The following is a 226,346-nucleotide window of genomic DNA, read 5'->3' as shown; positions in this document are numbered from 1 at the left end:
CGCCGTACGCGCCCACCTGCCGCACGGTCGCGGTGGCGCCGCCGCCGAGATCGGCCGCCGCAACGACGATCTCCGCCACCGCCGTCTCGGTCGTCCGCGCGCCACCCGGCGCCGTTATCGTCACGCGATACGCCTCGCGTTCCTCGGCCAGCGGCGCATCCACGCCGTCGATCCAGCGCCACCCCGATCGGCTGCGCCGAACCCAGCGCAGCACGGCGTCACCTCCGGGCAACACCTCGGCGCGCAGATGCACGGGCGAGGGCGGCAGCACCGAAATACCCCGCAGCGCGGCATCGGTCTCGACCGGCCCGGAAACGTCGCCGATTCCGCTCGCCAGCACGCGCACCGTTCCGCCGATCGCCGACAACGGCAGATCGATCGTCGCGACCGTATCGGCCGCGAGCAGCACGAAGCGGTCGCCGGTCGCCTGCGTGCCGATCGCGGCCTCCGTCCCGCGCCGCCCGCGCCACAGTTCCGAAAGCCGCCAGCGCCGCGCCCCGATCTGCGTCGCCACGCCGAACTGCAGCAGTTCGTCGCCCGCCAGAGCGACGTTCGCGCCGGCCTCCAGCGCGCGCGCATCCGCGCCGACCAGCGCCATCTCGGCATGTGCAAGCTCGATCTCGAAACTGGCGACCCGATCGACGATGCTCGACGGCCCCGCCCCCGGCACGCTCGCCAGCGTGCCCAGCGTCGCCACGCCCCTGCTCGCCCCCGCCGCCTGCCACACCGCGCCGTCATCGAGACTGTAGAGCAGCGCCGCCCGCCGCCAGCCGCTCGCCGTCCCCGCCGCCGCAATCGTCAGCCGAGGCGCGCTCAGCACCGCATCGTCGAGCGGCGGGATCTCGAACGCGTGGAGGATCGTCGTGCCGGCCAGCATATCGGGTGACGACAGCACCCGTCCCGGGCTGGCGCTGGCCGGCGCGCTCGCCGCCGCCAGCCGCACGCAGCCGAGCTTCACCACTTTGTTCTCGAATGCCCAGCTCGTCACGCGGTACACGCCGGGCGTGCCACGGATCGTCACGCACGCCCCCGGCGGCACCGCCAGATCGCCCCAGCCCAGCGCCAGCGTGCGCCGCTCGCGCCCCGCCTCGCCGCGCGCGATCAGCGCCTCGGCCAGCGTCTTGGCCAGATCGGCCGATACCGCCGCCGGCAGCTCGATCCGCTCCTCGCGCCGCCCCGGCCCCGGCCGCCGCGCGCGCTGCACGCCGGTCTGGTAATCGCGCGCCGGATCGTAATGCGCCACCGTCACGCCGACCGGCACGGTCTCGATCGCCGCCACCGACCGGTCGCCGATCTGCCCCTTCGCGCCCGATCCGAACCCGTCGTCGCGCAATTCGGCCACCGGCGTCGGGGCGCTGCGCATCCGCAGGGTCGCCCCCTCCGGCGCGAACCACGCCCCGCCCGCCGCCGCCAGCATCTCCAGCACCGACCGCGTATCGCCATACGCCGCGAAGCCCGCCAGCAGGTCCGCGCCGTCGTCCGCCACCACCAGACCGTCCGATACCTCGCGCACGATCGCCCCGATCCTCACCGCGCCGTCGTCGCCGATCACCTCGAACGTCAGCGACGGGATGCGATTGCCGTAATCCGCCAGCTGCAGATCCTCGAACACCGCATAGGCGATGCCGCGATGCGCCGGTGCCAGCCCGCCTTCCGCCGCCGCGATCAACGGATCGACCGCCTGATCCTCGCCGCCGGTGTGCAACCGGAACCCGGTCGCGCTCTTGAAGTCCCCCGCCGCGCCGCGCAGCAGGTTGCCGTCCGCCCAGATCCGCCCGACATCCCGGATCGGCCGCCCCGACAGCGCCACCGCGAACGACGCCGAATAGCTGTAGCTCGCGACATCCGGCTGCCCCTTGCCGGCGCTGGTCGTCGACCTGCTCTCGCGCAGATCGGTCGCCCAGATCACGCAGCCGCCGATCCGCATCGTGCCGAACACGTGGCCGATCGGCGTGCCGTAGGACGACGTCTGCACCGCCAGTTCCTGCAATCGCGGCCCCTCGCGATCGCCGGGCTTGAACAGCACGTCGCGGTCGATCTTCTGCCCGATCAGGCTGCCGATCGCCGCCCCCACCGGCCCGCCGATCACCCCGCCGACCGCCGTCAGCACCAACGTCGCCATGCTGCTCCCCCTCTATATTGCCTGATTATTTTCGGTCCGACCGTCCGGCAATTATCTCCCGCGACACGTCCACCCAGCGCATCCCCGGCGAAGGCCGGGGCCCAGTTGGAACACAGGAGTGACCGGGCGCTGCGCGACGTAACATCGACCTCCGCGACTGGGCCCCGGCCTATGCCGGGGAAGCACGATCGTTACATTGGGATAGAGGACAGCTGGTTCGGCCAACGGGCGAGCCATCCCGGTCGCAGTATCATTCCTCGGCCACCCCCCACGCCGCCACCAACGGCCACGGCGCCGGATCGGGCCGCTCGACCACGCGTCTCAGCATCGCATCGGCATGCACGAACCCGCCCGCGCTCTTGATCGCGAGATGGAATTGCGCCGGCCCCGCCGCGAACAGCATCAGGTCGCCCGGCAGCGGCACATCCACGCGCACCAGCGCGCGCGCATCGATCAGCGTGACGACATCCACCGCCGATCCACCGCGCAAGGCATAGCCGCCGGGTATCTCGCCCGCGCACCCCGCCGCCCGCATCGCGAGGCCCGCCAGCCCGACACAATCCAGCCCGAACGCCGGATCGCGCCCGTGCAGACGGAACTTCGCCCCCACCGCGCCCTGCGCCGCGGCCACGGATTTCTCGCGCCCGCTCATGCCCCCGGATACCGCGTCAGCAGGTCGATCCCCGGCAGATACGGTTCGCCGCGAAAGTTGGCGACGTTGCCGAACCGCGCCGCACACGTCGCCAGGCTCTTGTCGCAGCCGTGCGACAGCTCGACCAGATCGCCCGCCGCGACGCTCAGCGCCGGTTCCGCCCGCACCGTCACCGTCGCGCCGGCGGATGCCGAGATCGCCGCGCTCAGGCCCGAATTCGCTCCCGAGAACCACCGCGCCAGCCCCCCGGCATACGCGCCCGCCTCCGGCTCGTCCGCATCCAGCGTCACCACCCGCTCGGTCACCGACAGCACCCGCGCGAACCGCCGTCGCCCCGCCATCGCCACCCGACAGCGCCGGTCGCCCAGCTCGGCGCGACATTCGGCCGACGTCTCCTCCCCTACCGGCCGGTCCAGCGCCGCACTCACCCCGCGCAGTTCGGCGGAGAAGCCCCCGTTTTTGGTCTCGACCGCCCCGATTACCCCCTCGCCAAGATCGACACGACCCTCGCGACCGGTCCAGTCCACCGCGAAGATCCGCACCCGCGCCCCGTCCCAGCGCCCGGCGAGCAGATCCGCCTCCGTAATCGCCGCCGAGGTCAGCGCTCCCGAAACGTCCATCGTGTCCGCCTCGAGCCCGTCGCTGCGCTCGATCGCCGACGGCGTCATCCCCGGCGCGGCGCGGTGCACCAGCCCACCGATCGCGAGATCGCGGTCATGATCGGTCAGCCCGATCACCACCCCATCCCGCCGCTCGATCCGCCAGCACAAGGCGATCGTCGTCAGCGCACCGTCCAGAAAGGTCATGACAATTATTCCTGAAGCCCTCTCCCGTTCTTCACGGGAGAGGGTTGGGAGAGGGCCTTCTTCTACTTCAAGAAAGGTAGTTCACGCGAAGGCGCGAAGGCGCGAAGAGGTCGCACAAAGCCTGCGCGTCAGCGCAGCAAAAACCGCGAGATGAAAAGCTGCCGCACCCAAAGCCGCAACACCTTCGCGCCTCCGCGCCTTCCTTCGCGCCTTCGCGTGAAAACCCTATTCTTCCCGAACCTCGACCAAAGGCACGCTGGCCGCCGCCCCCGCCAGGAACGTCGCCCGGTTCACCGCCAGCCCGTCCTCCGCGAACCGCACCGGCACATCGAACGCGAAGCCCGCCGTCACGACCACGCCCGCCTCCGGCGCGACATCCAGCGCGACGAACCCGCCCGCCAAAACGGTAAAGCCGGCAACCGCCACACCCCCCACCGCCACCTTCACGCTCCCCGCGACCGGCCGTGTGATCCGCCGCGTGCTGTCCCCGTAATGCTTGACCAGGGCGAAGCGCACGGTCGTTCCGTCCCCCACGCCAAGACGCTGATCCAGCGCACTCCCCGCGCCCGAGGACGCATCGAACGGATCGCGCAGGCGGAACCCGCGCGCCGGCCCCATCCGCGCGCGAAAGAAGTCCAGCAACGCCGCGATATCCGCCTCGGATCTGATCCCCGGCCCGACATCGTAGCGCGTCCGCGCCGCCGCCCAGCCCGCATTGCGCACCTCGTGCCCGCCCGCGCTGGTCAGGATCGCGGTCGAGAATTCCGGCATCACCTCCGCCTCGCGCCCCAGCGCCAGCGGAAACAGCACATCGTCGAACGCCTCCACCGCATCCTCCCCTCCAAGTTCGAAATGCACGAAGCCGTCGCGCACCACCTGCGGCAGCGCCCAGACGAAACTCCGCTTCACGCCGCGCGCCCGCGCCGCCTCCGCCGCCGCCGCGATCTCGCGCCACTGCGCGGACTGGTCCGGCCGCAACACGAAGCCCGAGAAATAATGCTGCTCGTTCGCCGGATAGCCCAGCTTCGCCTCGGCCAGCCTGACCCCCTTCGCGGTCGACGCGCTGTCGCCCGCCACCACCCAGTCGTAATCCTCCAGCTGCAGCACATCGAAGGCGGGCTTCGCCCAGCCGACCGGCAGATTGGCGCGCTTCAGCTCCGGCGCCGCCGCATCCAGCACGGTCGGCAGATAGGCGAGCAGATGCGTCTCGCACCCCGGAGCCGCCGCCTTGGCCGCCGCCGCCAGCGCCGCCGTCGAATCCGACAGCAGAGCCCCCGCCGCATCCAGCACCGCGATCTGCGCCACGGACAAAGCCTCCCGCACGTTCGGGATCGCCACCGGATCGCCCCCCAGCGCCGCCTTCGCCGCATCGTCGTACAGGCACGGCCGCCCGTCCGGCATCACCCACCACCACGGCTCGCCGATCTGGAATTTGGGGGCCAGCCCCGCCGCCACCGCGATCCCCATCACCGCCACGGCCACCGCGCGCAGATACGCCATCGCCCCGGCGTGTGCCGGCGACAGCAGGGCGGACGGCGGCACCCATCCGGTCAGCCCCGGCGAACCATCCGCCGCCCGCTGCTTCCAGTCGCCCCAGCAATGCGCGTCGAACAGTTCGTACGACAGCGACCAGATGATCTCGTAGCCCAGCGCCTGCGCCCGCGCCGCGAAGTCGCGCTGCCACGCCGCCGCCGCGACGTTCAGCGCGCCGCCTGCCAGGCTCACGAAGAACCCGCCGGACGCCGCCTCGAGCCGGAAATAATGGCTCATCCCCAGGTAATGCACGATGCTCCCGCGATACCCCAGGTGCAGCGCGTTGCGCAGCAGTCGCGCCGGCGTCAGGTGATAGCTGTCGTCATAGCCGCTGGCGATGCACAGCCCGTGTTCCGGCACCACCACATCGCCCACCGCCAGCACCGCCCCCGGCCCGGTGCAGAGGATGTCGGACAGGTCCACTTGCGCCTCGACCGGCGCGGCCAGCGCCGCATCGCTCCCGCTGAACCCCTCGGGCACCAGCGACACGAACATCCGGTCGACATCCCCCGCCCATACAGGGTCGGCCTCGCCCGGCAGCAGGAACCCGCCATCGAGCCGCGCGAAATCGATCCGCACCGTCGCGTCGGTGGGCGTGCCCACCGCGTAGTTCCACAACCGCACGTACCAGGCCCGAGCCACGCCCGCTTCGTCGCGCCCCTCGATCGTCAGCACCGGCCCGTTGATCGCATCCAGCGCCAGCACCCCCGAAGACCGCCAGCGGAAACTCAGGCGGCACCCGCGAAAGTCCCGCGCCGTCTCGTAGCGCAGCAGCGGATGATCGTGCCGGTCCTCCGCCTCCCAGATCAGCCCGGCCAGATCGTCCTGTTTGTAGAACACCGCATCCACGCGCAGCGCATCCGCCGCGGTGGTCGTGACGGCCGCCATCATCGGCCGCGGAAAATTCACCGTCCAGAACCGCGCATCGAACCGCGAGACGAAGCCCTCCGCCTGCACCGTCCGCTCCCGAGCCAGCCAGAATGCCATATCTAAAAGCCCTTTCCCCTCGGGGGAGAGGGTGGGGAGAGGGGCAGTGTGATCCACCCCTCGCGCAACCCTCCCAACCTCCGCGTCCCAGCCTATTCACTCCGCCAACGCCGCCCGGACCGCCCGCGCCACCTGCCGACCGGACCGCGCCAGCGCCTCCGGCGCCTCGCCCCCGCGCGCATTCACCGAGATCGACACCCGAACGTCCCGCGCGGCGCCACCACCCGAAGCCTCGACCCGCCCCGCCCCGGTCGGCACGAACAGTTCCGGCCCCCGCTCGCCGACCATATAGGCCCGTCCCGGCGACACCGGCCCGCCCGTCGCCCGCCCCGGCGCGCCGGAGATCAGCCCCGTCACCAGCGACAGCAAGCCGTCGCTGCTCCCGCCCGACCCGCCCGATCCCCGCCCGAAAATCGCGTCGAGCCCGTTATGCACCGCCGCCGCGGCGATATCGGCCATCACCGACAGGATCACCGTCCGCAGGTCCTCGAACCCGATCTTGCCCGTCCGCACCGCCCGTTGCAGCACCGCCTCGATCGCCCGTCCGGCGCGGTCCACGCCCATCTCCAGCGGCCCCTCCAGGCTGCTGCGCATCTCGCCCACGTCGCGCGCGAACGCCGCCGTATCGGCGCGCACGCTCACCACCAGCCGCTCGATTTCCTCATCCATCCGGATATGCCTCCCGCATCCACGCGATCGTCGCCGCATCCGGCGGCGGTGGTTCGCCCTCGCCCCGCAACGCCACGACCACCGCCCCCAATTCCGCCGGCGTCGCCTGCCAGAAAGCCTCCGGCGACCACCCGAGAAACGCCCCCGCAAACCCGGCGAGGCGCGCCGCACTGGCCCCAAACCCCGCCTGTCCTGAGCCTGTCGAAGGACTGCCCTTCTGCTCCACCCCTGAAGAGAAAGGCAGTGCTTCGACAGGCTCAGCACGGACGGTCTTCGCGAAACCCCGCCCCCGCAGGCCCATCACCGCCCCGCCAGGATCTGACCGAGCAGAACGCGCAGCACAGGCGTAGCCCCGGCCAGCCCGCCGGCCGCGACGCCCTCGCCGAATCCGTCGCGCGTCAACCCCTCCGGCACGTCGCGCAGACAATGCCAGAACAACGCGACCATCTCGCCCAGCCCCAGCCGCCCGGCCGCCGCCCGCTCGACCAGAGCGAACAGCGGCCCGACCTCCTGCTCCGCCGCCACCAGCGCCGCGAAGCTGGGACGCAACACCAGCATCTCGCCATGGATCCGGATCGCCGCCTCGCCCCGCACGGGATTGGCCATCTGCTCCCTCGCCCCGCTTGCGGGGAGAGGGCCGGGGAGAGGGGCCGAAGTCTCACCGAGCTCGATACCCGCCGTCACGCCGACACCACCGGCCCGGAACTCTCCAGGCTCACCGTGTACGATCGCTCGCCATTGTAATCCCCGGCATAGTCCAGCCGCGTGACCAGGAACTTGCCCGTCATCGTCTCGCCGCTCTCGAAGCTCAGCCGATAATCGTCGATCGCGCCCGACAGCGCATTGCCCTTGATCCGCAACTCCGCGGCAGACCCGGTGAACACCCCCGCGCCGCTCACCGACACCGATCGCACCCCCGCCCCCGACAGCAATTCGCGCCAGCCGAGCGAATCCTTCGACGTGATCGCCACCATCTCGCCATTGACGCTGAGCTGCGTCGTCCTCAGCCCCGCGACCGTCGCATACACCACCGGGTTCGCCCCGTTACCCACCTTCAACAAAAAGGCACTGCCCCGCTCCGCACTCATGAAATATCTCCTTTCTGAAACTCCTCTCCCATCGGGAGAGGAAGGGGCCCGGTGCCGAAGGCAACGGGAAGGTGAGGGTGACGCCAGTCATCGAAAGCGCTCCCTCCCTCTCCCGCCGGGAGAGAAATTACGCCGCCATCATCCGCACCCGATATTCCACCACCGCGCTCCACTGCCCCGGCGGCCCGCGCAGCACCCGCATCCGCACCAGCGCCACGCTCGCCACGCGCCACCCGTCGAGATCGCGAGGGCACCGCTCGATCGCCGCGCCCGCCACCTCGGCCAGCCAGCGCACGCGCACCGCCGTCGCGGCGGCGTCGCGCAGCGTCACCCCGACGCGCACCTCCCGCCCGGCATGGGTCTTCGTGCCCCAGTCGACGCTCAGCAGGTCGCCGAGTTCGGCATAGGGCGTGCTCGCCTTCACCGCCGGCCCCTCGAACACGCCGTTCAGCCCGGCCGCCAGCACCGCATCGCCGCGCAAGGCGGCCAGCACCGCCGCCTGCAACACCCCTTCCGCGCTCATCTAAGCAAACTCCCGATCCAGCGCAGCACGAGGCGCAGCCCGCGCGCCCACACCGTCACCTCGAACCCCTCGATCTCGAACCGCGCCCCCGGCACCTCCTGCCCGATCACCTCGACCACCCGCGCGCGCACCGCATCCGCCCGCGCCGCGCCGATCGCCCGCCCCCGCGCCAGGAGCCGATCGCCGAAACGGTCCGACGTCATCGCACCCGCTCCATCAGCGCGAGCCTGCGGAACGGCCGCCACAGCGCCGTCACCGCCGCCGGAACCGGCGTCGCGGACCCATCCCGCTCCGTCTGCAGATGCCCGATCAGCCGCACGATGCCCTGCGCGACCGGCGCGGGGATCCCCGCCCAGTCCGCCGCGAGTCCCGCCGTGAACGCCACCGAGACCCGCCCCGCCGCGCCCGGCTGCATCACTCGCACCCAGCCATCGCCGGACGCATCCACGTCCACCGCATAGCCGTCCACCGGCAGGTCGAACGCCGATCCTTCCGCCGGCACCCCCCGCACCGCGCCGATCGCCGACACCGGCGCCGCCGGCAGCAACGCCCAGGCCGCCGATACCGGCAGCAAGGCGACGTGCGGACGCGCGATCAGCGCGGTGCGCAGGAACGCCTCCGCCATCGCCAGCGCCGCCGCGGCCAGCGCATCGATCACCGCATCCTCGTCCGATACCGAAAGCCGCGCATACGCCTTCGCCGCCGCACGCGCGTCGACGATCACCTGCGCCGGAAAGCCAGGAGCCATATCGATTTCCTATTTCTGGAAGATCCCAGTCCGTTCGTTTCGAGCGGAGGTTGCGAGTTTCCCTAAGTCTAATACAGCGCGATCAGATCCGCCGCGCTCGTCCCCGTCGCCCGCACGAACGCCGCGCGAACCGGCAGCACGCTCCCGCCCGCCACGTTGCGAAACACCACATCCGCCCCGCCGCCCACGCCGCGCAGCGTAATGTTGCCGCCCGTCCCGACATACAAAGCCTTGGGCACATCGCTCAGCCCGTTCGTGTCATGCGGCACCACCGCCACCGCCCGCGTCGCCGGCGCCGACACCTGATCGGCGCTATTCGAAAACTGATCCGCCATTTCCATCTCCTTGCTCCCTCTCCCATCGGGAGCGGGAAGGGGCCCGCGAGGCGAAGCCGAGTGGGAAGGGTGAGGGTGATCGAGGCACCAGCGCCGCTTTCACCCTCATCCGGCGCTGCGCGCCACCTTCTCCCGGCGGGAGAAGGAAGAAACACTACGAAGCCGCGAACTTCATCACCTTGATCGCCTCGCTGTTCGAAACGCACCCGCCGATCCGCTTCGTCGCGTAGAAATTGACGAACGGCTTGTTCGAATACGGATCGCGCAGGATCACCGTCTCGCTGCGCTCCGCGATCAGATAGCCCGCCTTGAAATTGCCGAACGCGATCGACAGCGCGTTCGCCGCCACGTCCGGCATGTCCTCCGCCTCGATCACCGGATAGCCGAGCAACGTCGCCGCCTGCCCCGCGCTGAGCGACGGCGTCCACAGGAACTGCCCGTCCGCCGTCTTGAACTTGCGGATGCGCGACACGGTCGCCGCGTTCATCACGAACACCGCCCCCTGCCGGTACGGCGCGCGCAGCGCCTGGACGAGATCGATCAGCCGGTCCTGCGGATTGCTGCCGAAATCACCCGCCGCGCCCGACGGCAGATATTGCAGCGTCCCGAAGGTCCGCGTCGCATCCGTCGCCGCCGACGTCGCCGCCTGCAGGAACCCCTTGGGCTGGTTGGTCCCGCTGCCGTTCACGAAGGCCGAGCCCTCCGCCTTGGCGAACTCCATCGCGATCTCGCTCGCCAGCCACGCCTCGACGTCGAACGCCGCATCGTCGAGCATCGCCTGGCTCGCCGACGGATTGGCGAACAATTCGCCCATCGGCGGCACGATCTCGGTGAACACCGGCGTCGCGGTCTCCGCCCGCGGCCCGGTCTCCGCCGCCCAGCCCGACGGCGTACCCCCGGTCGTCACCAGCTTGCGATAGCCGGCACTGCCGACCTGCACGACATTGGCGACCGAGCGGATCGGCGAGATCGACTTCAACGTCGCCTGGATTTCCGCATCGATCTCGCGCGGCACGGCAAAGCCGCCCGCATCGCCGGTCAGGCCGGTGAACGACTTCATCTCGACGCTGGCACCGTTGCGCAGGAACCCGCCGAATGCCGCCCCGCCCGGTGCCCGAGCCCCCTCCAGCAACGGCCGCGCGCCTGCGCCGCCCAGGTTCACGCCCTTGAAACTCGCTTCCAAACTCTCGGTCATGGTCTTCTCCTTGCGCAAAAACGAAAAAAGCGCGCCGTTGCGGGCGCGCCTTGCTGAAAGTTGTTCCGGCATGCGGGTGGTGCCCGAACACCGCCTCCCCGGCGAAGGCCGGGACCCAGTCGGGAAACGGAAGTGATCGAGCGCGGCACGAAGTACCTTCGACCTGCGCGACTGGACCCCGGCCTTCGCCAAGGCCGCGCCATATCAGCGCCGCGGAGCGGTGTGGGAGCTACCCCTCCACCGCATGCACCCGCGCCAGCGCCTGCATCGGTTGCGCGACCAGGCTGATCTCCACCAGATCCACGCCCGTCAGTTCCCGCACCCACGCGCCCTGTCGCCCCTCCCGCGCCGCCACCACGCGGTAGCCGAACGACAGCCCCCGCACCGCGCCCGACGCCACCAGCCCCGCCAGCCCGAGATCCTCGATCCGCCCGATCACGCGCAGCCCGCGCTCGTCCTCGGCCAGCGTCTCGACCACCCCCACCGGGCTGCCGCGATGCTGCCACAGCAACGGCACCGGGCGCACCGCGCCACCGCCCGAGAACGCCCCCGGCCGCACCACGTCGCCGCCCCGGTCGACGCGATCGAACACCGCCGCATAGCCGGCGAAGCGCACGCTCACCGCGACACCCCGGACAGGCCCAGCTTCACCGCCAGCCCGGCCAGTGCCAGCACCAGCAGCATCTGCACCGCCCAGCCGAACAGCGCCTGCCACAGCGACTTCTTCGCCTCGCGCCACGCCGTCAGCAGGTCGCGCAGGTCGGCCATGTCCTTCGCCGCCTGCGCATCCTCCAGCCCGAGCCGGGACAGCGCCCGGCTCGCGCCCAGTTCGCCCGCTTCCTCGGCGATCGCGCGCAGCGCCACCAGATCCGCGCCGCCTTCCGCCGCCTGCGCCATCAGTTGCGCCAATACCGCCCCGCTCATGTCCCAGGCTCCTCCGCCCCGCCCCCCACCAGGCCGGCGCCGATGCCGACCATCGCCCGCTTCTCCTCCCGGCTCAGGAAATCCGCCGCGTTCACCTGCGCCCACAGCCGCTCGCGATCCTCGGCCAGCGCCGTCAGGCGATCGAGATCCACGCTCGCCTCGGCTTGCGGGAACCACCCCTTCAGGCCCTGGGTCACGCCGGCCAGGATCGATCCCGCCAGCGGCAGGATCGCCAGCCGCCACAAGGCCCGGTTCGCCTCGCGGTAATTGGCATAGGTCGCATCGCCCGGCAGGCCGAGCAGCATCGGCGGCACGCCGAACGCCATCGCGATCTCCCGCGCCGCCGTCGCGCGCATGCCGGCGAAATCCATGTCCGCCGGCGTCAGCGACAGCGCTTGCCATCTCAGCCCGCCTTCCAGCAGCATCGGTCGCCCGGCATTGGCCGCGCCGGAAAAGCCCGCCTCCATCTCCGCCTTCAGCCGCGCGAACTGCTCCGCCGACAGGCCCGCGCCGTCGCCGGCATCGTACACCAGGGCGCCCGACGGCCGCGCCGCATTGCCCAGCAATGCCGCGTTCCACTTTGCCGCCGCATTGTGCACCGCGATCGCCCCCGCCGCCGCGCCCAGGCACCCCAGCCCGGCATGATCGTCGAGCGGATGGAACGCCTTGATATGGACGATCTCGACCCGCCCGTCCGGATCCTCCGCCGCCAGCCGCACCGTCCGGTCGCCGACCTTGTAATCGTACGCGACCGGCCACCCGCCCGCGTCCGCCACCACCGACACGCGTTCGGGCCGCAACGCGAACAGGTCGACCGCCTCGCCCGCGCCGTCGCTCGACACTTGGACATATCCGTTTCCGTGCAGCAGAAGGTGCGCCGCCAGCGTCGCCAGCAATCCCTGCCCGCCCGATCGCGTCCGCAACAGCCGCTCGATCTCCGGCGAGGACACGCGCAACGGCGCCTCCCCCAACCCGTCGGCGATCAGCCGCACGGACCGCTGCGCGATGGCATTGCCCAGATACGCCGCCCGCACCTGCGCCTCGTACGACGCGGGCCATTCCCCCACCGACCGCGTCCCCCACACCCGCGACAACACCGGACGCGACTCTCCGCGGCCGGCCGATTTCCAGCCGAACAATTTCATGTCGATGCTCCTAAATAATCTTCTCCCCTCCCGCCTGCGGGAGGGGTCGGAGGGAGGACTCGCACACCCACCCGTTCGTGCTGAGCTTGTCGAAGCACATGTGCAAAACATGCCCTTCGCTCACCGAAACTCGGGATCAGTTTCTGAAAAGACCTTTCGGTAACCCGCTCTGACGGATCATCGAACTGAGCGTGCCGCGCTTGATGTCATCGGACATGCGATGCGCAGCCACGGTCACGAACTTCACGTCGCCACCCACCACGCCCACGATATTGGCGATGGCTCGTGCCGTCATGACGATGGAGTTGAAATCCGTTGGCTTCGAGGATCGCGATGAATCGTTCGAAGGTGCAGACTAAGCGGGGCATGCCACAGGAAAGCTAGCCTGTGCCTCTCTCGTCCGTCCACGGAAAACGTTGAAGGCGATCAGTCGCATCGTCATCCCAGCGCTAACCCACCAAGGTGCCCGGCGACTGAGCAGTTTCGCCCGCACATCGGGTGCTTCATCCTGCGCCGCATCGATGTAACTGCCGACCGCTTTGCTGAGCAGCGCCCTCACGTCGTCGAACGTGTCGCCCTGAACGGATATGTCCAGGTCGATGCACAGTGCTTCCCACCCCAACGGATTTCCGTGCGCGAAACACAACAGGGATGGCGGCTGGCGATCCATGGCTTTTCCTATCTCGACACCGTTAACGGGCACTTGCCGTACCGAACGAATTGCCGGTCATCGCCCGTCGATAATATCACCCAAGTCGAAACGACTTCAAGTCCGCGTCGCGAACCAGATCACGTGCCGCGGCCCCTTGCCGTTCGACCGCGCCTTCACCGCCACTTCGTCCACCGCGAAGCCGGCATCGCGCAGCCGCCGGGTGAATTTCTCGTCCGATCCCGCCGACCATACCGCCAGCACCCCGCCCGGCCGCAGCGCGTCGCGCGCCGCCGCCAGTCCGCGCGCCGAATAGAGCCGTCCGTTGCGCTCGCGCACCAGCCCGTCCGGCCCGTTGTCGACGTCGAGCAGGATCGCGTCATATGCCCCCGCCCCATTCAGGATCGGCACCGCGACGTCCTCGAACACGATCTCGACGCGGGCGTCCTCCAGGCAGTCGCCGGTCAGGTCGGCCATCGGCCCGCGCGCCCAGTCCAGGATCTTCGGCACCAGTTCCGCCACCTCGATCCGCGCGTCCGCCTCCAGCGTGGCCAGCGCCGCGCGCAGCGTGAACCCCATGCCATACCCGCCGATCAGCATGCGCAAGGCCCTACGCTTGCCGAGCCGCGCGCACGTCATCACCGCCAGCGCTTCCTCCGAACCGCTCATCCGGCTGTTCATCAGTTCGTTGCGTTCCAGCAGGATCATGTGATCCCTGCCGCGCCGGAACAGCCGCAGCGGCGGCCCGCCCGGCACTTCGGCGACATCGATCAATTCCATGGGCGTCACGTCATTCTCCCGGCGCGGTGGACGCCCCCCTTAACGCGCGGACGGCAAAAAGCCGCCAGCCTTTCGGCCAGCGGCTTCGGCGGTGTCGGGCCCTGGGCAGCCGCTCAGGCGAAGCTCACCCGGGCGGGGGTCCGGCGCGCGCGCAGCGAGCCGCCGATCAGCCCGAACCCGGCGACCATCATCGCCCAGGTCGCCGCCTCGGGCACGGGCGCGGCGGTGATCGTGCCGCTGACCAGGCTGACCACCGCCGCATTGGTGTAGAGATAGGTCGCGCCGTTCAGCACGCTGTTGGTGATCGCGGTCAGGACGAGGTCGGTATGGGTCGCCGAGAAGTTCAGCCCGAGGAACGATCCCGGCAGCAGGGTCGACCAGGTCGTCAGGCCGTAATCCCCGCTGCCCGTCGATACGCCGGTATAATAGAGGCCGCTGACCGAGGTGAAGGTGCCGACCCCGCTGACCGACAGGTTGATGTCCGAAAACTGGCTGAAGGCCGATCCGTCGGGATCGTACGAAAACGATCCGCTCAACACGGATCCGTCGCTGAACGTGCCGTTCACGACATAGGTCACGAGCGCCGCCTCGGCATCGCCGGCGGCCGTGAGCCCGCCGACCGCCACCGCCGCCGCAATCAGGTTCTTCATCGTCTTCATGCTGATGCTCCAGGATTTCTAGCGTTGCATTCCCCATCGGATGCGGCGCCGATCGCCCCGATCCCGGAAGAATGAACCCCGCTTTAACCCGCCGCGCCCACGCCCGAATTTCCATATGAATCCCATATGCAACACGCCGCAACACTTCGCGGGTCGTGCCGGAATGGCACGGTCACAGCGGTCGCACCGCCGCCTTCGCCCGGCGGCCCAGCATCAGTTCCGTCAGCGCCCAGATCAGCGCATCCGCCCGGTCCGGCGATTGCCCGCCGGCACCGACGCCCGCCCCGACATACGCGCCGCCGACCACCAGGCCGCAGAGTTCATCCTCCAGTGCGCCCAGCCCGGCGCCGACATGCCGCACCCGCCCGGTCTCGTACAACGCGGCCACCGGCTCGGCCCGCGCCACCTTGCCCCGGCTCGCATGCACCAGCGTGATCGGCAGCGCGGCATCCGCCGCCTTCAGCACGCTGCGCACCATCTCGCCGCCCTGGTTGCGCTCCGCCACCACCCGGTCGGCGTGCCACCGCTGGGCGCACGCCGCCACCGCGCGCGCCCAGCCTTCGGGCGACCCGCCCGCCACCGTCGCATCCTCCAGCACATAGCCCAGCCCGTCGCCGCCCAGCGCGACGCACACGATGCCGCACGCATCGCCGCCGACGCCCGACACCGTCCCCGCCGGCGGATCCACCGCGACCACCACCCGCACCAGAGCGTCGCGCGGCGGGGCCGCCTCGCTCCGCACGCGGCACGCCTCGATCATCGCCCGCGTCCACAACGCCCCCTCGACATCGTCGATCAGCTCGCCGTCCAGTTCCTGCCGCCCGAGCCGCGATCCGGCATAGAGATCCTCGACCGAGCTGACGAACGCGTCGGGCAGATGCGGATTGTCATAGGTCCGCCCGGTCGTCTCGGTCACGTCCTTGCCGCTCAGCACGCGGCGCATCAGCGTGACCGGCCTGGGCGTGGTCGTCACCAGCACGCGCGGGGCGTCGCCCTTGCGCAGGCCCAGCACCAGATTGTCCCACGCCGCGTCGCCGTAGCGCCACTTGGCCAGTTCGTCGCACCATGCCGCGTCATGCGCCGGCCCGCGCAATTTCTCCGGCGCGCTCGCCGCGAAGACGTAGCCGCACGCACCGGAGGGAAACCTCACCTCCCCCGCCGTCGCGGAATATTCCAGCCGCTCGTCGCTGCGCGCCACCGCCAGCAGGCCGGCCTCGCCTTCGATCATCACGCGGCGCACGTCCTCGCGCGTCGCGCCGACCAGCGCGATCCGCGCCTTCGGGCTGGCCCGCGCGATCCCGCTGACCCACTCCGCCCCCGCCCGCGTCTTGCCGAACCCGCGTCCGGCCCGGATCACCCACACCCGCCAGTCGCCGGCCGGCGCCGTCTGCCCGGCATGCGCCCAGAACAGCCAGTCGCCGTCCAGCGTGTGCTTGATCGCCCCGCTCGTGCGCCGCCACAGCACCTGCAATTCCACCCCGCTCAGCCCCATCAGTTCGGCCAGGATCCGCGCCCGCGCCGCGGCATCGGCCGCCGCCTGCGCGGCGACCGCCCGCGCGATCGCCGCCCGTTCGGCCGCCGCCTGTTCGGCCGCAGTCTGGTCCAGCACCACCTGGTCCGCCACCACCTGATCCAGCACCATCTGGTCCAGCCCCGTCTGGTCCAGCCCCACCTGGTCCAGCCCCATCTGATTCAGAACCGCCCGTTCCACCGCCCCCGTTCCGTCCATGCGCCCTCACCCTTTCTTCGCGCCCGCCGCCCGCTTCGTGCCCCGCGCCTTCACGATCGCGGCGATCTTCCGCGTCAGCGACGCCTCCACCTCGGCGATCGGCACCGGGCGATAATGCGCCGGCGCGCCGGCGCGCGGTGGTTTCCCGTCCATTGTCGCGCGGAAGCGCAGGAAGGCGAGTGCCAAGTCCGGATCGAACGGACGCCCGCGCTCCGCCCCGCACGTGGCGCATACCCCCGCCGCCTCGGCCCCCGGAGCATCCTCGTCGCGATCGCCGATCGCCCGTGCCACCAGCGACGCCTGCAGCTTCAGGCACGCCGCCTCGATCGCCGCGACCCAATCCGCCGCGAACGCCGCATCGCTCCGGCGTTGATGGTGCGCCGACTGCCCGGTCCGCCCCACCGCCTGCGCCGAGCGGGTGATGTTGCCCGTCGCCGACAGCACGTCCAGGAACACCGCTTTCTCGGTCGCGCTCCAGCGCGAGACCTTGCCCTCGCCGCCTCGCGTCACCCGCACGTGCACGCGCGCCTTGCCCGGCCGGTCGCCCGTTGCCGACCCCGCCTCGGGACCAATGCCCGCTCCGGAATCCTTGCCCTTGCCCTTGTCCTCCGCCGCCATCGCACCCCCCCAATCGCATCGCCGCATCGTCGTCGGTCGACCGCAGCCACGCCGCGATCCGGCCGCATACGAAAAGGGCCGGCGACGCCCTCCTGCGCAACCACCGTTTCGCAAGAGCCGCCCCGGCCCGACTCGCAAGTCTTCAATGTTCCTGTTTTGTACCCAATGAGCGTGACGATGTCAATCACAATAACCTATTTGGTTTTTTCTGGACCGTCCACATCGGCGCACAGCAAAAAGCCGCCGCCCTTTCGGGCGGCGGCTCGTCATGCTCGACAGAACGTTTCAGGCGAAGCGGACGGTCGTCCTGATCTTCCGACTGCGGGCCACGGCACCGATCATCCCGAAGCCCAGGATCATCATGCCCCAGGTGGCGGTTTCCGGGACCGCCGATGCGTTGAGGGTATAGTTCAGTTGGTCGATCCCGAAGAACGTGGGCGAACCGTTGAACACATTGTTCAACAGGTCGAGCCGCGCCACGTTGTTGACGCTGAGGGACCGTATCTCCCAGCCATTGCCGGCGTTCGTCGTGAACGACTGCAACAGCAGGCCGTTCGCGTCGTAGGCGTTGAACGTCGTCCGCCCCACCAGCGAGAAGTTGTTCAGGCTCAGCGACACGTTGTTCGCACCGCCGGCGAAGGTCAGGCGAAGAATGTCGTAGCGCGGCGTGACCTGAAACACCGGAACGGTGGTGAAGGGCGCGCCGTTCGGTGCATTGCCGAGGAAATTGCCGGAATAGTTCGGGCCAGCGGGGCCGGCGGCATAGCTCGTCGCGACGGGCAGCACGCTAGTGTCGTTGCCGAGGACCGCCGAAAACACAACGCCGAGCGATGCGTACTGAGTGCTGATCGGCGTCATGTCGGCCACCGGCGCACCGCCCGGCAGGACGTCGAAATTTATGGTCGTCGCACTGGCTGGCGCTGCCGCCGAGCCAAGCACCAGAACGCATGCAGTAAGACCTGGAAACGTGCGCATCATGTCTACCCTCTTGATCATCACTGCGCAGAGACTGGATTCGACGTCGTCGGCGCGGCTGGAAGTGACGTCTGAAAGGCGCGCGATGCTTCCACATCACGCGCCTTCCGGTCCACGAGTTAGGCGAACTTGACGGTCGTCTTGACCTTGCGGCTGCGCGAGGCGGCACCGATCATGCCGAAGCCGAGGATCATCATGCCCCAGGTTGCCGGTTCGGGAATGGCTGCGGTAACCTGCGTCAGGGTGAACGTCACGCCCGAGGTGTTTTGAACATCGCCACCAGCGGCGTTGCGGACATATTCCTGATACACACCGCCGAAATAATATGGGTTGAACAGGTTCGTCGTGCCGGCAACGCTGAACCCGAAACCGGCATCGGTCAGGTAGGGGGTTGCGGCATAAATATAGTTGTCGATCGCCACGCCACCGAAATCGGTGCCTGCCGGAACCAGGCCGGTGATGGCGGAGCCGTTACGCGTGCCGGTGATGCCGGTGATCGTGTAGGCTGCGCGCCCATTGACGAGCGTCGTGGTATTCGTCGTCGTGATGGTGCCGGTCGCGGTGAATGCGCCGTTGGTCGCGTTCGTGCCGGAATAGGTGAAGATAAAAGTGGCGGCTGACGCAGGAGCGGCTGCAATGAGGGCAGCAGCAAGAGCCAATGTGGAAACAGCGATACGCATAATAATGACCCCTAACTTCAAAGTAACGAATGTGAGGGAGCATGAATCGTGCCAGCGGCTTATTTCCACCGCTTTTCCTGAAAAGGCACAACAATTTGTAAGCCGTGGCGACAGGGCATCATCTACCGCGAAATTGCCGCAACGTTATAATATGTGGCTGAAGCGACCTTGGGAAACCCCCGCGCCCTCTATTCCCGCAATCCCGCGATCGCGTCCGCCAGGTCGGTCGCGCGGAACGGCTTGGCCAGTCGTGGCAGGTCGGTCGCCACGCTCTCCACCTCGGCATAGCCCGAGATGATCAGCACGCGCAGCGCCGGGAAGCGCGTCAGCGCCGCGCGGGCCACGTCGGTGCCGGCCATGCCCGGCATCATATGGTCGCTGATCAGCAGGTCGAAGCCGCGCCGCCCCAGCCAGTCGAGCGCGTCCGGCCCGGACTCCGCCTCGGTCACGTCATAGCCCAGTTCGGTCAGCATGTCGGCGGTCGCCGCGCGCACCGCCTCCTCGTCGTCGACCAGCAGCACCCGGCCCGACGCCCGGCTTCGCGGGGCTTCGGCCGCGCTGTCCACCGACGTCGCCGCGCCCGCCTCGGCGACCGGCAACAGCATCTCCACCGTCGTGCCTAGCCCGACCCGGCTGTCGATCCGCAGCCCCCCGCCCAGTTGCGAGGTCAGCCCGTGCACCATCGACAGGCCCAGGCCCGTGCCCTTGCCGATCCCCTTGGTCGAGAAGAACGGCTCGATCGCGCGCGCCAGCGTCGCCGCGTCCATGCCGCTACCGGTATCGCTCACCGCGATCCGCACATAGGCGCCGGGCGGCACGCGATCGTCGCCGGCTGCGACCCGCACCGTGTCGGCGCGCATCGTCAGCGTGCCGCCATCCGGCATCGCATCGCGCGCGTTCACCGCCAGGTTGAGCAGCGCCATCTCCAGCTGGTTCACCTCGGCGGTCGCGGCGGGCAGCGCGTCGGCCACCGCGATCTCCAGCCGGACGCGCGGGCCCGAACTGCTCGCCACCAGGTCGCGCATCGCGCCGATCACCTGCCCGACATCCACCGGCTGCGGCTGCAACGGCTGGCGCCGCGCGAACGCCAGCAGCCGCTGCACCAGCGTCTTGGCGCGTTCGGCCGATTGCAGCCCGCCCGCGACGAGGCGCTGCTCGCGCTCGCCGCCGATCCCGCGCCGCTGCAACAGGTCGAGGCTGCCGATGATCGGAGTCAGCAGATTGTTGAAATCGTGCGCCACCCCGCCGGTCAGCTGGCCCATCGCCTCCAGTTTCTGCGATTGCCTCAGCGCCTCCTCGGCCATGCGCCGCTCGGTCGTCTCGCTCGCCTCGGGCGCGATGCCGATCACCTCGCCGGCCGAATCGCGGATCGCGCGCATCACCAGGTCGAACCAGCGCCATCCGCCGACCGGCAGCTTCAGCAGCACCTCCTGCCGGAACACGTCGCCGGTCGCCGCCTGCGCCACGCCCTCGCGGATCGTGTCCGCCATGCCCGGTGTGGCGGCAAACCACGGCGTTTCCCAATAGGGTCGCCCGGCGACGTCGCGTATCGTCACGCCGGCCGCCACCAGCGAGGTCGCATTGGCATCCACCAGCCGTCCGTCGGGCGTCAGCAGCCCCTGGAAGCCGAAGCTCGTCTCGAAGATCGCGCGCAACCGCGCCTCCTTCTCGGCCAGCTCGGCAGTGCGCAGCGCCACCTGCTGTTCCAGCGTCTCGTTCGCGGCGCGCAAGGCCAGTTCGGCGCGCGCGCGTTCGGTCGCCACGCGCACGCGCTCGGCGAATTCGCGCATCAGCGACAGGTCGTCCTCGCTCCACTCGCGCGGGCGCTCGTGATTGACGAACACCAGCGCGACGAACCGGCCCTTCTCCAGCAGCGGCATGTTGACGAACGACCAGGCCTGGATGCGCTTCAGCGCGTCCGCCGTTCCGGCGGTGCGCGGATCGGTCTCGACATCGGTGATCGCCACCGTCTCGCCCGCCTTCAGCTGGTCGATATAGCTGCCATAGTCGCGGAAGTGCAGCACGCCGGCGATGCTGACGGCACCGGGCGCGGTCCAGTCGTGCGCGATCCCGATCGTCTCGGCCGCGGCGTCGATCGTGCCGTAGCCGGCGCGCGACACGCCCATCGTCCGCGCCAGGATGCGCGACGCGGCGAACGCGATCTCGCCCGGGTCGGCGATGTCGCGCAACGTGTCGCTCAGCTCGATCAACGCCGCCTGCCGCCCCTCCTCCCCCTTCCGTCGCGTGATGTCGAACGTCACGCCGGGCAGGCGCAGCGGCGTCCCGTCCTCGGCGAAGGTCGCGCGTCCCTGCGCCCCGACCCAGCGGATGCCGCCGTCCGTCTGCAACAGTCGATATTCTGACGAGAAATGGCCTTCGCCGGAGAGCGCCCGCGCGATCGTCGCCTGTACCCGCGCCTTGTCCTCGGGATGGATGCCGCCGAAGAAGTCATCGATCGGCGCGCCTGCCCGTGCCCGTTCGGGATCCACGCCGTACATCTGCGCGAAGCGCGCGTCGGCGCGCACCTCGTCCAGCACCACGTCCCAGTCCCACGATCCGATGCCCTCGCCCGCCGACAGCGCCTGCTGCAACGCCACCTCACTCCGCCGCAGCGCCTGCTCGCCGGCTACGCGCTCGCTGACGTCCGACCCTTGCAGAAAGATGCCCGTCACCTGGCCGTGCAAGTCGCGGATCGGCTGGTAGACGAAATCGACGTAGCGATCCTCGATCCGCCCCGTCGTTCGGTCGTCCACCCGGAACAGCACGCCGCTGCCGGCGAAGGGCACGCCGCTGGCATAGACTTCGTCGAGGATCGCAACGAAACCCTGCTCGGCTGCCTCGGGCAACGCCTCGGCGACGGTCATCCCCGCCACGTCGTCGCGCCCGATCAGCCGATCATAGGCCGGGTTGGTGATCGTCAGGCGATGGTTGGGTCCCTCGATCATCGCCATGAAGCCGGGCGCCTGCTCGAACATCTGCGCGATCAGATCATGCTCGGCGATCAAGTGGCGCTCGGCCAGCACGCGGCCGGTCGTCTCGATGACGATCGCGACGACCCCGACGACGCGGCCGCCCTCGTCGCGCACCGGCGAGTAATCGAGATCCAGCCAAACCTGCTCGGCCGCGCCGTTGCGGTATAATGTCAGTTCCTGGTCGGCATAGCGCAGCGTGCCGCCGCCGCCTACGACGCGCAGCACGTTGCGGTTGAAATCCGCCGCCTCGGGCCAACTTTCCACCACGCCGCGCCCCAGCATCGCCGGATGCCGTGCGCCGCCGATTTCGGCATAGGCCTGATTGTAGATCAACAGACCGTCCGTGCCCCACAACAACGTCATCGGCACCGGCGAATTGACCACCATCCCGACGGCGGTCTTCAGGACCGGCGACCAGCTCGCGATCGGGCCGATGCCCGTGGCCGACCAGTCGAAATCGCGGATCAGGTCCGCCATTTCGCCGCCGCCGGTCAGGAAGCCGGTGTCGGAAGGTCGCGCGTGGTCCAGTGGTCTGCCCCTCAAGCCTGTAGCGCGGGGTTCCATCCGGCTGCCAGGCAAAAACCGCGTGTCAGGCGCTTGGTTCCGCCTGTATCCAGGCCGCCGTTTCGATCACCGCGGCCCAGGCGGCAATCTCGTCGTTATAGTGCCGCGTGACGATCAGGTCGCCGGCGATACCTCGCGCCGCATCCACCTCGGCCGATCCGGCCCACTCCCAGGTCGCATTGCCCGACAGGCGCACCATGCCGTCGCTTTCCGCCTGCCCCAGCACGAGCCCACCGCGATTGAACACGCGCATCTCCACGCCGAATTCGCGCCGCCCGGTCAGGCATGCGGCGAACACCGAAGCCGCCATCGCGCTGCCGCAACTGTCCGTCAGCCCCACCCCGCGCTCGAACGTCCGCACGAATATTCCGTCCCCCCGCATTGTAACGAACGACACGTTGGCACGATTGGGCAGCCAGTCCGGCGCCGCCTCGCAGACCGTGCCGACCGCCACCAGTTCGTCCTCGTCGACCACCTCGTCAAAGCTCACCAGATGCGGGTTCGGCATCGCAACGGCCGTGAAGCGTCGCGCCGTCGGCAGCATCGGGATCACCTGCTCGACGATCTCGTGGGCGTCGAGGCCGGTCAGCGGCGCCGATAACGGCCAATGCGTCACATCGAGATCCGCCGGCCCCGCCGTCTCGCGCACCGTATGGACGCCTGCCGCCAGCGGCCGGTCCAGTTCGGCATGCGCGACCGAGGTCTTCAGATGCACCTCGGCCCGCTCCAGCCCAAGCGCCTCGAACCCGGCGCGCGCCACGCAGCGCAATCCGTTCAGGCACGTCTCCGCCTCGGACCCGTCCGAATTGAACATCCGCATCCCGAACGCCTGCGTCTTGTCGCCGTCCGTCAGCAGCAACAGTCCGTCGCCGCCAACCGGCCCGCGCCGATCCGCCAGCGCCCGCGCCACCCCCGCCCAGATCGCATCGTCGAGCACGATCCCGCGCGCATCGATGAGCGGAAAGTCGTTACCCGAGCCATGGCATTTAATGAAATCGAACCGCATGCCCGAGACCTAAGCCCGTCACCCGCCCACCGCAACAATGCTTCTTACGCTCCTCGACTCACCACCGCATCACATACCCCACATCCGGCTTGGCGCGTCCCGCCACCTGATCGCGCCACACCTGCTGCAACGCGTCGCTTCCGCGCCGCGCGTCGACCGTCACCCAGCCGTCCGCATCGGCCAAGAAACCAGACCAGCGCCCCGCTACGCCCGCCTGGAACGCCTCCGGCCCCTGCTCCGCGATCAACGCCGCCGCGGCATCCGGCGCGAAGAACCATACCGGCTTCGGTCCCGAGGTCGGCACCGCCTCACCCTCGTCGTGATGCGTCACGCCGACCTTCAGCACATAAGCGAGTTGCTCCCCCAGCCGCGCCGCGAGATCGGCCAGCAATTGGGCGTTGCCGGCGAAATCCACCACCACCGCCTTGCCGCCGATTTCCAGCTCGTCGAGCGCATCGTACGTGACCACCCGGTCGTACAATCCCGTCTCCTCGACGAACGCCGCATTGCCGCCGCTGGTGAGGCAGATACGCGTGATGCCGGGGCTGGCGGCGCGCGCGACATGCGCCAGGCCCATCGCCGTCTTGCTGGAGGCACTGGTCAGGATCACGTTGCCAGCCCCCTGCCAGTCGGCGCGGCGCAACTGGTCCTCGATCAGGAAGCTGGTCAGGAACAGGGGCTCAAACAGCATGCGCACATCCTCACGCGCCGGATCGTGCGACGGGTCGGCTGCGAGCCGCTTATACTGGTTATACACCGTCGCCATCGGCCGGCGATGCTCCGCCATGTCGCGGAACAGCCCGGCCGAAACCTTGCCCGGCTGCACGATCAGATGCGTCGCCATCGGCAGATAGCCATAGACGCGCTCGCCCACCGCGATCTCCGGATGCCGCGACGCCGTCACCCGCGCATGGCCCCATACCGGCACGATCCCCCAGCCTTCGGCCGCGGGAAAGAAGTTCCAGTATTTCACCGTCTCGCCCACCACCGCATAGGTCACGTTGTTCGCGGTCAGCGCGAACGCCTCGATCTCCAGCAGCACCTCGCCGTCCTTCGGCCCGGGCGCGATCGTCTCGTTGATCGCTATCTGCTCCAGCGCATCGCGCCGTATCATCATCTCGCGCTTGATCGGCATGAACGGGCCTTTCGACAGATTGGGGTTCGCTTCGGCATTCTAGCATATTCGGCCCCGCCCCACCCGTCATCCCGAACGTGTTTCGGGATCCAGGCGTGGTCATCTGCCAGATCGACGGGGTCCGCGCGGCACGCGACCGCGCCTCGACGCCGAAACGAGTTCGGCATGACGGTGCGCCAAACACTCAAACCACCCCCAGTGATCGCGCAGGCCCAGCGGGCAATTCCACCCGCACCGTATCCCCCGCCCGTACCACGCCGCCGGCGACGACCACCGCCATCACCCCGGCCTTGCGCACCAGCGATCCATCCGGCGTGCGGTCCAAGGTCGCCGCCAACAACCCCTTCTGGAAGCGGTCGATCTGCACGCAGGGATTGCGCAGGCCCGTCACCCGCACGATCGCCTCTTCGCCCAGCTTCAGCAGCGTGTCCTCCGGCAGATCGAGCAACCCGATCCCTCGCGTCGTCACGTTCTCGCCCAGCTCGCCCGGCGCCACCGCGAAGCCACGCGCCGCCAGTTCGTCAAACAATTCGCCGTGGATCAGATGCACCTGGCGCAGGTTCGGCACGCTCGGATCCTTCGCCTTGCGCGACAGATGCTGCACCGTGACGCCCCGATGCGCGTCGCCCTCCACGCCCAGACCGGCGATCAGTCGGATCTCGTCACGGCGCGGCTTGGCGAAGCGGTGTTCCTCATCCGCCGCCACCGCGACCACACGCGCCTGCTCTTGTTCGTCGTCGCTCATCGCAAACCATAATGGTCCGCCAGCCGGTCGAGCGCCAGCGTCAGTACGATCCGTCCGGCGCGCACCGGCCAGCCCAGCGCCTTTTCCGCCGCCGGCAGCCCCTCGCACGCGCACACCACGCGCCACAGCACGTCGTTCAGCCCCGGCCCGACCGCCTCGATCGCGGCATCGAAGCGCCGTTTCGCCGCGATCTGCGCGGTACTGGGGTCGAGGCCCGCCGCCCCGCCATCCACGCGCGCCTCCCACCGCATCGTTACGCGCGGCCCCATCGCCGCCATTTCGTAATCGCAGCGCAACCGCTCGCCCGCCTCGAACTGCCGCGCATCGATCAGTCCGCGCGCGCGCAACCATCCGAGCGGCGATTCCGCCAGATTGACCGTCACGCTGCGCCGCCCCGCGCCCTCCATCCCCCGTTCCGCCAATTGCCGCATCGTCTCGCTCCCATATCGCCCGAGTCGGGGGGGGCTTGCCACAATGTCAGCTTTGTAGGACAGAGAGAAAACCGATCTGGTTAGGAATCCGTGATATGATCACCGCCATCCGCGAAGTCCGCCGCGCCAAGGGCATGACGCTCGACGACGTCGCCCGCGCCTGCGTGCCGCCCACCACCGCGCAGACGATCGGCCGTCTCGAAACCGGCACCCGCACCGTCTCGGTCGGCTGGCTCAACCGCATCGCCGACGCGCTGGGCGTAACCGCCGCCGATCTCGTCACCCTGCCCGAACGCAGCGGCATCCCCGTCGCCGCGATCCTCGACGGCGCCGGCGTCACCTCGCCGAGGCAGCCGATCACGCTCACCGCACCCGTCCCCACGCCCGGCCTGGTCGCGATCACCGTGGCGGCCGGCGTCGGTGACTATCGCCGCGGCGACGAGATCTGGTGCGAGACGATCGCCCCCGAAGCCTTTGGCAATGCGCTCAACCGCGACGTGCTCGTCCCCCGCCCCGCCGGGCGCTTCCTGTTCGCCCGCCTGATCGGCCGCGACGGCGGCAAACTCCACCTCCTGCCGCTCGACTCCGGCAGCCGACAGCAGATCGTCACCGCCCCCCCCTGGATCGCCCCCGCCATTCGACTGGTACGTACGCTTTAGAACGGGCGCGGACAATGCTCCCCAAAACACATTGACAGGGCCACCCTTTTCACTCCCTACGTCCAATTACGCTGGCCTAAACGAAGAAAATACTTGGCGTCGCCATACGCGCTATCAATGCGCCTGAAAAATGCGGCGACGCTGTATTTGAATGACATTAAAAGCGTTCATTTCGACAATTGACATCGGTCTACGCGATAGGCATTGCCTTCAAAACCGGGGGGAATGTGATGATAACATTGACTAAAACGCGTGCAAGATTTCTCTGCTCTGCGGGAATTGCTGCGCTCGAGGTGTTTTTTGCTTCGACCGCCCAGGCACGATGCGTCACGACCGGGATTACAGTTGTTTGCGATACCGCAGCGCCAAATCCTGAAACAAACGGTGCAAGCGGCACTGAAATCGTTGTGCGCTCTGGCGCTGTCGTCAGGCTGGACGATCCGTCCGCCGGAGCGTCGTTGCGGACGACGACTGTTTCGGTAAATGCCACCGGTCGGCTGACCACCGAAATCGGAAGCCAGATATTCGACGTCGCGAATGGCGGCACCGCGGTAACTACCGGAAATGGCGTCACTATCAGTCATTCCGGCGCCATCACGGCACTTCGTCCGGGCGCACGCGGCGTGCTGCTGGGATCGAACAGCTCCATCGTGGTCAACAGCGGTGCTGTGGTAGAGACCGTGGGTAACGGCAGCGTCTTAACATTTCAAAATCAAAGCGCGGCGATCGCAACATCTGGCAACGACGCCGCGATTACGGTCAACGGCGTCGTCCGTTCCAGCGGGTCTAACGCGCCGGCAATCAGCACAACGACGACTGATCTCTTCGGCCCCGTTTCGTTCAGGGCGGCGGTAACGGTCGGCGCGACGGGAAGCGTGACGACCTCGGGTTCTGGATCGACGGCGATCGGCTTGGCGGGCGGCTCGAGCCTAAGCGTCGCCGGATCGGTGTCGGCAAGCGGGCTGAATAGCAGTGCTGTTGTCTATGGGCCAGGCCCGGGCACCGACGTGGCGATCTCCGTAGGCGCGGGCGGAACGATAAGTTCTGCGCACGCAGCGGCGATCTCGGGGACGGGTGCGAATGCCATCGTTTCAATCGCGGGCACGGTGAATGGAGCCGTTTCGCTTGGTTCGGGAAATGATCGCATCGGCTTGATCACTGGCGGCAAGGTCACCGGCCTCGTCGATGGCGGCACCGGTATCGACACCCTGAATCTCTCGGGCACCGGTGCCGGTACCCTCGGTGGGACCGCGAACATCGAAACGCTGGCAATCGCTAGCGGCAGCTGGACGCTGGGCGGGATCCAAAGCTATGCCAGTGGCGTCACTTTGGCGGCCGGCGCCGGCCTCACGGTCGATAGCGACGGCCAGCTCGCTATTCCCGGCAATGGCCAAGCCGGGTTTGGCGCGGTGACCATACTGGGCTCCGGTACGAAAATCGTCGTCAAAGGCATGCTGCGCGGTGGAAACGCCGGTCCTGGCAACAGCGTCGCCGCTATCTCGGCGCAAACCGCCGACGGCACGCGCGCTTTGGCCGCCGATATCACGGTGGGGGCGAACGGCTTCCTATACGGTAACACCTTCAACGCGCCGACGCTTCTGCTATCCGGCGGCGGTACGGTAGTGACCACAAATGGCACGATCGCCGGAACCGGGGCAGGCTCGAACGGGCTCACCTACACCGATTTGCTGGCCGGCCCGCTCACCATCAACATCGGTCAGACCGGAAGGATCGCTTCAAACATTAGCGGTGCCGCCATCTCGGGGGTTGGCACCAACACGGTGAACGTAGATCTCACGATCGCTGGAACCATCTTCGTTCAGTCCACGTCATCGCCTTCGGTGGCGCTCGGCAATGCCAATGATCGAGTTACGGTAACGAACACCGCTTCGATCACCGGAACCATCGACGCAGGCGGCGGCACCGACACGCTGCGGCTGGTGAATGCCGGCAGTGGCGGCGTGGCGCTGCCTCTCAACAGCTCGTTCGAAAACCTCGAAGTTGTCAGCGGCCTGTGGACGACAGCGAATGCGCTCAGCTACCCATCGGTCATCGTCGCCAGCGGGGCAGAGCTCCGGGGTTTGGCTGACGTCATTTCCATCAACTATCGTACCAGTCCCGTTAGTGTCAGCGGAAGCGCGACCAATATCACCAATGCGGGCACAATCCGCGCGGGAAGCGGCTATGCGATTTCGCTGGCCGGCATGTTCAACGACACGATCATCAATTCCGGAACAATTATTGGCGGCACTGCCGGCGCAATCGACCTGGGTGATGGGGACGACACGCTGGCCTTGATAACCGGCTCAGTCATCACCGGCAGCGTCAATGGTGGCGGCGGCAATGATCGCGTTACGCTCAATGGGGCAGGATCGGGCAGTTTTGCTGGCGCATCCGGCTTCGAGACCTTGACCGCAAATAGCGGCAGTTGGACACTTTCGGGCAATCAGCGTTACATCAGCGGCATTACCATTGCCGCCCCAGCAACGCTGATCGGCGATAGCTCCACGCTGACCGGATTGATCTCCAACGCGGGAACCTTGGTATTCAACCAGCCTGTCGATGGCTCGTTCGTCGGCACGCTGGCCGGCACCGGGCAGCTGGTCAAATCCGGTACGGCGGCGCTGACGATCGGCACCCAGACCGGGTTTTTCGGCGCAACCAGCATTACTGGCGGACGCCTCGTGCTGGCCGGCACGCTCCCCTCGGCGGTCTCGGTAGCGAGCGGCGGCGCGCTGGCCGGAAATGGCACCGTTGCGAACCTGGCAATCGCCTCGGGCGGCACGGTATCGCCAGGGAACAGCCCAGGCACCATCGCCGTGACCGGCAATTTCAGCCAAGCGGCAGGATCCAACTATATCGCCGAAACGACGGCTGCGGGAGTGTCCGATCGGATTGCGATCGGCGGCACGGCAACGATTGGCAACGGCGCATTGCTGACCGTGACCCGCGATGGCGGCACCTACGTGATCGGTCAGCGATACACGCTGCTGACCGCGACCGGCGGGGTCATCGGCACCTACACGCTGGTCCAGACCGCGACGGGCGGCACCGAATTACGGTTGGCACAGAGTGCGACTGGCATATTCATCGATGTCGCCCGCAGTGCACCCTCGCTGCCCGAGCTGGCGCAGACCCTGAACCAGCGATCGGTGGCGCCTGCCTTTGCCGCGCTCGGTGGCGGCAATGCCGCCTATGCTGCCCTGACGCTCGAACCTAACGACACAATCGTGCGTACAGCATTCGATGCCCTTTCAGGGGAGGTCCACGCGTCGCTCCGCACTGCCATGATCAAGGGTGCGCAAGCGGGCGAGGATGCAGTGCGCACGCGGATCCTGTCGCGGTCGGCCGGCAATGGCATCTGGGGTCAGATCACCGGATTGGACGGCAATGACGATCGTGGCCCTAGTGTGGCCAGTGTCGGTCGGCGCGGCTGGGGTGCCTTCGGTGGCGTCGATATCGCGGTTGGGGAACACCTCCGCGCTGGTATCGCTGGCGGCTATACCCGAACGCGGCTGAACGTAGATGAGCGGGCCAGTAGTGCGACGGTCAAGGGGAAGCATCTGCTGGGCTATGCCGGCGGCGCGTTGGGTCCGATCTCGTTGCGCGGCAGTGTTGGGTATTCGTGGGTCGATAATAAGGTGCGGCGCTCCATTGTCTTTACTGGATACAGCGCGATCCACAACTCTGACTATGACGGCAATGTACTCCACGGACTGCTAGAGGCGGGCGTAAAGCGACCACTGCTTGGCGGCACGGTCCAACCGTTTGCCGGGATCGAAGCGTACCGTGTCCATAACGACGCGTTCACGGAATCTGCCGGTGCAACCGCGCTCGTCGGGGTGGCCAGGAATCAGACGTTCACGATGTCGAATCTTGGCGTGCGCGCCGACACGCCGTTGGTCGGCGGGCTGAGCGCTCGAACGCAACTCGGCTGGCAACATGTTCTAGGCATCGCGCAGCCGCGGTCGACCCTGCAATTTGTTGGTGGTCAGCTGCCCTTCACCGTTGTCGGGGCAACGCTGTCGCGGGACAGCGCGGCGGTGTCGCTCGATCTCGAATGGCGGCCGGTCGAAACGTTTTCCATCATCGCCGGCTATTCGGGCGCGATCGGCAGCAACGGCCACGACAGCCGTTTCCGCCTAACGGCTGCGATCGGCTTCTGATCGGCGGCAAGCTCGAATTCCCACGACCCTGAGCATCGGATGGCATCATCGCAATGATGCTCAGGGCCAGCTCCACCAAAAAGCTGAATGTCATGGAAATGCTCGAGAAGGTGTGGTGGGCGATGACGGGCTCGAACCGCCGACATTCTCGGTGTAAACGAGACGCTCTACCAACTGAGCTAATCGCCCCCATGGGGAGCCGCGTCATAGCGCGATTTTCGCGCTGGGCAAGGCCGGTCGCATAGCGCCGCTATGGACGAAGCCTCGGTCGATACTATGTTCCCCATCGTGAACGATCTGCTCGCCAACCTGGTCGACGGTCTCTTCGGGGGCAACGTGCCGTTCTATGTCGTCATCGCCGCCGGCGTGATGGTGCTGATCGCGGCGCGGCGCTTCCGGCTGTTCGGCAATCTGCTGACGCTCGCACTGGCCGGGGTCGCGCTCGCCATCCTGGTCCCGGTGGTGAAGGAGCGCGCGCGTTTCGATCCGCGCCTCGCCCGCCTGGGCGACCTTTTCGGCCACGATCCGCGCGCGCAGCAGGCGGTCGGCGGCGAGCTGCGCGTGCCGATCGCGGCGGACGGGCATTTCTGGGTCGACGTGCGCATCGGCGGCGCCACGCAGCGCATGCTGATCGACAGCGGCGCGACGATCACCGCTCTGTCGGAACGCGCCGCCGCCACCGCCATTCTCCGGCCGGAAACCCCGGCCGTCCCCGTCCTGCTGCAAACTGCCAACGGTCCTATCCGCGCCCGCACCGCGACGATCGCCGTACTGCACATCGGCAATGTCGTCGCGCGCGACGTGCCCGTCGTCGTGTCGCCAGCGTTCGGCGACATGAGCGTGCTCGGTATGAACGTTTTATCGCGGCTAAAATCCTGGCGGGTGGAAGGCGACACGCTGATCCTCGTGCCGCACCACCCGCAGGATGTCACCGCCTGATCATGCGTCGATCGACGTGCCCAGCGCGGCGTGCACCAGTCCACCATCGACCGTGATCGTATCGCCGATCACATAATCCCCGGCGCGGCTCGCCAGGTAGATCGCCGCCCCGGCCATGTCCTCGTCCACGCCGATGCGCTTCGCCGGAATGCCCTTGGCGATCTCCGAACCGTGGTCGCGCGCCGCCTTGTTCATCTCGCTGGCGAAGGCACCCGGCGCGATCGAGGTGACATTGATCGAATCCTGCACCAGCCGTGCGGCCATCCGCTTGGTCAGATAGATTAGCGCCGATTTCGACGCGTGATAGCTGTACGTCTCCCACGGGTTCAGCCGCTGCCCGTCGATCGAGGTGATGTTGATGACCTTGGACGGCTTGTCCGGCCGCGCCGCCTGTTTCAGCGCTGCGTGCAGCGCCTGGGTCAGGAAGAAGGGCGACTTTACGTTCAGGTCCATCACCTTGTCCCAGCCTTTTTCCGGGAAGTCCTCGAACGGCTCGCCCCAGGCCGCGCCGGCATTGTTGACCAGGATATCGAGGCTGTCGGTATGCTCGGCCAGTTGCGCGGCCAGTGCCTTGCAGCCGGCCACGGTCGACACGTCCTGCGGCAGCGCAATGCACTTCTCGCCCAACTCTTGCGCCGTTTGGAAACAGACATCGGCCTTGCGCGCGGAGATATACACCGTCGCCCCCTGCGCGATGAAGCCTGCCGCGATCATCTTCCCGATCCCGCGCGAGCCGCCGGTAACGAGTGCGGTGCGCCCGTCGAGGCGAAAGAGGTTGGTCGTATCCATGTGCATTCACTCCCAAATTTGTCACCCCAGCAGAGGCTGGGGTCTTCCTGTGGTCCGGCGCGCCGCACGCCACCGCGAGACCCCCGCCTACGCTGGGGTGACGGCCATTGCGCGGGTCAACCCCCGCGCTTGATTGTCTCGCGCGCGATGATGATCTGCTGGATCTGGCTGGTCCCTTCGTAAATCCGGAACAACCGCACATCGCGGTACAGCCGCTCGATCCCGTAATCGGCGATATAGCCCGCCCCGCCGAAAATCTGCACCGCGCGATCCGCAACCCTGCCGACCATCTCGGACGCGAAATACTTCGCCGCGGCCGATTCCATCACCACGTCTTTGCCTGCATCCTTCGCCGTCGCCGTCTCCAGCACCATGGCGCGTGCCACCAGCGCTTCGGTCTTGGAATCCGCGATCATGCCCTGGATCAGTTGATGCTCGGCGATCGGCTTGCCGAACTGCTTGCGCTCCGTCGCATAGGCCACGCAATCGGCGATCAGCCGTTCCGCCACGCCGACGCATACTGCGCTGATGTGCAGCCGCCCGCGATCGAGCACGCGCATCGCAATCTTGAACCCCTCGCCCTCGGCACCCAGTCGGTTCTCCGCCGGCACGATCACGTCGTCGAAAATGACGTCGGCGACCTTCGCGCCCTTCTGCCCCATCTTCTTTTCCGGCTCGCCGATCGCTACGCCCGTCAGATCGCGCGGCACGAGGAACGCGGACACGCCGCGCGCGCCGGGTTCCTCGCTCGTCCGCGCCATCACGGTGAACAGGTCGGCCTTGTCGGCATTCGTGATGTAGCGCTTGGTGCCGCTCAGCCGGTACGCCTGCCCGTCAAACGTCGCGCGCGTCTTCACCGCGCCCGAGTCGCTGCCCACGTCCGGCTCGGTCAGCGCGAAGCTGGTGATGATCTCGCCACTGGCGATCCTCGGCAGCCACGCGGCTTTCTGTTCGGCGTTGCCAGCCATGACGAGGCCCTGCGATCCGATCCCGACATTGGTGCCGAAGGTCGATCGGAATGCCGGCGTCGTCCGCCCGAGTTCGATCGCGACGCGCGCTTCCTCGCTCATCGTCAGGCCCAGGCCGCCATATTCCTCGGCGATCGACAGGCCGAACAGGCCCATGTCGCGCATCTCTTGCACGATCTCAGCCGGAATGGCGTCCGCCTCCTCGACCGCACCTTCCAGCGGCCGCAGCCGTTCGGCCACGAAGCGGCGCACCGTATCGATCAGCGCATCGAAGGTTTCGGGGTCGAGTGCCATATCATCCTCTTTCACGGTCATGCTGAACGTGTTTCAGCATCCATGCGCGGTCGACGACCCCAGATGCGCGCCCCTTGTGGCAAGCGACCGCGTCTGGATCCTGAAACGAGTTCAGGATGACGGATGGATATCCGCTCGATGCCTCAATCGTTCGTCCGCCGCAAACCCGAAATTCCAAAACCGCGCGTTGACCGCGTGAAACCCCATACTATGCTGTGCAAAACCACATATAAGATAATCTTCCAGGGAGAATGACATGCGCTTCACCGGCAAGAACGCCGTGGTAACCGGCGGTGCCTCGGGCATCGGCAAGGCCACCGCTCTGCGGCTCGCCGAGGAAGGGGCCCAGGTCTGGATCGGCGATATCGACGAGGCCGGCGGGCGCGAGATCGCCGATATGTCGAACGGCAAGATCCACTTCCTGCGCACCGATGTGATGCAGGCGGGCGACATCCAGGCGATCATGCACGCGGTGGATTCGGCCGGCGGGCTCGACGTCGTGTTCAACAATGCCGGCGCCGGCGGATCGCGCGATCCGATTGACAAGATCAGGCCGGACGATTGGGATCGTACCCTGGCGCTGCTGCTGCGCTCGGTCGCGCTCGGCATCCGCTATGCCGCCCCGCTGATGATCGCGCGCCGGGAACGCGGCGGCGGCGGCGGCGCGATCGTCAACACTGCCTCGATCGCCGCCTTGCAGACCGGTGCCGCGCCCACCGCCTATTCCGTCGCCAAGGCCGGCGTGCTCCATTTGACGAAGATGGCGGCGGCGGACCTGTCGCGCTACGATATTCGCGTCAACGCGGTGTGCCCCGGCTTCATTACCACCAACATCTTCACCTCGGCTCTGGGCATCGAGGGCGAGAAGCTTGCTCAGGCCAATGGCGCGATCAACCACATCGCCGCCAAGGCCCAGCCGCTGCAACGCGCCGGTCGCGCGGAAGACATCGCCGCCGCCGTCGCCTATCTGGCGAGCGCGGATGCCAGCTTCGTCACCGGTACACACATCACCGTCGACGGCGGTATGACGATCGGCCCGCGCCACAGCTGGGACGCAGACGTGCCGTCGCTCTTCTCCTCGCTGGAAGCATTTGCTGGCTGAGATATCCGTTCAGGCAAACCGGCAAGGTGCTTGCTTGGTGTTAAGGGGGAGAGCAGGGAGACCTGAGCGCCGATCGACAGTCAGCACGTCTGCGGCGGAGGCCGGGGCCGGTCGGACAACGGACAGGTTTCGGTACTGTGCGACGTGACCACGACCTTCAGCTGGGCCCCGCCCTCCGCCGGGGAAGGATGCTTGCTCGAAAGGCATCACACCCTAAAGGGTCGCTCGACCAAGGAGACTTCCGATGCGATCGACCGCCACCCTGACCATCGCGGCGCTCTTCTGCGCCCTGCCGCTCGGCGGCGCGCACGCACAGGCGGTCACCGATACACCTTCGGCCGACGCTCCGGCCTCCGACACGCAGCGTCCGCCCCGCGCACCCGTATCGCGCCCTCGCGACCAGTCGCCGTCCGCGCTGATCGGCGACACGCAGAACACGCCGCCGCCGGGGTTGATCGGCGACTGGCAGCAGATCCGCACCCGGCTGGGCGCGCGCGGCATCGGCCTCACGGCGCGCTACACTTCGGAAAGCGCGTACAACCCCGCCGGCGGCGATCGGCAGCTGTTTCGTGAAACCGGTCAGTTTGATGCCGGCGCCCTGCTCGATCTCGACAAGCTGGCCGGCCTGAAGGGCGGCGCGTTCCAGGCGACGATCACCTGGCGACGCGGCCGCAATCTCACCGCCGATGCCGGCATCGATGCGCTGCAACAGGTGCAGGAGGTCTATGGCCGCGGCCAGACGGTGCGCGTCACGCAATTGTGGTACGAACAGCGCATCGGCGACAGGGTCGAGTTGAAACTCGGCCGCACCAATCCCGGCGAGGATTTCGAAGGCTTTTCCTGTCATTTCCAGAACCTCAGTTTCTGCGGCGCGCAGCCGGGCAACCTGGTCGGCGATTACTGGCAGAACTGGCCGATCAGCCAGTGGGGCGCGCGGGTGCGCGTCGATCTTGGCGAGAATCTTCGCGTCCAGACGGCCGTGTACGAGATCAATCCCCGCAATCTCGACAACGATTTCTTCATCGGCCACTTCCACGGCGCGACCGGGGTGCTGATCCCGGTCGAATTCGGCTGGTCGCGCGCCACCGGCCATGTCGCATCGTACAAGTTGGGCGGCTGGATCGCGACCGCCGATGGCGCCGACGTGTTCCTCGATACGAACCGCCGGCCGATCGCGATCACCGGCCTGTCGCCGTTGCAACGCTCCAGCCGCTACGGCGTCTACCTCGCCGTACAGCAACAGCTCAGCGGAACGTCGAAGGACGGCAAGTCGGTGCGCGGCCTCAGCGTGTTCGCGAACGTCACCCAGGCCGATCGCGCAACCTCGGTGACCGACAATCAGGTCGCGATCGGACTGTTCTACAAGGGGCTGGTCCCCGCCGTGCCCGGCGACGTGCTCGGCCTCGGGTTCGCGCGCACCAACGTCAACGGCCGCGCCGTCGCGGCCGACCGGCGGACCCCCGGCGCTCCTGTGCGCAGCGCCGAATATGCCGCCGAAATCTATTACGCGATCCACCCCGCCGACTGGCTGGAGCTCCGCCCCAATTTGCAACTCATCCATCAGCCCGGCGGCATCGCGGCCGAGAAGGACGTCGCGGTCCTGGGCCTCAAGGCGGCGATCACGCTGTAGCGGCGCGCGACCTCAGTTCGCTACCGCCCGCACGAACGCGCTCGCCACCCAGCCGCTGACGCACGGCCCGGCATAAGCGCGCGGCGACGCCACCGGCGCGCCGACGCCGCAGTCCGTATCCGGCGCGCTTGCCGGGGGCACAACCACGCCCTGCCAGCGCTGATCGATCGACCGTGTGCACACCAGCAGGCGGGAATCGTTGGGCAGGCGCAGGACCTCGCTCGCCTCCAGGAACGGCGCGGCGCGCACCGGCAGGTACGTCTCGCCCTCGGCCGAAATATTCACGACGCGCGCGACATTGGCGCAGGCGGCAAAGGCCGGCCCGCCCTCCCCGATCCGCACCGGGCGTGTCCCCGGCATCATCGGCTCGCCGCCGACATTGAACAGCGCATCGTCATCATTGCCCATCCCCACGCTCTGCGAGCAGGCGGCGAGGAGCAGGCAGAGCGCCGGGATCAGGACTTTCATCGGCATATAGTTAGGCGCTGCGAGACGCGTTGGCGAGAGTGACGGATGAGGAAGCGAATTGCGTGTGTCAACTGACCATGCCTTTATGCAAAGCTCGCTTGACATTACGCAACGACCACATGTAAAGCTTGCCTTACTGATTCGAAAGGAAGCTTTACCGATGGCCCAGAAACCGACCCGCGCGATGCGCCGCTATAACAAGACCGTTATCTTGCTTAGCCTGCTGTACGCGGTGCTGCTGATGGGGGCGGTCTACGCGTTCAACCGTCATCTGATCAGCGGGCCGCTCGCTTATGTCGCCGCGATCCTACCAGCGCTGCCGATCGTTGGCATATTCGGCGCGATCGGACGATATTTCGTCGAGGAGCAGGACGAATATATCCGCATGATGATGGTGCGCCAGTCGCTCATCGCCAGTGGCATCGCACTCAGCTTGGCGACGGTATGGGGCTTCCTCGAAAGCTTCGACCTCGTGCGGCACATCGACGCCTACTACATCGCGGTCGTGTGGTTTGCTGGGCTCGGTGCGGGCGGATGCTACAACGCTCTCACCAACCGGGCGGACCGCGCATGAAGAACCGTCTCAAGGTGCTCCGTGCCGAACGCGACTGGAGCCAAGGCGACCTCGCCGACCGGCTCGAGGTCTCCCGCCAGAGCGTGAATGCGATCGAGACGGGTCGCTACGATCCCTCGCTCCCCCTCGCCTTCCGCATCGCCGAACTGTTCGACCGTTCGATCGAAGACATTTTCACCAGCCCGTCCAAGGAGACAGAGTCATGATCACACATCTGAAAGCCCGCATCGCCGCCAGCCTGTTCACGATCGGCGCGGTGCTTCATCCCGCCGCCGGACATTGCAAGACCATCGCGACCGCGCCGACGGTCACGCAGATGGATCACATCTCGGTCTCGGTGTCCGGAAACGGCTCGCCGATCGTGCTGATCCCCGGACTGTCGTCGCCCCGCGCCGTATGGGACGGGGTGGTTCCCGATCTGGCGAAGACGCACCGCGTCTACGTCGTCCAGATCAACGGCTTCGCCGGAGACGCGCCAGGCAAAAATCTCGGCCCCGGCCTGATCGATGGCGTCGTTGCAGATCTGGACCGTCTCCTCGTAAAAACAAAGGCCACCGACGCGAAGCTGGTCGGTCATTCGCTCGGCGGCCTTGTCACGCTCAAATTCGCCAAGGCGCACCCGGACCACCTCCAGGGCGCGATGATCGTCGACAGCCTGCCATATGTCGGCGAGATCTTCGTTCCAGGCGCGACCGTCGCGATGCTGGAGCCTCGGGCCAAGGCCATGCGCGACGCGATGGTGGCCAGCTATGGTCAGCCCGCCAACGCCGCGGTTGCGGAGGGCACCGCGAACGGCCTCGCGCTCAAGCCGGAATCGCAGGCTAAGGTCAAAGCGTGGTTCCTCGCCACCGACCCTCGCGTCAGCGGTGAGGCGCTCTACGAGGATCTCACCACCGACCTGCGTGGCGACATGGCCGACATCAAGACGCCGCTCACGATCGTCTATCCCTGGAACGCGAGGCTGCCCAAGGACCGCGCCGACGCCGCCTATCGCGGTGCCTACGCCAAGGCCCCGAACGTCCGCTACGTCGATATCGGCGACGCCGCGCATTTCGTGATGCTCGACCAGCCGGCAGCCTTTGCCGCCGCGCTCAAGGACTTTGCCGAAGCGCGCTGACCCGCTCTGCGACGACCCGCCCCCCGGTCTGCTGCCCGACAAGCAGCGGACCGGGGGTACCGCGTCGAAGCGGTCCGCCGGTGGAGGACGTACACTCTGACGCTCGGTACTGAACGGACCGCACTGGTGCGCACCGTTCGATCTCCGCGACGGACCGTGACGGACCGTGACAGCGTTCTGGCGTTGCGCGCCTGTTTCCGGCCTTGGACAATGGCGAAGGGCCGGGCTGTAAATTAAGCGCCGATCCCCTAAATGCCGGTCATGACCGACACCCCCGAACCCCGCCCCGCCCTCGCCTATCACCTCACCCCAGGCACCGGCCCGACAATCGTCTTCCTGCCGGGCTATGCCAGCGACATGACCGGTACCAAGGCGCTCGCGCTGGAAGCCTGGGCGAAGCAGAACGGCCGCGCCTTCCTGCGCTTCGATTATGGCGGGTGCGGGCAGAGCGAGGGCGCGTTCGAGGACCAGACGCTCACCGGTTGGCGCGACGACGTCGTCGCGATGCTCGAACGACTTGCCGGCGGCCCGGCCGTGCTCGTCGGGTCGTCGCTAGGGGGGTGGCTGATGCTGCTCGTCGCGCGCGACCGGCCCGATCTTGTCGCCGGATTGGTCGGTGTGGCACCCGCGCCCGATTTCACCGACTGGGGCTTCACGACGGACGAGAAATTGAAGATCCTCGGCGAAGGCCGTGTCACGCGCGCCTCGCCCTATGGGCCGGAGCCGACCCTCTACACCAACGCCTTCTGGACATCGGGCGAGGCCAACCGGCTGATGTTCGGCCAGATTGCGATCGATGTGCCGGTACGACTGGTCCAGGGTCAACTCGATCGCGACGTGCCATGGACGCGCACCGCGCGGCTCGCCGAACTGCTGCGTTCAGCCGATGTGCAGACAGTGTTGGTCAAGGACGGTGATCACCGCCTGTCGCGCGATGCGGATATCGCGGCGATCGTCCGCGCGGTCGAGGATGTGATAGCCCGCTTATGATCCTGCCTTTGCTGCTGCTCGCCGCCGCCCAGACCAGCCCTCCACCAGCCGGCCCGCCCCCGCCGACCGATCGCTACGCACATTGCATGGATCTGGCGGCCAACGACCCGGCAGCGGGGATCGAGGAAGGATCGCGCTGGCGGCTGTCCGGCGGCGGCGTGCTGGCACGGCAGTGCCTCGGCGTATCCTATGCCAACGCCAACCAGCTGAACGCGGCGGCGACCGAATTCGAAGCGGCGGCGCGTGCGGCGGAACTGGCCAAGGACAATCGGGCGGCGGCCTACTGGGCACAGGCCGGCAATGCCTGGCTGGCGGCGCAGGATGCGACCAAGGCGCGCGCCGCGCTGGATGCCGCGCTCGCCGCGGGATCGTTGACCGGGCTCGAACTGGGCGAAGTCTATCTCGATCACGCCCGCGCACAGGTGGCTAGCAAGGAATTGGAGGCGGCGCGCGGCGATCTCGATCTCGCGATGGAAACGGCCTCGGCCGATCCGCTCGCCTGGCTGCTCTCGGCAACGCTGGCGCGGCGGATGGACGATCTGCCCCGCGCGAAAAAGGACATCGCCGAGGCGCTACGCCGGTCCGGCGACGACGCCTCGGTGCAATTGGAGGCGGGCAACATTGCCGCGCTGGATGGCGACGAGGCGGGCGCGAAGACGGCGTGGAAGCGCGCCGTGGCGATCGCGCCCGATGCCCCCGCGGGCAGAAGCGCGCGCACGGCACTGGCGCAATTCACCGCGGCTGCGACGCCCTGAAAGCTGGCGGGCGGCCGTTGCCCGCCCTATCTGAGACGGCACGTTGCAACCGGAGCCTGCCAGATGAAATACCTTCACACCATGATCCGCGTGACCGATCCGGACGCGACGATCCGCTTCTTCGAACTGCTCGGCCTGAAGGAAGTGCGCCGCATGGAGAGCGAAAAGGGTCGCTTCACGCTGATCTTCCTGGCCACGCCGGAAGATATGAACGCGCCGGGCGAACGTGCCCAGGCCGAGGTCGAACTGACCTACAATTGGCCGCCGGAGGATGGCGAGGCCGAAGTCTATACCGGCGGGCGCAATTTCGGGCATCTCGCCTATCGGGTCGAGAATATCTATGAGACGTGCCAGCGGCTGATGGACGGCGGCGTGACGATCAACCGCCCGCCGCGCGACGGCCACATGGCCTTCGTGCGCAGCCCCGACAACATCTCGATCGAAATCCTGCAGGACGGTGTGCTGGAGCCGGCCGAGCCCTGGGCATCGATGCCGAACACCGGCGAATGGTGAGATGACGACCGCCGCGTTCCTCGCCTTGACGGGTGCGCGGTTGCCGATCGTGCAGGCACCGATGGCCGGGTTCGCCGGCGCCGCGCTCGCCATCGCGGCGATCCGCGCCGGCGGCGTCGGTTCGCTTGCCTGCGCGACATTGGACCCGGCGGCCGTCGTGGCGGACGCCGGGACGATCCGGGCAGCGGCGTATGGGCCGCTGAACCTCAACGTCTTCTGCCACACGCTCGGGGCCGCGCCGGACGAAACCGCGTGGCGGCATGCGCTGGCACCATTCTATTCGGCGGAAGGGATCGCCCCTCCGACCGATGCCGCACCGCTACGCCGTCCGTTCGATCCGGCCATGGCGGACGCGATCGAGGCGGTGCGCCCGGAGATCGTCAGCTTTCATTTCGGCCTGCCCGACGAGGTGTTGCTGGACCGCGTGAAGGCGACCGGTGCCAAGGTGTTCGGCAATGCGACCAATGTGGACGAGGCGCAGGCGCTCGCGGCGCGCGGGTGCGACGCGATTATCGCCCAGGGGTTCGAGGCGGGCGGCCATGCCGGGCATTTCCTCTTCGGCCATCACCCTGTCGGTCTGGCGGCACTCGTTCCGGCAATCGTCGATGCGGTGAGCGTGCCGGTGATCGCCGCCGGCGGGATCGGCGATGCGCGCGGCGTAGCGGCGGCGATGGTGCTCGGGGCATTGGCGGTGCAGATCGGTACCGCCTATCTGCTCGCCCCCGAAACCACGACCAGCACCGCCCACCGTGCTCGGCTGGCGGAGGCAAGCGCGGACGACAGCGTCTTCACCAACCTGTTTTCGGGCGGTTTGGCGCGCGGTCTGCGCAACCGCCTGATCGAGACGCTCGGCGCCGTCAGTGACGCGGCACCGCCATTCCCCTATGCCAGCGCCGCGCTCGCCCCCTTGCGCGCCGCCGCCGAGGCGGAGGGGCGCGGGGACTATTCCCCGCTCTGGGCCGGGCAGGGCGTCGCGCTCGCCCGGGCCGAGCCCGCCGAGACCATTACCCGCCGCCTCGGTGAAGCGGCGCTGCAAGGACTTCGACCATGACCGACCTGGAAATCGTGCGCATCCCGGCGCTGAGCGACAATTACATCTGGCTGGTGCACGATGCCGCGTCGGGCGAGACGATTGTAATCGATCCGTCCGAGGCCGCGCCGGTGCTGACCGAGGCGGACCGGCGCGGCTGGGCGATCGGGCAGATCTGGAACACGCACTGGCACCCCGATCACACCGGCGGCAATGCGGAGATCAAGGCCCGCTACGATGCGATCGTCAGCGGCCCGGCGGCGGAGGCGGCGCGCATCCCCACGCTCGACGTGCGTCTGGCCGAGGGCGATACGGTGAGGCTCGGCGATCATGTCGCGACGGTGATCGAGACGCCCGGCCACACCGCCGGGCACATCGTGCTCCATCTGGCGAACGATGCGCTGATCTTCACCGGCGATACGTTGTTCGCGATGGGCTGCGGCCGGCTGTTCGAGGGCGACGCGACGCAGATGTTCGCCAACATGCAGCGGCTGGCGCAACTGCCGCCCGAAACCGTCGTCTATTGTGCGCATGAATATACCGCCGCCAATGCCCGCTACGCGGTCACCGCCGAGCCGGACAATCAGGCCACCGCCGCGCGCCTCGCCGAAGTGACGGCGCAGCGCGAACGCGGCGAGCCGACCGTGCCGACGACGATCGCGGCGGAACTGGCGACCAACCCCTTCCTCCGTGCGACTTCGGTCGAGCAACTGGCCGAGCGGCGTGCGGCGAAGGATAGTTTTACCGGTTGAGCGCGTTCATGATTTGTCGATAGCGGATCGGATCCAGCCTCATGCGTACCGTCCTCATCATTCCCATGCTGATCGCCGCCGGTGCCGCCACGGCGGACAGCCGTAGCGACCAGACCGACCTCGCCCGCGCGCTGGCCGGCCGCGTTGCCGGCGCTCCGGTGAAATGCCTCGATCCGCGCCTGGCCGACGGCCCGCAAGTCGTCGGGACGCAGACCTTGCTCTATCGCCGGGGGAATGGGCGATTATGGGTCAACACCCTGCCCGAACCCTGCCCGGGCCTGCGCTTCAACGCGGTGCCGGTGGTCGAGATGTTCGGCGGGGAGATGTGCCGCAACGACCGCTTCACGCCGGTCACGCCGGGATCGATCCCCGGCGCGCCGTGCCGATTGGGCGGCTTCACGCCCTGGGACAAGCCGAAACGCTGATCGCTTGGCGGAGGCTTACTTCTCCACCCCCAATTGCGTCAGCATGAACGCGGTATATTCCGCGCCGTCCTTGTAGCGCTGGAACCGGCCGGACTTGCCGCCATGCCCGGCCTCCATGTTCACGCGGAAGACCAGCGGATTGCTGCCCGTCTTCACGCCGCGCAGCTTCGCGACCCACTTGGCCGGCTCGTAATATTGCACCTGCGAGTCCCACAGGCCGGTGCCGACAAACAGCGCCGGATATCCTTGCGCCTTCACGTTGTCGTAGGGCGAATAGCTCAGCATGTAATCGTACGACGCCTTGCTGGTGCCCGGATTGCCCCATTCGTCATATTCGTTGGTGGTCAGCGGAATGCTGGCATCCAGCATCGTGGTCACCACGTCGACGAACGGCACCTGCGCGATGATCACCTTGTAATCCTTCGGCGCCATGTTCGCGACGGCCCCCATCAGCAGGCCGCCGGCGCTGCCGCCCAGCGCCGCGACCCGGTCCCTGGCGGCATATTTGTTGGCGACCAGCCAGCGGGTGACGTCGATGAAGTCGTTGAAGCTGTTCTTCTTGTTGAACAGATGGCCGTCGTCATACCATTTGCGGCCCATTTCCTGCCCGCCACGAATATGCGCCAGCGCATAGACCATGCCGCGATCGAGCAGGCTGACGGTCTGCGCCGAGAAAGCCGGGTCCATCGACGCGCCGTAGCTGCCATAGCCATATTGCAGCATCGCCGCGCTGCCGTCCTTCCCGAACCCCTTCTTGTAGACGATGCTGACCGGCACCTTCGTGCCGTCACGCGCCGGCACCCACACCCGCTCCGTCACGTATTGCGTCGCATCGTAGCCCGGCACCGGCTGCACTTTCAGCGTGCGGCGTTCGCCGGTCTTGGTATTGACCTCGTAGGTGGTGGTCGGCGTGGTCAGCGAACCGTAGGTGTAGCGCAGCCACGGCGTCGCGGGTTCCTCGTTGACCGACAGGCTCATCGCATAGGCCGGCTCGTCGGACTGGACGAAACTGCTCTTGCCCGCATTGGTCAGCGTGCGCAGCCGCTTGTTGCCGCCCGAACGCTCCTCGATCGCCAGGAAGCCATCGAACGGCTTGAAGTTCTCGATGAACACGTCCGGCTTGACCGGTACCAGATCGCTCCACGCGGTGCGCGTGCCGTTAGCCTTGGCATCGGCAACGGTCATCAGGCGATAGTTCGGCGCCTTCCAGTTGGTCTTGAAGATCCAGCGACCGCCCAGATGATCGGCGTCGTACAGGACGTCGCGCTCACGCGGTGCGACGATCGTGAAGGTCGCCGGTGCCGCCGCCGGGGCGCAACGATGTTCGGCGCTGACCGTGCTCTGCACACCGATGCAGATGTACCGTTCGTCGGTCGTCTTGAAGAGCCCCATGTAGAAGCTGTCGTCCTTCTCCTCATAGACGAGACGGTCGGCGGAGGCCGGCGTGCCGAGGACATGCGCCTTCACGCGCTTGCTGAGCAGGGTGACGGGATCCTTCTCGACATACAGGATCGTCTTGTTGTCGTCGGCCCACACGGCACCGGGTTCGACATTCGGAATCTCGTCGGTCAGCAGCTTGCCGGTCGCGATGTCCTTGACCCGGAGGATGTACTGCCGGCGCCCGACCGTATCCTCGGCGAAGGCGAGCAGCGCATTGTCCGGGCTGACGGCGGTGCTGCCGACCGCGAAGAAGCCCTTGCCCGCCGCCATCTTCGGCTGATCCAGCATGATCTCCTCCGGCGCGCTCATCGCGCCCTTGCGGCGTGCGGTGACAGGATAGTCGGCGCCGGTTTCGAAGCGGGTGTAATAATAATAGCCGCGCTTCAGATACGGGACCGAGCTGTCATCCTGCTTGATGCGCCCGACGACCTCCTTGTAGAGCGTATCCTGCAACGGCTTGGTGGGGCTGAGCACCGCATCGGCATAGGCATTCTCGGCCTTCAGATCGGCGAGCATCTCCGGATTCTTGCGGGTATCGTCGCGCAGCCAGTAATAATCGTCCTGCCGCGCGCCGTTGGGGGATTTGACGAGGAACGGCTTCTTCGCCGCCACCGGCGGCTTTGGCGTTTCCTGCGCGACCGCCGGAATGGAGATGGCGGCAATCAGGCTGGCGGCGATCAGGTGCTTCACGAAACGATTCCCCCCGGTGATTTTGGTGGGAAGCTAGCGTGCGCGGCGGGTGTGGGGAAGTGCCATCCTGCCAACCCAACCTGCCGTCATCCTGAACTTGTTTCAGGATCCACCGTGCCGCGCGCTCTTCGCTTGAGCCATTGGCGGCAGACCAAGCCGCTTGGTGGATCCTGAAACGAGTTCAGGATGACGGTTGAGTGAGGGCGACTACAAATGAGTGAGGGCGACTACAAAACGAAGCGGCTCAGATCCGTATTCCGCGCGATGCTCGCCAACTGGCTTTCGACGTACGTGGCATCCACCGTCACGGTCTGACCATCGCGATCCTCGGCGTCGAAGCTCACTTCTTCCAGCAGCTTTTCCATCACCGTCTGCAGCCGGCGCGCGCCGATATTCTCGATCTCGCCATTCACTTCGGCGGCGATGCGCGCCACCGCGGCGATGCCGTCTTCGGTGAAGTTCACCGTCACGCCCTCGGTGCCGATCAACGCCTTGTACTGCGCGGGCAGCGAGGCCTTGGTGTCGCTGAGGATCGCGACGAAATCCGCCTCGGTCAGCGCCTTCAGCTCGACGCGGATCGGCAGGCGGCCCTGCAGTTCGGGCAGCAAGTCGCTCGGCTTGGCGACATGGAACGCGCCGCTGGCGATGAACAGGATATGGTCGGTCTTCATCGGCCCGTATTTGGTCGCGACCGTGGTGCCCTCGATCAGCGGCAACAGATCGCGCTGCACGCCTTCGCGGCTGACCGAACCGCCGCCGCGATGTTCGGACATCGCGATCTTGTCGATCTCGTCGAGGAAGACGATGCCGTTGGCCTCCGCATCCGCCAGCGCGGCGCGGCTGACCTCCTCCTGGTCGAGGCGCTTGTCGGCCTCCTCCTCGACCAGCTTCTCCCAGGCGGCGGGGACGGTGAGCTTGCGGCGCTTGAGCTGCGGGCCGCCGAACGCCTTGCCCATCATCTCGCTCAAATTGATCATCTGCGGCGCGCCGCCGGGAATCTCGAACGGCGTGGTGGGAGCCGCTTCCAGTTCGATCTCGATCTCGGTCTGATCGAGATGGCCGTCGCGCATGCGCTGCGTGAAGGCGGCGCGGGTCGCCTCGCTCGCGCCCTTGCCGGTCAGGGCATCGAGCAGGCGGATCAAGGCCGCTTCCTCGGCCTTGTCCTTCACCGCGACGCGGCGGCGTTCCTTTTCGAGCCGCACCGCTTCCTCGACCAGATCGCGCGCAATCTGTTCCACGTCGCGGCCGACATAGCCGACCTCGGTGAACTTGGTCGCCTCGACCTTGATGAACGGCGCATCGGCGAGCTTCGCCAGGCGGCGGCTGATCTCGGTCTTGCCGCACCCGGTCGGGCCGATCATCAGGATGTTCTTCGGCGACACCTCGTCGCGCAGATCGGCGCCGAGGCGCTGACGACGCCAGCGGTTGCGCAGCGCCACGGCGACGGCCTTCTTGGCGTCCTGCTGCCCGATAATATGTTCGTCGAGTGCGCGGACGATGGCTTTTGGGGTGAGTGCGTCGTTCAAGATGGTCATTCCCGCGAAGGCGGGAATCCATACAGCCCGCCGTGTTTATGGATCCCCGCCTGCGCGGGGATGACGTTGATCAGGCGACCGCGTCCAGCGTTTCGATCGTCAGCCGGTCGTTGGTGTACACGCAGACCTCCGCCGCGATCGCCATCGCCTTGCGGCAGATCGTCTCGGCATCCTGTTCGTAGTCGACCAGCGCCCGCGCGGCGGAGAGGGCGTAATTGCCGCCGGAACCGATCGCGGCGACGCCATTCTCCGGTTCCAGCACGTCGCCGTTGCCGGTGAGGATCAAGGTGACATGCTTGTCGGCGACGATCATCATCGCCTCGAGATTGCGGAGATACTTGTCGGTCCGCCAATCCTTGGCGAGTTCGACCGCGGCGCGCAGCAACTGGCCGTGATGCGTTTCCAGCTTGCGTTCCAGCCGCTCGAACAGGGTGAAGGCATCGGCCGTGGCGCCGGCGAATCCGCCGATGACGCTACCGTCGCCCAGGCGCCGCACCTTGCGCGCGTTGGGCTTCATCACCGTCTGCCCCATCGACACCTGGCCGTCGCCCGCGACGACCACCTTGCCGTTCCGGCGCACGGAGAGAATCGTCGTGCCGTGCCACGTCATGTTATCGCTCATGGCCGGCATATGGGTGAGACGACGGAGCGGTTCAATCTCCGTGCCCCCTCCCTACCCCGGCACGGGCGCCAAAGCCCGGCCGGAGTTCGTCCGAAGTTCACACATGTTCACACGGTATGGCTATTTCTCCACGCCCTTCGCCTTGCCCCAGCTGCGCGCCACGGTGTAGCCGAGATAGCCGGTGCCGAAGAGCGCATAGAGCGGCTCCGGGATGCCGGCGAGATAGGCGTTCATGCCGCCGGCGATATGCTTCGCCATTTCCGGCTGCACGGCGGCGATCAGGCCCATCGGGATCGCCCATAGCAACAGCGCATACATCACGTAGAGGAAGCTGGGCCGCGCCCTGCTCGTCCAGGGATCGGCCGACCCCGCCTCGGCGACGATCGCCGAGAGCTGCGTGCGCACCTGCTCCATTTCCTGGCTGCCTTCCAGTTTCAGCAATTCCAGCTTGGCCGCGTCGCGCGCCTTGGGATCGGGGATGATCTTGTCGATCAGCCCGGCGATCGGGCCGATGATGCCTGCGATGATGCTCATGTCGTTGCTCCCGCTCCAACCGAATCCTGATGATACGGCTTGAACAGAATAACCTATCTGGTTTCTTGTAGGAAAGATCGATTCGCGACGTCGTCACCCCGGGCTTGACCCGGCGTCCCGCTTCTTCTTCCATCCATGTCGGAAAAACGCGCGACCCCGGCTCCGGGTCGGGTATCGACAGATTTTGGGACGAGGATAGCGCATGAAGGCCAGAGCGAACGGCATCGAACTCGAATATGAGAGCTTCGGCGACGATGCCGCGCCGGCGGTGCTGCTGATCATGGGGCTGGGCGCGCAGCTGACGCGCTGGCCGATGCCGTTCGTCGAGGCGCTGGTGGCGCGCGGCTACCGCGTGATCCGCTACGACAATCGCGACATCGGCCTGTCCCAGAAGCTGGACTCGGCGGGCGTGCCGAGCATCGCCGGGCTGCTGGTGGCGCGCTTATTCCGCTATCGCCCGCGCGTGCCGTATCTGCTGGACGATATGGCGGCGGATGCGGCGGGGCTGCTCGATGCGCTGGGGATCGAGCGCGCGCATATCATCGGCGCGTCGATGGGCGGGATGATCGCGCAGATGTTCGCCGCCGCGTATCCCGAACGGACGCGCACGCTGATGTCGATCATGTCCTCGACCGGCAATCCGGCGCTGCCCGCGGCCGATCGCGAGGCGATGGCGGTGCTGACCAAACGGCCGAAGACGAAGGATCTCGACGCGATCATCGCCTTCGGCGTCCGAGCCGAAAAGACGATCGGCAGCCCGGGCTATCCGGTGGACGATGCGGTGGTCCGCGCCAACGTGACGCGCGACGTGACACGATCGATGAGCCCGGCGGGCTTCGCGCGGCAGATGGCGGCGATCGTCGCCAGCGGCGACCGGCGCAAGGCGCTTGCCACGATCACCGCGCCCACCCTGGTGCTGCACGGCACGGACGACCCTTTGGTGCCGATCGCCGCCGGCCGCGACACCGCCAAGACGATCCCCGGCGCGACGATGGTCGAGGTGCCGGGCATGGGGCACAACATGCCCGACGCGCTGATCCCGGTGGTGGTGGAGGCGTTCGAGGGGCTGGTGGCGCGAGCGGGGGTGCGGGTCTGAGAATATTACCCGCAGGCTCTGAAATGTCCCGCATTCAAACGAGACCACTTTCCCCGTTCGTGCTGAGCTTGTCGAAGCACTGTCCTTCTGTTCGTTCGACGCGCCATGAGGCACGAAGAAGAACAGCCCTTCGACAGGCTCAGGGCGAACGGATTGAGGATGAACTTTAAAGAAGGACTTGGTCGGAGCGACAGGATTCGAACCTGCGACCCTCACACCCCCAGTGTGATGCGCTACCAGGCTGCGCTACGCCCCGACCGAGGCGGCGCGTTTATGCGGGTGTGGCGCGGGATGCAAGCGGAGTCGCACGGCGGGTGCCCGGCGAACACGCGATTGTTGCGCCACCGGGGCGATGATGATAGCGCGCGGCGCTTGTCGCGTGGGGTGTCTCCGCCCCGCGCCTTTGTCATTCGCCAGTCCATTCAGGTACACGCATGTTGATCCCCCAAGCCTATGCCCAGACCGCGACCGGCGCGGCCGCCAATGGCGGCGCCCTCGGCATGTTCGCGAGCATCGCGCCGTTGCTGCTCGTCTTCGTCGTGTTCTACTTCCTGATGATCCGCCCGCAGCAGAAGCGCGTCAAGGCGCAGGCCGCGGCGATCGACGCGGTGAAGAAGGGTGATTCGGTCGTCACCGCCGGCGGCATCCTGGGCAAGGTGACCAAGGTCGAGGAGCGGTTCGTCGAGATCGAGATCGCGCCGACCGTGAAGGTGAAGGTCGTCAAGGCGACGCTGAGCGACGTGACCGGTGCCGGCACCGCCAAGCCCGCGAACGACTGAGTCGCATCATGCTCGATTTCCCGCGTTGGAAAGTGCTGTCGATCCTGGGCCTGCTCGGTGCGCTGATGCTGCTCGCCGTCCCCAGCTTCCTGCCCCAATCGATGACCGACAAATGGGGCAGCTTCCCCCATTCGCGGGTCAATCTCGGTCTTGATCTGGCGGGCGGATCGTACCTGCTGCTGGAAGCGGACACGTCCGAACTGGCGCGCACGCGGCTGGACAACATGCGCAACAGCATCGCCGATGCGATGAAGGCGGCGCCGGCGATCCAGACCGGCGACATCGTCAACGACGGGACCAAGCTGAGCTTTCTGCTGCGCGACGTGACTCAGCTGGATGCGGCACGCGAGCGGCTGAACAAGCTGACCGGCGGCGCGGGCATGACCGGGCAGCGCGACTGGGATCTGAGCGTCGTCGATGCCTCGCGCATCGTGATGACGCCGACCAAGGCCGGCTTCGACCAGGCCGTCAAAGAGGCGATGAGCACCACGACCGACGTAGTGCGCACGCGCATCGACAAGCTCGGCACGCGCGAACCGACGATCATCGGCCAGGGCACCAATCGCATCGTCGTGCAGGTGCCGGGGCTGAACGACCCGACCGCGCTGAAGGAGTTGCTCGGCAAGACCGCCAAGCTCGAATTTAAGATGGTCGACGAGACTCGGGTCGATCCGACCACCAACGCGATTCCGGTCGGCAGCCAGTTGCTGAACTATACCGATGGCGGGCCGCAGGGTAAGATCCTGGTCAAGCGTCGCGCGATCCTGACCGGCGATCAATTGGTCAGCGCGAGCCAGGGGTTCAAGCAGGAAGACAACCAGCCGATCGTCAACTTCGCGTTCGACAGCGCCGGCGGCAAGACGTTCGCGCGGGTCACGCAGGAGAATATCGGCAAACGCTTCGCCGTGGTGGTCGACAACCAGGTGATCTCCGCGCCGCGCATCAACACCGCGATCCTGGGCGGGGCGGGCTATATCGAGGGCAGCTTCACCGTCGCCTCGGCCAACAATCTCGCCATCTCGCTCAGTTCGGGCAAGCTGTCGGTGTCGCTGAAGGTGATCGAGGAACGTACCGTCGGCCCGGATCTCGGCGCGGATTCGATCCACAAGGGTATCCTGGCCTCGGTCATCGCGGTCGTCGCGGTGATCATCTTCATGCTCGTCACCTATGGGCGCTTCGGCGTCTATGCGAACATCGCCGTGGTCATCAACGTGATCATCATCGTCGGCGTGCTGGCGATGCTGAAGGGCACGCTGACGCTGCCGGGCATCGCCGGCTTCGTGCTGACGATCGGTACCGCGGTGGACGCCAACGTGCTGATCAACGAGCGCATCCGCGAGGAACGCCGCCGTGGCCGCAAGGTCGTGCAGGCGGTCGAACTCGGCTACAAGGAAGCGAGCCGGACGATCTTCGAGGCGAACGTGACGCATGCGATCTCGGGCGTGATCATGCTGCTGCTCGGCTCCGGCCCGGTGAAGGGCTTCGCGGTCGTGCTGCTGATCGGCATCTGCACCTCGGTGTTCACCGCCGTCGTCTTCACCCGGATGATGGTCGCCTTGTGGTTGCGCAAGAACCGCCCCACCGACATCAACATTTGATCGGCGAAACCCAATGCGCCTGCTGAAACTCGTACCCGACAACACCAACCTGCCGTTCGTCTCGCTGCGGAAATGGGCGTTCGGGCTGACCCTGATCCTGTCGCTCGCGGCGCTGGCCCTGGTGTTCACGCGCGGGCTGAACCTGGGCGTCGATTTCGTCGGCGGCCTGATGATCGAGGAAAAGTTCGAAACCCCGCCCTCGCTCGACAAATTGCGCACCTCGGTCGATGCGCTGAAGCTGGGCGAAGTGCGCCTGCAGACGGTGGGCAGCGACGGCAAGACGATCTCGATCAAATTGCCGCCGCCCGAAAGCACCGACGAAGGCGCGGTCGCGCGCACCGTTCAGTTGGTGCAGGCGGCGGTGAACAAGGATTTCCCCGACGCGAAATTCTCCAAGCAGGATGCGGTGTCCGGCAAGGTTTCAGGCGAACTGATCTGGCGCGGCGTGCTGGCCGTGGCGCTGGCGGTGGTCGGCATCGGCCTGTTCGCGGTGCTGCGCTTCGAATGGCAGTTCGGCGTCTCGACCGTCGTCGCGATCGTCCACGATCTGTTGATGACGCTCGGCTTCTTCGCGCTGACGCGGTACGAATTCGACCTGAACATCGTCGCCGCGGTGCTGACGATCATCGGCTATTCGATCAATGACAAGATCGTGATCGACGATCGCATCCGCGAGAACATGCGCCGCTATCGCAAGATGGACATGTCGGGGATCGTCGATCTCTCGGTCAACGAGACGTTGCCGCGCACCGTGATGACCTCGTTGACGATCCTGCTGGCGCTCGGCGCGCTGCTGTTGTTCGGCGGACATGTGCTGCGCGGCTTCACCTCGGCGATGATCCTCGGCATCTTCGTCGGCACCTATTCGTCGATCTACGTGTCGTCGTCGCTGCTGATCACGCTGGGCCTGCGCGCCGATCCGAACGCGGCGGACGCACCGGTCGCGACGAGCAACGCCGAGCGCGTCGGCCCGCGCGGCGGGTGATCGTCCGTTACCTCCGTTCGGAGTTTGAGCCGGAATGAAGATGGACAAGCCGCAGACCGACGGCCCGATCATCGCCGGTTTCTCGAGCGGCGGGTTCAAGGTCGACGAGGGCGTGTATCACGCGCTGCTCATCACGCCGGTGCGCGCCGACGGCTGGTCGCCGCCGCCGCTGGAGGCATTGACCGAAGCCGATCTGGCGCCCCTGCTGGCGCTGGATCCGCCGCCGGAATTCCTGTTGCTGGGCACGGGCGCGAGCCTCGTCCGGCCCGCCCCGGCGCTGGTCCGCGCGATCGAGGCGAAGGGCTTCGGGATCGAGGCGATGGACAGCCGCGCCGCCGCCCGCGCCTGGGCGGTATTGCGCGGCGAAGGACGCTGGATCGCGGCGGCGCTGTATCCGATCGGTTGATTGGGGCGGGGTGCGTTGCCCCCCTCCCCGTTCGTGCTGAGCCTGTCGAAGCACATGCCCCGACCATTTCGGCGCGCTTGGGACACGCCCTTCGACAGGCTCAGGACAAACGGGATTTGGGACGGTTAGCCCGACCGTCCCGCTACCAAAGCCGCCAGATGATCGTACAGCCCGGCGCTGTTCGCCTCCCAGGTGAAGCGCTCCGCCGCCGCGCGGGTCGCGGCGCGCGGCGGGGGGTCGGCGATCAGCCCGGCGATGGCATTGGCGAACGCCATCACGTCGCGCGGCACGATCCGCCCGACACACGGTCTGTCGACGATCTCCGCCGCGCCGCCGGCACCGGTAACGACGATCGGGGTGCCGCAGGCGAGCGATTCGATCCAGGCATTGGCGAGGCCTTCCGATTCGGAACACAGCGCCATCACATCGGCCGCGGCGAGCAGGGTCTGCAATTCGCCATGCGGCACCGCGCCGAGCAGGCGGAGCCGCGCGCCGACGCCGTGCGCCGCCATCTCCGCCTCCAGCGCCGGGCGGTCCGGTCCCTCCCCGGCAATGAGCAACGTCACGCCGGGCAAGGCGGCGACCGCACGGACCACCACCTCATGCCCCTTGCGCGGGATCAGCGCGCCGATCGACACGACCAGCGGACCGGCGATGCCGAGCGCCGCCTTGGCCGCCGCGCGATCGGCGGGGACGAAGCGATCGAGATCGACACCGGTGTGATGTACGCGGATCGTATCGGCGTGCATGCCGAGCGCGATCATGTCGTCGCGCATCGCCTGCGACACGGCGAGCAACCCGTCCGCCTGCCGCCCCGCGCGGCGCACCTGCGCGGCGGTGCCGGTGGTGCGGCCCCAATGGTGGATGTCCGCGCCGCGCGCCTTGATCGACACCGGCACGCCGAAATGTCGGCCGAGCGCGATCGCCGCCGGGCCATCGGGAAAGAAGAATTCGGCATTGATCACGTCGAACGGAAAATCGCGCCTGATCCCGGCGAGCAGGGGTTTCAGCCGGCGGACCAGCGCCGCGACGTGGAACCGCCCGCCGGTGCCGTGCAGGATCGTGAAGCGCGGACGCCAGACCTCCACGCCGTGCCACGTCTCGCGCTCCGGCAGCGCGGCGCGCGACGCATAATGCGGCAGCCTGGCGAGCGGGCGAGGCGGCATTCCGATCGGTGCGACGACGCGCAGATCGACGTCCGGATGCGCGGCGAGCCCCAAAGTCTGTCGCCCGACGAACACGCCGAAATTGGGGCGCGAAGCGTCCGGGAAAAGCGTGGAGAGGGTCAGGACGCGGAGCATGACCGACGCTGGATAGAACGGCGAAAGTTAAGTTGGCGGCAAAATCGGCTGTAATTTTATGTTTCTAGCGGGTGTTCCAGCAAGGTTCACGCTTCCCCGGCGAAGGCCGGAGCCCAGTGGCGCAGGCGGAGGTTAATGTCGCGCAACGCCCGATTAGCACTGGTTCCCGACTGGACCCCGGCCTCCGCCGGGGAAGCATTACAAAATAGGTGATCAAATCCGCGTGTCGCCCGGATAGGCGAACAACAGGTCGCTGCCGGCCGAGGCGCTGATATGCGCGGTGCCCTCGATCAGCAGGCATTCGCCGGCCTTGAACGCCACGCCATCGACCACGCCGTCGCCCACTGCGGGCACGAACCAGCCGGGCTTGCCCTCGGGCAGGGTGATGGTGCGCTCGCCGCCCGGCCAGCGTTCGAGGACGAACTTCGGCCCTTCGACCAGCAGGATGCGATCGTCCGCCACGCGGCCCGGCGCGGAGGGCGCGACATAGGGCGTGGGATCGGCCACCGCGACGCCGTCGTCGAGATGCAGTTCGCGGTCGCTGCCATAATCGTACAGGCGATAGGTGGTGTCCGAATTCTGCTGAATCTCGATCACGGTGATGCCGCCGCCGATCGCGTGGATCGTATCGCTCGGCGCGTAATAGAAATCGCCCGCCTTGACCGGCTTCCAGTCGAGCTTGTGCTCGATCGACCCGTCGAGCGAGGATGCGCGCAACTCGTCCTTGCTCATCGGCTCCAGCGTACCGATCGCGATCGTCGCGCCGGGTTCGGCCGCCAGCACGACCCAGCATTCGTCCTTGCCGCGCGGCAGGCCGCGTTCGTGCGCCTGTTCGTCGTTCGGATGGACCTGCACCGACAGTTTCTCGCCGGGGAAGAGATATTTGATCAGCAGATCGGGCTGTTGCGGTCCGAACGTCTGGAACCAGATCTCGCCGATCGGCGGGGCATCGGGCGCGGGGTCGGGGAAGCCGGGCCACAATGTGTGGCGCCCCCACGGCTTTTCCACCCGGCGCGTGGTGAGCAAGGTCGCGGTCATGGCTTCGGGTTCCTCGTGATGGGCATATTGCGCTGCAACGCACAGAGTGGCCACTCGCTCCAGCGCAGACAAGCCCATTTGAAACGCGCGGTGGGCGTTTTGCGGGTTCTGGCCCGCTCCTCCGCCCCGCCCCCCGTTCAGGATATGCTGCGGGAGGCGGGTGGGGTGGGGAAGCGGACCAGAACCGCCCATCTCAAACACATGCGAAAAGCATTGTTCGGATGCGCAGGGCTGGGCTATGGCGTCAGGCCATGCGTACCTCCCTGTCCCGCCCGATCGCGCTTGCCGTCGTCGCACTCGCTTTATCCACCACCGCGGGCTGCGCGCGCAAAACCGGAAAGAACGACCTGCCCTATGTCGCGCGCGACGTGGGCACGTTGTACGGGGCGGCCAAGCATCGGCTCGATCAGGGGCGCTACAAGGAAGCGGCGGCCTTGTTCGACGAGGTCGAGCGCCAGCATCCTTATTCGGTCTGGGCGCGCCGCGCACAGCTGATGAGCGCCTATTCCAACTATCTCGGCCGCGACTACACCAATTCCATCCAGTCGGCGCAGCGCTTCCTGCAGGTTCACCCCGGCAACCGCGACGCGCCTTATGCCTATTACCTGATCGCGCTCGGCTATTACGAGCAGATCAGCGACGTGACGCGCGACCAGAAGATCACGCAGCAGGCGCTCGATGCGCTGGGCGAACTGACGCGGCGTTACCCCAATACGCGCTACGCCTCCGACGCGCGGCTGAAGATCGATCTCGTGCGCGATCACCTCGCCGGCAAGGAAATGGAGATCGGGCGATTCTACGAAACGCGCGGGCTGTGGCTCGCCGCGACGATGCGCTTCCGCAAGGTGGTCGACGAATTCCAGACGACGACGCACACGCCCGAGGCGCTGATGCGCCTGACCGAGACCTATCTGGCGCTCGGTGTGCCGGACGAGGCCAAGAAGTCCGCCGCGGTGCTGGGTGCGAACTATCCCGGTTCGGAATGGTACGGGCGCGCCTACAAATTGGTGCAGGAGCATCCGGCGGTCGCGCTGGCGGCGGTGCCGCAAGGTCAGCCGATCGTGCCGGTGCAGAGCGCGCCGAGCACGCCGACCCGCCCGGGCAGCGCGGCGATCGCCCCGAAGGACGATCGCTCCGCCTCGCCCACGCCGGGCAATCCCAACGGCACGTAAGCGCTTCAAAAAGAACAATTCCGGAACGGTTGTAAATGCGCTAAGGGCCGGCCCGATATGCTGACCGCGCTTTCCATCCGGGACGTCGTCCTGATCGAGGCCCTCGACCTCGATTTTTCCGGCGGCCTCGGCGTGCTGACCGGCGAGACCGGCGCGGGCAAGTCGATCCTGCTCGATGCGCTGGGCCTCGCGCTCGGCGCGCGGGGCGACAGCGCTCTGGTCCGGCACGGCACCACGCAGGCCGTCGTGACCGCCAGCTTCGACGCGCCGCCCGCCGCCGCCGCCTTGCTTGCCGAGAACGGGCTGGAGATGGAGCCGGGCGAACCGCTGATCGTCCGCCGCATCGTCAAGGCCGATGGCGGCAGCCGCGCCTTCGTCAACGATCAGCCGGCCTCGGCCGGGTTGCTGCGCGAACTGGGCGCGCAACTGGTCGAGATCCACGGCCAGCACGACGATCGCGGGCTGCTCAACGCACGCGGGCATCGCGCCCTGCTCGACAGTTTCGCCAGCGTCGATACCGGCCCGGCCGCGAACGCCTATCGTGCCTGGCGCACGGCGGCCGAGGCGCTGGCAGCGGCGCAGGGCGAACTGGAGACCGAAGCGCGCGACCGCGAATGGCTGGAACATGCCGTCGGCGAACTGACCGCTTTCGCCGCCGAGGAGGGCGAGGAGGAGATCCTCGCCACGCGCCGCGCCGGCATGCAGCGCGGCGAGAAGATCGCCGACGATCTGCGCGCGATCGCCGATCTGCTCGAGGGATCGGACGGCGGGCTCGCCAAGCTGCGCCAGGCGGCACGCGTGCTGGAGCGCGTGGGCGAGGATCACGAGGCGCTGGGCGAGGCGCTGGCGGCGATCGACCGCGCGATCATCGAGAGCGCCGAGGCGCAGGACAAGGTCGACGAGGCCGCCGCCGCCCTGGCGTTCGATCCCGCGCAACTGGAGGCGGACGAGACCCGCCTGTTCGACCTGCGCGCGCTGGCCCGCAAGCACCGCGTACAGCCGGACGACCTCGCGCGACTGACGCAGGAATTGTCGGATCGGCTGGAGCGACTCGACAGCGGCGGGGCGGGCCTGGCCAAGCTCGAACGCGTTCTGGCCGAGGCGGCGAAGGCCTATGCGGTGGAGGCGGATGCGTTGACCGCGGAGCGCAGCGACGCCGCCATCAGGCTCGACGCGGCGGTGAAGGGCGAACTCGCGCCGTTGAAACTGGACGCCGCGCGCTTCCGCACCGCTTTGGTACCGCTGGCCGAGGAATCCTGGGGCCCGGCGGGCAAGGACCGGGTGGAATTCGAGATCTCGACCAACCCCGGCGCACCGTTCGCGCCGCTGACCAAGATCGCGTCCGGCGGCGAACTGTCGCGCTTCATCCTCGCGCTGAAGGTGGCGCTGGCGGAAGAAGGCGGGGCGGCGACGATGATCTTCGACGAGATCGATCGCGGTGTCGGCGGCGCGGTGGCCAGCGCGATCGGCGAACGGCTCGCGCGACTGGCGTCCGCCAAGCAATTGCTGGTCGTGACGCACAGCCCGCAGGTCGCGGCACGCGGGCGGCGCCACCTGCTGATCGCCAAGAGCCATGACGGCACCGTCACCCGCACCGGCGTGCGCGGACTGGACGAGGCCGAACGGCGCGAGGAGATCGCCCGCATGCTCTCGGGTGCCACGGTGACGGACGAGGCGCGCGCGCAGGCGCTGCGATTGCTGGAGACGGCGTGAGGCCTGCTTGGTCCGCGCCGCCGCGTCTGCCCCATTCTTCCGATCGTGCCGAGCTTGTCGAAGCCTGCCCCGAACACGCCCTTCGACTGGCTCAGGGCGAACGGATTTGAGGTGACGAGGTTGCCGGCGCCCGGAAAAACCACCGGAAAATCGCCCTCACGTAAATATCGCGACAATCGCGTAACGATCTGCTACACCGAGTCCATCGCGCGAGATTGCCCCCAAGCATCGCACGGCTGAGAGACCCACGCGCTCCCGCTTGTCGTAAGCCCCGGAGCCGATTTCAGCCCTCTCGCCAACCCTCTTCCATCCCATCCGTGTCGTGTTTTCGCACGATCCGTTTCGAGGCGCACCGGCTGGAGCCGGGCGGCGCTCTCGGTCTTTCTTTCCGGCTCCGTCTACCCAAGGAAATACCTATGCCGATCGGCACCGTAAAGTTTTTCAACGCTGACAAGGGCTATGGCTTCATTGCGCCCGAAGATGGCGGCAACGACGCCTTCGTTCACATCAGCGCCGTCGAGGCAGCCGGCATGCGTACGCTCGACAAGGAACAGCGCGTTTCCTACGAGCTGGAGCAGGACCGTCGCGGCAAGATGTCCGCGGTCAACCTCGCTTCCGCGTGAATGATCTGCGCGGGCGGCGGAATCCTCCGTCGCCCGCGCTTTCATTCCAGTCCGGAGAGCGTCCATGAATACCACCGCCATGTTCTATCGCGATCGCGCCCGCCAGGCGGAAGCCGACGCCGATTCCGCCATTCTGGACAATGTCCGCGACCGCTGGGCCCGCGCCGCCAAGGCCTGGGACGAAATGGCGACCCGCGCGGAAAAGACCGCCGAGCGCCGCTCCGTCAACGAGGAAGCCAAGGCGATGGCTGGCGAAGAGGATTAGTCTCCTCATCTGAATCGCCTCTTTACCTGAACCGTCCGTGCTGAGCCTGTCGAAGCACTGTCTTTTCTGTCTTCGGGTGAAAAGAAGGACGGTCCTTCGACAAGCTCAGGACAGTCGGGTGCTGGTGGCAGTTGTATCGCAGCCGCGCGAGGTTTAGCTCCGCGGCATGACTGCGCCCCTGCCCGACACCGACGAGTCCGCTGCCGACGAGCTGGCGAGCCTCGCCGCCGAGATCGCGCGCCACAACACGCTGTATCACACCGATGACTCGCCGGAGATTTCCGACGCGAACTATGACGCGCTCACCCGCCGCAACGCCGCGATCGAGCGCGCCTTCCCCCATCTCGTCCGCACCGATTCGCCGAGCCTGAAGGTCGGTGCCGCGCCGGCCGCGCATCTCGCCAAGGTTGCGCATGCCAAGGCGATGATGAGCCTCGACAACGCGTTCAGCGACGATGAGGTGATCGAGTTCGTCGCGCGCGTTCGCCGCTTCCTGAAGCTGCCCGAGGGCGAGCCCGTCGCGCTGACCGCCGAACCGAAGATCGACGGCCTGTCCTGCTCGCTGCGCTACGAAGGCGGTCGCCTCGTCCAGGCGCTCACGCGCGGCGACGGGCAGGTTGGCGAGGACGTCACCGCCAACGTCCGCACGATCGGCGATATCCCGCAGACCCTGCCGAACAGCGCGCCGGACGTGTTCGAGGTGCGCGGAGAGGTCTATATGGCCAAGGCCGATTTCGCCGATCTCAATGCCCGCTTGCTCGCCGAGGCGGAAGAGACCGGCAAGGAAGCGCGCCAGTTCGCCAACCCGCGCAACGCCGCCGCCGGATCGCTGCGCCAGAAGGACGCCGCGATCACTGCGTCGCGCCCGTTGCGTTTTCTCGCGCATGGCTGGGGCGAGGCGAGCGCGGTGCCGGGCGAAACCCACGCCGAGGTGATCGCCGCGATCCGCGATTGGCACATACCCGTCGCCGACGCCTTCACGCGTGTCGACACCGCGGAGGCCGCGCTGGACGTCTATCGCGCAATCGAGGCGGCGCGCGCAGACCTGCCGTTCGATATCGACGGCGTGGTCTACAAGGTCGATCGGCTCGACTGGCAGGCGCGGCTGGGCGCGGTGGCGAAGGCCCCGCGCTGGGCGATCGCGCACAAATTCCCCGCCGAACGCGCCGAGACGACCTTGCTCGACATCGACATCCAGGTCGGCCGCACGGGCAAGCTGACCCCGGTCGCGAAACTGGAGCCGGTGACAGTCGGCGGAGTCGTGGTGCGCAACGCGACCCTGCACAATGCGGACGAGATCGGCCGGCTGGGCGTGCGCCCCGGCGACCGCGTCCGGCTGCAGCGCGCCGGCGACGTCATCCCGCAGATCGTCGAGAATTTGACGCCGCAGCGGAGCGCTCCGGCCTGGATCTTCCCCGATCACTGCCCGCGCTGCGGATCGGAAGCCGTCGCGGCGGACGGCGAGGTCGATGTACGCTGTACCGGCGGGCTGATCTGCCCGGCGCAACGGCTCGAGCGACTGAAGCATTTCGTCAGCCGCGCGGCGCTCGACATCGGATCGCTGGGCGAGGAGCGGCTGAACCTGTTCCTTGATCTGGGATGGATCGCAGAACCGGCGGATATCTTCCGGCTCGGCACGCATCGCGACGCGCTGCTCGAAATGAAGGGCTGGAAGGAGACGTCGGTCGATTCGCTGCTCGCGGCGATCGAGGCGAAGCGCGAGCCCGATGCCGCGCGGTTGCTGTTTGGGCTCGGCATCCGCCATGTCGGCGCGATCAGCGCGCGCGACCTGCTCAGGCGGTACGTCACGCTGCCCGCCGTCCGCCTGCTCGCCGAGGAGATCATCGCGCTGCGCGATGCGACTCCGGTCGCGCTCGGCGAAAGCGACCAGAAGCACGGCAATCGCCTCGACAAGGGAATCGCCGACCATATCGGGGTCGAGAATATCGGTGCCGCGGTCGGCCATGCCCTGGCCGACTTCTTCCACGAGCCGCACAACCAGGCCGTCTGGGACGACCTGCTGGCCGAGGTATCGCCGCCGGACTTCATCGTCGAAACGCGCGATTCACCGGTCAAGGGAAAGACGGTGGTCTTCACCGGCGCGCTCGAAACGCTGAGCCGCGACGAGGCCAAGGCGCAGGCCGAATCGCTTGGCGCGCGCGTCTCCGGATCGGTCTCGGCCAAGACCAATCTGGTCGTGGCCGGCCCCGGCGCGGGGTCGAAGGAAAAGAAAGCCAAGGATCTCGGCGTGACCGTCATCGACGAGGAAGAATGGCGCAAGATCGTCGCCGCGGCACGGTAAATCTAGGCCAAAACAAAGTGATGCTTTTTTGCAACGCAGCATGAATCACTGACTCACCCCCCTACACAAGTCCGGCGCTGTCATTTATCCGTCATGAACAGCGCGCAATGGCGCATCCGGTGGCGTGGGACGCCGGACGTATCGGGCCAAGAGCCTGCCAAGGGGAAATTAACATGCGGACGAAATTTTTTGCCGGTGTCGCGTTTGCTGCACTGATCCTTCCGGGCGCGGCTTATGCCCAGTCGACCGGCTCGGCCGATCTCGACGACGAGATCGTCGTCACCGCGCGCACCACCAAGGGTGTTGGCGGCGTGCAGATTCCCGACACGAGCAAGGCCAAGGGCGTTCTGACGCAGGAATTCATCGCGCGCCAGACCCCGGGCAACTCGATCCTCGACACGATCAACTCGCTGCCGGGCGTCAGCTTCCAGAACAACGATCCGTTCGGTTCGGCCGGCGGCACGCTGACGATCCGCGGCTTCGATTCGAGCCGCATCGGTCTGACGTTCGACGGCATCCCGCTAAACGACACCGGCAACTATGCCGTCTATTCGAACCAGCAGCTCGATCCCGAGCTGATCGAGCAGGTCAGCGTCAATTACGGTTCGACCGATGTCGACAGCCCGACCGCCGCCGCTTCGGGTTCGACCGTCAACTACCGCACGATCGTGCCGACCGACGAGTTCGGCGCGCGCATGATCGGCTCGGTCGGCGACTATCAGTTCTTCCGCATCTTCGGCCTGGTCAACACCGGCACGTTCACCTCGTTCGGCACCAAGGCCTGGCTTTCGGCCAGCCATGCCGAGAACAACGTGGTGTTCAACAATTTCGGCAAGATCGACAAGGCGCAGTATAACGGCCGCATCTATCAGCCGATCGGCAGCAACGGCGATTTCATCTCGCTCGCCGGCAACTACAACGTCAACCGCAACAACTTCTTCGGTTCGGCCCCGCTGCGCCAGGACAACAATGTCCTGACGCAGAACACGACGACAGGCGGTGCGACCCCGCTTAATCCGATCTTGGTCACTGGCGCAGTTCGCACTCCGGGTACCGGTACCAATAACCGTTTCCCAAACAGCCGTGACGAACTGCCGTACAGCGTCGCCCGTTGCACGGTCCTCAACGGCGTAACCGGTGTGAATGACGTACCCAACACCTGCGGTACCTCCTTCGACGAGCGCTACAACCCGTCGAACACCGGCAGCATCCGAATCAACTCGCGCTTCACGTTGGCACCCGGCCTCGTCCTGACGGTCGATCCGAGCTATCAGTATACCAAAGCGAATGGCGGCGGCACTGTCCGCGCGCAGGAAGGCGGCTATACCCGGGCAGCAACTTCCACTTTGCCTGCGATCACCACGCCGCTTTATGGTTTCATCGGCGGTAACTATTACTTCGGTCGTGACATCAACGGCGACGGCGACACGCTCGACCGGACGACAACGGTTGGCAATGTCACCACCAATGGCGGTGTCACTCTTCTCGCTCCGAGCCAGACCGTAACCAATCGCTACGGCGTGAACGCATCGCTGCGCTACGACTTCGATGACAACAACACGATCCGCGTCAGCTACGTTCACGATTATGGTCGCCATCGTCAGACCGGTGAGCTCGGCCTGCTGCAGGCCAATGGTTTCCCGCAGGACGTGTTCCCGATCAACAATCCGCTGCGCGGCGTGAACGGTCGCGTGATCCAGAAGCGTGACCGCCTGTCCTTCGCGATCCTCGATCAGTTCTCGGGTGAATATCGCGGCGATTTCGGTGCGTTCACCGTAAACGTCGGCGTGCGTGCACCGTTCTTCAAGCGCAACCTGAGCAACTTCTGCTTTGCCACCGCGGCGAACGGCAACGTCGACTGCCTCGGTCGCGGTAACGACGCCGACAATGCGGCCTATGCCGCAGCCAACCCGTATACGTACAACGCCACGACCAACACGGTGACCGGCTTCGCCGCGCCGCAGTCGCGCACGTACAAATACAACCGCGTCCTTCCGAACGGCGGCGTGACCTTCAAGCCCACCGAAAACGTGACGATCTACGCCAACTATTCGAAGGGTTTGCAGGTGCCGGGCACGGATAACCTGTATCAGGCGTTCTACTATCCGGTGGGCAGCACCGCCGCCAAGCCCGCGCCTGAAACCAGCGACAACATCGATGCCGGCGTCCGCTACACGTCGAGCCGCATCCAGGCGACGATCAGCCCGTGGTACACGCGCTTCCAGAACCGTCTGGCATCGGCGTTCGACGTCGACACGCAGCAGACGATCTATCGCAACCTCGGTCGGGTCGATAAATATGGCGTGGACGGCAGCTTCTCCTATCGTCCGGTGCCGGAACTGACCTTGTATGCCTACGGGTCGTATCTGTGGTCGGAGATCAAGAACAACGTCCAGATCGGCACTTGCAGCTCGGCAACCCTAACGACCAACTGCACCGTAGTCGGTGCTCCGATCCTGGCACTGACCGCTGGCAAGCGGGAATCGGCGGCTCCGGTCTATTCATTCGGTGGCCGTGTGCAGGGTGAAGTCGGCCCGATCGTAGTGGGCGTGCAGGGCAAGCGGACCGGTCCGCGTTTCCTGAACGATCAGAATTTGCCCAACCTCGCCTGCACCGCGGCGCTGGTGAACCAAGTCTGCCCGACGGCAGCGGCAACCCAATCGACGTTCGCCGGCACACGCGGGTTCCAGTACCAGATCTATGGCGCGAAGGCTCCGGGCTACACAACGTTCGACGTCGATGCGCGCATCGGTCTCGACTGGGCCGGCCTGAACAAGACGACGTATCTCCAGCTCAACGTTCAGAACATTTTCGACAAATTCTATGTCGGTGGCTTTGGCACGTCGGGTGGTTCGTCGATCGTGTACAACACGCCGTTCATCCAGATCGGCTCGCCACGCGCGTTCATCGCCACGCTGAACGTCCAGCTCTAAGCCGGACGCCTCCGGGCACAGAAAAGGCCGCCGCCCCATTCGGGACGGCGGCCTTTTTTTGTCTGAGGCGCTATGCCGGCAGCACCCTCACCGCATCAGCACGAGTTCCTCGGCCATCGAGGGATGCAGCGCCACCGTCTGGTCGAACGCGTCCTTGGTCAGCCCGGCCTTCACCGCGATCGCCACCGCTTGCAGGATCTCCGGCGCGTCGGGGCCGATCATGTGCAGGCCGATCACCTTGTTCGTGTCGGAATCGCAGATCATCTTGTACAAAGCGCGTTCGTTGCGCCCCGCCAGCACGTTCTTCATCGGGCGGAAATCCGAGGTGTAGACCTTGCACGATCCGAGCTTGGTCTTTGCCTGCGCCTCCGTCATGCCGACACCAGCCATCGGCGGGTGGCTGAACACGGCGGCGGGGATGTTCTCGTAATCGACCCGCGTCGGCTTGCCGCCGAACACGCTGTCGGCGAATGCCTGTCCCTCGCGGATCGCGACCGGGGTCAGCTGCACGCGGTTGGTCACGTCGCCGACCGCGTAGATGCTCGGGCAGGTCGAGCGATTGTCCTCGTCCACCTTCACCGCGCCCTTGTCGTCAAGTTCGACGCCGGCGGTCTCGAGCCCCAGCCCGGCGGTATTCGGCTCGCGCCCGGTGGCGAACATCACGCAATCCACGGTGACCGGCTCGTGCCCCGACATCTTCACCGTCAGGCACCCGTCCTCGCCCTTCTCGATGCCCTGGAAATCGGCGTGGAAGCGGAATTCTATCCCCTTCATCATCGAGATCTGCAGCAAGCGGTCGCGGATCGATTCGTCATAGCCGCGCAGGATCACGTCGCTGCGGTTGATCAGGATGACGTGCGCGCCGAACTGGTGGAAGATGCCGGCGAATTCGTTCGCGATATAGCCCGCGCCGGCGATCAGGATGCGCTTCGGAATGGCATCCAGGTGGAACGCCTCGTTCGAGGTGATGCCATGTTCGTGGCCGGGGCATTTCGGCACCGATGGCGTAGCGCCGGTGGCGATCAGGATCGTCTTCGCCGTCACCTCGCGTCCGCCGGCCAGCGTCACCGCGTGCGGCCCGGCGATCGTCGCGCGCTCGGCGATCATCTCGACATGATGGCTTTCCAGCGTGGTGGTGTAGGCGCCGCTGATCCGGTCGACCTCCTCCAGCACATTGTCCCGCAGCACCTTCCAGTCGAAGTCGCACTGGTCGGGCACGTCCCAGCCGAAACGCTTGGCGTCCTTTAGATCCTCGGCGAAATGCGCGCCGTAGATCAACAGCTTCTTGGGCACGCAGCCGCGGATCACGCAGGTGCCGCCGATGCGGTACTCCTCCGCCACCGCGACCTTCGCGCCATGCGCGGCGGCCACCCGGGCGGCGCGCACGCCCCCGGACCCGGCGCCGATGACGAAGAGGTCGTAATCGTATTGGTCGGTCATGGAATACCTCGGTCAGGAACACAGAACCGTCTGTCCTGAGCTTGTCGAAGGACTGCCTTTCTTTTCGACCGAAGATAAGAAGGACAGTGCTTCGACAGGCTCAGCACGGACGGGGATGGGAGTTAGCCTAAGGCCTTAGCCGAACGCCCGCTTGATCAGATCGTCGGTCGAAGCGTCGAAGCTCTGCCCGCCTTCCACCGCCGCCTTGGCCATTTCCTTGCCCAGTTCCACGCCGAACTGGTCGAACGAATTGATCCCCAGCAGCACGCCGTTCACGAACACGCGGTGCTCGTAGAACGCGATCAGCGCCCCCAGCGAGCGGGCATCGAGATCGTCGAGCAGGATCGTCGAGGACGGTCGGTCGCCCGGATAGCTGCGCGCACCGTCGTCGTTGTGCTTGCCCTTCATCAGCGCGGCGCCCTGCGCGAAGGCGTTCATCAGCAACTGGCGGTGATGATCCTCGGACAGCGTATCGCCCGGCTCGATCGCCGCGACGAATTCGACCGGCACGAGGTGCGTGCCCTGGTGGAGCAGCTGGAACACCGCATGCTGCGCCTCGGTGCCGACCCCGCCCCAAGTGATCGCGGCACTCGGGCGGCCGAGCGGCTCGCCTTCCGCCGTCACGCTCTTGCCGTTCGATTCCATCTCGAGCTGTTGGAGATAGGGCGGCAACAGCTTCAGCCGCTGGTCGTAGGCGAAGGTCGCGCGAGTCTCGCACCCACGCACCTGAGTGTAATAGAGGTCGGCAAAGGCAGCGAGCGCGGGGGCGTTCTCGTGCAACGCGGTCAGGCGGAAATGCCGGTCCATCTCGGCGGCGCCTTCGAGCAATTCCTCGAAGCAATCCCAGCCCAACGCCAACGCCGCCGGAAAGCCGATCGACGACCACAAGGAATAGCGCCCGCCGATGCTCTCCGCGAACGGCAGGATGCGGGTTTCGTCCACGCCCCATTCCAGCGCCTTGTCCGGATCGGCCGTGAGCGCCACGACCTTGCCGTAGACATCGGAGACGCCATGTTCGGTCATCCATTGCAGCACGCTCTGCGCGTTCAGCATCGTCTCGGTGGTGGTGAAGGTCTTGGAGGCGATCACCAGCAGGGTCGCGGTGGGATCGAATCGCGCGAACGCATCCTCCAAGGCCACGCCGTCGACATTGGCGACGATCGCCACGTCGTAGCGATCCTCGTCGCGACCCAGCGCATCGACCAGCAGGTCAGGACCCAGCGCCGATCCGCCGATGCCGACGTGCAACACGTGGCGGATCGCGCCGAGCGCCCCACTTTCGATCGCGTCGATCAGGCCGCGCATCCGTGCGTGCAGCGCGCGCGCCTTGGCGACGCTATCCGCCGTGCCCTCGCCACGCTCGGCTGTGTGTTCGACCGCGCGGCCTTCGGTAAGGTTGACGATCTCGCCGCCGAACATCGCCTCGCGCTTCGCCGCCAGGCCCTGCGCCTTGGCCAAGGCGGCGAACGCCGTCACCGCGTCCTCGGTCAGATGCGTCTTCGACCAGTCGAAATGGAGCCCCGCGACATCGACGGAAAGCTTCGCCAGCCGCCCCGCATCCTCCGCGAACAGATCGGTCAGCGTCTTCGCGGGCAGCGCCTGAATCGCGCCCCAGTCGGCATTTGGCATCGTCATCTCGCTTTTGTGGGTCGGGCCGTGGATCGCCCCATAGATCGCTCTAGTATAGGCCGGTTTCAACCGCCAGCTTGACGCAAACCGCGCATCCCCCCAAACCGCCGCCATGTCCGATACCACCACCAGCGGGAAGACCCCCGCGCCAGCCGCCTCGGCCGCGAAGCCCAAATCCGAAACGCGCGAGACGCTGACGTTCCTGCTGAAGCTCGCGCTGATCGTGCTGATCTTCCGCAGCTTCGTCTTCTCGCCGTTCAGCATCCCGAGCGAGTCGATGCTGCCGCGGCTGCTGATCGGGGATTATCTGTTCATCTCGAAATGGAATTACGGCTATTCGCGCTGGTCGCTGCCGTTCGGCGTGCCGCTGATCCCGGGGCGGATCCTGGCGCGCGATCCGGCGCGCGGCGACGTGGTGGTGTTCCGCGGGCCTCCCGGCGACGATGTCGACGTGATCAAGCGCGTCATCGGCCTGCCCGGCGACACGATCCAGATGCGCAACGGGCAGCTGGTCCTGAACGGCGTCGCGGTGCCCAAGGAGCGGATCGCCGATTTCATCCTGCCGATCAGCCCGAACTATCCGGCCGGCGACGACGTGAACGGCAAGTGCGACGCCGCGCATCTCGGCGTGGTCGAGGGCAAGCAGATCTGCCGCTATTCGCGCTTCCGCGAAACGCTGCCCGGCGGGCGCAGCTACGACGTGTTGGATGCGGCCAATACCCCGGCGGACAATACCGGCGTCTACACCGTCCCGGCCGGGCGGGTCTTCGTGATGGGCGACAATCGCGACAACAGCGCCGACAGCCGCTTCCCCGCGCCGGCGGATGCGATGCCCGGCGAGCCGGTCGGGATGGGCTATGTGCCGATGGAGCGGATCCAGGGCAAGGCTGTGGTCGGCTTCTTCTCGACCGACGGCAGCGCGTCGTGGCTGCTGCCCTGGACGTGGTTCACCGCCGCCCGGTGGAGCCGCATCGGGGAAGGTTTTTGAGCGACAGGCGTTCGCATGACGGTCGTGCGGGCGAGGGTTTGGGCGACTGGATCGAAAGCGCGCTCGGCCACCGCCCGACCGATCTCGCCGCCTATCAGCGCGCGCTGACCCACGGCAGCCAGGCAGCGGAGAATTACGAGCGGCTGGAATTCCTGGGCGATCGCGTGCTCGGCCTCGTGATGGCAGAATGGCTGTGCGAGCTGTTCCCGACCGAGGCCGAAGGGGCGCTGTCGAAGCGCCAGCACATGCTGGTCTCCGGCGTCACCTGTGCCGATGTCGCGCGCGATCTCGGCGTGCCGCTGCACCTGCGCCTCGGCAAACAGGCGCGCGACGCGGGCGCGAGCGATAGCGACAATGTATTGGGCGACGTGATGGAGGCGCTGATCGGCGCGCTCTACCTCGACGCCGGCCTCGCCCCGGCCCGCGCCGCGATCCGCGCCGCCTGGGGCGCACGGACCACGGGCCAGATCAAGGCGCCGCAGCACCCCAAATCCGAACTGCTCGAATGGGCCGCCGCGCACAAGCGAAAGCCCCCGGCATACGAGGTGATCGACCGCTCGGGGCCGGACCATGCGCCGCGCTTCACCGTGAAGGTCGCGCTGGGCACGTTCGCGGAAGCGGCGGCGGAGGGCAGTTCGAAGCAGGAGGCGGAAAAGGCGGCGGCGATGGCGCTGCTGGCGAAATTGGGGTGAAATAGGTCAACCCTTCCCGTTCGTCCTGAGCTTGTCGAAGGACCGTTCTTCCTTCTAGGTTCGCGCGATGACGTTTTGGGCGTACATGCTCCATTGCCGGGGCCGGCAGCTTTTACATCGGCCACACCGACAATCTCGAACATCGCATCGCCCAGCACGAAAGCGGCATGATCCCAGGGTTCACGCGCGATTATGCTCCAGTAACGCTCGTTTGGAGCCAGCAATTCGGCTCCCGTATCGAAGCGCTGGAAACCGAACGGAGAATCAAAGGCTGGCCTCGCGCCAAAAAAATGGCTTTGATCCGCGGCGACTGGACCCGCATTTCTCAGCTGGCCAAGAAGACCGGTCCTTCGACAAGCTCAGGACGAACGGAGGAAGGGGACGTGCCTCTTGCCGAGACGCTTTCCATGCGCCAACCCGACGAGCATGACTGAACCAACCCAATCCTGCGGCCTCATCGCCGTGCTCGGCGCGCCGAATGCCGGCAAGTCCACGCTCGTCAATGCATTGGTCGGGCAGAAGGTCGCGATCGTCAGCCCCAAGGCGCAGACCACGCGCGTGCGGCTGATGGGTGTCGCGATCGAGGGCGATGCGCAATTGCTGCTGGTCGACACGCCCGGCATCTTCGAACCCAAGCGCCGGCTCGACCGGGCGATGGTGCAGGCCGCATGGGGCGGGGCGGAGGGGGCCGACATCCTCGCGCTCGTCGTCGATGCCAAGGGCGGGCTCGGCAAGAAGGTGATCGACATCGCCGAGAGCATCGCCGGGCGGCCGGAGCCGAAATATCTGATCCTCAACAAGGTCGACCTCGCCGACAAGGCGAAGTTGCTGGTCCATACCGAGAAGCTGAACGCCGCGGTCGCGTTCGCCGAAACCTTCTTCGTCAGCGCGACGACCGGCGACGGCCTGGCCGATCTGAAGGCACATCTGGCGAAAGCGATGCCCGATGGGCCGTGGCATTATCCCGAGGACCAGGTGTCGGACGCGACCGAACGCAGCCTCGCCTCCGAGGTGACGCGCGAGCAGCTGTATCTGCAACTCCACGCCGAACTGCCTTATGCCAGCGCGATCGAGACCGAACAGTATAAGGAGCGCGAGGACGGATCGGTCGAGATCCACCAGCAGATCCTGGTCGAACGCCCCACGCAGCGCGCGATCGTGCTGGGCAAGGGCGGCGTGCGCATCAAGGAGATCGGCGCGCGCGCGCGGGCGGAGCTGTCGAACATCATGGGCCGCCCGGTGCATCTGTACCTGCACGTGAAGGTGAAGCCGGGCTGGGACGAAGACCGCGATTCCTACCGCGAGATGGGGCTGGACTGGGTGGATTGACCTGACATTGGATTGGTTGCGATGCCCCCGGCCCCTTCGTGCTGAGCCCGTCGAAGCACCGGTCTTCTGCTCGCCGGGCGACTAGAAAGACCGGCCCTTCGACGGGCTCAGGGCGAACGGGAAGGGTAGCGGGACCGAGATGGGAAACCGCTAGGGCCAATCGACATTCATCGTCGTGGTTTATCCCAAATTCTCCGTCACCCCGGACGTGTTCCGGGGTCCGCCGTGTCGCGAATTCGGCAGTCACGCCATTGTTCGTATCGAAAGCCGCTTGGTGGACCCCGGAACACGTCCGGGGTGACGGTTTGTGGTGGTGGGAAGCGCTTTCAAGACCGTCCGGGCCTGAATGTCGATCCGTCCCAGCCCAAAACCTCCGCCACCCAATCCGGCACCAGCACCCCCGCCGCGCCCATCCGGCTTTCGGCGAAGAACACGCTTCCCGCCGACGGATCGAGGTTCAATTCCAGTGTCTCCGCGCCATAATGGCGCGCCGTCTGCACGAACCCGGCGGCGGGATACACCGCGCCCGACGTGCCGATCGACACGAACAGATCGCAGCGCGCCAGCGCCGCCTCGATCCGCTCCATCTCGTACGGCATCTCGCCGAAGAACACGATGTCCGGCCGGAGCGCCCCCGCCCCGCACGCGCCACACGCCGATCCCGGCGGCAGATCCCCGGACCATGCCTCGCGCGACCCGCACGCCGCGCACAACGCCGATCGCAATTCGCCATGCATGTGCAGCATCCGCTTCGCCGCGGCGCGCTCGTGCAGGTCATCGACATTCTGCGTCACGATCAGCAGCTCTCCCGGCCACTCCGCATCCAGCCGCGCCAGCGCGTCATGCGCCGCATTGGGCACGACCGTCGCCAGCGCCGCCCGCCGCACGTCATAGAAGCGATGCACCAATTCCGCGTCGGCCGCCAACGCCTCGGGCGTGCACACATCCTCGACCCGGTGCCCTTCCCACAGGCCGCCCGGTCCGCGAAACGTCGCGATGCCGCTCTCGGCGGAAATGCCCGCGCCGGTCAGCACGACGATGTTGCGAATGCCCTTCATGCGCCACTGTACCCCGGTCGCGCACCACGCGCCAAGCGTGTCGAAATCAACCACGTCTGAGGATAAGGGGCTGTTCGCCTCCCGCCCCCTGTGGCAGCAGGGCGGTCATGACGAAGATCGGCATCATCGGCAGCGCGGGGCGCATGGGGCAGGCGCTGGCGGCGTTGGTGCCCGATCTCGGCGGCACTCTGGTCGGCGGGATCGATGCCGGCGGTGACGCGATGCTGCTCGCGCACGATGCCGACGTGCTGGTCGATTTCTCCGCGCCATCGGCATTGGAAGCGACGCTCGTCGCCGCCCGCGCGACGCGCACCCCGATCCTGATCGGCACCACCGGCCTGTCGCCGACCCACCACGCACTGATCGACGCCGCCGCGCAGGACATCCCCGTGCTGCAGACCGGCAACGTCTCACTCGGCGTCACACTGCTCGCCAAATTGGTGCGCGAGGCAGCCGAGCGGCTGGGTCCGGATTGGGACATCGAGATCGTCGAGATGCATCATCGCCACAAGGTGGATGCCCCCTCCGGCACCGCGTTGCTGCTCGGCGAGGCGGCGGCGGCGGGGCGCGGCACGACGCTGGCCGAAACGCGCGTCGCGGATCGCGCGGGGCTGACCGGCGCGCGCAGCGAGGGCACGATCGGTTTCGCCTCGCTGCGCGGCGGATCGGTCGCCGGCGATCATCAGGTGATCTTCGCCGGCACCGGCGAGCGGATCGAGATCGGCCACCGTGCCGAGGATCGCGCGATCTTCGCCAAGGGCGCGATCACCGCCGCGCTGTGGCTCGCGCGGCAGCCGGCGGGACGCTATACGATGGGGCAGGTGCTCGGGCTGTGAAGAAGGCGCCATGAAGCAGACAGACGTTTTCGAATTCTACCGCCGCCTCGCCGAACACGATCCGCATCCCGAGACCGAACTCGCATACGGCAATCCCTTTCAATTGGTCGTCGCCGTCGCCCTCTCCGCGCAGGCCACCGATGTCGGCGTCAACAAGGCCACTCGAGCCTTGTTCGCCGAGGTCGATACGCCGCAGAAGATGCTCGCGCTGGGCGAGGCGGGCCTGAAGCAACACATCAAGACGATCGGCCTGTTCAACACCAAGGCGAAGAACGTCATCGCTCTGTCGCGGATGCTGATCGACGAGTTCGGCGGCGTGGTGCCGAACGACCGCGACGCGCTCGAACGCCTGCCCGGTGTCGGACGCAAGACCGCCAATGTCGTGCTCAACGTGGCGTTCGGACAGGATACGTTCGCGGTCGACACGCACATCTTCCGCGTCGGCAACCGCACCGGTCTCGCCCGTGGCAAGACCCCGCTGGCGGTGGAACTCAAGCTCGACAAAGCGACGCCGCAGCCCTTCCGCCTGCACGCGCACCACTGGCTGATCCTGCACGGCCGCTATGTCTGCAAGGCCAGGCGGCCGGAATGCTGGCGGTGCATCGTCGTCGATCTCTGTGCGTTCAAGCCCAAGACGCCCGCGCCGAAGCCGACGGGCGAGGAGAGAGCCCATGCGTAGAACCGTCCTCGCGCTCACCGCGATCGCCCTCACCGCCCCCGGCATGGCGCGCGACCGCAGCCGGATCCCCGAGGCCGTGGCGGCCGGCAAACCGGAAAGCTGCCTTTCGATCCCGCGCATCCGCGCCACCCATGTCCATGGCGACCGCGTGATCGATTTCGAGACGACCGGCGGCAAGGTCTACCGCAACACCCTGCCCAACGCCTGCCCCGGCCTCGGCTTCCGCGAAGCCTTTGCCTACGAAACGTCGCTCAGCCAGCTCTGTTCGGTCGATATCATCACCGTGATCGAAAACCCGCCGGTCAGCCGCGGCGCCAGTTGCGGCCTCGGCCAGTTCCAGCCGGTGACGATGGTGAAGAAGCCCAGACGTTAAACGCTGGCGCGCGCCGCACAGCTTTGCTAGGCAAGCCCCGCATCGGCACCCGTAGCTCAGCTGGATAGAGCGCTGCCCTCCGAAGGCAGAGGCCACTGGTTCGAATCCAGTCGGGTGCACCACCGTCCTCTCCGCAAGATGATGTAAATGCTGCCGAATTTAGCAATGGATTCGTTCACGCTACCTCATCGGCTCCCACACTTGGCATCGACTGCCCGCGAACAGCGGCGAACAGGTCGGCTATAACTAGCGAAGTGCAGTCGCGCGTAGCGAAGTTTTCACTACTCACTGCAATGAAGGTGCGAACGGCCTTCCCCGGCCAGCGACGGAGATCGTTTTGACCGCAGTCGTTCCCATCTCGCCGATCAAGGCGGTCGAACTCGTCGAAAGCGCCGGCATTTTGTACGCTCGCCGCGTCATCTCCGACAACGCGGCGGCTGGCTTGGTCAAATCATATGCGCGCGTCATCGAGACTGAGCCGGTTGCCGGCGGGAGGGATCGAGTGCTGGGCGCGGCTGTGCCCGTGGATCTGTGGCAGCGGATCATCCGCGAAGGGGTAGTCGAGGATGTATGGACCGGGGGCACTGTGCGGCTCCCTGCCGCTGATCTGATTGGCGGCGCGCCGGCCGTTCGCATTACCGGGATCGGCTTTGCGGCGAAGCACCTGCATCAGACGATCGAACATCATCGTGGCCAGGTTTCGACAAAGCCAAAGGCGAAGACATCCGTAGGTCAGCCGGTCTTATGCGAGATCGCAGCGTCAGCAGATGCACCGGCGAAAGCTCGTCAGTCCGATCCGGCGGCAATCCCCCATGGCGCGCTCACCGTCACCGTGAACCAAGCGATGGCGGCGCTCGGCCTTGGTCGCACGAAGATCAACGACATGATGATCAAGGGCACATTAGTCAGGGTCAAGAATGATACGCGGACGCTTACTACAACTGAGAGCATCAGGGTGTTGGTGGTCGGAGGAAAAGCCTAAGCCAAGGTTTTCAAATCGAGGCTGTGGCGATAGCAATGCATGGCCGATTGGCATTTACATGATGTGCAACTAACACCAGGCGATGTCGCCAGAACGCCTACATACCCTGCTCGATCATATTCTCAGCAAGCCTGAGCGAGATTGGATCGAGTTTAAAGCGAACAATACGGACCCCGATCGTATCGGGCGTTACATTTCTGCCCTGAGCAACGCGGCCGCGCTCGACGAAGAGCCATTCGGATACCTCGTTTGGGGAATCGAAGATGGAACGAAGAACCTCGTCGGAACCGATTTTGAGCCTTCGGTCGCAAAGCGCGGTAACCAGTCTTTGGAATTTTGGCTTTCTCGCCAAACGGATCCGATGCCGCACATCGACTTTCAAGATCTGCAAAAGGAAGGCGTCCGGGTCGTAATCCTTAGGGTGAAAGCCGCGTCCAGCGCTCCGGTTCGGTTCGAAGGTAAATCTTACATCAGGATCGGTGATGCCACTCCCGCTCTGTCCGACCATCCCGAACTCGAGCAGCGACTTTGGTCGATTATCCAGTCGTATCGTTGGGAAGAAGGGGTCGCATCGCAATTTGTTACGCCAGATCGAGTGTTGGAAATGCTCGATTACGCGTCGTATTTTGAGCTTTTGAAGCAACCGATACCCGATTCCCACGCCGACATTCTGGCCACCCTCTCTGCCGACCGGCTTATCGCTGAAGACGGCGGGGGCTACTGGAACATCCTCAACCTAGGCGCTGTTCTTTTCGCAGAGCGCCTTAAAGATTTCGATCGCCTCGAACGTAAGGCACCGCGTGTTATTCGCTACGTAGGCGACACGCGGGTCGAGACGGTTAAGGAGCGAACGGGCGATTTCGGATACGCGAAAGCGTTTGAGCCGCTTGTTTCCGTGGTGGATTTTTATCTTCCGAAGCGCGAGCGCATAGGCAAAGCCTTTCGAGAAGAGGTATCGCCGTTTTCGGAATTATCAATCCGAGAATTGGTTGCCAATGCCCTGATCCATCAGGATATGACCATTAGTGGCACCGGGCCAATGATCGAGATTTTCGACAATCGGATTGAGATCACGAATCCAGGCAAACCCCTCGTGGATCCAAATCGTTTTATCGATTACCCACCACGATCGCGCAACGAAGGCATGGCGTCTTTAATGCGCAGGATGAACATTTGTGAGGAGCGAGGAAGCGGGATCGATAAGGTCGTCTACGAAGCGGAGAAAAGCAAATTGCCCCCGCCCGACTTTATTCAGCTTGAAGGCGCGATGCGGGTAACGCTGTACGGACCCCGCCCATTCGCAGACATGACGCCTTCCGAGCGGACACGAGCATGCTATCAACATGCCACACTCCGGTTTTTGGAGGGGGAACGCGCAACCAATGCCTCGTTACGCGAGCGCCTTGACATTGAGACGGGGAATGCCGCGCAAATCTCACGAGTTTTTAAGCAGACGCTCGAAGCGAGATATATCAAGCTCGCAGACGACGCGGCGCCACGTAGCGGCTATGTGCCATGGTGGGCGTAGGATTTGACCCACATTGGATTGCCGATTTTTATCGCGGGATAAAAGCCAAGAAAGCCACGGAAATCTGCCAGTTTCGTTATCGAGAACCGCAGCGAATTAATTGACTCAGTTTTGATCGCTATTGTTAGCGAATTATTTTCAGGCTTTTCCGGTGAGCGATCAGTGCCATTCGTCCGCTGACATAGCCACGCAGTTACGAAACGATCATCGCCTCGACCAACGCCTGCATCAGCACACCGCGCGGGACGGGAACGCCAACGGACACATAGCCAGGGTTATGAGCAAGCCGCGTTCGTAAATCGCGATCCATTGCCGGCCATGCTGACGCCAGGCACGTTGTAGCGCAGCGACCGGGAGCAAAAGACACGTGCCGGCCGGAGCGAAGGCGTAGGCGATGAAGTCGCACGCTAACGGTTTCTGCACCCAGCCTGGAGCTTTGCGGGCCTCGTCCGACCAACGCTCCAACAGCACATCGGGCCAGTCGGCGGTGCGCACCTTCTCGTCCACAGTGTAGGTGCGCCCGCACGCCAGCGTAAGCAGGCGATCGATCCCACCGCGCTGCGCCCATCCGTCTTCTCGCACCGCTACCGCCGACACCAATGTCGGGAATGCCTTCTGATACATCGGCATCCACCAGTCGGCGTCTACATACCAGTTCGAGAGCGCCAGACTTTTGCCAAAGTGGTGCACACGTGGCGAACCCGCCGCCCGGCGGTTGCGGACGGCGGGGTGCCGAGGTTGCGATTGAGGGGCCCGGAGGGCGGGACTGCTAGTCGTATGCGCGTATGTCATGGAAAATCACTGACCTCAATATAATTCATTGCCCTTATGTATATTCGTTGACGCACATGTCGCCTTCAGCCGGCTCTCTGAGATTGCTATCGGAGGAAGTCACAAGCGCAAGCTTCCCGACGTCGCGCACCTTGATTGGCCTTCCGCTGTATTAGGACTAGAGGTCTGCGTGAATCTGGCGAACCGCAAATCCCCGAAGCCAGAAATTCCCGTCGCCTTGTTTGTTGGAAAATGAACGGCGGCTTCGGCTTCGACGGTCGTCCGGCCCAACGGCCGATAATAGGGCGCATAACTGCCGTCACGCTGCTCGCGGAAGCAGAATTTCCCAATCATTTGAGTGCCCATCGCTATCATGTCCGGTGCGCCAAAAATGGACCGTTTAGGAAAGCGTTGGGCACGGAGTAGCTTGAACTTTGCCGGTTGCAGAATGGCGGGTTGCGTCGGGAAGCAAACCAACCCCGCTCGCCAACTTACGGCCAGCGCAACGAGTGTCAGAAGTCTTGCAGTTGCCGCCTGAAGTCGGCGATCTGTCCCGCGATCAAAGATTCTGCGGGTTCGAACCCGTCGAAGCGTTCATACAGCGGCCGCACGATCGTGCCGACTACCTTCTCGAGCTGTTTGTCGATTTCTCCCGCGCTCGTGAGTGTGGTCAGATCGACGCTGTCGGCGCGTGCCCGCAGACGTTCATCTATCGCCAGCCTTAGCCCGGGTTTCGCCCAGCTGATAAGTTCGCGCCCAGATAGACCAGTGTACCTCGCGACGAACCGGATCGGGTCTGCCGCCCCGGCACCGAGCTCGCGCGCAAGCCAAGCGGCATGCACGAGCACTTCGGCGGTGCGCCAGATCGGCAAGGTCAGGTCGAAAAAAGTGCCAGGATCGAAATCACGCCCATCTTCCTGGTACCCTCGCTGGAGATAGGCCGTGCCGTCGCGGGCGACTTGCCAGAAGTCGCTATGGGCCGCGTCGTTGAAGACGCGATCATTCGAAGGGCGACCGAGCCAACACTCGATTAGGCCTTCGTAGAATGCCGGCTTGATCGTCTCCTTGGTCGGCACCCAAAACGGCGTCCAGCCCGAGGTCTTGGGGGCGTGCGCGAGAATAGTCTTTAGCTGGGCGAGCGACGGCAAGGCATCGACGCCATCGATGGAATAGGCCTGTTCGCTATGACCATACCCCTGCCGCGAGGGGTGGTCTTCGTCGAGGTCGGCAGTCAGCTCGACGAAACGCTTGCGGGCTTCGTGCACGAACGACTGCAGGCTATCCGAGCGGCCCGGCTGGACGAACAGGCCCAAGGCATCGAGGACAGCCACGACACGCTCGAACCTGAGATTGATTTCGCCTTGCTCGAAGGCGACGACCACTGGTCGGCTTACACCTGCCAGCGCTGCCAGATCTGATTGGGTCAGACTCTCTGCCTTGCGGCGCCGAACCGCTTCGTCGACAACGGCGCGCCAGTCGATTGGCCATTCGGTCATGCGAAGATCCTTGCGGCATTCTCGCGAATGACTTCGCGATAGTTGATACGAAAATCGTCAGGTTCGACGCGGGGTCCGAACTCAATGGTCCGGGCGCTGGCGAAGGCTTTCGCGAGACTGTCGAGCGACCGACCTACCTCTTGCGAAGGCAGGCCAATCGAAACGCCAAGCTTCTCGACTGTCGATCGGTCGAGAGTATCGAAGGGCCGCTTCTGGCCATCGATTGCGAGCGCAGCGATGCGTTCGTAATTGGGATAGACGAGTGTGTTTATCAGGTCATAGGCGGGGCTAAGGCGAAGCCCGCTGCTGCTTTCGAGTAACGAGAAGTTCTTGAGGTGCGCATCGGCGTTGCCGAGCACGAGGTTGAAGATCACCAGCCGATAGTAGCGTGCGAGATCGATACGTGCCCGCGCTGAGAAGCGCGCGATTACGCTCGCGGCTTCTTCATAGGACGAGTCATATTTTCCATCGAACTGTCGGCCGCGGGGCTTGCCGAGGATCTGGGCAAAATCTTCAAGCCTCAGCTTTTCCTCGCCTGCGCGATCGAAGCGTTCGACCAGTAGCGCAAGGCCATCGATGCCGGCGAGCCGGGCAGGCTTTGCCTTGGTGATCTCTGCCTCCCCGAGGATTTCACGTGCGAGCTCGAGCGACAGATTTTCATTCTGCACGAGCGTTGGCAGATCTTCCCGATTGAACTTGGCGATGTGCGTTGCAGGGTCGCTCGCTCGAACGCATGGCTCAAAGCCCGTTTCACCGCGATAGGCGAGAAGCTTTTTCTGCACGCCCGAAAGGGTCCGGCCGGGGAGGGCTGCCGCTTCCTCAAGAGCATTCGGCTCATCGGGCGCTATAAGTGCGCTGCCGTCAGCAGGAACGATGCCGACCGCGCCAATGCAGTCGGCCCCGTAGTTCAAAAGCAGGCCAAAGTCGTCCTGCTCTGCTGTGCCTCCTGCCCGCGCCTGCCTGCCGCGTAGCCATCCTTCCGGACCAAGATGCTCGAAAAAGGGTATGAGACCGCCACGGTAGTAATGGTCTGGTTGCTCAACCGGCAACGCACACGCGATCTGCGTCTGCCAGCCCTCAATGTACACAAACCTTGTATCACGGCTCTCCAACTCGCTAAGCTCGCCAGCGATTGCTCCCTTGTAGGTAACGGTGGCAGCGCGATCGGGCATGACGCCTCCTGTCAATCTTGACCGCGATAATCACATTGAGACCTTCAAATGTCAATAAAGATTGTCATGTGAGCCCTTCCAGGCGAGGAAAGCTGTTTTTCAAATGTGGCGCTCGAATAGCAATTTTTACGTCTTAACATCCGACTAAAGGTTAAATTCGTCAGGCTACGCTTACAATGGCATTCTTATCGCCGCTATTGTCCTTAAAGCTTGACCTGGCGTCGTGTCAGCGGGATCGCGCTCGAAAGCGGACCGTTGGGTTTTCCTTAATCCGTTCTCGCGCGGTCACATGAACAGATCACGCCTTTAGGCGCGGTGCTGGAAAGGCTGAACGACGGGGATGGGGCGCAGAACAGCCATCAACCTGCCCTCAGGACGAGAATTTCCCAATGATCTGAGTGCCCATCGCTTTCATGTCGGGCGCACCAATCTTTTCAAAGACTTAGCCGCCGGAGGTGCTGCCGTTGCTATCCGGCTGGGCGCGGAATGGGCGCTCTACGCTCTCGAACCTCGAAGTTGTGCCACCCTCTGCATAGGATTGGGCGATTTCTTCACGCCTTGGGAATGCCGCTTCCTAACAGTAGCTAAACTTCAAAATTGATGTCTAGGCGGCGAGAGACTACTGCGCGCCGCAGGCTCAATCGCGCTACGGCGCGCTGCGAGAGCGCAGCTGACGATCGCGCGCGATACCGTCAGAGCATCAAGAGCCTCTCGATAGCATGAGCGTTAGTGCAGTAGCCCTGAAACACCGATTGCCGCCGGCGTGTCTGGCGATGATCTCGTGCGCGCTGGGACAGAGATGGAAGCGGCGCAGCCAGTCACGACGGCCGACCCGGTGGCCGAGAAGCGCCGGACCTATGATCGCGAGCGGAAGCGTGAAGCAAAACGAGCATTTTCCGCCGTAATTCGACCGGTATCTGTGAAAACGGCGGAAGCACCCTCTTCCCTTGCTTAAGAAACATAGCCCAGATCCCCTAAAGAAGTTAAACGCCAGTCGGCGGTTGTACCGAGGGCAACATCAAGTTGCTTGTCGATGATAACGTCCGCCTTTATCACGGAGACGAGCGATTGTTCTCGGACGGGGCCAACCTGCAGACCTATGCAATCCCTGCCACGCCGGACCGAAGCAGCGCGCCGAGCTGGCAGTTCGCCTCTGACCCTGGGGGGTGCGTCGAAACTTCACGGTCGCCGCCGCCAGCGCACCGCATCCGTCCCACGCACACATGAAATTCAGTCGTCTGAATAAATCAGCCGGAATTCTAAGAATACTTCATAACCGGCTGATCGTTGCGTTCGTTAGCCTTTCTGTCGAGGACGGCCGATAGGCCCAAGCGACCGAAAGCGGACACCTGAAATGTAAAAGTGAATAGCCCACTCCGGGCGCCAGCCGCGCAATCGTTTTTTTCGGCTGACAAGCACCACAATCGGACATCAAGGCAGCCATCGATGTTTCCCGGGACCGGCCGTTCATTCATGATCCGTCAGGTCACGTCCGCGCGACGCGACATGGAAGTCGTCGTTAGCGGCGCTTCGAGGGTCGCCGATCCAAAGCCGGCAGCGCGTTCAGGAAATTGATGATCTCCCGACGGCGGCCATGCTCGTCGGCGAACTCTCCATCGACGCCGAGCAGCCAGCGTAGCGCGCGCTTGTCAGGGGTATCGTGCAACCTGTCGAGCTGGTCCGCGCGCGCCGCGACGTCGCTCGCATTATCGGCAAGGCCTGCCGCCACGAGGTCGTCGGCCTGACGCCGCAATGCCACCGCGATCTCGCCGAGCGCGAGTTCAGGGTGATATTGCACGCCCCAGAAGATGCCGCGATCGTGGCGTATTTCGACCGCCTGGACACGGGTCACGGGATTCGTCGCGAGCAATGTCGCACCGTCCGGCAATTCGTCGACCTCATCGCCATGGATCGCGGGAGCATCCCAGGTCGCGGCACGGTGGGCGAGCAGAGGATGGTCGCGGCCGGCTGGCGTAGCGACGATCCGTCGGGAAATGCCAGCCTCCATGCGTTCTGGCATCTTGCGGATGCGCCCCCCGGCGGCGGCCACGGCGACCTGAAGACCGGCGCACGATCCGAACGATGGTGTGCCGGAGGCGAACACCGCCCGCATGAAATCGAGCTGTCGCCGGACCTCGGGCGTGGCCTCATAGACATGGAGAGGCGATCCGGTGAGGAACACCGCGTCATAGCGGGCCAGATCGTGGGGGCTGTAAATCGGCGCGTCGTCGTCGGCCGGCTGGACAATGTCGACCGAGCAATGCGGGGCGAGCTGCTTCAATGTCGCGGCATAGGTCTCGCCCGAACTCTTGCCGGCATGCGCACGCCGCGCGTCGCGCTCGGCTGGAGTCTCGCTCTCGGCGATCATGAAATGGGGCAGGATATGTCTCGATCACGTTCAAGAATTGCGGCGTTCGCCGAGGTTGCCTGGCTCCGATCGCCAGCGCCGCACTGACCTCAGTGCGATCGCCGGCCCGGGCATGCCGCCACTCATTCTCCCCAAAGCGCAGCGAAGGCCGGCGAGGCGAGAAAGCTCGCAGGGGTTGGCGCGGTAGGGGGCGGATCGCAGACGCCCTCCTCGATATACCGCATCGCAGACATCAAGCCGTTGCGCGTGAAGGGTTTCGGAATAATTCCATGCGCGCCGGCAAAATCGGCCGGTACTTTGGCGGGGTTGGCGGTCACGAAGACGATGACCGCAGCCTCCCACCGCCGTCGGATCGTCGCGCAGGCGTCCAGGCCACTGGTGCCTTGCGCCAGATGCATGTCGACGAACGCCAGATGCGGCGTGAGCGTTGCTGGCAACGCATCCACTTCGTACGACGAGGCGGCTTCGGCGATGACCCGGTGCCCGCAATCCTCGACCATCGCCTCGATATCCATCGCCAAGAGCGCTTCGTCCTCGACGACGATGACGTTCAGTGGGCCGCGCGGACGGATCATTGATCGATATCCACGGGGAAGGAGATGACGACCTCGGTTCCGGGATCGGCAGCCCGCCACCGCGCTTCGGCTTTCACCTGACGTGACAGCCGCTTGATCAGGGTACGCCCCAGCCCGGTTGACGAAGCACCATCGATCATGCCGGGGCCATCGTCGGCAACGATCAGTTCGGCGCGTCCGTCGATGACGCGTGTCGTGATCCGGAGCGTGCCCGAACGCCCGTCACGAAAACCGTGCTTGATGGAGTTGGTCAGCACCTCGTTCAGCACCAGCCCAAGCGCGGCGGCATCGCGTGACGGTATCTCGATCTTCGTCGTGTCGGCCATGACGGCGATGTCGCCGCGACCGCTGGCACCGATCACGTCGGAGACGAGGTTGACCGCGAACGCACTGATGTCGAACCTGCTGATGTCGTCGGACTGGTAAAGCCTGCGATGCACCGTCGCCAAGGCATCGACCCGCTCCAGCATCACCTCGAGCTTGTCGGCGATCGCCGGATCGTCGATCTGACGGGCCTGCAATCGCAGCAACGAACCGATCATCGTCAGGTTGTTTTTCACACGGTGATCGACCTCGTGAAGCAGCAGGGTCTTGGCTTCTAGCGCCTCCTGCAGGTCCGCGGTGCGCCGCGCCACTTCCCGCTCGACTTCGGCCTTCTGTCTTTCGATCGCGATCTGCGCCTCGACACGGTCGCTGACGTTCAGTTGCGAGGCGAAGAAGAACTGCACTTCACCCGCCGCGCTGCGAACTGGGCTCAGGTACAAAGCGTTCCAGAACGTGCTGCCGTCCTTGCGATAGTTGAGCAGATCGACGTCGATGTCGGTCTGGCCGGCAACAGCCTGGCGCAGCCGCCGCACGGCTTCGGGATCGGTATCCGGACCCTGCAGGAAGCGGCAGTTGCGACCGATGATCTCGTGGCGGTGGTAGCCGGTCAGCTGCTGGAATGCCTGGTTGCAGAAAACGATCGGATTATCGGGCTGACGAGGATCGGTGATCACCATCGGCATCCGTGTCGCGCGCACCGCTGCCGCGAACGGATCGCCCTCACCGTCCTCGTGCGTGATACGATCGGTGATATGCCAGTCTTCACGCTGTCCCACGGATCGGCCCTCACGACTGCGGATCCTGTTGGATTACAATCACCGAGCGAGCGTCAAACTCCTGATCAGGTCCCGCGTTCCGACATGACGCAAATCCTTGATAAAGTTGGCTGGGCGCATGAGCAGGGGTCGTGAAACGATGGTGGCGGATCGTCCGATACGGTGCTGCCCGGGCACTTTGAAGCGTATCAAGGGTTGTCGCTGATCGAGCTAGACGAGGAAAGAAACCAGATGCGAATACGATCCGGTGCGACGATGCTTGTCCTCCTGTTCGCTACGGAGGCAAGTGCCGCGTCCATCCCATTGAGGCCAGGCGACTATGGCACTGTTGATCTGGCGTGTGATCATCAGCCCAATGCAACCATCCTGAGCTTCGACGGGCGCAGCTTTTCATATCCGCATGCCAGCAAATGCACCGATACAATCGTGATGCGGTCGGCCGGCGTGCTGACGATTGCGGAAACCTGCCGTGCGGCCGGCGATGGAAGCCCTGCGACATCCGACACGGACACGTTCAAGCTTCGCCGGCAGGGCGCGGAGCGCTTCGCCTTGACCAGGGGAACGACGACGGTGTCGTATCGGAGGTGCGGACAGGTCGGCTATTTCAACAAGCACTGATCGTCCAAGCGAGGTCGTCGCGCCTGCCTGGACCGTGCCGGCCTACTCGCGCCGGACGAGCGCCGGTTGCCGTCCGTCAGCGGGCGGTCGCCTTGTCCGACAGGCGGAAGGCGAACGTCGCTCAGGAATGATGATGCAAGTCGGCATCGGCTGGATCAGCAGCGACCATTGCTCGCTGAACGCCGTAGCGCCCAGTTTCGACCGGTAGAGTGATCGTGTCTCCCGGCTGTGCGGCATCATAGAGCATCGTGCGTACAGGAACGCTGAATTCTCGCCCGCCGTCGCCGAGCCGCACGCGGAGAAGGTGCGTGCCATGGTTCTTGCGAAAGCTCTCGATGGCGAACCGCGCCGGGCTGACCTGGGGTGTGACACCGATGAAGGCCCCGGCTTGCACCACCATCCGCAGGCAGGCGGTGGAGGCCAGCGTAGGAAGGACCAGCGCGCCGACGATCGCGTCCAGCTTTCTACCACGACGATCGCCGGTCGACCGCGTCTGGACCGTCATGATCCTGGCTGCGAGCAGCAGACTGCAGAAGACGCCGACGAACACCGCCGCCGCGAACAGGTTTGGACTGACAGGACTGATCAGTTCTCCCGGGAGGAGCGTCCGGCTGATCCACAGCCATAAGGCCGCCTGCGCGAACACGCCGCCGACCAACAGCGTCGCCATTGCGGGGCTGGCTTTTCTTTCCGGGGTGTCTTCTGCGCCGTGGTCGACTGATGAGCTACTCATCTCGCCGGCATATGCCGTCGGAGATTTCCGTGGGGTAAAGGTTGCTCAGACCAAGAATGCCTGCTTGCTGCGCCATTTTTCTGAGTCTCAAGTCCGGCCGTTCCGTCATGTCGCTTCGGGACGTATTCGAGACCGTACCGCCGTTCGTTGGACGGTGAGACTTCAGCATATTATTCCCTTATCCGGTCTACGTCCCAAGGCGCTCTCGCCAATTCGCGGGCGAGATAATCGATTAGGGCCTGAACCCGAAGGGGTCGCAACGGGCTCGGCGGCATGACGAGGTGGAGCCCCAGGGGTGCCACGGACCATTCCGGCATCGCCGGCATCAACCTGCCATCACGCAGTTCCCGCCACACCAGGAACTCGGGCTGGATCGCGAGCCCCTGCCCCGCGAGCAGCGCGGGGTTGAGCAAATCGGCATTGTCGGTCCAGACGCGCACCGCGGGTTCGACCGTTTCCTCTCCGAACGTCGGGTGCGTGAAGCGCCAGGTCCGCGAAGCGCCCCCCGTATAGGCCAGCGCGCAATGCCCGCCGAGCTGAGCCGGATGCGTCGGCATGCCGTGGCGGTCAAGATAATCGGGCGATGCCACCAGCAGCAACCGGACGGTGCAAAGCCGGCGCGACAGCAGCGAGGAATCGTTCAGGCTGGCGATCCTGAGCGCCAGGTCGAACCCCTCCGCCACCAAATCGACCTTGCGGTCGCTCAGCGCAAAATCGATGGTGATCTCCGGATAGGCGTCGAGGAAGGCCGGCAGCGTCGAGCCAAGATAGGCGATACCGAACGACAGCGGCGCGCTGATACGCACGCGTCCGCGCGGCACCGTCGACTGCGCACCGGCCTCATCCTCGACCGCTTCGCCCTCGCTGAGGATCCGCGAGGCCCGCTCCAGCGCGGCACGGCCGGCATCGGTGAGCGCGATGCGTCGCGAGGTGCGCGCGATCAACGTCAGGCCAAGACGCGCTTCCAGCCGTCCGATCGCTTTCGATACGGTCGGATCGGACATCCCCATCGCGCGCGCGGCACGCGAGAACGAGCCATGCTCGGCGACCTTGGAAAAAATCGCCCATGCTTCGAGATCGGGAAGTCGCTTCATCATTTTCAGAAAGGATGAGATGCCAACCTTGCCATTTCGTCAAGTCCGATCGAGGTGCATCTTATGGTCAGCGGAGCAACCACGCTCTCCCGGAGACCGAACCATGATCGACCGTCGTCCCTTCGCCAGCCTCGGTGGTGCCAACCACGGCTGGCTCGATGCGAAGCATCACTTCTCGTTCGCAGGCTATTACGATCCCGCCCGGATGGGCTGGAGCGGCATCCGGGTCTGGAACGACGATACCATCGCGCCCGGCACCGGCTTCCCCCCGCACCCGCACAACGACATGGAGATCATTACGTATGTCCGCGAGGGTGCGATCACGCATCAGGACTCGCTCGGCAACATCGGCCGCACCGAGGCCGGCGACGTGCAGGTGATGAGCGCGGGATCGGGCGTTCGCCACTCCGAATACAACAAGGAGCCGGGCATCACCCGCATCTTCCAGATCTGGATCGAGCCCAAGACGCGCGGCGAAGCGCCATCATGGGGCGCGAAGCCCTTTCCCCGAGGCGAACGCTCGGGCCAGTTCGTGACGCTGGCGAGCGGATTTGCCGACGATCACGACGCCTTGCCGATCCGCACCGACGCGCGCATCGTCGCCGCGACGCTCAAGGCTGGGGAGAGCGCGGAGTATCCGCTCGGTACCGACCGCCACGGCTATCTCGTACCGGCGACCGGCACGGTGGTCGTCAACGGCACCCGCCTGGAAGCTCGCGACGGCGCCGCCATTGCCGATGAAGCGGTGCTTCGCGTCACCGCCATCGAGGATGCAGAGATCGTCCTGGTCGACGCCGCCTAATTCCTACCCGACGCTGTAGCGTACCCTCATCAAGCCGATCCCAAGGAGACCTGCCATGCCGTTCATCACCACCGCCGACGCGACCGAGATCTTCTACAAGGACTGGGGCGGCAAGGACGCGCCCGTCGTCATGTTCCATCACGGCTGGCCGCTCAGTTCGGACGATTGGGACGCGCAGATGATGTTCTTCGTCCAGAAACGCTATCGCGTGATCGCTCATGATCGACGCGGACACGGCCGCTCGACCCAGTCGGCGGGTGGCCACGACATGGATACCTATGTCGCCGACGTGATCGCGCTCACCGATGCGCTCGAGCTGCACGATGTCGTCCATGTCGGACATTCAACCGGCGGCGGCGAGGTCGCCCGCTACGTCGCCCGCGCCAAGCCCGGGCGGGTCAAGAAAGCGGTGCTGATGAGTGCCGTCGCGCCGATCATGGTCAAGACCGACACCAACCCGAACGGTGTGCCGATCGACGTTTTCGACATGGTTCGCGAGCAAACCGCGACGAACCGGTCGCAATTCTACCACGACTTCACCCTGCCCTTCTTCGGCTACAATCGAGAGGGCGCGCAGGTGAAGGAGGCGGTGCGCCTCAATTGGTGGCGGCAGGGGATGATGGGTTCGGCGCTGGCGCACACGCTCGGCGTCAAGGCCTTCTCCGAAACCGACTTCACCGAAGACTTGAAGGCGATCGACGTCCCGACCCTGGTGCTGCACGGCGAGGACGATCAGGTCGTGCCGTTCGCGACCACCGGCAAGATGTCCGCCGAAATCGTGAAGGGCGCGAAGCTCATCTCCTATCCCGGCTTCCCCCACGGCATGCCGGTCACCCACGCCGATCGGATCAACACCGATCTGCTCGCCTTCATCGAAGGCTGATCGATCGCGCTGGCACGGGGGGACTTGCCCGCCCCGTGCTGTCGCGTGACAATCGGGCATCATGAGGGAACGTTACGATGGGCGACCGGATCATGATCTTCTACGGTTCTTACCGCTCGGCGCGGCAGGGCATCCGTCTCGCCGAATGGCTGGTCGGCGCGTTTGCGGAGCGCGGCGCATCGGCGGAACTGATCGACGCCAAGGCGCTCGACCTGCCGATGCTGGATCGCATGTACAAGGAGTATCCGAAGGGCGAGGCTCCCCCGGCATTGGAAGCACTCGCGGAGAAGATCAGGGCGGCCGACGCCTTCGTCTTCGTGACGGGAGAATATAATTGGGGTGTCCAGCCCGGCCTGAAGAACCTCACCGATCACTTCCTGGAGGAATGGTTTTGGCGACCTGCGGCGATCGCCAGCTATTCGGCGGGCCGTTTCGCCGGCTCGCGCGCCGGGCTCGCCTGGCACGGCATATTGTCCGAGATGGGCATGGTCGTCGTGTCTAGCACGCTCGCGGTCGGCGCGATCGGTCATTCCATAGATGCGGCCGGAGCGCCCGTGGGCGATGGCGGTTCCGCTCTTACGCGCGCTTTCCCGCATTTCGCGGACGACCTTGGCTGGTGGGCCCAAGCCGCCCGTACCCAGCGGGAACATTCTGCCCCGCCGTACTGATCCGGAGATTCCAATGCGCCCGAAAATTGGTTCTGAGCGGCTGATTGCACTTACTGACGGAGTTGTAGCCGTCATCATAACGATCATGGTGCTTGAGCTGAAGCCACCTCATGGCGCCGATTTGGCAAACCTGCGCGAGCTCGGTCCGACGTTTCTCAGTTTCGCGCTGAGCTTCATCTACGTCGCCATCTACTGGAACAATCACCATCACTTCTTCCGGCTTGTGCCGCATGTCGGCCCCTCGATCATGTGGGCCAATCTTAACCTGCTGTTCTGGCTCTCGCTCATCCCGTTCTCCACTGCCTGGATGGACGAACACAACGCTGCTGCCTTGCCGATTGCGATCTACGGCGCCGTGCTGCTGCTATGCGCGGTGAGCTGGCGAATCATGCAAACGGCAATCGTCCGCGCACAGGGTGCTAGTTCCCCGCTCCGGGCCGCGATACATGCCGATTGGAAAGGCACCGCCTCCGTCGTAATTTACCTCGCCGCCATCGCGCTTGCTTTTGTCGTGCCTATCCTTGCTTATGTTGGCTATGCGGCCGTCGCAGCATGGTGGCTGGTCCCGGATCAGAGGATAGCAAAAATCTTATCCCACGGCTGAATTAGCAAGCGCTTCTGTTGCACGCCATTTAGTATGGGCACGCGTTCCAATCCGGACCGTGCCGCACCTTTCATCGACTGACTCGACCCACATCCGGCAATCCACCTGCAGTTTGCGGCCGCCCAGTTCCCGACGTTTGCTCATGTCTGTCAACGACAGTTTCTGGCGATTATGGGTTGCTGTTTGAACGACCGACATGGGGTGGAAGGCTGCCAGCCGATCTCAGTAAGCTAACGCCTGCAACTGGGCGTTTTCAAGATCAATCTGCGTGGGCATGAGTGTGTATGAATGCGGTCGGGCCATCCACCGACCAGCCGCTTGATTAGCATCTAATTTTTTAGTGCATTGCTTCCCTTCGAGCAATGGTATCGCGCCGCTGCCAATGTGGTTGGCCAGCTTGGATTGAACGCTGCACGAAGCGGATGGTCGGGGGATCATGTATGACGCGATGGTTTGCAATCCCGGACACATTGCCGACCCTCACCGGCTGGCCGGCCCGGTTTTACGGTGTGCTGTGGGTGGCGGTGTTGGCGATTACGCTGATCGGCGTATCGGGCGGTGCTTGGCATCAGCTCAGGTACGGCGCTGGCTCTGCCTATGGCTTGGACATGCTTGGCATCAGCATCGGTAGGGACGCGCGAATCGACCGTCTTGGCGGCGATGAAATGCGCAACGCCGACGTCCGGATTGGCGACCGCGTCCTGTCGTTGGCGCGCCTCGCGATCCCGTCAGCCGGGCCTGACTCGTCTTTCAGCGATCGCATCAGACTGCGCGCCGAGCGATCGGGTGGCTCGATACCGATGGTGATCCAGCGCGGACAGGCCCCGCCACGCAAAGTGAAGCTGACCCGCGGCTTGGCGAATGGGGAGGCATTGTATGCGGGGACCGGCCTCACGCCGGTTTCGCTCACATGGTCGAGCGCTCTGGTTGGCCTGGCGGCCCCCGTGGTGATGGTGTTTGGCGCCATCCTCCTGTTCGGTCGACGGCGGGACCCGGTTGCCGCGCTTCTGTCGTTATCGCTGCTCAGCCTCGCGACGGGCTTCTCCTTCGCCAGTGTATTCTGGAAGTATCACCCGGGCGGGATGTGGGTGGTCACCATCGTGCCTGCCATTGGCACGCTCGGCATGTTGCTGGCGATGCAGGCGTTTCCAAACGGCAAGCTGGAACCCCATTGGACACGCTATCTGATGGCCGCCACGACAGTCATCGCAATAGGCGGCATCTTCCTGCCGCCACTGGGTACGATCGGGCTCATTCTGCTCACTCCGCTCACTGTGCTCACGATGGTTATTCGCTACCGAAGCGAAACGCCTGTAGCCCGACAGCAATGGCGCTGGGCGATGATCGGCTTTGTTAGCGGCATAGTGCTCCTGACCGGGGGCGCGTTCGGCTATAATGCCTATCTCAGCAGCCATCGCGATTTCGGCTCGGAGCTGTGGAGCTGGATCGTTACCCCGCTGATCTTGGCGGTCCCGCTGACAATCATTGTCGCCGGCGTGGTCCTGTCCGTGCTGCGATATCGCCTGTACGACACACAGGCTGCGGTAAGCCGGTCCATCCTCCTCGGCATACTGACGCTCGCGCTGCTCGCGATCTTTGCGGGATCGGAAAAGATCATCGAACTGGTCGGGGAACGATATCTCGGCGAAAGCATGGGCGCGCTTGCCGGGGCTTTGGGCGCTGCCTTCGCCGCGGTCGCGATCGTCCCGCTACATCACAAGATCGGGCACTGGGTCGAGCATCGGTTCCGCAGGAATCTGATCCATCTACGTCACGACCTGCCGCCGCTATTGACCGAGCTTGGCGAAACATCCGATCCGGCGACCGTCGCGCGAACCGCGCTGAGCCATCTCGCACACGACCTTCATGCGATGCGCGGTGCCGTCATCGCGGACGGCGAAGTGCTCGCAGCACACGTTATCGAGGCGGATGAGATCGATCTGCGGTTCGCAGATGACACGCCCCGTCGCGCGGGCACGATCGAGATGCGGAAACGCGATCCACTGTTCCCCGTCCGTATTCCGCTGGCAGCCGATAAAAAGCATTGGCTTCTGATCGGTGCCCGACCTGATGGGAGCCTGTACGACCGGCAGGAGCGCGAACTTCTTTCGGATCTCGCCGTTCCGCTGGCTCAAGCGCTGCGCATATCGGCCGTCCGCGCGCACCGATAGACCGTGATCGCTGCGCGCTTCGTTCGCATCGAGCAAGAGTTGCAATCGCTACGGCAAACTATCGTTTCGCCGCTTGAAATCGACTAAATCGTCCATCCAGTCGATTTTCCAGCATCGCCGGCAAGAAGCCAGCGGAGTCGTCATGCGAGCGTGGTCGGCTCAACCAACGGCAGCCTTCCGACCTGGGCACGCAATCTTCGCATGGAGAAAATTGGGTCGGTAGCCGAATGTCAGCCTCGCGACCGGCACGATCCAGCCCCAGACGTTCAAGTTGAAAACCCGGCTCCTGGACTCTGACATTCATTCATTTTGCTGCCAAAACAGGCATCAAATGCTCGCAAAATCTTCGATCAAAGTTCCGCCAAATCCTCAAACGCGCCCGTCGGCACGGCGCGCTCGATCAGGCGCGACAGCAGCGCTACCGCCTCCTCCATGCCGTCGCGGTCGGTGATGAAGGTGCGACCCATCGTCATTCCTCGGATCGCCCACACGACGAGGCGGATGGCCGCCATGTCCGTCACTTGCGCGCCGATGCGGTGCAGGAAATTGGCGGCCCCATTCCGCTCCACCTCTTCCTGCATCGGCATGACGAGCGCCGCCAGGTCGGGGTCGCTGCGCGACGCGACGAGGATTTCCATCACGGCGACGCCGGAGGGCCTGGAGAAGACCTCCCACAACAGCCCCGGCCAGTCCGACACGCGCATGCCGAGATGCCGGGTGGCCATCAGGTCGCGGACAGCCAGCGTCTCCTGCTCGAACACCCAGCGCACGACTTCCGCCATGAAGGCCGCGCGGGTCGAGAAATGATGGGCGATCGTGCCGCGCGTTATGCCGGCCTCGTCCGCGATCGAGGCATTGTTCGCGCCGGCATAACCGAGCCGGTCGATCGTTGACACCGCCGCCGCGAAGAGGGCAGCGCGCGTTTCCGCAGTCCGCCGCTCCTGCGTGCGGCGCACCCGCTTGCCGCGTTCGCCCTTCCGCCCTCGGCACGCCTCATCGGGTTGCTGCCGGGCGAGCATCCGCCGATTATGCTGTTGGCGAGCGCCGTCTTCATCGGCGGGGCGCTGATGGCGATGGCGGCGATCGCCTTCGCCTCGATGATGGCCGATGCGGCCGACGAGCACGAGCATCTGTTCGGCGCGCGCCGCGAAGGTCTGTATTTCGCAGGCTGGGCCTTTGCCAGCAAGGCCGCTGCCGGGTTCGGCTCGCTCGTGGCCGGATTCGCCATGCAACTGATCGACCTTCAAAGCGGCACGGCGGCCCACGGTGCGGCGATCGCCGCCGCCGACCTGCCACCACGAACGATCATCTGGATCGGCATCATCTATGGCCCGGGGACCGGCGCGTTCGCGCTGGCGGCTGCAAGCGTCTGCCTATTTTATCGCGTGGATGCGAAAGCCCATCGCGACATCCTTGATGACTTGGCCCTTCGACGCGCTGCGCTGGCCACGCCGCTCGTTTAGACCAGGATCAATAATTCCAAGTGGGACTGTCGATGCGCCTTGTTGCAATCGAAGAGCGCATTCTGACGCAAGCCGTGCGCACGTCTGGCAAGTCGCGCCTCTAAGCAGTCTGCGCATGATAAAGGATCGGGCTAAGGACCCACAGTTGGTCATTCACGACGTCCTTGTCATGCCTCGAAACCGGCCACGTGTTCAGGTTCCAGTTCGGCTTGCCCGCTATCAGTGTGCCCAATACGGAATTCGGTGCGTTCTTCTATCGACGATGCCGATGAGGAAACGCGATGACGACATACCCCTTGAGCGAATCGGCTACGATCTACTCGGTCGACGCGTCTGGTGCCGCATCCTCAGACATCCTAGGACAAGGAACGCTAGAGGACTGCGTAGCTATCGTTGCCGGCCTATCCGCAGATAAGCAAAAATCGATTTCCATTCAGATGGATAGCCTCGACCTGCAGTTTGGTCCTCAAGAAGCTGGCGAACTCCTGCACTTCCTACGGGAGGAAAGCGCAGGGCTTTCCAACAACGAGATTATTGAAATTAAAAGCTCCGATCTGTGATTGCCCGTTAGACGGCGCTGCCGCACAGCCCATAAGGGTGGTCGGACCCCTCCATAGCCGCATGAGCAACGCACGCGCTGAGTCAGAAGCCGACATTCGGCGCGTTTTAGGCCTTGTCTGAAACGTGCGTTTGTTCATCCGCTAGAGAGGCCGTTCCGACCACCGAGCGGGTGAACGATGATAAACAATCTTAGCGAAGCTCGCTTCCGACGTAGCGAACATACGATCGATGATCTCCAGAGCCGGAGTGAGCACCGCAACAAGATCGACGTCTGGATATTCGATGAGCGTCTGCCCGTCATTGAAGGCATTGGGGATGCCATATTCCTCGGCCACCGCATCCGCCGTCGCCTGCGTTCGGCTTCCGATCGCGACAACCTTGAACTCGTCGAGGGTCTGCAATGCGGCGATGTGTCCATACTTCGCCCAGTCGCCCCTACTGACGCCGATCGTTGACTTGAAGCAGTAGCGGCGCATCCCGCCATTGACGATCAAGACGATGCTCGTAATGCAACGCGCCCTCGGTGAGGCGAGAAACGCGACTGCATTGCCGACGTCCTCAGGCTGACCGAAGTCGCGCAAGGCGATCTCCTGGCTTGCGAACTTGTTGCGCTCCTCCCTGGGTTAGAGGCGGCAAATCTGGGCGGTGTCGATCAGGCCCGGCTGCACGCAGTTGACGGTGACACAATGCTGCCCGAGCTGCTCGGAGAGCCCCCTGGACCAGACCACCAGGCCTGCTTTCGCCACCATCGCGGCATTCACGACCTCGGGCTCAAGATTGCCTGAGATGCTGATGATCGAGCCAGACTTCTAGGTTAGGAAGTTCGGCAGGAGCTTCTGCGGCAGCTCCCGTAGGGTGCACCAGATCCTTTTCATCGAAGACGCGTCCCCGGCCGATGCCGGACGTGCCGGCGGGCGATGGCGGCGATATCGTTGATGCCGGCGAGCATCAGGGTTCGCACGAATTCCTCCTTCAGGAGCGAGAGGAGACGATCGACGCCGGCCTCACCGCCCGCTGCGAGGCCGTAGAGATAGGGACGACCGATCGAGCAGGCGGTCGCTCCCAGCGCGAGCGCCTTCACCACGTCCGAACCGCGCCGTATTCCCCCGTCACAGATCACGTCCGGCGCATCGCCGACCGCGTCGCGCACCGCCGCGATCTGATCGATCGGGGCGGGTGCGCCGTCCAGCTGACGCCCGCCGTGATTGGAGACCATGACGCCGGTCGCGCCCGAGGCGATCGAGCGGTGCGCGTCCTCCGGGGTCATCACGCCCTTAATTGCGAGCGGCCCGTTCCATTCACGGGCCAGCCATTCGACATCGCGCCAGCCGACCGAACGGTCGAACTGCCCGCCGATATAGTCGAACAGGCTCATCGGACCCGATGCCAGCGCGTCGATCTTGTGACTGACATTGGCGAGGTCGAACTTGGACCCGGTCAATGCGGGAAGCGACCAGGACGGATGGAGCGCGAAGCTGAGCAGCGACCGGAAGGTCAAGGTCGGCGGCAACGACAAGCCGCTGACCCGGTCGCGTTCGCGATTGCCGGCGACGGGGGTGTCGACGGTCAGAGCCAATCCGTGGAAGCCCGCCGCACGACAGCGCGCCACGAATTCCGCGGTCAATCCGCGATCCTTGAAGATGTAGATCTGGAACACCTTCGGTCCGGCGAAGGCCTGGGCGAGATCCTCCAGACGAGTCGTGCCCATCGTCGAAAGGCTGTAGAGAAGGCCGTGGCGCGCGGCGGCGCGGGCCACGGCAAGCTCGGCATGCCCGTGGAACATGCGGGTCAGGCCGGTGGGCGACAACATCAACGGCCAGCGCGAGATCTGCCCGAAGACGCGCGTCTCGGTCCGTATCTCCGACACGTCGTTGAGCATGTCGGGGACCAGCTCGTAATCCGCGAACGCATCGACGTTGCGCCGCAGCGAGACCTCGTCGTCGGCACCGCCATCGATATAATCGAAGATCGGCCGTGGCAGTCGTCGCCGCGCGATCGAGCGCAGGTCGGCTACGTTGTTCGCACGGTTGAGGGGCGTCATGGCGCGGATTTGCCTCTTCGCTTCGGGACTCTGATCCGACCCGCGATGCCCGATGTTCGGCGCGCAGTCGATAACGCTCTCGCCCCGGCAAGGTTAGACGCCGAGGACGATCAAAAGTATCGGCTCGTAGCTTGAGGCAGATCAGCACATTAAATCGGCGCGGTTCGGCAACTTCCCCGCTGCGCTGCCGGTTGATGCGCTACGCTGGATACGCTTAAATTTCGCGTCCAGCGCACCTTCAACCGAGGAGTGTCACATGGGCTTGTTCACCAAGGATATCGCGACGTTCGACGATCTCTTCCTGCATCAACTGCAGGACGTCTATTATGCCGAGAACCAGATCACCAAGGCATTGCCGAAGATGGTCGAGAAGGCCAGCGATGGCGGGTTGAGGGCCGGGTTCCAGACGCATCTGCAGGAAACCGAAGGCCAGATCCGGCGGCTCGAACAGGTGTTCGACCTGCTCGGCGAGAAGCCCAAGGCGGTCACCTGCCCGGCGATCGACGGCATCATCAAGGAGGCCAACGAGGTTGCCGGCGATATCGCGGATCCGGCGGTGCTCGATGCCGCGCTGATCGCGTCGGCCCAGGCGGTCGAGCATTACGAGATCACGCGCTACGGCACGCTCGTCACCTGGGCGGAGCAATTGGGTCGCAGCGACATCGCCGCGATCCTGCAGGAAACGCTCGACGAGGAATATGCCACCGACGACAAGCTGACCGCGATGGCCAAATCGAAGATCAACGCTCGCGCGGAAACGGCAGCAGAACCCGCCTGAACCGATTTCGGGGCGATGCCAGCGGCACCGCCCCGATTGCTTTATGCTCGCTCAGCCCTTGCGCCCGAGCCGCCGCGCATTGCCGGTGGCCGCCTTGTGGATCGGTGCCAGCGTATCTCGGCCCGTCCGCGCCGCCGCCTCCATCGCCTTCAGCCCGCTGGCGGCAGCGGTCGACCCGAACGCCATCAGCTCCACCGGGGTGGCCGGACGTCCGCGCAGCATCATCGCGCTCAGCGATTGCGCCTGATCCCACCACGCCGCCTGAGCATCGACCCATGCCTGCATCATGACCAGACCGGACGAGGAAAACGCCGCGACCTTTTCCGGCACCATGCGCGACAGTTCGGCATAATCGCCCGACCATGGCGCGCTCACCGCAGCACGCATCGTCTCGCCGCGCGAGGCGATGACCGCGCCAGACGCCTGCGCGGTCTGCACCACGCGGTCGCCGGTCGCCGCCATCATCCGCCAGCTGGCGAACATCCGGTCCCAATAGGAAAACGGATCGAGCGCCACGGCGCGCGAACGCCCGGTCATGCCAGCGTCCTCACGCCGGGCTCGCGATCATAGAAACGCTTCGCGGCGGCGGCGATGAACGCCTTGCCGAGATCGGTCACGCCATCGTCCGGCTCCACCCCGGCCTTATCGAGCAGCGGCTTGGTCGCATCGCTCGCGCCGATCGCCTTCAGATGGCCGAACGCGTCCATTGCCCATTGCACGGCGGCACCTTCCTTCAGCAGCGTGGCACAGCCTTCGTCGGACAGGATGATCGCCACCGCATCGAAGATCTGCGACGGGCTGCCGGCAAGCTGGCCATCGGCCTTCTGGACGTTGCCGTCGGACAGCTTCGCGCCGCCGACCTTGGGCGCGACGATCACCGCCTTGCCCTTGGCCTTCGTCACCGCATCGACCACCGCCTTGAGCGCGTCGGCGTCGCTGCCGTCCGCGATCAGGATGCCGACCGCGCGCCCCTCCAGCGTCTCCTTCATGTTCTTGTGGATCGACAGCGCATCGGACGGGGCCATGTCGACCGGCTCCTTCGCCGCTTTCGCCTTGGCCGGCAGATCGATGCCCAGGCCGTCCGCGACGCGCTGGGCGAGATCCTCGTCCACGTTGCGCAGATTGGCCACCATGCGCGGCGGCACCTGATCGAGCAGCCCGACCTTGGACAGTTCGAACACGAACGACGACGCGATATGGGCCTGCTCGTTCTCGGTCTGCGACCGGTAGAACAGACGTGCCTGGCTGAAATGATCGGCGAACGTGTCGGCGCGGACGCGCAGCTTGTCGCCGGTCTCGTCCGGGCCGGTCGCCGCATTGACGGTCGCGAAGCCCTTCGGAGTCTCGCGCGGTCCGGCTTCCTCGCCATGCTCGGCCAGACTGTTCGGCTCGTAGTTCGCGCGCCCCTTCGGCACCATCGTCTGCATCATCCCGTCGCGCTGGAAATTGCCGAACGGGCAGCGCGGCGCGTTGACCGGGATCTGGTGGAAGTTGGTCGTGCCCAATCGCGACTTCTGCGTATCGAGATAGCTGAACAACCGCCCCTGCAGCAGCGGATCGTTCGAGAAACCGATCCCCGGCGGCACGTTGGTCGGCAGGAAGGCGACCTGCTCGGTCTCGGCGAAGAAATTGTCGACATTACGGTCGAGCACCATCCGGCCGATGATCCGCACAGGAACGTCGTCCTCCGGGATCAGCTTGGTCGCATCGAGTACGTCATAGGGCTGCGCATCGGCGAAATCCTGATCGAACACCTGAATGCCCAGCTCCCATTCGGGGAAGGCACCGGTATCGATCGCCTCGAACAGGTCGCGGCGGTGATAATCGTTATCGGCCGCCTGCAGCTTCAAAGCCTCGTCCCAGATCGTCGACTGGAGGCCGAGCTTCGGCTTCCAATGGAACTTCACGAAGCTGACCTTGTCGTCGGCATTGACCAGCTGGAACGTGTGGACGCCGAAGCCCTCCATCATGCGCAGGCTGCGCGGCAGCGTGCGATCGGACATCGCCCACATCAGCATGTGCGTGCTTTCCGGCATCAGCGACGCCCAGTCCCAGAACGTGTCGTGCGCACTGCCCGCCTGGGGGTAGCCGCTATTGGCCTCCATCTTCACCGCATGGACGAGATCGGGGAACTTGATCGCATCCTGGATGAAGAATACCGGGATATTGTTGCCGACCAGATCCCAATTGCCCTCGCGCGAATAGAATTTCACCGCGAAGCCGCGCACGTCGCGTGGCGTATCGACCGAGCCGGCCCCACCCGCGACGGTCGAAAAGCGCACGAACACTTCGGTCTTCTCGCCTTTGGTGAACACGGCGGCCTTGGACAAATCGGAGATATCGTCGGTCGCCTCGAAATAGCCATGCGCGCCCGAGCCACGGGCGTGGACGATGCGCTCGGGGATCCGCTCGTGATCGAAGTGGAAGATCTTCTCCCGCAGCACGAAATCCTCGAGCAGGGTCGGCCCCCGCGCGCCGCTTTTCAGGCTGTTCTGATTGTCGCTGATCGGTACGCCGTGATTGGTCGTGAGGACGGCGACATCGCCGCCAGCCTGCTGGTGCGTCTCGCCGCCGTTGCCGGGGTTGCGTGGGGTGTCGGCCATTGGGAAGTCCTTCGGTGAAACGGTCAGGTGCTGAATGCTCGGGCAAGCCGATCGGGCTCAGGCCGTCGGAATCGTAACATGATATCCGTTGCCCAACCGGAGGGAACCGGCATCGTTCCGAGACTTGATATCGCTCAGTGCGAATCTCGCGCGGGTTGATCTGGATTAGTGAAGCCACTGGATTCGCATCGGAACCTCACCTCAGTTCATTCGCTTCCGCCCTGACACCGGCCAATTTGGGGCCGATCGAAGGGACGCCCGACATGCATTTCACGATCAACGGACAGGTCCATGAGGCGGACGTCGATATCCGCACTTCGGTGCTGGACCTGCTCCGCGAACATCTCGGGCTGACCGGTTCCAAGAAAGGCTGCGATCACGGCCAGTGTGGGGCCTGCACGGTGCTGGTGAACGGGCGGCGGATCAATTCCTGCCTGACGTTGGCGGTGATGCATCAGGACGACGAGATCGTGACGATCGAAGGGCTCGGCCAGGTCGGCGATCTCCATCCGATGCAGCAGGCGTTCGTGCGACACGACGGGTATCAGTGCGGCTATTGCACGCCGGGCCAGATCTGCTCGGCGGTCGGCATGCTCGACGAGGTCAAGAAGGGCTGGCCGAGCCATGTCTCCGCCGATCTGGCCGCCCCCAAATTCGATGACGGGGAGATTTCCGAGCGGATGAGCGGCAATCTGTGCCGCTGTTCGGCCTATCCCAACATCGTCGATGCGATCCGCGAGGTGGCGGGCGACGAACCGGAGGGTCGGAGCGCCGACGCCAAGGACGATGCGATGCGCAAGGAGTTGGTCGCATGAGGCCGTTCGAATATTCCAAGGCCGACACGCCGGAAATGGCGGTCGCGGCCGGCGGACGGTTCATAGCCGGCGGGACGAACTTGCTGGATCTGATGAAGCTTCAGGTCGAGACCCCGGACCGGTTGGTCGATATCAGCCGGCTGGACCTGGCGAAGATCGAGGAGCGCGAGGACGGCGGTCTGACGATCGGCGCGCTGGTGCCGAACAGCGATCTCGCCGCCGATCCGAGGGTGATCGACAAATACGAAGTGCTGAGCCGCGCCTTGCTGGCCGGTGCCTCGGGGCAGTTGCGCAACAAGGCGTCCACCGGCGGCAATCTGTTGCAGCGGACGCGATGCTATTATTTCTACGACATCGCCGCGCACTGCAACAAGCGCGTCCCGGGCAGCGGATGCGACGCGATCGACGGGGTCAACCGGATCCTGGCGGTGCTCGGCACGAGCGAACAGTGCATCGCGACCCACCCGAGCGACATGGCGGTGGCGATGCGCGTGCTCGACGCCACGATCGTGACGCTCAAGCCGGATGGCGATCGGCGACGGATCTCGATCCACGATTTCTATCGCCTGCCCGGCGACACGCCGCAGATCGAAACGGTGCTGGAGCCGGGCGAACTGATCACGCATGTCGAACTGCCCGCGCCGCCCGAGGGCCGGCACGCCTATCGCAAGGTGCGCGACCGGGCGTCCTACGCCTTCGCGCTCGTCTCGGTGGCGGGCGTGCTGAAAATCGAGGACGGCAAGATCGCCGCCGTCTCGCTGGCGTTCGGCGGGCTCGGCCCGATGCCGTGGCGCGACGCGAGCGTCGAGGCGGCGCTGATCGGCAAGACACCCGACACCGCGACGTTCGCGGCGGCAGCGGATGCGCTGGTGGCGGACGCGCGCGGCTTCGGCAGCAACGATTTCAAGATCCCGCTCGCGCGGCGCACATTGATCGCGACCCTGCGCGAACTGACGGAGGCATGAGCATGTTCGGTTTCGGTTCGGACGACAAGACCAACAGCCTGACGATGGATCTGCCACATCCGCACAGCCTGCTCGATACCGGTGTGCAGGGGGTGATCAGCCGACCGCTGGACCGCGTGGACGGGCCGAAGAAAGTCTCCGGCGCCGCGACCTACGCGGCGGAATATCGCTTCGACGATCTCGCATACGGCGTTCTGGTCGGGGCGACGATCGGCGCGGGCAAGGTCGTGAAGATCGACGCCGATGCGATCCGCGCCATTCCCGGCGTGATCGACGTCGTGACCGATTTCGACAGCTTCATCCGCGTCGCGGCGCAAGGCGGCGAAACGTCCGCACCGACTCAGGGGGTAAAGGAGATCACCTCGGTCGGACAGATCGTCGCGATCGTGCTCGCCGAAAGCTTCGAGGTCGCGCGCGACGCGGCGCAGAGGCTGCCGATCGGCTATGAGGCGAGCAAGGGAGCGTACAATTTCGACGGCCATCGCGACGAGGCGGTCAAGCCGCCGCCCGGCGCGACCGAACCGCATTCCAAGCATGGCGATGTCGATCAGGCGATGGCCGACGCGCCGGTGACGATCGACGTCACCTATACGACGCCGAGCCAGAATTCCGCCGCGATGGAGCCGCATGCCTCCACCGCGGTCTGGGAGGAGGATGGCTCGCTGACGCTTTACGGCGCGTATCAGATGCCGACCTCCGACGCGTCGCAGCTGGCCGATGCGCTGGGTCTGTCCGCCAAGCAGGTACGGATCGTCGCGCGCTATATCGGCGGCGGGTTCGGATCGAAGCTCGGCATCGCCCCGGAAAGCGTCGCCGCCGCGATCGCCGCGCGCAAGATCGGCCGCCCAGTCAAGGCGGTGATGGCGCGGCAGCAGGTGTTCGAGGCGACCGTGCGCCGGTCGAACACCGAGCAGCGCGTTCGTCTCGCCGCGGGGAGGGACGGCAAGCTGACGGCGATCGGCCATGAAAGCCTGTGCTCCAACCAGCCCGGCGAAGGCTATTTCGAACCGGTCGGGATCGGCACGCACATGCTGTACGGCGGCGAGAACCGGCTGATCACGCACGACAACGTGCCGCTGAACCTCGTTTTGTCGGGGTCGATGCGCGCGCCGGGCGAGGCCGTCGGCATGCTGGGCCTCGAATGCGCGATGGACGAGTTGGCGGAAACGCTCGACATGGATCCGATCGCGCTGCGCAAGGTGAACGATCCGGCGCAGGATCCGGAGAAACAGGTACCCTATTCGTCGCGGCAACTGGCGCGCTGTCTCGATCAGGGCGCCGCGAAGTTCGGCTGGGATCAGCGCGCCAAGGCCGGCACCCGCCGCGAGGGCGAATGGCTGATCGGCATGGGCGTCGCCTCGGCGGTGCGCGGCAACATGCTGATGGAATCCTCGGCCGAGGTCGAGATCCATCCCGACGGCTCCGCGACGGTGTCCTCGGCGATGACCGATATCGGCACGGGCAGCTATACGATCCTGGCGCAGATCGCGTCGGAGATTCTCGGCATTCCGGTCGACCGGATCACGATGGCGCTGGGCGATACCAACGCGCCGCCGGCGGCGGGGTCGGGCGGTTCCTGGGGTGCCGGATCGTCCGGCTCGGCGGTCTATCTCGCGTGCGAAATGCTGCGCAGCAAACTGGCGGAGGCGATGGGCGTGGCGGAAGACGCGCTGACGCTGAAGGACGGCCATGCGATCGGCGACAATCGCTCGCGCCCGATCGGCGAACTCGTCGGCGACAGGCTGGCGGCGACCGGAACGATCAAGCCCGGCAAGCAGGAGAAGGAAACCTCGCAGGCGTCGTACGGCGCGCATTTCGCCGAGGTCGCGGTGAATGCGGTAACGGGCGAAACGCGCGTGCGACGCATGCTCGGCGTATTCGCGGCGGGGCGCATCCTCAACGCCAAGACCGCGCGTTCGCAATGTCTGGGCGGCATGACCTTCGGCATCGGCACCGCGCTGACCGAGGATCTGATTCACGACACGCGCAGCGGCAAGATGGTCAATCGCGATCTCGCCGAATATCACGTGCCGGTGAATGCCGACGTGCCGCAGCTCGACGTCCATTTCCTCGACGAGCGCGACATCCACGCCAATCCGATCCACGCCAAGGGCATCGGCGAGCTGGGCATTTCCGGCGCCGCGGCGGCGGTGGCGAACGCGATCTACAATGCGTGCGGCGTGCGCATCCGCGGCTTCCCCGTCACCCTGGACAAGTTGCTGCCGGAACTGCCCGCAATGTGACCTGCCCCGTCATCCCCGCGACGGCGAGGATGACGGGTGGGCTCAACGACCGACGGATGATCTCGCGACGATCCGCACCGGCACCGATTTCGCCGCCGGGACATGGCTCTCTTCGGCATGATGCTCCACCGGCATCAACACGTTGCACTCGGGGTAATAGGCCCCCAGACAGCCGCGCGGAATGTCGTAGGGTGTGACGATCAGCCCCTCGCGGCGTCGCACGATGCCGTCGTCGGCATCGCTTTCCAGCGCGACGATCTGGTTCTCCTTCAGGCCCGCGGCGGCCATGTCCGCCGCATGCATGAACAGCACGTCGCGCGTGCCCTTCACGCCGCGAAAGCGATCGTGATAGCCGTAGATCGTCGTGTTGAACTGGTCGTTCGAGCGCAACGTCATCAACCGAAAACGCCCCTCGGCTTCGGCGAATCCGGTCGCCGACAGGCCGGTCGGGGTCAGGAATTCCGCCTTGCCGCTTTCCGTCAACCAGATGCGCTCGCTCGCCTTGTTGCCCTTCCAATGGCCGCCGGGTTCGAACAGCGTATTGTTAAAATCCGGGAAGACCTGCGGATAGGTCTCCTCGATCGCGTCGCGGATCGTGGCATAGTCGGCGACCCACGCGTCCCAATCGACCTTCGGATTGTGCGGCAGGATGCGCTTGGCGATCGCCGCGACGATGGCGGGTTCGGACAGCAGATGTTCGCTCGCCGGGGTCGCCTTGCCGCGCGAGGCGTGGATGCAGCTGCTCGAATCCTCGACCGTCACGATCTGCGGGCCGCTCGCCTGCACATCGGTCTCGATCCGCCCGAGGCACGGCAGCAGGTATGTCACCCGGCCCGGAAACAGATGATTGCGATTCAGCTTGGTCGCGATCTGCACCGACAGATCTAGGTTCGGCCACGCCGCCTCCATCGGCCCGGTCTCCGGCACCGCACGCAGGAAATTTCCGCCGAGCGCGATGAACGCCCTGACCGATCCGTCGATCACGCCGCGACAGGCCTCGACCGTGTCCAGCCCCTTATCGCGTGGCGCGGTGAAGCCGTATTGCGCCTCCAGCCGCTCGACCGGGACCAGTTCGGTCTTCTCGGTGATGCCGACGGTGCGCTGGCCCTGAACGTTGGAATGGCCGCGCACCGGCGTCGGCCCCGCGCCGGGCTTGCCGATATTGCCGCGCAGCAGCAGCAGGTTGACGACCATGCGGACGTTCTCGACGCCTTTGACATGCTGCGTCAGGCCCATGCCGTAGATCGCCAGCACCGCCTTGGCCTTGGCATAGAGCCGGGCCGTCTCTTCCAGTTCGGCCTTGGGCAGGCCGCTCTCACGTTCGATATCGTCCCACGCCGTCTCGCGCACCTTGGCCACGAACGGCTCGAAGCCGTTGGTATGCGCTTCGATGAACGCGGTATCGAGCACGGCCGGCTCGCCGCCGGCGATCGCTGCGTCGTGCCATTCGACCAGGAATTTCGCGATGCCCATCATCGCCGCGATGTCCCCGCCGGCCTTCACCTGATGATATTGCGTGGAGATGTTGGTCTCCTTGAGCGTCGCCATCTCGAACGGGTTCTGCGGATCGGTGAAGCGTTCCAGCCCGCGTTCCTTGAGCGGATTGAACGTCGCGATTTCCACGCCGCGTTTCCGCGCGCTGCGCAGATCGTGCAGCATGCGCGGCGCGTTCGATCCGACATTCTGGCCGAAGAACAGGATCATGTCGCAATGCTCGAAATCCTCGAGCCGGGTCGTGCCGACCGGCACGCCGATCGCCGCCTTGAGGCCGACCGAGGTGGATTCGTGGCACATGTTCGAACTGTCGGGCAGGTTCTGGTTGCCGTACATCCGTGCCATCAGGCCGTACATGTACGACGCCTCCAGGCTGGTGCGGCCGGAGGAATAGAAGACCACCGATTTCGGCACCATCGGCCGCACCGTCGCGCCGATCTCGTCGAACGCCTCCTCCCACGAACAGGCGACATATTTGTCGGTCGCCGCATCGTAGCGCAGCGGATGCGTCAGGCGGCCATTCTGCTCGAGATCGTAATCCTTCCAGGTGCGCAACTCGGTCAGCGTATGCTGCGCGAAGAATTCGGGGGTGGTGCGATACGTGGTCAGCTCCCACGCGGTCGCCTTCGCACCCTCTTCGCAGAATTCCACCGGATGGGCATGCTTCGGCTTGGGCCACGCGCAGCTGACGCACTGGAAGCCGTCGGGCTTGTTCTGGCGCACCATCTCGCGCATCGTTTCCGGCGGCACGCGTTCGCGCGGAAAGATTTCCGCCAGGGATCGCACCGATCCCCAGCCACCGGCCGGGCCCTTGAACGGCGTGATGTCGGGCGCGTCGGACTTCTGCTTGGTCATCGAAGGGTTCCTGCCGAAAAGGGTCGGTCGCAATAACGCACCGTAGCGCAGAACGGCTGCGCAAACAGGCGAAATCAAACAGTTGGCGAGACCCGGAATTGCGTTAGGACGAGGCGATGAGCGAGGGATCCGTGCCACACCTGTTCGATCGCCTCCGCGCGGACGGCGGAGGCGAGGCCGTCACGCGCGCGGTCGCGGTCGAACGGCCGATCGCGATCGAGTTCAACGGGATCGGCTATGCCGTGATGATGGCGACGCCGGCGGACCGCGAGGACTTCGCGATCGGCTTCGCACTGAGCGAACGGTTGATCCCGGGGGCCGCGTCGGTGCTGGAGATCGACGTTCATCCCCGCCCCGAAGGCGATATTCTGCGCGTGACGCTGGCGCGGGAATGTGCGGACGGGGTGCTCGATCGCGTGCGCCACCGGGTGTCTGAATCGTCGTGCGGCCTGTGCGGGATCGAGAATCTCGAACAGGCGCTGCGCCCGCTGCCCGCCGTGACCGCGCGGAGCCGGGCGGACGGTCCGGCGCTGTTCCGCGCGCTGGGCGATCTGCGTGCGCGCCAGCCGCTCAATCGCGAGACCGGCGCGGTCCATGCCGCCGCGCTCTGTTCGGCGGCCGGAGAGGTGCTGCTGGTGCGCGAGGATGTCGGGCGGCACAATGCGTTCGACAAACTGATCGGCGCCATGGCGCGCGCGGGGATCGGCTGGGACGGCGGGTTCGCCCTGCTGTCGTCGCGTTGCTCCTACGAACTGGTCGAGAAAGCCGCGCTGGCCGACTGCCCATTGCTGGTGACGATCTCCGCGGCGACCGATCTGGCGATCGCGCGCGCCGCATCCTGCGGACTGCGCCTCGTGATGCTCGCGCGGAGCGATGCAATGCTCGCAATTCCGTCATGAGGGTGCTCGGCGCAGTCCTGGCCGGCGGACGGGCGACTCGCTTCGGCAGCGACAAGGCGCTGGCCCTGCTGGAAGGGCGGCCGCTGATCGCGCATGCCGCGAATGTCGTGCACGCCACGGTCTCGAAGACCGTCGCGTGCGGACGTGACGTCGCGCCGGAGGGGATGGAGACGATCCCGGATTGGCCGAACCCCGATCTCGGGCCCCTCGGCGGCGTGTGCGGCGCGCTGCGTCATGCCGCCGCGCACGGTTTCGACGCGGTCCTTACGATCGGCTGCGACACGCCGGTGCTGCCCACCGGTTTGCTCGATCGTCTCACGAGCGGCGGCGCGCGCTTCGTACGACAGACGCCGATCATCGGATATTGGCCGACGAGCCTTGCGGAAGATCTCGCCCGGCACCTGTCGCGGGACGGCGATCGATCGGTCCGTCGTTGGGCCGCCAGCATTGGAGCCATCGCCGTCGATGCCGGCGAGGAGATCGCGAATTTCAACTTCGCCGACGATCTGGACCGGTTCGCGCGGCGAAGCGTCAGCCCGTCACCTCGTCGGTGACGACATTGAAGCCGACCAGTTGCGCCGGCCCGAACGTCGTCGTCAGCGCGGTATCGGTCGCGTCGCGCCCGCGCGCCATCAGGATCCGGCCGATGCGCGGCATGTTGTGGCGCGCGTCGAACGTATGCCATTCCCCGCTCAGATACACGTCGAACCACGCCGAGAAATCGCCCGCGGCATAAGGCGGCGGCATGCCGATATCGCCGAGATAGCCGGTGCAATAGCGTGCCGGGATGTTCATGCAGCGGCACAGGGCGACCGCCAGATGCGCGTAGTCGCGGCACACGCCCTGGCGCTCCTGATACGAATCCCATGCCGTCTTGGTCGGCCGCGCGAAATGATAGCCGAACTCGATATGCTGGTGCGTGAATTCGACGATCGCCTGCACGCGCGCCCAGCCCGGCGCGATATGCCCGAACAGCGACCAGGCGGTATCGGACAGCCGGTCCGTCTCGCAATAGCGGCTGCCGAGCAGGTACACGAGCACCTCGTCCGGCAGATCCTCGACCGCGTGCTGCTGGGCATCGGGCGACAGGCGATCGGGCAGGCCGTCATCCTCGACCGTGAAGTCGCACGACAGCGTCAGCCCGCCCGCCGGCACCGTCACGCGCGTGCATACGTTCCCGAACGCATCCAGATAGTCGTACATCGGCACGTCGGGCGACGCGACGATGCGGTGCGTGGTGACGAGATCCTTGTGCCGCGATGGGTGCACGCTCAGCATCGCCATCAGCGGCGTCGCAACGTCGGTCTCGTATCGGATCTCGTAGCCGGCGCGGATCAGCATCACTTGGACTTTCTCAGGAGGGGGGCATCGCCCGGTGCTTCGGTGCCGCGATCGACCGAGATGTCGACCGAGACGGTCATGTCGAGGAAACTGCCGGGAAACCCGCTCCACGTGCCGGAGATCGGAACGGCCTGGTAGATATCGCGCGCCACCGCCACGCGGATCAGCCCGCGACTGCCGACGATGCCGTTGGTCGGATCGAACTCGACCCAGCCCGAGCCGGGGAGGTACACGCGCACCCAGGCGTGCGTGTTGCCGCCGCCCAGATGCCGGTCATGCTGCGACGGGCTGTAGAGATAGCCGGAGACGAAGCGCGCCGCGAAGCCCAGCGCGCGCACCGCCTCGATCATCAGCATCGCATAATCGCGGCACGTCCCCTTGCGCTTGGCCAGCGTCTCGATCGGCGTCTGCGTGCCCTTTTCGGGCCGGCCGACATAGGTGAAGTCGCGCTTGATCGCCGCCGTCATGTCGCTGAGCATGCCGAGCGTATCGGTCTCCGCGCCGCTCTTCACGAAGCGCCGCGCCCAGCTGTCGATCTGGCGCTGCGGGTCGACATGCTGCCGCTCGATCGAGCGCAACAGGTCCGGCATCTCCTCCGACGAATAGGTGAAGGGATAGAGCCGCGCATAATCCTCGATATCGACATGCTGCAATTCGGTCGGCCGATGATCGACGCGCACCTCGCTGTTGAACACCAAGCGCTTGGACGGCGTGTCGAACGTCGCGATCGCCACCGCATTGCCGAACACGTCCTGCAACCAGCGGATTTCGACCGGATCGGGATCGATCGTCAGCGTCGCCGAGATCAGATGCTGGTCGAAACTCTCGCGCGGCCGCACCATCACGCGATGCTCGCCGAAGCGCACCGGCTGTCGGTAGGTATAGGTCGTGACGTGGGAAATGGTCAGCAATGGCATGGCACACTCGTCTCACGACCAGCCAGACATCCAAAGCGCTGATTTCGGAAGCATGCTGCGCCACCGGGTCGGGGGCTCAAACGGCAGTGGCTATCGTTCGTTCCCTGATCTTCGCATGCCCTTGCGCCACACAGATCCGTCATCCTGAACTTGTTTCAGGATCCAGGCGCGGTCGGACGCCCCACGGACATTTTCCGATTCGCGGATGACCGCGCCCGGATGGTGCTGCTTTCGGATACTCCGAACACCTCCACAAAAAATCACTTCAACCCGCGCCACCCTTGCAACCCGACGTCGCGATATTAGTTAGCACCCTAATGACATCGCAACGATTCACGCTCGAGGCGAGTTACGCCCGAACGCTCCTGCCGCTCGCGCGGATGTGGCGCGCGACGGCCGACCGCGCGCTCGACGGGATCGGCGTGTCGGCCGCGACCGGCTGGGCGCTGGTGCAGGTCGGGCGGCTCGGCAACGACGTGCGGCAGACCGATCTGGCGCGCGAACTCGACGTCACCGGTGCATCGCTCGTGCGGCTGCTCGACCAGATGGCGGCGGCCGAGCTGATCGAACGGCACCGCGACCCGGTTGATGCCCGCGTCAGCCGCGTGCGGCTCACGACGCGCGGGCAGGCGCTCGTCTCCACGATCGAGGCGGCGTTCGCCTCGCTGCGCCACGATATGCTGGAGGGCGAAAGCGACGCCGATCTCGCCACCGCGCTCGCGGTCGCCGAACGGCTCGAGGTGCGCTTCCAGCAGCGGCGGCGCGGCGCATGATCCTCGAACGGTTCGGCACGCGCGAGGCGCTGTTTTCGGTCAAATGCCTGATCGCGGCGACGCTGGCCTATTATATCGCGCTGCGCATCGGGCTCACCCGGCCCTATTGGGCGGTGACGACGTCCTACATCGTCGCGCAGCCGCTCGCCGGGGCGGTGCTGTCCAAGGCGGTGTTCCGCGTCGCCGGCACCGTTCTGGGCGCCATGGCGGCGGTCGTTCTTGTGCCGTGGCTGGTCAATGCCCCGGAACTGCTGTCGCTGGCGCTCGCTTTGTGGCTCGGCCTGTGCCTGTACATCTCGCTGCTCGACCGGACGCCGCGCGCTTATGTCTTCCTGCTCGCCGGCTACACCGCGAGCATCATCGGCTTCCCCTCCGTGCTCGCCCCCGATGCGATCTTCACCACCGCGATCCTGCGCGTGCAGGAGATCACGATCGGCATCCTGTGCGGCAGCCTGATCCACGGCCTCGTCTTCCCGCAGACCGTGACCGCGACCCTGCTCGCCCGGATCGACGCGATCATCGCCGATGCCGAACGCTGGTCGCGCGATTCGCTGGCCGGTAAAGGCGCGGGCACGCCGGCAACGCTCGACGCCGATCGCCGCCGCCTCGCGCTCGACATCAACGAGCTGCACCAATTGTCGATCCACCTGCCGTTCGATACCGCCCGGCTGCTGCCGCGCGTGCGCACCTTGCGCGCGCTGCAGGCCGAACTCTCGATGCTGCTGCCCCTGGCCAGCGCGGTCGATGACCGGATCACGGAATTGCTCCGCCGTGCCGATGCGCCCCGGCCCGAGGCGCTGGCGCTGATCGAGGATGTGCGCGAATGGCTGCGCGATCCGCCGCCGCTGGCGGACCGGTCGGCGAGTGCCGATGCGCTGATCGCCCGCGCCCGCGCGCTCGAACCGCCGGTCACGGACACGCTCGTCTGGCGCGACGCGCTGCGCCTCAGCGTGCTGGCGCGCCTCGCCGACCTGATCGACGCGCACCGCAACGCCCGCGACCTGCGCGACCAGATCCGCTCGCCGAGCCGCGCGCCGGTCACGCCCAGCGTCGCCGGCCTGCTCGCGCGCAGCGCCCGCCGCCCGCTGCACCGCGATCGCGGCATTGCGCTCCGCGCGGCGGCCGGCACGGTCGCGACGATCCTGCTCGGCTCCGCCTTCTGGATCGCCACCGGCTGGACCGACGGCGCGGGCGCGGTGCTGATCGCCGGCGTATGCTGCGCGCTGTTCGGCAATTCGGACGACCCCGCGCCGTCGATCATGGCGTTCTTCTACGGCACGATCCTCGGACTGATCGTGGCCGCGATCTATGCCTTCGCGATCCTGCCGCGAGTCACCGATTTCGTCACGTTGATCGCCGTGCTCTCGCCCGCGATGCTGCTTGGCGGCATGTTCCTCGCACGTCCCGCGACGACGCTGGTGACGCTCGGCGCGCTGCTCGGCGGGCTCAACACCGTGGGCCTGAACGATCGCTATGGCGGCAGTTTCGATACGTTCGTCAACGGCGGCGTATCGCAGCTGATCGGCACGCTGTTCGCGGTCGTCACGGTCGGGCTGTTCCAGACGATCGGCACCGACAACAGCGCGCGCCGCCTGATCCGCGCCGGTTGGGCCGAACTCGCGCGCAAGAGCGAGGCGCCCGGCCCGCCGGACGCGCCGGGCTGGGTCAGCCGCATGCTCGACCGGATCGGCCTGCTCGCCCCGCGCCTCGCGCTGCAAGGCCAGAACCCGGGCAAGCCCCTGCTCGACGCGCTGACCGATCTGCGCGTCGGCGTGAATGTCGGCGAATTGCGCCAGTTGCGGATCGACGGCACCGCGCAGGAATCCGCGATCATCGCGCCGGTCCTGCGCGGCGTGGCGACGCATTACCGCACGCTGCGCGCCGATCGTCCCGCCCCGCCCGAACCGGTGCTGCTCGACGGGATCGACGCCGCGCTGACCGGCCTGTCGCGGAGCGAGGATCCGCAGAGCCGGCGGCGCGGCGTGCTCGCGCTCACCTCGCTGCGCCGCAATCTCTTCCCCATGGCCCAGGCATACGAGGCGGCGGCATGACCGGTGAAGTGTCGATCGGCGGCGTCTACCTGCCGACCATCCTGCTGCTCGCCATCCTCGCGGTCGTGCTGACCGGCCTCGCCACGCGCGTGCTGGTGCTGATCGGGGCGTACCGGCTGATCGTCTATCGGCCGCTGGTCGATCTCGCGCTCTTCGTCATCATTCTCGGGCTGTTGTCGCTTGCGACCGGCCAAGTCGGACACGCATCATGAAGCCGCTCTACGCCACCACCCTCCGCTCCCTCGCCACCGTGCTGATCGCCGTGCTCGCGATCTTGGTCGCCGTGTGGCTGTGGCGGCGCTACGAAACCGATCCGTGGACGCGCGACGGCCATGTCCGCGCCGATATCGTGCGCGTCACGCCGGATGTCGGCGGGCTGATCACGCAGGTCGCGGTGCGCGACAATCAGGCGGTGAAGCCTGGCGACGTGCTGTTCGTGGTCGATCGCCCGCGCTTCGCGCTGACGTTGGCGCAGTCCGATGCGGCGATCCAGAGCGCACGCGCCACTCTGCTCCAGGCGCGGCGGGAGGCGCAGCGCGATCTCGCGCTCGGCGATCTGGTCGCCAAGGAAACGCACGAACAGAATGTCGCGCGCGTCGCCACCGCGTCCGCCGCGCTGGCCCAGGCCGAGAGCGCGCGGTCGACCGCCGCGCTGAACCTCGATCGCACCACCGTGCGCGCCTCCGTCCACGGCATCGTCACCAATCTCGATCTGCATCCGGGCGATTTCATCGCGGCGGGCGCGCAGGCGATGGCGCTGGTGGATACCGATTCGATTCGCGTCGAGGGCTATTTCGAGGAGACCAAGCTCGGCCAGATCCATCTCGGCGATGCGGTGACGGTGCACCTGATGGGCGAGCCGCGAGCGTTGACGGGGCATGTCGACAGCATCGCCGCCGGCATCAACGATGCCGAGCGGACCACCACCGGCAATCTGCTGCCCAACGTGAACCCGACCTTCAACTGGGTCCGGCTGGCACAGCGCATTCCGGTCCGCGTGAAGCTGGACCGGGTGCCCGCCGGCGTGTCGCTGATCGTCGGTCGCACCGCGACCGTCACGATCGTGCCGAAGGCGGCGGCATGACGCGGTGCGTATTGGCGATCCTGCTCGCCGCGTCCGCCTCGGCCTGCACGACGGTCGGGCCGAACTATTCCCTGCCCGATCGCGCCGCGGCCAATCTGCCCGCCGCGCAGGGAGCGTTCGACAGCGGCCACGACAAGGCCTTTGCCGACGTGCCCCTTCCCGACCATTGGTGGCGGCTGTACGGCGACGCCCGGCTCGACGGCTTCGTTGCCGAGGCGCTGGCCGCCAATACCGATCTGCGCGCCGCCGATGCCAATCTCGCCCGCGCCGACGCGGTGGTGCGGGAGGTCGCGGCGGGTCGCGCGCTCGGCACCACGCTCAGCGGCGGCGCGACGCTGGCCCGGCCATATGGCACCGGCACCAGCCTGCCCGGCACGGTCGGCTACGATCTCGGCCTCGGCCTCGCTTATCCGCTCGATCTGTCGGGCAAGATCCGGCGCGGGATCGAGGCGGCCCGCGGCGACGCCGAGGCGGTCGCCGCCGCGCGCGACAACGTCCGCGTCACCGTCGCGGCCGAAGTCGCGCGCAGCTATGCCGCAGCCTGCTCGGCCAACGTGACGCTCGCCGCCAACAACCGCGTGCTGGCCACGCAGCGGCGCACCCTGGGCGTCACCCAGCGTCTGCAGCGCGGCGGGCGCGGCACCGCGTTCGACGTGACCCGCGCCAACGCCGCGGTCGACCAGAGCGCGGCGCTGATCCCGGCGATCCTCGCCACCCGCACCGCCGCGCTCTATCGCCTCGCGACGTTGATGGGCCGCCCGCCGGCCAGCTATCCGAAGGACGTCGAGGTCTGCGCCACGCCACCGGTCATGGCGCGCCCGATGCCGATCGGTGACGGTGCGGCGCTGATCCGCCGCCGCCCCGACGTGCGCGCTGCCGAACGATCGCTCGCCGCCGCGACCGCGCGGATCGGAGTCGCCACCGCCGATCTCTATCCGCAGATCAGCCTCGGCGGATCGGTCGGCTTTACCGGACCGGTCTCGGCCTTCGGGTCGGGCGACGCGTTCCATATCGGCCTCGGGCCGCTGATCAGCTGGAGCTTCCCCAACCGTCCGGTCGTCCGCGCCCGCATCGCTCAGGCCGGGGCCAGCGCCGATGCCGCGCTGGCGTCGTTCGATGGCGGCGTGCTGGAGGCGCTGCGCCAGACCGAAACCGCGCTGTCGGCGTATGCCCGCGAACGCGACCGCAATGCCGCGCTCGCCCGGGCTCGCAGCAGCGCCGCGACCGCCGCCGATCAGGCCGGCAAGCTCTACCGGTTCGGCCGCACCGATTTCCTCTCGCTGCTCACCGCGCAGGCCGCGCTCGCCACCGCCGAGGCCAATCTCACCGCCTCGGATGCGTTGCTGGTCGATCGGCAGGTCGATGTGTTCAAGGCGTTGGGCGGCGGCTGGCAGGGCTGAACCGGCCTACCGGTCGACCGCCAGCCGGTATCCCACGCCGAGTTCGTTCTGGATGCGCTGCGGCCGCGACGGGTCCGCCTCCAGTTTTTGGCGCAGGTTGCGGATCACGATGCGCAGATATTCCAGCCGGTCCGCCTGCGCCGGCCCCCAAACGTCTCGCAACAATTGCGCATGCCCGACGATCCGCCCGGGATGCCGCGCCAGTTCGGCGATCACGCCATATTCCTTCGGCGACAGATGCACCTCCGCCCCGGCGCGCGAGACCCGGCGCTGGTCGAGGTCGATCGCGATATCGCCCGCGACGATCACCGCCTGCACGCCCTGATCGGTGATGCGGTGGCGCAACGCGGTGCGGATGCGGGCGAGCAGTTCCTCGGTATCGAACGGCTTGGTCAGATAATCGTCCGCGCCGAGATCGAGCGCCGCGACCTTCTCGTCCGTGTCGGCGCGCGCGGAGACGACGATCACCGTCGCGCCCTTGGCCTTGAACAGCTGGATCAGTTCGATCCCGTCGCGGTCGGGCAGGCCGAGATCGAGCAGCACCAGGTCGGGCTTGTCGATATCGAGCAGCGACAGCCCCTCGCGCGCGCTCGCCGCCTCCCCGACGCGGTATCCCGCACGCTCCGCCGCCACGCGCAGCAGGCGGCGGATGTGCGTGTCGTCCTCGACGATCAGGATCTTGGGGGCGGGCGGCATCGCCGCAACGCTTACGGCTTCGCCGCCACCCGGTCGAGCGCCAGGTTCAGGTCCAGCACGTTGACGCGCGGTTCGCCGAGCAGGCCGAGCAACGGACGCTCCGTCTGCCGCTCGACCAGAGCCGTCAAGGCCGCCGGCGCGATGCCTCGGGCGCGGGCGACGCGCGCGATTTGATAAAAAGCCGCCTCGGGGCTGATATGGGGGTCGAGCCCCGAGGCGGAGGTCGTCACCAGATCGGCGGGGACCGAAATACCCGGTGAAGCCTTGTTCGCCGCGGCGACATCGGCGGTGACTCGGTCGGCGAGCACCTTCGAGGTCGGGGCGAGATTCGAACCGGACGAGGCACTGGCATCATAGCCCGCGCTGCCGGCGGCCGACGGGCGGCCATGGAAATAGCGCGCGCCCGTGAAACCCTGACCGATCAGGCTGGACCCGATCGCCCTGCCGCCCCGCACGATCAGGCTGCCATTGGCCTGCGCCGGGAACACCGCCTGCCCGATGCCGGTCAGCGCGAGCGGATAAGCGAGGCCGAGCAGCAGCGCGAAGGCGAGCGTCAGCGCGAGCGCGGGGCGGAGGGCGGTCTTGAAATCGGTCAGCATGTCTTCTGTTCCTTTGTTTCCTTTCTGCGTCCCCGGCGCAGGCCGGGGTCCAGTCGGGAGACGATCATTGGCGCGCGTTGCACGAAGTCACCTCGGCCATCGCGACTGGACCCCGGCCTGCGCCGGGGAAGCGCTTGGGTGTGGTCTCACGCCAGCCCGATCCCGGTCACCGCGAGATCGATCAGCTTGATCCCGACGAACGGCGCCAGCAGCCCGCCAAGTCCGTAAACCGCGAGATTGCGCGCCAGCAGCGGCCCGGCCGGCATCGGCCGATACGCCACGCCCTTCAGCGCCAGCGGCACCAGCAGCGGGATGATCAGCGCGTTGAAGATGATCGCGCTCAGGATCGCCGATTGCGGCGTCGCCAGGCCCATCACGTTGAGCACGCCCAGCCCGGGATAGAGCACGACGAACATCGCCGGGATGATCGCGAAATACTTCGCCACGTCGTTGGCGACCGAGAAGGTGGTCAGCGCGCCGCGCGTCATCAGCAATTGCTTGCCCAGCCCGACGACCTCGATCAGCTTGGTCGGATCGCTGTCGAGATCGACCATGTTGCCCGCCTCGCGCGCCGCCTGCGTGCCGGTGTTCATCGCCACGCCGACATCCGCCTGCGCCAAGGCCGGCGCATCGTTGGTACCGTCGCCGCACATCGCGACCAGCCGCCCGCCTTCCTGTTCCTTGCGGATCAGCGCCAGCTTGTCTTCCGGCGTCGCCTCGGCGAGGAAATCGTCCACCCCCGCCTCGGCGGCGATCGCGGCGGCGGTCAGCGGGTTGTCGCCGGTGATCATCACCGTGCGGATGCCCATGTCGCGCAATTCCCCGAAGCGTTCGCGGATCCCGGCCTTGACCACGTCCTTCAGCGCGATCGCGCCCAGCAGCTTGCCGTCGCGCGACACCGCCAGCGGCGTCATGCCGCCGCGCGCGATCTGCTCGGTGATCTTGCGCAGTTCGACCGCTGCCGGCGTCTCGCCCAGACCGGGATCGGCGCGCAGGATCGAATCCACCGCACCTTTCCGGATCACGCTGTCGCCCACGCGCACGCCCGACACCCGGGTCTGGGCGGTGAAGGCGATCACCTCGGCACTGGCCGGCAGCGCGTCGAGCCGTTGCTTGTATTGCTCGCGCGCCAGCACGACGATCGACCGGCCTTCGGGCGTCTCGTCGGCGAAGCTCGCCAGCAAGGCCGCCTCGGCCAGGGTCTCGACGCTCACGCCGCTCACCGCGCGGAACTCGCTCGCCTGGCGGTCGCCGATCGTGATCGTTCCGGTCTTGTCGAGCAACAATACGTCGATATCGCCTGCCGCCTCGACCGCCCGGCCCGATTTCGCCAGTACGTTGAAGCGCACCAGCCGGTCCATCCCGGCGATCCCGATCGCCGACAGCAAGGCCGCGATCGTCGTCGGGATCAGCGTGATCAGCAACGCCGCCAGGATCGCCACCGGCACGGTGCCGCCGGCATAATGCGCGAATGCCGGGATCGTGCCGACCGCGATCAGGAAGATGATCGTCAGCCCGACGAGCAGGATCGTCAGGGCGATCTCGTTCGGCGTCTTCTGCCGCTCGGCACCCTCGACCAGGGCGATCATGCGATCGAGGAAACCCTGGCCCGGCTCGGCGGTGACGCGCACCTTGATCTGGTCGGAAAGGACGCGCGTGCCCGCCGTCACGGCCGACCGATCGCCGCCCGCCTCGCGGATCACCGGCGCGCTCTCCCCGGTGATCGCCGCCTCGTTGACCGAGGCGACGCCCTCGATCACCTCGCCGTCCGCCGGGATCAGGTCGCCTGTCTCGACCAGCACCACATCGCCCTTGCCCAGCCGCGCGGCGGACACCAGTTCCCACGCATTGGCCACGCCGATGAGCAGCTTGGCCTTCAGGTCCGCCTTGGTCGCGCGCAGCGACGCGGCCTGCGCCCGCCCCCGCCCCTCGGCCAGAGCCTCGGCGAAGGTGCCGAACAACACGGTCAGCCACAGCCAGACGATCAGCTGGATCTGAAACCCGACCCCCAGCGGCTCGCCGCCGAGGATCAGCAGCACGGTCAGCAACATCGCCACGACGGCGGTGGTGAACATCACCGGATTCTTGATCAAGGCTCGCGGATCGAGCTTCTTGAAGCTGTCGCGACACGCCGGCCCGATCAGGCTCATGGTGAAGATGGATGTCTGTTGGGTCATCGGGCGTGTCCGAAAAGAGTTTCCGTCACCCCGGACTTGTTCCGGGGTCCACCGTGCCAAACCGGCAGCGGCAAGGGGGGCGGAGTGGACCCCGGAACAAGTCCGGGGTCACGACGAGGAATGGGGCAAGTATCGATCACGACAACGTCCCCCCGATCATCGCCAGATGATCCGCGATCGGCCCCAGAGCGAGCGACGGCAGGAACGTCAGGCCGCCGAGGATCAGGATGATCCCGACCAGCAGGCCGACCCACAGGGGTCCGGTCGTCGGGAACGACCCCGAGGACGGCGGCGTGTATTTCTTCGCCGCGAGCGACCCGGCGATCGCCAGCATCGGCACGATCACGAAGAACCGCCCGACCCACATCGCCACGCCCAGCAGCCCGTTGTAGAACGGCGTTCCGGCGGTGAGCCCGGCAAAGGCCGATCCGTTGTTCCCGACCGCGCTGGTCAGCGCATAAAGGATTTCGGAAAAGCCGTGCGGCCCCTTGTTCAGCGGCCCGGCAAGCCCGCCCGGCAGCACCGCCGCCAGCGCCGTCCCGCCCAGGATCATCAGCGGCAGCACCGCGATCGCCAGCACGGCGAACTTCACCTCGCGCCCCTCGATCTTCTTGCCGACATATTCCGGCGTCCGCCCGACCATCAGCCCGGCGACGAACACCGCGAGCAGGGCGAACAGCAGGAAGCCGTAGATCCCGGCACCCACGCCGCCGACGACGACCTCGCCCAATTGCATGTTGATCAGCGGGATCATCCCGCCCAGCGCGGTGAAGCTGTCATGCATCGCGTTGACCGCCCCGCACGAGGCGGCGGTGGTGACGACCGAGAAGAGCGCGGATGCGGCGATGCCGAAGCGCACCTCCTTGCCCTCCATATTGCCGCCCGCGACGCCGATATGATGCAATACGGGGTTCCCGGCGGCTTCCTGCCAATAGGTCACGCCCGCGCCGGCCACGAACAGCAGGGTCATCGCCGCCAGGATCGCCCAGCCCTGCCTGGTGTTGCCGACCGCCTTGCCGAAGCACCATGTCAGGCCGAAGCCGATCGCGAAGATCGACAGCATCTGCACCAGATTTGTAAGGGCGGTCGGGTTCTCGAACGGATGCGCGCTGTTGGCGTTGAAGAAGCCGCCGCCATTGGTGCCGAGCATCTTGATCGCTTCCTGGCTCGCCACCGGCCCCAGCGCGATCGTCTGCTTGATCCCCTCCAGCGTGGTCACGTCGACCGACTGCGCCAGCGTCTGCGGCACCCCGCTGGCGATCAGGTAGACCGCGTACAGCATCGAGATCGGCAGCAGCAGATACAGCGTCACGCGCGTCGTATCGGCCCAGAAATTGCCCACCGTCTTGCTCTCGCGCCGCGCGAAGCCGCGGAACAGCGCGAACGCCAAAGCGATGCCGGTCGCGGCGCTCAGGAAATTGTGGATCGTCAGGCCGAACATCTGGCTGAAGTTCGACAGCGCGACCTCGCCCGAATACCATTGCCAGTTGGTGTTGGTGGTGAAGCTGATCGCGGTATTCCACGCCCCATCGGGTGCGATCCCGGCATATCCGCGCGGGTTCATCGGCAACACGCCCTGCAGGCGCAGCACCGCATAGGTCAGCAGCAGCAGCACGAGGTTGAACACCAGCATGTGCACCGCGTAGCGCCGCCAGCCCTGCTCGGCGTTCGGATCGATCCCGGCGAACTTGTAGAACCCGGTCTCGACCGGCCCCAGCACGCGGTGCAGCGGCGTGGCGCGGCCTTCGTAGAGCGCGAACAGCCACAGCCCGATCGGCTTGGTCAGCACCCACAGGATGATGATGAAGAGGGCGATCAGCCCCCAGCCCTGAAGCGTCATGGCGCGGCTCGATTCAGAATCGCTCGGGCCGCAGAAGCACGGCCACGAGATAGAGGAGCAAGGCGGCGGCGGTGATCGCGGCCAGCATGAGGTTGAGGCTCATGGCGCTCAGGATCCCTTGCCGGTTTCGTCGCACAGACGGGCATAGGCGAGGGTCGACGCGAACAGCCCGGCGAGCGCGCCGAGCCACAGGATATCGGTCATGGAATGCCTCCACGCCCGGCAGGCGCGCCGGGGTCGGCAGTGCATCTAGGGTGGAGCGGCATTAAGATGCGCGGGCGAATGCGCTCGGTTCGCGTAAAGATCGCATAAAGATCGGGGGTGCGGCGTGGCGTTGGCCTGCTGCCCGCGCCATACGGTAAATGTGATTTGCGCCAGCCCCGCCCCCCTTCCGTCACCCCGGACGTGTTCCGGGGTCCACCGTGCCGCACGCTCTCCGGCCGGTGAGTATGCGGCACGGTGGACCCCGGACCACGTCCGGGGTGACGACGAGGCGCATGAGCCATGACCGACGCCCGCCCCTCCCCCGACGCGCTACTGAAAGCCGCGCAACGCGAGCAGCGCGGCAAGCTGAAGATCTTCCTCGGTGCCGCGCCCGGCGTCGGCAAGACCTTCGAGATGCTCGGTGAAGGCGCCGCCCGCGCCGCCGCCGGGACGGACGTCGTCCTCGCGATCGTCGAGACGCATGGCCGTGCCGAAACCGAGGCGCTGGTCGCCCCGCTCGAGATCATCCCCCGCCGCCGGATCGATCATCGCGGACAGCCGCTGACCGAGATGGACCTCGATGCCGTGCTCGCCCGCGCGCCGCAGCTCGCTCTGGTCGACGAACTCGCCCATTCCAACGCGCCGGGCAGCCGTCATCCCAAACGCTGGCAGGACATCGCCGAACTGCGCGACGCGGGCATAGACGTCTACACCACGCTCAACATCCAGCATGTCGAGAGCCTCAACGATCTCGTCGCCAGCTTCACCCGCGTCCGCGTGCGCGAAACCGTGCCCGATCACGTGCTGGAAGATGCCGAGATCGAGGTGGTGGATATCCCGCCCGACGAGCTGATCGAGCGGCTGCAACAGGGCAAGGTCTACATCCCCGCCGAGGCGACCCGCGCGCTCGGGCACTTTTTCTCCAAGGCGAACCTCTCGGCCTTGCGCGAAATGGCGCTGCGCCGCGCGGCGGAGAATGTCGATCGCCAGATGCTCGAACATCTCGACGCCAGCGCCGCCACCGGCACCTTCGCCGCCGGCGAGCGCGTGCTGGTCGCGGTCGGCGATCTGCCCGGTGTCGATGCCCTGGTCCGCACCGCCAAGCGCCTCGCCGATGCCCTCAAGGCGCCGTGGACGGCGGTGTTCATCGAAACCGCCCGCGCCGAAGCCTATAACGCCGACCAAAAGGCCCGCGTCGCCGCCACCTTGCGCCTCGCCGCCAGCCTCGGCGCGACGATCGTCACCGTGCCGGCGGAAAACGTCATCGCCGGGCTACAGGCGCAGATCGCGACGATGCGCGCGACGCAATTGGTGATCGGCAAGTCGCGCCGCAGCTGGTGGTTCGAGATGCGCCACGGCTCGGTCGTCGATACGATCCTGCGCGATTCCACCGGCCTCGCCGTCCACGTCATCCCGGCGACCGGAGAGGCGCCACGCACGCGGCGGCGGTTCGACGATCCGCTGCTGCCCTATCTGTGGGCGAGCTTGCTGGTCGCCGCGACCACGATTCTGGCGTATTTCGTCGAGCCGCTGATCGGCACCGGTGCGCTCGACCTGATCTATCTGCTGCCGGTCGTCGGCGCGGCGAGCCGCTTCGGCCTGCGCCCGGGCGTGCTGGCCGGCGTGCTCGCCGCGCTGGCCTTCAACTTCTTCTTCCTGCCCCCGATCCACACGCTGACCATCGCCGATCCGCAGAGCGTGCTGACCTTCGTCATCCTGCTCGGCGTCGCGGTGCTGATCAGCCGCCTGACCGGCAACATGCGTTCGCGCGCCGCGATCGGGGTGCGCGGCGCGCGCGAGAATGCCGCGCTCGCCGCGTTCGCCCAATCGCTGACCCGCGTGTCGGATGCGCAGAGCACGGCGGAGACGATTTGTGCCGAGGTCGCCGCTTTGCTCGACGTCAACGCGGTCCTGCTCGGCGACCGCGATGGCCGCGCGACGATCGTCGCCGCCACGCCGGCGGACGCCGCTCTCACCCCGATCGATCTCGCCGCCGCCGAATGGGCGTTCCGGCGGGGCGAGACCACCGGCTACGGCACCACCACCCTGAACGGCGCGGACTGGCAATTCCATCCGCTCAAGACCTCGCTCGGCGTGCTCGCTTTGCTCGGCGTCTCGCGCGACGACGGGGCAGAGCCGGTGCCGGCGGACCGCGCGGTGTTGCTCTCCACCCTGGTCGGCCAGGCGTCGCTCGCGCAGGAACGGTTGCGGCTGGACGGCGAGATGCGCGAACTGTCGCTGCTGAAGGAGCGCGACCGGTTGCGCGCCGCGTTGCTGTCCTCGATCGGCCACGATCTGCGCACCCCGCTCGCCGCCGCCTCCGGCGCGATCGATACGCTCGCCGCCGAACATCCCGACGCGCCCGCCATCCCCGTCGCGCGCAGCGAGATGCAGCGGCTGCGGCGCTTCCTCGACAATCTCGTCGCGATGGTCCGGCTCGACAGCGGCGCGGTGCAGCTTTCGCTCGAACCGATCGACCTGACCGATGCGGTGAACGGCGCGGTCGACGCCTCGCGCGATCTGCTGCACGACCGGCGCATCGATCTTCAGGTGCCGCCGGACCTCCCGCTCGTCCGGGCCGACCCCACGTTGCTGCACCACATCCTCGTCAACCTGCTGAACAACGCCGCGCAACATGCCGCCGCCGGCCGGATCGCAATCGTCGGCACCCGGATCGGCAGCGCCGTCACGCTCGACATCCGCGACGACGGCCCGGGCCTGCCGGATACCGGAAAGGACCTGTTCGAACTCTTCGCGCGCGGCGAAGGCAGCGACCGTAACGGCGGCAGCGGCATGGGCCTCGCCATCGTCAAGGGCTTCGCGGATGCGATGCAGGTCGACGTCGCCGCCGCCAACGGCGCGACCGGCGGCGCGAGCTTCACCCTGACCTTCGCGAAAACGATCGGGCAGAACGTCGTCTGAGCCCGCGCTACGGGCCGGGCGTCATAACCCGAACCGCAACGTCGCGCGGATGTCCCGGCCCGCCAGCGGTGCGAAATCCTTCAGGAAGCTCGCCGAACGCCGCGCCTCGACATCGAAGATGTTGTTCGCGCTGATCAACAGGCTGGTCTTGCTCGCCTTGCCGAACGGCGAAAAGCCGATCGAGGCGTTGACCATCGTGTAGCCGTCGGTCGGCGTTTCGAACGTGGCGATGTGGTTCTGGTCGAACACGTGTTCCGCCTCGATCCGCGCCTGGACGGTGTCGCCCTGCGCTTCCAGCCCTCCCAGCACGCGTGCCGGCGGGATGCGCGGGATCGGCCCCTGATCCATCACGTTGGCACGCACGTAATCGCCCAGCAGATCGGCGTTGATCGTGTAGCCGCCGATCCGCGCGAGCCGGATCGAGGCGTCGGCCTCGGCGCCGTAATAGCGCGCATCGGCCTGCTGATACTGGAAGCACGGCAGGTCGACGTCGCGGCCGGAGGGCGCGGCGGCGGTCTCGCAAATGCCCTGCGCGACTTGGTTCTCGGAAATGTAATTGGAGAAGCGCGTGTAATAGACCGACGCGTCGAAGCTGAAGCCGTCGCCATGCGCGTGCATCGTGCCCTCCACGCCCCAGCTCTTCTCCAGCTTGAAGTCGGGATTGCCGAGTTCGTAGGCCTGCGTGCCGGCATGGCCGCCATTGGCGAACAGTTCCTCGGCCGATGGCGCACGCTCGGTGTGCGACACGTTGACGCCGAAGCGCAGCGAGTCGGTCACGCCGTACGACCCGCCGAGCGAACCGGACAGGGCCTGGAAATGGCGCTCGCCCCGGAAGAAGCGCAGATCGTCGGCCGGCGTGCGCGCGGCGGCGTCGGTGAATTCGTAGCGCAAGCCGCCCTCGGCCTTGAACGCGCCGCTGCTATATTGTTGCAGCGTGAACAGCCCGGTCTGGCTGGTCTCGTTTTTCGGCAGAAATGCCTCGTCACCCTTCACGTCGAAGATGCGGTTGAAGAACTGCACGCCCGACGCGCCCTGCCAGCCGCCGCGATTCTTCTGGACGAGTTCCAATCGGCCCTCGAGCCCCTTGTTGAAGAACGCGGTGCCGACCGAATTGTCCTCTTCCAGTTCGAAATGGCGATAGCTCGCCTGGCCCGCGCGCAGGCGGATCTTGTCGAGGAAGTCGCCGCCGGTATTGATCTCGGCGCGCAGATCGACGCGGTTCTGCACCACGTCGAGCCGTGGTGCCTCCTGCTCCTGCCCGACCGCCGTCGCGAAGCGGATCGGCACACCGTACAGGCTGTCATAATGGCTGTACGACACGCCGAGCGAGCCGGCATCGGTGATGATCGACGCGCCCGCCCCCGCCGTCCAGGTTTCCGACGCGGAATTCGGCAGTTTCTTGCGCAACGCAGCGGAGGCGGCGAAGTCGATCGGCTCGGCATTCGGATCCTGTGGCAGGCCGACCTGCGACAGCGCGGCGGCGCGCGCCGTATCGGACAGCAGATAGCCCTTGCCGATGCGCAGATCGTCGCTCTTCAGGTACGATCCGTCGGCATGCAGCACGAGATGCTCGCCGACCGCCACATCGCCCGCCAAGCCACCCGACCGCTCGTTCGCGGCGCTGCCGTAATTGGCGATGCCGTTCAAACGATAGCCCTTCTCCGGCACGCTGCGCGGGATGCGCGTGTCGACCACGTTGACCACGCCGCCCACCGCCGACGATCCGAACAGCAAGGCGGACGGCCCGCGCAGCACCTCGATACGCTCGGCGAGCAACGGATCGATGATCACCGCATGGTCGGCCGACGTGTTCGAAACGTCGATCGATCCGATCCCGTCGGTCAGCACGCGGATGCGTTCGCCCTGGAAGCCGCGCAGGATCGGGCGCGAGGCGTTGGGACCGAAGGAGGAGGCGGACACGCCCGGCTGGCGCGCCAGCGTCTCGCCGATCGTCGGGCGCAATTCGCGGGTCAGTTCCTCGCCGGTCAGGATCGACGTGCCCTGCAACACGTCGGTTTCGCTCTGCCGCACCGGCGCGGTGACGATGATTTCGGCGGGCGGCGGCGCAGCGGGGGCCGTTTGCGCCCCGGCTGTCGGTATCAGGGCGGGGGATGCGATCAGCAAGGCGGTGCCGGCGAGCAGGGAATGGCGAATCATATACGGCCCTTTTGGTTTCGTTGTGCGGCGCGATAGATGATATGATACAAAGTCTCAAGACCACTCATCGCGCTTCCCGAGCGCTTCGCCCATAGCTAGGGTCATCCTGCACCCAATATGAACGGAGAGCCGGAATGCCGCGCCTGAGATCGCTTTTATTCGTTCCCGGCGATCGGCCCGACCGGATGGAGAAGGCGCTGGCATTGGGTGCGGATGCGCTGATCCTCGATCTGGAGGATGCCGTCGCGGCAGCCGCGAAACCGGCGGCGCGCGACATGGTCGCGGCGTTCCTGCGCACGGAGCGGCGGGCGACCGTGTTCGTCCGGATCAACCCGCTCGATTCCGGCCTCAGCGACGACGATCTCGCGGCGGTGCTGCCCGCCCGGCCCGATGGGATCATGCTGCCCAAGGCGGAAGGTGGCGCATCGCTCGCCGCGCTCGATGCGAAGCTCAGCGGCGACACGATGATCCTGCCGATCGCCAGCGAGACCCCGGCGGCGATCTTCGCGCTGGGCGGCTATGGCGGCGTCACCCCGCGCCTGGCCGGGTTGACCTGGGGGGCGGAGGATCTCCCCGCCGCGATCGGCGCGACCACCTCGCGCGAGGCCGACGGCAGCTATACCGCGCCTTACCAGCTCGCCCGCTCGCTCACCCTGTTCGGCGCGCATGCCGCGGGCGTGCCGGCGATCGAGACGGTCTATCCCGACTTCCGCGATCTCGACGGCCTCGCCGCCTATGCCGCGCGCGGGCGGCGCGACGGGTTTACCGGCATGATGGCGATCCACCCCGCTCAGGTCGCGGTGATCAACGCCGCGTTCAGCCCGTCCGAACCCGAGATCGCGCAGGCCCGCGCGGTGATTGCGCTTTTCGATGCCAATCCCGGCGCGGGCGCGCTCGCGCTCGACGGCAAGATGATCGACGCGCCGCACCTGAAGGCTGCGCGGGCGCTACTCGCTGGCCTGGCGACCTGACTCGCCGGCACGGCGCAACCGGATCGACGCGCCGATCCCCCACCACATCAGCGCCCAGAGCGATCCGAAGCCCCAGCCGGTCAGCACGTCGCTCGGCCAATGCACGCCGAGATAGACCCGGCTGCAGCCGATCAGCGTCACCAGCACGATCGCCGTGCCCAGGATATAGATCCGCAACGGCCGCCCGCGCACGATCTGCATGACGAGCGCCGCGATCGTCAGATAGACGATCGCGCTGCTCGTCGCGTGCCCGCTCGGAAAGCTGGCGGACGACACCTGCACCAGATGGTCGACCAGAGCGGGGCGCGGCCGCGCGACGATCGCCTTGGCCGTGGCCACCGCGATCGCCCCGCTGATCGTCCCCGCCAGCACCAGCATCAACGTCAGCCACAACCGCTTCAGCGCGAGGAACCCGGCGACGACGATCGTCACCAGGGTCAGCACGGTCACGCCGCCCAGCGCGGTGATGTCGACCATCGCCGCCCGCACCCAGGCCGGGCCGATCGGCACGCCGTGCATCGCGCCGTGGCGCGTCCACAGCATGATCGCGGCATCGATGCGGAACTGCGCCCCGCGATCGATCAGTGCCCCGATCCCAGCCACCAGCAGCACGGCAAGCCCGAGCGCGCCGATCGAGATCAGCAGCCAGGGGGGATGCCGGACGTTCCCGGGCACCGCGCCCGCGGAATCGGCGCCCTCGGCGTGAAGCGGATCGGTCATTGCCGCGCCGTGCTCATCGAATAAGGCCGGTCGGCCGGCTGCGTCGCCCAGGTCGTGTTCGGCGCGGCCTGCATCGCGAAGCGCAATTCGCCCCCGGCCATGATCTCGTCGTGCCGGATATAGCCGCGCGTCAGCGGCTTTCCGTTCAGCATCACCCTGCCGACATACGGGTGCGCATCGTCCAGCCCGTCCGCGACGATCGTGAAGCGCCTGCCCCCGGCCAGCGCGAGCGTCGCGCGCGACACGAACGGCCGGCCGATGACATATTCCAGGCTGCCCGGCGTGACCGGGTAAAACCCAAGCGACGTGAACACCAGCCAGGCCGACATCTGGCCGAGATCGTCATTGCCCGACAGGCCGTCCGGCGTCGGCTTGTACTGGCTGCCGACGATCTGCGTCAGCCGCGCCTGCGTGCGCCACGGCGCGCCGGCATAAGTGTAGAGATACGCGACGTGATGGCTCGGCTCGTTGCCATGGATATATTGCCCGATCAGTCCGGCGATATCCTCGGCATGCGAATAATCGAGCTTCGAATTGTCGTAGTCGAACATCGCATCCAGCTTGGCGACCGTCGCCGCATCGCCGCCCATCGCGGTCGTCAGCGCGGCCTGATCCTGCGGCACGAACCAGCTATATTGCCAGGCGTTCCCTTCGGTATAATCCGATCCGTAATTGATCGCGGTCGGATCGAACGGCACGCGAAACGATCCGTCGCTCTTGCGCGCGCGGACGAAGCCGGTCTTCGCATCGAACGTGTTGCGCCAATTGCCCGCGCGACGCTCGAACGTCGCGGCGACCGCCGTGCGCCCCATCGCGCGCGCCATGCGGGCGATGGTCCAGTCGTCATAGGCATATTCGACCGTCTTGGAGGCCGCCTCCGGCTCCGTGTCGATCGGGGCGTAGCCGAGCTTCATATAGTCGCCCAGCCCGCCATAGGGCGCGTAGGTCGCGCTCGCGATCATCGCGTCCAACGCGGCATCGGCATCGAAGCCCCGAATGCCCTTCAGATAGGCATCCGCGATCACCGGCACGGCATGGTAGCCGATCATCGTCCAGGTCTCGCGCCCCTGGAACTGCCACACCGGCAGGATGCCGAACGGGCTGTCGCGCCGGCTGTCGATCAGCGAACGGACGACGTCGCTGGTGGTCTTCGCCGGCTGCACGAGGGTCAGCAGCGGATGTTCGGCGCGGAACGTATCCCAGAGCGAGAAGGTCGAGCGGAAGGTATAGTCTTTCGCCACGTGCACCTGATTGTCCGGCCCGCGATAGCGCCCGTCGGCATCGCCCGCGACCGACGGCGCGAGCAGGCTGTGATACAGCGCGGTCATGACGCTGGTCTTCATGCCCGCCGGTGCCGCGATCGTCAGCGCGCCCAGCGCCGTGTCCCACGCCGCCTTGGTCTTGGCGCGGACCGCGTCGAAGTCGCCCGGCTCGCTCGCCAGATTGTTCAGCGCGCCCGCCGCGTCGACCGACGAGATCGCGACCTTCACCTCCAGCGGTTTGGCCAGCATCCCGAAATCCAGCCGCGCGACCAACGCCCGCCCGGCGCGTTCGGCGACATCGTCGGTGCCGCGGCCCGGCCCCTGGAAGCCCTTGTACGGCACGTCCTTCTCGGTGCTGACGAAGGCATGCGTCTTGAGCGGCGCCGAAAAGCGCATCGCGAAATACAGCTTGCGATCGGGCGCCCAGCCGCGCGTCTCGCGCGCGCCGGTGATCGTCCCGTCCGGGAGCAGGCGCAGCGACGACCACAGGATCTTGCCGGGATAATTGTACAGCGAGGATCGCAGGTCGAGCACGAGATGCGCCGCCCGGCCCGGCGCGAACGCGTAGCGATGCACGCCGACGCGCGTGCCCGCCGTCATCTCGGCGCGCACGCCCGCATCGGTCAGCGTGACGGCATAATAGCCCGGCCGCGCGATTTCGCCGTCGTGCGAGAAGCGCGAGCGATAGCCGGATCCCGGCTTCGCCGGGTCGCCCGGTTCGATCGGCACCGCGTCGCCCGACACCGGCATCACGAGAATATCGCCGAGATCGGAATGTCCCGCGCCCGAGAAATGCGTGTGGCTGAATCCCTGGATCGTCGGATCGGTGTAGCGATAGCCCGCGGCGTGCGCATAGCAGTCGCGGATCGTGCAGGTCGTGTCGGTATCCGGGCTCAGCTGCACCATCCCGAACGGCGCGACCGCACCGGGGAACGTATGGCCTTCGCCGCCGGTGCCGATGAACGGATCGACCTGATCGGATTGCGCCAGCGCGGGGCCGGCCAGCGCGAGGGCGGCGGCGAGTGCGATACGCAGGGGCATTTTGCTGAACATCAGTGCGTTAGAGCAAATGCGGGGGCTTTGGGGAAGCGCGTCGCTCTAAACTCCGTGCCCGTCGGTCGCAAAGCCGCGCCCTGTGGGCACTGGCTTTGCGCGCCGGCCGTGCTTGCGGAGATGCGCCCCAGCTTCGCTGCTGCGTCTTCTCCGCTGCGCATTGGTGGGCCCGTCGGGATTCGAACCCGAGACCTACAGATTAAAAGTCCGTTGCTCTACCAACTGAGCTACGGGCCCGACCAAGCAAGGCGCGTTACGGGCGGCGGGGGCGGCGGTCAACCGCTTGTGCCCGGTGAGCGAGCTGTCGCACGGTCGAATTCGTCAGCGGATCGCGCCACGCCGCCGCGATTCCCAGCAGCGGATCGAGCACGAACCGGCGTGTGCGGAATGCTGGGTGCGGCACGATCAGGTCGTCCTCGGCCCACGAACCCGCCGACCACAGGACGATATCGAGGTCGATCACCCGCGCGCCCCAGCGCTGCCCGCGCCGCCGCCCGAAATCGCGCTCGATCCGCTTCAGCCGCGCGAGCAGTTCCGGCGGCGTCTCGCGCGTTTGGATCAGCACCGCGGCATTGGCGAAGCGGCGAATCGACGGCCCGAGCGGCGCACTCGCCACGATGCCGGACGCCGCGACCACCCCGCCAAGCGCCCGAATCGCCGCCGCCACCTCGCGCTCCGGCGCGCCGTGGCGGCCACGGCGGTTGGATCCGATGGCGATGGCATAGCTTGTCGTCGGCATGGGCACGCGCCTAACGCATCGCGATGACCTTCGCACCAGGCTTGCCCGCCCCGCCGCACGATTGCCCGCGCTGCCCGCGCCTCGCCGGATATCGCGCGGAGCTGCGCAGCGAGCAGCCCGACTGGTGGAACGCCCCGGTCGGCGGCTTCGGCGATTCCGACGCCTGGCTCGGTATCGTCGGCCTGGCCCCCGGCAAGCACGGCGCGAACCGCACCGGGCGTCCGTTCACCGGCGACGGATCGGGTGCGTTGCTGTTCGCCGCGATGCGCGATCATGGGCTGGCCAGCGGCGACTTTCTCGGCACGCCCGATGATGGACTGGCGCTCCACGGCGCGATGATCCTCAACGCGGTGAAATGCGTGCCGCCGCTCAACAAGCCGACGCCGGAGGAAATCCGCACCTGCCGCCCGTTCCTCGAGGCCGAGGCGGCGGCGCTGCCGGACGCGCGCATCTATATCGCGCTCGGCCAGATCGCGCACCAATCGGCGGTCAAGATGCTCGGCGGACGGCTGCCCAAATGCCGCTTCGCGCATCTCGCCGAACACCGCATGCCGGACGGGCGCATCCTGATCGATAGCTACCATTGCTCGCGCTACAACCAGAATACCGGCCGGTTGACGCGCGAGATGCTCGACGCGGTCTTCGCCCGCGCGCTGGACTTGCGCGGCTAGGCGTCGATCAGGTCGCGCAGACTGTCCTCGGCCGCCGGCGTCAGGCGCACGGGGGCGGACAGGCCGAAGGTCGCATCGTCGTAATCGATCATCCCGCTCGCCCGAAGCGCCCGCAGCCAGCGCACCGATACGCTCTTGGGTACCGGCACGTCCTCGCACAGGCGATAGATCGTGACGCGCAGCCCGCGCTCCTGCGCGATGAACAGGGCGAGCAGCAATTGCCAGGCGATGTCGTTGACCGCCAGGCCGTACGGCTCGAACACGCGCGCGCGGATATGGCTGAAGGCGAGCAGCCGCGACGCGATGTCGTGCGCGGTCGGTGGCCCGCTGCCCGCTGCGCCGATCTTCGGCCCGTCGCCGCTGGTGATCCGATCAGGCACGATCGCCTCCTACAGCGCGCGGGAGCTCCAGTCGGGATCCACCCCGTACAGCCGCACGCGATGGAAATGGCGCGCGGTGCCGATCACCAGCAGTGCCAGCATCGGATAGGCGATGCGGGAAATCGCCGCGAAATAGATGATCGGCAGGACGTCCTGCTGATACGCTTTCGCGACATGCACGAGCAGTGCGAACAATTGAAACGACGCGATCCATATTGGCCAAAACCTGTTCGCCCACAACGCGACGGCCACCAGCACGACGAGCAGGCCCGCATCGATCAGCAGCAGGCCCCATTCCAGTCCGTGAAAGCGGCCATGCGCCGGTATGGCGGCATAACTGGCCGCGGCGGAGGCGACGAACGCCACCGCCACGACCCTTTCGGGCGCGCCGCCCCGCACGAAGGCGTAGACGGCGCACGATGCGAGAAGAGCGTTGAAGAGATAGACGATCAGCATATCGCTCGGTCCGACCTGAATTCGAGTCGAGTCAACCGGGCTCGCCAGGCGTCAGGCGGCGATGCGCAGATGATCGGTGCGGGCCGCACCGGTGGTGAACACCTTGTCGTCGGGCTTGGGGCTTTCCTCGCCGAAGCTGATCACCGGCAGGCCCATCAGCTCGCGGACCTTGTCGAGATGCTTGTGCGTGGCAACGGTCTGCCGCCGCGCGGCGACGAGCGACTGGACCGCCTCGCTCAGCGTGTCGAGCGAATGCTGGCCGACCACGGCGGGCAATTTCGCCTCGACCCGGGCGCGCGGCAGGGCTGCGGTGAGTTCCGCGCCACAGCTGACGGCCTCGTCGATCAGCATCTCCAGCTTGTGAAGCAACGTACCGACCTGGCCGGCAATGGTTTCGTGCGTCGTGCTCATGGCTCTCATCCTCGATGGTCGGTCCGTATCGGACCGATAAGCGCCTGATCAGGACATGACGGACGTGAGCAGCTGAAGCAACTTCCCCGCCACGCTGAGCCCGAAACCCAGCATGCCGACCGCGATCGCGAGCGCCACCGGGATCATGCCGATCCAGGCCAGCCGCTGCCATGGCGAGAGTGTGTTGTTCCTGCCGCCCTTGGAGCGGATCGGCAGCCAGGCCGCTATCGCGCCCCGACTGCCTCCCCTTAGCGCCAACCCCTCAGACACGCCGATCATGTCGGATTGGGCCGGCGGCACAATGTCGGGCGATTGGTATACGAAAGGCTCGTATGCGGCGGGGGCAGGCGCAGGCGGGGCGCCCTCATATTCGCCCAGCATCCGCGCGGCATCGAACCGGCTGGTCGCGCCGATCGCGGCGATCGCGCGCTCCAGCCGCTTGTCGACGGTGTGCGGCGAGATGCCCAGCGCGAGTGCGATCTCCTTCGAGTTGCGCCGCGTCAACACCAGCCGCAGGCATTCGCGCTGCGGCTCGGTCACGCGATCGAAGCGGTCGATCACCACGGGCGCATCGCCGGTCCGCTCACGAATCCTCCACCAGCCGGTGATAGAGATCGGGACGGCGATCGCGGAAGAAGCCGAAGGCGGCACGGTGGCGCTTGATCCGGTCGAGATCGAGCGTCGCGACGATCACGCCCTCTTCCTCGCGGCCCAGCTCGGCCAGGATGTCGCCGCGCTCGTCGGTGATGAAGCTGGTGCCGTAGAAGGTCTGGCCGTGCTCGACACCGACGCGGTTGGCGGCGACCACCGGCACGACGTTGGACACGGCATGGCCGACCATCGCGCGCCGCCACAACCGTGCGGTATCGAGGCTGTCGTCATGCGGCTCGCTGCCGATCGCGGTGGGATAGAACAGCACCTGAGCGCCCATCAGCATCATCGCGCGCGCGGTTTCCGGATACCATTGGTCCCAGCACACCCCGACACCCAAAGTCGCGCCGCCAGCTTCGACCGGGCCGGGCCACACCTTGAACCCGGTATTGCCGGGCCGGAAATAGAATTTCTCCTCATATCCGGGGCCGTCGGGGATATGGCTCTTGCGATAGACGCCCATGACGTTTCCGTCGGGTCCGATCATCGCCAGGCTGTTGTAATGATGCGGGCCATCCGCCTCGAAAAAGCTGGTCGGGATCGTCACGCCCAGTTCGGCGGCCAGCGCGCGCATCGCCAGCACGGCTTTGTGTTCGCCGACCGGCTTGGCATTGGCGAACAGGCCCTCGTCCTCGACGCGGCAGAAATATTCGCCCTCGAACAGTTCCGGCGGCAGGATCACCTGCGCGCCGCGCGCCGCGGCCTCGCGCACCAGCGTCGAGACGTTGGCGATGTTGGCATCGATATCGGGCGTGAAGGCAAGCTGCAGTGCAGCAACAATGATCTCGGTCATGCCCTACCTTAACCATTTGGCATGGGCTTTGAAATGCATCGTGACAGGAATAGCGCGACTTTGGAGCGAGGCTACGCAAACGCCGCGTTCAGCCGACGAACGGCGCGGCGATTTCCGGACGCACGCGCAGCAATCGCCCGGTCGCGCGGTCCAGCAACGCCCAGGTCGTCACCGCCTCCACCTTGATGCGGCCGTCGCTGCCGGTGAAGCGCACATGCCGGTCGAACCGCGCGCCCTTCGGCCCGTCCGGCACCCAGGTCTCCCCCGTCACCGTCTCGCCGGCGGACACGTTGCCGCGATAGTCGATCTCGTGCCGGGTCACGACCCAGACATAGGCCGCGACATGCTCCGCCGGTGCCACCGCCTCCCAGTGCGCGGTGGCCATGCGCTGGATCCACTGCACCCACACCGCATTGTTGACATGGCCCAGCTCGTCGATGTCGTCGGGCGTGGCGGTGATCGACAGGGTGAAGGGGGTCAATCCGCCACGCCCAATTGCCACAGGACGAACGCATGTTCCTCCGCCGCCTCGCGCAGGCTTTCGAACCGGCCGGACTTGCCGCCATGCCCCGCGCCCATATTGGTCTTCAGCAACAGCACATTGTCGTCGGTCTTCACGCTGCGCAGCTTCGCCGCCCATTTGGCCGGCTCCCAATAGGTCACGCGCGGATCGTTAAGCCCGCCCGAGATGAACATCGGCGGATAGGCCTGCGCCTTCACCTGATCATAGGGCGAATAGCCGCGGATCCGCTCGAACGCCGCCTTGTCCTCGATCGGATTGCCCCATTCGGGCCATTCGCCCGGCGTCAGCGGCAGATCGCCGTCCAGCATCGTGTTCAGCACATCGACGAACGGCACGTCGGCGATCACCGCGCCCCACAGTTCGGGATCGGAATTGACCACCGCGCCCATCAGTTCGCCGCCGGCCGACCGCCCGGCGATCGCGATCCGGCCCGCGCTGGTCCAGCCGTCCGCGACCAGCCCCTTCGCCACGTCGACGAAATCGTTGAACGTATTGGCGCGCTTGTCGAGCTTGCCGTCGAGATACCATTGCTGCCCGAGATCGTCGCCGCCCCGGATATGCGCGATGGCATAGGCGAACCCACGATCGAGCAGGCTCAGCCGCCCGGTCGAGAAGCCCGGCGGAATGGCATAGCCGTACGCGCCGTACGCATAGAGGAACAGCGGCCCCGATCCGTCGCGCGGGAAGTCCTTCGGATAGACGATCGACACCGGCACCTCGGTGCCGTCGCGCGCCGCGATCTTCAGCCGCTCGGTGCGATACCGGTCCGCATCGTAGCCCGACGGGATTTCCTGCACCTTCAGCGTGGTCAGGTCGCCCGTCGCCACGTCGTAATCATATTCCGTCCCCGGCGTGACCATCGATTCGTAACCGACGCGCAACACGCTCATGTCGTATTCGGGATTGTTGCCGAGCCCCGCGTCGTAGCTCGCCTCCGGAAACGCGATGCGTCGCGCCACGAGCGGCGTTTCGTACCGCCGGATCTCGATCTGATCCAAGCCCTCCTCGCGCCCGTCGACGATGAAGAAGTCCTTGAAGCACTCGATCCCGGTCATGTAGAAATCCCGCGACGGCGCGATCAATTCGCTCCAGTCGCCCGGCGCGGCGAGGCTCGCGGTGCAGAGCCGGAAGTTCGGATCGGTATCGTTGGTGTGGATGAACAACGTGCCGTCGTGCTCGTCCACATCATACTCGCGTCCCGCCTTGCGCGCCGAGACCAGCAGCGGCGGCGCGAGCGGATCGTTCGCCGGCAGCAGCCACACCTCGCTGGTCACATGATCGCCGCTGGCGATGACGATCCACTTGCGGCTGCTCGTCTCCGATACGCCAACCCGGAAGCCTTCATCTGCTTCCTTGAACAGCTCGATATCGTCGGCGATCGGGGTGCCCAAGCGGTGATAGCGGACATTGTCCGTCCGCCACTGCTCGTTCGCCAGCCCGTAGAGGAAGCCGGTCGAATCGCTCGTCCACACGATTTCCGACAACATGCCGGGGATCACGTCGGGCAGGTGTTCGCCGCTCTCGAGATCCTTGACCCGAACCTCGAACCGCTCCGATCCGTTATCGTCGATCGCATAGGCGAGATACCGCCCATCCTCGCTGACGCTGATCGCGCCGAGCCGGAAATACTCCTTCCCCTCGGCCAGGGCGGGTTCGTCGAGGATCAGCACATCGTCGCTGCCATCGTCTTTGGCCGCGACCGGCCGGCGCCACCATTTGCGATATTCCCCGCCGGTCTCGAACGACGTCCAGTACAGCCAGTCGCCGTCTTTTTGCGGCACCGAGGAATCGTCTTCCTTGATGCGCCCCTTCATCTCTTCGTAGAGACGGTCGGTCAGCGCCTTGTGAGGGCCCATGACGCTTTCGTAATAGGCATTCTCGGCCGCGAGATAGGCCAGGACGTCCTTGTCCGTGACGTCGGGATAGCCCGGATCCCGGATCCACGCATAGGGATCCTCGATCGTGATGCCGTGCGTGGTGAAGCTGTGCGGGCGCCGTTCGGCGACGGGAGGGATGGTCATGCCCCCCACTACCGTTCTCGGGCGGGCCAGCGCAAACCCCAAGTCGTGCCGCCCTCAGGGGGCGAGGCGCGGGGCCTGCGCTTCGGCCAGGATCACCGCGAACAGGCCATCCGGGTCGGTCCATTCCGCGATCGGCGTCCAGCCGCCGGCACGCAACAGCAGCTTCGCGTCGCGCTGGCCGAACTTGTGGCTGTTCTCGGTATGGATCGTCTCGCCCGCCGCGATCTCGAACGGCCGGCCCTCGATCGTGAAGGCCAGATCCTCCGTCGCTTCCAGATGCATTTCGATCCGCGCGCGATCGTCGTTCCAGATCGCGCGATGGCGGAACCGGTCCACCGGGATCGTGCCGTCCAATTCGCGGTTGATCCGCTCCAGCAGGTTCAGGTTGAACGCTGCCGTCACGCCCTGCGCATCGTCATAGGCGGCGGTGAGCACCTGCTCGTCCTTCACCCGGTCCATGCCGATCAGCAGCATCGCACCCTCGCCGAGGCTCGCCTTCATCGCGCGCAACAGATCGGCCGAGGCATGCGGGATCATGTTGCCGATCGTCGATCCCGGGAAGAAACCGAGCTTGGGCAATTCCGCAACCTGCGCGGGCAGCGGGATCGGGTGCATGAAATCGGCCTCGACCGGCAGCACCGGCAGACCCGGGAACCGGGACGCCAGCTGCGCCGAGGATTCGCGCAGGAAATCCCCCGAGATATCGATCGGCACATAGGCGGCGGGCGCCACGGCGCTGAGCAGGATCGGCGTCTTCATCGACGAGCCCGACCCGAATTCCACCACCACGCGGCCTTCGCCGGCGATCGCGGCCACCGCCGGGCACGCGTCACGTAGGATCGCCGTCTCGGTCCGCGTGGGATAATATTCCGGTAGATCGGTGATCGCCTCGAACAGTTCCGATCCGCGCCGGTCGTAGAACCACCGCGCCGGGATCGCGCGCGGGCGCAGCGCGAAGCCGCGCAACACGTCGGCACGGAACGCCGGATCGGCCAGGGTGACGTCGCCGTCCTCGATTTCCTGCTTCAACATGGGTCAGAGATCTTTCGCGAGACGAACGCCGGTGAACTGCCAGCGCTGGTGCGGATAGAAGAAGTTGCGGTAGCTCGCCCGGGCATGACCGCGCGGCGTGGCGCACGATCCGCCACGCAGCACGCACTGGTTGGACATGAACTTGCCGTTATATTCGCCGACCGCACCCTGCGCGGCCTTGAAGCCGGGATAGGGACGATAGGCACTGCCGGTCCATTCCCATACGTCGCCGAAGAATGCCGGGCCGTCCGGCGCCGGACGCGGCTCGACCGGACCGGCCTCGTCCAGCTGGTTGCCGCCCGACGCGTCATGCTCGGCGGCGGCGACTTCCCATTCCGCCTCGGTCGGCAGGCGCGCGCCGGCCCAGGCGGCATAGGCGTCCGCTTCGTAGAAGCTGACATGGGTGACCGGCGCGGCCGGATCGATCGCGCGGCGGCCATCGAGCCCGAAGCGCGTCCAACTGCCGTCGTGCTTCTCCCAATAGAGCGGCGCGACGATCGCTTCCGCCTTCACCCACGCCCAGCCGTCCGACAGCCAGTGCGCAGGGTTGGCGTAACCGCCATTGGCGATGAACGCGGCCCATTCGCCGTTGGTGATCGTGCGATCGGCGATCGCATGGGGCGTCAGCAGGGTCGGATGGCGCGGCCCCTCGCAATCGAAGGCGAACCCTTCGCCGTCGAACCCGATCTCGGCCACCGCGCCGGCGCGTTCGATCCAGCCGATCGGGCCGGGCATCTCCACCGGCACCTTGCGCGCCGCCGGCCAGATCGCCGGCTCGAGCGGATTTTCCGACATCAGGTGCAGGATGTCGGTGACGAGCAGTTCCTGATGCTGCTCCTCGTGATGGCATCCGAGCGTCACCAGGTCGAGCGCCGCATCCGGCAGGCCCGGCAAGGCGGCGAGCACCGCCGCATCGACATGATGCCGGTACGCCAGCACCTCGTCCAGCGTGGGCCGCGTCACCATCCCGCGCCGGCCGCGCGCATGGCGCCGGCCCTCGGCCTCGTAATAACTGTTGAACAGGAACGGGAAGCGATCGTCGTGCAGGACGTATCCGGCGACGAAATCGCGCAGGATGAAGGTTTCGAGAAACCACGTCGTATGCGCCAGATGCCATTTGGCCGGCGACGCATCCTCCATCGACTGGACGGTGGCATCGGCATCGGAGAGCGGCGCGACCAGCGCCTCGGTCAATCCACGCACCTTGGCGAACCGTTCGGCCAACGTGGAAATGCCGGGGGCGAGACGAGGCTGTGTTCGCATTCCGTTCTTCCGTATCCAGAACGTCGCGCCGGATCAATTGATCTGAAGCAAGCCTCCGGCTAGCGGGATGCGCCGGGCACCCACAGAACGTCGCCACCCGCATTTTGGTTCACGTATCTGGCGGCGACGAAAAGATAATCCGACAATCGGTTGAGAAACGCGAGCGCCAGCGGATTGATCGAAACCTCCGCCGCCGCGGCCACTCCCGCCCGCTCCGCCCGCCGCACGATCGCACGGGCCAGATGGACCGCTGCCGCCCCCGCCGTGCCGCCGGGCAGGATGAAGCTCGTCAACGACGGCATCTGCGCGTTCATCGCATCGATTTCGTTTTCGAGCCGCGAAACCTGGGCCGCGACGATCCGCAACGTCATCTCACCGGGGGTAAAATCCTCGCCCGGCGTGGCAAGGTCGGCGCCGAGATCGAACAGGTCGTTCTGGATCCGCGTCAAGGCGGTGGCGAGATCGCCCGCGCCGAGCGCGACGATCGCCACGCCGATCGCGCTGTTCGCCTCGTCGACATCGCCGATCGCCGCCATCCGCGCGTCGGTCTTCGCCACGCGCGATCCATCGACGAGTCCAGTGGTGCCGTCGTCGCCGGTACGGGTGTAAATCTTGTTGAGCTTGACCATCGTTCAGGGACGCCCGCGCCGGATCGGCCCCGGGATCAGCCCTTGCCGGCGAGCATCAGCAACAGCACGACGATCACGATCGCGATCGCCTGGAAGAAGATGCGATACTGCATCATCTTGTTCGATTTCAGCGCCGACGCGCTCGGCCCGGTGCCGCCGCTCTTCGCCTCCTCGGTCGCGTTGGCGAGGAAAACGACCAGGCCGCGCACGAATACGACCACCACCGCGATCATCGCGGCGACGAGGAGGACGATCAGGAAAATGCTCATGCGTCTTATCTAGGCGCTCGGCAGGGCAAAGCCAATGGGCAGTCGCCCGGCGCGGAGATCCTCGGCCAGCGCCGGACCGTCCACGCCGTCGGCGCGCAGGGCCGCGAGCGTCGGCGCGCCGTTGCGCTTGGCCAGCCGCTGCCCGTCGGCGTCGGTGAGCAGCGGGTGGTGCCGATAGCTCGGCGTCGGCAACGCGAGCAGGGCTTGCAGCAGACGGTGGATATCGGTCGCCGCGCGCAGATCCGCGCCGCGCACCACATGCGTCACGCCCTGATGCGCATCGTCGACCACCACCGCCAGGTGATAACTGGCCGGCGCATCCTTGCGCGCCAGCACGACATCGCCCTGTGCCAGTGGATCGGCGCGGTGCGATCCGGCGATCTCATCGGTCCACGCGAGCGGCCCGGCCGACGCGACGGCGGCGGCCATGTCGATGCGCCAGGCATGCTCCTCGCCGGCCAGCCGGGCAGCGCGACGATCGGGATCGATATGGCGGCACGTACCGGGATAGGCCGCGATCGGGCCGTGCGGCGCGGACAGGCTCTGCGCGATCTCCGCACGGGTGCAGAAACAGGGGTAGAGCAGCCCCCGCGCCTTGAGCGTTTCCAGCGCCGCGGCGTACGCCGCCAGCCGGGCCGACTGGAACAGCACCTCCCCGTCCCAGGCCAGGCCCAGCCAGCGCAGATCCTCCAGGATTCCCGCGACATGCTCGGGCCGCGATCGCGTGCCGTCGATATCCTCGATCCGCAGCAGGAAATGTCCGCCATCGGCGCGCGCGCGATCGTGGCTCCGGATCGCGGATATGGCGTGGCCGAGATGCAACTTTCCGGTCGGGCTGGGCGCGAAGCGAGTCACCGCGTTCATCGCCGCGCCGCGCCCCCTTGACCGTGAGTCGTGCGCCGTGCTGTCATGACACCGTCATCCAAGTCGGCAAAAGCGCCGTCAAGGACTTGAGCAGCGGCGCCGACGCGCGACGAGAGAAAGGGGGTTATGTACCATCCCGATCTGATCCGGCACCCCGACGGGTGTCCCGCTCTGGTGTTGAACGCCGATTATACGCCGCTCAGCTATTATCCGCTGTCCGTCTGGCCGTGGCAGACCGCGATCAAGGCGGTGTTTCTCGACCGAGTCGATATCGTCGCCGAATACGAACGCGAGGTGCGCAGCCCGACGCGGCGGGTGAAACTGCCCTCGGTCATCGCGCTCAAATCCTATGTCCGCCCCTCCGCCTTCCCGGCCTTCACGCGGTTCAACGTGTTCCTGCGCGACAAATTCTCCTGCCAATATTGCGGCTGTGGCAGCGATCTGACCTTCGATCACATCATCCCGCGCGCGCAGGGCGGCCGCACGACATGGGAGAACGTCGCCACCGCCTGCGCGCCCTGCAATCTGAAGAAGGGCGGCCGCACGCCGAAACAGGCGCAGATGCCGCTGCACATTGCCGCGATCCGCCCGACGAGCTGGCAGATGCAGGAACATGGCCGGCGCTTTCCGCCCAATTACCTGCACGATACCTGGCACGACTGGCTCTATTGGGACGTCGAGCTGGAGGCATGAGCGACGCACCCGTCTTGTCGGCGGCGATTCCGATCCTGCGCATCTACGATCGGGACAAGGCGCTGGAATTCTATTGCGACTTTCTCGGCTGCACGCTCGATTGGGAGCATCGTTTCGCCGATGATCTGCCGCTCTACATGCAGGTGTCGCGCGGCGGCATGGTCCTCCATCTCTCGGAACATTATGGCGATGGCACGCCGGGCAGCGCGGTGTGGATCCGTACCGGAAATCCGCGCAGCCTGTTCGCCGAGCTGCGCGCCAAGCAGGCCAGCTTCGCCCGGCCCGGCGCGACCTCGGACGAGGCGACCTTGACCGATCCGTTCGGCAACATGCTGCGCTTCGACGGCAGCCGGAACTGAACGCGCCCGCGCGCCGTTCGACCCACTTTCCAGCATAAGGCCTTCGACATGCGCGTGCTTGCCCCGTCATTTCTCGTCCTGCCGGTTCTGGCGCTGCTCGGGGCCTGTTCCGATCAGGAGGCCAAGGGCGACGCGGTCGACTTCCGGCCGCCGACCAACCAGCATCGCGCCGATTTCGCGTCCGGGATCGAACTTCGGTTCCGCGCGATGGACGCCGATCGCAATTCGACGATCGAGCACGGCGAACTTCGCCCCGATCGGGTCGCGCGGGTGATGGCGGCCGATGCCAACCATGACGGCCATGTCAGTCTCGGCGAGTTCGAGGCGGCGCAACTCGCGCGCTTCGATGCCGCCGACGTCGATCACGATCGCATCCTAAGCAGCGCCGAGCGCGACGCGGCGGGCTGGGGCAGGCGCAACGCGGTCGGCAACACGCAATGACGTCCTCGTCGCGGACGGACACGGTTGACGCGAATCGTGCCGCAGCGCAGCATGAAGTCATGGCCGACCTCCCCGCGATCACGAACAATCCCGACATCCGCTTCCTGGGCAAGCTGCTCGGCGACGTGATCCGCGCTTATGGCGGCGAGAAACTGTTCGAGCGCACCGAACATATCCGCGCCGCCTCGGTCGATCGTCATCGCAGCAACGGCGGCGGCAACGGCAACGGGTCCGCGGATACCGATCTCGGGCTCGAGCGGCTGGATATCGACGAGACGCTCGATTTCGTCCGCGGTTTCATGCTCTTTTCGATGCTCGCCAATCTCGCCGAGGATCGGCAGGGCGTCGCCGCCGAGCAGGGCGCGACGGTCGACGCCGCCCTGAAACGCCTGGCCGCGGAGGGCATCGGACACGACGCGGTGATGAATCAGCTCGATCAATCCCTAATAGCCCCAGTCCTCACCGCCCACCCGACCGAGGTGCGTCGCAAGTCGATGATCGATCACCGCAACCGAATCGCCGCGCTGATGGCGATGAAGGATCGCGGGCTCGACGAGACGCCCGAGGGTGACAAGGTCGAGGAGGCGATCCTGCGCCAGATCGCCTTGCTGTGGCAGACTCGCGTGCTGCGCCGCGAACGGCTGTACGTCGCCGACGAGGTCGAGACCGCGCTCAGCTATCTGCGTGACGTGTTCCTGCCCGCGCTGCCCGCGCTCTATCAGCGTTGGGATCGGGCCTTGGGCGCGCGCACCCCGAGCTTCCTGCGCCCCGGCAGCTGGATCGGCGGCGACCGCGACGGCAATCCCTTCGTCACCGCCGATTCGCTGCGCACCGCACTGGGCAAGGCGTGCGAAGCGGTGCTGGGTTATTATCTCGACGCGGTTCACGCGCTGGGTGCCGAGCTTTCCATCTCGACGGATCTCGCACCGGCCGATCCCGGCGTCGAGTCGCTGGCGGACGCCAGCGGCGACACCGCGGCCAGCCGGAGCGACGAACCGTATCGCCGCGCGTTGTCCGGCATCTATGCCCGGCTCGTTGCCACGCATCTCAAACTGACCGGCAAGCCCGCACCGCGCCCCGGCCCGCTCAAGGGCGAGGCGTATGACGGCCCGCAGGCGTTCCGCGCCGACCTTGTTGCGATCGCCCACGGCTTGGCTGCCGAGGATGCCGTCAGGCATGGGGGCCCGCTCGCCACCGGCGGCGCGCTGGGTCGCCTGATTCGAGCAGTCGAGACCTTCGGCTTCCACCTCGCCACGCTCGATCTGCGCCAGAACAGCGCGGTGCACGAACGCGTTGTGGCCGAACTGCTCAAGGTCGCCGGTGTCGAGGACGATTATCTGGCGCTGGACGAAGCCGCCCGCACCGTGCTGCTTCGCGCCGAACTCTCCAACGCCCGCCCGCTGACCAGCAGCTTCGCCGAATATTCGGAGGAGACGACCGGCGAACTGAACATCGTCCGCGCCGCCGCCGAGGCGCATGCGCGCTACGGTGCGGGGTGCATCACCAATTACATCGTCTCGATGGCGCAGTCGGTGTCCGACCTGCTCGAAATCAACCTGCTGCTCAAGGAAGTCGGCCTCTATCGCCCCGGGGACGGGCCGAGCGCGGCGATCATGGCGGTGCCGCTGTTCGAGACGATCGGCGATCTGGAGGCCGCGCCCGGCATCATGACCGAGTGGCTGGCCCTGCCCGAGATCGTCGCCATCGCCGGCAAGCGCGGCCATCAGGAAGTGATGATCGGCTATAGCGACAGCAACAAGGACGGCGGTTATCTCACTTCGACCTGGAGCCTGTCGGTCGCCTCTACCGCGCTGAAGCCGGTGTTCGAGAAAGCCGGGATCGGCATGCAATTGTTCCACGGCCGCGGCGGCGCGGTCGGACGCGGCGGCGGTTCCAGCTTCGCCGCGATCCGCGCGCAGCCTTTCGGGACGGTGCAGGGCCGCATCCGCATCACCGAACAGGGCGAGGTGATCGCCGGCAAATACGGCACGCGCGAAAGTGCGATGGCCAATCTGGAGGCGATGGCCTCGGCGACGTTGCTCGCCAGCCTGGAACCCGACCAGCTGTCGGCCGCCGACACCAAGCGTTTCGGCGCGGCGATGACGACTTTGTCCGACGCCGCGTTCATGGCGTATCGCGACCTTGTCTATAATGACGACGCGCAGGGGTTCCGCACCTTCTTCCGCCAGATGACGCCGCTGACCGAGATTGCCGGACTCAATATCGGCAGCCGCCCGGCCAGCCGCACGAAATCCGACCGGATCGAGGATCTGCGCGCGATCCCCTGGGTGTTCAGCTGGGCACAAGCGCGCGTCATGCTGCCCGGCTGGTACGGCGTCGGCCAGGCGCTGGCCGGGTTCGAGGACAAGGGGCTGCTCCGCGAAATGGCCGAAAGCTGGCCGTTCTTCGCCGCGAGCCTCGCCAACATGGAACAGGTCATCGCCAAGTCCGACATGGGCATCGCGGCGCGCTATGCCGCCTTGGTCGAGGACGCATCGTTGCGTGACACGGTGTTCGGCCAGATCAAATCCGGCTGGGGCCAGGCGCATGACGGCCTGCTCGCCGCCACCGGCCAGTCGCGCCTGCTCGAAAAGCATCCGGCGCTCGAAACGTCGATCCGCCTCCGTTTGCCCTATATCGAGCCGCTCAACCTGTTGCAGATCGAACTGATCAAGCGCCGCCGCGCCGGCGACGAGGACGAACGGATCGGCGAGGGCATTCTGCTGTCGATCAACGCGATCGCCACCGCGCTGCGGAATTCGGGGTAGACCGTCGCTCCCGTCATCCCGCACCTGATCCGGGATCCAACGGGCCGCTTGGCAATGTCGGCGCGAGAAGCGCAACGGCACCGCGGGCGGAGGAATGGACCCCGGATCAAGTCCGGGATGACGGAAATTGCTGAGAAGCTTACCCCGGCAACATCCGCTGCAATTCCTTCTCCCCCTGCATCTGGTGCTTCAGCGCGCCCGCTATGTGGACCAGCACCAGCAGATACAGCAGCCATTGCAGCAGCCCGTGCGCCGCACCGAACCCGTCATGTACCTTGTTGCGCAAGGCGGGATCCAGAGTCATGATGAAACCGATGCGCGGGAATTCGAACGTGCCGAACCAGTGCATCGGATGGCTCGCCGCGTCCTTGTACGCCGAATCCATGATCCACCCGGTCAGCGGCATCGCGAAGATGATCAGGTACAGCCCCCAATGAACGACATGCGATATGGTCCGCTCCCAGCCTTGGTAACTGGCGGGATAGGCCGGTGGGGTATGCGCGAAACGCCATAACAGGCGCAGAACCGCGAGCCCGAGCAGCGTCACGCCGATCGACTTGTGCGTATCGATCGCCGGCCGCACCTTCTCGTCGGCGAGATACGGCCACAGCCAGGCCAGGGCGACATTCACGAGGATGCCGAGCGCGATCACCCAGTGGAACAGCATCGCGGTTCTGGTATAGCGTCCGACGTCCATATGCAGCTCCCGCGATCGATCCCTAAAACGCTAGTGCGGCCAGCGATGCGGCGCTAGAGGGGCGGCACTCTTTCTCCCCGAGAGCGCGACATTTCATGATCCAGACCCCTGCGGCGGATGCGCTCGCCCCAGCGGCGGATGCCCTCGCCAATGCCTTCGCGGTGCAATCGCCCCGGCTCAACCCGCAGCCGGTGGGGTTCGCCAGCCGGTCGATCAGCGTCGGCGTGTTCGCGATCTTCGCCGCTCTGATCGCCCAGGCGTTCCTGCGCCAGGGGATCGCGGTGTGGTCGGTCGGCATCGCCTATATCCTCTACGACACGGCCCTTCTGGTGTTCACCGCATGGCGGATCTGGCCGTTGCGCCACGGCGCGCTAATGCCGGCCGCGAGCACCGCCCGCCCGCGCTTCGCGGTCATCGTGGCGGCGCGCAACGAGGCGGCGGTACTCGACGTGACGATCGATCGCCTCGCCGCGCAGGACGATGCGCCGGACGTGATACTGATCGCCGACGACGGTTCGGACGACGCCACCCCGGCGGTGTTCGCCGCGCGCTATGGCCTCACGCCGCCCGCGCTCGGAATCATCAGTCCGTCCAGCCCGATCCTGCCCTCGCTGCGCTGGCTGCGCCTGCCCCATGGCGGCAAGGCCCGCGCGCTCAACGCGGCGATGCTCGAGATCGACACCGAGGTGATGCTGACGGTCGATGCCGACACGCTGCTCGATCCGGGCGCGATCGCCGCGATGCGCGCCGCCTTCGCCGCCGAACCCGAACTGGTCGCGGCGACCGGTGTGATCAAGCCGATGTGCGGGCCGAACCTGTCGGGTCGGCTGTTCGAATGGTTCCAGACCTACGAATATGTCCGCAATTTCCTGTCGCGCCACGCCTGGGAGCAGCAGCACAGCCTGTTGCTGATCTCCGGCGCGTTCGCCGCGTTCCGGCGCGAAGCGGTGGTGACGGTCGGTGGGTTCGATCCGGACTGCATGGTCGAGGATTACGAACTGATCCACCGCCTGCACCGCCACGCTGCCGATACCGGGCTCGACTGGCGCGTCCGCGTGATCGGTCGCGCCATCGCGCGTACCGATGCTCCCGCCACCCTGCCCGCCTTTCTGCGCCAGCGCCGGCGCTGGTTCGGCGGCTTCCTGCAGACGCAGCATTGGAATCGTGACATGGTCGGCAACCGTCGCTTCGGGCAACTCGGCACGCAGATGCTCCCCGTAAAGGCGCTCGATACTGTGCAGCCGATCTATGGTCTCGCCGCCTTCGCGATCCTGATCGTGGTGCTGGTCAGCGGCCGGTTCCACATCGTGCTGCCGATCTTGGCTATCATGCTCGCCAAGATCGCGATCGATCTCAGCTTCCACCTCGGTTCCCTGCGCCTGTACGCACGCTGGACCGGACAGAGCGAAGGGCTGCACTGGGGGCCGGCGCTGATCGCCGCGATCCTGGAGCCGTTCACGTTCCAGCTGTTCCGTCACTGGGGCGCGTTGCTCGGCTGGGTCGCGTTCCTGACCGGAAAGGAAACCTGGACCGCGCAGAGCCGAAGCGCGATCCGCGCCTCGCGCGACGCCTGACCCCGAAACGAGACGGACCTGCCGGCATTGGGGCACCGACAGGTCCGAATACGCTACGCTTACGCTCGGGCGGTCACAAAGGGGATGATCGCCCGATACCGGTCTTTCTCTTGGGGAAAGACGCGAAAGATACGAGCGCGCCGATCACCTGGATGCGGCGCGCCCGGAAATTCCCGATCGCTGACGATCAGGGCATCAGCACCGTGTCGATGACGTGGATCACGCCGTTCGACTGGTTGACGTCGGCAATGGTGATGTTGGCCATGCCGCCCTTGGCATCGGTCACGGCCCAGCCGCTGCCCGATTTGGAGAAGGTCAGCGTGCCGCCGTTGACGGTGGTGTATGTCGCCTTGCCCATATGCTTGGCCGCATTGGCCTTGATCGCCGCCGCACTGATCTTGCCGGGAATGACATGATAGGTGAGGATGCTGGTCAGCGTCGCCTTGTTCTCGGGCTTCACCAACGTCTCCACCGTGCCGGCCGGCAGCTTGGCGAACGCTTCGTTGGTCGGCGCGAGCACGGTGAACGGACCCTTGCCCGACAGCGTATCGACCAGACCGGCGGCCTTGACGGCCGCGACCAGCGTGGTGTGATCCTTCGAATTGACGGCGTTCTCGATGATGTTCTTGGTGGGATACATCGCCGCACCGCCGACCATCGGATTGCCCTTGGCATAAGCGAGCGTGGAACCGCCGGCGACGAGCGCGACGGCGAGAATGGATGCACGAATCTGAGGGGTCATGGAATGGCTCTCCTGCCTTTTGCATCCGCTAGTGTGCGGACTGCCGTCAGCTACGGGCGGCCACCGTGCCCGGATGCAGTCAGACCTGCGAGAGCGTGCCCTTGGCGACCACGGGACCCTGCGGTTGGCCCGTCGGCGAACCACCGACCGCTTCGAGCGAGATGGCCAAGGTCGCCCCCGCTGCGATCTGCGCGCGATTGGCGGCGTTCACGGTCAGCACCGTGCCGCCCTTGGTCCGGAGCAGCCCGAGAGAATGCGGCGTGGCATCCGCGCCGATGATCCACAATTCGGCGCTCTGATTGGCATCGGCCAGTGCCGCCTCGGTGAGCCGCAATCCGCCCGAAGCCGGATCGTACACCGCCGTCACCGGCGCGCCGGTCGTGGCGGGGTCGATCGCCGCGACCAGGATCTGGGCCGGCGCAGGGGCCATGGTCGGCTTGGGTTGCGGCGGCGCGGTCGGCACCGAGATCGGGCGCAGCAGAACGACGAGCAACAGGCTCGCGGCAAGCAGGCTGGCGACCGCGGCGATGCCGGGCCACAGCAACGACCTGCGCTGTGCCGGCATCTCGACCGGCACGGCCGGCGCGTCGATCGACCGTTCGATCCGCGCCAGCACACCGCCCGATGGCGTCATTTCCGGCCAGAGATCGAACAACCGCGAGAGATAGGTACGCCAGACCTCGACCGAATGCGCGAAGCCCGGCTCGGCCAGCACGCGACGCAACGCCAGCGCGCGCTCCTCGCCCTCCAGCAGCCCCAGCGCCAGTTCGGCGGCGGCGACATCGGGATCGGGACCGTCGTCCGCGGGAAGAAGCGTGTCGTCGCTCACGATTCGAGGCACTCCTTCAGCTTGAGGAGGCCGCGCCGTACCCAGCTCTTCATCGTGCCTAGCGGTACGTTCTGCGCCAGCGCCAGATCGGCATAGGTCGTGCCGTCGAAGAAGGCGGTGCGGATCGCGTCCTGCTGACGCCGCTCGAGCGTATCAAGGCAGCCATGCAGCAGGCTCGCATCCTGATCGGCGACCATCGTGTCGCTGACCAAAGGTGCGCTGTCGGCGATCGGCGGCGCGTCTTCTATCGGGCTGGCGCGGCGGATGGTCTGCGCGCGCCGCCAGTCGATCGCGCGGTTGCGCGCGATCGTGGCAAGCCACGTGATCGGGCTGGCCCGCGACGGCTCATAGGCCCCGGCGCGCTTCCAGATCGTGAGATATACGTCGTGCAACACATCTTCCGCCGCTTGCCGTTCGCCGCAGATACGGAAGGTGATGCCGAATAGTTTCGCCGAGGTCAGCTGGTACAATTCCCGGAACGCCTGGCGATCCTCATCCCCGGTCTTCACCAGCATATCGGTGAGATACGCCCGCGCCGCGATGGCGACGGCCGGATCGACCTTGGGTCCGATCGGTTCGGCTGGGCGCGAGTCTGTCACAGGTCGTCTTGCTACAGGGCTTGTGAGCAGACGGCAATCGATAGCGCAGATGCCGATATCCAAGGTGGCGTTCGCCGCAGGCTTTGCGTAAGAGCGCCCGCATACGCTCACCCCGGGACAGTATCAGGGACACGCACGCCGAGCATGCGCATCGCCATCGCATCCGACCATGCCGCTTTCGATCTGAAGGCGGCGCTTGCCGCCTGGCTGCGCGAGGCTGGGCATGACGTGGCCGATCTCGGCCCGCACAGTGCGGACCGGGTGGATTATCCCGATTTCGGCTATGCGCTTGCCGACGCCATGGCTTCCGGATCGGCCGAACGCGGCATCGCCCTGTGCGGATCGGGCGTCGGCATCTCGATCTCGGTCAATCGCCATCCGGCGGTACGCTGCGCTCTGGTCGGCGAGCCGCTCTCCGCTGCGCTGGCGCGTGAACATAACGACGCCAACGTGATCGCGCTGGGCGCGCGCCTGACTGGCGAGGACATGGCCAAGGCCTGCGTAACCGCCTTCCTGACCACCGATTTCGCCGGCGGCCGCCATTCCGGGCGCGTCGAGAAACTCAGCCATCCCCAGTTCGAGGAGCTTGTAAAGTGAGCACGAACCCGCAGACCCACGCCTCCAATGTACTCGGGGACGTCCAGCCGGACGGTTTCTTCACCCGCGGCCTGGCCGACGCCGACCCGGCGATCTTCGCTGGCGTAGCGCACGAACTGAAGCGCGAGCAGACGCAGATCGAGCTGATCGCGTCCGAGAACATCGTCTCCAAGGCGGTGCTGCAGGCGCAAGGCAGCGTGTTCACCAACAAATATGCCGAGGGCTATCCCGGCAAGCGCTACTATCAGGGGTGCGAGCCCTCGGACGAGATCGAGGCGCTGGCGATCGCGCGCGCGTGCGAATTGTTCGGCTGCGGCTTCGCCAACGTCCAGCCGCATTCCGGCGCGCAGGCCAACGGCGCGGTGATGCTCGCCCTGGTCAGGCCCGGCGAGACGATCATGGGCCTCAGCCTCGATGCCGGCGGCCATCTGACGCATGGCGCGCGTGCGGCGATGAGCGGCAAATGGTTCAACGCGGTGCAATATGGCGTCGATCCGGTCACGCACCTGATCGATTTCGAGCAGGTTCGCGCGCTCGCGCTGGAGCACAAGCCGAAACTGATCATCGCCGGCGGCTCCGCCTATCCGCGCCAGATCGATTTCGCGAAGTTCCGCGCGATCGCCGACGAGGTGGGCGCTTTCTTCATGGTCGACATGGCGCATTTCGCCGGCATCGTCGCGGCCGGCCTGCACCCCTCGCCCCTGCCGCACGCGCATGTCGTGACGACCACGACGCACAAGACCCTGCGCGGTCCGCGCGGCGGCATGGTGCTGACCAACGACGAAGCCATCGTCAAGAAGATCAACAGCGCGGTGTTCCCAGGGCTTCAGGGCGGCCCGCTGATGCACGTCATCGCGGCCAAGGCGGTTGCGTTCGGCGAGGCGCTGCAACCCGATTACAAGAGCTACATCGCCGCCGTGGTCGAGAACGCCAAGGTGCTGGCCGCGACGCTTAAGGAACGCGGTGCGGAGGTCGTCTCGGGCGGCACCGACACGCATCTTGCCTTGATCGATCTCACTCCGCTCGGCGTCACCGGCAAGGACGCCGACGAGGCGCTGGAGCGTGCCGGCATCACCTGCAACAAGAATGGCATCCCGAACGATCCGCTCCCCCCGACCAAGACCAGCGGCATCCGCGTCGGCTCGCCCGCCGGCACGACGCGCGGCTTCGGCCCGGCCGAGTTCCGCGAGATCGGCAACATGGTCGCCGACGTGCTCGATGGCCTGCGCAAGAACGGCGAACAAGGCGATGCGCAGGTCGAGGCGGCGGTGAAGGAACGCGTTGCCGCCTTGTGCGCTCGCTTCCCGATCTATCCCGAAGGAATCTGACCATGAACGATTTCGACAAACCCCAGATCGACAAGCCGCTGGGCAAGAGCATGGCGAAATGGGCCGCGCTGGGTGCGGTGGTGGCGATTCCGGCGCCGTTCGTCGGCCCGATCATCGGCGCGGCCGCGGGCGCCGGCTATGCCTATCTCAAGGCGAAGAAGAAGCTCTGAATGCGCTGCCCCTTTTGCGGACATGAAGACAGCCAGGTAAAGGACTCGCGCCCCACCGACGACGGTGCCGCCATCCGGCGCCGCCGCCAGTGCGAGGGGTGCGCCGCGCGGTTCACGACGTTCGAACGCATTCAGTTGCGCGACCTCTATGTCCTCAAGAGCGAGGACAAGCGTGAGCCGTTCGACCGCGACAAGTTGCTGCGCTCGGTCTCGATCGCGGCGCGCAAGCGCCCGATCGACTCGATCCGTCTCGAAAAATTGGTGTCGAGCATCCAGCGCCAGCTGGAGACGCAGGGCGAGAACGAAATCCCCTCCAAACGCATCGGCGAACTCGTGATGGAGGGGCTGAAGGGGATGGATTCGGTCGCCTATATCCGCTTCGCCAGCGTCTATAAGGATTTCCGCGAGGCCAGGGATTTCGAGGAATTCGCCGGCAACGTGACGGAAGTGGGCAAGGGGTGAGGCGTGTCTGAAAAGGCTATCTAACCTGCTTCCGTTCGTCTCGAGTAGCTGTCGAGCTTGTCGAGACGGCGTATCGAGAGATAGGGCCGGCGCATGACCTTCTGGACTTACATCCTCCGCTGCAGCGACGGCAGCTATTATACCGGCCACACGGACAATCTCGAACGCCGGATCGGCCAGCATCAGGCTGGCGAGATCGAGGGGTATACGCAATCTCGCCGGCCCGTAATTTTAATGTGGTCGCAGGATTTCGGTTCGCGAATTGAGGCCTTGGAAACGGAGCATCAGGTCAAGGACTGGTCGCGTAAAAAGAAGGAAGCGCTGTTTCGAGGCGATTGGGCAGCACTGTCCGCAGCAGCAAGGAAACCGCCGACGGCTCCTGTCTCTCGATACGGCGTCTCGACAAGCTCGACACCTACTCGAGACGAACGGGTGGGGAATCAAATGGCGACACCAGCAGACCTCGCCCCGCCCCCCGTCATCGTACTGGTCCGCCCGCAACTCGGCGAGAATATCGGCAAGGCCGCGCGCGCCATGCTCAATTTCGGGCTCACCGAGTTGCGTTTGGTCGCCCCGCGCGACGGCTGGCCCAACCCCTCCGCCGGGCCGGCCGCGAGCGGCGCGGATGTGGTGCTGGAACGGGCGCAGGTCTATGCGAGCGTAGCCGAAGCGGTCGCCGATTGTCCGCATGTCTACGCGACGACGGTGCGCAAGCGCGGCGTGACCAAGCCAGTCGTCACCCCCGAACGGGCGGCAGGGGCGATCCACGCCGCGCCCGGCCGCACGGCGATCCTGTTCGGCCCGGAGCGCTCGGGCTTGGAAACCGACGACGTCGCGCTCGCCCGCGAGATCATCACCGTGCCGATCAACGCCGAATTCGGGTCCTTGAACCTGGCCCAGGCAGTGATCCTGGTCGCCTACGAATGGTCGAAGGGCATTGGCCTCGCCTCCCCGCCCGAAACCGACCTGCCCGAACCCGCGCCGCAGGAAGAGCTGGACGGCATGATCGCGCAACTCGACGCGATGCTGGAGGCGGCACACTTCTTCTACCCGCCCGCGCGTACCCCGGTGACGAAGCGTACCTTGCGCACGTTGCTGACCAAGCCCGGCTGGTCGAGCCAGGAGGTGCGCACCTTTCGCGGCGTGCTCAGCGCGCTGTCGGGCAAGAAGGGACCGAAAGACCCTGCCTAGCGCCGGTCGAACGCGGCCAGCTCATAGGCAATCGACGCCTCGACCAGCAGATCCCACAGATCTGCGATCGCATCCGCCGGCAAACCCGCCGCCTGCGCTGCGGTGATCGCGTTGGAGATCACCTGCGCCTTGCGCCCTTCGTCCCGCACGGCGCCGCGCTCCGGCTTAATCCGCGCCGCGGCGTCCATGTACGCGAAGCGCCGGGCCAGCAGCGCGATCAGGTCGCGGTCCACCTGATCCACGCCAGCCCGGACCTCCGCCATGGTGCTGCAATCGGGGCCCGTCAAAATCGTATCGCTCATGGATTGCGCTCTTGTCCGAGCCGTACGCGACTGTCCAGCTTGACTCGTCGGCCCTGCGCGGCTAACCGCCCGCCTTCGCAAATGGCCCCGCACCCCGGTGAAGCGGCGGCCCTGACCCGATCCTGAAGGATCGGCCAGAGCGATGACCGGGTATCGATCAGCCTAGCCGTAACACGCGAAGCCGGTCTTGTTGTTGGCAATTGCAAGGTAAGTATCATGTCGAAGCGTTCATCCGCAAAGTACAAGCTCGATCGCCGTATGGGCGAGAACATCTGGGGCCGTCCGAAGTCCCCGGTGAACAAGCGCGAATACGGCCCCGGCCAGCACGGCCAGCGCCGCAAGGGCAAGGTCAGCGATTTCGGTATCCAGCTGCGCGCCAAGCAGAAGCTCAAGGGCTACTACGGCGACGTGACCGAGAAGCAGTTCCGCGCCTGCTACACCGAAGCCGCGCGCATGAAGGGCGACACCGGCCAGAATCTGATCGGCCTGCTCGAACAGCGCCTGGACATGATCGTGTATCGCGCGAAGTTCGCGCCGACCGTGTTCGCCGCGCGCCAGCTCGTTTCGCACGGCCACATCCGCGTCAATGGCGTGAAGTGCAACATCGCGTCGCGCCGCTGCTTTCCGGGCATGGAAATCACGTTGGGCAGCAAGGCCAAGGAAATGGCCCTGGTGATGGAAGCGCAGAGCCTGGCCGAGCGCGAAATCCCCGATTACGTCGCACCGGACGGCAATGCGAAGGTGACTTTCACCCGCGTGCCGACGCTCGACGAGGTGCCCTATCCGGTGAAGATGGAACCGAACCTGGTCGTCGAATTCTACTCGCGCTAAACGCCGGGCGGATCACAATCGATCGTCGCTACGCGATGGCGGCAGACAGAACGAAAGGGCGGGCCCGGCGACGGACCGCCCTTTTCGCGTATCAAAGTCCCAAGGACGTTCGCAGGAACGCGTCCGACTTGGCAAGCATCTCGGTTCGGACAGTATCGTCGTCGAGATAGTGATCGAGTCCTTTGAACTCGACATAGTCCACTTTCCGTCCGGCATCCTTCAACTTGTCCGCCATGTAGCGGGATTCCTCGACACCAACGTTTCTGTCGAGATCGCCGTGGAACATCAGTACAGGGGCTTTGATCTGCCCCGCATTACGTGCCGGCGATCCCTGTACGACATGCGCACCCTTGCCAATGAATGCGTCGACCAGCTTGAAGTTGGTATAGCCGTTCGCTTCTGTCCGCAGCATTTCGAGATCGGTGACAGGAGCGATCGCGACGATCGCCTTGAATAGATCGGGATCCAGAACGGACGACTGCAGCGCGGCATATCCGCCATACGACCAGCCTACGATCGCCAGCTTGCCCGGTGCGGCGATGCCTTGGGACCTCAACCAGCGGCCGGCATCGTTGACATCACCGATCGCGGCTCGCCAGGATTGAAAACCGTTCTTCTGGAACCAAGCATCGCCGTAGCCGGTCGAGCCGCGGTAATTGGGTTGCAGTACGGCGTAGCCGCGATTGGCGAAAAATTGCGACAGCCAATCGAAGCCCCATTCGTCACGCGCCCCTGGTCCGCCATGCGGCATTACGATCGCGGGAATATTCTTGCTGTCACTGCCGGGCGGCAATGTCAGATAGGCCGGAATCAGCGTGCCGTCGGCAGCCGGAAAAGTGATCGACTTGACCTGCGACAACGTGACGGAATCGAGCTGCGGGCGCGCGGACAACACTTCCTCAAGCTGCTTGGTCGCCTTGTGATAGACGTAATAGCGACCGGCATTCATGTCGCTGCCCGCGAACATGAGTAGCGTGCCCTCATCCGCGCTCGCGTCGAGGAACGTGACGAGCGGCTGGCCGGGCAACGCCTTGCCGAGCGAGACGCGCAGCTTGCGCAGCGCGGGATCGAAGAATTCGCTTTCCCGTCGGTCCGTTACGAACGAGGCACCGACGACCCGGTTCTGCCGCCCGACGCGGATGAGGCCCGAGACGTCGACGTCCGGCCGCGCGAACACGAGTTGCCGTTTCAGACTGCCGTCCAGCGCCACGCTGTACAAAGCATTTCGCCCATCCAGCCGATCGAAACCGTATGCGATGTTGAGATAGCGATCGACGGCATAGGGGTTGAACCCGCTGCCATTGTTGCTGGCGATGTTCAATGTGCCGAACGGCTTCCATTCATTGGCTGCCGGCAGACTATAAAGATAGTTGATCGCGCTGCTCAGATATCCCGAATTGTCGCGTGGTTGCAGCCCCATCATGCGCACGGTGCCGTGACCGTCCGTGATATATTCCACGGCCGAGAAGCGTGGCGGCACGACGACGCGGCGTTGCGTCCCGGCGGGATCGACCATCTCCACGCCCAGCCCCTCGTCCGAACTGCTGATATGCGTTCCCAGCGAGGATTCGGGGATGAACTGGCGGGTCATCAGAACCTTGCCGGTCGGATCGTCCGGCAGCCAATCGATAATGCTGCCGCCATCCTGCAAGATGCCCAGCGATCGGCTGTTGGTGCGGGCGCTCATCTGACGCTGGTCCCGACCATCACTGCCGATCGATACAAGACGCGTGAACGCCAGGGTCTGTGTTCCGCGGTCGATGAGGTAGATGCTGCAGATCAGCCGGACATTGCTGGTCCAGTTGCATCCTGTCAGCCGATCCGGCTCACCGCTCGATCGCAGGATCGGAACCGGCTTGCCGCCTTTCACCAGATCCGCGATCAGCAGGACCGAGCCCTTGCCCTTGGTCGGCGAGATCATCGCGATGTGCGTGCCATCTGGCGACAGGCTCATCTGCGACACCCCTTCGCGCGCGCCAAAGGCGGCAGCGGCGTCGAACGTCACGTCCGGTGCCGCATTGCCCGACAGAGTTATGGCCGCGCCCGCCGTTAGAAGAACGTGCGCAATGCGCTTTGATTGTAGCATGAAACCCCCATCACGAGAGCAAGGACGATAGATCAGACGTGGGGGGACGCAATAGCCCGGCCACATCGCGCGCCGAGTCTTGCGTCGACCGATGCGCGCTGCCAAACCGCCGGTACGTCCCGCCATGCCGGAGTTGATCATGCGTAAAATCCTCGCAATTCTGCTGGTCGCCAGTTCCTCGTTCGCCACCGCTCCGCTACTTGCGCAGACGGCAGCTAAACCCGCAATCTCGGTCGAAACCCTGAAGACCGTCACTCAGACGCTGTCTTCCGATGCGTATGAAGGTCGCAAGCCGACCACGCCGGCGGAGGACAAGACGACCGCCTATATCGTCGAGCGCTTCAAGCAGGCGGGGCTGAAACCGGGCAATCAGGGCAGCTGGTTCCAGAACGTGCCGCTGGTCGAGATCAACGCGACCGATGTTGCACCGCTCACCTTCACCGGCGGCAAGACGCCGGTGACCGCCGCGTACCGCAAGGATCTGGTCATCGCGACGTACCGCGTGGTGCCGAAGGTCGCGATCAAGGACAGCGCAGTCGTGTTCGTCGGATACGGCATCAACGCGCCGGAGCGCGGCTGGAACGACTATGCCGGGGTGGACGTGAAGGGCAAGACGGTGGTCATCCTTATAAACGATCCGGATTGGCGCACGATGACCCTGGACGGGCCGTTCGGTGGCCGCGCGATGACGTATTACGGGCGCTGGACCTACAAGTTCGAGGAAGCGGCACGGCAGGGCGCGGCAGCGGCGATCATCGTCCATGATACCGAGCCCGCCGCCTATGGCTGGGGCGTGGTGCAGTCGAGCTGGACCGGGCCGCAACTGGAGCAGGATACGCCGGGCAATCACATGGACCAGAGCCAGGCGGTGGGCTGGATCCAGAAGCCGATCGCCGAGGCGCTGTTCGCCAGCGCCGGGCAGGATTTCGCCGCGCTGTCCCAGGCCGCCGCGGTCAAGGGCTTCAAGGCGGTGCCGCTGGGCGTTAAGGCCAGCGTCTCGTGGAACAACACGATCCGGCGCCAGGCATCGAAGAACGTCGTCGGCATCCTGCCCGGCACCGCGAAGCCCGATGAAGTCGTGCTGTATTCCGCGCACTGGGACCATCTCGGCCACTGCGATGCGGTGAAGGGCGACGATATCTGCAATGGTGCGGTCGACAATGCCACCGGCGTCGCCGGGCTGGTCGCGCTGGCCGAGGCGACCGCGAAGGCCGGGCCGGCCCGGCGCAGCCAAGTGTTCCTGGCGGTGACGGGGGAGGAATCCGGGCTGTTGGGATCGAAATTCTATGCCGAAAACCCGGTCTATCCGCTGGCGAAGACGGTTGGCGGCGTGAACATGGACGGGCTGAACGTGATCGGCAAGGCGAAGGATTTCGTGCTGGTCGGCGCGGGCAAGTCCGAGCTGGAAGATTTGGTCAAGCCGCTGGTCGCCGCCGAGGGCCGCGTGATCACGCTGGAGGCGAACCCGGAGCGCGGCTCCTATTACCGCTCCGACCATTTCAGTTTCGCCAAATTGGGCGTGCCGATGCTGTACGGCGAGAGCGGCGAGGATCTGGTGGTCGGCGGCGTGGCGGCGGGCAAGGCGGCGACCGAGGATTATGTCGTCAACCGCTACCACAAGCCGCAGGACGAATATGACGCGAAGTGGAACTGGGACGGCGCGGTCTCCGACCTGAACGTCTATTATGCGCTCGGCCACGCTTTGGCGCAGGGCGATGCGTGGCCGAACTGGTATCCGTCCGCGGAATTCCGCAAGATCCGCGACGAAAGCCGCGGCGCGGCCAAATAAACGGGCGAAGCGACGATGACGAAGCAGTTGGTGCAGCCGGCGGAATGGGCACCGCATAAGGCGGTATGGATCGGCTTTCCCAGCCATCCGGACCTGTGGCTCGACGATCTGGAGCCGGCGCGCGAGGAGGTGGTCGCCTTTGCCCGCGCGGTGCATGCCGACGGGCGCGGCGAGCGCGTGATCCTGGTCGCCGCCGACGAGGAGGCGGCGGGCGCGGCCGGCGCGATGGCCAAGGGGATCGCCGATGTCGTGATCGAACCCTTCGGCGATATCTGGCTGCGCGATACCGCCGCGATCGTGCTGAGCGACGGCACCGCGCGCGACTTCCGCTTCAACGGCTGGGGCGGGAAATACGATCTGCCGGGCGACGACGACATCGGCCAGCGCCTGGCGGCACGGCGGCGCATCCATGCCGAACGTTGCGACTGGATCCTGGAAGGCGGCGCGATCGACGGCGACGGTACCGGCTTGGTCGTGACGACCGAGCAATGCCTGCTCAACCACAATCGCAATCCCGGCCTGTCCAGGGCGGAGATCGAGGCGAGGTTGCGGTCCGATCTCGGCTTTACGCAGGTGATCTGGCTCGGCGAAGGACTGATGCACGATCATACCGACGGGCATGTCGACAATCTCGCGCGCTTCGTGGCGCCGGGCAGGCTGGCGATCCCGCAGGCGGCGGAGAACGACCCCAACTGGCTGGTCTATCAGCACGCCGCGCGCGATGCCGGGATGCACGACGGGATCGAGATCGTATTGCTCCCGTCGCCCGGCCGCGTGCTGCGCGACGAGGAGATCGTGCCGGCGAGCTACATGAACTTCTATATCGGCAATGCGACCGTGGTGGTCCCGCAATATGGCGCACCGAACGATGCGGCGGCGGTGGCGGCGATCCAGGCGCTGTTCCCAGATCGCGAGGCGGTGGGCCTGCACGCCGACCATATCCTGACCGGCGGCGGCAGCTTCCACTGCATCAGCCAGCAGATTCCGGCGTGAGTTTCGCGGCTGCGATAGCGAACCTTAGAAGGAAGTGTGGTTCACACGAAGGCACGAAGGCACGAAAAAAGTATAAGAAGATTGCCTCGGGCAGTGATGCGAAGCGCAGCTTTCAAACTTCTTTTCGTGCTTTTGCGACTTCGTGTGAACCACCTTCCCCTACCTCAATGAAAATCGCGCGACTTCGGAATGATCCGCACGTCGCGGGGATGGCCGTGGCGCGGCGTGTTATGGCCTGACGGTGTCGCCTGCCTTGCCCCCGGAGACCGCGACGGCTGCGCGTTTTCGAACACGTCCGCGCGCAGCAAGGGTATTTTCGCCTTGTCGAGATCGGACAGGTGATCGAGCAGATCGGTGCGGTCCACGATCCGCGACGCCATCAGGTGGACGACATTGCCCTCGATCGGGCCGGCCTTCTGCACGATGCCCTCCACCTCCATCAGCCGCGACGCCATCACCTGGCGCCGGAACCGTTCGAACATCCGCGCCCACATCACGATATTGGTCACGCCACTTTCGTCCTCGATCGTGACGAAGATCGCATTGCCCTTGCCCGGGCGCTGCCGGACCAGCACGATTCCCGCCGTGCGCACCTGCGCGCCGTTCTTGCTCGCCGAGGTCGCGGCGCAACTCAGCACGCCCTCCGCATCGAGGATCGGGCGCAGGAACGACATCGGGTGCGCCTTCAACGACAGGCGCGTCATCTGGTAATCGGCGACGACATGCTCGGCATCGGACATTGCCGGCAACGCCATCTCCACCTCCTTGCCCAGTTCCGCCGCCTCGGCCGCGGCAAACAGCGGCAGCGCGGCGGAGGGCGTCCGCCGCGCCTCCCACAAGGCATCGCGCCGGTCGAGGCCGATCGATCCGAAGGCATCGGCATCGGCCAGCAACCGCAGCGCGCGTTCGGGCAGATCGGCGCGACGTGCGAGGCCTTCGATCGAAGTGAAGGGGCCGGCGCCTTCGCGTGCCCGAACGAGCGTATCGGCCCAATCCCCTTTGAAACCGGTGATCTGGCGCAGGCCGAGCCTGAGCGCCGGCTGGTGGTCGCTTCCCTGTCCTATCCCCGTTCGCCCCGAGCCTGTCGAAGGGCCGTTCCCGTTCTCAACCGTCGCAAAGGAAGACGAGGCTTCGACAGGCTCAGCCCGAACGGATGCGCGGGCATTTTCCTCAAACTGCTGCGGCTCGATCTCCAGTATGCTGTCCCAGCAACTCGCATTCACATCGATCGCACGCACCACGACGTCATGCTCGATCGCATCGCGCACGATCTGCGCCGGGGCGTAGAAGCCCATCGGCTGCGAATTGAGCAAGGCGCAGGCGAACACCGCCGGATGGTGGCACTTGATCCACGACGACACATAGACCAGCCGCGCGAACGACAGTGCATGACTTTCGGGAAAGCCGTAAGATCCGAACCCCTCGATCTGCTTGTAGCACCGCTCGGCGAAATCCTGCTGGTACCCCCGCGTCATCATCCCCCCGACCAGTTTCTCGCGGAAATTGTGCATGCCGCCGACATTGCGAAATGTCGCCATCGCGCGCCGCAATTGGTTCGCCTCGGACGGGGTGAAGGCGGCAGCGACGATCGCCAGCTTCATCGCCTGCTCCTGGAAGAGCGGCACGCCATAGGTATTGCCGAGCAGGGTCTTCAGTTCGTCCTCCGGCCCGAATTTCGGATCGGGCGCGGGATATTCGACCTTCTCCACTCCGGTACGGCGGCGCAGATAGGGATGCACCATGTCGCCCTGGATCGGCCCCGGCCGAACGATCGCGACCTGCACCGTCAGATCGTAGAGATTCCTGGGCCGCAGGCGCGGCAACATGTTCATCTGCGCGCGGCTTTCGACCTGAAACACGCCGATGCTGTCGCCTTTCTGAAGCATCTCATAGACCGCCGGATCGTTGCTATCGAGATCGACATTCAGCGTGTGTTTGCCGAACCCGTGCCGTTCGAGCAGATCGTAACTCTTGCGGATACAGGTCAGCATGCCGAGTGCCAGCACATCGACCTTCATCAGGCCGAGCGCATCGATATCGTCCTTGTCCCATTCGATGAAGGTGCGATCCGCCATCGCCCCATGGTGCAGCGGCACCGTCTCGTCCAAGCGGTTTTCGGTCAGCACGAAGCCGCCGACATGCTGCGACAGATGGCGCGGAAACGGCGCCTCCAAAATCTGATCCATGATGAAGCGCAGGCGTGCGATCTGCGGATTGGCGAGATCGAACCCCGCTTCGACGATGCGGCGATCCTCCATGTCGCCGGAATGGCTGCCCCATACCGTACTCGCCATGCGCTCGGGGATATCCTCGCTCAACCCAAGCGCCTTGGCGACTTGGCGCACCGTGCTGCGCGAGCGATAATGCGCCACCGTCGCGGCGATGCCGGCGCGGTGGCGACCGTATCGGCGGTAGATATATTGCATCACCTCCTCGCGCCGTTCGTGTTCGAAATCGACATCGATATCGGGCGGCTCGTCGCGTTCGTCGGACACGAAGCGCGAGAAGAGCAGATCGTGCTGCATCGGATCGATCGAGGTCACGCCGAGCAGGAAGCAGACCGCGGAATTGGCCGCCGATCCGCGCCCCTGGCACAGGATCGGGGGATCCTGCGCGCGCGCGAACCTGACCAGATCGTAGACGGTGAGGAAGTAATAGGCGTAATTTCGTGCGCTGATCAGGACGAATTCCTCCGCCAGCGTCGCGATCACCTTGGGCGGCATGTAATCGGCATAGCGCTCGATCGCCGCATTCCATACGAGGTGTTCCAGCCACGCCTGCGCTTCCCAGCCCTCGGGCACAGGTTCGTGCGGATATTCGTAGCGCAGATGCTTCAAATCGAATTCTATCTGAGACAGCAAAACCTGCGTCTGCGCGATCGCTTGCGGGTGATCGCGGAACAGTCGTGCCATCTCGGCAGGATGTTTCAGATGACGCTCGGCATTGGCTTCCAGACGCTTGCCCGCCGCCGCGATGGTCGTGCCGAGGCGGATGCAGGTCAGCACGTCGTGCAACGGGCGCTGCTCCGGCATGGCGTAGAGCGCATCGTTGGTCGCGATCAACGGCACGCGCGCGGCGTGCGCGATGCCGTTCAGGCGAACGAGATCGCGCGCGTCCCGGCCACGATGCGGCATCGCCGCGCCGAGCCACACGCGATCGGGTGCCACTCGACGCAGCCGGACAAGCGTCCCCTCGAGATCGGCCGGCGGCACCTCCACCAGCCGCAACATCGGTTTCGGCGGATGACCGTAATCATAATCCACCGGATCGCGATGCGTCGCCTCGTCCTGCGCGGTGGAATATGGCAGCGCGATCAGCAGAAGATCCTGCGCGTAATCGATCAGATCGGCGAAGCGCAGAATGCAATCGCCCTTCACCGCGCGCAGATTGCCGACGGTCAGCAATCGCGTCAGCCGTCCCCAGCCAAAACGTGTGGCGGGATAAGCGATAATGTCCGGCGTGCCATCGACGAACACCAGTCGAGCGCCGACGATCAGGCGCAGGTCGATTTCACAGGACGCCCATTCGTCGTCGCTCAGCGTCTCGGGTTCGCCGCGTGCCTTCTTGTCGGCGAGCAGCGCCACGCGTGCCTTGTCGGGCGCGGTCTTCAGCGCCGACCAGGCCCGCACCACGCCGGCCACGGTGTTGCGATCGGCAATTCCGATCCCGGTCATGCCGAGCGCGTTTGCAACGCCGATCATGTCGCTGGCATGGCTCGCCCCGCGCAGAAACGAATAGTTGGTTGCCGCCACCAGTTCGGCGAAGGCCGTCACGCGAAAAGGCCGTGTACGTACCAATGCGGCGTCTCGCGCTCGGTGCCGTACAGTCCGTGACGGAAGACCCAGAAGCGGCGGCCGCGCGCATCCTCGATGCGGTAATAATCTCGCGTCGGGCGGGGCGGACCGTCACGCCACCATTCGGCGGCGACGCGTTCGGGGCCCTCGAAGCGCGTCACTTCGTGCAGGTTGCGACGCCAGCGAAAGCGCTGCGGCGGGCCGTCCGGCACTTCCGCCACGACCTGGATCGGCTGGGGCGGATCGAACAGGTGCAGCGGGCGGCGCGGTGGTTCGCCCGGCTCCGGCGCGTCCCAACTGGCCGGCGGCATAGCGACCGCGGGCAAAGCGAGCACCGCTTGTTCCGGAATATGTGTGTCCTGCGGGATCAAGCGGCGGAACCGCCCGCGCCCGAGCCGCGTGCTGAGCCGGTCGATCAGCGCGGCCAGTTCGCCCTCCGCCACCGCCCCGCCCTCAAGTTGTAATTGCGTCGGTGCGAGGGGACCGAGTGTCGGCACGGTCAGGCGGATCATGTCGAAACCGAAACCGGGATCGATCGGATCGGCCAGCCCCTCGATCCGCTCCTCGAACAGGCGCATCACCACCTTGGGATCACGCACCGCGAGACTCGTCTCGACCGCGAGATCGACGGCGAGGCCATCGCTGCGGAAGAAGCGCGCGGCGAAACGCCGGCCGCCCTGATGCTGTTCGGCCATCGTCTCCGCCGCTTCGGTCGCCAGTGCTTCGAGAATGTTCAGCGCCGCGGCGGTCTGCGTTACTGGCTCGGCCAGCCGCCGTTCGACCAGCAAGGCGGGTGGAACGCGGCGCGGCACGATGCGGCTGTCGGACTTGCCGGTGAGACGCGCGAGGGCGGCCACCATATCGTCGCCGAAACGTGCGGCGAGCGGTGCGGTCGGGCGACCGGCAAGATCGCCGATCGTCTTCAGCCCGGCGCGCCGCAGCGCCAGTTCGGTATCCTCGTCGAGCCGAAGCGCGACCACGCCGAGCCGCAGGACCGCCGCCGCTTCGTCCGGCGCGGGCATCGTCTGGTACCGCGCGAGCGCCTGCGCCGCCTCGGGCGACGCAGCCAAGGCATGCCGCACCTGCAGACCATAAGCGGCGAGCCGGCGCTCGAGATCGGCGGCCAGATCGTCCTCGCTGTCGCCGTCCTGCAGGCAGCCGGTGATGTCGAGTGTCAGCCCGTCCGCGCCATCGATCGCGACCAGTGGCGTGTAGCGATCGCAGCCATCGGCGATCCGTTCGAGCAAGGCATCGTCGGCCGCCGGATCATGATCGAGCGCGACCAGCCCGGGCAGGCGCGTGCGCGCATCGGCCAGCGTCATGCCAGGGGCGATTCCCAGCCCCTGCGCGACGCGGTCGACCGCGACCAGCCGCATCGCCCCGCGCTGCTTCTCCACAAAGGCATAGGCGCTATCCGGTGCGCTGCCGCGCGCTACCCGATCCGCCGGCAGAAACGGAAACCATAGCGCCAGAAAGCGCCGCCGCCTGATATCCGGCCGGCCGGAAGATTGCCTCGTCACGATCCCACTCCACACACCAGCGACCGCCGGCCCTTCCGCCGCGTTGCCGCGACAATTCCACATCCAGCGTCGGGAAACCCGGTGCGTTCGCCGCCAGCGGCACCGCCGCCGCCGATCGCACGTGCCAGCGCGTGTGCGCGGCACTGGGCGTCGGCTCGGCGGCGACGCGCAGCAGCAAGGCGGTTACGCCGGATCCCTCCGCCGCCACCGCCAGTCGCCGGCTCGCGGTGAGATCCAGCGCGCGAGGCGAGCGCCAGAGTTCGATCACCACCGCCCCCACATCGACACACCGCACGACCTCCACGGCGACCCGCAGGACGGACAGCGCATCGGGCAACAGGCCCAGCACCAGATTGGCAGGGTCGAAGCCCAATTCTACCAATCCCGGCCCATGCAACGGCGCCTTGGCCTCGGCCTCCTCCTGCCTGAGCCAGACGATGGGGGTCGCCACTCGGCTCGCTACGCGCAACATCAACATCGCAGCGAACCCCGTTCCTGCTCCCTCATCCTTCTCGTCCGACGCGAACAGTTCGTGCATTCGTCCACGAGCCAGCCCGCCATCCAGTCGTGCGTCGATCTCCCCATGGCCAATTGCTATGGGCAACGCTGTCTCGGATGCCCGCAAGCGTTCCAATGGCGCGATTCTCTGCCGCAGCATCTCCAGAATTTTACGCGACTCGATCATGCTTGTTCCCGATACGTTCTTTAACTGGGCGTGGGCGCGCTCCCATGTCAAGCAGATGCTTATGATCGGATGGCGCGGCATTTCTGGAACCAAGGGACGACTGCCGACGCGTGCCCTCCCGTGAACGTCCTGTGAAACCGCATAAGGCTAAGGGGCGGCAGGCATAGTGCCTCCTGAGACCTATTCCACCTGGATCCACATCATTTGCGCGAGGGTCGAACTGGCGAACGCCGCTTGGTTGGCAATTCGACCGATGATGCTAATGCAATCTTTTCTGAATACAGCCGGATGTTGAGATGAATTTTCAGACCTTCGATATCGCCGGCCCCGTCGCAATTCAGCCGGTCCGGCACGGCGATGCGCGAGGCTATTTCGCCGAAACGTTCCGTGCCGATCGGTTCATCGAGACCGTTGGAAAGCCCGAGTTCGTGCAGGAAAACGAATCGCTCAGCGCAAAAGCCGGCACGATTCGCGGCCTGCATTTCCAGACCGACCCATTCGCCCAAGGCAAGCTCGTCCGCTGCATCGCGGGTGCGCTCCTCGATGTCGCGGTCGATATCCGCACCGGTTCGCCGACCTACGGCAAATGGCTCGCGATCGAGTTGTCCGCCGAGAACGGCCGGCAACTCTGGGTTCCGCCCGGCTTCGCGCACGGTTTCTGCACGCTCGTGCCCGATACGATGCTCGCCTACAAGGTAACCGCTTATTATGACCATGCGAGCGACAAGGGCCTGGCGTGGGATGATTCGGCGATCGGCATAAAGTGGCCGGCGGTCGCCGATCCCGACACGCTCTCGCCCAAGGATCGCGTTCAGCCCACGCTGGCCGATCTTCCTGCCTATTTCACCTACCAGGACTGAAATTCAGATGCGGATCATCGTCACCGGCGGGGCCGGCTTTATCGGTTCGGCGCTGGTGCGTCACCTCGTGCTCGAACAGGGGTATGACGTCCTGACCGTCGATGCGCTGACCTATGCCGGCAATATGGCCTCGTTGAAAGCCGTGGAGGGACGCAACAACCACCAGTTCCTGCACGCCGACATTTGCGATCGCGCCAAGATGGATGCGGCGATCGCGGAGTTCCGGCCCGACCGGATCATGCATCTCGCCGCCGAAAGCCATGTCGATCGCTCGATCACCGGCGCGGCCGATTTCATTCGTACCAACATCATGGGCACGTTCACCCTGCTGGAGGCCGCGCGAATGTATTGGCTCGGGCTGGACGAGGCGGCGAAGCAGGCCTTCCGCTTCCTGCACGTCTCGACCGACGAGGTGTACGGATCGCTCGGCGCCGAAGGGCTGTTTACCGAGGAAACGCCATACGATCCGAGTTCGCCCTATTCGGCCAGCAAGGCGTCGTCCGATCACCTCGCCAAGGCATGGCAGCGGACATACGGCCTGCCGGTCGTGGTGTCGAACTGCTCGAACAATTACGGGCCGTATCACTTCCCCGAAAAGCTGATCCCGCTGATCATCCTCAACGCGCTCGATGGGCGTCCGTTGCCGGTCTACGGCAAGGGCGACAACGTGCGCGACTGGCTGTATGTCGAGGATCATGCCCGTGCGCTGGACCTGATCGCCGAACGCGGCCGGCCGGGCGAGACCTACAATGTCGGCGGCCGCAACGAGCGGCAGAATATCGAGGTCGTCCGCCGCATCTGCCAGACGCTCGACCGCCTGGTGCCGACCGACACGCCGCGCGAGACCTTGATCACCTACGTCACCGATCGGCCGGGCCACGACGCCCGGTACGCGATCGACGCGTCACGGCTCGAGACCGAACTCGGCTGGCGCGCGCAGGAGACGTTCGAGACCGGCATCGACAAGACGGTGCAATGGTATCTCGACAACAAATGGTGGTGGGGGCCGCTTCGCGAACGATATGATGGCGCGCGGCTCGGGCTGTCCAAGACCGAGGCCGCCGCGACGTGAGGATCGCCGTCACCGGCCGGAACGGGCAGGTCGTGCAGAGCCTGATCGAGCGCGCGCCGGCGCGCGGGCATGTCGTCATGTCGCTCGGCCGCCCCGAATTCGATCTCGCGGAAGGCGCGAGCGTGCGCGCAGCGTTGATCGCGGCGAAGCCCGACGCGATCGTTTCGGCCGCCGCCTATACCGCCGTCGACAAAGCCGAATCCGAGCGCGAGATGGCCTTTGCCGTCAACGCCGCCGGCGCAGGCGCGGTGGCGGAAGCCGCCGCGGCCCTAGGCGTGCCGCTCGTCCATCTGTCGACCGATTTCGTGTTCGATGGCACCAAGTCCGCCCCCTATGTCGAAACCGATCCGACCGGCCCGCTGGGCGTCTACGGCGCGTCGAAGCTGGCGGGCGAACAGGCGGTGCTGGCCGCGCATGCCGATAGCGTGATCCTGCGCACGGCCTGGGTCTACAGCCCATTCGGCGCCAATTTCCTGAAAACCATGCTGCGGCTCGCCGCCGATCGCGACGAACTTGGCGTGGTGGCGGACCAGTTCGGCAACCCGACCGGCGCGCTCGATATCGCCGATGCCGTGCTGCAGGTCGCCGAGCGGCTGGCGGAGGATCCATCACCGGACTTGCGTGGCGTGTTCCACATGACGGCGGCGGGCGATACGAGCTGGGCCGGGTTCGCCGAGGCGATCTTCGCCGCATCGGCGGCACGCGGCGGGCCATCGGCGCACGTGCGCCATATCACGACGGCCGAATATCCGACCCCGGCCACGCGACCCGGCAATTCGCGACTCGATTGCACGAAACTGGCGAACGCCTACGGCATCCGCCTGGGCGCGTGGCAACACGCCGTCGACCTCAGCGTCGCGCGACACCTTTCCTGATCCCGGACAGAATGGACAGAAGCATATGAGGGGCATCATCCTCGCCGGCGGCAGCGGTACGCGCCTCCACCCCATGACGCTGGCAACGTCGAAGCAGCTCATGCCGGTCTATGACAAGCCGATGATCTATTACCCGCTGTCCACGCTGATGCTGGCCGGCATCCGCGAAGTGCTGCTCATCTCCACGCCGCGCGACGTGCCGTCGTTCCAGACCTTGCTCGGCGACGGGTCGCAATGGGGGATGAACATCGAATATGCCGTGCAACCAACCCCGGATGGCCTCGCCCAGGCCTATATCATCGGCGCGAATTTCGTGGATGGCGGGCCGTCCGCCTTGGTGCTGGGCGACAACATCTATTACGGCCACGGCATGACCGAGCTCTCCGCCAGCGCGATGGCCCGGCCGAAGGGGGCCTCGGTCTTCGCCTATCATGTCCATGATCCCGAGCGGTATGGCGTCGTCGAGTTCGACGACGCGATGCGCGCGCTGTCGATCGAGGAAAAGCCGGCCGTTCCGCGCTCCAACTGGGCGGTGACCGGGCTGTATTTCTACGACAACCAGGTGGTGGATATCGCGGCGAATTTGAAGCCGTCGGCACGTGGCGAGCTGGAGATCACCGACGTCAACCGCATCTATCTCGAACGCGGCGAACTGACCGTCGAAATCATGGGGCGCGGCTTTGCCTGGCTCGACACGGGAACGGCGGACAGCCTGCTCGAAGCCGCGGAATTCGTCCGCACGATCGAAAAGCGCCAGGGTTTCAAGGTCGCCTGTCCCGAGGAAATCGCGTTCAACCAGGGCTTCATCGACGAGGCGCAGCTCAACAAGGCGATCGCTGCGTTGGGCAAGTCCGAATATGCCACGTCGATCCGGCGCATGCTGGAATCCGGCCGGCGCTGATCGCGCCGGATCTGCCCGAGCCGGATCAGAACACCGGCGTCAACTTGAGAAGCCGCCCGCTGGGCTGATCCTCCAGCACCCAAAGCGCGCCATCCGGACCCTGCGTCACCGACCGGATGCGAGCGCCGAGATCGATGCGCTGCACTTCGCTCGCCGTCGTTCCGGTCACGCGGACACGCACGAGCCCCTTGGATTGCAGGCCCGAGATGATGGCGTCCCCGCGCCAATCGCCAAACGTTGTGCCGGTGTAGAAGATCATCCCAGACGGCGCGATCACCGGCGTCCACCAGACGGCGGACGCTGCGTAACCGTCTCCCGTGGCAGGCTTTGGGAGAGGCGCACCGCCATAATTGTCGCCGTAGGAGACGTTGGGCCAGCCATAGTTGCCGGTCCTTTGGATCAGATTGAATTCATCCCCCCCCATCGGCCCCATCTCGTTTTCCCAGAGCTGGCCCGCGGCGTCGAATGCCAAACCATAGGCATTGCGGTGACCGAGCGTCCAGATTTCCGGCAACGCATCGCCACGGCCGACATAGGGATTATCGGACGGGATGCTGCCATCCGGATAGATGCGGATGATCTTGCCAAGCGTATTGGTGAGGCTTTGAACCGGCGTGAATTCCTGCCGGTCACCCGCTGTGACGAAAAGATAGATGCCGTCGGGTGAGAACGCCAACCGGCCCCCCGGTTCTCCGGAGCCGGGGAAACTGACGATTTTGGGCGTTTGCCGCCAGATCACCGACACATCGGTCAGTTGCGCCCCGCCGTTCGGATCTAAGTTCAGCGTGCCACGCATCACGGCCAATCCAGCCGGGTCGACCCGCGCATCCCCTTCATCGCGACCAGTTCTTGGAGCGTTAGGGTCGCGTTCCATGAAGCTGATATAGATACGGCGGTTGCTGGCGTAGAGCGGATCGAGCTTGATATCGAGCAGCCCGACATTGCTCGGCAGCCCGGCGATCGGGGCCGACACGACACCGCCTTGAGTAACCAACCGAAGACGACCGGGCTCGACTGGGTTTAGCAAGGTATCGGGTGTTGGCGGACGTTCGGTGACTAGCATCCGGCCATCTGGAAGGAAGATCATCGACCATGGCGCCGCAAAGCTGGCAACGGCGACCGAATTCACCGAGCGAACGGGCATGGGTGTCGGTGTCGGTGTCGGTGTCGGTGTCACCGTAGCGGGAGCGGAAGAACCGCCCGATCCCCCACCGCCACAAGATGCAAGTACCGCAAGCGACACGGCCGCTAATAACCGGGTGAGCCTCAAACACCTAAGCATACACCGTTCCAATTCGTGATTTCGTTCATCAGTTCTTCGAGGCCGAACCGCTTCCGGCATCCTCAAGGGCCATGCCTTTGAGTGACAGAAAACGATCTCGACCGTTCTCGTGCGATCGGTGCCCGAACACCACATATAACTCAAGAATAACATATTATCCCGATCGTATCCTTTATAGCGGCAGCTTGTAACGGATACGTCATGAATTTCAGTCGTCTTGCTGGCTCTTATCCCTGTATCTTTTAAAATGACTCGCGCTTATTTCACATCGAGGCACAGTGTCGGACAAACAAGTTTTCACCGCCTAACGATTACATCAGACGATCGAATTTTCGTTGAAGGTGGTCGCAGCCGGACCAGTAATGATGGAGAGCATTTTTGAGTCGCATCGTCCTTTTTGGTACAGGTAGCGCCGCTCTGGATTTTTTGAGCATGGCACCGGACGACCTGCACATCGTAGGCCTGATGGATAACGATCCATCCAGGCATGGAGCGATGATACAGGGACATGAAGTCTTCGCCCCCGATCGCTTGAGCGATCTGGAGGTCGATTACGTGGTGATCGCAGCACGCGCCGTAGACCCGATTTCAGACGGTTTGGCGGCTGCCGGCTTCCCTACCGAAAAGATTCTCGCGTTCTATCCGAGCTATAGCAAGAGGCTCCACGACTCCGCCAATCGTGATGTCGGGATCCTCAATAAGACCCTCGGCCTGTCCTTACCGCCAATAGGTTTGGCCACCATGTATTTGGATACCGAGGAAAGCTCTGAAACCGTGGAGCAGCCGCAGCGGGACTTCGTGCGCAATCAAGCGTTCCGTCTGGCCGCAAGACGGATCGCGCATCAGAATGTTGAAGGCGCGATCGGCGAACTCGGCGTTTATCAAGGTGATCAGGCGAAATTGCTTAACGAACTTTTCCCCGATCGTCTGCTCTATCTATTCGATACGTTCTCCGGATTTTCGGAAAAGGATCTCGGGTCGGAAGTCGGAAAAAGCTTTTCCTCAGCTTCGGTAGGGGATTTTGCTAATACCAGTATCGATTTGGTCATGGGGAAAATGCCGCACCCTGAACAAATAAAGATTTTTCAGGGCTATTTCCCGGATACTGCCGTCGGAATCGAAGAGCGGTTCGCTTTCGTCAGCCTTGATGTCGACCTTTACGAACCGACCCTTGCCGGTCTCGAATGGTTCTATGAGCGCCTCAATAAAGGCGGCTACATCTTCGTGCACGACTACAACAATCGGCGTTATCTGGGGGTCCGGAGTGCAGTCGATCAGTTCATCGCGACGCATCAGGCTTGCTGCGTTCCGCTACCCGATTTTGCGGGATCTGTGATTATTGCCAAATGAAGAATACGGGGTTCGGCGCACCTGCGTATCGAACCCCGCTATTTTTAGAAGTTTAGTCCGAAGAATTCTTCCAGCTTTTCGCCGACATAGTCGAAATGCTCCGCACCCAGTGCCGGATACAGCCCAATCCAGAAGGTATTGTTCATCACCCGGTCGGTCTGCGTCAGATCGCCGACCACGCGGTAATCGACATGCTGGAAATAGGGCTGGCGCGTGAGATTACCCGCGAACAGAAGCCGGGTCCCGATCTTGTTTTGATCAAGGTAGCGGGTCACGTCGACGCGCTTCGCATCGATGCCGTCACGCAGCATCAAGGGATACCCGAACCAGGACGGGTCCGAATTGGGTGTGGCTTCCGGGAGAATGAAAATCTCCTCCAGCCCTTTCAGCCGCTCGGTCAACAGTGCGAAGTTGCGCCGCCGGGCCGCGATGAACCCCTCGGCTCGGTCGAGCTGGGCCACGCCGCACGCGGCCTGCATATCGGTGATCTTCAGATTGTAGCCGAGATGCGAGTAAACGTATTTGTGATCGTAACCGAACGGCAGCGTGCCGTGCTGCTGAGCAAACCGGATCCCGCACGTATTGTCGCAGCCCGGCGCACAATAGCAGTCCCGGCCCCAATCGCGGATCGATTCGATGATCGGGCGAAGCTCCGCCGATTGCGTGAAGACCGCGCCGCCCTCCCCCATTGTGAGATGATGCGCCGGATAGAAGGACAGAGTCGCGACATCGCCGAAAAGGCCCACCTTCTTGCCTTCATAGGTGGCACCGAGCGCATCGCAGCAATCTTCGACCAACCAAAGATCGTGCTCGTCGCAGATGCGGCGAACTTCGGCGAGGTTGAACGGATTGCCGAGCGTATGGGCGATCATGATCGCACCCGTCTTGTCGGTGATCGCGGCTTCGATCAGGCTCGTATCGATATTATATGTCGGCACATCCACGTCGACGAAAACCGGTACGAGTCCATGCTGGATCGACGGGTTGACCGTCGTGGGGAAGCCCGCCGCGACAGTGATGACCTCGTCGCCGGGCTTCAGGCGACGATCACCGAGCTTGTGACTCGTGAGGCAGGACAAAGCGAGTAGGTTCGCCGAAGAACCCGAGGTGGTGGTGAGCACGAACGGTGCGCCGACGAGCTTGGCCAGCCCCGCTTCGAATTCGGTATTGAACCGTCCCGTCGTGAGCCAGCCGTCGAGCGACGCTTCGACCATCAATTCGATCTCCGGTGCGCCGATTACCTTGCCGGCGGGCGGGATAACGCTTTCCCCCGGCACGAACGGCTTGGATGCGAACTGGGCTTCGGCGTATTGGCCAACAAGCTTGCGGATTTCCTTGCGGAGGTCGTCAGCGGTCATCTAAAATCCTATATATCAATTAGTCGATGTGAGCACCCACGAAGCGCTCCAACTCTGCATTGCAATGATGATGCATGTCGGCACCGGATAACCAAGCGCGATGCCATGCAACGATGCTGTCCAGCGCATCGGCCAGTGTCCAACGCGGCTGCCATCCCAAACCGCTACGAGCCTTGGAAATGTCAAGTTTGAGATAGCGGGCTTCATGAGGCTGAACACCTTCGTCACGCGTCCAGCCGGCACCGTCGCCCCAAAGCTCGCACAGCCGTTCGACGATCCATTGAACGGGGCGTGCATCGTCGTCGCGCGGGCCGAAGTTCCACGCTTCGGCTGCTGCCGCCGGAGCGTTGCAGAGCGCTTGAGCGAGAACGAGATAACCCGATACGGGTTCCAACACATGCTGCCATGGCCGGATGGCCAGCGGATTGCGGATCGGCACGGGCTGCCCATCGGCGACGCTGCGCAGGATATCCGGAATCAGGCGATCAGCCGCCCAATCGCCACCGCCGATCACATTTCCCGCGCGTCCCGAGGCGACTGCCGTTGTGCTGCCTTGGAAGAACGAGCTGCGATAAGCGGAAACGACGAGCTCGGCGCAGCCCTTGGAATTGCTATATGGGTCATAACCGCCCATCGCTTCCTCTTCGCGATACCCCCACACCCATTCGCGATTCTCGTAGCATTTGTCGGTAGTCACGACACATACAGCCCGTACCTGCGGGGCCTTGCGCACGGCCTCGAGGAGATGGACGGTGCCCATGACATTGGTGGCATAGGTTCCAACCGGATCATCATAGGAAGCACGCACCAGCGGCTGCGCAGCCATATGCAACACGATCTCAGGGGCGGCACCGACCAGCGCCTGTTCCAACACGTCGCGGTCTCGGATGTCACCGATGATCGACGTCATGCCTGCCGCGACGTTTGCCACATCGAACAATGCCGGGCTGGTCGGCGGTGCCAAGGCGAAACCGGTCACCTGCGCGCCCATCTTCTGCAACCACAGCGACGTCCAGCTTCCTTTGAAGCCGGTGTGTCCAGTTATGAAAACCCGCTTGCCGGCCCAGAAATCAGGATCGACGGACGCCGTCACCACACGCACCAAGGGGCCTTGCCGCTTTCCCACAGGCTGTTGAGCATCTGCTTCTCGCGCAGGGTATCCATCGGTTGCCAGAAGCCGTGATGCTCGTAAGCCATCAATTCGCCCTCCTGCGCTAGATTGCGCAGCGGTTCCTGTTCCCACAAAGTTTCATCGCCCTCGATATAGTCGAGCACTTTGGGGCTGAGGACGAAAAAGCCGCCATTGATCATGCCCCCGTCGCCTTGTGGCTTTTCCAGGAAATTCTCGACGCGGCCATCCTCAATGTTCAGCGCGCCGAAGCGCCCCGGCGGATAGGTGGCCGTCAACGTCGCCGCCTTGCCATGGGCTTTGTGGAACACGATCGATGCGGTGATGTCGATGTCGCCGACCCCGTCGCCGTAGGTGAAGAAGAAGAATTCTTCGTCCTTCACATAATCCGCGACACGCTTCAGCCGACCGCCGGTCTGGGACTCGTCGCCGGTATCGATCAACGTCACCTTCCACGGCTCGGCGCGCTTCTCGTGTACGATCATCTCGTTTTCACGCATGTCGAACGTAACGTCCGACATATGCAGAAAATAATTCGCGAAATATTCCTTGATGATATAGCCTTTATACCCACAGCAGATCACGAAGTCGGTGACGCCGTGGGCGGCATAGATTTTCATGATGTGCCACAGGATCGGCCGCCCGCCGACCTCTATCATGGGTTTGGGCCGGAGGCTTGTTTCTTCAGCGAAACGCGTGCCGAGCCCGCCGGCCAGGATGACTGCCTTCATGCGATGTGACCTCAGTTCGAACTTACGAATGCGTCGGAGAAAAAGCGCTGCTGCGGTAGACCGAGACTGAGCATCTCTGCCCGCGCGGATGCGATCATCGCGTTGGAACCGCAGGCATACACGATTGTGTCGCCGGGATCGAACCCGCGATGGAGCGCGGCGTGCTGTACATACCCCCGCTGGCCGTTCCAAGCGGAATCCGTCCCCGACAGCAGGTGATGAAAGCCGATATCGAGCCCCAGTTCTACCGGATCCCAGCAGAAATTGTCGGCTTGGCGGTTGCCCCAGAACACGTCCAGGCGATGCCGAGCCGCCCGTTGGGGATCCGCTGCCAGTTCTTCGAGTAGCGCCTTGACCGGTGCGATGCCGGTGCCGGTGGCCAGGAACAGGATGTTGGTCGGCCCGTCGTCGCGCAGGAAGAAGGTGCCGAATGGCCCCTCGATCCGCAACAGATCGCCGGGCTTAGCGTGCTCGAACCAGTAGCCACTCAGTGCGCCGCCCCGATAGCGCTTGATGATCAGCTCCAGCATCCCATCCTTGCGCGGCGCGTTTGCAAGAGAATAACTACGTCGCACACCTTCGGCGATCACATCGATATACTGCCCGGCAAGGAAACGCATTGACGAAGATGGCGGGGTCTTCAACACCACCTTGACGATTTCAGGCGCCACGCGTTCGATTGCCACAATCCTGCTAGGCATTGTCTTGATCGCGATATCGGAAAGCCGGTCCAGCGGCTCAACATCAAGCATGATGTCGCTGATCGCGGCGCGACAACAAGTGAGGATCAGGCCTTGGGCCGCTTCCGCCGCACTGAGACTCTCGTCCTCGGATCGGAGGATCGTCGTCTCGCCCATCGTCAACGGCGCCTTGCAGATTCCGCAACGTCCGGTGCGACAGCTATACTCAAGCGTTATGCCGTTCGCACGCGCGGAATCCAAAATGGATGTTGCCGAATCCGCCGCAAAAGTGCGGCCATTATTTAATGTTACGGAGGACATGCGACGCCGCTGATAATTATTTATCGCTCGTAGTCCAGCGCTTTGAAGGACATGGAGATAAATGTCGACAATGGACCGATGCCCCGATAATGCGCCTCGCCTTGCCATGCAGGCAAGTTGCACACCTCAACTCGGCAGGCGCGTTAACAGCGCATTCCGGGCTGCGGGCCGGGGACGTTGTGATGAGTTGTTACGGCGAATTTACGATCTGGTCCTCGGCATCGACCACCGGCCGAATGCCCGTTTATGATGGCCATTTCGCCCCATATCCAACTCAGCCCGTATAGCACACCACTGAGCGTTAATGCCCGCTATCGTCGTCTCTACACCTCAACGGGGAAGCTGCGCGATTTCCATGGCCAAGGCGCTCGCCCAGCGGTTCGGCCGCGGCGAAACCGCATGGCGGCCGCGGTTCATAATCAAGGCCGAGGGATTGACATAGATGGAAAAAATTGAACAAGAGGCCTGCTACTTCGAGCGATCAACGACTGGCTCGACATTGTTCGCGTTGGGAGAATTACGTTGGTGAAGTCGTTGAACTCGACCTCCGCCTTGCGCCGAAGCATTCACGATGCGGCCACGGAACGGCCTTGCCGGGATATCTGGGCGACTTTGCTTGACAAATCGTCAGACCCTCACGGCGACTGGTAAGACCACGACAGCGCGTCAGCGGTTGCTTCGAAAATTCACGCTGTCTCGGCTCGGACCTTAATAAAGGCTCCGCCCTATTTTCATCTGTTTTCTTATATTTCGATATAATTCTTTGGAGATTGACGTGAATAAGTACGAAAAAAGGATGTTGGCAATCCTCGAAGAAGGAAAGGCCAACCATAAAATTCTTGCAGTGAAAGCAGAATTCGAAGCGGAGGGCACCCGCGTCGACGAATTGCTTCGTCTGCTGGAAATTGCGCGGCGCGCAGGCGTTAAGGTTGCCATCAAGATCGGCGGGTGCGAAGCCGTACGCGATCTGATCGAATGCCGCATTTACGGCGCCGATTACATCATCGCTCCGATGATCGAGACGCCCTATGCGTTGACCAAGTATATTGCCGCCAAGGACAAAGTCTATCCGCGGGATGAGCAGGACGAGGTCAGCTTCCTTTTCAACGTCGAAACCCGTGAGACTTTCGATCATCTTGAGGCGATGGCAAAGGTCGCCAAGGAAGGGCGTGTTGGCATGGTCTTCGGCCGGGTCGATTTCGCCGGCTCTATGGGCCACGAACGCGACTTCGTGAACTCGGATGAAATGCGCGGCTATGTGAAGCGCGTCGGCGAGGTATGCCGCGACAACGATTTCGAATTGGTCGTCGGCGGCGGAGTCAGCCCTGATTCGATCCCTTTGCTTTCCAGCATCCTGTCGGCCCGCCTCGATCGCTTCGAAACGCGAAAGGTGATTTTTGATGCGACGGTGGTGCAGGATCCGGCGGCCGCGCGCGCGGGCATGGAACTCGCCATCGAGTTCGAACTGCTGTGGCTCAAGAACAAGCGCGATTATTATCAGACGATTGCATCGGAAGACGCGCCTCGGATCGCCATGATGGAAAAGCGCCAGCAGGGCGCGATGAAGGTTGCGGCCTGACACCATGACCAAAATGCGCGTTGCCGATCTCATTGCCCACCTGCTCGTGAAACATGGCGTCACCGACATCTTCATGCTGACCGGCGGGGGGGCGATGCACCTCAACGACGCGCTTGGGCGCGCGACCGAACTGCACAAAGTGTTTGTCCACCACGAGCAGGCCGCGTCGATCGCGGCGGAAAGCTACGCGCGGCTATCCAATCGTCCGGCGGCGGTGAACGTCACCACCGGTCCGGGCGGGGTGAATGCGCTTAACGGCGTCTACGGCGCCTATGTGGATTCGATCCCCATGATCGTCGTGTCGGGTCAGGTGAAACGGGAAACCTGCGCGTTCAATTATCCGCTGGCGTTGCGTCAGCTCGGCGACCAGGAAGTCGATATCGTCGCGATGGTGCGCGGCATCACAAAATACGCCGTGGTGCTGGACGATCCCAAGGATGCGCGTCGTGTGGTCGAGAAGGCTATCCATCTTTGCCGCCGCGGGCGCCCGGGGCCGGTGTGGATTGACGTACCGATCGACGTACAGGCGGCGCCGGTTGATTTCGACGAGTTGGAGGCATTCGACCCAGCCAGCTTGGACCGCGAGGATGAAGCCGCCAATACGGCTGCCGAACTCGGCGCACTCACTGGCGACACGCTAGACCGTGAAGTGTCCGAACTGCTGGCCGAACTCTGCGCGGCGGAGCGCCCAGTCGTCATGGTCGGCGCGGGCGTGCGCCTTTCGAACCAGCATGCGGCGTTTTTGCGCTTTGTCGAACGGTTCGGTATCCCCGTGGTGACCGGATGGAACGCGCACGATGCGATTCCGAACACCAATCCGCTTTATGTCGGTCGGCCCGGTAGCGTCGGCGATCGCGGCGGCAATTTCGCGGTGCAGACCGCGGATTACGTGCTGGTTTTGGGATCGCGCCTCAACATCCGCCAGATCAGCTACAATTGGAAAAGCTTCGCCCGTAACGCGCGGATCGCCATGGTTGATATCGACCGGACCGAATTGGACAAGCCGACGCTATCGCTGCACCGGCCGATCCACACCGACCTTGCCGATTTCTTCGCGGCGGCCGAGCGTGCTGAAACGCCGACAAACAACCAAGTCGAGGCTCGCGCGGCGTTCCTCAAGCGCAGCGTCGACCGCGCGGCGCTTTACCCTGTCGTTCTGCCGGAATATCGGACGACCGAAGGACCCATCAATCCTTATGTGTTCGGAGAGGCGCTGTTTGCCGAACTCGAAGAGGGAGATATCGTGGTGAGTGGCGACGGCACGGCCTGCGTCACCATTTTCCAGACCGCCGACCTCAAGCCCGGCCAACGACTCTACACGAATTCGGGCTGCGCCTCGATGGGTTATGATCTGCCGGCCGCGATCGGTGCCTATCATGCCGGGGGCGGACGGCGTATCATCTGCCTCGCCGGCGATGGGAGCATCATGATGAATTTGCAGGAGTTGCAGACCATCGTTGGGGGCAATTTGCCCGTGAAGATCTTTGTGCTGAATAATGACGGCTATCACTCGATCCGACAGTCGCAACAAAACCACTTCCCTGACAATATCGTCGGCTGCGGACCAGACAGTGGGCTGACATTTCCCGATTTCACACGGCTTGCCGGCGGTTTCGGGTTGAATGCTTCGCGGGTCGGCACGCACGCAGAGTTGTCGGCTGCGATCCGCGCGACGTTGGATTCGGATGGCCCGCAATTGTGCGAAGTCATGATCGACAAGCGTCAGGAATTCGCGCCCAAGCTCAGCTCGCGCAAATTGGACGACGGCACGATGGTGTCGCCGACGCTCGAAGATCTCTCGCCGTTTCTCTCGCGTGAAGAACTTGCCGAGGCGATGGCTCCATGCCCCGTCGCGAGTTGATCCGCCATGTGATATTCGATCTGGACGGCACACTCATCGACAGCTGTGCTGTCTGCGTCGACATCCTTTCGGAAATTCTGGTCGAACGCCGCAGCGACCATGCCATCGATCCGATCGCCGCGCGTGTTTATATGAGCCGCGGCGGTTTGGACATGGTGGCCGGATTGCTTGGGCCAGCGTGCGGCGACCCTGTCGCGGATCTGGCCGATTTTCGCGCGCGATATCAGATCCGTCACACGCCGATAGAAACCGTGTTTCCAGGCGTCGCGGACGGGCTGCAGCGGATGCGGGATGCGGGCTTCGTTCTTTCGATCTGCTCGAACAAGCCCCAGATATTGTGTGAAAAAGTTCTTGAAGATACCGGTCTGGCGGATCATTTCGCGGTCATCGTCGGCACCCAAACCGGTCTGCGGCCCAAACCGGCACCCGACCTACTGAAAGCAGTTCTCGACAAGCTCGGAGCCTCGGCTCAGGAATGCGTATTCGTCGGAGACAGCGAACTCGACCATGAGGTTGCCCGGGCTGAAGCCATTCCCTTCCATTTCCTGTCGTACGGCTATGCGGCTCGGGATTGGGTGCCGGAAGCGTGCACGACGTTCGATTGTTTCCAGGCCCTGACCGACCTGATCGTTGCGCAGCGCGTCCATGCTTGAACCCGCGGTTGCAGAGGCGTTGATACACAACGATCGCCACATAGCTATCACTGGTGCCAGCGGATGGATCGGACGCGCTACGCTCGACCTGCTGATGCGGACCTTGGGAGATGCGTTCGACGCTCGCGTGAGTTGCTACGGCTCGAAGCCCCGAACGATCGAGCTTGGCGACGGGCGCCGTGTCGCACAGCGCGAGCTGAAGGATCTGGGCAAACTGGAGGCCGCCCGCGTCTGGGTATTGCACTTCGCATTTCAGACCAAGGACCGCGCCGAAGCGATGACCGAAGAGGCCTATCGCCAATCCAATCTGGCCATTGGCGATACCGTCTTGACCGCCCTCGACCGGATCGATGTCGAAGCCGCGTTTGTCGCCTCTTCCGGTGCCGCCACCAAGGCCGAGGATTTGACAGCGAGCCCGGCGATGCGGCTTTATGGTGCAATGAAGCGCGACGAAGAATCGCGGTTTGCGGCTTGGGCCGAACGACACGGACGACGCGCTGTGATCGGGCGAATCTTCAACATCACCGGACCATATATCAACAAGCACGACTCTTACGCGATCGCGAACTTCATCCGGGATGCACGCGCCGACAGGCCGATCGCCGTGAATGCCCCGCGCGAAGTCATCCGCGGTTATGTGGCGATTCGCGAACTCTTGTCGCTCGTATTCGCGCTTTTGGGGGAAAAACGCGACGGCATCGTTCGCTTCGACAGCGGCGGCCAGCCCTTGGAGTTGTACGACGTCGCTTGCATCGTCGCCGATTCGCTGGGCGGCGGGCCGGTAAAGCGTGCGGCATTAACGGACCCGGTGCCGGATCGCTATGTCGGCGACGGCGCAGCGTATGACAGGTTGCTGGGCGACCATGGCATACAATCCGTCCCCCTTGATCGACAGGTGCTCGAAACGGCCCCTTTCATCGATGGGACGAAGCTAACCCCTCAGATACGCTAAACGCTGGCTCCGCGTGCTGACCAAGCTATAGAACGGCGAAACCATGCGCTACAGAAACGCCAAGGGACATACCAATCTCATGACTTTGACCGCCCCGACCGTTTCCGACGCAGAGTCCAACGGCTCGCTAGCGCGACGTGTTGTTCATTTCGTCACCACCGCATCTGCGCTTGCGATGGTTGTGGTCGCAGTTCCGGTTGCGGCGCAAACGATCAGCTCCGGCAACATACCGACCGGATCGCCCCTCGACCCGAACAATATGGGCCAGAACCAGTCTCAGAATGGTAACAATCAGGGGCAGAATCAGAATCAGAACCAGAGTGCCACCAACAACAATCAATCGACGATCTATGAGCCGATCTCCGTGGATCGGTCGTCCAACAACACCCAAGACACTACCAACACGAATACGTCTACCAACGGCCCTCGCGTCGGCGATAATGGGCTGCTGGATCTCGAAAGCCTGAGATTGCGTCAGCCGGCAAAGCCCGGTGAGTTCGAGACTTGGGCGAAGCAGGTCACGGGGCGCGACCTCAAGCGCTTCGGTGCCGACCTCCTCCTCCCCGGCGGGCGCGACTTTGCCATGCCCGCCACGTCTACGATCCCGCCGGATTATGCGCTCAACATCGGCGATACTGTTTCAATCGCGTTGACCGGATCGGTCGAAGGCAGCGTCGACACGCAAATTGATCGCGACGGTAACATCTTTTTGCCCAATGTGGGCACGGTCCCACTGGTGGGCGTGCGTTATCGCGACGTCCGGGATCGCATCGCATCCGCTGTCGGCCGCAAATATCGCGGCTATGAGGTTTCAGTCTCGATCAAGAGCTTGCGGGGCGTTCGGGTTTACGTGACCGGCTTCGCCAATCATCCGGGCGCCTATTCGGTGAACAGCCTGTCGACGCTGGTCAATGCCGTCCTGCAAGCCGGCGGCCCTTCGGCAGGCGGCAGCTTTCGGTCGGTCAAGCTGTATCGCAACGGTCGTGAAGTAGCTGATTTCGACCTGTATGACCTGCTGCGTCGGGGCAATCGCTCGCACGACCCATTGTTGGAAAACGAGGACGTTCTATTCATCCCGGCTCTCGGCAAGCAGGTTGCGGTGATCGGCAGCGTCAACGAGGAAGCGATCTACGAAACCAAGCAGGGCGAAACCCTGTCAGACATGCTTGCGAATGCCGGCGGCCCAACCAACGTCGCCGATCCGTCGCGTGTCATTCTCTATCGATTGAGCGACCAGGATACGGTCGGCAGCCGACAGATCGATCGCATGGCTGCAGCAGGTGAGACGGCGCAAGGCGGCGATATCCTGCAGATCCTGCCGCAGGGAACGCTTGCGCGACCGTTGGAAAGACAACAGGCGATCGTTCGCGTGGAAGGGGAAGTGAACAAGCCCGGCAATTATTACGTACCGCCCAATACTCCGTTGGAACAAGTCGTTCAGATGGCCGGAGGACTGACGCCCCGCGCTTATGTTTACGGCACGCGCTTCTCGCGGGAATCGGTTCGTGCGCAGCAGCGCCGGAGCTTCCTCGAGGCTGTGGACCAGATGGAATTGTCGCTTGCAGCGGCGCCGCTCAACGGCGACCGCTTGATCGACGCAGGCGAACGCCAATCCCAATTGACCGCTGCGCGAGCGTTCCTCGATCAGCTTCGTCGCAAGGAGCCGGATGGTCGGCTGGTGATCGATCTCGCACCGGCGGACCAGGCTTTGCCGGGCACCTTGCTGCTGGAAAACAATGATCGGATCGTGATCCCGCCGCGCGTGGCGACGGTCGGCGTGTTCGGTGCCGTCTATCGTCCAGCGTCATTCTTGTTGGACGCGGACAAGCCTCGCAAAGTGAAGGATTATCTTGAACAAGCCGGCGGGCCGATCCGCGGCGGCGATCGTGGCGCGATCTTCGTGGTGCGCGCAAACGGGTCGGTTTTAACGAAGCGCCGTGGCGCGCTCAGCGCCCGTGTTCTGCCAGGCGATGCGATCTTCGTGCCCGTACGTACGCAATCGTCGTCGCTGCTTGCGAAGATCCGTGACATCTCGCAGATTGTCTTCCAGTTCGGCTTCGCCGCCGCAGCGCTCGCGGCGGTCCAATGACGAGGCCACCACGTTCCATCATCGGCACGGTCGCGCGACTGCCGATCGTCCGCCACAGCTGGATGCGGCGATTGCTGCTTGCGATCGCTGTTCTGATCTGCGGTATCCTTACCCTATTCCCTCAGGAATATCGTGCGGCGGTTAGCCTGACGCCGACCGATCCGGCCAGCCTGGGTCTTAGCAGCACGCTGGGCCAATTGGGCGCGGTGGGCAACGTCTTCGGAAATCAGGCAGCGGTCGAAGTCAGTTTAAAGGTGGCGCGCAGCGAATATGTCCGTTCGCTCGTGGTCAAGCAGCTGGATTTGGAAAAGACGCTACAAAAGTCGATGGTCGAGACCCATCGCTGGCTCGATCGCGAAGTTGACATACGCGCGTTGCGCGGCGGCATCATCCAGTTCGAAACCGAACAACGCGATCCCGAGTTCGGGCGGCGCATCGTTGCCGCTTACGGGCAGGCCGTGCGTGAACAGCTGGCGATCGTGGCCCGCAGCCAAACCATCCAGAAACGTGATATCCTCGTCCAACTGGTAGATAATGCGAGCGAACGGCTGTCCCGGGCACAGGTCGCCTATGACAGCTTCCGTCTGCAGACCCGGTACAGTAGCCCGCAAGCCGCAATCTATGCCGCCGGCGATCGCATTCCTGAATTGGAGGCGATCATCCGTTCGAAGGAGGTTCAGCTGAGCGCCATGCGTCAGTTCGCAACCGACGATAATATTCGCGTGCGACAGGTTCGCGCCGAGATCGGGTCGTTGCAATCCCAACTGGCCGAGGCCCGTTCGACGTCGCCGTCCAAGACCAGTTCGGTCGGCGGAGTGGTCCGCCAATCGACCCAGGTTGATAAGCTGCGCCGTGAACTGGATGTCGCACAGAGCCTGTACGACAACTACAAGCGTTACCTTCAGGGCACTTCGGTCGAGGACCTGACGTCCAGCGCCAATATCCGAATTCTTGAACCGCCGTTTGTGGATACGGCGCGTCAGTTCAATACGCTGCCGTTGGCGATCGGCATCGTCATTCTGCTTCTCGGCCTGGCCATTGAATTCTACTCCATCCGCCCGCCTCTGGAGGTATGGGAGGGGCGATGAACGGTCTTCAACGCCCCGACGTGTCAGTCGTCATTCCGTGTTACAACGAAGAAGAAAATGCCGCGGCGATCTGCGCCGCGGTGATTGCCGCGATCGAGCCACTCGGAGTCGATTACGACATCATTTTCATCGATAATCATTCCTCAGATCGCACGGTCGAAATCATTCGCGCGATCTGTGCGGAAAATCACCGCGTGCGTTTGATCGTGAACACGCGCAACTTCGGCCAGATGCGATCTCCGACCCACGGGATATATCAGGCGCGCGGTCGAGCCGTGATCGGCATGTGCGCGGATTTTCAGGACCCGCCTACGCTGTTGCCGCAGTTTATTGCACGGTGGCGCGCTGGTGCCGACATCGTGCTTGCCGTTCGTCAGGAGGAGAGCAACGGCGTCGTTCTGCGCGCGATGCGGGCGCTATCGTACCGGCTGGCGCGTAATTTTGGGGATTATCCGATCGTTCCAGGGGCGACCGGGTTCGGACTTTATGATTCCCGCGTAGTGCGCGCGACCCGGGCGCTGTCGGAACCGGAGCCGTTTTTCCGAGGCATGCTGGTCGAGACCGGATACAAACTCGAAACGATCCCCTTTCATCGCCCGCTTCGCGCCGGGGGCAAATCGAAGAACAATTTCACCGCGCTCTTTGATTTCGCTATGTCGACTTTGGCGGGATCTTCCAAGAAACTGCTGCGCATTCCGATCTATATCGGAGCGTTCGGCGCCGCGATGACGCTGGTGATGCTGTTCGGCGGAATGCTCGCTTTCTTTTTTGATCGACCGATTGCCGGCTGGCTTATCGCTGCGGTGATTCAGGCCGAACTTGCGCTTTTGTTCGGATTTCTTGGACTTCTCGGTGATAATATCCGAATAATCTCGGAACGTACGCGTGGCACGCCACTTGTGTTGGAACACGAGCGGGTCAATTTCCCGACGGATTATTAGCGTGCGGATGTCCCGCGAGCGACTGATCGAATTGTGGCGCTATTACCAGGCGGGCATTGCCAACACCGCTTTCGGTCTGGGCATGTATGCGCTGTTGGTGTGGCTGGGTCTCAATATGTATGCCGCGCAACTTGTTGCGCACACGCTCGGCGTGGCGTTCAACTATCTGACGTATAGCCGGCATGTCTTTCGCGATGCCGATCCGGCGAAATTGCGTTTCTTGCTGTCCTATGCCGTAAATTATCTCGTCGGCTTGGCTACACTTGCAGCAATTGCACAATTTATCGTGTCGCCATACCTGGCCGGGCTATTGGCGGCCGGTATCGTGTCGATCGTCAATTATTTCGCGCTGAAGCATCTCGTCTTTATGGGCAAGGCGGCGTGACAAGCGGGGCCGCGCAATCGCGACGTGGACACTGGCTCGAGCATGTCATGGGGCTTGCCGTAGCGGCCCTGTTGGTCCGTGCGCTCTGGTGGCTGTACGCATACGGCCAATTGCCGCAGCCGTTTTTCTATGAACCCAGCGACAGCTTTATGGACTGGTTCAACACCGCATATTGGGCACATGACAAAGGCGCCTACGACAGTTGGCGCACGATTTATCCTCCTTTGTCCTTCGTGGTGATCCGACTGCTGGGAAAAGCAGGCTGCTATGTCGGCGCCGAGGGGCTTCCGGCACGGGATTGTGACTGGGTCGGCCTGGTGGCACTGCATGCCATCTTCGTCCTCAACATCGTGTTGATCGCGATGTCGTATCTCAAGATCGATCGGCGCACCGCGCTGCCGCGTTCGTTCGCGTTGGCCACCGGCATGCCGATGATGTTCGCTCTGGAGCGTGGCAACATCCTGCTGCTCTGTTTCACGGCGATGCTTCTCGCCTATGGCCCGTTGCTGCGGTCCACGCGACTGCGCTGGATGTTCGCCGGGGCCGCGGTAAATTTCAAAGTCTATCTTATCGCTGCGATTGCTGCCCAAGCGCTCAAACGTCGATGGTTGTGGGTGGAAGGTGCATTGCTGTCGACCGTCATCATATACTTGTTGAGCTATGGTATATTGGGCGCAGGCACGCCGCGGGAGATCGTGACCAACATCACCGATTATTCCAGCGGTTTCATCGCGTCGCAGGTGCTCGATATCTGGTACTCTGTTACCTATCAGCCGCTGATTTCCCTGTTGCAGGGCGAGACCTTCCCGACGACGGCCGTGATCGGATCGCGTACGGTGGAGATCGGATTGGTAGTCGTGCCGCTGCTCACGCTCTTCGGTCAAGTGTCGGTAATCGTGGGGGTGATAGCGACATGGCTGAGGCCCGAGGTCGTTCCGGCCTATCGCGTGGCCTTCTTCGGCACCGTGTTGGCGCTCATCAGTTCGGAAGCGGGCGGCTATACCGAGACGATGGTCATCCTGTTCGTATTCATGGAACCGTGGCGTGGCATCGGTCGGCCGCTTGCCATCCTATGCTGTTACATTCTCTGTCTGCCCGGTGACATCGCGATCGGTTACATTCCCCCGATCATTCGAGACAGCTTCCTGGTCGGTCACTCCGTCGAGGTCCAGTTCAGCATTGGGCTCGGCATGTTCTTGCGTCCGGGCCTGATGATCCTGATCGCCATTTTTCTGTCGGCGACCACGGTACGGGACGTCTGGGTCGACATCAGAGCCCAAGGCTGGAAAAATCGTTGGCGCTATCGACGTGACTGGCCGCTGCTGCCGGGCATTCAACGTCCGATACCCGTGAGCGCGACGAGCGAAGCAGCACTCTCGCGACACAGCGGGTGACGGGCCCCCGCATATCTCGACGCGCCTTCCTCCCGGCATCGGCGGCCATTCTCGGCGCGCCTGCGCTCGCCGTTCCGGCATCCCTGGGCGACACCCCGGCAGCAAGTCTCATCCTTCAACCCGGCATCCATCGTGTCACGAGCAATATGACGATCAAGGGCGACCTACAGGTTCAGCCCGGTGCAACGATCGATATCGCTTCGGGTCGAACGCTGACCTTGCTTGGGGGCTTGCTCGCTCCCATCGCATCGATCTTCACTGGAGGTGGAACGGTAGACCTCAATCGCAGCCGGATCGCCTGTGCGCATCCCGAATGGTGGGGTGCAGTGCCCGGCGACGCAGCCAGCGATAGCCTGCCCGCGCTCCGCGCCTGTCTGCGCGCTCATCCGGCGCTGCGGTTGCTTGCGGCCGATTACTACATCTCCGACACCTTCGTGGTGGATCGCCCATTTTGCTGCATCGAGGGGAGCGGTTTTCGGGGAACCGGGCCGCGTCAGGGCACCCGGATCATCGTGACCAGCGGCACGGCGGATGTAATGCGGGCGGGGCCTGCCGCCGCGCCGGCCATGGTAAACGATTTCTGTCAGAACGTGTCCATACGGTCGATCGCTCTGAACCGCTCTCTGCCGGTCGATGTGGCGGGTGCCAGGCTACCGGCCGGTCTGCGTGCTCAGTTTCTGCTATTCGCCGATTTTCAGCAGGTAAGCGCATTCGAGCATGGCGTTGGTTTTGCCATATGCGGGCTCGTCCGCAGCACGTTGAACGATTGCGTGGCCTTTCGATCGCTACCGGGTCGACAGACCATGCAGCGCTATCACGGCTTCCTGCTCGATGGATCCCGCGACATCGGGCTGGCTGGCGGCAACGCCTCGCTGTTCATGCGGAATTGCAATGCCACGATTGGCGGCACCCCGGCCGTCGCGGATGCTATCGGCCTTTTGCTCGAAGGCGCTTTCGCCGATACCTTCGTGACTGATTTCGAAACCGCAGGCGTGGCAACCGGTATCCGGATCGACGGCCAGAGCGCGGCGATCGGAGCCCGTGCGCGGCATGGGCACATCAATCTCCACATTCACATGCCCATCATCGATCAATGTGGTCAGGTCGGTATCGATGTCCTTGACGTGGCACCCCAGGGTTTGATCGACATCAGCGATCCGTACGTCGCGGTTGCCCCTGGCGCCGAAGCCGCCTTGCGGTTCCGGCAGATGCGTGGCGCTGCGAGCGTCACTGGCGGACAGCTTGCCGGCACGATGAACACGAATGCTCGCGGCCAAGCCATCGGTGTCGCGGCGATCGCCAGTCGCGGTCTGCAGGTAAGTGGCCTCAAGATCCTGGAACATGCGAGGCCTGGGGCATTTGCCCAATGCAGCGGATTTCGACTGGAGTTGACGATCGGCAATCCGGACTCGCGCGTTGGCGGGAGCGGCGTGATGCTGCGCGATTGCGACCACGGGACGGTCAAGATTTCTCTGTCCGGGCAAGAAAATGCTTTTGCGAGCGGCATTGCCCTCGTCGGGAGCGCCAAGGGTCTGCACATCAACACTATCGGCATAGATGCCGCAACGATCGGTGGTTCGGCAAATCGCGTAACGCTGGGCGGCCGGTCGCTGCCGGTCCCTTCGCGCACCACAGACCTGATCGTAGAAGGCCTTTAATGCCATCGTTCGGACCGGACCGGCGGGGCTGGATGTTGCTCGCCATAATGTGCGTCGCATTCTATCTGCGGATCGCCACGATCCGCTTCGGTTTGCCGGCGATGAACGACCCGGACGAATTGATCTTCGAAATGGGTGCGCTGCGCATGCTGCGCAGCCACACGCTGAATCCCGGCTGGTTCGGCCACCCCGCCACCACGACGATGTATTTGCTCGCCGTCATCGATGCAGCGGTGTTCGCGTTCGCGCTTGTGACCGGGCGTGCCGAATCGGCGCGGCAGTTCGGGACGATGGTCTATGCCGATCCCAGTTGGATCATTCTTCCCGGTCGGGTGGCGATGATATTGTTTGCCCTGGCCACGATCTGGTTGACCTGGTCGCTGGCGAACCGGTTTTTCGGGCCCCGGGCGGGGATCGCGGCCGCAGCGTTGCTGGCGATCAATCCGGTGCACGTCACATGGTCGCAAATCATCCGCTCGGACATGATGGCCTGTACTTTCATGCTGCTTTGCCTGCGGTCGTGTGCAGCAATCGCCGAAGGCGGGAAATGGCGCGACTATCGATTTGCGGCATTGTGGCTAGGGTTGGCGATCGCAACGAAATGGCCATTCGCCCTGGCCAGCCTGGCGATCGGATCGGCGACCATTTTCGCGGTGCGAACCGGGGCGCTGCCCCCCCGCGCTGCCCTGCTCCGCCTGGCGGGATCGGCCGCGGGCGCGATCATCATACTCTTCGTCGTCTCACCTTATCTTCTGCTCGACCATGCCACGGCGATGAAGAATATTCAGGGGGAGGGTCAATCCTATCATCTGGGCGCAAATGGCGGGAGCGTCTTGTACAACCTGTTCTGGTATCTGGACGGTCCGTTACACGCGGGGTTCGGCCTGTTGGGCTTGTGCTTGGTCGCCTTCGGCGCGATCCAACTCCATCGCCATCGCCAAGCGATGGCCGTCCTGATGCCGGTCGCCATCGCCTTCGTGATCCTGTTCTGTGTACAACGGCTTGTCTGGGAGCGTTGGGCACTACCGCTCATGCCGATCGGCGCGATCGTCGCAGCTTGGGGTTTGATCCGGCTGGGTGGGATGTGGCCGCGGCAGATTCGGGCAAATTGGGTTCGATGGGCGCCGACGGCAGTCCTTCTCGCCGCCCTGGTCCCGCTCGGCGCACGTTCCCTGGCGGACGGCCGCGCGCGCATGAACGATACGCGGCAATTGGCATCCGCTTGGGCATTGAAGAACATTCCGCCCGGCAGCCGGGTGTTGATCGAACATAACGCCTTCGATCTGATCGGGCAGCCCTGGCATGTGCTGTTCCCGATGGGAAATGCGGGCTGTGTCGATGTGGTCGCGCTGATCCACGGGCGCGCGAATTATGCCGTGATCGAGATGGCCCGCGGCGGGCGATCCAATCTCGACTATGGCACCTTGCCCCCGGCACGCCGCGCAGATTGTCGGCTCGATTTCGCGATCCTCAGCCAAGCGGATCGGTATCGCCAGGAAAGTGGCCTGTTTCCCAACGAAGACGCTGCCTACCGCGCGCTGATTGCCGAAAGATCGGCTGGGATGACCTTCACCCCGGTGCCGGGGCGCGTCGGTGGACCAGTCGTCACGATCGTGGACCTTCGTGAGAGACGCAGTTCCCTCGTGACGCCGCCGATTGACGCCGCGAAATAGGAACAGGCTGGATCGTACCGGTGCTTGGGTGACGTCTTTGGCCGACCGGGTCGCGTGCCGGTCCAACACTGACGAAAAGCCGTTTTAGGGAATGGGGATACGAGTTCCCCATGAGGCGACGGCCGAAGCATCGTGTCCACCATCATCCCGGACGCATCATGTTCATTCCAACATCGCCTGCCCTTGCCGCCCGACCGGCTCTACCGCTGGTTGCCGCTTCCCCGCCGCCGATCGTGGAACGCCCGGCAGCGCCTGAACTCACGCCCAACCACCTGAAACTCGGCGGGATCTGCCAAAACAGCGCTACCCTATTTCGCTTCCGCCAGCAGGTCGGTCGCCGCCTGCGATGCCCAGTCCATGCCGCCGGTCGTGCGCCACACTTCCCTGCCGGCCGAATCGTACAGGATGCTGGTCGGCAGGCTGGCCTGGTAGGTCGTGCTCAGCGCCACCTGGGGGTCGAGATAGGGCTTGATGTTCTTGAGGCCGGCTTTGGCCAGATAGGGCGTCACCTTCGCCGCGCCCTCCAGGTCCTGGCTGACCGCGATCACCGTCATCCGCGCGGCGACCGTGTCGAGCGTCGGCATTTCCTTGATGCACGGCGCGCACCACGTCGCCCACAGATTGACCAGCACCGGCTTGCCCTTGAACGCGGCGATCGTCGTCGTCTTGCCGTCGGGCGCGGTGAAGCCGATGGCGGGCGGCGCCTCGCCCCTGTGGCTGCGGTCAAGCGTGCCGGTGGCGGGCTTCTCGATCGGCGCGGCGGCGATGTTGTCCACCGGGGCGGCGGCCTCGGCTTGAGTGTTGGCGGAGTCTTGCCTATCGCACGCGGCGAGTGAGCCGAGCATCAGCAGGAGCGGTACGATCGTCGATCGGAAAGACATGAACGCATCCAATGCGATGTGGGGCGGCCGGTTCGCGGAAGGGCCCGCGGCGGTGATGCGCGAGATAAATGCCTCGATCCCGTTCGACAAGCGCCTGTGGCGGCAGGACGTCGCCGGATCGCAGGCGCACGTGAAGATGCTGGGCGCGGCCGGCATCGTCTCGGTCGAGGATGCGGCGGCGATCTCGGCCGGCCTGGCGCAGGTCGCGGCCGATTACGAAGCGAACGGCGTGGCCGAGGATCTGACGCTCGAAGACATCCACATGCAGACCGAGGCGAAGCTTGGCGCGCTGATCGGCCCGGTCGCCGGACGCCTGCACACCGCGCGCAGCCGCAACGATCAGGTCGCGACCGATTTCCGCCTGTGGGTGCGCGACGCGATCGATCAGGTCGACGGTGCCTTGGCCGCGTTCCAGCAGGCGCTGCTCGTCCGCGCGGACGAGCATGCCGACAGCGTGATGCCCGGCTTCACGCATCTGCAGAGCGCGCAGCCGGTGACCTTGGGCCATCACCTGATGGCCTATTACGAGATGATTGCGCGCGACCGGAGCCGCTTCCACGACGCGCGCGCGCGCGCCAATCTCTGCCCGCTCGGCTCGGCCGCGCTCGCCGGCACCGGCTTCCCGATCGATCGCGAGGCCACGGCGCGCACACTCGGCTTCGACGGTCCGACGCGCAACTCGCTCGACGGCGTCAGCGACCGCGATTTCGCGATCGAATATCTCACCGCCGCCGTGCAATGCGCGCTGCATCTCAGCCGGCTGGCCGAGGAATTCATCCTCTGGGCGTCGCAGCCGTTCGGTTTTGTGTCGCTGAGCGACCAATGGTCGACCGGCAGCTCGATCATGCCTCAGAAGCGCAATCCCGACGCGGCCGAGCTGGTGCGCGGGCATTCGGGGCGCATTCTCGGCTGCATGACCGGGCTGATGGTGACGATGAAGGGCCTGCCGCTCGCCTATTCGAAGGACATGCAGGACGATAAGCCGCCGGTGTTCGAGGCGCACGATCTGCTCGGCCTGTCGATCGCGGCGATGACCGGCATGGTCGAAAGCGCGACCTTCCGCACCGTGCGCATGCGGCAGGCGGCGGAGGCTGGCTTCTCCACCGCGACCGACCTCGCCGACTGGTTGGTCCGCGTCGCCGACATCCCCTTCCGCGAAGCCCATCACATCACCGGCAGCGCGGTGAAGCGCGCCGAGGATCTGGGCGTCGCGCTCGACCGGGTGCCGCTCGCCGACCTGCAAGCAATCGATGCGCGAATCGACGAACGTGTCTATGGCGTGCTCAGCGTCGATGCGTCGGTCGCCAGCCGGACCAGTTTCGGCGGCACCGCGCCGGCGCGGGTGCGTGCGGCGATCGCGGCCGCGCGAAACGGAGCGTGACGATGAAAGTTCTGCCCTTCCTTGCCGCGGCCGCGCCGCTCGCGCTCGCCGCGTGCGGTGCCTCGACCGGCCTGTCGCCGGCCAAGGGCGACAAGCTGCCCGTCGCCCCGTACGGTGCCACCGCCACGCCGACGCCGAACCAGCTGCTTACGCCGAGCAGCCAGGCACGGCCGCAGCGCAGCGACGAACTGCTGACCCAGTCGCAGGAACGCCGCAGCGACGAATTCGATCTGCCGCCGGGGCGGTGATGGACCAGTTTCAGAACCTGAACGGCACGCTGCATTGCGAGCAGGTCGATCTGCCGACCATCGCCCATGCCGTCGGCACGCCGGTGTACGTCTATTCCACCGATATGCTGCGCCGCCACGCGCGGATGTTTCGCGACGGATTGAAGCCGGCTGGCCGCATCCACCTGGCCTTCGCGATCAAGGCCAATCCCAACCTCGCCGTGCTGCGCGTGCTGGCGCAGGAAGGCTATGGCGCCGACGTGGTGTCGGGCGGCGAGATGCGCCGCGCCTTGGCCGCGGGCATGCCCGCCGCCGACATCGTCTTTTCTGGCGTGGGCAAGACGCGCGCGGAACTCTCCGCCGCGCTCGATGCCGGGATCGGCCAGTTCAACCTGGAGCTGGAGGAGGAAGGCGAAGTCCTCGCCGCGATGGCGCATGCGCGCGGCCTGCGCGCGCCGGCCACGTTGCGCGTCAATCCGGACGTCGATGCCGGCACGCACGCCAAGATCTCCACCGGGCGCAAGGAGAACAAGTTCGGCGTGTCGATCGATCAGGCGGTCGAGATGTATGGCCGGCTGGCCGAGCTGGACGGCCTGTCGCTGCGCGGCATCGCGATCCATATCGGCAGCCAGCTGCTCGATCTGGCACCGCTGGAAGCGGCCTATGAACGGATCGGCGAGCTGATCGCCGAATTGCGCAAGTTCGGCCATTTCATCAGCCGCGTCGATCTCGGCGGGGGGCTCGGCGTGCGCTACAAGGAAGGCGATGTCCCGCCGAGCGCCGCCGATTATGGCGCGATGGTCGCACGGGTGACGAAGGATTGGGACGTCGAACTGATGTTCGAACCCGGCCGGGTGCTCACCGCCAATGCCGGGGTGCTGCTCACCGAAGTGATCTGGGTGAAGCCCGGCGCGATCAATCCGTACGTCATCGTCGATGCGGCGATGAACGATCTCACCCGGCCGGCGATGTACGATGCGTGGCACGATTTCGAGGCGGTGACGCCCGGTGGTGGGCGGCTGACGGCGAACATCGCCGGCCCGGTCTGCGAATCCGGCGACACCTTCGCGATGGGCCGCGATATCGATCTGGTGTCGTCGGGCGATCTCGCCGTGTTCCGCTCGGCCGGAGCGTACGGCGCGACGATGGCGAGCATGTACAACAGCCGCGCGATGGTGCCGGAAGTGCTGGTCGATGGCGAACGGTTCGCGGTGGTCGCCGACCGGATCGAGCCGGAAATGACCCTTGCCGCCGAGCGCCTGCCGGAGTGGCTGAAGGCGTGAGGCTGCCCAATTGACCCTGCACAGCCTGCCGCTGTTCGTGAGGCTGGCGGGGCGCGGGGTGATCCTGCTGGGCGAGGGCGAGCCGGCGGATGCCAAGCGCCGCCTGCTGGAACGCGCCGGCGCGGTGATCGGCGACGAGGGCGCGGACGCACAACTCGCGATCGTCGCGATCGACGACGAGATACAGGCGCTCGAGGCGATCGCGCGGCTGAAGGAGCGGGGCGTGCTGGTCAACGCGGTGGACCGGCCCGACCTGTGCGATTTCACCCTGCCGGCGATCGTCGATCGCGATCCGGTCCTGGTCGCGATCGGTACCGGCGGCGCATCCGCCGGTCTGGCCGCCGCGCTCAGGCAGCGGCTGGAAACGCTTTTGCCCGCCGCGCTGGGCGGTCTCGCGCAAGGGTTGTTCGAGGCCCGCGCCGCGATCCGCGAGCGTTACCCGAACGCCACCGATCGCCGCCGCGCGCTCGGCGCTGCGATGCGCGCGGGCGGTGCGCTCGATCCGCTGAGCGAGGCGGCATCTGTTTCGACATGGCTGAACGCCCGAAGCGAGAATGCCGATTTACTGGTCGAGATCAGATTGACGACGGCCGATCCCGACGATCTCACCCTACGTCAGGCGCGGCTGCTCGGGCAGGCCGACCGGATCTATCATCGCGCAAATGCTCCCGGTGCGGTCCTGGATCGCGCGCGCGCCGATGCGGTGCGGATCGTGTGCGACGCGGCGCCGGCCGATACCGGCGCGGGCCTGTCGATCGACCTGGGCTTCGCGTAGAATTCTTTCGCGCGACATAAGGCGCTTCCCCGGCGCAGGCCGGGGTCCAGTCGCGAAGATGGACGTTACGACGCGCAACGCCAGATCATTCCTGTCTCCCGGCTGGACCCCGGTCTGCGCCGGCGAAGCGGTCAGCAAGAAAACAAGCGATCGACCCTCAGCCGCCCGAACCCAGCCGCTCCATCTGGTCGTTCAGCGCCTGGATCGAGGCGATCAGCCGTTGCCGGTCGGCGCGCGTTTCCGCGAGTTCCGCCTTGGCCTCGCCCAATTCCATCGCGCGCGTGGCGATGCGCGCATCGAGCGCCTGGTTGGCGCGCTTCAGTTCGGCGATGCGCCGCCCGCGAGACAATACGCGCTCGATCCGCGCGCCCAGCACGTCGAAATCGAACGGCTTGGCGACATGATCGTCGGCCCCGGCGGCCAGCGCCTGGACCGCGGCGGCCGGGTCGCTCCGCGCGGTCAGCATGATCACCGGCAGGTCGGCGGTGTCCAGCGATCCGCGAATCTCCTGCAGTACGCGCACGCCCGGCATCCCGGGCAGCGCCATGTCGAGCAACACGACATCGAAGCCGCGTCCGGCGATCAGCCCGAGCGCTTCCGGGCCGTTGTCGCTGAGGGCGGTGAGATAGCCGAGATGGCCGAGCCTGCGGCCGATCACGCCCAGATTGGTGCGATTGCCGTCGACCGCCAGCACGGTACGTGCGCGTTTGTCGGTGTTCCCGAAAAGCTCCATGATGCCTGCCACTCCCGATAGGATCGGTTCGGTCTAGGACCAATCAGGTCACGATTTGGTTAACGTCACGGCAACCATGTCCAGAGTCTGATCAAGAGCGCGCTTACGGACATGGAGTGGGCGACGCGATGGGAAGGAACCCAACCTTTCGTTACCCCGGACCTGTTCCGGGGTCCACCGCGCCGGTAACTCTGCGATCACATCACGGTTCGCTACAAAAGCCGCTCGGTGGACCCCGGCACAAGTCCGGGGTGACGGAGCGTGCAGGATGAGATGCCCCGTTGTCCTGCCTCACGCGGCGCGCATCGTCGCCCAGGCGGCGGCGATCTCCTCGAGGCTTGCGGCCACTTCGCGAAACGGCGTGGGATCGTGGCCGATGCTCGCCTCGACGATCTGTCGCCGCACGCCGCCATAGAGACGCGCGAGCGTGCCCGAAACCTCGCCGCCGGCCTCGAAATCCAGCCCCGTCTCCAGCGCGAACAGGATCGCGGTCGCGCGCGTGATCTTCTCGCTCTTCATGGCGAACTGGCGATTTTCCGTCGCCCATGCGGCGACGCGCAGCGCGCGGACCAGCTCGGTGTACAGCACCTGCACCAAAGCCGGCCCGTCCGCCTCGGCGGTGCGCCCGGCGATGTCGATCTGTCGATAAGTCGTTTCGGGATCGCGCCCGAGGGCCGTCGCGTACATCATGCCTTGCTGTTCCAGGCGTCGATCTGCTGGGTCAGGAAGGCCTGGGTCGATTTGTAGGCGGCCACGCGTGCGTCCATCGCGGCGAATTGCGCGGTCAGCCGGGTGGTCGCCTTCGTCTCGGCATCGCTCAGGTCGGACTGGTCGCTCGCCAGGTCGGACTGCGCCTTGCTGTAGCGGGTCGCGCTCGCGCCCAGACCGGTCTTGATGCTCACCGCCGCGTCTGAGATCGAGGTCAGCGCGCCCGACAGGCCGTTGCCCGACGCCCCCTTGCCGTCGGCGAACATCGCCTCGACCGCCTGGGGATATTTGGTGAGCATGGTGGAGAGCAGGTTCGAATCGACCGACAGCGATCCGTCGCGGTTGGTCTTCACCCCGATCTCGGCCAGCGTGGTGGGCGCGCCGGCGGCAGCGCCCGTGGTCAATTTGGTCAGCGTCAACTGGCGCATCTGGCGCTGCAGCCCGGTCGCCGCCGCATCGCTGCGCAGCGCGCCGGTCGCCGGATCGGTCTGCTCCTTGATCGCGGTGTTCAGTTGATTGAACGTCTCGACGAAGTCGTTCACCGCCTGGCTCAGCGCGGAGGTCGGGGCGGAGGTGCCGATCGTCACCGTCGTGCCGACCGAGGCGGAGACGAGATCCAGCTTCACGCCGGTGATCAGGTCGCTGACGCTGTTGGTGGAGCGCTTCAGCGCCGTGCCGTCGACCGCGACGATCGCGTCCCTGGCGGCCGATCCGATCGTCGTCGCGGTGGCATCCGGCCCGATGTTGAGCGCCGCGAGACCGGGCGCGGCGGGATCCTCGGTCGCGGTCAGCGTGAACGCCTGCGCCTCGCCGGTCGCGCCCTTGATGCTGAGGCGGGAGCCGGCCGAATCGGTCAGCACCGTGGCGGTCACCCCGGCACCGGCCGCGTTGATCGCGCGCGCGATCCCGTTCAGGCCGGAATTGCCGGTGGTGATCGGAATGGTGACCGGCGTGCCCGATCCGGCGGTGAAGCCGGTCATCGCGCCATCGCCGACGGTCGCCGTACCGAAGGTCAACGTGAAGCTGCCCTTGCCGACCGAGGCGATCGGGTCGGCGCGGGGCGTGCTCGTCGCGACCTGCGCGGCGGCGAGCTGGCGCACCTCGACGCTGGCGGACAGGCCGGACAGCTTGGCACCGGACAGCGCACTGACGTTCAGGATGCTGGAATTGGAGCTCGTCGGCGCGGTGGCGAGCGATCCGCCCTTGACCAAACTGTTCAGCGCGCTCGCGAAACTTGTGATCCCGCTCTTCAGCGTCGAGACGGCGGAGATCTGCTTGGTGATCGTCGCGCTCTGGTTGGTCAGCTGCGTGGTCTTGTTGGCGAACTGCGCATCGACCAGCGACGCGACCAGCGCGTTGATGTCCACCCCGGATCCGGCGCCGAGCGCGGTGGTGATCGAAGAGGTGGTCGTCATGCTCGGTCCCCGGGTAACTCATCTCCAGGAACGACCGAAAGCGCCGTTTCTTTAGGAATGTTTCACGCCGTTCTCGTCGAATTTCGCGCTTCCCGGCACCTCCACGACCGGGGCCGTCCCGCCGGCCTGGACATTGATGCCGAACACGAACGCCAGGATCGTCGCGATCGCGATGTACAGGTCGTCGCGGACCTCCTGGCCCTCCTTGCTGGTGTAATAGACGGCGCGCGCGATCGCCGGATATTCCAGCACCGGCACCTGATTCTCGGCGCCGATCTCGCGGATCGCCAGCGCCAGCACGCCGCGCCCCTTGGCCACCACCACCGGCACCTGATCGCGCCCGCGATCGTAGCGCAAGGCGACCGCGAAATGCGTCGGGTTGGTCAGGATCACATGCGCCTCGGCCACCGCCTTGCGCATGCCGCGTTTCAGCACCTGGTGCTGGCGCTGGCGGATCGCATGCTTGGCCTCGGGCGAGCCTTCGCTTTCCTTGTGTTCGTCGCGGATCGCCTGCTTGGTCATGCGCAATTTGGCGAGCAGCCGGACCAGCTGCACCGGCACGTCGATACCGGCGATGATCAGCAGCCCGGTCGCCATCGCGAACAGGATGCCCATCAACGTGCTGCCCAGCGCCCCTGTCGCGCTTTCGACGTCGGAGGAGACGAGCCCGATCGTCATGTGCGATGCGGAGATCAGCATGTACGTGCCGATCGATCCGAGCAGGATCACCTTGAGCAGGGATTTGCCCAGCTCGATCCAGCCCTGCGTGCCGAAGATGCGCTTCAGCCCCGACGCCGGGTTGATCCGCGCCGCCTTGGGCGCGAGCAATTTGCCGTTGAATCCGAGTGACCCGAGCCCCGCCTGGCTGAGCACCGCGGCGGCCAGCGTGATGACGAACAGCGAGATCATCGACGGTGCCAGCTTCCAGCCGGATTGCATCAGCGGGCGGAACGGTTCGAAATCCTCGACATCGCCGCGCCCGAACTGGAAGCTCGCCGTCATCACCGCCTTGCACCCGCCGACCAGCGACGGCCCGAACAGCGCCAGCCAGCCGCAGCCCGCCATGACAACCAGCGCGGTCGCGAATTCCTTGGAGCGCAGGACGTCGCCCTGCTCCGCCGCGTCGCGTTTGCGCTTGGGCGTAGGTGCTTCTGTCTTTTCGCCGAACTCCTCGGACATCAGAAGACCAGAGTCTGTACGGCGGCGAGACCTTCGCGGACGATGACCAGCATGAAATCGCCCATCACCGGGAACGCCATGGCCAGCGCGATCACGCCGACCGCGAGGCTCGCCGGCAGGCCGACCGCGAACAGGTTGAGCGCCGGTGCCGAGCGCGACAGCATGCCGACCACGAGGTTGAGGCACAGCAGCAGGAACCCGACCGGCAATGCGAGCAGCAGCCCGGCGGTGAACGTATACCCCCCGAAGAACGCGATGTTCTTCAGCTGCGCCGCGGTCAGCCAGGCGGCGCCCACCGGCAGCACGTCATAGCTCTTCACCACCATCTCGACCAAGACGAGGTGGCCGTTCACGGACAGGAACAGCAGCGTCAGCATGATCGAAAAGAACTGGCCGAGCGCCGGCGACGACCGCCCGTTCTGCGGATCGATCGCGTTGGCGAAGCCGATGCCCATCGAGATGCTGATCACTTCGCTCGCCAGCATCGGCGCGGCGAACGCGATCTGCAGGATGAAGCCCATCGTCAGCCCGACCAGCGCCTCGGACGCGACCGCGAGGAACGTCGAGAAGCCGAACACCTGCGCCGGCGGCACGATGCTGTGCGTGCCCAGCACCAGCACGCCGATCGCGCCCGACAGGGTCACGCGCACCATCACCGGCACCGACACCGCGCCGAACACGGGCGCGGCGACGAACGCCGCGCCGATCCGCACCATGACGAAGATCAGCGCCCACAATTGCGGCTCGATCGACAGGCCGAAGCCGAGCGTGTTCAAACTCCCTCTCCCCTCGGGAGAGGGAAGGAGCGCGAAGCGCGGGAGGGTGAGGGTGAGTGAAATGCGTCACCCTCACCCTCCCGCTCGGCTGTGCCGAGCGGGCCCCTCCCTCTCCCGTTGGGAGAGGGGGATATGATCACCGCACCAATTCCGGAATCCGCTCGAAAATGCCGATCGTGAAATCGCTCAGCAGCCCGAGGATCAGGCTGCCGAACACCAGGATCGAGATCGCCACGACGATCAGCTTCGGCACGAACGACAGAGTCTGTTCGTTGATCGAGGTCGCCGCCTGGATCATGCCCAGGATCAGGCCCGCGAACAGCGCGGGGATCAGGATCGGCGCGGCGGCCAGCGCCAGCACCCACATCGTCTCGTTGGCGACGGTCAGGAAATATTGCGCGTCCATCAGCGGCGGCCCGCGTTCGGGGTCGTCATACAACCGCCGTTCGCCCCGAGCCTGTCGAAGGGTACGCGCATAGGCTTCGACAGGCTCGGCCCGAACGGATGGGGGATGAAGGTCGGGCGGAAAGAAGATGTCATCGCCGCCTAACTCACGAAACTGTTGGCGAGCGAACCCATCGTCAGCGCCCAGCCGTCGACCAGCACGAACAGCAACAGCTTGAACGGCAGCGATATGATCGTCGGCGACAGCATCATCATGCCGAGCGACATCAGCACCGTCGCCACCACCAGATCGATGACGATGAACGGCAGGAAGATCAGGAAACCGATCTGGAACGCGGTCTTCAGCTCGCTGGTCACGAACGACGGCAGCAGGACGGCGAAGGGAATGTCGGCGGGGCTGGCGAACTTGGGCGATTTGGCGATCTGCGAGAACATCGAGATGTCCTTCACCCGAGTCTGCTTGACCATGAAATCGTGCAGCGGCACGCCCGCCGTCTTGATCATGTCGGTCGCGGCGATCCGCCCCTGCGAATAGGGCTGTATCGCGGTCGTGTTGATCTGGCTGATCACCGGCGACATGATGAAGAACGACAGGAACAGCGACAGGCCGATCAGCACCTGGTTCGGCGGCGTCTGCTGCAGGCCCATCGCCTGGCGCAGGATCGCGAGCACGATGATGATCCGCGTGAAGCTGGTCATCATAAGCAGGATGCCCGGCAGGATGCTGAGCAGGCCCATGATGATGAGCACTTGCAGCGACAGCGCGAGCGGCGCCTGGCCACCCGAGCCGGTGCTGTTCGCGCCCAGATCCTTGATCGCGCGGTCTATGCCGTCGCCTACGCCCGGCGCCGCCGGAACGGCGGGCGCGGCCTGCGCGAACGCCGGATGCGCGACGATCAGCGCGAACACGATGCCGAGCGCGATCAGCACGACCTTGCCGATCCAGCCGAAGCCGCCGGCGGCGGGAACGGCGGAACGAGGCACCTTGATCAGCGCCGGGCCATGGCCGTGACGGGTGACGGAGGTCTTCATTTCGGTTCGATCTTGTCGATCAGGGTGACGCCGCCACGGCCGACCGCGACGAGCAGCTTGCGCCCCTCGAATTCCAGCACCGCCATGCGCAGGCCGGGCGAGATCATCATCGTCTCCTGCACCTTCATCATGCGGTTGGCGGGCTGGCCCGGCAGGCGGGATTCAAGCTTGCGCCACGCCCACAGGCACCCGACCATCAGGCCGCAGACCAAAGGCAGCAGCACGACCAGCTTCAGAACATAGGTCCACATCATGACGGATCAGGCCCGCTTCTCGGGCGAGACCAGCTCGGTCATGCGCACGCCGAAGCGATCGCCGACTGTCACGACCTCGCCACGCCCGATCAGCGTGCCGTTGACGAATACGTCGAGAAGCTCGTTGGCCTGGCGATCGAGTTCGATCACGCTGGATTCGCCCAGCGCCAGCAGCTCGCGCAGCGTCAGCTGGGTCGATCCGATCTCCACCGTCAGCTTGACGTCGACATCCTGCAGCAGCCGGAAATTCGCCGCCAGCCCCATCGGGATCTGGCCGTCGATCGGGAAGGACCCGGTCATGTCGTTCATTGGAAATCCTCAACATTACGGGTGATCGAATTGAGCCGGATCGCGGCCTTGCCGTTCGACGTGCCGACCGTGCCGACGCCCAGCCGGTCGCCACCGACCATCACCGGCACTTCCGGGCCGAAGCTGATCGGGATGACGTCGCCGGGCTTCAGGTCCATCAGGACGGAGAGCGGCACCATCGGTTCGGCCAGCACCGAGCGGACGCCGAACTTCACGTTCATCGCCGCGCGCGTCAGGCCGTTGCGCCAGGCCGGATCGGGCGCCGCCGTCTTGGCGTGGACCTTGCCAATCAGCGACGGCGTATGGGGTTTCAGCGCCGCGACCGGGTAGACGATATCGACGAACACCGGCTTGGTCGTGCCGGCGGCGATGCCGAAGCGGGTGACGACCACGGCGTCGTCGCCGTCCAGGCCCTGGATCAGCGCCGGATTCGCCTCGACATGGCCGGGGACGAAGTCGATTCGCGCCAGCGGCTCCCACGCCGCCTTCAGCGGATCGGCGAGCATCTTGCCGAGCCGCGCGATCATCGCCTCGGCGGCGGGGGTGAATTCGGCCGGCAGCTCGTGCGGCGTCGCGCCGGTGCCGCCGAAGAACAGGTCGAGCACCTCCATCACGAAGCGCCCGTCGAGCACGATCATCGCCTGACCGCTGCCGATGTTTCCGGCCGCGTTCATCGCCAGCGGTAACCATGCGGTCAGCCCGTCGGGGCGTTCCGCACGGTAATCGGCGAAGCGCTGCACCACCAAAGGCTCGGCGAAGCTGCGGCATTCCTTGCGCAACAGGGGTTCGAACACCGACCGCATCCCCCGCGCGAGTCGCGCGGAGAGATGCTGCAGCGTGTGCAGGTCGCCGAACGGGTTGAGATTGGCCACGCCCAGGGTGGCCTCAGCCACCTCCGGACGGGTCCGTTCCCGTCGATCGCCTGCCAGTTGTGAACCCTCGTTAACCATCGATGTTCACTGAACAACAAAATTGGTAAAGTAGACGTTACCAACGCCGCCGAATCCTTCCTTTTCCTTCAGCGTCGCGTTGATCGCCTTGGCCAGGCGGACCTGCAATTGCTTCTTCCCGTCGGTCGAGAACACCTGCTCCTCGGTCGTGTCGCTCAGCGCCATCAGGATCGCGGAGCGCACCGCGATCTCGTTGGTCTTGATATTGTCGATGACCGTGTCGTCGTACGGCGTCGAGATCGCCAGCCCGACCTGGATGAAGTGAACGCTGTCCTGCAGGTTGGAGGTGAATTCCTTCTCCATCGCATAGTAATTGGAGGCGTATTTCTCGCCGCCGGTGCCCGATGGCGGGGCCTTGCCGGCCGCGGCCCCCTCGCCGCCCTCGCCGCCGCCGGCGGCGGTGAAGCGCTTCTGCTCGCTCTTGGGCACGAGCTGCGGGCCGGTCGGCTCCGGGCCGGCCTTGGTCGATCCGTGCGGGATGATGCCGGTGGCGTACAGCCCCCCGCCGACGCCGCCGCCGATCACGACCAACGCGACGATCGCGATGATCAGTTTTTTCATCATGCCGCCCTTTTTCTTCGGGGCGGCGGCATCTTCGGTCTTGTCGCTCATGGGTCAGTCCTTCAATCAGGCGATTCGCGAATCGGTGGTTTCAAGAATGCCGGCCGCGATTGCGGAGGCCGGTCGGGTGGAAAGGATCGGGTTGGGCTGGGGCTGCTGGCGCGCCTGGCTTTGCCCCTGGCCCGAATCGACGCTGGTCTGGCCCAGCCGCACGCCGCGCGCCTCGGCCAGTTCGGCGAGACGCGGCTGGGCGTCGCTCAGCAGTTGCGCGCTGGCGCGGTTCTCGGCGGCGAAATGCACGTGCACCCGGTCGCCATCCTTCCGCACCGACACGTCGACCGCGCCGAGCGCGTCGGGCACCAGGCGGATGCGCGTATCGTTGGCGTCCGCGCCGTCGCGCAGCGTTTCGATATGATCGATCATGCCTTGCAACCCGCTGTCCTGCTTCAGGTCGAGCGCGGCGTGCTTGGCGTCGGCGGTGGCGGCGACGGCGTTGCCGTGCAGCGCCTCCAGGGCGGTGGCCGCGATCGTCGTCGACGCATGTTGCTCGACCGGCTCGCGCTCGTCGCGCCGCGCCTGCTGCGCGACCGAGGCGATCGCGGCGGCGAACACCTGGCCGGCGGGTTGCGCGACCGGAGCCTGGACTTGGGCAATTGGGGGTGCGACCGGCGCGGCGGTGTCGGTGCGCAGGGGCACGCCCACCTTCTGGACGTCCGGCGCAACGGGAATCGAGGTCGCGCGCGGGCTCGCCGCCGGGCCGGCATCGCCTGCGACCAGGATGTCCGGGCCGATCGGCGTCGGCAGGGTGAGCACCGGCGTCGTCTTGCCGCCCTCGCCTGCGGCAGGCGTCACCGGCGGCGCGCCGGAGGGCGGCGCGGTGGGCGCCACTTCGCCGGTCACCGGCGCGATCGGGCCACCGAATTTCGGCAGGCCGCGCGGGTGCGACAGCGGCAGCTGCACCGGCAGCGCGAACGCTGCGGGCAGCCAGATCACGTCCTTCGACATGTCCTTTTCGGCCGGATCGGCAGGCAAGGACTTGCCGTCCGCGGCAACATCCTGCCCCTTCGTGCCCGGCGGCGCGACGGGTGCGGGATCGCCGCTTTTGGCCTCGAGAAAGGCCGCCAGCGTGATCGGCGTCTCGGGATCGCTCGAGCGGGACACGTCGGGCTGTCCGGGCTTTGCGGCACCGGTCGGAAGCCCGCGCGAAACCGGCATTTTCTCAGCGACCGATGCCTCGGTCAGCCCGGCGAGCGTGCCTGGGAAATCGCCCGTCGCGGTGCTGGCCGGCGGTGCTGGCGCGGCCTTGGGCGGCGATGGCGAAACGGATGTCGATAATGCGATCATGCAGAACCCCCAGGAAGGCGAACGTCGCCCTCCGGGCCTTCAGCAAGGATCATGCCGGACTTTCCGGGTCGGCGGTGCGGCCTCGAGCGCACGGATCGCCTTCAGCGCATCCTCGGCGGCGGCGCGGCCCAGCAGCTTTTCGATCGCGGTCTGGTCGCGCTTGGCCTCGCGGGTCTTCTCGGCGGCCTGCGCGGCGACATGCTCGGCCGCGCGCATGCGTCCATCGGCCGCCTCGGCCGATTGTTGCAGCCGATCGCGGAAATGCGCGGCGGCGCTGAGCGCGGCACCTTTGCCAACTTCCGCCGCCGGCGCGATCCCCTCGGCCAGTTGCGCGATGCGGTTGCGCAGATTCACCTCGCCCGCGAACCGTTCGTTGGCGCGCGCTTCCTCGGCGCGCACCAGCCCGAGTTGCAGCGTCCGCACCTTCAGGATGCGATCGAGCTTCTTGGCCTTGAGCCCCATCTCAAGCGTCCCCGAACACGCCGACCAGTTCGGTCACCGAATCCTCCAGCGACACGGTCTCGTCGGGATCCTGCTTGATATATTCCATCACCGCCGGATGGCAGGCGATGGCGGCGTCGATCGCCGGATCGGCGCCGGAGCGGTACGCCCCCATCAGCACCAGGTCGCGATTCTCCTCATAGGTGGCGAGATGCCGGCGCAGCACGCGCGCGGCCAGGATGTGCGGGCGCTCGGCGATGTCGGTCATCACGCGCGAGACGGACGGGCCGAGATCGATCGCCGGATACACGCCGCGCTCGGCCAGTTGCCGGCTCAGCACGATATGCCCGTCGAGGATCGATCGCGCCGAATCGACGACCGGGTCGTTACCGTCGTCGCCGTCCGCCAATACGGTGTAGATCGCGGTGATCGATCCGCCGGACTGCACGTCGGTGCCGGCACGTTCGATTAGATTGGGCAGCATCGCGATGGCGGAGGGCGGATAGCCGCGCGCCGAGGCCGGTTCGCCCAGCGCCAGCCCGATCTCGCGACCGGCATGCGCGACCCGCGTCAGCGAATCCATGATCAGCAGCACCTTCTTGCCCTCGGCGCGGAACGCCTCGGCGATGGCATGCGTGCGCAGCGCGCCGCGGATGCGCAGCACGGGCGAATGGTTGGCGGGAACCGCGACGACGACGGAGCGCGCCCGCGCCTCGCCCGCCACCTTGGTCTCGAGGAAGTCGGCGACTTCGCGGGAGCGTTCGCCGATCAGCCCGATCACGATCACGTCGGCCTGCGCCGCGCGCACGATCATCCCGAGCAGCACCGATTTGCCGACGCCAGACCCAGCCATGATGCCGATGCGCTGGCCCTGCCCGATCGTCAGCAGGCCGTTGATCGCACGCACCCCGACATCCATCGGCTGCAGCACGCGCCCGCGATCGAGCGGCGATTGCAGCTTGCCCGCGATCGGCCAGCGACCCGCGCCGCGAATCGGCCCGAGCCCGTCGATCGGCTTGCCCGCGCCATCCACCACGCGCCCGAGCAGGGCATCGCCGACCTCCGCCTCGCCCGGGGGCCCTAGCGGGCGCACCGGCGCCTGCGGCAGCAGCGGCGCGGGGCCGCCGAGATTCATCAGCAGCGTGCGACCGTTGCGGAAGCCGATCACCTCGGCCTCGACGCCCGTGCCCCCCGACCCAGTCGCGCCGCCGACCTGGCAGACCGTGCCGACCGGCAATTGCAGCCCGACCGCCTCCATCAACAGCCCGTCGAACGAGGCGAGCCGCCCCGACACCTTGGGCTTCGGCGCGAAATCCGACGTCGCCAGCGATTCGAGATAGTCTTCGGTGAAGCGGTTCAACATCCGGCCCTCGCCACCATCACGTCGTCATCCTGAACTTGCTTCAGGATCCAGGCGCGGTCGCTTGATCCAATGACAGTGTCCATGGGGCGAGTGCCCGCGCCTGGATGCTGAATCGAGTTCAGCATGACAGAGTATTTTTGGGCAGTTCGCGTGCGATCATCACGACGGCACCGCGACGCGATCGATCGCCAGCGCCAACTGTTCCAGCCACAATTCCGGCCCGTCCTCGACGATCGTCGAGGCGGATTCGAGCACGAAGCTGCCGCGTGCGACGCCCGCATCGCCGACCGCGAACACCGCGCGCGGCAATTTGCCCTCCAGCAGCGCGACATCGTCGGGATGGACGCGCAGCATCGCGGATTCGGCGCTGTCGGCGAGCATGTCCGCCGCCGCGTCGATCCGGTTGGCCAGCATGTCCGGCGCGACGCCGATCTCGCCGACCAGCTTCGAGACGAGGAACAGCACCGTCTGGCGCAATTGCCGCGCCATCGCCTCGCGATCGAGCCGGTCGTCGGCGCGCAACGCCTCGCCCAGTTTCATCAGCAGCGCGCGGTCGCGCTCGCCCGTCTCACCCGCTTCGGCCAGGGCGGCGGCGATGCCCTCGGCATAACCGGCGGCATGCGCGGTCGCGACCGGATCGACGAAATGCGCCGCGCCGCTGTCGAACGGATCCCAGCCTTCGGTCGGATTCACGCCCGGATTCTCCGGCGAGAAATGTTTCGGGTTCGGCGCTTGCGGCGAGAAGCCGACCGGCCCGGATCGCGTCGCCCGCTCGCGCAGGTCATACGCGGCGAAACCTTCGCTGGGCCGGTCGAACGCCTGATGCAGCACCTGCGCCGCCGCGTCGTGGCGGGCGGAAAATCCGGCCTGAAAACTGGGGGATAGATCAGACATAATCGTCCTCGCCGCCGCCCATCTGGATCGTCCCGTCCTTGGCCAGGTTGCGCGCGATCTGGATCATCACCTTCTGCGCGTCGAGCACTTCGGCGAGCTTCATCGGCCCGCGCGATTCCATCTCGTCGCGGATGCCGTCGGCCGCGCGGCTCGACATGCAGCCGAGGAAGCGGTTGCGGACGCCCTCGTCCACGCCCTTCAGCGCGCGCGTCAGCACGTCGCCGTCGACATTGCGGATCAGCGTGCCCAGGTTCTTGTCGTCCAGCTCCAGCAGATTGTCGAAGACGAACATCGCCTCCTCGATCGCCTTGGCGACCTCGCGATCGATCTTGAACAGCTTGGGCATCACGCGCTGCTCGGTCGCCTTGCGTCCGCTCGACAGGATCTTCGCCGCGTCGCGCGTGCCGCCCATCGTCATGCCGGCCGACGCCTTGGGCGATCCCGAATGGTTGGCGAGCATCGTCGTCAGCGTCGCGATCGCCTCGGGCGTGATCGGCCCCAGCTTGGCGATGCGGTGCAATATGTCGGGCTGCGCGCCATCGGGCAGCAGTTCCAGCACCTGCGCGCCGATCGCCGGATCGAGATTGGCGATCAGCACGGCGGCGATTTGCGGATGTTCCTTCTCGATCATGCTCGCGATCTCGGGCGCATCGAGCCAGTCGAGCAGGTCGATCTGGCACGCATCCTCGGTCGGCACGATCCGTGCGAGCACGCTGTCGGCCTTTTCTTGCCCCAGCGCGCGCGTCATCACCGCCTCGATCTGGGGGCGCGGATCGAAGCTGATGCCGGTCCGCTCGCGCGCCTTGCCGACGAAATCGTCAAGCACGAACTCGACCTCGCTCTCGCTGACATCGGCCACCGCGAACATCGCCTTGCCGAGCTGGCGGACTTCCTCGGGATCCAGCTTCTGCAGGATCGCCGCCGCTTCCTCCTCGCCGACCAGCATCATCAGCACGGCGGCGCGTTCGACGCCGGTATAGTTGCGGATCGGAGCGTTCATGACTTGATCATGTCCCGAACGGCGAGCGCGGCGCGTGCTGGATTGTCCCGCGTGAAGCCCCGCACCATGCCGATGCGGTCGTCGTAATTCTGCGCGCCGGCGATCTGGTCGATGCCGATCGGCGGAGCGCCGGGCTGGCCTTCACCGCCGGCGGCGCCGCCCATCTCGCGGCCGAGCGCCAGACGCGGTGCCTCCTCGCGCTTCTTCATCAGCGCCTTGGCCAGCGGCCGCACACCGAGCATCAGCACGAGCAGGGCGATGACGATCGCGGTGACGTTGCGGGCGATGATCGGCAGCCAGGCATTGTCGTACCAGGCCGGCTTGTCGGCCATCGCGGTGGCACCGGCGAACTTGCGGCTGATCACCGTGACCTGATCGCCGCGCGTCTGGGTATAGCCGACTGCGGTCTGCACGAGCTGCGTGATCTGCTGGATCTCGACCGGGCTGCGCGGCTTGGCGGTCTCCACGTCGCGCAGCAGCACGGCGACCGACAGGCGCTTGACCCCGCCCGGCGCGGCGCGCGTGACGGAGACTTCCTTGCCGAGATCGTAGGCGCGGGCGAACTGGTCGCTCTGCTTCAGCGTCGGCGCGGGCGCGTTGCCCGGCGTGCCCGTGGGGGCCGGCGTCGGCGCCGCATTCGGGCCGTTCGGCGCGTTCAGCGTCGATGCGGCGGGCGGGGTGTTGGACAAGGCCCCCGGAATGCCGCCGGGCTGCTGGCCCGAGCCTTCCGGCTGATTGCCGGTCCAATTGCCCTGTTCGGCACGAAGAGCGCCCTGTTTCTCATAGGATTCGCGCGTCGCCTGAGTTTCGTCGAGATCGACATCGGCCTGTACTTCGGTGGAGAAATTGCCCGCGCCGACCAGAGGCGTGAGCAATTGCACGACCTGCGCTCGATATTTGTCCTCGATGCGGCGCTGGAACGCGATGCGCTCGTCGCCCGCCGCGCCCAGATCGCTCTGGCCCGACGCCTTGGTCAGCAATCCGCCCATCTGATCGACGATCGTCACCGCATCCGCCTTCATGCCAGGCACGGAGGATGCGACCAGATTGATGACCGAATTGACCTGTGCGTCGGTCAGGGTGCGGCCGGTCTGCAATTTCAGGATCACCGAGGCGGACGGCGCGGCGTTGTCGCGCACGAACACCGAGGCCTCGGGGGTGGCGAGATGCACGCGCGCCTCGGCCACCGCGTCGATCTCCTCGATCGAGCGGGCGAGTTCGGTCTCGCGCGCCTGACGCAGGCGTTCGCCCTCGACCGCGCGGGACACGCCCATCGGCAGTTGATCGAGGATCGCGTACCCGCCCGGCGTCGCCTTGGGCAGGCCCTGTCCGGCGAGCAGCATCTTGGCGCGGGCGTAATCGTCCTCGTTGACGGTCAGCGCGCCGGCATTGTCGATCTTGGAACTGATGTTCGCCTGTTCCAGCGCCTGCGTGACCGACGCCTTGTCGGCGTCGGCGAGGCTGCCGAACAGGATTTTCTGCGGCGCCGCGGCCAGCGTCATCCAGGCGAGAACGGCAGCGCCGATCAGGCCGAGCATGAGGATCATCGGCAGGCTGCGGCGCACCGCGGGCTGGCCCATGAAGCCGGAGATCTGCTGCAGCGGATTGGCGAACCGTTCGGGCACGGCGCCGTTGGGGATGAGGGCGTTGCTCATGGTTTATACCGGCATGCTCATGATGTCCTTGTAGGCGGACAGGAGTTTGTTGCGGACCTGCAGGGTCGCCTCGAAGCCGACGCTGGCCTGCTGGCGGGCGAGCATCACCTTGGCGATGTCGACCGTTTCGCCGCGTTCGTACGATGCGGAGAGATCGTTGGCCTTCTGCTGGCCCTCGTTCACGCTCTTCAGCGCATCTTCCATCGCCGAGGTGAAGCTGGTCGGCTTCGCTTCGGTGGCGGCGGCGGGTGCGCCGGCGGCGGTGTTGGCGCGGGCGAGCGCCTGATTGCGTTCGAGGATCTGCGCGCGCAGCGCCATCACCCGATCGACCCCCATCGGGGCGCTTACGCCACCGATGCTCATGCCCAGGCGGCCTGATTAGCGGCCGGCGTGATCGTCTCGCCCTGCTCGCGTGCCTTGGCGAGGCGGTAGCGCAACGTGCGTTCCGAAATGCCGAGCCGCTTCGCCGTCTCGATCCGGCTGCCGCCGCATGCGGCGAGCGTTTCGCGGATCGCGTGGAATTCGTGCATCTGGACGATGTTGCCGAGCGTGTTCCCTTGGGTCGATGGCTGGTCGTTCGCCGCGACGTGCTGCGGCGGCGCGGCCGGCCGGTCGAAGACGATGTGATCGACCGAGATCGTGTCGCCGCCGCACAGCAGCAAAGCGCGCTGGATGACGTTTTCGAGTTCGCGGACATTGCCCGGCCAGTCGTGCCCGGCCAAAGCCGCGACCGCGCCGGCATCCGGCCATGGCACGACGTTGCGCGTGCCGGCATGGCGCAGGATCATCGTCGCGGCGAGCGCAGGGATATCCTGGCGGCGCTCGTTCAACGGCCGCGTGCTGAGCGGGAAGACCGACAGGCGATAGTAGAGATCGGCGCGGAAGCGGCCTTCTGCGACCTCGGTCTGCAGATCGCGGTTGGCGCAGGCGATGACGCGAACGTCGATCTTCTCCGGCGTGGAAGCGCCGATCGGCACCACCTCGCGCTCCTGCAACGCGCGCAGCAGCTTGGCCTGGAGCTGGATCGGCATCTCGGCGATCTCGTCGAGCAGCAACGTGCCGCCGTTCGCCGCGCGGAAGAAGCCCTCGCCGCCCGACGATGCGCCGGTAAACGCCCCCTTCTGATGGCCGAACAGCAGGGCCTCGAGCATGGTTTCCGGGAGCGCCGCGCAGTTGATCGCGATGAACGGGCCGTCGCGGCGCTCCGACGACAGATGGATGTGGCGCGCCAGCACTTCCTTGCCGGTGCCGGTGGGTCCGTTGATCAGCACCGTGATGTCGGCCGCGGCGACGCGCTCGGCCAGCGCGTACAGCGCCAGGCTTTCGGGGTCGGCGGCGGTCGGCGCTTCGGCCCCGGCGATCAGCGCGCGGACGAAGCCGTTGCCGACCGCATTGTCCTCGGCGGAATAAGCGATGCGCGCCGGGCTGCCGTCGCGCGACGGTTGCACGTGACGGCCGTCCTGGCCGACGATCACCGTACGGGCGGGCGCAGGAGGCGTCTCGCCGTCCGCGACGAGGAACAGGTCGCCCGCCTGCGGCTTGCCGTCGCACTCGCGCACCGCGAAGCCCTGCGCGCGGAGCCCCGAGACCAGGGCGTAATTCTGCCGCAGGATCGCTGCCGACGGAACGATCGTGCGGGTGGAGGTGGTAACTGGCGGGCGCATGTATTTCCCCTTCGTGTGAGGGGTAAGTGCGGCCAAGGTGGTAAACAGCCGATTAAGTATATTGCCGCCCGGCAAAATATTTCCGGGCGCGCCGCCTGTCTGCCCACGTGATTCTCCTACGCGCGCACGTAGGCGCCCGCCCGAGGGCCGCCGGGGTCCCGAAAACTTTTTGAACGGAAACGGCTTAATGTCCGTGCTGGGCGGTCGTTATCCCTGCTGACGGCTCAGCCCTCCGCTAGGGGGCGGCGGGGATCGTCAAGTCACACACGGAGACTTTGACATGACTGTAATCGGAACCAACATCGCGTCGTTGCGCGCGTCGAACGCATCGACGGCCGCGAACCTCAGCCTGCAGCAGAGCATCGAGCGCCTGTCGACCGGCAAGCGCATCAACTCGGCCAAGGACGACGCCGCCGGCCTCGCCATCGCATCGTCGATGACCTCGCAGATCAAGGGCATGAACCAGGCGATCCGCAACGCCAACGACGGCATGTCGATGGCGCAGACCGCGGAAGGCGGACTGGGCGAAGTGACCAACATGCTGCAGCGTATCCGCGAACTGGCCGTGCAGTCGGCATCGGGCACCTATTCGGACGACGACCGCACCAACCTGCAGGCCGAAGTCACCGAACTGACCGGCCAGATCACCGACATCGTCGCCAATTCGAAGTTCAACAACGTCAACCTGTTCGACGGCACGGCCGGCGCGGATGCCGACGGCAACGTCAAGATCCAGGTCGGCGCGAACGCCTCGGACACGGTCACGCTGAAGCTGACCGAACTCGACCTGACCGACGCGACCGGCATCGACATCTCGGACGCCGGCGACGCTTCGGACGCGCTCGCCACGCTCGATACCGCGCTGACCACGGTCAACACCGCGCGCGCGTCGCTCGGCGCCTCGCAAAACCGCCTGCAGTCGGTGGTCAACAACCTGACCTCGAACGTCACCAACCTGACCGACGCGCGCAGCCGGATCGAGGACGCCGATTTCTCGGCCGAGACGACCAACCTCGCCAAGTCGCAGATCCTGAGCCAGGCATCGACCGCGATGCTCGCCCAGGCGAACCAGTCGCAGCAGAGCGTGCTTTCGCTCCTGCGTTAAGGATCGCAAAGCGGCCCCGGCACCGCCCCCCTATGGGTGCTGGTGGCCGACCGGGCCCTTCCGTCCCACCCGATGCGAAGGGCAAGCGAGAACCCCGGTGGCCGACAGGCCGCCGGGGTTTTTGCATGTTCAGCGCAAGGACATCCGGCTTCGGCACATTCTTGCGACAATTGCCCGCTAGGCGGCGGCGGAATGAATGGTCGGAGACTGTGATGCGCGTTTCGAATCTGGGTTTGCTGGCGGTGCTGGGCGGCGTGCCGACGCTGGCCGTGGCGCAGCAACAGGCCCCCGCCGCTCCGGCCACCGCGTCCGCGCGCCCCGCCTCCCCGGCGCGCGCCGCCGCGGCGCAGGACGAAGGCGACGAGACCGAGATCGTCGTCACCGGCCAGCGTCAGCAGGGCGCGGTGATTGGCGATATTCCGCCCGAACAGCAATTGAGCCCGGCCGACATCCGCTCCTACGGCGTCGGATCGGTCGCCGAACTGCTCACCGAACTCGCCCCCCAGACGACCAGCGGGCGCGGCGGGCAGCCGGTGGTGCTGTTGAACGGCCGCCGCATCTCCAGCTTCGCCGAGATCCGCGACCTGCCGACCGAGGCGATCCAGCGCGTCGACATTCTGCCCGAGGAGGTCGCGCTGAAATATGGCTATCGTGCCGACCAGAAGGTGGTGAACTTCGTCCTGCGCCGCCGCTTCCGCGCCGCGACCGTCGAACTGAGCGACCGCCAGGCGACCGAGGGCGGGCGCAACACCCCCAACGGCGAACTCGATCTGCTCAAGATCGCGCAGGACAAGCGCACCAACCTGCATCTCGAATACACGCGCAGCAGCGCGCTGACCGAGGCGGAGCGGAATATCCTGCCGGTCGCGACCGACCCGATCGACCAGCGCGACTATCGCACGTTGCTGGGGTCGTCGCGCAGCTTCAGCGCCAATGCCAGCCATGCGCGCAACATCTTCGGCACGGTCGGCGCGACGGTGAACGCCCGGCTCGAGACGAGCGACGGCACCGGCCTGAACGGCCTGGCCGACCCGACCGGCACGCTCGGCCGCGATCCGCTGTCGCAGCGCAACACCTCGCTCACCACGCATCTCGGCACGACGTTCAACGGCGATCTCGGCACATGGCGCTGGTCGCTGACCGGCAATTACGATCGCGTGGCGTCGAAGACCTATACCGATGTCGCGGTCGATCCGGCGACGCTCCAGGCCCGGCCGGGCAATCGCGCGAAATCGACCTCGAACGTCGCGGGCGCGGATGCGCTGTTCACCGGCAACCTGTTCGCGCTGCCCGCCGGCAAGGTGACGTCGAGCATCCGCGTCGGTGCCTCGACCAGCGACTTCACCAGCGAATCGACCCGGCTGGGCGTGGCGCAGGCACCGGGCGACGTGCCGCGCGACATCGTCAACGGCCAGATCAACGTCGACCTGCCGATCGCGAGCCGGGGCAAGGACGTGCTGCCGTTCCTTGGCCAGCTCTCGGCCAATTTCAATCTCGCCGCCGATCACCTGTCGGATTTCGGCACGCTGACGACGATCGGCTACGGCGCGAACTGGGCACCGGTCGATGCGGTGCGCTTCATCGCGACCTTCACCGATCAGGACGAGGCCCCGAGCGCCAACCAGCTCGGCGATCCGCAGATCGGCACCGCGAACGTCCGCGTGTTCGATTACGTCAAGGGCACCACCGCGACGATCACGCGGCTGAGCGGCGGCAATCGCAATCTGATCGCCGACAATAAACACGTCATGCGCCTGGGCCTGACGGTGAAGCCGTGGACCAAGAAGGATTTCAGCCTCAACGCGAGCTATGTGACGACGCGCACCGAGAATCCGATCGCCGCCTTCCCCACGCCGACCGCCGCGATCGAGCAGGCGTTTCCGCAGCGCTTCGTGCGCGATGCCGACGGCAACCTGCTGTCGATCGATGCGCGGCCGATCAACTATACCGAAAGCAACAGCTCCCAATTGCGCTGGGGATTCAATTTCTCCGCGCCGCTGAAATCGAAGATCCAGAAGGAGCTGGAGGCGTTCCGCGCCGGGACCGGGCCCAACCCGTTCGCCGGCATGACCTTTCCCGGCCGCCGACCGGGCGGCGAGGGCGGCGCGCCCGGCGGACCGGGTGGTCCGGGTGATCCGGGCGGCGGCGGGCCTGGTGGCCCGGGCGGTCCCGGCGGCGGGCCGGGGGCCGGGGGCGGCGGACGTGGCGGCGGGTTCGGCGGGCCGGGCGGCGGTGGTGGCCGTTTCGGCGGCGGACAGGGCGGCGGACGGCTGAACTTCGCGGTTTATCACACCTGGCACTTCACCGATCGGGTGACGGTCGCCAATGGCGGCCCGCGCCTGGATCTGCTCAATGGCGACGCGATCGGCGGCAGCGGCGGGCAGCCGCGGCACGAGGTCGAGGTGCAGGCCGGCTATGCCAACAACGGCCTCGGCGCGCGCCTGTCCGGCAATTGGGCCAGCGGCACGCGCGTGAACGGCGGCACCGCCGCCGCGCCGGAACTGCTCAATTTCGGCGGTCTCGCGACCGCGAACCTGCGCCTGTTCGCCGATCTCGGCCAGCGGCTCGATCTGGTCAAGAAGCACCCCTGGCTGCGCGGCGCGCGGATCAGCATCGGCGTGGACAACATCTTCAACAGCCGCCAGCGCGTGACCGACGCGACCGGCGCGACCCCGGTCGGCTTCCAGCCGGACTATCTCGACCCACTGGGCCGCTCGGTAAAGCTGACGGTCCGCAAGCTGTTCTTCTGAACGAACCTAGCCCCATTAGCTTTGGGGACAGGGCTATAGGTGCGTGACCAAAAAGCGCAGTGACTGCTCTCGCCCAGTTGCGGACATCTGGCATTACTGCATAATTTCGAGATGAACCCCGTTCGCGCATTCCTCCTTGAAGCTCTCCAGCGCGTCGCCAACGGCGGAGACATCGACCGGACAGAGCTCGATACCGCCGTGCCTAATCCTCGGTCACTCGACCGGAACGAGAAAAGCGCGTGGGAAGAATTGAGCCATTGGGCGGACGATGGCGACATCCGCGAGCGGGATCAGCGATACGCCGAGTTCAAGCGTGAATGGATGCGCGACCACGTCGCGGCGCTAACCGCGAACGGCAGCTAACCACCACAATCGGACATTCGCGCATGGATGCCCTCCCTAAAGGAAGGGCTCCAAGATCACGCCGCCGCCGCGTCCTTTCCGTGCGGTGCGTCCGCCGGCTCCACCCCGCAGGCCCATTCGATCCGGTTCCGCCCGTTGGCCTTGGCGCGGTACAGGGCCTGATCCGCCGCCTTGATGAATGCCGCCGGATCGACATCGGCGGCGGACGTGGCGCTGGCCAGGCCGATGCTGACCGTCACCCTGGTCGGCAATTGATGCAGCGACACGCCGTCGGCGATCCGGGCGATGGCGATCCGCAGCACTTCCGCGCAGGACCGGGCGTGTGCCATGCCGCTGGCCGGCAGCAGCACGATGAATTCCTCCCCGCCATAGCGCGCGACGGTCGCGTCGGACGGCGCGTGCCGCATCAGGCAATCGGCGACCAGTTTCAGCGCCCGGTCGCCGGCATCGTGGCCGAACGTATCGTTGAGCGCCTTGAACCGGTCGATATCGATCATCAGCACGCTGAGCGCGTCCACATCCGGCTCCGTCGTGCACCGGCGCAGGAACGCGGCGTCGAACCGGCGACGATTGGCCAGCCCGGTCAGGACATCGGTGTTGGACAGCGTTTCGAGCAGCCGGTTGCTTTCGGCCAGCGTTTCCGCGCGCAGCAATTCGCGCTGGTTGAACAGAAAGGTCCGGCGCTCGCTCGCCTCCATCCGATAGGTGCCGACCAGCATCCAGATCGCGCAATTGACGTTCACGATCAAAGCGAACGGGCTGAGCAGTGCATCCCAGTCCGGGCGCAGGACCATCACCACCGAACTGGCGACGATGGAAAACAGCGTGAAGGCCGCCGACATCCGAAACGGCAGCGGCAGGACGACATTGCCGAAGGTGAGGCAGATCGGAATCGTATGGATCAGCAGATGCGCATTGGGCGCATGCGACATGTAGAGGAATTCGACGGTGCTCGCGATTACCGCCACGAGCGAGCTCGTGACGCAGATATCCGGCGGCAGCACCCGCTTGGCCATCGTCCACAACATCACGCTGACGAACGGGGTAACGACGAAAAGCTGGATCGCGCCGATATCGTACGCAATGTCCGGCATCAGCGTCGTGTTCAGGATCAGGAACGCATTATAGACGATGATGCCGAGCAGGCCGACGGTCAGGAAGCGCTGGATTCGCGCCGAGGCCAATTCGGCCTGAAAGGTTTTTTCGAGCGCGGGCATGAACCGCCGGACCCCGGGCACCTGATCGAGCAGGGCCTCGATATCGGCGAGAACAACCGCGCGGCCGAAGGGGGTCGCATCGGATGTCCGGGTGGGACGGTGGAGGGTCAGGTCGTCCATATCGGGCATCGGTCCGGCAGCTACGGCGGTCGGCAAAGGACCACCTGCTCCGGGCGTAGGACCCGAGAGGTAAAGGAATGCGTATAGGATATGATCTTCGATAGGTTAACGCGGCGCTAGTTGCGACAGATCAATCCCCCTTGCCGGCCAGTGCTTTCTTCAGGCGCTGATGCGCGCTGGCCTTGATCTGGCACACCCGCGCCGCGCCGACGCCGAGCACCAGCCCGATTTCCTCCAGGTTCAGTTCTTCGACATAATAGAGTTGGACGACCTGCGCCTCGCGTTCCGGCAGCGCGCCGATCGCGGCGATCAGGGTATCGCGCAACTCGCCTTCGGAAAGCTGCTCGAACGCATCCGCATCGTCGCTGGCGAACCAGGGCTGGTCGTCGGCATAGACCTCGTCGATCGATTCGAAGCGCAGGGGTTCGGCCGCCGAATACTCCAGCCGCATTTTCTCGAGGGTCACGCCGAGCCTTTCCGCAATGATATGATCGTTCGGCTTGACGCCGGTTTCCGTGGTCAGCGCCTTCACGGCGTCGCTATAGGCGCGCCGGCGCTGCATCGCGCCGCGCGTCAGCGTCGCCTGCCGGCGCAGCGCGTCGATCATCGATCCGCGCACCCGCGTCAGCAGATATTGCTCGAAGGTCACCTGCCCGCGATCCTCGAAGCCGTAGGCCGCCTCGACGAGCGCGACCAGCCCGATCTGGATCAGATCCTCGACCTCGACCGTTTTGCTCATGCTGCCGTGCACGTGCCATGCGACGCGGCGGATCAGCGGCAGATGCTTGCGCGCCAGCGCGTTCAGGTCCGGTGCCGGGCCGCTGCGGCCATAGGTCAGCGGCACCGCGCCGGCGAACGCGCCCGGAGTGGGGATCGCGCTCATGCCGCCAATGCCTGTGGCGCGCCGATCACGGCGACGACCTCGACCGCCTTCTCCTCCGGCACCTCGAAGAAGCTCATCACCGGCGTGTCGGGCAGGATCGTCTTGACCAGCTTGCGGATCGCGACGCGGATCGCCGGCTGCACGACCAAGACGAACGGCTTGGCCTCGGCGATCAGCGGGTTGGCCGCCTGTTGCAGCGCATCGACGATGCGGCGGCCGAGATCGGGTTCGATCGTGTGGCGGCGCGACGGATCGCTGCGCACCGCCTGCCCCAGCAGACCTTCCAACTGTCCCTCCAACGTCATCACGCGCAACGGCTCGCGCACGCCGCACACCTTGCCGATGATCAATCCGCCGAGTTCGGGCCGAATCAGCTCGATGATCTCCTCCGCATCCAAGGTCTTCTGCGCCGCGACGGCGATCGCCTGCGCGATGCGGCGGAATTCCTTCAGCGGCACGTTCTCGGCGAGCAACCCCTTCAGCACCTGGGTGAGCGTGGTCAGCGGCAGCGGGTTGGGCGACAGCGCCGCGACTAGGCTGGCGGCGCGATCCTTCAGGCCGTCGAGCAGGCTCTGCACCTCGTCCTGCCCGAGCAGGTCCGAGGCATGGCTGCCCAGCATGTGGTTCAGGTGCGTGGCGACCACGGTGCCGGGATCGACCACGAGATAGCCGGCACCGGTCGCGGCATCGGCGTCGCCCGGCGCGATCCACACCGCGTCCAGCCCGAAGGTCGGATCCTTGGCCTTCTTGCCCAGCAGCGTGCCGATCGCCTGGCCGGTATCGAGCGCGAGCATCTCTTCGGGCGAGACGCTGTCCTCGCCCAGCACCACGCCGCCGACGACGATGCGGTAGGCGAACGGCGCCATGTTGATATCGTCGCGCACGCGCACCTGCGGCACGACGAAGCCGAGTTCCTTCGATAGCTGACGCCGGACGCCGGTGATCCGGCCCATCAGCGGCGACCCGCGCCGTTCGTCGACCAACGGCACCAGGCCATAGCCGATGTCGAGATTGACCTGCATCGTGTCGGTCACTTCCTCCCAGCCGATCTTCGACTGGTCGACCGGCTCGGCGGCGACGATCTCGACCGGCGCGGGGCGCTTGGCCTTCTGGTTCAGCTTGTAGGCGGCGAAGCCGGCGATGGCGGCGGCGGGCAGGATGATCAGGTGCGGCATGCCCGGCATCAGACCGAGCAGGCCGAGGATGATCGCGACCGGCGTCCACGTCCGCGCAGAGGCGAACTGGCCGCCGATCTGCCCGGCGAGATCCTGCGACGAGGTGACGCGGGTGACGATTGCGGCGGCGGCGATCGAGAGCAGCAGCGACGGGATCTGCGCGACGAGCGCGTCGCCGATCGCGAGCAGCACATAGGTATGCGCCGCAGCACCGATCGACATGCCGTGGCTGACTGGTCCCAAGATCAGGCCACCGGCGATGTTGGCGAACAGGATCAGCAGGCCGGCGACCGCATCGCCCTTCACGAACTTGGACGAGCCATCCATCGAGCCGTAGAAATCCGCTTCGGTCGACACCTCGACGCGGCGCGCCTTGGCTTCGTCGGGCGTGATCAGGCCGGCGTTCAGATCGGCGTCGATCGCCATCTGCTTGCCGGGCAAGGCGTCCAGGGTGAAGCGTGCGGACACTTCCGACACGCGGCCCGCGCCCTTCGTCACGACGATCATGTTGATGATCACGAGGATCGCGAACACGAACAGGCCGACGATGTAATCGCCGCCGATCACGAACGTGCCGAACGCCTCGATCACATGGCCCGCCGCACTCTCGCCCTCATGGCCATGCCCCAGCACGACGCGCGTCGAGGCGACGTTCAGGCCGAGGCGGAACAGGGTGGCGAACAGCAACACGGTCGGGAAGGCGGAGAAATCGAGCGGCTTCTGCGCGTTCAGCGCGACCATCAACACCGCGAGGCTGATCGCGATGTTCATGATGAAGAACACGTCGAGGATCGCGGTCGGGATCGGTACGACCATCAGGACGACGAGCAGCAACGTCGCCAGCGGCAGCGCCGACGAGCGCAGCAGCGGCAGGAGGCGACCCTGTTTAGAACTGGGTTTGAGTGCGGCAGCGGCCATCGGTTACGCGCCCATCGTCGAGAGCATCATGTACGCCAGCCGCGCACTGGCCGGTGTCGGGCGGATCAGGCTGGCCAACTGGGTTTTGTCGCCACCCGTGCCTGGCCCCCCGACCCTGCCCGCGAATTGATCGAGCGTGGCCTTGGCCCAGGCGCTGGCGCTTTGCGTGCCGCTGTCCTCGCCATTGCCGGGGATGACGGTGGAGCCGTCGATCTCCAGCGCGGCCGACGCCATCGTCAGCGCGTTCGTGTCGAACGGGCCGCTGGCGGTACCGGTGGCTACGCCCGCGCCCTTGTCGAGCTTGGCGGCAAAGCGGTCATAGACGTCGCTCAACGAGCGCGGCTGGCCCCCGGACGTATAGAAGACGTTGCGATTGGCGCGCGCGGCGGCGGGGAACAGGCTCGCGGCGGAGCGATCCGGATTGCTCGCCAATTTGGTGAGGAACGATTTCGCGCCGCCCAGCCCCAGGAAATGCGCCATGTAGAGATCGGTGCCGGTCGCATCGCGGCCGAGCGTGCTCTCCAGCGCATCCTTGTTGTCGGAGGCGTGTTCGGCGGCCATCAAGGATGCGGTCTGCGGATCGTTGCGCAGGTTGAGAATCGCGCGGCGAGTCTCGGGATCGCTCACGACCATCTTGCCGCTGCTGCTGGTCGAGATCGCATCGGAGGCCCAGGCCATGCCGTGCTCGGCGCCGTGCTGCTTGACCACGCGCAGCCAGCTCTGGTCGATGAACTGGTACAGGCCGGAGGCGCTGGACGTTCCGGACCTGGCGCTCGTCCGCATGCCGCTTTCAAGCTGCGCCTGGCCCATCAGATAGGAGAAATCGACGCCGGTCTTCTGGCTCGCCAGCGCGATCGCCGATTGGGCGGACACGCTCTTCGTGGCGGCAGTGACGGCGAAAGGGTTGAAGCTCATCGATCCTCGGCTGGTTGACCTTGTTCAAGGGTCACATCAGCAAGGAGCGTGCCAGTTGTGCGGAGTTGGCGGCGACGATCCGGCAATAGAACAACGTCATCCTGAACTCGTTTCAGGATCCAGGCGCGGTCGACGGCCTATTCGACAGTATCGGTGGGGATAACGACCGCGCCTGGATGCTGAAACAAGTTCAGGATGACGGCGCTACGGAATCAAGCGTAGGCGCGCATCATGCCGCCGGGGCGGTAGGCGGGGCCGGCACCCAGGCCGGCATCGCCGGTCAAGGTTTGCAGGCGGCGGCGAACATTTGCCGCCATCAGGTTCACATAGATGCGGCAGGTTTCGTTCAGGCGATTGGCTTCGTCGGCCAGCATGCGCAGTTCGGGCCCGGCCGGGCCGGTGCCCAGCGCCGCGACCGCTTCGATGCCCTGCAGCTTTTCCTGCGTCGCGCGTTCCAGCGCGACGATATCGTTGGTCTTGAGCGCCGCGATCTCCTGATGCAGCGATTCGATCACGCCGATCAGCGCGTCGCGCCGCAAATCCCTCGACACATCATTCGGCGTCATTGCGCAGCCAATCGAATTTCGACGCGATCAGCCGGTCCGCGATCGTGGACGGATAGATCGGGAAATTTCCGTCGGCGATCGCCTTGCGGATGCGGGCGACGCGATCCAGGTCGACCGGCGCGCTGGCGGCGGACTCCTTCGCGATGCTCGCCACGGCCGATGGGCTGACCGCCCCGGCCTGCGTCTCGTTCGTCGCGTTCGGCGCGACCGCCGCCGTCGGCACGACACGTGCGACGGGCGCTACACGCTCGCCGGTCAGTACCGGCGTTTGTACCGGCTTTACGCCGAGAGGATCCACCATGTTCGCCCCTTTCCGGGTCATGCCACACAGGGATAAACGACGGGGCGCGCAGAACCTTTAACACAATTATTCGCTCCAGCCGGGAAGGGTCGCGCGGCCGCTCTGCACGGCGACGGCCTGGACCGGATTCCTGGCATCGTCGACCTTGACCATGAAGCGCGCGCCGGGCGCGGCGTCGGCGAGCGCGATGCCCTCGCGCGTGATCGAGAAACCGGGCGATCCGGCGGCGATCGTCACCGGATCGCCACGCTTGATGACGGGTTCGGCCTTGACCGCCGGTGCGAAGGCGGTGGCCTGACCGGCGGGCCGTTTCGTCTCGGTCGGGGCGAACAGGACCGGCACGTAGATGCGCCATTCCGGCCCGGTGCAGCTGACGACAACCGCATCGTGCGCATCCGAACGCCACGACATGGCGAGCGTCGGGCATTGCGCGAGCTTCAGGCGGGCATCGACCACGCTGCGCGCGCCGCCCTGGCTGCCGATACCGTGGCCGGTGAACGCGGCGACCGCGCGATCGAGCGAAGCGGTATCCTGAAATGCCGGCGCGGCCAGTGCTGGCGTCGCACAGAGCAAGGCGGGAAGCAGCAGGCGGTACATCGTGGTTTCTCCAGGAAGGCAGGTTCGGGTTGCCGGGCGGCGGATCATTGCCGCTCCCCTGCAAAACCCAGGGTGACGGTGACCGAGCGGCTCTTGCCGCCGGTGGCGTTGACGATCGTCATGCGACCCGGCGGCACGGCGTGCGCGCGGGCGAGTTCGGCGGCAATGGCGCGCGCGCGGTCGGCGGCGAGCACGGCGTTGCTGCCCGTCGCTACATCCACATCGCTCTCCGATCCGTCGCTGGCACCGCTGATCTTCAGCACGACGCGCGGATCGCGCGTCGCCTCGCGCGCCCAGGCGATCAGCCCGGCGGGCGACGACGGCAGCGCTGCCGATCCGGGCGCGAAGTTGAGCATGGCGGCGGCGGCGACGGGCATCGGTTCGGGCTGCACCACGGTATCGGCACCGAACCCTTCGCGGATGCCCTTGGCCAGCGCCGTCTGATCGAGATGCTGCGACGCCTGGATGAACACGAAAAAGCCGACCAGCAGCAGCGCCAGATCGGCCAGCGTCATCAGCCACGCCGGGCGGCCCGGCGCGTCCTCGGGAAAGTCGTCGTCCAGCGTCATGCCGCCTGGACCAGTTCGGCGGCACGCGGGCGCTCGCGCGAGGCCAGGGCAACGAGCGGTGCCTCGAGCCGGGCGCGCTCGACCGCCTCGACCCGCGCCTGCCGCTTCAGCCGCGCGGCGATCGGCGCGGCGACCAGGTTGGCGATGATCGCGCCGTACAGGGTGGCGAGCAGCGCGACGGCCATCGCCGCGCCGATCGCGTTCGGATCGGTCATCCGCGTGAACATCGCGACCAGCCCGATCAGCGTGCCGATCATGCCCATCGCCGGTGCAACGTCGGCGGCACCGGTCCACAGGTCGACGGCAGACAGCTGGCGCTCGATCCGCTGGCGGCGATGATGTTGCAGGAGGGCGGCAACGTCGTCCGGCCCCTGCCCGTCGACGATCGCCGCGACGGCGGCGGCGACGTCGGCATCGGCGATCACCGACCGGTCGAGCGCCATCACGCCGTGGCGGCGCGCGATCCGGCCGAGCGCGGCGATCTGGTCGAGCAGCGGCGCGGCATCGAAGCGGCGGCGCGGCAATCGGCCAAGCGCGGCCAGCCCGCCGATCAGGTCGGCGAACGGCGTACGCAGCACCACCGCGATCACCGTACCGCCGGCGACGATGATCGCGGCGACGGGATCGAGAAACGGAGCGAGCGTGGAAGCGAGATCGGATGTCATCGCCAGTGACGTAGCAAGAGGCGGGCCAGTTCTTCGCGAGGCGCGCTCGAAATATCCGTCATCACACCCCGCCGCACCGTCATCCCAGCGAAGGCTGGGATCTCAAGGAGGCGCGCGGGTCGCCAACCCCATGGAGATCCCAGCGTTCGCTGGGATGACGATATTGGTGGGGGTGACCGTAGGATCGCGGGGGCGCAGTTCGACGCAGAAAGGCCCAACGCAAACCCGCCAACCCTTGCCGCCCCCCGGCAAGCTCTTGCCGCCGCTATTGCCGCACCCGCGGCAAACCGCCCCTTCCCGCCCCCGCATGGCAAACTGGCACGCCCATTGCTTATACCTTCCCGCACATTGACGTGCGGAGACCGACCAAGGTGGACGAGAACAGTCTTTTCGGAGTTCATGGGGCAGCCCTCGAAGTGCGTTCGCAGCGCATGGGCCTGCTCGCCTCGAACATCGCGAACGCCTCCACGCCGGGTTTCAAGGCGAAGGATCTGGATTTCCAGGTCGCGCTCCAGGCGGCGGAGGGTCCGGGGGGGCTCTCCGCCGCCGGCATCGGGAACGCCGTCAAATATCGCAATCCGATGTCGCCCTCGATGGACGGCAACACGGTGGAGCTGTCGACCGAGCAGACCGCCTTCGCCGAGAACGCCGTGCAGTATCAGACGACCCTGTCGTTCCTGAACGGCCGCATCAACACGCTCACCCGCGCGCTGCGTGGCGAGTGATGGGGGGAGCATAAGAGATGGCCGATCCGCTGACGATCTTCCAAGTGGCCGGCAAGGCGATGTCCGCGCAGCTGCTGCGCATGAACACCACCGCCTCCAACCTCGCCAATGCCGGCGGCGTCGCCTCCAGCGAGGCCGCCGCCTACCGCACGATGAAGCCGGTGTTCCGCACCGAATACGACAAGGCGACCGGCCTCGCGACGGTCAATGTCGAAAGCGTCGTCACCGCCGGCAACAGCCCGACCAAGCGCTACGATCCGTCGCACCCGATGGCCGACAAGGACGGCAACGTCTGGGAAAGCGCGGTCGATGAAACCCGCGAGCTGGTCGACATGATGGAGACCGCGCGCAGCTACCAGAACAATGTCGAGGTGATGCAGACCGCAAAGTCGCTGATCCTCGATACCCTCAAGATGGGCCGATGATCATGAGCAGTTTCGATACCACGCTGAGCAGCCTCGGCATCAGCACCACCGCCTCCACGACCGCGAACGCCGCGACGGCGAAATCCTCGACGCTGGGTCAGGCCGATTTCCTCAAGCTAATGACCGCGCAATTGAAGAATCAGGATCCGTTCGCGCCGGTCGACAATACGCAGATGGTCGCGCAGATGGCGCAATTCTCGTCGGTCGCCGGCATCGGCGAGATGAACACCACGCTGAAGGCGATCTCGGACAAGCTCGCCGGCACCAGCCAGAGCGATGCGATGGCCTATGTCGGCCGCAACGTGCTGACCGAAGGCTCCACCGCGTACGGCCGCACCTCGGGCGGCATCGCCGGCGCGGTCGAGCTGGATAGCGACGCCAGCCAGGTCAACGTCTCGATCCAGTCGGCCGACGGACAGATCCTCAAGACGCTGCAGCTCGGCGCGCAACCCAAGGGCACCGCGACCTACGACTGGGACGGCAAGACCGAGGCCGGCGACGCCGCCGGCAACGGCCCGTTCAAGGTCGTCGTCACCGCCGCCAAGGACGGCGCGGAAATCGCCAGCCGCTCGCTCGTCTGGGCGCCGGTCGCCTCCGTCTCGATGCCGTCCTCCGGCGCGCCCGTCCTCACCCTGCCCGGCATCGGACAGGTTCCCATCACCGACGTCCGCCAGATCGGCTGAACCGCCTAAACCAGGAGCACCACCCCCATGTCCTTCTATACATCGCTCAGCGGCCTGCAGGCAGCCCAGACCGAGATGTCGACCATCTCGCACAACCTCGCCAATGTCGGCACGGACGGCTTCAAGAAGAGCCGCACCGATTTCGCCGACGTCATCGCCTCCAACCTGCAGACCGATCCGCGCAAGCTGGTCGGTTCGGGCACGGTGGTGAAGGGCAACACGCAGCAATTCTCCGAAGGCAGCCTGAAGACCACCGGCTCATCGCTCGATCTCGCGATCAGCGGCGACGGCTTCTTCGCGGTCAAGACCAACGGGCTCAGCTCGGCGATCAACTATACCCGCAACGGCAGCTTCCACGTCGATCCGACCACCCACAACGTGGTCGACGATCAGGGCAGCGCATTGCAGGTCTATCCGGTCGATGGCGACGGCAACGTCACCGCGACGGGCAGCGACGGGTTGACCAATCTGCGCCTGCCGGAAACCAGCGGCGTGCCCAAGGCGACGACCGGCGTGTCGCTCGGCGTCAATCTGCAATCGACCGCATCGGTGCCGACCGGCACGTTCGATCCGCTCAATGCCTCGACCTACAACAACGCCACCACCACGACGATCTACGATTCGTCGGGCAAGGCGATGACGATGACGAACTATTACACGCACGTCTCGGACAACACCTGGTCGGTGCGCTCCTATGTCGGCAATCAGGCGCTGACCGTCGGCGGATCGGCCAATCCGACGACCGTCACGTTCGATACGAACGGCAACCTCACCGCCCCGGCCGGCCCGATCGCCTATGACAGCTTCCTGCCCACCACCGGTGGCGCGGCGCAGAGCGTGACGGTGGATCTCGCCGGATCGACGCAGAAGGCGAGCGCCTTCGCGGTCGCCGGGCGCAGCCAGGACGGCAAGGCGGTGGGCGAGCTTTCGGGCGTCACGGTCGACAAATCCGGCATCGTCACGGCCAGCTTCTCGAACGGCGACACGATTCCGCTCGGCAAGGTGGCGCTGGCCAATTTCACCAATCCCGCCGGCCTGCGCCAGAACGGCAACAGCTATTGGTCGGCCAGCGGCATCTCCGGTCAGGCGCTGCTCGGCGGCGCGAACGACAATGGCTACGGCTCGCTGAACTCGGGCACGATCGAAGGATCGAACGTCGATGTCACCGAGGAACTGGTCAACCTGATCGCGGCGCAGCGCAACTTCCAGGCGAACGCCAAGGCGCTCGATACCGCGAACCAGATTTCTCAGACCATCTTTAATATCCGCAGCTGACGCAGCGGCGGCTTCAACATCCGCAGCTGATCGAACGGACCGACGGGATCCCCTGAATGGACAAGCTGATCTACACCGCGGCATCGGGCCTGAAGGCGCATATGGCGTCCCAGGCATCGATCGCGAACAATATGGCGAACGCCTCGACGATCGGCTTTCGCGCCGACCGCGTCGTGTTCGACCGGATCGAGATCAAGGGCGCGGGCTTCGAGGCCCGCACCCCGTCGTCCGAAGAGGTGATCGACGCCGATCGCAAGCAGGGCGCGGTGCAGCAAACCGGCCGTCCGCTCGATGTCGCGATGACCGGCGACAGCTGGCTGACCGTGCAGGCGACCGACGGCACCGAAGCCTATACGCGGCGCGGCGACCTCGCCGTCACCGAAACCGGCGTGTTGCAGACGGGCGACGGCTTCCCGGTGATGGGGTCGAGCGGCCCGATCACGATCCCGCCCTACCAGTCGATGACGATTTCCGGCGACGGCACGATCAGCATCGTGCCCGTAGGCGGCGACGCCAAGAACCCGCAGGTGATCGACAAGCTCAAGCTGGTCAGCACCCAGGGTTCGCAGACCGTGAAGGGGCTCGACAATCTGCTTCACGTCAAGGGCGGCGGCGTGCTGCCCGAGGATCTCGAGGGCAAGGTCACCGGCGGCGCGCTGGAGGGATCGAACGTCAACATGACTCAGGCGCTGGTCGACATGATCGAGAACCAGCGCGCGTACGAGGTTCAGGCCAACCTCATGAAAGAGGCCAAGACCATGGACGAGAGCGGCGCATCCCTGATGCGCCTACCGTCCTGAGCGAACATCTGAGCCATTAAGGGGAAAAGACCATGAGCAGCGCAGCAATGCACATCGCCCGCACCGGCCTGGACGCCCAGGATATGCGGATGCGCGTGATTTCGAACAACCTCGCGAACGTCAATACGACGGGCTACAAGCGCGATCGCGCGGCGTTCGAGACGCTGGCCTATCAGACCGTGACGGCGCCGGGTGCGCCGAGCACGGCGGAAACCAAATACGCCACCGGCCTCAACCTCGGCACCGGCGTGCGCATCCAGGGCACGGCGCGGATCGACACCCAAGGGTCGATGCAGACGACGGGCAATTCGCTCGATCTGGCGCTCGACGGCGACGGCTATTTCCAGGTGCAGATGCCCGGCGGCACGCTCGGCTATACCCGTGCGGGCAATTTCTCGCGCTCGCCCGAAGGGTTGCTGGTCACGTCCGAAGGCTATCAGGTGATGCCCGGCATCACCGTGCCGCAGGGCGCCACCGCGATTACCGTCGGCACCGACGGCACCGTCTCGGCGACCATTCCCGGCCAGTCCACGCCCAGCGAACTCGGCCAGATCCAGATCGCCAGCTTCCCCAACACCGCCGGCCTGCTGCAGGGCGGCGACAATTACCTCACCGAGACCGCGGCGAGCGGTGCGGCGAATCTCGGCGTGGCCGGGGTCGATGGTCGCGGCGGGATCCGCCAGGGCATGCTCGAGGCATCGAACGTCAACGTGGTCGAAGAGCTGGTCGACATGATCGAAACCCAGCGCGCGTACGAGGTAAATTCGAAAATGATCTCCGCGACCGACGACATGTTGAAATATGTTAACCAAAATATCTGATGATGGTTAACGCCATGAAAGCCATCATCCTCTCCTCCGCCGCGATTCTCGTCGCCACCGCGCTCCTGCCCTCGACGGCGGACGCGCGCCTGTTCGGCAAGAAAGCCGCACCGGTCGATTTCTCGGCCTCGCTGCCCGCACCGATCGCGCCGCCGCCCGCCGTGGCGACCGGATCGATCTTTCAGGTCAATGACGGCTATGCCGCCCTGTACGAAGGATCGCGCGCCCGCCGCGTCGGCGACCCGCTGACGATCGTGCTGGTCGAGCGCACCGCCGCCTCCAAGTCGGCCGGCACCAAGCTCGATTCGAGCGGTGCCTTCGGGATCAATCCGCCGACCACCGGCCTCGCCTCCAAGCTGTTCAATTCCAGCGACGTGAGCGCCAGCGGCAAGCGCAACTTCACCGGTGCCGGCTCGGCCGACCAGTCGAACACGCTGTCGGGCGAAGTCAGCGTCACGGTGGCCAAGGTTTTCCCCAATGGCACGATGCTGGTGCAGGGCCAGAAGCGCGTCACGCTCAACCGCGGCGACGAATTCGTCCAGATCAAGGGCCTGATCCGCACCGCCGATATCGACGCCGAGAACCGCGTCCTTTCCACCCGGGTCGCCGATGCGCAGATCGCCTATACCGGCAAGGGCGACGTCGCCCGCGCCAGCCGCCAGGGCTGGCTGAGCCGCTTCTTCGCCGTGGTGAGTCCGTTCTGATGGGCATGAACATGATCTCGAACCCGCTCGCAAAACTCGCTCCGTTCGCCCTGAGCCTGTCGAAGGGCCGTTCTTTCTTCCGTGCCAAGAAGAAGGACGGTGCTTCGACAAGCTCGGCACGAGCGGTGGGTTGGATCGTCGCCCTGATCGGCGCGCTGGCGCTATCCGCCCCCGCCTCGGCCGACCGGATCAAGGATCTCGGCGGCTTC

General features: G+C 65.7%; 221 protein-coding genes, 4 tRNA genes and 1 pseudogene (2 of these 226 only partly in view). 101 read left to right on the top strand and 125 right to left on the bottom strand.

The features are described from left to right. The 29 genes from ASG11_RS04125 to ASG11_RS03990 form a co-directional block, all read right to left on the bottom strand. Nucleotides 1-2,122, bottom strand: the 5' portion of a protein-coding gene (locus ASG11_RS04125; RefSeq protein WP_055775534.1) for a phage tail protein. Its footprint begins 38 nt before the window's first position; the window shows 2,122 of its 2,160 coding nt (coding positions 1-2,122); the start codon lies at nt 2,120-2,122; its stop codon lies beyond the left edge, outside the window. Between the two features lie 250 nt (nt 2,123-2,372). Then, entirely contained in the window at nt 2,373-2,753 is a 381-nt protein-coding gene (locus tag ASG11_RS04120) for a peptidoglycan endopeptidase (RefSeq protein WP_443024433.1), read from the bottom strand. A gap of 17 nt (nt 2,754-2,770) precedes the next feature. Beyond that, nucleotides 2,771-3,580, bottom strand: coding sequence for a DUF2163 domain-containing protein (locus ASG11_RS04115; protein ID WP_055775528.1), 810 nt, complete (start codon nt 3,578-3,580; stop codon nt 2,771-2,773). 225 nt (nt 3,581-3,805) lie between these two features. After that, nucleotides 3,806-6,100, bottom strand: a complete 2,295-nt coding sequence (locus ASG11_RS04110) for a DUF2460 domain-containing protein (protein ID WP_055775525.1) — start codon at nt 6,098-6,100, stop codon at nt 3,806-3,808. A 96-nt stretch (nt 6,101-6,196) separates the two neighbouring features. Continuing rightward, the gene (locus tag ASG11_RS04105; RefSeq protein ID WP_055775522.1) at nt 6,197-6,769 is read right to left on the bottom strand and encodes a hypothetical protein; all 573 of its coding nucleotides are present in this window, start codon (nt 6,767-6,769) and stop codon (nt 6,197-6,199) included. Then, entirely contained in the window at nt 6,762-7,070 is a 309-nt protein-coding gene (locus tag ASG11_RS19445) for a phage tail assembly chaperone (RefSeq protein WP_082472574.1), read from the bottom strand. Before ASG11_RS19445 ends, ASG11_RS04105 begins: the two co-directional genes overlap by 8 nt. Further along, nucleotides 7,070-7,375 (bottom strand): gene transfer agent family protein, encoded by a 306-nt coding sequence (locus ASG11_RS04095; protein WP_055775519.1) that lies wholly within the window; start codon nt 7,373-7,375, stop codon nt 7,070-7,072. The genes ASG11_RS19445 and ASG11_RS04095 overlap by 1 nt, the downstream gene beginning before the upstream one ends. 74 nt (nt 7,376-7,449) lie before the next feature. Then, nucleotides 7,450-7,857: a phage tail tube protein gene (locus ASG11_RS04090; protein ID WP_055775517.1), complete on the bottom strand. Its 408-nt coding sequence runs from the start codon at nt 7,855-7,857 to the stop codon at nt 7,450-7,452. 127 nt (nt 7,858-7,984) lie between these two features. Continuing rightward, on the bottom strand, nt 7,985-8,380 hold the full coding sequence (locus ASG11_RS04085) for a DUF3168 domain-containing protein (protein WP_055775513.1): 396 nt from the start codon (nt 8,378-8,380) through the stop codon (nt 7,985-7,987). Then, nucleotides 8,377-8,583 carry a hypothetical protein gene (locus ASG11_RS04080; protein WP_055775509.1) on the bottom strand — a complete coding sequence of 69 codons (207 nt, stop codon included), beginning with the start codon at nt 8,581-8,583 and terminating at the stop codon, nt 8,377-8,379. The genes ASG11_RS04085 and ASG11_RS04080 overlap by 4 nt, the downstream gene beginning before the upstream one ends. Next, complete coding sequence (locus ASG11_RS04075) at nt 8,580-9,128, bottom strand: head-tail connector protein (RefSeq protein WP_082472573.1); 549 nt, start codon at nt 9,126-9,128, stop codon at nt 8,580-8,582. The genes ASG11_RS04080 and ASG11_RS04075 overlap by 4 nt, the downstream gene beginning before the upstream one ends. A 68-nt stretch (nt 9,129-9,196) precedes the next feature. Then, complete coding sequence (locus tag ASG11_RS04070; protein WP_055780238.1) at nt 9,197-9,463, bottom strand: spike base protein, RCAP_Rcc01079 family; 267 nt, start codon at nt 9,461-9,463, stop codon at nt 9,197-9,199. 154 nt (nt 9,464-9,617) lie between these two features. Then, entirely contained in the window at nt 9,618-10,658 is a 1,041-nt protein-coding gene (locus ASG11_RS04065; protein WP_055780235.1) for a phage major capsid protein, read from the bottom strand. Nucleotides 10,659-10,887: 229 nt separating this feature from the next. Continuing rightward, nucleotides 10,888-11,280 (bottom strand): HK97 family phage prohead protease, encoded by a 393-nt coding sequence (locus ASG11_RS04060; protein ID WP_055775504.1) that lies wholly within the window; start codon nt 11,278-11,280, stop codon nt 10,888-10,890. Beyond that, nucleotides 11,277-11,582, bottom strand: a complete 306-nt coding sequence (locus ASG11_RS04055; RefSeq protein WP_055775501.1) for a DUF6127 family protein — start codon at nt 11,580-11,582, stop codon at nt 11,277-11,279. Before ASG11_RS04055 ends, ASG11_RS04060 begins: the two co-directional genes overlap by 4 nt. Beyond that, nucleotides 11,579-12,727 carry a phage portal protein gene (locus ASG11_RS04050; RefSeq protein WP_055775498.1) on the bottom strand — a complete coding sequence of 383 codons (1,149 nt, stop codon included), beginning with the start codon at nt 12,725-12,727 and terminating at the stop codon, nt 11,579-11,581. Before ASG11_RS04050 ends, ASG11_RS04055 begins: the two co-directional genes overlap by 4 nt. Nucleotides 12,728-12,863: 136 nt before the next feature. After that, nucleotides 12,864-13,022, bottom strand: coding sequence for a type II toxin-antitoxin system HicA family toxin (locus ASG11_RS18225; RefSeq protein WP_201781268.1), 159 nt, complete (start codon nt 13,020-13,022; stop codon nt 12,864-12,866). A gap of 60 nt (nt 13,023-13,082) precedes the next feature. Beyond that, complete coding sequence (locus tag ASG11_RS04045; RefSeq protein ID WP_082472776.1) at nt 13,083-13,397, bottom strand: hypothetical protein; 315 nt, start codon at nt 13,395-13,397, stop codon at nt 13,083-13,085. A gap of 96 nt (nt 13,398-13,493) precedes the next feature. Beyond that, nucleotides 13,494-14,165 carry a spermidine synthase gene (locus ASG11_RS04040; protein ID WP_055775492.1) on the bottom strand — a complete coding sequence of 224 codons (672 nt, stop codon included), beginning with the start codon at nt 14,163-14,165 and terminating at the stop codon, nt 13,494-13,496. Nucleotides 14,166-14,269: 104 nt separating this feature from the next. Beyond that, on the bottom strand, nt 14,270-14,815 hold the full coding sequence (locus ASG11_RS04035; protein WP_055775490.1) for a PEPxxWA-CTERM sorting domain-containing protein: 546 nt from the start codon (nt 14,813-14,815) through the stop codon (nt 14,270-14,272). 172 nt (nt 14,816-14,987) lie between these two features. Beyond that, a complete protein-coding gene (locus tag ASG11_RS04030; protein ID WP_055780233.1) occupies nt 14,988-16,307 on the bottom strand; it encodes a DNA-packaging protein in 1,320 nt (439 codons plus the stop codon). Between the two features lie 243 nt (nt 16,308-16,550). Then, nucleotides 16,551-17,162, bottom strand: a complete 612-nt coding sequence (locus ASG11_RS04025) for a hypothetical protein (protein WP_055775488.1) — start codon at nt 17,160-17,162, stop codon at nt 16,551-16,553. Nucleotides 17,163-17,447: 285 nt separating this feature from the next. Continuing rightward, complete coding sequence (locus tag ASG11_RS04020) at nt 17,448-18,137, bottom strand: PEPxxWA-CTERM sorting domain-containing protein (protein ID WP_236697368.1); 690 nt, start codon at nt 18,135-18,137, stop codon at nt 17,448-17,450. Between the two features lie 119 nt (nt 18,138-18,256). Further along, nucleotides 18,257-18,817, bottom strand: a complete 561-nt coding sequence (locus ASG11_RS04015; RefSeq protein ID WP_082472572.1) for a PEPxxWA-CTERM sorting domain-containing protein — start codon at nt 18,815-18,817, stop codon at nt 18,257-18,259. A gap of 188 nt (nt 18,818-19,005) precedes the next feature. Further along, the gene (locus ASG11_RS04010) at nt 19,006-22,332 is read right to left on the bottom strand and encodes a PAS domain-containing protein (protein ID WP_168371691.1); all 3,327 of its coding nucleotides are present in this window, start codon (nt 22,330-22,332) and stop codon (nt 19,006-19,008) included. Nucleotides 22,333-22,378: 46 nt separating this feature from the next. Continuing rightward, a complete protein-coding gene (dapF, locus tag ASG11_RS04005) occupies nt 22,379-23,359 on the bottom strand; it encodes a diaminopimelate epimerase (RefSeq protein ID WP_055775476.1) in 981 nt (326 codons plus the stop codon). A 58-nt stretch (nt 23,360-23,417) separates the two neighbouring features. Further along, nucleotides 23,418-24,494 carry a DUF2855 family protein gene (locus ASG11_RS04000; protein ID WP_055775473.1) on the bottom strand — a complete coding sequence of 359 codons (1,077 nt, stop codon included), beginning with the start codon at nt 24,492-24,494 and terminating at the stop codon, nt 23,418-23,420. Between the two features lie 184 nt (nt 24,495-24,678). Beyond that, nucleotides 24,679-25,239, bottom strand: a complete 561-nt coding sequence (locus tag ASG11_RS03995) for an MOSC domain-containing protein (protein WP_055775470.1) — start codon at nt 25,237-25,239, stop codon at nt 24,679-24,681. Continuing rightward, nucleotides 25,236-25,670 carry a DUF6456 domain-containing protein gene (locus ASG11_RS03990; RefSeq protein WP_055775467.1) on the bottom strand — a complete coding sequence of 145 codons (435 nt, stop codon included), beginning with the start codon at nt 25,668-25,670 and terminating at the stop codon, nt 25,236-25,238. Before ASG11_RS03990 ends, ASG11_RS03995 begins: the two co-directional genes overlap by 4 nt. 95 nt (nt 25,671-25,765) lie before the next feature. Between ASG11_RS03990 and ASG11_RS03985 the strand changes: the two genes are divergently transcribed. Next, nucleotides 25,766-26,329, top strand: coding sequence for a helix-turn-helix domain-containing protein (locus ASG11_RS03985; RefSeq protein WP_055775464.1), 564 nt, complete (start codon nt 25,766-25,768; stop codon nt 26,327-26,329). A gap of 230 nt (nt 26,330-26,559) precedes the next feature. Further along, a complete protein-coding gene (locus tag ASG11_RS03980) occupies nt 26,560-30,495 on the top strand; it encodes an autotransporter domain-containing protein (protein WP_082472570.1) in 3,936 nt (1,311 codons plus the stop codon). Nucleotides 30,496-30,608: 113 nt separating this feature from the next. On the opposite strand, the gene ASG11_RS03975 is transcribed toward ASG11_RS03980, so the two are convergent. Continuing rightward, nucleotides 30,609-30,684, bottom strand: a tRNA-Val gene (locus tag ASG11_RS03975). Between the two features lie 63 nt (nt 30,685-30,747). Here ASG11_RS03975 and ASG11_RS03970 point away from each other — a divergent pair. Then, nucleotides 30,748-31,434, top strand: coding sequence for a retropepsin-like aspartic protease family protein (locus tag ASG11_RS03970; protein ID WP_236697367.1), 687 nt, complete (start codon nt 30,748-30,750; stop codon nt 31,432-31,434). Here ASG11_RS03970 and ASG11_RS03965 read toward each other — a convergent pair whose 3' ends face one another. Both ASG11_RS03965 and ASG11_RS03960 read right to left on the bottom strand, forming a co-directional pair. Next, the gene (locus ASG11_RS03965; protein ID WP_055775460.1) at nt 31,435-32,223 is read right to left on the bottom strand and encodes an SDR family oxidoreductase; all 789 of its coding nucleotides are present in this window, start codon (nt 32,221-32,223) and stop codon (nt 31,435-31,437) included. It lies immediately after the preceding gene. A gap of 116 nt (nt 32,224-32,339) precedes the next feature. Then, nucleotides 32,340-33,485 (bottom strand): acyl-CoA dehydrogenase family protein, encoded by a 1,146-nt coding sequence (locus ASG11_RS03960; RefSeq protein ID WP_055780226.1) that lies wholly within the window; start codon nt 33,483-33,485, stop codon nt 32,340-32,342. Between the two features lie 256 nt (nt 33,486-33,741). On the opposite strand from ASG11_RS03960, the gene ASG11_RS03955 reads away from it, so the two are divergent. Both ASG11_RS03955 and ASG11_RS03950 read left to right on the top strand, forming a co-directional pair. Continuing rightward, nucleotides 33,742-34,587, top strand: coding sequence for an SDR family NAD(P)-dependent oxidoreductase (locus ASG11_RS03955; RefSeq protein ID WP_055775457.1), 846 nt, complete (start codon nt 33,742-33,744; stop codon nt 34,585-34,587). Between the two features lie 244 nt (nt 34,588-34,831). After that, entirely contained in the window at nt 34,832-36,217 is a 1,386-nt protein-coding gene (locus ASG11_RS03950; RefSeq protein WP_082472569.1) for a carbohydrate porin, read from the top strand. Between the two features lie 12 nt (nt 36,218-36,229). On the opposite strand, the gene ASG11_RS03945 is transcribed toward ASG11_RS03950, so the two are convergent. Further along, the gene (locus ASG11_RS03945) at nt 36,230-36,691 is read right to left on the bottom strand and encodes a hypothetical protein (protein ID WP_330218887.1); all 462 of its coding nucleotides are present in this window, start codon (nt 36,689-36,691) and stop codon (nt 36,230-36,232) included. 154 nt (nt 36,692-36,845) lie between these two features. Between ASG11_RS03945 and ASG11_RS03940 the strand changes: the two genes are divergently transcribed. From ASG11_RS03940 to ASG11_RS03900, 9 genes are all read left to right on the top strand, one after another. Further along, nucleotides 36,846-37,259: a hypothetical protein gene (locus ASG11_RS03940; protein ID WP_055775454.1), complete on the top strand. Its 414-nt coding sequence runs from the start codon at nt 36,846-36,848 to the stop codon at nt 37,257-37,259. Beyond that, complete coding sequence (locus tag ASG11_RS03935) at nt 37,256-37,465, top strand: helix-turn-helix transcriptional regulator (RefSeq protein WP_055775451.1); 210 nt, start codon at nt 37,256-37,258, stop codon at nt 37,463-37,465. Before ASG11_RS03940 ends, ASG11_RS03935 begins: the two co-directional genes overlap by 4 nt. Next, nucleotides 37,462-38,376: an alpha/beta fold hydrolase gene (locus ASG11_RS03930; RefSeq protein ID WP_055775448.1), complete on the top strand. Its 915-nt coding sequence runs from the start codon at nt 37,462-37,464 to the stop codon at nt 38,374-38,376. Before ASG11_RS03935 ends, ASG11_RS03930 begins: the two co-directional genes overlap by 4 nt. Nucleotides 38,377-38,637: 261 nt before the next feature. After that, a complete protein-coding gene (locus ASG11_RS03925) occupies nt 38,638-39,366 on the top strand; it encodes an alpha/beta fold hydrolase (RefSeq protein ID WP_055780216.1) in 729 nt (242 codons plus the stop codon). Further along, a complete protein-coding gene (locus ASG11_RS03920; protein ID WP_201781267.1) occupies nt 39,363-40,121 on the top strand; it encodes a hypothetical protein in 759 nt (252 codons plus the stop codon). Before ASG11_RS03925 ends, ASG11_RS03920 begins: the two co-directional genes overlap by 4 nt. A gap of 63 nt (nt 40,122-40,184) precedes the next feature. Next, nucleotides 40,185-40,634, top strand: a complete 450-nt coding sequence (locus ASG11_RS03915) for a VOC family protein (protein WP_055775445.1) — start codon at nt 40,185-40,187, stop codon at nt 40,632-40,634. 1 nt (nt 40,635) lies between these two features. Continuing rightward, nucleotides 40,636-41,685 (top strand): NAD(P)H-dependent flavin oxidoreductase, encoded by a 1,050-nt coding sequence (locus ASG11_RS03910; RefSeq protein ID WP_055775443.1) that lies wholly within the window; start codon nt 40,636-40,638, stop codon nt 41,683-41,685. Then, nucleotides 41,682-42,416 carry a hydroxyacylglutathione hydrolase gene (gloB, locus tag ASG11_RS03905; RefSeq protein ID WP_055775440.1) on the top strand — a complete coding sequence of 245 codons (735 nt, stop codon included), beginning with the start codon at nt 41,682-41,684 and terminating at the stop codon, nt 42,414-42,416. Before ASG11_RS03910 ends, gloB begins: the two co-directional genes overlap by 4 nt. Nucleotides 42,417-42,457: 41 nt before the next feature. Beyond that, entirely contained in the window at nt 42,458-42,841 is a 384-nt protein-coding gene (locus ASG11_RS03900) for a DUF6491 family protein (protein ID WP_055775437.1), read from the top strand. Between the two features lie 15 nt (nt 42,842-42,856). Here ASG11_RS03900 and ASG11_RS03895 read toward each other — a convergent pair whose 3' ends face one another. The 4 genes from ASG11_RS03895 to ASG11_RS03880 form a co-directional block, all read right to left on the bottom strand. Then, nucleotides 42,857-44,971, bottom strand: a complete 2,115-nt coding sequence (locus ASG11_RS03895) for a S9 family peptidase (protein WP_082472568.1) — start codon at nt 44,969-44,971, stop codon at nt 42,857-42,859. 227 nt (nt 44,972-45,198) lie between these two features. Beyond that, a complete protein-coding gene (gene hslU, locus ASG11_RS03890) occupies nt 45,199-46,497 on the bottom strand; it encodes an ATP-dependent protease ATPase subunit HslU (RefSeq protein WP_055780206.1) in 1,299 nt (432 codons plus the stop codon). Nucleotides 46,498-46,576: 79 nt separating this feature from the next. After that, nucleotides 46,577-47,128, bottom strand: coding sequence for an ATP-dependent protease subunit HslV (gene hslV, locus ASG11_RS03885; RefSeq protein ID WP_055775434.1), 552 nt, complete (start codon nt 47,126-47,128; stop codon nt 46,577-46,579). Nucleotides 47,129-47,248: 120 nt separating this feature from the next. After that, nucleotides 47,249-47,662, bottom strand: coding sequence for a holin family protein (locus ASG11_RS03880; RefSeq protein ID WP_055775431.1), 414 nt, complete (start codon nt 47,660-47,662; stop codon nt 47,249-47,251). 202 nt (nt 47,663-47,864) lie between these two features. Here ASG11_RS03880 and ASG11_RS03875 point away from each other — a divergent pair, with 202 nt between their 5' ends. Further along, nucleotides 47,865-48,758 (top strand): alpha/beta fold hydrolase, encoded by an 894-nt coding sequence (locus ASG11_RS03875; RefSeq protein ID WP_055775428.1) that lies wholly within the window; start codon nt 47,865-47,867, stop codon nt 48,756-48,758. A gap of 179 nt (nt 48,759-48,937) precedes the next feature. On the opposite strand, the gene ASG11_RS03870 is transcribed toward ASG11_RS03875, so the two are convergent. After that, nucleotides 48,938-49,014, bottom strand: a tRNA-Pro gene (locus ASG11_RS03870). A gap of 178 nt (nt 49,015-49,192) precedes the next feature. Here ASG11_RS03870 and yajC point away from each other — a divergent pair. From yajC to ASG11_RS03850, 4 genes are read left to right on the top strand one after another with little or no spacing between them, the layout of a single operon-like run. After that, on the top strand, nt 49,193-49,537 hold the full coding sequence (yajC, locus tag ASG11_RS03865) for a preprotein translocase subunit YajC (RefSeq protein ID WP_055775425.1): 345 nt from the start codon (nt 49,193-49,195) through the stop codon (nt 49,535-49,537). A gap of 8 nt (nt 49,538-49,545) precedes the next feature. Continuing rightward, nucleotides 49,546-51,135 (top strand): protein translocase subunit SecD, encoded by a 1,590-nt coding sequence (secD, locus tag ASG11_RS03860; RefSeq protein WP_055775422.1) that lies wholly within the window; start codon nt 49,546-49,548, stop codon nt 51,133-51,135. A 13-nt stretch (nt 51,136-51,148) separates the two neighbouring features. Then, nucleotides 51,149-52,120 (top strand): protein translocase subunit SecF, encoded by a 972-nt coding sequence (gene secF, locus ASG11_RS03855; RefSeq protein ID WP_055775419.1) that lies wholly within the window; start codon nt 51,149-51,151, stop codon nt 52,118-52,120. 34 nt (nt 52,121-52,154) lie between these two features. Next, nucleotides 52,155-52,526 carry an Mth938-like domain-containing protein gene (locus ASG11_RS03850; protein ID WP_055775417.1) on the top strand — a complete coding sequence of 124 codons (372 nt, stop codon included), beginning with the start codon at nt 52,155-52,157 and terminating at the stop codon, nt 52,524-52,526. A gap of 125 nt (nt 52,527-52,651) precedes the next feature. Here the strand turns inward: ASG11_RS03850 and ASG11_RS03845 are convergent, their stop codons facing one another. After that, nucleotides 52,652-53,827 (bottom strand): glycosyltransferase, encoded by a 1,176-nt coding sequence (locus ASG11_RS03845; RefSeq protein ID WP_055775414.1) that lies wholly within the window; start codon nt 53,825-53,827, stop codon nt 52,652-52,654. Nucleotides 53,828-54,040: 213 nt separating this feature from the next. Further along, on the bottom strand, nt 54,041-54,865 hold the full coding sequence (locus ASG11_RS03840; RefSeq protein WP_055775411.1) for a class I mannose-6-phosphate isomerase: 825 nt from the start codon (nt 54,863-54,865) through the stop codon (nt 54,041-54,043). Nucleotides 54,866-55,116: 251 nt separating this feature from the next. On the opposite strand from ASG11_RS03840, the gene ASG11_RS03835 reads away from it, so the two are divergent. The 6 genes from ASG11_RS03835 (at nt 55,117) to ASG11_RS03810 (ending at nt 63,873) form a co-directional block, all read left to right on the top strand. Then, nucleotides 55,117-56,037: an outer membrane protein assembly factor BamD gene (locus ASG11_RS03835; protein ID WP_055775408.1), complete on the top strand. Its 921-nt coding sequence runs from the start codon at nt 55,117-55,119 to the stop codon at nt 56,035-56,037. Between the two features lie 57 nt (nt 56,038-56,094). After that, nucleotides 56,095-57,750, top strand: a complete 1,656-nt coding sequence (gene recN / locus ASG11_RS03830; protein ID WP_055775405.1) for a DNA repair protein RecN — start codon at nt 56,095-56,097, stop codon at nt 57,748-57,750. A 416-nt stretch (nt 57,751-58,166) separates the two neighbouring features. Next, complete coding sequence (locus ASG11_RS03825; protein ID WP_055775402.1) at nt 58,167-58,373, top strand: cold-shock protein; 207 nt, start codon at nt 58,167-58,169, stop codon at nt 58,371-58,373. Nucleotides 58,374-58,437: 64 nt separating this feature from the next. Next, nucleotides 58,438-58,638, top strand: coding sequence for a hypothetical protein (locus tag ASG11_RS03820; protein ID WP_156363633.1), 201 nt, complete (start codon nt 58,438-58,440; stop codon nt 58,636-58,638). 166 nt (nt 58,639-58,804) lie between these two features. After that, a complete protein-coding gene (ligA, locus tag ASG11_RS03815; protein WP_055775397.1) occupies nt 58,805-60,940 on the top strand; it encodes an NAD-dependent DNA ligase LigA in 2,136 nt (711 codons plus the stop codon). A 173-nt stretch (nt 60,941-61,113) separates the two neighbouring features. After that, entirely contained in the window at nt 61,114-63,873 is a 2,760-nt protein-coding gene (locus ASG11_RS03810; RefSeq protein WP_055775394.1) for a TonB-dependent receptor, read from the top strand. An 87-nt stretch (nt 63,874-63,960) separates the two neighbouring features. On the opposite strand, the gene gor is transcribed toward ASG11_RS03810, so the two are convergent. Beyond that, nucleotides 63,961-65,313, bottom strand: coding sequence for a glutathione-disulfide reductase (gene gor, locus ASG11_RS03805; RefSeq protein WP_055775392.1), 1,353 nt, complete (start codon nt 65,311-65,313; stop codon nt 63,961-63,963). A 135-nt stretch (nt 65,314-65,448) separates the two neighbouring features. Beyond that, nucleotides 65,449-66,942 (bottom strand): glucose-6-phosphate isomerase, encoded by a 1,494-nt coding sequence (gene pgi, locus ASG11_RS03800; RefSeq protein WP_055780200.1) that lies wholly within the window; start codon nt 66,940-66,942, stop codon nt 65,449-65,451. 112 nt (nt 66,943-67,054) lie between these two features. On the opposite strand from pgi, the gene lepB reads away from it, so the two are divergent. From lepB to era, 4 genes are all read left to right on the top strand, one after another. Then, the gene (gene lepB / locus ASG11_RS19165; protein ID WP_055775389.1) at nt 67,055-67,930 is read left to right on the top strand and encodes a signal peptidase I; all 876 of its coding nucleotides are present in this window, start codon (nt 67,055-67,057) and stop codon (nt 67,928-67,930) included. Further along, the gene (gene rnc, locus ASG11_RS19160; protein WP_443024430.1) at nt 67,927-68,622 is read left to right on the top strand and encodes a ribonuclease III; all 696 of its coding nucleotides are present in this window, start codon (nt 67,927-67,929) and stop codon (nt 68,620-68,622) included. The genes lepB and rnc overlap by 4 nt, the downstream gene beginning before the upstream one ends. Nucleotides 68,623-68,789: 167 nt before the next feature. Next, nucleotides 68,790-69,056: a GIY-YIG nuclease family protein gene (locus ASG11_RS03785; RefSeq protein ID WP_236697366.1), complete on the top strand. Its 267-nt coding sequence runs from the start codon at nt 68,790-68,792 to the stop codon at nt 69,054-69,056. Beyond that, nucleotides 69,049-69,951 (top strand): GTPase Era, encoded by a 903-nt coding sequence (gene era, locus ASG11_RS03780; protein WP_055775385.1) that lies wholly within the window; start codon nt 69,049-69,051, stop codon nt 69,949-69,951. Before ASG11_RS03785 ends, era begins: the two co-directional genes overlap by 8 nt. Nucleotides 69,952-70,277: 326 nt before the next feature. Here the strand turns inward: era and ASG11_RS03775 are convergent, their stop codons facing one another. After that, nucleotides 70,278-71,009: an NAD-dependent deacylase gene (locus ASG11_RS03775; protein WP_055775381.1), complete on the bottom strand. Its 732-nt coding sequence runs from the start codon at nt 71,007-71,009 to the stop codon at nt 70,278-70,280. A 107-nt stretch (nt 71,010-71,116) separates the two neighbouring features. Between ASG11_RS03775 and dapB the strand changes: the two genes are divergently transcribed. The 6 genes from dapB to ASG11_RS03745 all read left to right on the top strand — a co-directional run bounded on the left by dapB (nt 71,117) and on the right by ASG11_RS03745 (nt 75,407). Then, nucleotides 71,117-71,845, top strand: a complete 729-nt coding sequence (gene dapB, locus ASG11_RS03770) for a 4-hydroxy-tetrahydrodipicolinate reductase (protein ID WP_055775378.1) — start codon at nt 71,117-71,119, stop codon at nt 71,843-71,845. Nucleotides 71,846-71,855: 10 nt separating this feature from the next. After that, nucleotides 71,856-72,524: an endonuclease III gene (gene nth, locus ASG11_RS03765; protein ID WP_055775376.1), complete on the top strand. Its 669-nt coding sequence runs from the start codon at nt 71,856-71,858 to the stop codon at nt 72,522-72,524. Further along, a complete protein-coding gene (locus ASG11_RS03760; RefSeq protein WP_055775373.1) occupies nt 72,517-72,897 on the top strand; it encodes a hypothetical protein in 381 nt (126 codons plus the stop codon). Before nth ends, ASG11_RS03760 begins: the two co-directional genes overlap by 8 nt. 45 nt (nt 72,898-72,942) lie before the next feature. After that, nucleotides 72,943-73,019: transfer RNA gene (locus ASG11_RS03755), tRNA-Arg, on the top strand. A gap of 215 nt (nt 73,020-73,234) precedes the next feature. Continuing rightward, entirely contained in the window at nt 73,235-73,879 is a 645-nt protein-coding gene (locus ASG11_RS03750) for a hypothetical protein (protein ID WP_055775370.1), read from the top strand. Between the two features lie 82 nt (nt 73,880-73,961). Then, nucleotides 73,962-75,407 carry an ATP-binding protein gene (locus ASG11_RS03745; RefSeq protein WP_055775367.1) on the top strand — a complete coding sequence of 482 codons (1,446 nt, stop codon included), beginning with the start codon at nt 73,962-73,964 and terminating at the stop codon, nt 75,405-75,407. Nucleotides 75,408-75,635: 228 nt separating this feature from the next. On the opposite strand, the gene ASG11_RS03740 is transcribed toward ASG11_RS03745, so the two are convergent. The 6 genes from ASG11_RS03740 to ASG11_RS03715 form a co-directional block, all read right to left on the bottom strand. Next, nucleotides 75,636-76,031, bottom strand: a complete 396-nt coding sequence (locus ASG11_RS03740) for a hypothetical protein (protein ID WP_236697365.1) — start codon at nt 76,029-76,031, stop codon at nt 75,636-75,638. A gap of 659 nt (nt 76,032-76,690) precedes the next feature. After that, a complete protein-coding gene (locus ASG11_RS03735; RefSeq protein WP_082472567.1) occupies nt 76,691-77,674 on the bottom strand; it encodes a helix-turn-helix domain-containing protein in 984 nt (327 codons plus the stop codon). Next, nucleotides 77,671-78,846 (bottom strand): type II toxin-antitoxin system HipA family toxin, encoded by a 1,176-nt coding sequence (locus ASG11_RS03730; RefSeq protein ID WP_055775361.1) that lies wholly within the window; start codon nt 78,844-78,846, stop codon nt 77,671-77,673. The genes ASG11_RS03735 and ASG11_RS03730 overlap by 4 nt, the downstream gene beginning before the upstream one ends. A 1,519-nt stretch (nt 78,847-80,365) precedes the next feature. Next, a complete protein-coding gene (locus tag ASG11_RS03725; RefSeq protein ID WP_055775358.1) occupies nt 80,366-81,214 on the bottom strand; it encodes a type 1 glutamine amidotransferase in 849 nt (282 codons plus the stop codon). A gap of 122 nt (nt 81,215-81,336) precedes the next feature. Beyond that, on the bottom strand, nt 81,337-81,789 hold the full coding sequence (locus ASG11_RS03720; RefSeq protein WP_055775355.1) for a response regulator: 453 nt from the start codon (nt 81,787-81,789) through the stop codon (nt 81,337-81,339). Beyond that, nucleotides 81,786-82,889, bottom strand: coding sequence for a histidine kinase dimerization/phosphoacceptor domain -containing protein (locus ASG11_RS03715; protein ID WP_055775352.1), 1,104 nt, complete (start codon nt 82,887-82,889; stop codon nt 81,786-81,788). Before ASG11_RS03715 ends, ASG11_RS03720 begins: the two co-directional genes overlap by 4 nt. 162 nt (nt 82,890-83,051) lie before the next feature. Between ASG11_RS03715 and ASG11_RS03710 the strand changes: the two genes are divergently transcribed. Further along, nucleotides 83,052-83,507, top strand: coding sequence for a hypothetical protein (locus tag ASG11_RS03710; protein WP_055775349.1), 456 nt, complete (start codon nt 83,052-83,054; stop codon nt 83,505-83,507). 121 nt (nt 83,508-83,628) lie between these two features. Here ASG11_RS03710 and ASG11_RS03705 read toward each other — a convergent pair whose 3' ends face one another. After that, nucleotides 83,629-84,177, bottom strand: coding sequence for a hypothetical protein (locus ASG11_RS03705; protein WP_156363631.1), 549 nt, complete (start codon nt 84,175-84,177; stop codon nt 83,629-83,631). A 233-nt stretch (nt 84,178-84,410) separates the two neighbouring features. Then, nucleotides 84,411-85,337 carry a LysR family transcriptional regulator gene (locus ASG11_RS03700; RefSeq protein ID WP_330218886.1) on the bottom strand — a complete coding sequence of 309 codons (927 nt, stop codon included), beginning with the start codon at nt 85,335-85,337 and terminating at the stop codon, nt 84,411-84,413. 100 nt (nt 85,338-85,437) lie between these two features. Here ASG11_RS03700 and ASG11_RS03695 point away from each other — a divergent pair, with 100 nt between their 5' ends. The 5 genes from ASG11_RS03695 to ASG11_RS03675 all read left to right on the top strand — a co-directional run bounded on the left by ASG11_RS03695 (nt 85,438) and on the right by ASG11_RS03675 (nt 90,462). Further along, complete coding sequence (locus ASG11_RS03695) at nt 85,438-86,136, top strand: pirin family protein (RefSeq protein ID WP_055775343.1); 699 nt, start codon at nt 85,438-85,440, stop codon at nt 86,134-86,136. Nucleotides 86,137-86,191: 55 nt separating this feature from the next. Continuing rightward, on the top strand, nt 86,192-87,019 hold the full coding sequence (locus ASG11_RS03690) for an alpha/beta fold hydrolase (RefSeq protein ID WP_055775340.1): 828 nt from the start codon (nt 86,192-86,194) through the stop codon (nt 87,017-87,019). Between the two features lie 77 nt (nt 87,020-87,096). Beyond that, on the top strand, nt 87,097-87,687 hold the full coding sequence (locus ASG11_RS03685; protein ID WP_055775338.1) for an NADPH-dependent FMN reductase: 591 nt from the start codon (nt 87,097-87,099) through the stop codon (nt 87,685-87,687). Nucleotides 87,688-87,700: 13 nt separating this feature from the next. Then, entirely contained in the window at nt 87,701-88,291 is a 591-nt protein-coding gene (locus ASG11_RS03680) for a TMEM175 family protein (RefSeq protein ID WP_201781266.1), read from the top strand. A 440-nt stretch (nt 88,292-88,731) separates the two neighbouring features. After that, on the top strand, nt 88,732-90,462 hold the full coding sequence (locus tag ASG11_RS03675) for a hypothetical protein (RefSeq protein WP_055775335.1): 1,731 nt from the start codon (nt 88,732-88,734) through the stop codon (nt 90,460-90,462). Nucleotides 90,463-90,812: 350 nt separating this feature from the next. On the opposite strand, the gene ASG11_RS03670 is transcribed toward ASG11_RS03675, so the two are convergent. Beyond that, the gene (locus ASG11_RS03670; RefSeq protein ID WP_055775332.1) at nt 90,813-91,481 is read right to left on the bottom strand and encodes a TetR/AcrR family transcriptional regulator; all 669 of its coding nucleotides are present in this window, start codon (nt 91,479-91,481) and stop codon (nt 90,813-90,815) included. Here ASG11_RS03670 and ASG11_RS03665 point away from each other — a divergent pair. Both ASG11_RS03665 and ASG11_RS03660 read left to right on the top strand, forming a co-directional pair. Next, nucleotides 91,464-91,925 (top strand): MFS transporter, encoded by a 462-nt coding sequence (locus tag ASG11_RS03665; protein ID WP_055775329.1) that lies wholly within the window; start codon nt 91,464-91,466, stop codon nt 91,923-91,925. The genes ASG11_RS03670 and ASG11_RS03665 overlap by 18 nt on opposite strands. A 281-nt stretch (nt 91,926-92,206) precedes the next feature. Continuing rightward, nucleotides 92,207-92,485, top strand: coding sequence for a hypothetical protein (locus tag ASG11_RS03660; protein WP_055775328.1), 279 nt, complete (start codon nt 92,207-92,209; stop codon nt 92,483-92,485). Nucleotides 92,486-92,626: 141 nt separating this feature from the next. On the opposite strand, the pseudogene ASG11_RS19440 reads toward ASG11_RS03660, so the two are convergent. Then, nucleotides 92,627-93,280: pseudogene (locus tag ASG11_RS19440) on the bottom strand (SDR family oxidoreductase). Nucleotides 93,281-93,357: 77 nt separating this feature from the next. Beyond that, complete coding sequence (locus ASG11_RS03650; RefSeq protein ID WP_055775326.1) at nt 93,358-94,527, bottom strand: alpha-hydroxy acid oxidase; 1,170 nt, start codon at nt 94,525-94,527, stop codon at nt 93,358-93,360. A gap of 256 nt (nt 94,528-94,783) precedes the next feature. Between ASG11_RS03650 and ASG11_RS03645 the strand changes: the two genes are divergently transcribed. Then, nucleotides 94,784-95,305 (top strand): YciE/YciF ferroxidase family protein, encoded by a 522-nt coding sequence (locus ASG11_RS03645; protein WP_055775324.1) that lies wholly within the window; start codon nt 94,784-94,786, stop codon nt 95,303-95,305. Nucleotides 95,306-95,356: 51 nt separating this feature from the next. On the opposite strand, the gene ASG11_RS03640 is transcribed toward ASG11_RS03645, so the two are convergent. Beyond that, nucleotides 95,357-95,842, bottom strand: coding sequence for a hypothetical protein (locus ASG11_RS03640; protein ID WP_055775322.1), 486 nt, complete (start codon nt 95,840-95,842; stop codon nt 95,357-95,359). Further along, on the bottom strand, nt 95,839-97,908 hold the full coding sequence (locus tag ASG11_RS03635; RefSeq protein ID WP_055775318.1) for a catalase: 2,070 nt from the start codon (nt 97,906-97,908) through the stop codon (nt 95,839-95,841). The genes ASG11_RS03640 and ASG11_RS03635 overlap by 4 nt, the downstream gene beginning before the upstream one ends. A gap of 263 nt (nt 97,909-98,171) precedes the next feature. On the opposite strand from ASG11_RS03635, the gene ASG11_RS03630 reads away from it, so the two are divergent. The 3 genes from ASG11_RS03630 to ASG11_RS03620 are packed head-to-tail and all read left to right on the top strand — an operon-like array spanning nt 98,172 to nt 101,931. Beyond that, complete coding sequence (locus ASG11_RS03630) at nt 98,172-98,723, top strand: 2Fe-2S iron-sulfur cluster-binding protein (RefSeq protein WP_082472773.1); 552 nt, start codon at nt 98,172-98,174, stop codon at nt 98,721-98,723. After that, a complete protein-coding gene (locus tag ASG11_RS03625; protein WP_055775316.1) occupies nt 98,720-99,688 on the top strand; it encodes an FAD binding domain-containing protein in 969 nt (322 codons plus the stop codon). Before ASG11_RS03630 ends, ASG11_RS03625 begins: the two co-directional genes overlap by 4 nt. A gap of 2 nt (nt 99,689-99,690) precedes the next feature. After that, on the top strand, nt 99,691-101,931 hold the full coding sequence (locus ASG11_RS03620) for a xanthine dehydrogenase family protein molybdopterin-binding subunit (RefSeq protein ID WP_055775313.1): 2,241 nt from the start codon (nt 99,691-99,693) through the stop codon (nt 101,929-101,931). Nucleotides 101,932-101,973: 42 nt separating this feature from the next. Here the strand turns inward: ASG11_RS03620 and ASG11_RS03615 are convergent, their stop codons facing one another. Further along, a complete protein-coding gene (locus ASG11_RS03615; RefSeq protein ID WP_055775310.1) occupies nt 101,974-104,280 on the bottom strand; it encodes an FdhF/YdeP family oxidoreductase in 2,307 nt (768 codons plus the stop codon). Between the two features lie 116 nt (nt 104,281-104,396). Between ASG11_RS03615 and fdhD the strand changes: the two genes are divergently transcribed. Continuing rightward, nucleotides 104,397-105,179, top strand: a complete 783-nt coding sequence (fdhD, locus tag ASG11_RS03610) for a formate dehydrogenase accessory sulfurtransferase FdhD (protein WP_055775307.1) — start codon at nt 104,397-104,399, stop codon at nt 105,177-105,179. Further along, nucleotides 105,176-105,733, top strand: a complete 558-nt coding sequence (gene mobA, locus ASG11_RS03605) for a molybdenum cofactor guanylyltransferase (RefSeq protein ID WP_055775304.1) — start codon at nt 105,176-105,178, stop codon at nt 105,731-105,733. The genes fdhD and mobA overlap by 4 nt, the downstream gene beginning before the upstream one ends. On the opposite strand, the gene ASG11_RS03600 is transcribed toward mobA, so the two are convergent. Together ASG11_RS03600 and ASG11_RS03595 are read right to left on the bottom strand one after the other, a co-directional pair. After that, entirely contained in the window at nt 105,711-106,520 is an 810-nt protein-coding gene (locus ASG11_RS03600) for a transglutaminase-like domain-containing protein (protein ID WP_055775301.1), read from the bottom strand. The genes mobA and ASG11_RS03600 overlap by 23 nt on opposite strands. Further along, entirely contained in the window at nt 106,520-107,437 is a 918-nt protein-coding gene (locus ASG11_RS03595; protein WP_055775298.1) for a transglutaminase family protein, read from the bottom strand. Before ASG11_RS03595 ends, ASG11_RS03600 begins: the two co-directional genes overlap by 1 nt. A gap of 317 nt (nt 107,438-107,754) precedes the next feature. Between ASG11_RS03595 and ASG11_RS03590 the strand changes: the two genes are divergently transcribed. Genes ASG11_RS03590 through ASG11_RS03570 form a run of 5 tightly spaced genes read left to right on the top strand, consistent with a single transcriptional unit; the run spans nt 107,755 to nt 112,745 of the window. Continuing rightward, on the top strand, nt 107,755-108,210 hold the full coding sequence (locus ASG11_RS03590; RefSeq protein ID WP_055775295.1) for a MarR family winged helix-turn-helix transcriptional regulator: 456 nt from the start codon (nt 107,755-107,757) through the stop codon (nt 108,208-108,210). Beyond that, nucleotides 108,207-110,261, top strand: coding sequence for an FUSC family protein (locus ASG11_RS03585; protein ID WP_055775293.1), 2,055 nt, complete (start codon nt 108,207-108,209; stop codon nt 110,259-110,261). The genes ASG11_RS03590 and ASG11_RS03585 overlap by 4 nt, the downstream gene beginning before the upstream one ends. Then, nucleotides 110,258-110,473, top strand: a complete 216-nt coding sequence (locus ASG11_RS03580) for a DUF1656 domain-containing protein (RefSeq protein WP_055775290.1) — start codon at nt 110,258-110,260, stop codon at nt 110,471-110,473. The genes ASG11_RS03585 and ASG11_RS03580 overlap by 4 nt, the downstream gene beginning before the upstream one ends. After that, nucleotides 110,470-111,345 carry an efflux RND transporter periplasmic adaptor subunit gene (locus ASG11_RS03575; protein ID WP_055775287.1) on the top strand — a complete coding sequence of 292 codons (876 nt, stop codon included), beginning with the start codon at nt 110,470-110,472 and terminating at the stop codon, nt 111,343-111,345. The genes ASG11_RS03580 and ASG11_RS03575 overlap by 4 nt, the downstream gene beginning before the upstream one ends. Next, nucleotides 111,342-112,745 (top strand): TolC family protein, encoded by a 1,404-nt coding sequence (locus ASG11_RS03570; RefSeq protein WP_055775284.1) that lies wholly within the window; start codon nt 111,342-111,344, stop codon nt 112,743-112,745. Before ASG11_RS03575 ends, ASG11_RS03570 begins: the two co-directional genes overlap by 4 nt. Before the next feature lie 6 nt (nt 112,746-112,751). Here the strand turns inward: ASG11_RS03570 and ASG11_RS03565 are convergent, their stop codons facing one another. From ASG11_RS03565 to kdpF, 5 genes are all read right to left on the bottom strand, one after another. Next, nucleotides 112,752-113,441 carry a response regulator gene (locus ASG11_RS03565; protein ID WP_055775282.1) on the bottom strand — a complete coding sequence of 230 codons (690 nt, stop codon included), beginning with the start codon at nt 113,439-113,441 and terminating at the stop codon, nt 112,752-112,754. 11 nt (nt 113,442-113,452) lie between these two features. Next, nucleotides 113,453-114,040 (bottom strand): potassium-transporting ATPase subunit KdpC, encoded by a 588-nt coding sequence (gene kdpC / locus ASG11_RS03560; RefSeq protein WP_055775278.1) that lies wholly within the window; start codon nt 114,038-114,040, stop codon nt 113,453-113,455. Nucleotides 114,041-114,186: 146 nt separating this feature from the next. Further along, nucleotides 114,187-116,217, bottom strand: a complete 2,031-nt coding sequence (gene kdpB / locus ASG11_RS03555) for a potassium-transporting ATPase subunit KdpB (RefSeq protein WP_055775275.1) — start codon at nt 116,215-116,217, stop codon at nt 114,187-114,189. Nucleotides 116,218-116,353: 136 nt separating this feature from the next. Beyond that, nucleotides 116,354-118,057, bottom strand: a complete 1,704-nt coding sequence (kdpA, locus tag ASG11_RS03550; protein ID WP_055775272.1) for a potassium-transporting ATPase subunit KdpA — start codon at nt 118,055-118,057, stop codon at nt 116,354-116,356. Nucleotides 118,058-118,070: 13 nt separating this feature from the next. After that, nucleotides 118,071-118,160: a K(+)-transporting ATPase subunit F gene (kdpF, locus tag ASG11_RS03545; RefSeq protein ID WP_055775269.1), complete on the bottom strand. Its 90-nt coding sequence runs from the start codon at nt 118,158-118,160 to the stop codon at nt 118,071-118,073. Between the two features lie 401 nt (nt 118,161-118,561). Between kdpF and ASG11_RS03540 the strand changes: the two genes are divergently transcribed. Next, entirely contained in the window at nt 118,562-121,183 is a 2,622-nt protein-coding gene (locus ASG11_RS03540; RefSeq protein ID WP_055775267.1) for a sensor histidine kinase, read from the top strand. Nucleotides 121,184-121,204: 21 nt separating this feature from the next. Here the strand turns inward: ASG11_RS03540 and ASG11_RS03535 are convergent, their stop codons facing one another. Further along, entirely contained in the window at nt 121,205-123,340 is a 2,136-nt protein-coding gene (locus ASG11_RS03535) for a TonB-dependent receptor (RefSeq protein ID WP_201781263.1), read from the bottom strand. 134 nt (nt 123,341-123,474) lie between these two features. On the opposite strand from ASG11_RS03535, the gene ASG11_RS03530 reads away from it, so the two are divergent. Next, nucleotides 123,475-124,311, top strand: a complete 837-nt coding sequence (locus ASG11_RS03530) for an HpcH/HpaI aldolase/citrate lyase family protein (protein ID WP_055775264.1) — start codon at nt 123,475-123,477, stop codon at nt 124,309-124,311. Here the strand turns inward: ASG11_RS03530 and ASG11_RS03525 are convergent. The 4 genes from ASG11_RS03525 to folK form a co-directional block, all read right to left on the bottom strand. After that, entirely contained in the window at nt 124,288-125,031 is a 744-nt protein-coding gene (locus ASG11_RS03525) for a phosphatase PAP2 family protein (RefSeq protein WP_201781262.1), read from the bottom strand. The two genes, ASG11_RS03530 and ASG11_RS03525, sit on opposite strands and share 24 nt — an antisense overlap. Then, the gene (locus ASG11_RS03520) at nt 125,028-127,334 is read right to left on the bottom strand and encodes a GH92 family glycosyl hydrolase (RefSeq protein WP_201781261.1); all 2,307 of its coding nucleotides are present in this window, start codon (nt 127,332-127,334) and stop codon (nt 125,028-125,030) included. Before ASG11_RS03520 ends, ASG11_RS03525 begins: the two co-directional genes overlap by 4 nt. A gap of 173 nt (nt 127,335-127,507) precedes the next feature. Beyond that, a tRNA-Lys gene (locus tag ASG11_RS03515) sits at nt 127,508-127,583 on the bottom strand. Nucleotides 127,584-127,599: 16 nt separating this feature from the next. Continuing rightward, complete coding sequence (gene folK, locus ASG11_RS03510) at nt 127,600-128,085, bottom strand: 2-amino-4-hydroxy-6-hydroxymethyldihydropteridine diphosphokinase (RefSeq protein ID WP_055775258.1); 486 nt, start codon at nt 128,083-128,085, stop codon at nt 127,600-127,602. Nucleotides 128,086-128,108: 23 nt separating this feature from the next. On the opposite strand from folK, the gene ASG11_RS03505 reads away from it, so the two are divergent. After that, nucleotides 128,109-128,756 (top strand): uracil-DNA glycosylase, encoded by a 648-nt coding sequence (locus ASG11_RS03505; RefSeq protein WP_055775255.1) that lies wholly within the window; start codon nt 128,109-128,111, stop codon nt 128,754-128,756. On the opposite strand, the gene ASG11_RS03500 is transcribed toward ASG11_RS03505, so the two are convergent. From ASG11_RS03500 to gluQRS, 12 genes are all read right to left on the bottom strand, one after another. Then, the gene (locus ASG11_RS03500) at nt 128,753-129,136 is read right to left on the bottom strand and encodes a hypothetical protein (protein WP_055775254.1); all 384 of its coding nucleotides are present in this window, start codon (nt 129,134-129,136) and stop codon (nt 128,753-128,755) included. The genes ASG11_RS03505 and ASG11_RS03500 overlap by 4 nt on opposite strands. Nucleotides 129,137-129,145: 9 nt before the next feature. Beyond that, complete coding sequence (locus ASG11_RS03495; RefSeq protein WP_055775251.1) at nt 129,146-129,592, bottom strand: hypothetical protein; 447 nt, start codon at nt 129,590-129,592, stop codon at nt 129,146-129,148. Between the two features lie 51 nt (nt 129,593-129,643). Then, nucleotides 129,644-130,003, bottom strand: a complete 360-nt coding sequence (locus tag ASG11_RS03490) for a hypothetical protein (RefSeq protein WP_055775248.1) — start codon at nt 130,001-130,003, stop codon at nt 129,644-129,646. 48 nt (nt 130,004-130,051) lie between these two features. Then, nucleotides 130,052-130,564 (bottom strand): helix-turn-helix domain-containing protein, encoded by a 513-nt coding sequence (locus ASG11_RS03485; protein WP_168371689.1) that lies wholly within the window; start codon nt 130,562-130,564, stop codon nt 130,052-130,054. A 22-nt stretch (nt 130,565-130,586) separates the two neighbouring features. Continuing rightward, entirely contained in the window at nt 130,587-131,447 is an 861-nt protein-coding gene (gene aguB, locus ASG11_RS03480) for an N-carbamoylputrescine amidase (RefSeq protein WP_055775243.1), read from the bottom strand. 88 nt (nt 131,448-131,535) lie between these two features. Further along, nucleotides 131,536-131,928, bottom strand: coding sequence for an acyl-CoA thioesterase (locus tag ASG11_RS03475; RefSeq protein WP_055775240.1), 393 nt, complete (start codon nt 131,926-131,928; stop codon nt 131,536-131,538). Further along, a complete protein-coding gene (locus ASG11_RS03470; RefSeq protein WP_055775237.1) occupies nt 131,925-133,991 on the bottom strand; it encodes a S9 family peptidase in 2,067 nt (688 codons plus the stop codon). The genes ASG11_RS03475 and ASG11_RS03470 overlap by 4 nt, the downstream gene beginning before the upstream one ends. Nucleotides 133,992-134,045: 54 nt before the next feature. Further along, nucleotides 134,046-135,023: an L-histidine N(alpha)-methyltransferase gene (gene egtD / locus ASG11_RS03465; protein ID WP_055775234.1), complete on the bottom strand. Its 978-nt coding sequence runs from the start codon at nt 135,021-135,023 to the stop codon at nt 134,046-134,048. Nucleotides 135,024-135,026: 3 nt separating this feature from the next. After that, a complete protein-coding gene (egtB, locus tag ASG11_RS03460) occupies nt 135,027-136,286 on the bottom strand; it encodes an ergothioneine biosynthesis protein EgtB (protein WP_055775231.1) in 1,260 nt (419 codons plus the stop codon). A 59-nt stretch (nt 136,287-136,345) separates the two neighbouring features. After that, nucleotides 136,346-136,915, bottom strand: coding sequence for a cob(I)yrinic acid a,c-diamide adenosyltransferase (locus ASG11_RS03455; protein WP_055775228.1), 570 nt, complete (start codon nt 136,913-136,915; stop codon nt 136,346-136,348). Nucleotides 136,916-136,950: 35 nt separating this feature from the next. Then, nucleotides 136,951-137,184: a twin transmembrane helix small protein gene (locus ASG11_RS03450; RefSeq protein WP_055775225.1), complete on the bottom strand. Its 234-nt coding sequence runs from the start codon at nt 137,182-137,184 to the stop codon at nt 136,951-136,953. Nucleotides 137,185-137,193: 9 nt separating this feature from the next. Next, nucleotides 137,194-138,048 carry a tRNA glutamyl-Q(34) synthetase GluQRS gene (gene gluQRS / locus ASG11_RS03445; RefSeq protein ID WP_055775222.1) on the bottom strand — a complete coding sequence of 285 codons (855 nt, stop codon included), beginning with the start codon at nt 138,046-138,048 and terminating at the stop codon, nt 137,194-137,196. A 126-nt stretch (nt 138,049-138,174) separates the two neighbouring features. Between gluQRS and ASG11_RS03440 the strand changes: the two genes are divergently transcribed. From ASG11_RS03440 to ppc, 4 genes are read left to right on the top strand one after another with little or no spacing between them, the layout of a single operon-like run. Continuing rightward, the gene (locus ASG11_RS03440; protein WP_055775219.1) at nt 138,175-138,741 is read left to right on the top strand and encodes an HNH endonuclease; all 567 of its coding nucleotides are present in this window, start codon (nt 138,175-138,177) and stop codon (nt 138,739-138,741) included. After that, nucleotides 138,738-139,100: a glyoxalase superfamily protein gene (locus ASG11_RS03435; protein ID WP_055775216.1), complete on the top strand. Its 363-nt coding sequence runs from the start codon at nt 138,738-138,740 to the stop codon at nt 139,098-139,100. Before ASG11_RS03440 ends, ASG11_RS03435 begins: the two co-directional genes overlap by 4 nt. A 48-nt stretch (nt 139,101-139,148) precedes the next feature. Then, a complete protein-coding gene (locus ASG11_RS03430; RefSeq protein WP_055775213.1) occupies nt 139,149-139,541 on the top strand; it encodes an EF-hand domain-containing protein in 393 nt (130 codons plus the stop codon). 59 nt (nt 139,542-139,600) lie between these two features. Then, nucleotides 139,601-142,309 carry a phosphoenolpyruvate carboxylase gene (ppc, locus tag ASG11_RS03425; RefSeq protein ID WP_055775209.1) on the top strand — a complete coding sequence of 903 codons (2,709 nt, stop codon included), beginning with the start codon at nt 139,601-139,603 and terminating at the stop codon, nt 142,307-142,309. Between the two features lie 139 nt (nt 142,310-142,448). Here ppc and ASG11_RS03420 read toward each other — a convergent pair whose 3' ends face one another. Continuing rightward, entirely contained in the window at nt 142,449-143,006 is a 558-nt protein-coding gene (locus tag ASG11_RS03420; RefSeq protein ID WP_055775207.1) for a cytochrome b, read from the bottom strand. A gap of 95 nt (nt 143,007-143,101) precedes the next feature. On the opposite strand from ASG11_RS03420, the gene ASG11_RS03415 reads away from it, so the two are divergent. Then, the gene (locus ASG11_RS03415) at nt 143,102-144,580 is read left to right on the top strand and encodes a glycosyltransferase family 2 protein (RefSeq protein ID WP_055775202.1); all 1,479 of its coding nucleotides are present in this window, start codon (nt 143,102-143,104) and stop codon (nt 144,578-144,580) included. Nucleotides 144,581-144,767: 187 nt separating this feature from the next. Here ASG11_RS03415 and ASG11_RS03410 read toward each other — a convergent pair whose 3' ends face one another. The 3 genes from ASG11_RS03410 to ASG11_RS03400 all read right to left on the bottom strand — a co-directional run bounded on the left by ASG11_RS03410 (nt 144,768) and on the right by ASG11_RS03400 (nt 146,666). Continuing rightward, a complete protein-coding gene (locus ASG11_RS03410; protein WP_055775200.1) occupies nt 144,768-145,322 on the bottom strand; it encodes a fasciclin domain-containing protein in 555 nt (184 codons plus the stop codon). Between the two features lie 79 nt (nt 145,323-145,401). Next, nucleotides 145,402-146,151: an anti-sigma factor gene (locus ASG11_RS03405; RefSeq protein WP_055775197.1), complete on the bottom strand. Its 750-nt coding sequence runs from the start codon at nt 146,149-146,151 to the stop codon at nt 145,402-145,404. Further along, nucleotides 146,148-146,666 carry a sigma-70 family RNA polymerase sigma factor gene (locus ASG11_RS03400; RefSeq protein WP_082472772.1) on the bottom strand — a complete coding sequence of 173 codons (519 nt, stop codon included), beginning with the start codon at nt 146,664-146,666 and terminating at the stop codon, nt 146,148-146,150. Before ASG11_RS03400 ends, ASG11_RS03405 begins: the two co-directional genes overlap by 4 nt. A gap of 228 nt (nt 146,667-146,894) precedes the next feature. Between ASG11_RS03400 and rpiB the strand changes: the two genes are divergently transcribed. The 5 genes from rpiB to ASG11_RS03380 all read left to right on the top strand — a co-directional run bounded on the left by rpiB (nt 146,895) and on the right by ASG11_RS03380 (nt 150,498). After that, complete coding sequence (gene rpiB, locus ASG11_RS03395) at nt 146,895-147,347, top strand: ribose 5-phosphate isomerase B (RefSeq protein ID WP_055775194.1); 453 nt, start codon at nt 146,895-146,897, stop codon at nt 147,345-147,347. Beyond that, on the top strand, nt 147,344-148,675 hold the full coding sequence (gene glyA / locus ASG11_RS03390) for a serine hydroxymethyltransferase (RefSeq protein WP_055775191.1): 1,332 nt from the start codon (nt 147,344-147,346) through the stop codon (nt 148,673-148,675). The genes rpiB and glyA overlap by 4 nt, the downstream gene beginning before the upstream one ends. Before the next feature lie 2 nt (nt 148,676-148,677). Next, on the top strand, nt 148,678-148,845 hold the full coding sequence (locus tag ASG11_RS18965) for a hypothetical protein (protein ID WP_168371688.1): 168 nt from the start codon (nt 148,678-148,680) through the stop codon (nt 148,843-148,845). Continuing rightward, entirely contained in the window at nt 148,846-149,307 is a 462-nt protein-coding gene (gene nrdR / locus ASG11_RS03385) for a transcriptional regulator NrdR (protein WP_055775187.1), read from the top strand. A 93-nt stretch (nt 149,308-149,400) separates the two neighbouring features. After that, entirely contained in the window at nt 149,401-150,498 is a 1,098-nt protein-coding gene (locus ASG11_RS03380) for a TrmH family RNA methyltransferase (RefSeq protein ID WP_082472565.1), read from the top strand. Here ASG11_RS03380 and ASG11_RS03375 read toward each other — a convergent pair. Further along, nucleotides 150,495-150,800, bottom strand: coding sequence for a chorismate mutase (locus ASG11_RS03375; protein WP_055775181.1), 306 nt, complete (start codon nt 150,798-150,800; stop codon nt 150,495-150,497). The genes ASG11_RS03380 and ASG11_RS03375 overlap by 4 nt on opposite strands. A 216-nt stretch (nt 150,801-151,016) precedes the next feature. Here ASG11_RS03375 and rpsD point away from each other — a divergent pair, with 216 nt between their 5' ends. After that, complete coding sequence (gene rpsD, locus ASG11_RS03370) at nt 151,017-151,631, top strand: 30S ribosomal protein S4 (protein WP_055775179.1); 615 nt, start codon at nt 151,017-151,019, stop codon at nt 151,629-151,631. 91 nt (nt 151,632-151,722) lie between these two features. On the opposite strand, the gene ASG11_RS03365 is transcribed toward rpsD, so the two are convergent. Beyond that, nucleotides 151,723-153,717 (bottom strand): alpha/beta hydrolase family protein, encoded by a 1,995-nt coding sequence (locus tag ASG11_RS03365; protein ID WP_082472564.1) that lies wholly within the window; start codon nt 153,715-153,717, stop codon nt 151,723-151,725. A 139-nt stretch (nt 153,718-153,856) separates the two neighbouring features. Between ASG11_RS03365 and ASG11_RS03360 the strand changes: the two genes are divergently transcribed. Beyond that, on the top strand, nt 153,857-155,506 hold the full coding sequence (locus tag ASG11_RS03360) for a M28 family metallopeptidase (protein ID WP_055780179.1): 1,650 nt from the start codon (nt 153,857-153,859) through the stop codon (nt 155,504-155,506). Nucleotides 155,507-155,521: 15 nt separating this feature from the next. Next, on the top strand, nt 155,522-156,499 hold the full coding sequence (locus ASG11_RS03355; protein WP_055775176.1) for an agmatine deiminase family protein: 978 nt from the start codon (nt 155,522-155,524) through the stop codon (nt 156,497-156,499). A gap of 164 nt (nt 156,500-156,663) precedes the next feature. Here the strand turns inward: ASG11_RS03355 and ASG11_RS03350 are convergent, their stop codons facing one another. Genes ASG11_RS03350 through ASG11_RS18960 form a run of 3 tightly spaced genes read right to left on the bottom strand, consistent with a single transcriptional unit; the run spans nt 156,664 to nt 162,264 of the window. Beyond that, nucleotides 156,664-160,272: an error-prone DNA polymerase gene (locus tag ASG11_RS03350; protein ID WP_055775173.1), complete on the bottom strand. Its 3,609-nt coding sequence runs from the start codon at nt 160,270-160,272 to the stop codon at nt 156,664-156,666. Beyond that, on the bottom strand, nt 160,269-161,813 hold the full coding sequence (locus tag ASG11_RS03345; RefSeq protein ID WP_055775170.1) for a Y-family DNA polymerase: 1,545 nt from the start codon (nt 161,811-161,813) through the stop codon (nt 160,269-160,271). Before ASG11_RS03345 ends, ASG11_RS03350 begins: the two co-directional genes overlap by 4 nt. Beyond that, nucleotides 161,704-162,264 (bottom strand): hypothetical protein, encoded by a 561-nt coding sequence (locus tag ASG11_RS18960; RefSeq protein WP_236697364.1) that lies wholly within the window; start codon nt 162,262-162,264, stop codon nt 161,704-161,706. Before ASG11_RS18960 ends, ASG11_RS03345 begins: the two co-directional genes overlap by 110 nt. Nucleotides 162,265-162,794: 530 nt before the next feature. On the opposite strand from ASG11_RS18960, the gene rfbC reads away from it, so the two are divergent. From rfbC to rfbA, 4 genes are read left to right on the top strand one after another with little or no spacing between them, the layout of a single operon-like run. Then, nucleotides 162,795-163,358, top strand: a complete 564-nt coding sequence (gene rfbC / locus ASG11_RS03335; protein WP_055775168.1) for a dTDP-4-dehydrorhamnose 3,5-epimerase — start codon at nt 162,795-162,797, stop codon at nt 163,356-163,358. Nucleotides 163,359-163,365: 7 nt separating this feature from the next. Beyond that, nucleotides 163,366-164,430: a dTDP-glucose 4,6-dehydratase gene (gene rfbB / locus ASG11_RS03330; protein WP_055775165.1), complete on the top strand. Its 1,065-nt coding sequence runs from the start codon at nt 163,366-163,368 to the stop codon at nt 164,428-164,430. After that, nucleotides 164,427-165,305 carry a dTDP-4-dehydrorhamnose reductase gene (rfbD, locus tag ASG11_RS03325; RefSeq protein WP_055775162.1) on the top strand — a complete coding sequence of 293 codons (879 nt, stop codon included), beginning with the start codon at nt 164,427-164,429 and terminating at the stop codon, nt 165,303-165,305. Before rfbB ends, rfbD begins: the two co-directional genes overlap by 4 nt. A gap of 25 nt (nt 165,306-165,330) precedes the next feature. After that, nucleotides 165,331-166,206: a glucose-1-phosphate thymidylyltransferase RfbA gene (gene rfbA / locus ASG11_RS03320; RefSeq protein ID WP_055775158.1), complete on the top strand. Its 876-nt coding sequence runs from the start codon at nt 165,331-165,333 to the stop codon at nt 166,204-166,206. Between the two features lie 25 nt (nt 166,207-166,231). Here rfbA and ASG11_RS03315 read toward each other — a convergent pair whose 3' ends face one another. Next, nucleotides 166,232-167,350 carry a PQQ-dependent sugar dehydrogenase gene (locus ASG11_RS03315; RefSeq protein WP_236697363.1) on the bottom strand — a complete coding sequence of 373 codons (1,119 nt, stop codon included), beginning with the start codon at nt 167,348-167,350 and terminating at the stop codon, nt 166,232-166,234. Between the two features lie 516 nt (nt 167,351-167,866). Between ASG11_RS03315 and ASG11_RS03310 the strand changes: the two genes are divergently transcribed. Then, nucleotides 167,867-168,838: a TylF/MycF/NovP-related O-methyltransferase gene (locus ASG11_RS03310; RefSeq protein WP_156363629.1), complete on the top strand. Its 972-nt coding sequence runs from the start codon at nt 167,867-167,869 to the stop codon at nt 168,836-168,838. Nucleotides 168,839-168,882: 44 nt separating this feature from the next. Here the strand turns inward: ASG11_RS03310 and rfbH are convergent, their stop codons facing one another. The 4 genes from rfbH to ASG11_RS03290 are packed head-to-tail and all read right to left on the bottom strand — an operon-like array spanning nt 168,883 to nt 173,057. Then, nucleotides 168,883-170,196 (bottom strand): lipopolysaccharide biosynthesis protein RfbH, encoded by a 1,314-nt coding sequence (gene rfbH, locus ASG11_RS03305; RefSeq protein WP_055775151.1) that lies wholly within the window; start codon nt 170,194-170,196, stop codon nt 168,883-168,885. A gap of 19 nt (nt 170,197-170,215) precedes the next feature. Next, nucleotides 170,216-171,289: a CDP-glucose 4,6-dehydratase gene (gene rfbG, locus ASG11_RS03300; protein ID WP_236697362.1), complete on the bottom strand. Its 1,074-nt coding sequence runs from the start codon at nt 171,287-171,289 to the stop codon at nt 170,216-170,218. Continuing rightward, nucleotides 171,286-172,056: a glucose-1-phosphate cytidylyltransferase gene (gene rfbF, locus ASG11_RS03295; RefSeq protein ID WP_055775145.1), complete on the bottom strand. Its 771-nt coding sequence runs from the start codon at nt 172,054-172,056 to the stop codon at nt 171,286-171,288. Before rfbF ends, rfbG begins: the two co-directional genes overlap by 4 nt. An 11-nt stretch (nt 172,057-172,067) precedes the next feature. Beyond that, a complete protein-coding gene (locus tag ASG11_RS03290) occupies nt 172,068-173,057 on the bottom strand; it encodes an FAD-binding oxidoreductase (RefSeq protein ID WP_055775142.1) in 990 nt (329 codons plus the stop codon). A gap of 775 nt (nt 173,058-173,832) precedes the next feature. On the opposite strand from ASG11_RS03290, the gene ASG11_RS03285 reads away from it, so the two are divergent. Genes ASG11_RS03285 through ASG11_RS18950 form a run of 10 tightly spaced genes read left to right on the top strand, consistent with a single transcriptional unit; the run spans nt 173,833 to nt 185,657 of the window. After that, a complete protein-coding gene (locus tag ASG11_RS03285) occupies nt 173,833-174,636 on the top strand; it encodes an aldolase/citrate lyase family protein (protein ID WP_082472771.1) in 804 nt (267 codons plus the stop codon). Nucleotides 174,637-174,640: 4 nt separating this feature from the next. Beyond that, a complete protein-coding gene (locus ASG11_RS03280; RefSeq protein ID WP_201781259.1) occupies nt 174,641-176,497 on the top strand; it encodes a thiamine pyrophosphate-binding protein in 1,857 nt (618 codons plus the stop codon). Continuing rightward, nucleotides 176,479-177,150, top strand: coding sequence for an HAD family hydrolase (locus tag ASG11_RS03275; RefSeq protein ID WP_055775134.1), 672 nt, complete (start codon nt 176,479-176,481; stop codon nt 177,148-177,150). Before ASG11_RS03280 ends, ASG11_RS03275 begins: the two co-directional genes overlap by 19 nt. Beyond that, nucleotides 177,143-178,102 (top strand): NAD-dependent epimerase/dehydratase family protein, encoded by a 960-nt coding sequence (locus ASG11_RS03270; protein WP_082472562.1) that lies wholly within the window; start codon nt 177,143-177,145, stop codon nt 178,100-178,102. The genes ASG11_RS03275 and ASG11_RS03270 overlap by 8 nt, the downstream gene beginning before the upstream one ends. Before the next feature lie 43 nt (nt 178,103-178,145). Then, on the top strand, nt 178,146-180,191 hold the full coding sequence (locus tag ASG11_RS03265) for an SLBB domain-containing protein (RefSeq protein ID WP_082472561.1): 2,046 nt from the start codon (nt 178,146-178,148) through the stop codon (nt 180,189-180,191). Continuing rightward, nucleotides 180,188-181,279 carry a hypothetical protein gene (locus tag ASG11_RS03260; RefSeq protein WP_055775125.1) on the top strand — a complete coding sequence of 364 codons (1,092 nt, stop codon included), beginning with the start codon at nt 180,188-180,190 and terminating at the stop codon, nt 181,277-181,279. Before ASG11_RS03265 ends, ASG11_RS03260 begins: the two co-directional genes overlap by 4 nt. After that, nucleotides 181,276-182,220 (top strand): glycosyltransferase family 2 protein, encoded by a 945-nt coding sequence (locus ASG11_RS03255; RefSeq protein ID WP_082472770.1) that lies wholly within the window; start codon nt 181,276-181,278, stop codon nt 182,218-182,220. Before ASG11_RS03260 ends, ASG11_RS03255 begins: the two co-directional genes overlap by 4 nt. Nucleotides 182,221-182,227: 7 nt before the next feature. After that, nucleotides 182,228-182,605 (top strand): GtrA family protein, encoded by a 378-nt coding sequence (locus ASG11_RS03250; protein ID WP_055775119.1) that lies wholly within the window; start codon nt 182,228-182,230, stop codon nt 182,603-182,605. A gap of 47 nt (nt 182,606-182,652) precedes the next feature. Then, entirely contained in the window at nt 182,653-183,999 is a 1,347-nt protein-coding gene (locus ASG11_RS03245; RefSeq protein ID WP_055775116.1) for a hypothetical protein, read from the top strand. Continuing rightward, nucleotides 183,996-185,657, top strand: coding sequence for a hypothetical protein (locus tag ASG11_RS18950; protein ID WP_168371687.1), 1,662 nt, complete (start codon nt 183,996-183,998; stop codon nt 185,655-185,657). The genes ASG11_RS03245 and ASG11_RS18950 overlap by 4 nt, the downstream gene beginning before the upstream one ends. A gap of 61 nt (nt 185,658-185,718) precedes the next feature. Here ASG11_RS18950 and ASG11_RS18945 read toward each other — a convergent pair whose 3' ends face one another. Continuing rightward, the gene (locus ASG11_RS18945; RefSeq protein ID WP_168371686.1) at nt 185,719-185,880 is read right to left on the bottom strand and encodes a hypothetical protein; all 162 of its coding nucleotides are present in this window, start codon (nt 185,878-185,880) and stop codon (nt 185,719-185,721) included. A 67-nt stretch (nt 185,881-185,947) separates the two neighbouring features. On the opposite strand from ASG11_RS18945, the gene ASG11_RS03235 reads away from it, so the two are divergent. Next, nucleotides 185,948-187,330 carry an ArnT family glycosyltransferase gene (locus ASG11_RS03235; RefSeq protein WP_236697361.1) on the top strand — a complete coding sequence of 461 codons (1,383 nt, stop codon included), beginning with the start codon at nt 185,948-185,950 and terminating at the stop codon, nt 187,328-187,330. A gap of 308 nt (nt 187,331-187,638) precedes the next feature. Here the strand turns inward: ASG11_RS03235 and ASG11_RS03230 are convergent, their stop codons facing one another. Next, nucleotides 187,639-188,211: a TlpA family protein disulfide reductase gene (locus tag ASG11_RS03230; protein ID WP_055775107.1), complete on the bottom strand. Its 573-nt coding sequence runs from the start codon at nt 188,209-188,211 to the stop codon at nt 187,639-187,641. A gap of 16 nt (nt 188,212-188,227) precedes the next feature. On the opposite strand from ASG11_RS03230, the gene argH reads away from it, so the two are divergent. The 4 genes from argH to ASG11_RS03210 are packed head-to-tail and all read left to right on the top strand — an operon-like array spanning nt 188,228 to nt 191,877. After that, nucleotides 188,228-189,592: an argininosuccinate lyase gene (gene argH, locus ASG11_RS03225; protein ID WP_082472769.1), complete on the top strand. Its 1,365-nt coding sequence runs from the start codon at nt 188,228-188,230 to the stop codon at nt 189,590-189,592. Between the two features lie 2 nt (nt 189,593-189,594). Then, complete coding sequence (locus ASG11_RS03220) at nt 189,595-189,840, top strand: hypothetical protein (RefSeq protein WP_055775104.1); 246 nt, start codon at nt 189,595-189,597, stop codon at nt 189,838-189,840. Then, the gene (lysA, locus tag ASG11_RS03215; RefSeq protein WP_055775101.1) at nt 189,840-191,102 is read left to right on the top strand and encodes a diaminopimelate decarboxylase; all 1,263 of its coding nucleotides are present in this window, start codon (nt 189,840-189,842) and stop codon (nt 191,100-191,102) included. Before ASG11_RS03220 ends, lysA begins: the two co-directional genes overlap by 1 nt. 10 nt (nt 191,103-191,112) lie before the next feature. Continuing rightward, entirely contained in the window at nt 191,113-191,877 is a 765-nt protein-coding gene (locus ASG11_RS03210) for a precorrin-2 dehydrogenase/sirohydrochlorin ferrochelatase family protein (protein WP_201781258.1), read from the top strand. 157 nt (nt 191,878-192,034) lie between these two features. On the opposite strand, the gene ASG11_RS03205 is transcribed toward ASG11_RS03210, so the two are convergent. From ASG11_RS03205 to ASG11_RS03115, 19 genes are all read right to left on the bottom strand, one after another. Next, entirely contained in the window at nt 192,035-192,610 is a 576-nt protein-coding gene (locus ASG11_RS03205; protein WP_055775098.1) for a response regulator, read from the bottom strand. A gap of 291 nt (nt 192,611-192,901) precedes the next feature. Further along, nucleotides 192,902-193,300 (bottom strand): flagellar export chaperone FliS, encoded by a 399-nt coding sequence (locus ASG11_RS03200; protein ID WP_055775095.1) that lies wholly within the window; start codon nt 193,298-193,300, stop codon nt 192,902-192,904. After that, nucleotides 193,297-194,733 (bottom strand): flagellar filament capping protein FliD, encoded by a 1,437-nt coding sequence (fliD, locus tag ASG11_RS03195; RefSeq protein ID WP_055775092.1) that lies wholly within the window; start codon nt 194,731-194,733, stop codon nt 193,297-193,299. The genes ASG11_RS03200 and fliD overlap by 4 nt, the downstream gene beginning before the upstream one ends. A 51-nt stretch (nt 194,734-194,784) precedes the next feature. After that, complete coding sequence (gene flhB / locus ASG11_RS03190) at nt 194,785-195,912, bottom strand: flagellar type III secretion system protein FlhB (RefSeq protein WP_055775089.1); 1,128 nt, start codon at nt 195,910-195,912, stop codon at nt 194,785-194,787. Continuing rightward, entirely contained in the window at nt 195,912-196,688 is a 777-nt protein-coding gene (fliR, locus tag ASG11_RS03185) for a flagellar biosynthetic protein FliR (protein ID WP_201781257.1), read from the bottom strand. Before fliR ends, flhB begins: the two co-directional genes overlap by 1 nt. 136 nt (nt 196,689-196,824) lie before the next feature. Then, entirely contained in the window at nt 196,825-197,094 is a 270-nt protein-coding gene (fliQ, locus tag ASG11_RS03180) for a flagellar biosynthesis protein FliQ (RefSeq protein ID WP_055780162.1), read from the bottom strand. Nucleotides 197,095-197,234: 140 nt separating this feature from the next. Further along, nucleotides 197,235-198,125, bottom strand: coding sequence for a flagellar type III secretion system pore protein FliP (gene fliP, locus ASG11_RS03175; RefSeq protein WP_055775086.1), 891 nt, complete (start codon nt 198,123-198,125; stop codon nt 197,235-197,237). Then, a complete protein-coding gene (locus ASG11_RS03170; RefSeq protein WP_055775083.1) occupies nt 198,122-198,379 on the bottom strand; it encodes a flagellar biosynthetic protein FliO in 258 nt (85 codons plus the stop codon). The genes fliP and ASG11_RS03170 overlap by 4 nt, the downstream gene beginning before the upstream one ends. 6 nt (nt 198,380-198,385) lie before the next feature. Beyond that, a complete protein-coding gene (gene fliN / locus ASG11_RS03165; RefSeq protein WP_055775080.1) occupies nt 198,386-198,688 on the bottom strand; it encodes a flagellar motor switch protein FliN in 303 nt (100 codons plus the stop codon). Continuing rightward, on the bottom strand, nt 198,685-199,638 hold the full coding sequence (locus tag ASG11_RS03160; protein ID WP_055775077.1) for a flagellar motor switch protein FliM: 954 nt from the start codon (nt 199,636-199,638) through the stop codon (nt 198,685-198,687). Before ASG11_RS03160 ends, fliN begins: the two co-directional genes overlap by 4 nt. Nucleotides 199,639-199,644: 6 nt before the next feature. Next, nucleotides 199,645-200,250 carry a flagellar basal body-associated FliL family protein gene (locus ASG11_RS03155; protein ID WP_055775074.1) on the bottom strand — a complete coding sequence of 202 codons (606 nt, stop codon included), beginning with the start codon at nt 200,248-200,250 and terminating at the stop codon, nt 199,645-199,647. 15 nt (nt 200,251-200,265) lie between these two features. After that, nucleotides 200,266-201,543, bottom strand: coding sequence for a flagellar hook-length control protein FliK (locus ASG11_RS03150; RefSeq protein WP_055775071.1), 1,278 nt, complete (start codon nt 201,541-201,543; stop codon nt 200,266-200,268). A gap of 39 nt (nt 201,544-201,582) precedes the next feature. Continuing rightward, entirely contained in the window at nt 201,583-202,005 is a 423-nt protein-coding gene (locus tag ASG11_RS03145) for a hypothetical protein (protein WP_055775068.1), read from the bottom strand. A 1-nt stretch (nt 202,006) separates the two neighbouring features. Beyond that, entirely contained in the window at nt 202,007-203,347 is a 1,341-nt protein-coding gene (locus ASG11_RS03140; protein WP_055775065.1) for a FliI/YscN family ATPase, read from the bottom strand. Between the two features lie 159 nt (nt 203,348-203,506). Then, on the bottom strand, nt 203,507-204,241 hold the full coding sequence (locus ASG11_RS03135; RefSeq protein ID WP_055775060.1) for a FliH/SctL family protein: 735 nt from the start codon (nt 204,239-204,241) through the stop codon (nt 203,507-203,509). Then, nucleotides 204,234-205,241, bottom strand: a complete 1,008-nt coding sequence (gene fliG / locus ASG11_RS03130) for a flagellar motor switch protein FliG (protein ID WP_055775057.1) — start codon at nt 205,239-205,241, stop codon at nt 204,234-204,236. Before fliG ends, ASG11_RS03135 begins: the two co-directional genes overlap by 8 nt. Next, complete coding sequence (fliF, locus tag ASG11_RS03125) at nt 205,238-206,896, bottom strand: flagellar basal-body MS-ring/collar protein FliF (RefSeq protein ID WP_055775055.1); 1,659 nt, start codon at nt 206,894-206,896, stop codon at nt 205,238-205,240. The genes fliG and fliF overlap by 4 nt, the downstream gene beginning before the upstream one ends. A gap of 3 nt (nt 206,897-206,899) precedes the next feature. Beyond that, a complete protein-coding gene (gene fliE, locus ASG11_RS03120; RefSeq protein WP_055775052.1) occupies nt 206,900-207,259 on the bottom strand; it encodes a flagellar hook-basal body complex protein FliE in 360 nt (119 codons plus the stop codon). Next, nucleotides 207,256-208,560 carry a sigma-54 interaction domain-containing protein gene (locus ASG11_RS03115; protein ID WP_055775049.1) on the bottom strand — a complete coding sequence of 435 codons (1,305 nt, stop codon included), beginning with the start codon at nt 208,558-208,560 and terminating at the stop codon, nt 207,256-207,258. Before ASG11_RS03115 ends, fliE begins: the two co-directional genes overlap by 4 nt. 280 nt (nt 208,561-208,840) lie before the next feature. On the opposite strand from ASG11_RS03115, the gene ASG11_RS03110 reads away from it, so the two are divergent. The 3 genes from ASG11_RS03110 (at nt 208,841) to ASG11_RS03100 (ending at nt 212,778) form a co-directional block, all read left to right on the top strand. Continuing rightward, on the top strand, nt 208,841-209,665 hold the full coding sequence (locus ASG11_RS03110) for a flagellin N-terminal helical domain-containing protein (protein ID WP_055775046.1): 825 nt from the start codon (nt 208,841-208,843) through the stop codon (nt 209,663-209,665). Between the two features lie 212 nt (nt 209,666-209,877). Beyond that, nucleotides 209,878-212,415 carry a hypothetical protein gene (locus ASG11_RS03105; RefSeq protein WP_055775043.1) on the top strand — a complete coding sequence of 846 codons (2,538 nt, stop codon included), beginning with the start codon at nt 209,878-209,880 and terminating at the stop codon, nt 212,413-212,415. Nucleotides 212,416-212,526: 111 nt separating this feature from the next. Next, the gene (locus tag ASG11_RS03100) at nt 212,527-212,778 is read left to right on the top strand and encodes a hypothetical protein (RefSeq protein WP_055775041.1); all 252 of its coding nucleotides are present in this window, start codon (nt 212,527-212,529) and stop codon (nt 212,776-212,778) included. Between the two features lie 56 nt (nt 212,779-212,834). On the opposite strand, the gene ASG11_RS03095 is transcribed toward ASG11_RS03100, so the two are convergent. The 9 genes from ASG11_RS03095 to ASG11_RS03055 all read right to left on the bottom strand — a co-directional run bounded on the left by ASG11_RS03095 (nt 212,835) and on the right by ASG11_RS03055 (nt 220,704). After that, nucleotides 212,835-214,151, bottom strand: a complete 1,317-nt coding sequence (locus ASG11_RS03095; RefSeq protein ID WP_156363627.1) for a GGDEF domain-containing protein — start codon at nt 214,149-214,151, stop codon at nt 212,835-212,837. Between the two features lie 94 nt (nt 214,152-214,245). Continuing rightward, complete coding sequence (locus tag ASG11_RS03090) at nt 214,246-214,998, bottom strand: sigma-70 family RNA polymerase sigma factor (RefSeq protein WP_055775036.1); 753 nt, start codon at nt 214,996-214,998, stop codon at nt 214,246-214,248. Beyond that, nucleotides 214,995-217,091, bottom strand: a complete 2,097-nt coding sequence (flhA, locus tag ASG11_RS03085) for a flagellar biosynthesis protein FlhA (RefSeq protein WP_055775031.1) — start codon at nt 217,089-217,091, stop codon at nt 214,995-214,997. Before flhA ends, ASG11_RS03090 begins: the two co-directional genes overlap by 4 nt. 3 nt (nt 217,092-217,094) lie before the next feature. Further along, the gene (locus ASG11_RS03080; protein WP_055775030.1) at nt 217,095-218,006 is read right to left on the bottom strand and encodes a lytic transglycosylase domain-containing protein; all 912 of its coding nucleotides are present in this window, start codon (nt 218,004-218,006) and stop codon (nt 217,095-217,097) included. A 212-nt stretch (nt 218,007-218,218) separates the two neighbouring features. Beyond that, a complete protein-coding gene (locus ASG11_RS03075; RefSeq protein ID WP_055775027.1) occupies nt 218,219-218,572 on the bottom strand; it encodes a flagellar protein FlgN in 354 nt (117 codons plus the stop codon). Beyond that, the gene (gene flgM, locus ASG11_RS03070) at nt 218,559-218,873 is read right to left on the bottom strand and encodes a flagellar biosynthesis anti-sigma factor FlgM (protein ID WP_055775024.1); all 315 of its coding nucleotides are present in this window, start codon (nt 218,871-218,873) and stop codon (nt 218,559-218,561) included. The genes ASG11_RS03075 and flgM overlap by 14 nt, the downstream gene beginning before the upstream one ends. Nucleotides 218,874-218,939: 66 nt before the next feature. After that, a complete protein-coding gene (locus ASG11_RS03065) occupies nt 218,940-219,470 on the bottom strand; it encodes a flagella basal body P-ring formation protein FlgA (protein WP_055775021.1) in 531 nt (176 codons plus the stop codon). Nucleotides 219,471-219,514: 44 nt separating this feature from the next. After that, complete coding sequence (locus ASG11_RS03060; RefSeq protein WP_055775019.1) at nt 219,515-220,039, bottom strand: OmpA family protein; 525 nt, start codon at nt 220,037-220,039, stop codon at nt 219,515-219,517. Continuing rightward, nucleotides 220,036-220,704, bottom strand: a complete 669-nt coding sequence (locus ASG11_RS03055; protein WP_055775016.1) for a motility protein A — start codon at nt 220,702-220,704, stop codon at nt 220,036-220,038. The genes ASG11_RS03060 and ASG11_RS03055 overlap by 4 nt, the downstream gene beginning before the upstream one ends. A gap of 431 nt (nt 220,705-221,135) precedes the next feature. On the opposite strand from ASG11_RS03055, the gene ASG11_RS03050 reads away from it, so the two are divergent. The 8 genes in view from ASG11_RS03050 to ASG11_RS03015 are tightly spaced (at most 56 nt apart) and all read left to right on the top strand, a layout consistent with a single transcriptional unit that may run on beyond the window. Continuing rightward, nucleotides 221,136-221,429 (top strand): flagellar basal body rod protein FlgB, encoded by a 294-nt coding sequence (locus tag ASG11_RS03050; protein ID WP_055775013.1) that lies wholly within the window; start codon nt 221,136-221,138, stop codon nt 221,427-221,429. A 17-nt stretch (nt 221,430-221,446) separates the two neighbouring features. Then, a complete protein-coding gene (flgC, locus tag ASG11_RS03045) occupies nt 221,447-221,854 on the top strand; it encodes a flagellar basal body rod protein FlgC (protein WP_055775010.1) in 408 nt (135 codons plus the stop codon). A 2-nt stretch (nt 221,855-221,856) separates the two neighbouring features. Continuing rightward, nucleotides 221,857-222,537: a flagellar hook assembly protein FlgD gene (locus ASG11_RS03040; RefSeq protein WP_330218885.1), complete on the top strand. Its 681-nt coding sequence runs from the start codon at nt 221,857-221,859 to the stop codon at nt 222,535-222,537. Nucleotides 222,538-222,564: 27 nt separating this feature from the next. Continuing rightward, nucleotides 222,565-223,812 (top strand): flagellar hook protein FlgE, encoded by a 1,248-nt coding sequence (locus ASG11_RS03035; RefSeq protein ID WP_055775007.1) that lies wholly within the window; start codon nt 222,565-222,567, stop codon nt 223,810-223,812. Between the two features lie 56 nt (nt 223,813-223,868). After that, the gene (gene flgF, locus ASG11_RS03030; RefSeq protein ID WP_055775003.1) at nt 223,869-224,612 is read left to right on the top strand and encodes a flagellar basal-body rod protein FlgF; all 744 of its coding nucleotides are present in this window, start codon (nt 223,869-223,871) and stop codon (nt 224,610-224,612) included. A gap of 32 nt (nt 224,613-224,644) precedes the next feature. Continuing rightward, complete coding sequence (gene flgG, locus ASG11_RS03025; RefSeq protein ID WP_055775000.1) at nt 224,645-225,433, top strand: flagellar basal-body rod protein FlgG; 789 nt, start codon at nt 224,645-224,647, stop codon at nt 225,431-225,433. Nucleotides 225,434-225,447: 14 nt separating this feature from the next. Further along, nucleotides 225,448-226,137 carry a flagellar basal body L-ring protein FlgH gene (locus tag ASG11_RS03020; protein ID WP_055780156.1) on the top strand — a complete coding sequence of 230 codons (690 nt, stop codon included), beginning with the start codon at nt 225,448-225,450 and terminating at the stop codon, nt 226,135-226,137. A 5-nt stretch (nt 226,138-226,142) separates the two neighbouring features. Continuing rightward, nucleotides 226,143-226,346: the beginning of a flagellar basal body P-ring protein FlgI gene (locus ASG11_RS03015; protein ID WP_082472767.1), read on the top strand. It continues 1,008 nt past the right edge of the window; the window shows 204 of its 1,212 coding nt (coding positions 1-204); it begins with the start codon at nt 226,143-226,145; its stop codon lies off the right edge, out of view.

The sequence above is a fragment of the Sphingomonas sp. Leaf357 genome (genome assembly GCF_001423845.1).
Taxonomy (GTDB): Bacteria; Pseudomonadota; Alphaproteobacteria; order Sphingomonadales; family Sphingomonadaceae; genus Sphingomonas.
This window is presented reverse-complemented; position numbering and strand designations above follow the sequence as displayed.

What these genes read in the sequence shown, in the direction of transcription:
- ASG11_RS03270 (WP_082472562.1), top strand. Translation starts at nt 177,143, where the DNA reads ATGCTTGAACCCGCGGTTGCAGAGGCGTTGATACACAACGATCGCCAC.
- ASG11_RS03105 (WP_055775043.1), top strand. Translation starts at nt 209,878, where the DNA reads ATGCGCGTTTCGAATCTGGGTTTGCTGGCGGTGCTGGGCGGCGTGCCG.
- ASG11_RS03065 (WP_055775021.1), bottom strand. Translation starts at nt 219,470, where the DNA reads ATGTACCGCCTGCTGCTTCCCGCCTTGCTCTGTGCGACGCCAGCACTG.
- gor (WP_055775392.1), bottom strand. Translation starts at nt 65,313, where the DNA reads ATGACCGACCAATACGATTACGACCTCTTCGTCATCGGCGCCGGGTCC.
- ASG11_RS03170 (WP_055775083.1), bottom strand. Translation starts at nt 198,379, where the DNA reads ATGATGTGGACCTATGTTCTGAAGCTGGTCGTGCTGCTGCCTTTGGTC.
- ASG11_RS03080 (WP_055775030.1), bottom strand. Translation starts at nt 218,006, where the DNA reads ATGAGCTTCAACCCTTTCGCCGTCACTGCCGCCACGAAGAGCGTGTCC.
- ASG11_RS03570 (WP_055775284.1), top strand. Translation starts at nt 111,342, where the DNA reads ATGACGCGGTGCGTATTGGCGATCCTGCTCGCCGCGTCCGCCTCGGCC.
- ASG11_RS03995 (WP_055775470.1), bottom strand. Translation starts at nt 25,239, where the DNA reads ATGAGCGACGACGAACAAGAGCAGGCGCGTGTGGTCGCGGTGGCGGCG.
- kdpB (WP_055775275.1), bottom strand. Translation starts at nt 116,217, where the DNA reads ATGACCCAACAGACATCCATCTTCACCATGAGCCTGATCGGGCCGGCG.
- lepB (WP_055775389.1), top strand. Translation starts at nt 67,055, where the DNA reads ATGTCCGATACCACCACCAGCGGGAAGACCCCCGCGCCAGCCGCCTCG.
- ASG11_RS03135 (WP_055775060.1), bottom strand. Translation starts at nt 204,241, where the DNA reads ATGTCTGATCTATCCCCCAGTTTTCAGGCCGGATTTTCCGCCCGCCAC.
- ASG11_RS03055 (WP_055775016.1), bottom strand. Translation starts at nt 220,704, where the DNA reads ATGACATCCGATCTCGCTTCCACGCTCGCTCCGTTTCTCGATCCCGTC.
- ASG11_RS03090 (WP_055775036.1), bottom strand. Translation starts at nt 214,998, where the DNA reads ATGAGCGCGATCCCCACTCCGGGCGCGTTCGCCGGCGCGGTGCCGCTG.
- ASG11_RS03630 (WP_082472773.1), top strand. Translation starts at nt 98,172, where the DNA reads ATGCATTTCACGATCAACGGACAGGTCCATGAGGCGGACGTCGATATC.
- ASG11_RS03910 (WP_055775443.1), top strand. Translation starts at nt 40,636, where the DNA reads ATGACGACCGCCGCGTTCCTCGCCTTGACGGGTGCGCGGTTGCCGATC.
- ASG11_RS03705 (WP_156363631.1), bottom strand. Translation starts at nt 84,177, where the DNA reads ATGGCGACGCTGTTGGTCGGCGGCGTGTTCGCGCAGGCGGCCTTATGG.
- ASG11_RS03935 (WP_055775451.1), top strand. Translation starts at nt 37,256, where the DNA reads ATGAAGAACCGTCTCAAGGTGCTCCGTGCCGAACGCGACTGGAGCCAA.
- ASG11_RS03115 (WP_055775049.1), bottom strand. Translation starts at nt 208,560, where the DNA reads ATGCGCCCGCCAGTTACCACCTCCACCCGCACGATCGTTCCGTCGGCA.
- rfbB (WP_055775165.1), top strand. Translation starts at nt 163,366, where the DNA reads ATGCGGATCATCGTCACCGGCGGGGCCGGCTTTATCGGTTCGGCGCTG.
- nth (WP_055775376.1), top strand. Translation starts at nt 71,856, where the DNA reads ATGAAGCAGACAGACGTTTTCGAATTCTACCGCCGCCTCGCCGAACAC.
- rfbF (WP_055775145.1), bottom strand. Translation starts at nt 172,056, where the DNA reads ATGAAGGCAGTCATCCTGGCCGGCGGGCTCGGCACGCGTTTCGCTGAA.
- ASG11_RS03590 (WP_055775295.1), top strand. Translation starts at nt 107,755, where the DNA reads ATGACATCGCAACGATTCACGCTCGAGGCGAGTTACGCCCGAACGCTC.
- ASG11_RS03520 (WP_201781261.1), bottom strand. Translation starts at nt 127,334, where the DNA reads ATGCCCCTGCGTATCGCACTCGCCGCCGCCCTCGCGCTGGCCGGCCCC.
- ASG11_RS03060 (WP_055775019.1), bottom strand. Translation starts at nt 220,039, where the DNA reads ATGACGCTGGACGACGACTTTCCCGAGGACGCGCCGGGCCGCCCGGCG.
- ASG11_RS03530 (WP_055775264.1), top strand. Translation starts at nt 123,475, where the DNA reads ATGCCGCGCCTGAGATCGCTTTTATTCGTTCCCGGCGATCGGCCCGAC.
- ASG11_RS03525 (WP_201781262.1), bottom strand. Translation starts at nt 125,031, where the DNA reads ATGACCGATCCGCTTCACGCCGAGGGCGCCGATTCCGCGGGCGCGGTG.
- ASG11_RS03670 (WP_055775332.1), bottom strand. Translation starts at nt 91,481, where the DNA reads ATGCTCGCCCGGCAGCAACCCGATGAGGCGTGCCGAGGGCGGAAGGGC.
- ASG11_RS03835 (WP_055775408.1), top strand. Translation starts at nt 55,117, where the DNA reads ATGCGTACCTCCCTGTCCCGCCCGATCGCGCTTGCCGTCGTCGCACTC.
- yajC (WP_055775425.1), top strand. Translation starts at nt 49,193, where the DNA reads ATGTTGATCCCCCAAGCCTATGCCCAGACCGCGACCGGCGCGGCCGCC.
- ASG11_RS03540 (WP_055775267.1), top strand. Translation starts at nt 118,562, where the DNA reads ATGACCGACGCCCGCCCCTCCCCCGACGCGCTACTGAAAGCCGCGCAA.
- ASG11_RS03720 (WP_055775355.1), bottom strand. Translation starts at nt 81,789, where the DNA reads ATGATCCGTCCGCGCGGCCCACTGAACGTCATCGTCGTCGAGGACGAA.
- ASG11_RS03625 (WP_055775316.1), top strand. Translation starts at nt 98,720, where the DNA reads ATGAGGCCGTTCGAATATTCCAAGGCCGACACGCCGGAAATGGCGGTC.
- ASG11_RS03960 (WP_055780226.1), bottom strand. Translation starts at nt 33,485, where the DNA reads ATGGCACTCGACCCCGAAACCTTCGATGCGCTGATCGATACGGTGCGC.
- flgC (WP_055775010.1), top strand. Translation starts at nt 221,447, where the DNA reads ATGGCCGATCCGCTGACGATCTTCCAAGTGGCCGGCAAGGCGATGTCC.
- ASG11_RS03745 (WP_055775367.1), top strand. Translation starts at nt 73,962, where the DNA reads ATGTCGCCAGAACGCCTACATACCCTGCTCGATCATATTCTCAGCAAG.
- fliP (WP_055775086.1), bottom strand. Translation starts at nt 198,125, where the DNA reads ATGAAGACCTCCGTCACCCGTCACGGCCATGGCCCGGCGCTGATCAAG.
- ASG11_RS03695 (WP_055775343.1), top strand. Translation starts at nt 85,438, where the DNA reads ATGATCGACCGTCGTCCCTTCGCCAGCCTCGGTGGTGCCAACCACGGC.
- fliN (WP_055775080.1), bottom strand. Translation starts at nt 198,688, where the DNA reads ATGAACGACATGACCGGGTCCTTCCCGATCGACGGCCAGATCCCGATG.
- ASG11_RS03450 (WP_055775225.1), bottom strand. Translation starts at nt 137,184, where the DNA reads ATGAGCATTTTCCTGATCGTCCTCCTCGTCGCCGCGATGATCGCGGTG.
- ASG11_RS03415 (WP_055775202.1), top strand. Translation starts at nt 143,102, where the DNA reads ATGATCCAGACCCCTGCGGCGGATGCGCTCGCCCCAGCGGCGGATGCC.
- ASG11_RS03400 (WP_082472772.1), bottom strand. Translation starts at nt 146,666, where the DNA reads ATGCTGGTGAAGACCGGGGATGAGGATCGCCAGGCGTTCCGGGAATTG.
- ASG11_RS18945 (WP_168371686.1), bottom strand. Translation starts at nt 185,880, where the DNA reads ATGACGGCGAGCAAATACATCGTCGTGGTGGCGGGGTGGCCGAACCAG.
- ASG11_RS03495 (WP_055775251.1), bottom strand. Translation starts at nt 129,592, where the DNA reads ATGCTGATCGTCTATCTCTTCAACGCTCTTCTCGCATCGTGCGCCGTC.
- ASG11_RS03020 (WP_055780156.1), top strand. Translation starts at nt 225,448, where the DNA reads ATGAAAGCCATCATCCTCTCCTCCGCCGCGATTCTCGTCGCCACCGCG.
- era (WP_055775385.1), top strand. Translation starts at nt 69,049, where the DNA reads ATGACTGAACCAACCCAATCCTGCGGCCTCATCGCCGTGCTCGGCGCG.
- ASG11_RS03110 (WP_055775046.1), top strand. Translation starts at nt 208,841, where the DNA reads ATGACTGTAATCGGAACCAACATCGCGTCGTTGCGCGCGTCGAACGCA.
- gloB (WP_055775440.1), top strand. Translation starts at nt 41,682, where the DNA reads ATGACCGACCTGGAAATCGTGCGCATCCCGGCGCTGAGCGACAATTAC.
- dapB (WP_055775378.1), top strand. Translation starts at nt 71,117, where the DNA reads ATGACGAAGATCGGCATCATCGGCAGCGCGGGGCGCATGGGGCAGGCG.
- ASG11_RS03360 (WP_055780179.1), top strand. Translation starts at nt 153,857, where the DNA reads ATGCGTAAAATCCTCGCAATTCTGCTGGTCGCCAGTTCCTCGTTCGCC.
- ASG11_RS03700 (WP_330218886.1), bottom strand. Translation starts at nt 85,337, where the DNA reads ATGATGAAGCGACTTCCCGATCTCGAAGCATGGGCGATTTTTTCCAAG.
- ASG11_RS03970 (WP_236697367.1), top strand. Translation starts at nt 30,748, where the DNA reads ATGGACGAAGCCTCGGTCGATACTATGTTCCCCATCGTGAACGATCTG.
- ASG11_RS04050 (WP_055775498.1), bottom strand. Translation starts at nt 12,727, where the DNA reads ATGAAATTGTTCGGCTGGAAATCGGCCGGCCGCGGAGAGTCGCGTCCG.
- ASG11_RS03260 (WP_055775125.1), top strand. Translation starts at nt 180,188, where the DNA reads ATGACGAGGCCACCACGTTCCATCATCGGCACGGTCGCGCGACTGCCG.
- ASG11_RS03565 (WP_055775282.1), bottom strand. Translation starts at nt 113,441, where the DNA reads ATGCCGCCCGCCCCCAAGATCCTGATCGTCGAGGACGACACGCACATC.
- ASG11_RS03375 (WP_055775181.1), bottom strand. Translation starts at nt 150,800, where the DNA reads ATGAGCGATACGATTTTGACGGGCCCCGATTGCAGCACCATGGCGGAG.
- ASG11_RS04115 (WP_055775528.1), bottom strand. Translation starts at nt 3,580, where the DNA reads ATGACCTTTCTGGACGGTGCGCTGACGACGATCGCCTTGTGCTGGCGG.
- ASG11_RS03915 (WP_055775445.1), top strand. Translation starts at nt 40,185, where the DNA reads ATGAAATACCTTCACACCATGATCCGCGTGACCGATCCGGACGCGACG.
- ASG11_RS18965 (WP_168371688.1), top strand. Translation starts at nt 148,678, where the DNA reads ATGAACGATTTCGACAAACCCCAGATCGACAAGCCGCTGGGCAAGAGC.
- ASG11_RS03290 (WP_055775142.1), bottom strand. Translation starts at nt 173,057, where the DNA reads ATGTCCTCCGTAACATTAAATAATGGCCGCACTTTTGCGGCGGATTCG.
- ASG11_RS03220 (WP_055775104.1), top strand. Translation starts at nt 189,595, where the DNA reads ATGAAAGTTCTGCCCTTCCTTGCCGCGGCCGCGCCGCTCGCGCTCGCC.
- pgi (WP_055780200.1), bottom strand. Translation starts at nt 66,942, where the DNA reads ATGCCAAATGCCGACTGGGGCGCGATTCAGGCGCTGCCCGCGAAGACG.
- ASG11_RS03035 (WP_055775007.1), top strand. Translation starts at nt 222,565, where the DNA reads ATGTCCTTCTATACATCGCTCAGCGGCCTGCAGGCAGCCCAGACCGAG.
- ASG11_RS04085 (WP_055775513.1), bottom strand. Translation starts at nt 8,380, where the DNA reads ATGAGCGCGGAAGGGGTGTTGCAGGCGGCGGTGCTGGCCGCCTTGCGC.
- ASG11_RS03725 (WP_055775358.1), bottom strand. Translation starts at nt 81,214, where the DNA reads ATGATCGCCGAGAGCGAGACTCCAGCCGAGCGCGACGCGCGGCGTGCG.
- flhB (WP_055775089.1), bottom strand. Translation starts at nt 195,912, where the DNA reads ATGTCCGAGGAGTTCGGCGAAAAGACAGAAGCACCTACGCCCAAGCGC.
- ASG11_RS03925 (WP_055780216.1), top strand. Translation starts at nt 38,638, where the DNA reads ATGACCGACACCCCCGAACCCCGCCCCGCCCTCGCCTATCACCTCACC.
- ASG11_RS03265 (WP_082472561.1), top strand. Translation starts at nt 178,146, where the DNA reads ATGCGCTACAGAAACGCCAAGGGACATACCAATCTCATGACTTTGACC.
- ASG11_RS03760 (WP_055775373.1), top strand. Translation starts at nt 72,517, where the DNA reads ATGCGTAGAACCGTCCTCGCGCTCACCGCGATCGCCCTCACCGCCCCC.
- ASG11_RS03965 (WP_055775460.1), bottom strand. Translation starts at nt 32,223, where the DNA reads ATGGATACGACCAACCTCTTTCGCCTCGACGGGCGCACCGCACTCGTT.
- ASG11_RS03230 (WP_055775107.1), bottom strand. Translation starts at nt 188,211, where the DNA reads ATGTCTTTCCGATCGACGATCGTACCGCTCCTGCTGATGCTCGGCTCA.
- nrdR (WP_055775187.1), top strand. Translation starts at nt 148,846, where the DNA reads ATGCGCTGCCCCTTTTGCGGACATGAAGACAGCCAGGTAAAGGACTCG.
- ASG11_RS03645 (WP_055775324.1), top strand. Translation starts at nt 94,784, where the DNA reads ATGGGCTTGTTCACCAAGGATATCGCGACGTTCGACGATCTCTTCCTG.
- rfbC (WP_055775168.1), top strand. Translation starts at nt 162,795, where the DNA reads ATGAATTTTCAGACCTTCGATATCGCCGGCCCCGTCGCAATTCAGCCG.
- ligA (WP_055775397.1), top strand. Translation starts at nt 58,805, where the DNA reads ATGACTGCGCCCCTGCCCGACACCGACGAGTCCGCTGCCGACGAGCTG.
- ASG11_RS03875 (WP_055775428.1), top strand. Translation starts at nt 47,865, where the DNA reads ATGAAGGCCAGAGCGAACGGCATCGAACTCGAATATGAGAGCTTCGGC.
- ASG11_RS03685 (WP_055775338.1), top strand. Translation starts at nt 87,097, where the DNA reads ATGGGCGACCGGATCATGATCTTCTACGGTTCTTACCGCTCGGCGCGG.
- ASG11_RS03900 (WP_055775437.1), top strand. Translation starts at nt 42,458, where the DNA reads ATGCGTACCGTCCTCATCATTCCCATGCTGATCGCCGCCGGTGCCGCC.
- ASG11_RS03455 (WP_055775228.1), bottom strand. Translation starts at nt 136,915, where the DNA reads ATGGTCAAGCTCAACAAGATTTACACCCGTACCGGCGACGACGGCACC.
- ASG11_RS03985 (WP_055775464.1), top strand. Translation starts at nt 25,766, where the DNA reads ATGATCACCGCCATCCGCGAAGTCCGCCGCGCCAAGGGCATGACGCTC.
- fliG (WP_055775057.1), bottom strand. Translation starts at nt 205,241, where the DNA reads ATGAACGCTCCGATCCGCAACTATACCGGCGTCGAACGCGCCGCCGTG.
- folK (WP_055775258.1), bottom strand. Translation starts at nt 128,085, where the DNA reads ATGCCGACGACAAGCTATGCCATCGCCATCGGATCCAACCGCCGTGGC.
- hslV (WP_055775434.1), bottom strand. Translation starts at nt 47,128, where the DNA reads ATGAGCGATAACATGACGTGGCACGGCACGACGATTCTCTCCGTGCGC.
- kdpC (WP_055775278.1), bottom strand. Translation starts at nt 114,040, where the DNA reads ATGCTGACCGATTTCAAGACCGCCCTCCGCCCCGCGCTCGCGCTGACG.
- ASG11_RS03255 (WP_082472770.1), top strand. Translation starts at nt 181,276, where the DNA reads ATGAACGGTCTTCAACGCCCCGACGTGTCAGTCGTCATTCCGTGTTAC.
- ASG11_RS03075 (WP_055775027.1), bottom strand. Translation starts at nt 218,572, where the DNA reads ATGACGCCGAATGATGTGTCGAGGGATTTGCGGCGCGACGCGCTGATC.
- ASG11_RS04035 (WP_055775490.1), bottom strand. Translation starts at nt 14,815, where the DNA reads ATGAAGACGATGAAGAACCTGATTGCGGCGGCGGTGGCGGTCGGCGGG.
- ASG11_RS04045 (WP_082472776.1), bottom strand. Translation starts at nt 13,397, where the DNA reads ATGGATCGCCAGCCGCCATCCCTGTTGTGTTTCGCGCACGGAAATCCG.
- ASG11_RS03430 (WP_055775213.1), top strand. Translation starts at nt 139,149, where the DNA reads ATGCGCGTGCTTGCCCCGTCATTTCTCGTCCTGCCGGTTCTGGCGCTG.
- ASG11_RS03640 (WP_055775322.1), bottom strand. Translation starts at nt 95,842, where the DNA reads ATGACCGGGCGTTCGCGCGCCGTGGCGCTCGATCCGTTTTCCTATTGG.
- ASG11_RS04090 (WP_055775517.1), bottom strand. Translation starts at nt 7,857, where the DNA reads ATGAGTGCGGAGCGGGGCAGTGCCTTTTTGTTGAAGGTGGGTAACGGG.
- ASG11_RS03585 (WP_055775293.1), top strand. Translation starts at nt 108,207, where the DNA reads ATGATCCTCGAACGGTTCGGCACGCGCGAGGCGCTGTTTTCGGTCAAA.
- ASG11_RS03980 (WP_082472570.1), top strand. Translation starts at nt 26,560, where the DNA reads ATGATAACATTGACTAAAACGCGTGCAAGATTTCTCTGCTCTGCGGGA.
- ASG11_RS03680 (WP_201781266.1), top strand. Translation starts at nt 87,701, where the DNA reads ATGCGCCCGAAAATTGGTTCTGAGCGGCTGATTGCACTTACTGACGGA.
- ASG11_RS03470 (WP_055775237.1), bottom strand. Translation starts at nt 133,991, where the DNA reads ATGACCATCCCTCCCGTCGCCGAACGGCGCCCGCACAGCTTCACCACG.
- ASG11_RS03920 (WP_201781267.1), top strand. Translation starts at nt 39,363, where the DNA reads ATGATCCTGCCTTTGCTGCTGCTCGCCGCCGCCCAGACCAGCCCTCCA.
- ASG11_RS03505 (WP_055775255.1), top strand. Translation starts at nt 128,109, where the DNA reads ATGACCTTCGCACCAGGCTTGCCCGCCCCGCCGCACGATTGCCCGCGC.
- rpsD (WP_055775179.1), top strand. Translation starts at nt 151,017, where the DNA reads ATGTCGAAGCGTTCATCCGCAAAGTACAAGCTCGATCGCCGTATGGGC.
- ASG11_RS03600 (WP_055775301.1), bottom strand. Translation starts at nt 106,520, where the DNA reads ATGCTGATCCGCGCCGGCTACGAGATCCGATACGAGACCGACGTTGCG.
- ASG11_RS04075 (WP_082472573.1), bottom strand. Translation starts at nt 9,128, where the DNA reads ATGGCTCCTGGCTTTCCGGCGCAGGTGATCGTCGACGCGCGTGCGGCG.
- kdpF (WP_055775269.1), bottom strand. Translation starts at nt 118,160, where the DNA reads ATGAGCCTCAACCTCATGCTGGCCGCGATCACCGCCGCCGCCTTGCTC.
- ASG11_RS04110 (WP_055775525.1), bottom strand. Translation starts at nt 6,100, where the DNA reads ATGGCATTCTGGCTGGCTCGGGAGCGGACGGTGCAGGCGGAGGGCTTC.
- ASG11_RS03245 (WP_055775116.1), top strand. Translation starts at nt 182,653, where the DNA reads ATGGGGCTTGCCGTAGCGGCCCTGTTGGTCCGTGCGCTCTGGTGGCTG.
- ASG11_RS03940 (WP_055775454.1), top strand. Translation starts at nt 36,846, where the DNA reads ATGGCCCAGAAACCGACCCGCGCGATGCGCCGCTATAACAAGACCGTT.
- ASG11_RS03615 (WP_055775310.1), bottom strand. Translation starts at nt 104,280, where the DNA reads ATGACCAAGCAGAAGTCCGACGCGCCCGACATCACGCCGTTCAAGGGC.
- rfbH (WP_055775151.1), bottom strand. Translation starts at nt 170,196, where the DNA reads ATGACCGCTGACGACCTCCGCAAGGAAATCCGCAAGCTTGTTGGCCAA.
- ASG11_RS03690 (WP_055775340.1), top strand. Translation starts at nt 86,192, where the DNA reads ATGCCGTTCATCACCACCGCCGACGCGACCGAGATCTTCTACAAGGAC.
- ASG11_RS03315 (WP_236697363.1), bottom strand. Translation starts at nt 167,350, where the DNA reads ATGCCCGTTCGCTCGGTGAATTCGGTCGCCGTTGCCAGCTTTGCGGCG.
- ASG11_RS03675 (WP_055775335.1), top strand. Translation starts at nt 88,732, where the DNA reads ATGACGCGATGGTTTGCAATCCCGGACACATTGCCGACCCTCACCGGC.
- rfbA (WP_055775158.1), top strand. Translation starts at nt 165,331, where the DNA reads ATGAGGGGCATCATCCTCGCCGGCGGCAGCGGTACGCGCCTCCACCCC.
- flgM (WP_055775024.1), bottom strand. Translation starts at nt 218,873, where the DNA reads ATGGTGGATCCTCTCGGCGTAAAGCCGGTACAAACGCCGGTACTGACC.
- ASG11_RS03150 (WP_055775071.1), bottom strand. Translation starts at nt 201,543, where the DNA reads ATGATCGCATTATCGACATCCGTTTCGCCATCGCCGCCCAAGGCCGCG.
- ASG11_RS03420 (WP_055775207.1), bottom strand. Translation starts at nt 143,006, where the DNA reads ATGGACGTCGGACGCTATACCAGAACCGCGATGCTGTTCCACTGGGTG.
- flgF (WP_055775003.1), top strand. Translation starts at nt 223,869, where the DNA reads ATGGACAAGCTGATCTACACCGCGGCATCGGGCCTGAAGGCGCATATG.
- ASG11_RS03050 (WP_055775013.1), top strand. Translation starts at nt 221,136, where the DNA reads ATGGGCCTGCTCGCCTCGAACATCGCGAACGCCTCCACGCCGGGTTTC.
- ASG11_RS03160 (WP_055775077.1), bottom strand. Translation starts at nt 199,638, where the DNA reads ATGGTTAACGAGGGTTCACAACTGGCAGGCGATCGACGGGAACGGACC.
- ASG11_RS03235 (WP_236697361.1), top strand. Translation starts at nt 185,948, where the DNA reads ATGGTCTATGCCGATCCCAGTTGGATCATTCTTCCCGGTCGGGTGGCG.
- recN (WP_055775405.1), top strand. Translation starts at nt 56,095, where the DNA reads ATGCTGACCGCGCTTTCCATCCGGGACGTCGTCCTGATCGAGGCCCTC.
- ASG11_RS04105 (WP_055775522.1), bottom strand. Translation starts at nt 6,769, where the DNA reads ATGGATGAGGAAATCGAGCGGCTGGTGGTGAGCGTGCGCGCCGATACG.
- ASG11_RS03535 (WP_201781263.1), bottom strand. Translation starts at nt 123,340, where the DNA reads ATGATTCGCCATTCCCTGCTCGCCGGCACCGCCTTGCTGATCGCATCC.
- ASG11_RS03595 (WP_055775298.1), bottom strand. Translation starts at nt 107,437, where the DNA reads ATGCCATTGCTGACCATTTCCCACGTCACGACCTATACCTACCGACAG.
- flhA (WP_055775031.1), bottom strand. Translation starts at nt 217,091, where the DNA reads ATGGCCGCTGCCGCACTCAAACCCAGTTCTAAACAGGGTCGCCTCCTG.
- flgG (WP_055775000.1), top strand. Translation starts at nt 224,645, where the DNA reads ATGAGCAGCGCAGCAATGCACATCGCCCGCACCGGCCTGGACGCCCAG.
- fliE (WP_055775052.1), bottom strand. Translation starts at nt 207,259, where the DNA reads ATGAGCATCGGTGGCGTAAGCGCCCCGATGGGGGTCGATCGGGTGATG.
- ASG11_RS03850 (WP_055775417.1), top strand. Translation starts at nt 52,155, where the DNA reads ATGAAGATGGACAAGCCGCAGACCGACGGCCCGATCATCGCCGGTTTC.
- ASG11_RS03380 (WP_082472565.1), top strand. Translation starts at nt 149,401, where the DNA reads ATGACCTTCTGGACTTACATCCTCCGCTGCAGCGACGGCAGCTATTAT.
- ASG11_RS03650 (WP_055775326.1), bottom strand. Translation starts at nt 94,527, where the DNA reads ATGACGCCCCTCAACCGTGCGAACAACGTAGCCGACCTGCGCTCGATC.
- ASG11_RS04000 (WP_055775473.1), bottom strand. Translation starts at nt 24,494, where the DNA reads ATGCCGATCAAGCGCGAGATGATGATACGGCGCGATGCGCTGGAGCAG.
- ASG11_RS03205 (WP_055775098.1), bottom strand. Translation starts at nt 192,610, where the DNA reads ATGGAGCTTTTCGGGAACACCGACAAACGCGCACGTACCGTGCTGGCG.
- kdpA (WP_055775272.1), bottom strand. Translation starts at nt 118,057, where the DNA reads ATGACGCTTCAGGGCTGGGGGCTGATCGCCCTCTTCATCATCATCCTG.
- mobA (WP_055775304.1), top strand. Translation starts at nt 105,176, where the DNA reads ATGAGGGTGCTCGGCGCAGTCCTGGCCGGCGGACGGGCGACTCGCTTC.
- fliF (WP_055775055.1), bottom strand. Translation starts at nt 206,896, where the DNA reads ATGAGCAACGCCCTCATCCCCAACGGCGCCGTGCCCGAACGGTTCGCC.
- egtB (WP_055775231.1), bottom strand. Translation starts at nt 136,286, where the DNA reads ATGCGAACACAGCCTCGTCTCGCCCCCGGCATTTCCACGTTGGCCGAA.
- ASG11_RS04020 (WP_236697368.1), bottom strand. Translation starts at nt 18,137, where the DNA reads ATGCGCACGTTTCCAGGTCTTACTGCATGCGTTCTGGTGCTTGGCTCG.
- fdhD (WP_055775307.1), top strand. Translation starts at nt 104,397, where the DNA reads ATGAGCGAGGGATCCGTGCCACACCTGTTCGATCGCCTCCGCGCGGAC.
- argH (WP_082472769.1), top strand. Translation starts at nt 188,228, where the DNA reads ATGTGGGGCGGCCGGTTCGCGGAAGGGCCCGCGGCGGTGATGCGCGAG.
- ASG11_RS03810 (WP_055775394.1), top strand. Translation starts at nt 61,114, where the DNA reads ATGCGGACGAAATTTTTTGCCGGTGTCGCGTTTGCTGCACTGATCCTT.
- fliQ (WP_055780162.1), bottom strand. Translation starts at nt 197,094, where the DNA reads ATGGACGCGCAATATTTCCTGACCGTCGCCAACGAGACGATGTGGGTG.
- ASG11_RS03140 (WP_055775065.1), bottom strand. Translation starts at nt 203,347, where the DNA reads ATGTTGAACCGCTTCACCGAAGACTATCTCGAATCGCTGGCGACGTCG.
- ASG11_RS03820 (WP_156363633.1), top strand. Translation starts at nt 58,438, where the DNA reads ATGAATACCACCGCCATGTTCTATCGCGATCGCGCCCGCCAGGCGGAA.
- rpiB (WP_055775194.1), top strand. Translation starts at nt 146,895, where the DNA reads ATGCGCATCGCCATCGCATCCGACCATGCCGCTTTCGATCTGAAGGCG.
- ASG11_RS03735 (WP_082472567.1), bottom strand. Translation starts at nt 77,674, where the DNA reads ATGACCGAATGGCCAATCGACTGGCGCGCCGTTGTCGACGAAGCGGTT.
- ASG11_RS03785 (WP_236697366.1), top strand. Translation starts at nt 68,790, where the DNA reads ATGATCCCAGGGTTCACGCGCGATTATGCTCCAGTAACGCTCGTTTGG.
- ASG11_RS04030 (WP_055780233.1), bottom strand. Translation starts at nt 16,307, where the DNA reads ATGGGGCTGAGCGGGGTGGAATTGCAGGTGCTGTGGCGGCGCACGAGC.
- ASG11_RS03840 (WP_055775411.1), bottom strand. Translation starts at nt 54,865, where the DNA reads ATGACCGCGACCTTGCTCACCACGCGCCGGGTGGAAAAGCCGTGGGGG.
- ASG11_RS03990 (WP_055775467.1), bottom strand. Translation starts at nt 25,670, where the DNA reads ATGCGGCAATTGGCGGAACGGGGGATGGAGGGCGCGGGGCGGCGCAGC.
- ppc (WP_055775209.1), top strand. Translation starts at nt 139,601, where the DNA reads ATGGCCGACCTCCCCGCGATCACGAACAATCCCGACATCCGCTTCCTG.
- ASG11_RS03355 (WP_055775176.1), top strand. Translation starts at nt 155,522, where the DNA reads ATGACGAAGCAGTTGGTGCAGCCGGCGGAATGGGCACCGCATAAGGCG.
- ASG11_RS03955 (WP_055775457.1), top strand. Translation starts at nt 33,742, where the DNA reads ATGCGCTTCACCGGCAAGAACGCCGTGGTAACCGGCGGTGCCTCGGGC.
- ASG11_RS04095 (WP_055775519.1), bottom strand. Translation starts at nt 7,375, where the DNA reads ATGGCCAATCCCGTGCGGGGCGAGGCGGCGATCCGGATCCATGGCGAG.
- ASG11_RS03040 (WP_330218885.1), top strand. Translation starts at nt 221,857, where the DNA reads ATGAGCAGTTTCGATACCACGCTGAGCAGCCTCGGCATCAGCACCACC.
- ASG11_RS03155 (WP_055775074.1), bottom strand. Translation starts at nt 200,250, where the DNA reads ATGAGCGACAAGACCGAAGATGCCGCCGCCCCGAAGAAAAAGGGCGGC.
- ASG11_RS03880 (WP_055775431.1), bottom strand. Translation starts at nt 47,662, where the DNA reads ATGAGCATCATCGCAGGCATCATCGGCCCGATCGCCGGGCTGATCGAC.
- ASG11_RS03730 (WP_055775361.1), bottom strand. Translation starts at nt 78,846, where the DNA reads ATGCCCGATCGCGCTGCCACCGTTACCTACAAGGGAGCAATCGCTGGC.
- lysA (WP_055775101.1), top strand. Translation starts at nt 189,840, where the DNA reads ATGGACCAGTTTCAGAACCTGAACGGCACGCTGCATTGCGAGCAGGTC.
- ASG11_RS03845 (WP_055775414.1), bottom strand. Translation starts at nt 53,827, where the DNA reads ATGCTCCGCGTCCTGACCCTCTCCACGCTTTTCCCGGACGCTTCGCGC.
- secF (WP_055775419.1), top strand. Translation starts at nt 51,149, where the DNA reads ATGCGCCTGCTGAAACTCGTACCCGACAACACCAACCTGCCGTTCGTC.
- ASG11_RS03100 (WP_055775041.1), top strand. Translation starts at nt 212,527, where the DNA reads ATGAACCCCGTTCGCGCATTCCTCCTTGAAGCTCTCCAGCGCGTCGCC.
- ASG11_RS03440 (WP_055775219.1), top strand. Translation starts at nt 138,175, where the DNA reads ATGTACCATCCCGATCTGATCCGGCACCCCGACGGGTGTCCCGCTCTG.
- ASG11_RS03200 (WP_055775095.1), bottom strand. Translation starts at nt 193,300, where the DNA reads ATGATGTACGCGACGGCCCTCGGGCGCGATCCCGAAACGACTTATCGA.
- ASG11_RS03435 (WP_055775216.1), top strand. Translation starts at nt 138,738, where the DNA reads ATGAGCGACGCACCCGTCTTGTCGGCGGCGATTCCGATCCTGCGCATC.
- ASG11_RS04080 (WP_055775509.1), bottom strand. Translation starts at nt 8,583, where the DNA reads ATGACGTCGGACCGTTTCGGCGATCGGCTCCTGGCGCGGGGGCGGGCG.
- ASG11_RS03945 (WP_330218887.1), bottom strand. Translation starts at nt 36,691, where the DNA reads ATGCCGATGAAAGTCCTGATCCCGGCGCTCTGCCTGCTCCTCGCCGCC.
- ASG11_RS19445 (WP_082472574.1), bottom strand. Translation starts at nt 7,070, where the DNA reads ATGGGCCTGCGGGGGCGGGGTTTCGCGAAGACCGTCCGTGCTGAGCCT.
- dapF (WP_055775476.1), bottom strand. Translation starts at nt 23,359, where the DNA reads ATGCGGTTCGATTTCATTAAATGCCATGGCTCGGGTAACGACTTTCCG.
- ASG11_RS18225 (WP_201781268.1), bottom strand. Translation starts at nt 13,022, where the DNA reads ATGACGGCACGAGCCATCGCCAATATCGTGGGCGTGGTGGGTGGCGAC.
- fliD (WP_055775092.1), bottom strand. Translation starts at nt 194,733, where the DNA reads ATGACGACCACCTCTTCGATCACCACCGCGCTCGGCGCCGGATCCGGG.
- ASG11_RS04070 (WP_055780238.1), bottom strand. Translation starts at nt 9,463, where the DNA reads ATGGCGGATCAGTTTTCGAATAGCGCCGATCAGGTGTCGGCGCCGGCG.
- ASG11_RS03620 (WP_055775313.1), top strand. Translation starts at nt 99,691, where the DNA reads ATGTTCGGTTTCGGTTCGGACGACAAGACCAACAGCCTGACGATGGAT.
- ASG11_RS03575 (WP_055775287.1), top strand. Translation starts at nt 110,470, where the DNA reads ATGAAGCCGCTCTACGCCACCACCCTCCGCTCCCTCGCCACCGTGCTG.
- aguB (WP_055775243.1), bottom strand. Translation starts at nt 131,447, where the DNA reads ATGACCGAGATCATTGTTGCTGCACTGCAGCTTGCCTTCACGCCCGAT.
- ASG11_RS03775 (WP_055775381.1), bottom strand. Translation starts at nt 71,009, where the DNA reads ATGAAGGGCATTCGCAACATCGTCGTGCTGACCGGCGCGGGCATTTCC.
- ASG11_RS03490 (WP_055775248.1), bottom strand. Translation starts at nt 130,003, where the DNA reads ATGAGCACGACGCACGAAACCATTGCCGGCCAGGTCGGTACGTTGCTT.
- ASG11_RS03280 (WP_201781259.1), top strand. Translation starts at nt 174,641, where the DNA reads ATGACCAAAATGCGCGTTGCCGATCTCATTGCCCACCTGCTCGTGAAA.
- ASG11_RS04065 (WP_055780235.1), bottom strand. Translation starts at nt 10,658, where the DNA reads ATGACCGAGAGTTTGGAAGCGAGTTTCAAGGGCGTGAACCTGGGCGGC.
- ASG11_RS04025 (WP_055775488.1), bottom strand. Translation starts at nt 17,162, where the DNA reads ATGGCGGCGGAGGACAAGGGCAAGGGCAAGGATTCCGGAGCGGGCATT.
- ASG11_RS03580 (WP_055775290.1), top strand. Translation starts at nt 110,258, where the DNA reads ATGACCGGTGAAGTGTCGATCGGCGGCGTCTACCTGCCGACCATCCTG.
- ASG11_RS03740 (WP_236697365.1), bottom strand. Translation starts at nt 76,031, where the DNA reads ATGTATCAGAAGGCATTCCCGACATTGGTGTCGGCGGTAGCGGTGCGA.
- egtD (WP_055775234.1), bottom strand. Translation starts at nt 135,023, where the DNA reads ATGTTGAAGCAGGAAATCGAGGACGGCGACGTCACCCTGGCCGATCCG.
- ASG11_RS03930 (WP_055775448.1), top strand. Translation starts at nt 37,462, where the DNA reads ATGATCACACATCTGAAAGCCCGCATCGCCGCCAGCCTGTTCACGATC.
- ASG11_RS03950 (WP_082472569.1), top strand. Translation starts at nt 34,832, where the DNA reads ATGCGATCGACCGCCACCCTGACCATCGCGGCGCTCTTCTGCGCCCTG.
- gluQRS (WP_055775222.1), bottom strand. Translation starts at nt 138,048, where the DNA reads ATGAACGCGGTGACTCGCTTCGCGCCCAGCCCGACCGGAAAGTTGCAT.
- secD (WP_055775422.1), top strand. Translation starts at nt 49,546, where the DNA reads ATGCTCGATTTCCCGCGTTGGAAAGTGCTGTCGATCCTGGGCCTGCTC.
- ASG11_RS03660 (WP_055775328.1), top strand. Translation starts at nt 92,207, where the DNA reads ATGACGACATACCCCTTGAGCGAATCGGCTACGATCTACTCGGTCGAC.
- ASG11_RS03410 (WP_055775200.1), bottom strand. Translation starts at nt 145,322, where the DNA reads ATGACCCCTCAGATTCGTGCATCCATTCTCGCCGTCGCGCTCGTCGCC.
- ASG11_RS04055 (WP_055775501.1), bottom strand. Translation starts at nt 11,582, where the DNA reads ATGAGCGGGGCGGTATTGGCGCAACTGATGGCGCAGGCGGCGGAAGGC.
- ASG11_RS04015 (WP_082472572.1), bottom strand. Translation starts at nt 18,817, where the DNA reads ATGCGTATCGCTGTTTCCACATTGGCTCTTGCTGCTGCCCTCATTGCA.
- ASG11_RS03145 (WP_055775068.1), bottom strand. Translation starts at nt 202,005, where the DNA reads ATGGGGCTCAAGGCCAAGAAGCTCGATCGCATCCTGAAGGTGCGGACG.
- ASG11_RS03635 (WP_055775318.1), bottom strand. Translation starts at nt 97,908, where the DNA reads ATGGCCGACACCCCACGCAACCCCGGCAACGGCGGCGAGACGCACCAG.
- ASG11_RS03365 (WP_082472564.1), bottom strand. Translation starts at nt 153,717, where the DNA reads ATGCTACAATCAAAGCGCATTGCGCACGTTCTTCTAACGGCGGGCGCG.
- ASG11_RS03250 (WP_055775119.1), top strand. Translation starts at nt 182,228, where the DNA reads ATGTCCCGCGAGCGACTGATCGAATTGTGGCGCTATTACCAGGCGGGC.
- ASG11_RS03275 (WP_055775134.1), top strand. Translation starts at nt 176,479, where the DNA reads ATGCCCCGTCGCGAGTTGATCCGCCATGTGATATTCGATCTGGACGGC.
- ASG11_RS03825 (WP_055775402.1), top strand. Translation starts at nt 58,167, where the DNA reads ATGCCGATCGGCACCGTAAAGTTTTTCAACGCTGACAAGGGCTATGGC.